Below are 230,686 nucleotides of genomic sequence, written 5' to 3'. Positions count from 1 at the left end.
AGGACGCGGACTTCGACGAGCTCACCGCTCTCCTCGACGAACTGGACGATCTCGCGCGGAGCCTGCCGGCGACAGCGCGCACGTCGTTCGAGCTCCTTCTGCGGCCGGAGAAGATCAGCCACGCCACCGGGGTCGCCCCCGAGCGTGTGTCGGCCCTGCTCGACGGCGCGGACCCGGAGCGCGACAACTCCAGGGCGGCCGCGCAGAAGCGCATCGTGCGCCGTCTGAGGTTTCTGCGCCAGACCCGGCTGAAGCCTCCGGCGACCCGCCGCAGGAAGGCTCGGGAGTACTTCCTCTCCGAGATCGCCCGGGGCGCCCAGGGGCACGGCGCGCAGATCAGCAAGCAGACGGTCCACTACATCTTCGAGAACGAGCAGATGACGAGCCCGGAGAACATCGCCGGCATCGAGCGGTTCTTCGGTGTCCGACCGGGCTTTTGCACCCTCACCGAGAGCGAGGCCCTGGCCGGCTACCTCGCCCCGGTCGTGCAGCAGCTGAAGATCCTTCTGTGGGCCGTCGGAGCGGCCGGCGAGCACGGTGTGACCGAGGTGGCCGCGCGCAGTACGCGGGACCTGAGCCGGGACACCGACGCGCTGACCGACATCCTGACCGCCGTCGTGGCCACCCACCGCCGGCAATCGCCGGGAACCGGCGGACGGTCCGGACCGGGGGGCGCCTCCCGTTCGGAAGACGCCCCCTGACCAGTGGTCATCTGGTCCGGGGGCGGACGGTCATCTCCAGGGTGCGGGGCCGTACGGTGGCCCGGGCCACGGGTTGGACGGTCTGTCCCTCGGCGAGTTCCAGCCGTACCGTCCGCAGGATCGTCGCGATCGCCGTGATCATTTCGGCGAGGGCGAAGCGGTCTCCGATGCACTTGTGCTTGCCGTCCCCGAAGGGCAGGAACGCGCCCAGCCGGGGTTCTGGGGCATCGCCCTGCCACCGCTCCGGGTCGAAGGCGAGCGGATCGGGAAAGAGCTCGGGGTCGCGGTGCAGCGCGTGCTGGCAGTAGGCCAGTTCGGTGTCGGCGGGCAGGGTCCACTCGCCGAGCCGGGTCTCGGTGGTCGTGCGGCGGGTGACGAGCCAACCGGTGTGGTGCAGCCTCAGGGTTTCGGTGATCACCCGGTTCAGGTACGGCAGGCGGCTCAGGTCGTCGAAGGCGACCGGCCGCTCGCCGACGACCTCGTCCAGCTCCGCCAGGACGCGCGCTTCGATCTCGGGGTGGCGGGCGAGTTCGTACAGGATCCAGGACAGCACCGAAGCGGTGGTCTCGGTGCCGGCCACGGCCAGGGTGAGGATCTCGGAGCAGATCTGATGCCCGGTCAGCGGCTGGCCGGTCTCCTCGTCGACGGCGCGCAGCAGCATGGACAGCATGTCCCCGGTGTCGTGCCCGGAGGCCTGCAGTTCGTCGACGGCCGAGTTGATGGTGGCCCGTACGGCGGCTCGGGCGCGGTCGAAGCGGCGGTTGAAGGGAAGCGGCAGGCGCTCGACCCAGTCGGGCAGCATGATGCGGGCGCCGACGCCGTTCATCACCACCGACAGGTCGCTGCGCAGCCGGCGGAAGGTGGCCTCGTCGAGGCTGCCCGAGAACACGGTCTTCGCAAGCATGTTGAGGCTGAGCTGCACCATCGCCTCACGGACGTCGAGCGCCTGTCCGGGCTTCCAGGCGGCGACGGCGGCCGTCACCTCGGCGCGCATGATGTCGACGTAGCGGGTGATCTCGGTGTGGGCGAACGCCGGCTGGAGCTGGCGGCGCTTGCGTACATGGGTCCGGCCGGCGGCGGTGACCACGCTGTCGCCCAGCAACTGGCCCATCTTGTCGAAGAACCGTCCCTTGTCGAGGGTCGGCGCGAGAGCCTTCAGCATCTGGTGGATCAGGGTCGGATCCTGGACCACGACGGTCCGCGTCCCGGGTTGCAGGACGATCTCGATCAGAGGTTCCCCCGTCTCACGCAGCGAGGCGATGAAACCGAGGTTGTCGCGCATCTTCAGAGCGTGGCCAATGAGCGGAAACGATCCTGCAGCCCGGGGTATGGGTGGTGCAGCAGCGAGCGTCACGGGTCATCCCTTCACGGCGATCATGGGGCGCCCCTATGACTTCCCTGGTCCTTCCCGGATGCAATCCTGGCATGGACGTGTCATGCGCCACGTGGCGCCGGAAGGGTGGCGATACGGCCGCGCGGCCGCGTGGCTCAGCGCGTCGCGGGCTTGTGCGCGACCTGGTCGAGGGCCTGGTCGACCAGGGGATGGGACAGGTGGCTGGCGATCTTCACCTGGCGGTCGCGTTCGCGGGCGGGCGGAGTCCGGTCAGCGGGAAGGGCCTGGACATCGGGCGCGCCGGGGGCATCGGGCGCGCCGGGGGCATCGGGCGCGCCGGGGGTATCGGGTGGCCGTAGCCCCGACTGCCGCGCGGCGTCGCGGCGTGCGCGGGCGTGCCGGATCGTCGCCGCGACGAGGTCCGTCCCTCTTGCCATGCGGAACCTCCGGGGACGAGTGGTACGGGACCCCGGAGCGTGCCGCGCGCCCAGGACCGGCGTACGCGATCTTCGCTGATCCTGGCCCACGATCCGTCAAAGCATCATTAATTGTGAACAGAAACGACCGTGGGTGAGGGTCGTGCGGTCGACGTGGGCGAGCTGGCGCGGGGGCGCGAGGGTGAGGGCGTTGCCCCCGCGGTGGCATGCGCGCGGCCTGCTTGGCGCACCGTATCTCCGCGCGGCGTTCGACATCCCGGGCAAACCATTCCGGACTTTCAAGTCTCCACACAGCGTGACCAGCCGACTACGGCACCCGGCGACTCCGGGCCGGGCGCCCGTGCGCCTCACGGCGGCCGGGCGGCGGCGGGGAGGTCACCGTCCCGGCCGCGTAACAGGGAGCCGCCGTGCACGTAACACGCCCGACTCACGCTGGACGGTATGCCGAACTCCGCGACGCCCACGCACTGCCCGTACTGCGCCCTGCAGTGCGGAATGAACCTCACGCCCCTGCAGGACGGGGGTGTCGCGGTGGTCGAGCGCCCGGACTTCCCGGTGAACAAGGGGGCGCTGTGCGGCAAGGGCCGTACGGCGCCCGCGGTGCTGGCGTCGAGCGTCCGCCTGACCTCGCCGCTGGTGCGGTCGGGCGGCGCGCTCGTGCCCGCCACCTGGGACGAGGCGCTGGACCGCATCGCCGAGGGCCTGGGCCGCACGCGTACGGAACATGGCCCGGACGCGTGCGGGGTCTTCGGCGGAGGCGGCCTGACGAACGAGAAGGCGTACAACCTCGGCAAGTTCGCGAGGATCGTGCTCGGCACCTCGCAGATCGACTACAACGGCCGCTTCTGCATGTCGTCGGCGGCCGCGGCCGGGATAAAGGCGTTCGGCCTGGACCGCGGGCTGCCGTTCCCGCTGGAGGACATCCCGAAGACGGGCTGCGTCATCCTGGTCGGCTCGAACCTGGCGGAGACGATGCCGCCGTCGCTCCGCTTCTTCAACGAGCTGAAGGAGAACGGCGGCACGCTCATCGTCGTCGACCCGCGCCGCACCAAGACCGCCGAGCAGGCCGACCTGCACCTGATGCCCCGGCCGGGCACCGACCTCGCGCTGGCCCTCGGCCTGCTGCACCTGGTCGTCGCCGAGGGGCGGGTGGACGAGGAGTACGTCCAGGAGCGCACGGTCGGCTGGGAGGACGCGCGGGCCGCCGCGATGGCGCACTGGCCGGAGTTCGTGGAGCGGATCACGGGGGTGTCCGTTCCTCAACTCCGGGAAGCCGTACGGATGTTCTGCGAGCCGGAGAACGCGATGGTGCTGACCGCGCGCGGGCCCGAGCAGCAGTCCAAGGGCACCGACACCGTGGGCGCGTGGATCAACCTGTGCCTGGCCACGGGGCGGGCGGGCCGTCCGCTGTCCGGCTACGGCTGCCTCACCGGGCAGGGCAACGGGCAGGGCGGGCGCGAGCACGGCCAGAAGGCCGACCAGCTGCCGGGCTACCGCAAGCTGGACGACCCGGCGGCGCGGCGGCATGTCGCCGGGGTGTGGGGCGTGGACCCGGACAGCCTGCCCGGGCCGGGGCGCAGTGCGTACGAGCTGCTGGACGCGCTGGGTACGGACATCCGGGCACTGTTGCTGATGGCGTCCAACCCGGTGGTGTCGGCGCCGCGCGCGGCACACATCGAGGAGCGCATCAAGTCCCTCGACTTCCTGGCCGTCTGCGATGTCGTGCTGTCGGAGACGGCAGCGCTCGCGGATGTCGTCCTGCCGGTCACGCAGTGGGCGGAGGAGACAGGGACCACGACCAACCTGGAGGGCCGGGTGCTGCTGCGGCGGCGCGCGATCACCCCTCCGGAGGGGATCCGCAGCGACCTCGAGGTCATGCACGAGCTGGCCGCCCGGCTGGGGGCGGAACCGGGCATGGAGAAGAAGTTCCCGACCGACCCCGAGGAGGTCTTCGAGGAGCTGCGCCGGGCGAGCGCGGGCGGCCCCGCCGACTACTCCGGGATCACGTACCGGCGGCTGATCGAGGAGAACGGGGTGTTCTGGCCGTGCCCGGCGGCCGCGGACGGCTCGAACGCCTCGGACGACTCCGAGGATGCCTCACTGGATGCGCCCGGCGACGACGACCCGGGACAGGCCGACGACCTGGCCGCCGGGGTGCACCCCGGCACGCCCCGCCTCTTCCTCGACCGGTTCGCCACTCCGGACGGCAAGGCCCGTTTCGCCCCCGTCTCGCACCGGGCGATCGCCGAGGAACCCGACGACGAGTACCCGGTCCTGCTGACGACCGGGCGGGTCGTGGCGCAGTACCAGTCCGGCGCCCAGACCCGCCGCGTCGACGAGCTGAACGCCGCCGCGCCGGGCCCGTTCGTGGAGCTGCACCCCCGGCTGGCGGCGCGGCTCGGGGCGGCCGAGGGCGATCCGGTGGCCGTGGTCTCGCGTCGGGGCCGCGCGGTCGGGGCCGCCCGCATCACGACCGGCATCCGCCCCGACACCGTCTTCATGCCGTTCCACTGGCCGGGCGAGGGCCGCGCCAACACCCTGACCAACCCGGCGCTGGACCCGACGTCGCGGATGCCGGAGTTCAAGGCGTGCGCGGTGCGGGTGGAGGCGGTGAAGCCGTAGCCGTCCGCGCCCTGCCGAGCAGGGCGCGCGCGTGACTCAGCCGGCCGTCCGGCTCGCCCAGTCGCCGCCCTCGATGAGCTTGCCGCGGGCGCGCAGGCGGGCGGCGACGGCAGGGGCGGCGACATACACCCAGGCCTGTACGGCCGTTCCGTCGGAGTCGCGGATCACCTGGCGGGCGATGCGGTCGTAGAGGTTGCGCGGGTCGTCCGGCGCGTACTCCTCCAGGCGGTCGAGGGCCGCCAGAAGCGCGGGGTACTCCTCGGGGCGGGCGGTGACCAGGTCGCCGAACACCGTTCCGCTGCCGCCCCGTTCCTCGACGGCGTACGGGTAGCCGGGGCCGTCGTACAGCGCCGCCCCGACGAGTCGTGCCGGCTCCTCGGTGAGGGTGCGGCCGCGCAGGAAGTGGTCGTGGTTGGGCTCACCGGGGCGCAGGGTGCCGTAGACGAAGAACGGGAGTCGAGGAGAGAGGGTCACGGAAACGATTCTCTCCCCTCACACACCTGCACGCATTCACCCTGGTCATGGCATGTGCACGCCCCCTTGAATCTTGGTCATCCTCTGCGCCGCCCAGTTCAAGGAGACCGATGAGCCGAATACGGCCGCACATCCGGGGTTCCCGACTCGCCACGGCGGGCATCGCCGCCGCCGGCGCCACCCTGCTGGCCACCGCCCTCTCCCCCACCGCCGGCGCGGACGACAGTCCGACCAGGGCCACCGCGCTCGAGAACGCGGCGTCGGTCCTCACCGACCACGCGGCGAGCCCGGGCCTGACCGCCGCGCAGGACACCACCGTGCGGGACGTGATCGTGGACCCGGACGGCACCCAGCACGTCCGCTACGACCGCACCTACCGCCAACTCCCCGTCCTCGGCGGCGACTTCGTCGTCCACCTGGCGAAGGACGGCACGTACCGCAGCGCCTCGCGCGCGACCAGGAGCCCGATCTCCCTGTCGAGTGTGACACCCAGGATCTCGGCACCGAAGGCGGCCGACCTCGCGGCGCAGCTGCTGCGTGCCGCGAACGCCGGCGAGACACTGAAGCGGCTGACGGCCAAGCCCGAGCTGGTCGTCGACGCCCTGCACGGCACTCCGAAGCTGGCCTGGCGGACCGACGCGGTCGCCCAGGACTCCGTCGGCAACCCGGTCGCGCGCACGGTGCTGACCGACGCCTCGACCGGCACGCGGATCGACGCGTGGGACAGCATCGAGACGGCGTCCGGTGACGGGAGGTCGCTGTACGGCGGCACGGTGCCGCTGGAGACGACCCGGTCGGGATCGACGTACCAGCTCAAGGACGCGACGCGCGGCGGCACTTACACGGGTGACGCCGCGAACAAGACGGACACCTGCCTGCTGACCATCTGCCTCGGCCGCGCCCCGGCGACGCTCTTCACGGACGCCGACAACCACTGGGGCACGGGCACGACGGCCGACCGCTCGACGGCCGCGGTGGACGCGCAGTACGGCACGGACGTGACGTGGGACTACTACAAGGACGTCCACGGCCGCAACGGCATCGCCGGTGACGGCAAGGGGGCGTTCAACCGTGTGCACTACGGCAAGAACTACAACAACGCCTTCTGGGACGACAGTTGCTTCTGCATGACGTACGGCGACGGTGACGGCACCCAGCTCGGCCCGCTGGTGTCGCTGGACGTGGCCGGCCACGAGATGACGCACGGCGTGACGTCGAAGACCGCGGCGCTGACGTACTCGGGCGAGTCCGGCGGCCTGAACGAGGCGACCTCGGACATCTTCGGCACGCTGGTGGAGTTCCACGCCGCCAACTCCTCGGACCCGGGCGACTATCTGATCGGCGAGAAGATCGTCCGGTCGGGCTTCAGCCGGGACGCCCTGCGCTACATGGACAAGCCGTCGAAGGACGGCAGCTCGGTGGACTGCTGGAGCCCGACGACCGCGACGCTCGACGTCCACTACTCGTCGGGCGTCGGCAACCACTTCGCGTACCTCCTCGCCGAGGGCAGCGGCGCGAAGACGGTCAACGGCGTCAGCTACAACTCGCCGACCTGCGACGGCTCTTCGGTGACCGGGATCGGCCGGGACAAGCTCGGCAAGATCTGGTACCGGGCGCTGACGGTCTACATGACGTCCTCGACGACCTACGCGGGGGCGCGGACGGCGACGCTGAGCGCGGCGAAGGACCTGTACGGGGCCGGAAGCGCGGAGTACCACGCGGTGGCGGCGGCCTGGAGTGCGGTGAACGTGGGCTGAGCGACCGTCGGCGGCGCTCGGGCGAGGGCGGAAATGCGGTGGCAGCGGTGACGCGGGCCCGGATACGCTCCGGCTCCGCTGCCGCCCGCCCGCCCCCGAGCCGCCACGGAGCCGTATGCCGTCGCCCACGAAGACGCACGCCGACGAGTTGGACATCGACGCGAGCCTGGTCGCCCGGCTGGTCGCGGAGCAGTTCCCGCGGTGGGCCGGGCTGCCGGTGACGCGGGTCGCCTCCGCCGGGACGGACAACGCGATGTACCGGCTGGGCGCCGACATGGTCGTACGGCTGCCACGGCTGCCGGGCGGGGCCCGCCAGATCGACACGGAGCACCGCTGGCTGCCGTACCTGGCCCCGCGTCTCCCCCTCCCCGTGCCGACGCCGCTCGCGAAGGGGGAGCCCGGTGCCGGGTACGGGCTGCCGTGGGGTGTGTACGAGTGGCTGGACGGCGAGAACTCCTACGACGCGCCGCTGGTCGAACTACCGCAAGCCGCCGAGCAGTTGGGCCGGTTCGTGGCGGCGCTGCGGAAGGTGGACGCCGTGGGCGGGCCGCCGTCCTGGCGGGGCGGCCCGGTCGGCAAGCACGACGACTACGTACGGACCGCGATCCGCGACCTGGACGCCGCCGGCGTGCTGAACTCCGAGGTCGCGACGGCCGCCTGGGAGGAGACCCTCCGCCTCCCCCAGTGGGACGCCGCTCCCGTCTGGCTGCACGGCGACCTCCTCCCGGGCAACCTGCTGACCTGCGCCGGCCGCCTCACCGCCGTCATCGACTTCGGCGGCCTCGGCGTCGGAGACCCGGCGGCCGACACCCTCGCGGCCTGGGCGGTCTTCGACGCCGCGACCCGTGCGGTATTCCGCGCGGCGGCCGAGGTCGACGACGCGACGTGGGCGCGGGGGCGGGGGTGGGCGCTGTGCTTCGGGTTGATGGCGGAGCACCACTACGGCGACACCTGCGGGAACGGGACGAATCCGGTCCTGGCGGGAGTGGGGAGGCGGGCCGTGGGTGAGGTGCTGGCGGAGTACCGGGCGCAGTAGCGTCCCGTTGCCCCGCGCCACCCGCGCCACCCGCGTCACCCGCGCCACCCCGTCACCCGTTCACACGCCCCGCCCCGCGCCCAACGGGTTCTCTTCCGCGACACGGCCGGCACACACGATGACCTGCTGAAACACCACCGGCCGTCGATCCTGCCCTCCCCTGCCGACACCCATTCACCGCAATTTTCGACGTCCCCTCGGGAAGCGCTCCGGCCCCACTGCCACTTACCTCGAAAGGGCAGGGGCGCGACCGACGCAGCGGCACATGGGGGTGTCGCGGGCCGTGGCCCCGCTGAGTGCGGAGGAACTTCGATGCGACGTACCGCCCGTCTGCTGACCGGGACCGCGCTGGCCGCCGGGGCCGTGGGGCTCGTCGTCACGCCCGCGTACGGCGGCGACGGTGGTGGCCTGGAGGTGTCCCCGGCGTCGGTCGTGCCGGGCGGGGAGGTCACGGTGCGGACGGGCGACTGCGGGGACGGCGTCACGGCGGCGGGCGACGCCAGCGCCGTGGGCGCGGGTTCCTTCACGCTGGCGCCGCACGAGCGGGACGCCGCCGGGGAGTTCCGGGTGCCGCCGAGCGCGCAGCCGGGGACGTACGAGATCGTCGCGACCTGCGCCGAGGACGGACGGCGGGTGACGGGGGACCTGGTGGTCACGCTGACCGCCCCGCGTGCCGAACAGGTGTATCCGAGAGGAAGTGTGAAGACGGGGGTCGGTGGCGCTCTTGGCCCCGATCCCGTGCAGACCGCGGCCGGTGTGGCGGCTCTCGCCGTCGCCGCCGCGGGCGGTACCTGGCTCCTGCATCGCCGGGCGAGAGGCGACGGGATCTGACGGACACCCTCCGCTGTCCGTCCGCCGGGTACCGCACGTCCCCTCCCCCTCCGGGTCCGACGCCCCTCGCGGCCCGGAGGGGGACGAGGGCGGCCCGAGGAGAGTCCCAGGAGGCTCGCGTGCGCAGTCACCGCAGTCACCGCGGCCTTGGTGACGCCGCCATAGCCGCCGTCACCGTACTGGCCCTGTGCTCCGGCGCCTGGCTGCTGGGCAGCCGCACCGAGAAGCCTGCGCCACCGCAGCCCTCGGCCGCGCAGGGGGAGTCGAACGGTTCGCACGCCGACCCGCAGCCCACAGAGCCGCACACCCCAGGCCTCCGCTCGGCAGACCCGCACGCGCCAGGCCTCCGCTCGCCAGCCCCCCACCCCACAGCCCTTCGCTCCCCTGCCCCCGCCCTGCCCCCCTCCCCTCCCGACCGCATCCGCATCCCCTCGATACGCGTCGACGCTCCCCTCATGGGCCTCGGCCTGACGAGGACGGGCAGCCTCGACGTCCCGCCCGCCGAGCGGAAGAACCTCGCCGGCTGGTACGAGGCCGGCACCACGCCCGGTGAGACGGGCACCGCGATCGTCGCGGGCCACGTCGACAACACCGAAGGGCCCGCCGTCTTCTACCACCTCGGCGCCCTGAAGAAGGGCAGCACGATCGAGGTGGAACGACGGGACGGCGGCACGGCGCTCTTCTCCGTCCACGCCGTCGAGGTGTACGACGCGAAGGCCTTCCCCGACGAGAAGGTGTACGGCCCGGCGCCACGCCCCGAGCTGCGGGTGATCACCTGCGGCGGCGGCTACTCACGGACGACCGGCTATCAGGGCAACGTCGTCGTCTTCGCCCACCTCACCGGCAGCCGCTGACCCGCTGGCCCCCCAAGGGACCGGCTAGGCCACCCACTGCTCGTACGCCAGCTTCGCCACCAGCGTGAACACCACCGTCAGCAGCACCACGCGGACGAACCCGCTGCCCTTCTTCAGCGCCGTACGGGCCCCCAGCATGCCGCCCGCCAGGTTGAACACGGCCATCAGCGCGGCCAGCTGCCACAGGACCGTGCCCTGCCAGGCGAAGGTGGCGAGCGCGCCGGCGTTGGTGCAGCAGTTGACGATCTTGGCGGTGGCGGAGGCGGTGACGAGGTCGAGGTGGAGGACGGCGGTGAGGGCGAGGACCAGGAAGGTGCCGGTGCCGGGGCCGATCAGGCCGTCATAGAAGCCGATGCCCAGGCCGGCCAGGCCGATCGCCGCGAGGACCTGGCGGCGGGTGGCCGGGCCCGTCGCCGGGGCGGTGCCGAAGGCGGGGCGCAGGATCACGAAGGCGGCCACGGCGAGCAGCACCACCATGATCACGGGCTTCAGCACCTCGGTGCTCATGCCGGCCGCGAAGAAGGCGCCGCCGGAGGAGCCCGCGAGCGCCGCCAGCCCGATGCGTACGGCGAGCCGCACATCCACGGGCGCCTTGCGGGCGTATGTCACCGCGGCGCCCGACGTGCCGACGATCGCGACCGCCTTGTTGGTGCCGAGCGCGTACGCGGCCGGCGTGCTCGCGAGGAGGCCGAGCAGCAGCGCCGGGAGCAGGAGCAGGCCCCCGCCGCCGACGACGGCGTCGATCCAGCCGGCCGCGAGGGCCGCGAGGCACAGGACAGCGACCATGGTCAGCGATATGTCGGGCATGATCGCGACCCTAGGAGGGTGATGCGTGTGAGGTCCACGTAAATGAGGAGTATCTGAGGTTGCGGCGGGGGTCGGCCCTCTCCGCTCCCCGATCCGATCTCACAGCCCGCCCCCACCGCGCTCCCCGAACCCTCACACTCGCCCGCCGCCCCCGCTGAGGGCAGCGTTCCTCGTGGGAAACAGAGGTGATGCGGTCGGGTAACACCGGCACCGCACGCTCAAGTGCATGACCTCGAATACGCGTGTGGTGGTGATCGGCGCCGGCCTCGCGGGCGTACGACTCGCCCGGCGGCTCGGTGAGCTCGGCACGCCCGTCACGCTCATCGGCGACGAGGAGCACCGCCCGTACAACCGGGTGCTCCTCGCCGAAGTGCTGGCCGGACGGTACAGCCCCGACGTGATCGCGCTGCCCGCACCCGCGGAGCTCACCCGTGCCCGGGTCACCGGCATCGACCGTCAGGCGCGGACCGTCGAGTGCGCGGACGGTTCGAAGATCGCATACGACCGGCTGGTCCTGGCCACCGGCTCGAACCCGGTGCTGCCGCCCCTGCGCGGCCTGTTCACGCCCGACCACGTCCTGCCGGAGGGCGTCCACGCCTTCCGCACCATGGACGACTGCCTGGGCCTGTCCAAGGCGGTCCGGCCGGGAGTGAAGGCGGTCGTCATCGGCGGCGGGCTCCTCGGGGTCTCCGCGGCCCGTGCGCTCGCCCAGCGCGGCGCCCAGGTCATCCTGGCCCAGCAGTCCGAGCGGCTCATGGAGCGCCAGCTCGACCCGAGCGCCTCGAAGCTCGTCCGGCGTCACCTGGGGGACCTCGGTGTCGAGGTCCACACCGACCTGCGGGTACGTGACGTGCGCTGCGTCGGCGGCGCGGTCCGCTCGGTCGAGATGGCCGACGGCTACGCCCTCGACGCCGACCTCGTGGTCCTGGCCTGCGGCGTGCACCCGCGCGCGGGCCTCGCGCAGGCCGCGGGACTGGACGTGCGCAAGGGGATCGTCGTCGACGACGAGCTGCGCACCTCCGACCCGTACATCCACGCCATCGGCGACTGCGCCCAGCACGACGGCACCGTCTACGGACTGGCCACTCCGGCCCTCGAACAGGCCGAAGTACTGGCCGAGTTGCTGGCCGGCCGGGCGCACGCCCGCTACACCGGCACCCGTTCGCTGACCCGGCTCACGCTGCCCGGTCAGAGCGCCTTCGACCTCGCCGCGTTCGGCGAGACGGAGCCGCGCCCCGGGGACGACGTCGTCCAGCTCACGGACGCCACCCGAGGCACCTACCGCAAGGTCGTCGTCCGCGACGACCGCCTGGTCGGCGGGGTCCTCGTCGGCGAACTCGGCACCGTCGGCGCGCTCGCCCGCGCCTGGGAGGGAGCAGAGCCGCTCCCCGACGACGGCCCCCTGCTCCACCTGCTTACCAACGATGGAGGCTCCTGATGACCGCCACCCTGGGGGCCACCCCCACGATCGTGCTCGTCGGCCACGGCATGGTCGGCCAGCGCTTCCTCGAAGCGCTCGCCGAGCGCGGCCTGACCGCCACGCACCGCGTGGTCGTGCTGTGCGAGGAGCCGCGTCCGGCGTACGACCGCGTCGCCCTCACCTCGTACTTCTCGGGCAAGACGCCCGAGGACCTCTCCATGACGGACATGGAGTTCATCGACACGCACGGCATCGAGCTGTACGTCGGTGACCCCGCGGAGACGATCGACCGCGAGGCGAAGAAGGTCACGGCCAGGTCCGGCCAGGTCTTCGAGTACGACACCCTCGTCCTCGCCACCGGCTCGTTCCCCTTCGTGCCGCCGGTCCCCAACAAGGACGCCGAGGGCTGTTTCGTCTACCGCACGATCGAGGACCTCCTCGCCATCGAGGAGTACGCCAAGACGGCGACGACCGGTGCGGTGGTCGGCGGCGGTCTCCTCGGTCTTGAGGCGGCCGGTGCGCTGAAGGGTCTCGGACTCACCTCCCACATCGTGGAGTTCGCGCCGCGCCTGATGCCGGTGCAGGTCGACGAGGGCGGCGGCGCGGCCCTGCTGCGCACCATCGAGGACATGGGCCTGAGCGTCCACACGGGCGTGGGCACGCAGGAGATCGTCGTCGACGAGGCCGGTGCCGTCACCGGCATGAAGCTCTCCGACGGCTCCGAACTCGCCACCGACCTGGTGGTGTTCTCCGCCGGTGTCCGCCCCCGCGACCAGCTGGCCCGCGACTGCGGCCTCACGGTCGGCGAGCGCGGCGGCATCACGGTCGACGAGCAGTGCCGTACGGTCTCCGACCCGCACGTGTTCGCGATCGGCGAGTGCGCGCTGGCCTCCGACGGCCGGGTGTACGGCCTGGTCGCCCCCGGTTACGAGCAGGCCGAGACGGCCGCCGCGACCATCGCCCAGGACGAGGCGGAGTTCACCGGCGCCGACCTGTCCACCAAGCTGAAGCTGCTCGGCGTGGACGTGGCGTCCTTCGGTGACGCGCACGGCACCGCCGAGGACTGCCTGGACGTCGTCTACTCCGACTCCCGCGCGGGCCTGTACAAGAAGCTGGTCATCGGCCGCGACGGCACGCTGCTCGGCGGCATCCTGGTCGGCGACGCGGAGGCGTACGGCACGCTGAAGGCGTTCACCGGCTCGGTCCCGCCGGTCTCGCCCGAGTCGCTGGTGCTGCCGGCCGGTGCCGGGGCCCCGGCCCAGCTCGGCCCGTCCGCGCTGCCGGACGAGGCGGTCATCTGCTCCTGCCACAACGTCACCAAGGGCACGATCCGCGGCGCGGTCACCGACCACCAGTGCACGACCGTGCCCGAGGTGAAGAAGTGCACCAAGGCCGGTACGGGCTGCGGCTCCTGCATCAAGGTGCTCGGCCAGCTGGTCACCGCCGAGCTGGAGGCGTCCGGCGTCGAGGTCGACAAGGGCCTGTGCGGCTGCTTCTCGCAGACCCGCGAGGAGCTGTACGAGATCGTCCTCGCCCTGCGCATCAACACCTACCAGGACCTGCTGGACCGCTACGGCCGCGACGGCGCCAAGGGCGGCGACGGCTGCGAGATCTGCAAGCCGGCGGTGGGCTCCATCATCGCCTCCCTCGCCCCGACGATCGGCGCGAGCGGCTACGTCCTGGACGGCGAGCAGGCCTCCCTGCAGGACTCCAACGACCACTTCCTGGCCAACCTCCAGAAGAACGGCTCGTACTCGGTCGTCCCGCGCATCCCCGGCGGTGAGATCACCCCCGAGGGCCTGATCGTGATCGGCGAGATCGCCCGTGACTTCGGCCTCTACACGAAGATCACGGGTGGCCAGCGGATCGACATGTTCGGCGCCCGCGTCGAGCAACTCCCGCTCATCTGGACCCGGTTGGTGGACGCCGGCTTCGAGTCCGGCCACGCCTACGGCAAGGCGCTGCGCACCGTGAAGTCCTGCGTCGGCCAGACCTGGTGCCGCTACGGCGTCCAGGACTCGGTCCGCATGGCGATCGACCTGGAGCTGCGCTACCGGGGCCTGCGCTCCCCGCACAAGCTGAAGTCGGCCGTCTCCGGCTGCCAGCGCGAGTGCGCCGAGGCCCAGTCGAAGGACTTCGGCGTGATCGCCACCGCCAACGGCTGGAACCTGTACGTCGGCGGCAACGGCGGCGCGACCCCGCGCCACGCGGACCTGCTGGCCCAGGACCTGTCCGACGCCGAGCTGATCAAGCTGATCGACCGCTTCCTGATGTTCTACATCCGTACGGCGGACCGGCTGGAGCGCACCTCGACCTGGCTGGAGCGGATCCCCGGCGGCCTGGACCACGTCCGGGACGTGGTCGTGGAGGACTCCCTCGGCATCTGCGAGGAGCTGGAGTCCCTGATGGCGGACCACGTGGCGCACTACGCCGACGAGTGGGCGACGACCATCAACGACCCCGAGAAGCTCTCCCGCTTCGTCTCCTTCGTGAACGCCCCCGACACCCCCGACCCGGTCGTCGGCTTCATCCCCGAGCGCGACCAGATCAAGCCCGACCTGCCGCTGCTGTCCATCGGTATGCGACCCACGGAAGACGTCCTGGAAGGAACCGCCCAGCGATGACCCTGGCACCCGAGACGACCGACCTGAAGGTCCAGCTCAAGCTGGAGGACGACTGGTTCACGGTCTGCGACCTGAGCCGGCTGATCCCCGGCCGCGGCGTGGCCGCGCTCCTGCCCGACGGCCGCCAGGTGGCCCTGTTCCGCGACCGCAACGGCGCCCTGTACGCCATCGACAACCGCGACCCCTTCGGCGGCGCGGCGGTCCTCTCCCGCGGCCTGACCGGCACCCACCAGGGCCGCCCGTTCGTGGCCTCGCCCCTGCTGAAGCAGCGCTTCGACCTGGAGACCGGGCAGTGCCTGGACGACGAGGCGGTGCGCATCGCGGCCTACGAGGTGCGGGCGGCGTAGATCCAAAGAAGTTCGATCCCGAAGCCGCGCTGCGGGCAGCCCTGGAGCTGTTCTGGCAGCGCGGCTTCACGGCGACGTCGATGCCCGGTCGCAACGGCGTGACGACTCACCGGCGCTCACGCCTTCAGGGCGTCGTACGTCACCCCGGTCAGCCGCTCCGACTCCTCCCAAAGCCGTTCACCCGCACGGTCGTCGAGCGTCCACGACGCCCGCCACGCCGGGGCGGGTGAACCGCGCCAGTCGGCGAAGGACGGGCCGGTGAAGGAGTCGGGGCGGACGGCGGGGGCGGTGGCCGCGTACAGGACGGGGAGCGCGCCGGCCTCGGCGGGCTGGGCGAAGACGCGGTTGCCGAGCCGCACGAACCACTCGCTGACCCGGCGCCCCGCCATGCGCGGCCCCGCGGTCTGCAGATTGGTGTCCGCGTACCCGGGATGGGCGGCGGCCGCCACCACGTCCGCCTGCCGCACCGCCAGCCTGCGCGCCAGCTCGTGCGTGAAGAGCAGGTTGGCGGTCTTGGAACGCCCGTACGCGACCCAACGCCGGTACCGGCGCTCGCTGTTGAGATCGGCGACGTCGATGTTGGACATCGCGTGCAACGGACTGGACACGGTCACCACCCGCGCGCCCGGCGCCGCGAGCAGCGCGGGCAGCAGCAGACCGGTGAGCGCGAAGTGCCCGAGGTGGTTGACCCCGAACTGTGTCTCGAAGCCGTCCGCCGTCGTGCCGTACGGCAGCGCCATCACCCCGGCGTTGTTCACGAGCAGGTCGACCCGGTCGTACGGCCATGTCGCGGCGAACTCCCGCACGGAGCCGAGGTCGCCGAGATCGAGCCGCCTCAACTCGATCCGCGCATCGGGCACTTCGGCGACCAGCCGCTCGACGGCCGCCGCACCCCGCGCCTCGCTCCGGCACGCGAGCACCACCCGCGCGCCCTTGCGGGCCAGCTCCCGCGCCGTGACGTACCCGAGCCCGCTGTTGGCTCCGGTGACCACGGCGACGCGTCCGCTCTGGTCGGGGATGTCGTGCGCGTTCCAGCCGGACATGACCGAGCTCCCTTCCCGGGCGGGTCCTCCTTCTCTTCCGTCTATCAGAATCCGGGGGCGGGAAACCTACTGGATCGGCGCGTCGGGTGGGGGAAGTCGGACGGTGCGCTCCCGGTCGACGGCCTCGACGCCGTCGACCGCTTCCAGGGCGGGGAGCCGGTCCTCGGCGACCGTGCCGGAGAGCGTGCCGAGGACCGGCTGCTCGCCGGTGACCGTGAGCCCGGCCCGCCGCAGGGCCTCGACCACCTCCGCGAACCGGTCGGGGTCGACCGCGAGGACGACCCCGACCGGCGCGGACTTCGGCGACTCGCTCACGGGACCTGCAGCAGGCCCTCGCCGACGTCCCTGGCGGGCAGCGTCAGCGGGAACGCACCGGCCAGCAGACTGGCCACGAGGTCGGCCGCGGAAGCGTTGGGGTTCGCCTGGGCGAGCAGGGCGAGGGCACCCGCGACGTGCGGTGTGGCCATGCTGGTGCCGTTCATGTGCTGGTACCCACCGCCGGGGGCCGCCGAGTGGATGTGCGAGCCGGGCGCGGCGATGTCGACCTCGCCGCCCTGGCCGTTGACGGCGCCGTTGGAGAAGTGCGACACGCCGAGCGCCTTGTTGAGCGCGCCCACCGCGAGGATCGAGGGACAGTTGGCGGGCCGGCCGACGGGCGCGATGAACGGGGGCCGGAAGCTCTCGTTACCCGCGGCGGCGACGAGCACCGTCCCGCGCGCCAGCGCGCGCCGGGCCACCTCCTCGTACACCTGCGGGAACAGCTCACCGGGGAGGACCCCGGAGCCGAACGACATGGAGATCACCCGCGCTCCGCGGGAGACGGCCCAGTCGATGCCCGCCAGGATCTGGCCGTCGGGGCCTTCGCCGATCCTGCCGAGCACGTTCGCGGCGAGGATCCGGGCTTCGCAGGCCACGCCGTAGCGGGGTCCCTGGTGGGGGTGGGCCGGGCCGGCGGCGGTGCCGATGCAGTGCGTGCCGTGCCCGTGGCCGTCCTCGACGGTCTCGCCGGGCACGAAGGAGGCCGTCGCCTCGATGCGTGCGGCCAGGTCCGGGTGGTCGGTGTCCACACCGGTGTCGAGGACGGCGATCTTCACATCGCGTCCGGTCAGGCTGGTCAGGTTGGCCCGGATCGCCTGCAGGCCCCAGGTCCACCTCTGCTCGTCCCATGACGCGCCCTGGGCCGCGGCCATTTCGGACCTGGTGTGGCGGTCGACCACGTCCTCGTCGCTGCGGAACGCCGGGTAGAACTCGGTCGGTGCCTGCGTCGGGGTGGTGATGGGCGAGGCGTAGACCATGCGCTCCGGCTCCGCCGCGATGATCGAGGGGTCCGCCTCGGCCGTGGTCACCAGCGTATGGCGCTGTTCGGGCCGTACCTCGACGACGGCGACACCGAGCTCCTCGAAGTGCACCGAGACGTCCGGGCGTTCGAGGAGTTCGGTGACGTTTCCGGGCTCGGCTCCTCGCACACGTTCGACGGACGCTATGCCGGCGGAGGACCGCAGTGCGTTCAGTCCGCTCTCCTGGTTGCCCTGGTCGAGCAGAACCACGTACCGACCGGTGTACTCCGCGCCCCGGCCCATACCGGGGCCGCTGGGCCGTTGGGGCTGCTCGCCGAAGGCGCGCCTGTCCATGGGGCCGTTCGCCATTGAATTTCCCACTTTCTGTCGGTGTGCTCCCCGTGCGGGGACACGCGTCGAGGCACGGAGGGTCAGCGCCGCGGAAAGAGGGGCGCGGATCGGTCGCGGATCGACGCGTTACTGCCGTGACCTGCAAGGATGCCCTTCACCAGGCCGTCGGCATCGCCCCCTCGTCAACCGTCGCACCGAGCGGTGAGCCCCGCAACACGGACCCCTGGCACTCAGAGCCGCATGCTCGCGTGGTCGTAGCCGTCGTACGCCTCGCGACCGGTGGGCAGGTGCCTCGTGTCCAGGTAGAACCACTCGGCGCCGGGGCCGGGGGTCGCCGTCGGGGCCGGTTCGGCGATCTCGCTCTCGACCGCGGCCGGTGCCTCCACGTTCGTCTTCGCCGGCCCCGGCATCAGCAGCTCCACCCGCAGCCCCAACCCCCGCTGCTGCGCGGTGAACTCCTCGACCTGGTTGCGGCAGGCGTGGTCCAGATGGGTCACGCCGGTCAGGTCCAGGCGGATGCGGGGCTTGCCGGAGGCCGCCGCGGACTCCAGGGCCTCGATGACCTGCGGGAGCCGTAGGAAGGTCGCGTTGCCGGCCATGACGATCTTCGCGGTGTCGTCCTCGATGTGCTGCCGGATCACCGTCCGGGACATGCGCAGGGCGGCGAGGACGATCCCGGCCGCCAGGCCGATCAGGACGCCCTCCAGCAACGCCGTCGCCACGATGACCAGTGTCGTCACCGTCATCACCACGAACTCGCCCCGGTCCTGCCGCCACATCTTCGGGAACTCCTCCGGCGCGAACAGCTTCCAGCCGCTGTGCACGAGGACGCCCGCGAGCACCGAGATCGGGATCAGGGCGAGGACCTGCGGCAGCAGCAGGGCGAAGGCCAGCAGCCACAGGCCGTGCAGGGTGCGGGAGATGCGGGTCTTCGCGCCCGCCTGGACATTCGCGGAGCTGCGGGCCACGACGGCCGTGATGGGGAGCGCGCCGAGGGCGCCCGCGACCGTGTTGCCGGCGCCCTGGGCGATGAGTTCGGTGTTGTACCGGGTGCGCGGGCCACTGTGCATACGGTCCACGGCGGCCGCCGTGAACAGGCTCTCCGCGGAGGCGATCACCGTGAAGGTGAGGATGGAGGTGAGGACCGCGGCGTCCGCGAGGCCCGCGAACTGCTCGGCCCCCGGCACCTGTACCGACGCCAGCAGGTTGCCGACCTGGAGCGTCTTCACGTCCACGCCGGGCAGCGCGGCGACCGCGATGCCGATGCCGACCGCGACCAGGGCGGCCGGGATCCTCTTCGCCGGGCCCGGCACCTTCTTCCACAGGAAGCTCAGCACGATCGTGGCGGCGCCGAGCAGCATGGCGATCATCGCCTGCGGGGTGGTGAGGATGTCGGCGAACAGGCCGGGGATGCCGGCCATGTTCTCGATCGGGGTGCCGGGGGCCTTGGCGTCGGCCATCGGGTAGGCCTGGCTGAACATCAGCGGCAGGCCGATGCCGGCCAGCATCCCCTGCACCACGGCCAGGGAGATCGCCTGGAACAGCCGACCCAGGCGTACGACGCCGAGGACGATCTGCAGGATGCCCGAGAACAGGACGATCACGCCGAGCATCGCCACGCCGTGCTCCAGCACCGTCTCCGCCACCAGCGCGGCGAGCCCGGCGGCCGGCCCGCTGACCTGGAGCGTGCTGCCCCGGACCGCGCCGACGACCAGGCCGCCGATCACCCCGGAGATGATCCCGAGCTCGGCGGGGACACCGGAGGCGACGGCCACGCCGATGCACAGGGGCAGGGCGACGAGGAAGACGACGAGGGAGGCGGTGATCTCGCCCGCGAGGTCGGGCCTCCCACCCGAGGCCTTCGCCGGCCTCGCGCCCCCGCCCCTCGGCGAGTTCGCGACGCCCCCGCCCCTCAGCGCATTCTCCTTCGGCGCACTCTCCTTCGGCGTCCTCTCCTTCGTACGCGTACGCCCGCGCGCATGCGCCCCGCTCATCCGCTATGCACCCGGAACCGACCGTCGCCCTCCAGCTCGTGCACCTGCCCGGTGTCGACCTCGTAGTACCAGCCGTGCAGCCGCAGCCGCCCCCCGTCCAGCCGCTGCCGTACCACCGGGTAAGTCCGCAGTACGGCGAGCTGGTTGACGACATTGCCCTGCGCCACGTCGGGCAGCGACGGGTCGTCGGAGGCGGTCGTGAGGACCGGTGCCAGTTCGGGGCGGGCCAGCTGCAGCCAGGCGTCCACGCCCGGCAGCGCGGACAGGTCGTCGCCGGACTTCAGCGCGCCCATCGCACCGCAGTGTGAGTGACCGCACACGACGATGTCCTGAACCCCGAGCACCTCCAGTGCGTACTCGATGGTGGCGGCCTCCCCGGACGCACCGGGGCTTCCGTACGGCGGCACGATATTGCCCGCGTTTCGCAGCTCGAATATATCTCCGGGCCGCGCGCCGGTAATCAGGGCGGGTATGACCCGTGAGTCCGAGCAGGTAATGAAAAGTGCCTCCGGATATTGCCCCTCAGCCAGTTTGCGGTATTCACCGCTCTCGAAATCGACCCGACGCCTGAACGAGCGGGCACGGTCCAGCAACGCCTTCAACGATGCCTCCTCAGCTGGGAGTTCGGCCAGATGAACAGCACCGTAGAGGAGGGCACACCAGAGGAAGGTTAAGCAAAAGCCAGAGCGCGTCCAGTAATTGGACATTCTTTGCCGCAAGGCCCCACAAGCGCTTTCCTCTTGTAGCGTGTCGACGTCAGGGCAGAGAATGTGAATTCACGAGAGACAGGACGCATGGGCATACGAGTGCTGCTCATCGAGGACGACGAGACGATCGCCGAGCCTCTCACCGAGGGGCTGGGGCACTTCGGGCTGGCAGTGGACCACGTGACCACCGGAGCCGAGGGGTTGAGAAGTCCGTACGGCGATGTCGTCCTGCTCGACCTCGGGTTGCCGGACATGGACGGCACCGACGTGTGCCGGGGCATCCGGCAGGTCTCGGACGTGCCGGTCATCATCCTGAGTGCGCGGGGTGAGGAGGCCGACCGGGTGCTGGGCCTGGAGCTGGGGGCGGACGACTATCTGGCGAAGCCGTTCAGCGTACGGGAGCTGGTGGCACGGGTGCGGGCGGTGACCCGGCGGACCCAGCGCACGGAGGCGGTGGCGGAGCCGGTGCTCACCCCGCCGCCCCCGATGCTTCCGTCGCCCTCATCGTCGCAGTCGCCGCCCTCGCCACCCTCGCCGCCGTCTTTCCCGTCGTACGAGGAACCCGGCCCCTCACCCTCGTACGCGCCCGGCCCGCTCGTCGTCGACCGCCGCACCCGCCAGGTCTGGGTCGGCGAGGTCCCCGTCACGCTCACCCCGAAGGAGTTCGAGCTGCTGGCGCTGCTGACCGAGGACCCGGGTGCGGTGTACTCCCGGCAGCAGATCCTGGACCGGGTGTGGGATCCGCACTACGAGGGGCCGACCAAGACGCTGGACGTCCATGTCGCCTCGCTGCGAAGGAAGCTGGGCGACCCGGCGTGGATCCAGACACTGCGCGGGGTCGGTTTCCGGCTGGCGGTGCAGGCCGAGCCCGGCGGGCCGCAGGTGTCCTCGCCGTGACCCGCCGGCTCCTGCTCAGCTACCTCTCCCTCGCCGCGCTCGTGCTGCTGTGTCTGGAGATCCCGCTGGGCTTCGTCTACTCGCGCAGTGAGCGGGAGCGGGTGGTGAACGCGGCGACGGACGAGGCCGAGTCGGTCTCGGCGTACGCCTCGCTGTCCCTCAGCGCGGGCCGCGCCGAGCGGGACCTGCCGCGCCGGGTGGTGCACTGCGCCGAGCGCATCGGCGGGAAGGTGGTGGTCGTGGACGCCGCGGGCGCCCTGCTCGCCACCTCGCATCCGCTGGCCGCCGCCATGTCGGCCGACCTCGCCTCCCGTCCCGGTATCGCGGCCGCCCTCCACGGCACCTCCACGGTGGACGTCCGTACGTCGACCATCGGCGGGGTCGAGTACCTCTCGGTCGCCGCGCCGATCCGGCACACCTCGGGACTGCAGGGCGCCGTGTGGCTGACGCTGCCGACCCGCACGGTGCACGAACGTGTCCATCACGTCTGGCTGCTGCTCGGCCTCGGCGGGCTCGGGGTCCTCACCGCGGTCACCGTGGTCGGGTTCGCCATCGCCCGCTGGACCGGCCGCCCCATCCGCGAACTGGAGCGGGCCACCGACGAGTTGGCGGACGGCGGACTGGCGGCACCGGTGACGATCACGAAGGGACCGCCCGAAGTACGCCGCCTCGCTGCCGCGTTCAACCGCACGGCGGCCCGGCTCGCCCATCTCCTCGCCGCCCAGCACGCCTTCGCGGGCGAGGCCTCCCACCAGCTCAAGACGCCGCTCGCGGCGCTGCGGCTGAGGCTGGAGAACCTGGAACCGAGCGTCTCCGAGCGCGGCCGGGGCAGCCTCGCCGCCGCGGTGACCGAGACGGACCGTCTCTCCCGGATGGTCGAGGGCCTGCTGGCGATGGCCCGCCTGGAGGAGGACGCGGCGACGCCCGGCCCGGTCGACGTGGGGGCGGTCTGCGCGGAACGGCACCGCACCTGGCAGCCGCTCTTCGCACAGCAGCGGGTCTCCCTGGTGCTGTTCGCCGACAGTGTGGGCCCGGTGCTGGCGGTGCCGGGCGGGGTCGAGCAGATCGTGGACAACCTGCTGTCCAACGCCCTGCGCGCCTCCCCGCCCGACAGCACCGTGACCATGGAGCTACGGCTCCACGTACCGGCCCGCCGCGCCCTGCGCGACGCCCGCCCCGCCTGGGTCGACCTGCACATCACCGACGAGGGCCCCGGCATGACCCCGGAACAGCGCGCCCGCGCCTTCGACCGCTTCTGGCGCGCGCCGGGCGCCCCCAAGGGCGGCACGGGACTCGGCCTCTCCCTGGTCCAACGGCTCGCGCACGCGAGCGGCGGCGAGGCGAGCCTGCACGCCTCGGCCGCGGGCGGCCTGGACGCGGTGATCCGCCTGCCGTCGGCGCAGCCGCCGCGCGAGGTGCACGGGCCGGGCCTCGACAGGCCCGGGCAGCGGAAGCGGGCGGTGCCGGCGTTGCGCGCGTGAGCGCACCGGGGTGACGGCACTCGGGGGAACGCACCGGGGTGACGGCACCCGGGGGAACGGACCGGGGTGACGGCACTCGGGGGAACGGACGCGGGCGGTGGCACTCCGGTGAGCGCACGCGGGTATCTGCACTCCGGGGAGCGCACGCGGGTGGCACTCACCTGAGCGCTCATCGTCGGCGCACAGGCAGCACCCAGGCACGCCGTCCGACGGCCATGCGTTGGCCACGGTCCGGCCACCATCCGCCCCTAGGTTCCATGCCGCCCCCCACGCACGACCCCGCCGTCGCCCGTCGGCGGGGCGGTACGGCATCTCTTGGAGTGAGAGTGGAACGTCGTAACCTCCTGCGTGCGGCCGTCCTCGGCGGCTCTGCCGCCGTGTTCGGCGGAACCCTGTGGCGCGGCGCCGCATACGCCGCCCCCGCCCAGCCCGGCACCGGCCCCTACGGGCCGCTGGGCTCCCCCGACGCCAACGGCATCAGACTCCCCAGCGGCTTCACCAGCCGCGTCATCGCCCGCTCCGGCCAGCGGGTCAGCGGCACCTCGCACACCTGGCACAACGCCCCCGACGGCGGCGCCTGCTTCGCCGACGGCACGGGCTGGATCTACGTCTCCAACTCGGAGATCTCCTCCACCGGCGGCGCCGGCGCCGTCAAGTTCAGCTCCTCGGGCACCATCACGGGCGCCTACCGGATCCTGTCCAACACCAACCGCAACTGCGCGGGCGGCGCCACCCCGTGGAACACCTGGCTGTCCTGCGAGGAGGTGTCCCTCGGCTACGTCTACGAGACCGACCCCTGGGGCACGAACGCGGCGATCCGCCGGGACGCGATGGGCCGCTTCAACCACGAGGCGGCTGCCGCGGACCCGGTGCGCAAGGTGATCTACCTGACCGAGGACGAGTCGAACGGCCGCTTCTACCGCTTCGTCCCTACGACCTGGGGCAACCTGTCCTCCGGCACGCTCCAGGTCATGGTCGCGGGCAGTGGCACGTCCGGCTCCTTCACCTGGGCGAACGTCCCCGACCCGGACGGCTCCCCGACGGCCACCCGCTCCCAGGTCTCCGGCTCCAAGTCCTTCAACGGCGGCGAGGGCTGCCACTACGCGAACGACACGGTGTGGTTCACGACCAAGGGCGACAACCGCGTCTGGCAGCTCAACCTGACGTCGAACACCTACGAGTTGGCGTACGACGACTCCCTCGTCAACGGCACGGCCCCCCTCACCGGCGTCGACAACATCACCGGCGCCTCCTCCGGCGATCTCTTCGTCGCCGAGGACGGCGGCAACATGGAGATCTGCGTGATCACCCCGGACGACGTCGTCGCCTCGTTCCTGCGCATCGACGGCCAGTCGAGCTCGGAGATCACGGGCCCGGCGTTCTCACCTGACGGGACACGGCTGTACTTCTCCAGCCAGCGGGGGACGACGGGGAGTTCCTCGGGCGGCATCACGTACGAGGTGAGGGGCCCGTTCCGCGCATAGCGGTCACGAAACAGCCACATCTCCTTCACAAACGGTCGCCCGGCATTACGGTCATCCCCTCACGCACCACCAGTGGGGGGATGACATGACCAATCCGTACACCTCAGCACCCATGCCGCAGCCGCCCGTGCCGCCACAGCCGGCCTTCCGCCCGGCCCCCGGATGGGCTCGCAAGCGGTACGTACTCCCGGCCCTCGGGCTGGCCTTCTTCCTCGGCATCGGCGCAGGCGCGTCCGACCAGGACGCGAAGACCTCCGACGCCAGACCGACGGCGGCCTCACCCCAGCCCACGGTCACCGTCACGGCGACCATGACCACCCCCGTGGAAGAACCCGAACCGGCGCCGACCGTGACGGCCACGAAGACGGTCAAGGTCACCACGACGGTCACCGCGGCCCCGGCAGCCGCCGACGACTCCGCGTCCGACGCCTCGGGGGCCTCCGACGACGACAGCGGCTCCTCCGGCGGCGACGTCTACTACGCCAACTGCAGCGAGGCCCGAGCGGCCGGCGCCGCCCCGATCCACCGGGGCGAGCCCGGCTACGCCTCGCACCTGGACCGCGACAACGACGGGGTGGGCTGCGACAGCTGAGAGCGGGCTCCGCAGCCTGTCCTCAACTTCCGGATGAAAGGCCCCGACCACATCCAAAGCTTCGGCACGATGACGCCGGTCCACTCCACGGTGCGCAACAACACCCCGGACAACTGCGCCCCGCCAGGTAGCGTCCCCGGCTGCATTGGCTGACCTGCCCGCATCCCTCAGTAGAAGAGGGCGGCACCCCCGCACAGGGTGCCGCCCTCTCTTCGTGCACCGGAGCCGCCGCCCATCGGTACTGAGGGTCGGGGACGGACGACGGCTCCGGAGTCGGGGGAGGTCAGCGGCGGTCGCCGGCCTCTGGCTGGATCACCGGTGGTCGCTGCCCGCCGACTGCGACGCCGCCCGCCCCGCCTCCAGCCGCGCCACCGGAATCCGGAACGGCGAGCAGGAGACGTAGTCCAGACCGACCTCGTGGAAGAAGTGCACCGACTCGGGGTCACCGCCGTGCTCGCCGCACACGCCGAGCTTCAGGTCCGGCCGGGTCTCGCGCCCCGCCTTCGCCGCGGCGGCGACCAGCGAACCCACGCCGTCCTTGTCGATCGTCTCGAACGGGGAGACACCGAAGATGCCCTTCTCCAGGTACGCCGTGAAGAACGAGGCCTCCACGTCGTCCCGGCTGAAGCCCCACACCGTCTGGGTGAGGTCGTTCGTGCCGAAGGAGAAGAACTCCGCCGCCTCCGCGATCTGACCGGCGGTCAGCGCGGCGCGCGGCAGCTCGATCATCGTGCCGATCGCCAGCTTCAGCTTCACACCCGTCGCCGCCTCGACCTCCGCGACGACCTGGTCGGCCTCCTCGCGGACGATCTCCAGCTCCTGGACCGTGCCGACGAGCGGGATCATGATCTCGGCGCGCGGGTCGCCCTTGGCGTTCTTGCGCTCGGCGGCAGCCTCGGCGATCGCGCGCACCTGCATCGTGAACAGGCCGGGGATCACCAGGCCCAGACGCACACCACGCAGACCCAGCATCGGGTTCTGCTCGTGCAGCCGGTGGACGGCCTGGAGCAGCCGCAGCTCGTTCTCGTGCGGCTCCTGACGGGACTCCGCCAACGCCACACGCACCGACAACTCCGTGATGTCCGGCAGGAACTCGTGCAGCGGCGGGTCGAGGAGACGGATCGTCACCGGCAGGCCGTCCATCGCGGAGAACAGCTCCACGAAGTCCTGCTTCTGCAGCGGGAGCAGCTCCTTCAGCGACTCCTCGCGCTCGGCCTCCGTGTCGGCCAGGATGAGGCGCTCGACCAGCTCACGGCGGTCGCCGAGGAACATGTGCTCCGTACGGCACAGGCCGATGCCCTGGGCGCCGAAGCGACGGGCGCGCAGCGCGTCCTCGGCGTTGTCCGCGTTGGCGCGCACCCGCAGCCGGCGCTTGCGGTCGGCGAACGCCATGATCCGGTGCACGGCCTCGACCAGCTCGTCGGCGTCCTGAGCACCCGCGTGCATGCGGCCCTCGAAGTACTCCACGACGGGAGACGGGACCACCGGGACCTCGCCCAGGTACACCTTGCCGCTGGAGCCGTCGATGGAGATCACGTCGCCTTCCTCGACCACGTGACCGCCCGGCACCGTCATCCGGCGCCGCTTGGTGTCGACCTCGAGCTCCTCGGCACCGCACACACACGTCTTGCCCATGCCGCGCGCCACCACGGCCGCGTGCGAGGTCTTGCCGCCACGCGACGTCAGGATGCCCTCGGCCGCGATCATGCCGTCCAGGTCGTCGGGGTTGGTCTCCCGGCGGACCAGGATGACCTTCTCGCCCGAACGCGACCACTTGACCGCGGTGTACGAGTCGAAGACCGCCTTGCCGACCGCCGCACCCGGCGACGCCGCGATGCCTCGGCCGACCTGCTCGACCTTCGCCTCCTCGTCGAACTTCGGGAACATCAGCTGCGCGAGCTGAGCGCCGTTGACGCGCTGGAGCGCCTCCGCCTCGTCGATCAGGCCCTGGTCCACCAGCTGGGTCGCGATCCGGAAGGCGGCGCCCGCCGTGCGCTTGCCGACACGGGTCTGGAGCATCCACAGCTGACCGCGCTCGATGGTGAACTCGATGTCGCAGAGGTCTTTGTAGTGGTTCTCCAGCGTCTCCATGATCTGCATCAGCTGGTCGTACGACTTCTTGTCGATCGTCTCCAGCTCCGCCAGCGGGACGGTGTTGCGGATGCCCGCGACCACGTCCTCGCCCTGGGCGTTCTGGAGGTAGTCGCCGTAGACGCCCTGGTGGCCGGAGGCGGGGTCACGGGTGAAGGCGACGCCCGTGCCCGAGTCCGGACCCAGGTTGCCGAAGACCATGGAACAGATGTTGACGGCCGTGCCGAGGTCGCCCGGGATGCGCTCCTGGCGGCGGTACAGCTTGGCCCGGTCGCCGTTCCAGGAGTCGAAGACCGCGTGGATGGCGAGGTCCATCTGCTCGCGCGGGTCCTGCGGGAAGTCCCGGCCGGCCTCCTTCTTGACGATCTTCTTGAAGGCGGTGACCAGCTTCTTCAGGTCGGCGGCCTCCAGGTCGGTGTCGACCGTGACCTTCTTGGCCTCCTTGGCCTTGTCGAGGGCCTCCTCGAAGAGGTCGCCGTCGACGCCGAGGACGGTCTTGCCGAACATCTGGATGAGGCGGCGGTAGGAGTCCCAGGCGAACCGCTCGTCGCCGGCCTGGTCGGCGAGGCCCTTCACGGACTTGTCGGAGAGCCCGATGTTGAGGACCGTGTCCATCATTCCGGGCATCGAGAACTTGGCGCCGGAACGGACCGAGACCAGCAGGGGGTTGTCGGCCTGGCCGAGCTTCTTGCCCATCTTCGTCTCAAGGGCGTCGAGGTGCGCACTCACCTCGTCACGCAGTGCCGCGGGCTCCTCGCCGCTGTCGAGGTAGACCTTGCAGGCTTCCGTCGTGATCGTGAAGCCGGGAGGAACAGGGAGTCCCAGGTTGGTCATCTCGGCGAGGTTCGCGCCCTTGCCACCCAGGAGGTCCTTGAGGTCCTTGTTTCCCTCGGTGAAGTCGTAAACGAACTTCGCTACGTGGGGTTCTTTGTTTTCCGACACGGTCTCGACTCCCTCGAGGACGCGGTGGCTGCCCTGACGGCGAGGAACATACCCAGATCGAAGGCGTCTGGGTACGTCTACTCACGCGTCATGCGCCTGTAACCACCCGTCCGCCAGTGGATCGAAAGTCAAAGCTTGGCAAGCCGTGACGGGCGGATGTTTTCACTTCTTGAACGCAAGAGCGCCCACGAGTGCGGGTTTCCGCTCAGATGAGCGGCCTTACCGCACGTCTGATTTCGATCGATGAACGATCAAGGGGTGGCACCGAGTGCCACCCTTTGGAGAAGTGCAGCCGCTCAAGATCCGCTCATCTGAGCGCAACCCTTATCAGGGGTGGCGAGAATCACGCTGCCACAGCCGACGGGATTTCACCATGCGGACGGGCGTCCGGGACGGAAACGCGCCCGTCACACACCCGGTGCGAACGACCACCACAGGCCCCTGCGAACGCCCGTCACTACCCAGGCAAATACCCAGGCGAACGGCCGCCACCACCCGCACGGAGAGCCGCCCCGCACCCGTGGGAACGGCCGCCGCCCGCCCCTGCGGAGAGCCGCCACCCACCCGCCCCGAACGACCACCGCTCACCCGCCCGAACAGCCGCCACCACCCACGCGAACGCCCGTCACACCCCGAGCGCGACCAGCCGTTCCTCCACCCGCTCGGGCGCGTACAAATGCTCCACGACCAGCGCCCCGGCCCCCACCAGCCCGGCCCGCTCCCCCAGCCGCGAGGTCACCACGTCCAGATGAGCGGTGGAGCGCGGCAGCGCCCGCTGGTACAGCAACTCCCGTACGCCGGTGAGGAAGGGCGTCCCGGCCAGATCCCCCGCGATCATCAGCACCCCGGGGTTGAGCAGCGTCACGACGGTCGCCAGCACGTCCCCGACCTGCCGCCCGGCCTCCCGTGCCAGCGCGGCCGCCCTCGGGTCCCCGGCGGCAAGCAGGTCCCGCACATCTGAGCCCGAGGCCGCGGGCACCCCCGTCTCGGCCAGCCGCCGGGCCACGGCACCACCACTGGCGACGGCGGCCAGACAGCCGTACGAACCACACCGGCACAGCGCGTCGGCGCCCACCCGGATGTGCCCGAGGTCGCCCGCGCCGCCGTCGATGCCCCGGTACACGGAGCCGTCGACCACGACCCCCGCGCCGATCCCGGTCGACACCTTGACCAGTACGAACGCCGAACAGTCCGGGTATCCGGTGCGCTGTTCGCCGTACGCCATGAGGTTGGCGTCGTTGTCGACGAGCACCGGCACCGACGCGGCCCCCGTGTGCTCGCTGAAGGCCCTCGCCAACCGCCCTCTTATGTCGTAGCCGTCCCAACCGGGCATGATCGGCGGCTGGACGACCCGGCCGGTCTCGCTGTCCACCGGCCCCGGCACCGCGAGCCCGATGCCGCCCACCTCGTCGGCCCGGCGCCCGGCCTTCTCCAGCAGCTCGGCGAACCAGCGCCCGAGCTCGCCCAGCACCACGTCCGGCCCGTCCTCGATGACCAGCGTGCCGCCGTGCTCGGCGAGGATCTCGCCGGTCAGGGAGAGGACGGCGGCGCGCGCGTGCCGGGAGTCGAGGTCGGCGGCGAGGACGACCGCGTGGGCGTCGTCGAACTCCAGGGTGATGGAGGGGCGGCCGCCCAGCGGGGAGTCCACGGGGCCGCCCGCACCCTCGCGCAGCCAGCCGGCCCGGAACAGGCGGTCGAGGCGCTGGCCGACGGTGGCGCGGGAGAGGCCGGTGGCCTGCTGGAGGGCGCCGCGCGTGGTGGCGCGTCCACTGCGCACGAGTTCGAGCAGATCCCCCGCGCCGGCCTGACCGCCGCTCTTCGTCGCCCTGCCCGTCCGTCCCGGCTGCCCAGTCATGCGCACCCCCTTGTGTTTCTCAACCCTGCATTACATATTGAGTTTTGCGTGTTAAATAGACGTAACCCTACGGTAGCCATGACCGAACCGGTCGGCCGGACGTCTTTCGGGGAGCCCCGAGTGGATCGCACTGCCCAGCTCACAGCCCGTTGCGCCGAGCGTGACATTGCATACGATCCGCCGCCTGTGCCGGATGCGCTGCACGTCAGGGCTGCCCGGGTACTGGAGGCCAACTGGACCGGCACCTCGACGGTCCCCTCGCGCGGCCTGTATCCGCACCAGTGGTCCTGGGACTCGGCGTTCATCGCGATCGGCCTCAGGCACCTGTCGCCGCTGCGGGCGCAGACGGAGCTGGAGACGCTGCTCGGCGCCCAGTGGGGTGACGGGCGTATCCCGCACATCGTCTTCAACCCCTCCGTACCGCTCGACGCCTACTTCCCGAGCCCCGACTTCTGGCGCTCCTCGACCGCGGGGCGCGCTGCGGGCGCCCCGCGCACCGTACAGACCTCCGGCATCGTGCAGCCACCGGTGCACGCATTGGCGGCCTGGCTGGTGCACCGGGCCGACCCGGGACTGTCCCGGGCGCGCGGCTTCCTCACCCGGGTGTATCCCCGCCTGGCCGCCTGGCACCGCTACTTGCTGCACCGCCGTGACCTGGGCGGCGGCGGCCTCGCGTCCGTCGTGCACCCCTGGGAACAGGGTATGGACAACAGCCCCTGCTGGGACGCCCCGCTCTCCCGCATCACCCCGGCCCCGGCCCGCTCCTTCCGCCGCGCCGACCTCGACCACGGGGCCGCCGAGGACCGGCCGACGGATCTGGACTACGGGCGGTATGTGCGCCTGGCGACGGAGTACCGCGACGGCGGGTACAGGGACGGGCTGGGCGGGGGACACGGGGCCGGTTCCGGCGACTTCGCGGTCGAGGACCCCTCCTTCAACGCCCTGCTCATCGCCTCCGAGCACGCGCTGGCCCGGATCGCCGAGGAGCTGGGGGCGACGGGCAGGGCCCGGCACGCGCGCGCCGAGCGGCTGACGGCGGCGCTGATCGAGCGGACGTGGGACCCGGCGGAGGGGATGTTCTTCTGCCGTGACGTGCGGGGCGGGGGGCTCGTGCGCGAGCGCAGCGTCTCGGGCCTGATCCCGCTCCTCCTGCCCGGCCTGCCACGGGACATCTCCGCCGCCCTGGTGCGGACGACGGCGTCCGAGCACTTCGGTCTCGGCAACTCGACGCGACTGGTACCGAGTTACGACCTCCTCGGCGAGGCCTTCGACCCGCACCGCTACTGGCGTGGCCCGGCCTGGTTCAACACGAGCTGGCTGCTGGAGCGCGGGCTGCGGACGCAGGGGGAGCACCGGCGAGCCGACGGGCTGCGCGAGGCGGTCCTGGACATCGCGCAGAGCTCCGACTTCGCCGAGTACGTCGACCCCTACACCGGCGAGGCCTGCGGGGCGACCGGGTTCAGCTGGACCGCCGCGCTCTCGCTCGACCTGCTGCACAGCCAGACCCGAACCACTGCTGTCGAAGAACTCAAGGGAGGGGACCGGGGATGACAGACCGGCATCATCTGCTCGTGTACGGGGGGACGTTCGCCGCCGTGGGTGACGGCGGCGACATCAGCGGCGTGCGGGGCGTCGGCTCCCCGGACGGGTTATTCGTACGCGACGCCCGGCACCTGAGCCGCTGGCAGCTCACCGTCGACGGGGCCGTGCCCGAGGCGCTCAGCCCGGTCGCCGACGGCGACACCACCCGCTGTGTCCTGGTCCCGCGAGGCGGCCGCAACGAACCACCCGCGTACACCCTCTTCCGCGAACAGGCGGTCGGCGACGGCTCGTTCATCGAGTCCCTGCGTGTGACCAGCAACCGCCCGGTGCCGACGACGATCCGCCTCGCGGTCACCGCGGACGCCGACTTCACCGACCAGTTCGAGCTGCGCTCCGACCACCGCACGTACGCCAAGATCGGCGCCACTCGCTCCCGCCAAGTCCTCGACCACGGCGTGGAGTTCACGTACCAGCGAGGAGAGTGGCGCTCGATCACGACCGTCACGTCCGACCCGGCCCCCGACGCCGTCGAGGAGACGGGCACCGGCGCCCGCCGCCTGGTCTGGACCCTGGAGCTGGACCCGCACGGCACGGCGGATCTGACCCTGAGGGTGATGGCCCGCCCGCACGGCGACAAACGCCCTCTGCGCGTACCGCGCTCCCCTGCCGCCCTGTCGTCCCAACTCGTCTCCCTGGAGGGCGAGTTCGTGGAGGGCGTGGCCTTCCCGACCGGCTGGCCCGAGCTGGCCGCCGCCTGCGCCCGCGGCCTCGCCGACCTGGCCTCGCTCCAGGTCCCGGCGACGGGCCCCGACGGCGAGGAACTCCGCGTCCCGGCCGCCGGAGCCCCCTGGTTCCTGACCCTCCTGGGCCGCGACGCCCTCCTCACCTCCCTCTTCGCCCTCCCCTACCGCCCCCAGCTGGCCGCGGCCACCCTCCCCGCACTGGCCGCGACGCAGGCGACGGAGACCGGCGTCGACGCCGTCTCCCAGCCCGGCAAGATCGTGCACGAGGTACGGCACGGCGAGCTGGCGCACTTCGGCCAGGTGCCGTACGGCCGCTATTACGGCTCGGTGGACGCGACCCCGCTCTTCCTGATCCTGCTGGGCGCGTACGTCGAGCACACGGCCGACCCGACCCTGGCCCGCCGCCTCGAGCCCCACGCCCGCGCGGCGATCGGCTGGATGCTGGACCACGGCGGCCTGACCTCCCGCGGCTACCTGGTCTACCGCGCCGACCAGGGCGGCCTGGCCAACCAGAACTGGAAGGACTCCCCCGGCGCCATCTGCTCGGCCGACGGCACCCGCCCCGCCGGGCCGGTGATGGCGGCGGGCGCCCAGGGCTACGCGTACGACGCCCTGCGCCGCACGGCGTGGCTGGCCCGCACGGTGTGGCAGGACGGGACCTACGCGGCCCTCCTGGAACAGGCGGCGGCCGACCTCCGCGACCGCTTCCAGCAGGACTTCTGGATGCCGGAACACTCCTTCCCCGCCCTGGCATTGGACGGCGAAGGCCGCCAGGTGGACGCCCTCGCCTCGGACGCGGGGCATCTGCTCTGGTCCGGCCTGCTGGACAAGGAGTACGGAGAGCTGGTGGGCCGTCGTCTCCTCGAACCCGACTTCTTCTCGGGCTGGGGCGTACGCACCCTGGCCTCCGGCCAGTCGGCCTACCACCCCCTCTCCTACCACCGCGGCTCGGTCTGGCCGCACGACAACGCGCTGATCACCCTGGGTCTGGCCCGCTACGGCCTGCACGACGAGGCCCGCACGGTGGCCCACGCCCTGGTCGACGCGGCGACGACAACCGGCCACCGCCTGCCGGAGGTCCTCGCCGGGTACGGCCGCGACACGCACGCGGAACCGGTGCCGTATCCGCACGCGTGCGTACGCGAATCCCGCTCGGCGGCGACTCCGTTGGCGCTGCTGACGGCGGTGGGCGGGGCGTAGCGGGGTGGCTGCGGGGCAGTTGGCCTGGCGTTTGCCCAGCGTTTGCCGAGCGCTGGGGCGGCGGGGCTGAACACGGGCTGGGGGCGGGCCGTACGGGATGACGGCGGACCCGCCCCCTCCCCAGCGAGCCCCGCCGCACCACTCCGCCAGGGGCCTCGCACGGAAGGACCTTCGGGTGCCTGTCTTCACGCGCCTACGTCAACTGCCCGGCAACCGCAACGACTTGACCCACGAGGCGCCCATCGGCGAGGCCGCCACGGAGACACCGCCGACCGACGAGGCCCCGGGCGAAGGCGAAGCCGAGCCCGAAACCCCCCCACCCCCCTCCCCCTACCTCCGCTGGACCCTCACCGCCCTGGCCGCCGCCCTGATCCACGTCTGCCTCCAAATGCCGAACACCCTCGGCAACCTCAAGGCCACGGAGTTCATGCGCCTCCCCGCCGAGGCCATCATCGGCGCCGCCGTACTCCTCGCCCTCCCCCGCCGCCCCCGCCTGGTCACCGCGGCGACCTCCGGCGCCGCCCTGGGCGCCCTCACCGCCCTGAACATCCTGGACATCGGCTATAACGAATTCCTGGGCCGCCACTTCAACATCGTCCTGGACTGGGAACTCCTCGACGACGCCCAGTCGTACCTGAAGGACTCCCTGGGCGGCACGACGACCGTCCTCCTCACGATCGGCGTCGTCCTCCTGGTCGTAGCCCTCATAGCCGCCGTCGCCCTGGCCACCGTGCGCATCGCCGACCTCCTGTCCCGCCACAAGGCGGACGCGTCCAGGGGTGCCCTGATCGCCGGCACCGTATGGATCACGTGCACGGCGTTCGGCCTCCAAGTGGCGGGCGTACCGATCGCCGCGGACCACACCGCCGGTGTCATCAAGGTCCACGCGCACCGGGCGATGGACACCCTCCGCGACGAGGCGGCGTTCGCGAGGGACGCGAGGTCCGACACCTTCGGCAACACACCCCCCGACCAACTGCTGCCGGACCTGCGCGGCAAGGACGTCCTGTTCACCTTCATCGAGAGCTACGGCCGCAGCGCACTGGAGGACCCGCAGATCGCCCCCGGCGTGACCGGCACCCTCGACACCAGCACCCAGGCCCTGACAAAGGCCGGCTTCCACGCGAAGAGCGGCTGGCTGACGTCGGCGACGTACGGCGGCAGCAGCTGGCTGGGCCACTCCACCACGCTCTCCGGACTGTGGATCGACAACCAACAGCGCTACCGCACCGTCATGGCCAGCGACCACCTCAGCCTCACCAAGGCCTTCCAGAAGACCGGCGACTGGGACACGGTCGGTGTCATGCCCGGCGTGCAGAAGGCCTGGCCGGAACAGAAGTACTACGGCCTCGACAGGGTCTACAACGCCTTCCAACTCAACTACAAGGGACCGAAGTTCAGCTGGTCGACGATGCCCGACCAGTACGCGCTCGAAGCCTTCCAACGCCAGGTCCACGGCAGGAAACGCGACAAGCCCCTGATGGCGGAGATCATCCTGACCTCCAGCCACCAGCCCTGGGCGCCCATCCCCAAGATGGTCGACTGGGACGACCTGGGCGACGGCTCGCTCTTCGAGCCCATCCAGAAATCCGGCACCAAACCGTCCGACATCATCTCCGACTCCACCCGCTCCAAGCAGGAGTACGGCAAGTCGATCTCGTACTCCGTCACCAGCCTCACCCAATGGCTGGAGCGCTACGGCACGGACGACACGGTCCTGGTCTTCCTGGGCGACCACCAGCCGATGTCCCGGGTGAGCGGCGCGAAGGCCAGCCGCGACGTACCGGTCTCGATGGTCGCCAAGGACCCCAAGCTGCTGGACAAGATCACCAACTGGCAGTGGACGGACGGCCTCCGGCCCGCCCCCAAGGCCCCCGTCTGGAAGATGAGCTCGTTCCGCGACCGCTTCCTGACGGCGTACGGCTCAACTCCCCACCCGTCGAACTAACACCACCGACTCCTTCGCCCCCGCCGCCCCTACCCGTCCCATCCCCAGGGGCTCCGCCCCTTCAACCCCGCTGGGGCTGCCGCCCCAGACCCCGCTTCGGCCCTGAACGGGCCTCGTCCTCAAACGCCGGACGGGCTGAAATGCCCGGGCCGGCGGCGAAAGGTGAAGCCCCCTACGAGCGGGGGGCCGTATACCCGGCGGGCTCCCGGGTGGCGGCGTACCCCCGCGGCGCCGCACCCGCGTACGGCGAGAAGGGGACGCGTCGGGGGGTGTCCGCCCGCAGAGTCCGGTGTCAAGAAACGGCACCTCTAGCGCAAGGCCAACCACCGGACCGAGGACGGACACCCCCCGACGCGGCCCCGACCCACAACCCACCCGCACGCGCTACGCGAACCCCCACCCGCCCCGCACAGGCCGCCGCAGGCATCCCCCGCTCAACCGCCGGAGGTATCCAGCTCCGCATCCTCACTCACACCCGCACAGTCATACGGATCCTTCAGCCACCCATCCGGCAGCACCACCCGGTTGTTCCCGGACGTACGCCCACGCGGCCCATCGGCCCCGACCGGCCAAGGCTGATCGAGCTCCAACTCATCGAGCCCGGAGCGAAGTTCCTCCAGCGACGACGTGATCGCCAGCCGCTTGCGCATCTCCGAACCGACCGCGAAGCCCTTCAGATACCAGGCCACATGCTTACGGAAGTCGATGACGCCCCGCGCCTCGTCCCCGATCCACTCCCCGAGCAGCGTGGCATGCCGAACCATGACGTCGGCCACTTCACGCAGCGCCGGACGCACACCGCATCCGTCAGTGCCTCCGGCACGGGCCTGGTCCCGCCCCTCGAACGCCGCGACCAGATCCGAGAACAGCCAGGGCCGCCCCAGGCACCCCCGCCCGACCACTACACCGTCGCACCCGGTCTCCCGCACCATCCGCACCGCGTCCTCGGCCGACCAGATGTCGCCGTTACCGAGCACGGGAATCTCCGGCACATGCTCCTTCAGCCGCGCGATGGCATCCCAGTCCGCCGTGCCGCCGTAGTGCTGAGCAGCCGTACGCCCGTGCAGCGCGATGGCCGTCACGCCCTCCTCCACGGCGATCCGCCCGGCGTCGAGGTAGGTGATGTGATCGTCGTCGATGCCCTTGCGCATCTTCATCGTGACCGGCAGGTCCCCCGCCCCGCTCACCGCCTCCCGCAGAATCGCCCGCAGCAGATTCCGCTTGAACGGCAGCGCGGACCCCCCGCCCTTCCGGGTCACCTTCGGCACCGGACACCCGAAGTTGAGGTCGATGTGATCCGCCAGCCCCTCCTCCGCGATCATGCGGACGGCTTTGCCGACAGTGGCCGGATCAACCCCGTACAGCTGGATCGAACGAGGCTTCTCACTCTCGTCGAAGTGGATCAGCTGCATGGTCTTCTCGTTGCGCTCGACCAGCGCCCGCGTCGTGATCATCTCGCTGACGAACAGCCCCTTGCCCCCGCTGAACTCACGGCACAGCGTGCGGAAGGGCGCGTTGGTGATCCCGGCCATGGGGGCCAGGACGACGGGCGGCTGGACAGTGTGCGGCCCGATCTGCAGGGGCGGAACAACGGGCGAGACGGTCATGGGCATCCACCCATTCTCACGTACCCGACGGGATGCGGCGAAATTCATTAGTTAGGCGTACTATCCAAGGATGCCGGAGCTCAGCCCTCGCCGCCGACTGCTGGTCCTCGCGATCTGCTGCATGAGCCTGCTGATCGTGAGCATCGACACCACGGCCCTCAACGTCTCCCTGCCCGCCATGCAGCGCGACCTCGACGCGAGCACATCGGGCCTGCAGTGGACGATCGACGCGTACACCCTCGTCCTCGCTTCCCTCCTCATGCTGGCCGGCTCCACGGCGGACAGAATCGGCCGCAAACGCGTCTTCATGGCGGGCCTCGTCCTGTTCACCATCGGCTCGGCCCTGTGCTCCGTCGCGCCCGACCTCGACTCGCTGATCGCCTTCCGGATGGTGCAGGCGGTGGGCGGTTCGATGCTCAACCCGGTCGCGATGTCGATCATCACCAACACCTTCACGGACCGGCGCGAGCGGGCGCGGGCGATCGGCGTGTGGGGTGCGGTGGTCGGCATATCGATGGCCGCGGGTCCGCTGGTCGGTGGCCTCCTCGTCGACGCGGTGGACTGGCGCGCGATCTTCTGGGTCAACCTGCCGGTCGGACTCGCGGCCCTCCTCCTCACCCTCCGCTACGTCCCCGAGTCCCGCGCCCCCAAGGCCCGCCGCCTCGACCCGGTCGGCCAGTTCCTGGTGATCGCGCTGTTCGGCTCACTGACGTACGCGATCATCGAGGCGCCGAACGCCGGGTTCACCGCGGTGCTCCCGTTCGCGATCGTCGCCCTCGCGGCCCTGCTCGGCCTCCTCTGGTACGAGCCGCGCCGCGCCGAGCCCCTCATCGACCTGCGGTTCTTCCGGTCGGCGCCGTTCAGCGGGGCCACGGTGATCGCGATCGGCGCGTTCGCGGCGCTGGGCGGGTTCCTGTTCCTGTCGACGCTGTACCTGCAGAACGTACGAGGGCTGGACGCCCTGCACGCGGGGCTGTGGATGCTGCCCATGGCGACACCGATGTTCCTGTGCGCGCCGCTGTCCGGGCGGCTGGTCGGCAGCCGGGGGCCTCGGTTGCCGTTGCTGATCGCCGGTACCGCGATGACGACGAGCGCGGCGATGTTCGCCCTCCTGGACGCGGAGACGTCCAACGTCACGCTGGTTCTCGGCTACGCCCTGTTCGGTGTCGGGTTCGGGTTCGTGAACGCGCCGATAACCAACACGGCGGTCTCCGGGATGCCCCGAGCGCAGGCCGGCGTCGCGGCCGCCGTCGCCTCCACGAGCCGTCAGCTGGGACAGACGCTGGGGGTGGCGGTGGTCGGTGCGGTGCTGGCGTCCGGGGCGGGGGCGTCGTCGTACAAGGACACGTTCGTGTCGGCCGCCGGGCCCGGGTGGTGGATCATCACGGGGTGTGGGCTGACGGTCCTCTCGGTGGGCGCGGTGACGAGTGGGCCGTGGGCTCGGCGGACGGCTGAACGTACGGCCGAGAAGCTGGAGTCCGCGGAGATTCGCCAAGCGTCGAGAGTCAGCGCGTAGTCCACAGCTCCGCGCCCCTCAGGGCGTTGCCCTCGCCAGCGATATTTCGTGCAGACGCCTCAACCGCTCCCTCGTCTCCTCGTCCGCCGGCACATAGGTCACCATCCGCGGCCCCACCTCCGGACTCAGCCACAAATCCGTGTGGTCGACGACCAGCCGCCCCACACGCCGATTGAGGAACTCCTTCCTCTTGCTCCGATGAGCCACCACCTCATGCCGGTCCCACGCCTCGCAGAACTCCGGGGACTCCGCGCGCAGCCTCTTCAGCAGCATCTTCCAGGCGGGCTCGGCCAGGTGGCCCGCCATCGCGGCGCGGAAGCGGGCGGCCATGAGGCGCTGGGTCTCCTCCAGGTGGACGATCGAGGAGCGCCACTCGTCGTGCGTGTACGACAGGACCATGCAGTTGCGGTCCTCCGGCGGCACCGCCTCCAGGTCGCACAGCAGCAGCCCGTACGTGCGGTTGTGGGCGAGGATGTCGTACCGGCTGTTCTGCAGACAGGCCGGGTACGGCTCCAGTTGCTCCAGCACGGCCCGCATCGCGGGGGTCACCGAAGGACAGGTCGTCGCCGGTGTCGGATCCGCCGCGCCGGCCAGCTGGAAGAGGTGGGAACGCTCGCTGGGGTCGAGCATCAGCGTGCGGGCGAGGGCGTCGAGGACCTGGACGGAGACCTGGATGTCACGGGCCTGTTCGAGCCACGTGTACCAAGTGACGCCGACGGCCGCGAGCTGGGCGACCTCCTCGCGGCGCAGGCCCGGCGTACGGCGCCGTCGGCCGCGGGGCAGGCCGACCTGCTCGGGGGTGATGTGCTCGCGGCGGTGGCGCAGGAAGGCGGCGAGTTCATGGCGCCGGATCTCCGACGCGGCCCTGGCGCGAGGGGCTTCGGCCACCGTCTCCTGAGCCGTCGTCACCGTCTCCTGAGCCGTGGTCACCGTCTCCTGAGCCATGGTCGTCATGCCTCCAGCCTGCCGCCGCCCCGACCCTGTTTCCAGGTGCTTCCGCTACCAGGATAAGGACACTCTGGTACCAGTCTCGGAGCGGCCGCAGGCTCATGACCGTGACTGACACCATCACTTCACACAAGACCGCCCACGCCACCGCCGCGCCACCCTCGCTCGGCGGCCTCGGGCTCTTCACGGTGCTGCTGGCCGCGGCACTCCCCCTCATCGACTTCTTCATCGTCAACGTCGCCCTGCCCGCCATCGGCCACGACCTCGCGGCGAGCGAAGCCGTGCTCGAACTCGTCGTCGTCGGCTACGGGTTGGCGTACGCCGTGCTGCTCGTCCTCGGCGGGCGGCTCGGTGACCTGTTCGGGCGGCGCCGGCTCTTCCTGGGCGGCATGGCGGCGTTCGGGCTGACCTCGCTGGCGTGCGGGCTCGCGCCCAGCGCGTGGACCCTCGTCGCGGCGCGGATCGCGCAGGGCGCGGCGTCGGCGGCGATGCTGCCGCAGGTGCTGGCCACGATCCAGGCGGCCACGAGCGGTCAGCGCCGGGCGAAGGCCATGGGCCTCTACGGCGCCACGGCCGGGCTCTCCATGGTGGCCGGGCAGATCCTCGGCGGCGTACTCGTCGCCGCCACGCCTTTGTCTTTTCTTTTCGGCGCGGGCACCGGCTGGCGCTCGGTGTTCCTGGTGAACGTGCCCGTCGTCCTCGTCGGCCTCTTCCTGGCCGCCCGCGCCGTCCCGGAGACCCGCTCGCAGCACCCCGAGCCGGTCGACGGACCCGGCACGGTCCTGCTCGCCGTCTCCCTCCTCACACTCCTGGCCCCGCTCACCGAGGGCCGGGCGGCGGGCTGGCCGCTGTGGACGTGGCTGTCGCTGGCGGCGTTCCCGTTCGTGGCGTGGGCGTTCTACGCGGTGGAGCGCAGGGCGGATCGTCAGGGCCGTACGCCGCTCTTGCCGCCGAGTCTGTTCGAGCTCACGTCCCTCCGCCGCGGTCTGGTGATGATCGTGCCGTTCTCGATCGGCTTCAGCGGCTTCATGTTCGTGATCGCGGTGGCGTTGCAGCAGGGCGCGGGCCGGGGCCCGGTCGCGGCGGGGCTGGCGCTCGCCCCCATGGCGGTGGTGTTCTTCTTCGTCTCGCTGGCCGGTCCACCGCTGGTGGCCCGCTACGGCACCCGGGTCGTCACCGCCGGTGCGGCGATCCAGGCGGTGGGCGTGGCCCTGATGGCGCTGGCCGTCTGGCGCTCCTGGCCGGACCTCGGCCTCGTCGAACTGCTCCCCGGGGCGGCGATCGCCGGCGCGGGCCAGGCGCTCCAACTCCCCGTCGTCTTCCGGATCGTCCTGTCCGAGGTGCCGGCGGCGCGGGCGGGCGTGGGCAGCGGGGTGATGATCACGACCCAGCAGTCGTCGTTGGCCCTGGGCGTGGCGACGCTGGGCACGCTCTTCCTCTCCCTGGTCCCGGCGACGGGCATGCGCGACGCCCTGGTCACCACTCTCCTGGTCCAGTTGGCCGGAGTGGCGCTGACGGGGCTGCTCAGCCTGCGTCTGCCGCGCACGATCGACTGACCGACTTGTGAGGGTGTGGCCACAGATTGGTCAACTCACCGGGGAGGAGTCCCTGTTGATGTTGGTCTTCCTGCACACTCCTTGCTGCGCACGGCCGCTCAGGGCCGCGCGCGGACTCGATGTCCTCGGACGCTGGAGGCGTCATGCTGGAGATCAACACGAGCAAGGTGAGCCGCTGGGACCACCACGGACGCGAGCATGTCGTACGGGTACAGCGCAAGGGCACGCAACGCACGATCAGATGTGACACCTGCGGTTGGCGCAAGGGCGCGCAGTTCCTGCCGTGGCTGAAGGCGGAGGAGCATCTGGCGGAGGCGCATCAGGCGACGGTGGACCCGGCGGAGACGCGGTCGGACCGGTGACGCCGGTGACGCGCGTCCGTCGGTACCGGCCCGAGGACCGGGACGCCATCGAGGACATCTGCGTCCGCACGGCACACGAGGGCGGCGACAGCCGGCCGCACTACGAGGCTGCATCCGACAGCGGCTCCGCCGCGGGCGGCATCTTCCCGACGACCTTCGCCCTCCCGTACGTCGTCCTCGAACCGGACCTCGCCTTCGTCCTGGACGACGGGACGGGCCGGGCGGTCGGCTACATCCTCGGCGCCGCGGACACGCCACGCTTCGTCGAGGACTACCGCACCAAGTGGCTCCCGTCGGCGGCCGAGCGCTACCCCGAACCGTCCGGGTCGTCCGAGCCGTCCGGGCCGCCGAGCACCCCGGACGAGGCGATGATCCGGCTCCTGCACCACCCGGAGCGCATGCTCGTCCCGGAGGTCGCCGCCTACCCGGCCCACCTGCACATCGACCTGCTCCCCGCCTGGCAGGGCCGGGGCCATGGCCGCACCCTGATGCGCACCCTGATGCAGGCCCTCCAGGACCAGGGGGCCGCGGCCGTCCACCTCTCCATGGTCACGGCCAACACCCCGGCCAGGGCCTTCTACGACCGCCTGGGCTTCCACGAGATCGCCGTCCCGGACCCGGGCCCGGTCACCTGCCTCGGGCGCACGACGAAGGACCTCGGCACCCTGTGAAAGCTCAGTCGCGGGCCCGCAACCCCCGCACCAGCAGGTCCAGGACCGCCGCCAACTCGCCCTCCACGCCCGGCTGTTCCCACTCACGCGCAGAGCACGGGTCATGGAAGCGGCCCGTGGCGTGGAAGAGGGCGCGGGCGGTGGTCGCGGGGTCGGCGGCCGTGAAGGTGCCCGCGTCGACGCCCGCCCGGACGATCCGGGTCAACTGGCCGGTCAGGTCGGCGATGTGCTCATCGACCACCCCGCCGCTCTCGGCGGCCAGCACCGAGAAGGTGGCGAACAGCTCGGGATCGTCGCCCGCCTTGCGGCGCTTGGCGGCGAACAGGCCCTCGAACCAGGCGCGCAGGCGGGACTCCGGGTCGAGGTCCTCGGCGGCGACGATCCCGGAGAGGGACTCGAACGTCCGGTCCAGCCACCTCTTCGTCACCGCCTCCCGCAACGCCGCCTTCGTACGGAAGTGGCGGTAGACGCTGCCATGGCTGACGCCGAGCGCGCGGGCCACGTCGACCACGGTGGCCTTGGCCGGGCCGTGGCGGCGCAGCACTTCCTCGGTGGCGGCGAGGATGCGCTCGGCGGTCAGGGTCTCGCTGGTCGGAGGCATACCTAGACGGTACCGGGCACCGCGATCAGCGTTCGCTGTCGAGCATGGCCATCTGGGCGGGGGCGTACCGCTCGCCGGCCGCCGCGTCCGCCGGTACGGCGGCCTCGACGGCGGCGAGGTCGGCCGCGTCCAGGGTCACGTCCAGGGCGCCCAGGGCCTCGCCGAGCCGCCCACGGGTACGGGCGCCGACCAGCGGCACGATGTCCGTACCGTGCCGCGGGCCCTGTGCGATCACCCAGGCGATGGCGACCTGGGCGACGGAGACGCCCTTCTGCTCGGCGATCTTGCGCAGGGACTCGACCAGGGTGAGGTTGTGCCGGAGGTTCTCGCCCTGGAAGCGGGGCGAGTGGGCACGGAAGTCGGTCGCCGCGTACTCGCCGGGCGTGACATGGCCGGAGATCAGCCCGCGGGAGAGCACGCCGTACGCGGTGACGGCGATGCCCAGCTCGCGCAGGGTGGGCAGGATCTCGCGCTCGGGGCCACGGGAGATGAGCGCGTACTCGATCTGGAGGTCGGCGATCGGGGCGGTGGCGGCGGCCCGGCGGATGGTGTCCGCGCCGACCTCGCTGAGCCCGATGTGGCGGACGTACCCCTTCTCGACCAGTTCCGCGATCGCGCCGACGGTCTCCTCGATCGGCACGTCCGGGTCGAGCCGGGCGGGGCGGTAGACGTCGATGTGGTCGACGCCGAGGCGCTGGAGGGAGTATGCGGCGAAGTTCTTCACGGCGGCCGGGCGGCCGTCGAAGCCGTACCAGTCGCCGTCCGGGCCGCGCAGGGCGCCGAACTTGACGCTGAGCAGCGCGTTCTCGCGCAGGGCGGCCGGGGCGGTGCGCAAGGCCTCGCTGATCAGCAGTTCGTTGTGGCCCATGCCGTAGAAGTCGCCGGTGTCGAGCAGGGTCACACCGGCTTCCAGAGCGGCGTGGATGGTGGCGATCGACTCGGCGCGGTCCGCCTCGCCGTACATGCCGGACATGCCCATGCAGCCGAGGCCGAGGGCGGAGACGCGGGGGCCGGTGGTGCCGAGAGTGCGCGTGTGCATCGTCATGCCCACCACCGTGACATGACAGCTGACAGATTTCAACATCTGTCAGCTGTCAGCTGTCATCCGTCGGCGGACGATCCCGCTGGCGAACCGGCCGCCCTAGCGTCCGAGGCCGTCGACCGCCACAGTGGCGGCCTTGGCGATCAGGGCGTCGCGACGTTCGGCGTCCTGTTTGCCTCGGGTGGACATGACCGCCATGACGATGGGGTTGCCACCGTCGTCCGGCCACAGCACGGCGATGTTGTTGCGTCCCCCGTATCCGGCGGTGCCGCTCTTGTCGGCGACCTCCCAGCCGTCGGGGACGCCCGCCCGGATGAGCGTGCCCCCCGTCATGTTCGTCGTCATCCACCGCCGGAGCAGCTCGCGTTCGTCCCGCTTCAGGGCGTCGCCGAGCAGGAAGGCCCGCAGGCTTCCCGCCATCGCACGCGGTGTGCTCGTGTCGCGGATGTCACCCGGCTTGCCTTCGCTCATGTCCGGCTCGTACCGGTCCATCTCGGTGACGTCGTCGCCGAGGTCCTCCAGCACCTTCTCCAGGCCGTCGGGGCCGCCGAGTTCGTCGAGGAGCAGGTTGACGGCCGTGTTGTCGCTGTACCAGAGGGTCGCGGCGCACAGCCCCCGCAGGCTCATGCCCTTCTCGACGAAGTTCTCGGACACGGGCGAGTCCGCGACCACGTCCTCGCGCGAGGCGGTGACCACCTTGTCGATGCCGTCCGTCCCGAACTCGCGGAGGACGGCACCCGCCGCCAGCGCCTTGAACGTGGAGGCGTACGCGAACCGGTCGTCCGCCCGGTACCCGACCGTCCGGCCCGTGCCGGTGTCCAGGGCGTAGACACCGAGCCGTGCGTCGAACTCCCGCTCCAGTGCCCGGAATTCACCGGCTGTGGGCTTCGTGGCCGGCGTCGGTGACGCGGATCGTGCCGCACCGGCGGGTGAACCGGCCCCGGACGCGGTCTCCTGACCGCACGCGGGAAGCGCGGCGAGCGCGAGTAAGCCTGCTGCCGCCCAGGCGGCGCTCCGGCGGATGCGAAGCGGATGCGTCATGGAATGGACCTCCAAGCAGTCGAAGGGGGAAGGGGGCTGGCGCCACTCTCCGGCCATCGGGTGGCCGAGGTCCAAGACTCGAACGCTCGATTCCATGCTGTTTTGGCATAGTGGGGCTCGTGGATCTTGTCGCGGCATGCCGGGCGTTCGTCAGTGTGAGCGAGCACGGCAGTTTCACGGTGGGTGCGGCGGCGGCCCGGACGGCCCAGTCGGTGGTGAGCCGCCGCATCGCCGCACTGGAACAACGCCTCGGCGAACGGCTGTTGGACCGGTCCTCGCGGACGGTGACGCTGACGCCCTTCGGCCGGGACATGCTGCCGACGGCGAGGCAACTGGTGCGGCTCGCCGACCGGTTGGAGCACGAGGCGCAGGCCGCGCGGAACCGGCCGCTGCGGCTCGCCGTCCCCGCCGTGTGCCCGACCGCCGCCCTCGCCCGCCTCATCGCCGAGGCACACGAGCAGGGGGTCCTCCTCGACCCGTTCCCCGCCGGACCGGCCGAGCGGGCCGACCTCGTGACCTCCCGGCAGGTGCGTGCGGCGCTGCTCGCGGTGGCCCCTACGGAGGCGACCTGGACGGTTCCGCTGGGCCTGGCGGTCGCGCGGGACCCGGGCGGCGGACCGATCTACCTGGACACCCTGCGCCCCGGCCGCGCCGACCGCGACCGGCGGCCCCGGCGCGTGTGGCTCCAGCCGGAGGACGACGTGCCGCACATCCGGGACCGGCTCGCCCGGCTGCGCGACGCCGTCGGCCTGCGCCCGGCCCAGCTGGCCGTCGCGCCGGCCGTGGCCACCGCCGCGGCGGACGTGATCAGCCACGGCGACGCGCTGCTGTGCTCGGCCGCGCAGGCCCGCGAACTCCGCCTCCACTGGCGCCCCGTCGGCGAACTGGGCCCCGCCTTCGCACGCGGGTTCTCGCTGGCCGTGGCGGACGAGGCGGACCTCGACGCGGTCCGGGTACGCCAGGCATGCGCGCACGGCATCGCCCGATGCCTCGACGCGACGGAGCCCTCGGAGGCAGCCGCATGACCACGAGTACCGAGAGACTGCTCGGCGACCTGCGCCGGGACCTGCGCGAGGGCGGGCTGTACGGCTCGTTCCTCGTCCGGGACCTGGAGAGCGGCGACGAGATCGGCATCGACCCCGACATCGAGTTACCTGTCGCGTCCCTCGTGAAGATCCCGCTCGCCCTGGTGACGCTGGAACGCGTCCGGCGCGGGGAACTCGACGGCGCCAAGGTGATCGAGGTGCCGCCTGGCCGGATCACCACGCCGGGCCCGACCGGCCTGAGCCGCTTCCGGCACGCGGCCCACATCGCCGTCGAGGACCTGCTCTACCTCAGCACCTGCATCAGCGACAACAGCGCCGCCGACGCCCTCTTCGAGCTCACGCCGCCCGACCGAGTCGGCGCGGTCCTGCACGAGTTGGGGCTGCGCGGCATCGCCGTACGGCACACCATGCGCGAGCTGATGGAGACCCCGGTGGAGCGTTTCGACCCGGCGGACGTCCACCTCGCGCACGCCTTCGCGATCGACGCCGGCACCCCGGGGCGCGGCCACCGGGTCCCCCAGCTCGACATCTCACGCGCCAACACCGGGACGGCACGGGCCTTCGTCGACCTGCTGCAAGCCCTCTGGCAGGCCCGCCCCCGAACCGAGGCCGGCGCCGAGGCCCCGGCGATGGCGATCCACCCCGACGTCGCGGCCCAGGTACGCGGCTTCATGGCCAACAACCTCGTACGCAACCGCCTCGCCCCGGACTTCGACTCCGACGCCTCCACCTGGTCGTCCAAGACCGGCATGCTGCTCAACCTGCGCCACGAGGTCGGCGTCGTCGAGCACGCCGACGGCCAGAGCTACGCGATAGCCGTCCTGACCGAGTCCCGGGTGGCCGCCGGCCGCCAGCCGGGCGCCGACGCCCTCATGGGCCAGGTCGCCCGGCGACTGCGCGACGAACTGCGTTCGAGGTGGGTTCAGTGAACGAGGAAGTCCAGTGACCGAGGAAAGCTAGCGGGCCGTGACCGCCAGCTTCGCCCCCAGCGCCACGAACGACCCGGCGAAGCTCCGCCGCAGCCACGTCATCACCCTGGGCCGGGAGGTGACCTGGCTGCGCACGGAGGCCGCGAGCACGCCGTACGCCGCGAAGACCGCGAAGGTCACCAGCATGAACACCGCGCTGAGCGCCAGCATGCGCGGCAGGGCGTTCGCCTCGCCCGGGTCCACGAACTGGGGCAGGAACGCGAAGAAGAAGATCGTCAGCTTCGGGTTGAGGAGGTTGATCAGTACGCCCCGCAGGATCACGCGCCCCGAGGAGCGCGGCGCGGCACCCTCGTCCACCGCGATGGCCTCCTTGTCCTTGAGCGTCGCCCACGCCATGTACAAGAGGTAGGCGACACCGGCGTACTTGAGGATCTGGAAGGCCGTCGCGCTCGCGTGCAGCAGAGCGGCGACCCCGGTGACGGTGGCCAGCATGTGCGGCACGATCCCGAGCGTGCACGCGAAGGCGGCGACGACACTCGCACGCCGACCGCGGGAGAGGCCGGCGGCCAGGGTGTAGACGACGCCGGTGCCGGGGGTGGCGACGACAACAAGGGTGGTCAACAAGAACGCGATACTCATGGCCGCCACCCTGCGGCCACCGGCATCCCTGGAAACAGGGCCAATCGCCGACCGCCCACGAGGACCAATTCCGGGCCCCTGTGAACGCCGGTTCCCCGCACCCGCCCAAGGGGCGCGGGGAACCGCGCGACCAGCCACGACGAACCCGCGGCCGGGCAAACACACGAGCCAGGCAGACGCTGACCCGCACAACCACCTAGCAGCCCAGCAGGCGCCCCGCCAGGTACCCCTCGATCTGGTCCAGCGACACACGCTCCTGCTTCATCGAGTCCCGCTCACGCACCGTCACCGCATTGTCGTCCAGCGTGTCGAAGTCGACCGTCACGCAGTACGGCGTACCGATCTCGTCCTGGCGACGGTAACGGCGCCCGATCGCACCCGCGTCGTCGAACTCGATGTTCCAGTTCTGCCGCAGCGCCTGCGCGAGACCCTTGGCCTTCGGGGACAGCTCGGCATTCCTCGACAGCGGCAGCACCGCGACCTTCACCGGAGCCAGACGGTGGTCGAGGCGCAGCACCGTCCGCTTCTCCATCTTGCCCTTGGCGTTCGGCGCCTCGTCCTCGACGTACGCGTCGAGCAGGAACGCCAGCATCGCGCGCCCGACACCGGCCGCCGGCTCGATGACGTACGGCGTCCAGCGCTCGCCGGCCTCCTGGTCGAAGTAGGAGAGGTCCTGGCCGGAGGCCTTGGAGTGCGCGCCGAGGTCGTAGTCGGTGCGGTTGGCGACGCCCTCCAGCTCGCCCCACTCGTTGCCGCCGAACTGGAAGCGGTACTCGATGTCAGCGGTGCGCTTGGAGTAGTGGGAGAGCTTCTCCTTGGGGTGCTCGTACCACCGCATGTTCTCCTCGCGCAGGCCGAGGCCGGTGTACCAGTTCCAGCGCTGCTCCATCCAGTACTCCTGCCACTTCTCGTCCTCGCCCGGCTTGACGAAGAACTCCATCTCCATCTGCTCGAACTCGCGGGTGCGGAAGATGAAGTTGCCGGGCGTGATCTCGTTGCGGAAGGACTTGCCCATCTGCGCGATGCCGAACGGGGGCTTCTTGCGCGAAGCGACCTGCACCTGGGCGAAGTTGGTGAAGATGCCCTGGGCGGTCTCGGGGCGGAGATAAGCGATGGAGCCGGAGTCCTGCGTCGGGCCGAGGTGCGTCGACAGCAGACCCGAGAACTGCTTGGGCTCGGTGAACTGGCCCTTGTTGCCGCAGTTCGGGCAGTTGAGGTCCGCGAGACCGTTCTCCGGGAGGTGGCCCTTCTTGGCCTCGTAGGCCTCCTCCAGGTGGTCGGCGCGGAACCGCTTGTGGCAGGAGGTGCACTCGGTCAACGGGTCCGTGAAGGTGGCGACGTGACCGGAGGCGACCCAGACCTCGGGGGCCAGGATCACGGACGAGTCGATGCCGACCACGTCCTCGCGCGACGTCACCATGTAGCGCCACCACTGGCGCTTCAGGTTCTCCTTGAGTTCGACACCCAGCGGTCCGTAGTCCCAGGCGGCGCGCTGGCCGCCGTAGATCTCACTGCACGGGAATACGAAGCCACGGCGCTTGCTCAGGCTGACGATGGTGTCGATCTTGTCGGCGGCCACGGTGCTCTCTTCATTACGACGACGGGCGACGAAGCGAGGCGCTTCACAGCGAATGCTTCAGGGTACCGGCGGGGGCTCCCCCTCAACCAAATCGGTAGCGCTCTGTGGACAGCCGCTCACGCTTGTTGACAATGGTTTCCACTACGGCTGAAAATGACTGTCATGAACGTACGACGACACCACATATCCGGGGTTGCCCTCGCGGCCGCGACCGTCCTCGGTCTCGGCACGCTCTCCGCCTGCTCCTCGGACAGCGCGGCCACGGGCAACACGGACAAGTTCGACGTGGTCGCGTCGTTCTACCCGATGGCCTTCCTCGCCGAGCAGATCGGCGGCGACCATGTGAAGGTCACCAGCCTGACCAAGCCCGGCCAGGAGCCGCACGACCTGGAGGTCAGCGCCCAACAGCGCGCCCAGATCGAGGAGTCCGACGCCGCCCTCTACCTCAAGAGCCTGCAGCCCGCCGTCGACGAGGCCGTCACGCAGTCCGGCGTCAAGACCAAGATCGACGCCGCCTCGCTCACCACGCTGGAGGACCACGGCAGCCTTGAGGACAGCCACGAGCACGAGGGCGAGGAAGCGCACGCCGAGGAGTCGCCCTCCGAAGAGGAGGAGCACGCCCGCGACCCGCACATCTGGCTCGACCCGGTGAAGTACGCCGAGGTCGCCAAGGGGGTCGGCGCGGCCTTCGAGAAGGCGGACCCGGACCACGCGGCCGACTACAAGAAGAACACCGCCGCGCTGGTCAAGAAGCTCGGCGATCTCAACACCCGGTTCGCGGACGGCCTGAAGAACACCAAGTCCAAGGTCTTCTTCACCAACCACGCCGCCTTCGGCTACCTCGCCGAGCGCTACGGCCTGACCCAGGAGGCCATCTCCGGACTCGACCCGGAGAGCGAGCCCAGCCCGGCCCGGATCAAGGAGCTCCAGCAGGAGGCCAAGGCCGACGGCGTCACCACCGTCTTCTACGAGACACTGGTGTCCGACAAGACCGCGAAGACCCTCGCCGACGACGCGGGCCTGAAGACGGACGTCCTCGACCCGCTCGAGGGCATCACCGACAAGTCCAAGGGCGACGACTATTTCGCGGTCATGGACGCCAACCTCGCGGCCCTGAAGACGGCTCTGGGAGCCAAGTGATCAACCTACGGAGGACGGCATGACCGAGCCCGTCATATCGCTGCGCGGCGTACACGCCGAGCTGGGCTCGCGCCCCGTCCTGCGCGGAATCGACCTCACCGTGCCCCGCGGTGAGGTCGTCGCGCTGCTCGGCGCCAACGGCTCCGGCAAGTCGACCGCCGTGCGCGGCATCATCGGCCAGGTACCCGTCGCCGCCGGCGAGATCGAGCTGTTCGGCACCGCGCGGGCACGGTTCCGCGACTGGGCGCGCGTGGGGTACGTCCCGCAGCGCACGACCGCCGCGGGCGGGGTCCCGGCCACGATCACCGAGGTCGTCTCCTCGGGCCGCCTGTCCCGCACCCGCTTCGGCGTCCTGCGCAAGGCCGACCACGCGGCCGTACGGCGCGCCCTGGAGCTGGTCGGGATGGCCGACCGCGCCAAGGACTCCGTGAACGCCCTCTCCGGCGGCCAGCACCAGCGCGTACTGATCGCCCGCGCCCTGGCCTCCGAACCCGAACTGCTGATCATGGACGAGCCGATGGCGGGCGTCGACCTGGCCAGCCAGGAGGTCCTGGCCCGCACGCTCAGGGAGCAGGTCGCCGCCGGTACGACGGTCCTCCTCGTCCTGCACGAACTCGGCCCCCTGGAGCCGCTGATCGACCGGGCGGTCGTCCTGCGCGACGGCTGTGTCCTGCACGACGGCCCGCCCCCGAAGGCGGTCGGCCAGCACGCGCTGCCCGGCCACGACCACGTCCACCCGCACGCGGCTCACGACGCCGAACCGATCCGGACGGGACTGCTGAGCTGATGGAGATCCTGAACTACGACTTCATGCAGCGGGCCCTGCTCGCCGCCGTCCTGGTCGGCATCACGGCCCCCGCGATCGGCATCTACCTGGTCCAGCGCCGCCAGGCCCTGATGGGCGACGGAATCGGCCATGTCGCGATGACCGGCGTAGGCCTCGGCTTCCTCCTCTCCTGGTCCCCGGTGTGGATGGCGACGCTCGTCTCGATCATCGGCGCCGTGCTGATGGAGCTGATCCGCTGGTACGGCAAGACGCGCGGCGACATCGCCCTCGCGATGCTCTTCTACGGCGGTATGGCCGGCGGCGTGATGTTCATCAACCTCGCGCCGACGGGCTCGAACGCGAACCTCACGTCGTACCTGTTCGGCTCCCTCTCGACGGTGAGCGAGTCGGACGTGACGGCGATCTGTCTGCTCGCGGCGTTCGTGGTGCTGGTCACACTCGGCCTGCGCCGCCAGCTGTTCGCGGTGAGTCAGGACGAGGAGTTCGCGAGGGTCACCGGCCTTCCGGTGCGCGCCCTGAACCTGCTGACGGCGATCACGGCGGCCGTGACGGTGACGGTCGCGATGCGCGTCGTCGGCCTGCTGCTGGTCAGCGCGCTGATGGTGGTGCCGGTGGCGGCGGCCCAGCAGTTGAGCCGCAGCTTCGCGGCGACGTTCGCGATCGCCGTCGCCATCGGCGTCACGGTGACGATCGGCGGCACCGTGACCTCGTACTACCAGGACGTGCCGCCCGGCGCGACGATCGTGCTGCTGACCATCGGCGCGTTCATCGCGCTGACGGCCCTGGCGACCCCGCTGGCCCGCCGCAGGGCCCGCGCCCTGGCCGCGGCGCAACCCTCCGGCGACCCCGCGGAGTGCGCGATTCCGGCCAGCAGGGGGACCGACGGCAAGGTCGGCGTCTGACCGCTGACAGTGCGGGCTGGCACAATGGCCCGGCAAGGCGCAGACGTGAGGAGGAACCGGTGACGACCGCAGGACCGCCCGTGAAGGGCCGGGCCACCCGGCAGCGTGCAGCCGTGGCGGCGGCCCTTGACGAGGTCGACGAGTTCCGCAGTGCGCAGGATCTCCACGACATGCTCAAGCACAAGGGCGACTCGGTCGGGCTCACCACGGTCTACCGCACCCTGCAGTCCCTCGCCGACGCGGGCGAGGTCGACGTCCTGCGCACCTCCGACGGCGAGTCGGTGTACCGCCGCTGCTCCACCGGCGAACACCACCACCACCTGGTCTGCCGCGTCTGCGGCAAGGCCGTCGAGGTCGAGGGCCCGGCGGTGGAGAAGTGGGCGGACGCCATCGCGGCGGAGCACGGCTACGTCAACGTCGCGCACACGGTGGAGATCTTCGGCACCTGCGCGGAGTGCGCGGCGGCGAAGAGCTGAGACCAAGGGTCAGACGCGGGTCAGGTTGCGGTCGAGGATCTCCCGCAGCCTGTCCGCGTCGGCGGGGTCCTGGATGCCGCGCTTGGGCAGGACCGTGACGGCGACGGCGTTCCTGTCACCGCTGAGCAGGACGAACAGATCCGGGGTTTCCGCAAAGCGCGGCTGCACGGCCCAGTCGACCGTCGTGGTGGTGTGATCGGTGGCCACGCTCACCCCGGAGTCCGACACCACCGAGCGACAGGTTCCCTGCCGCTCGGCCAGGCGGTACAGCTGGCGGGCCTGGAACCGGGGCATGAGCACGAGCAGGACCGCCGCGACGAGCGCCCAGACGACGAAGGTCACCGACCCGCTGCCTCCGGCGATCATGACCACGCCCTGCAGCGCCGCGAGGACCGCCAGGACGCCGGGCAGCCACCGCTGCATCCGTCCCGACCGACTGGCACGCATGCGCGCTCGCAACGCCGACGTCAAGTCCGCCATCGTCGGCCGGTACACCAGCTCGACCTCGCCCTGCACGGCATCCCGCCCCATGTCCATGACCATGAGGCGGGATCGTAGCGGACAGAATCAACCTTCCTGCCGGCCCTCCATGGCCAACAGCTCCTCGTTGGGGATCGCCCCGCCGAACCGCCGGTCGCGCGACGCGAACTCCAGGCACGCCCGCCACAGGTCACGCCGGTCGAAGTCCGGCCACAGCACGTCCTGGAAGACCATCTCGGCGTAAGCGCTCTGCCAGAGAAGGTAGTTGGAGGTGCGCTGCTCACCGCTCGGTCGCAGGAAGAGATCCACGTCCGGCATGTCCGGGTAGTACATGTACTTCGCGAAGGTCTTCTCATTCACCTTCGACGGATCCAGCCGCCCGGCCTTCACATCCTCCGCGAGGGCCTGCGCGGCATCCGCGATCTCGGCCCGCCCGCCGTAGTTCATGCAGAAGTACAGCGTCAGCCTGTCGTTGCCCTTGGTCTGCTCCTGGGCGATCTGGAGCTCCTTGGCGACCGACTTCCACAGCTTGGGCATCCGGCCGACCCACCGCACCCGGATGCCCAGCTCATCGAGCTGGTCGCGGGTCTTGCGGATGAAGTCCCGGTTGAAGTTCATCAGGAAGCGCACCTCGTCCGGCGACCGCTTCCAGTTCTCCGTGGAGAAGGCGTACAGGGAGATCGCCCCCACGCCCATCTCGACCGCGCCCTGCAGAACGTCCAGCACCCGCTCGGCGCCGACCTTGTGCCCCTCGGTGCGCGGCAGCCCGCGCTCCTTCGCCCAGCGGCCGTTCCCGTCCATGACGATCGCCACGTGGTTGGGGACGAGCTCGCCGGGGAGCTTCGGCGGGCGGGCACCGGACGGATGCGGCTCCGGCGTCTTGTACTCGCGGCGCCGGCGCCCCAGGAACCCACTCACGGCCATGTGCTTCTCGTCTCCCTTGTCTCTACTTCTCGACGTAGCGAAGTGAGCGCAGCCCGCGCTCCAGGTGCCAGTGCAGATAGGCGGACACCAGCCCGCTGCCCTCCCGCACGTACCGCGGCTCGCAGGCGTCCGCGGTCTCCCAGTCTCCCGTAAGCAGCGCGGCGAGCAGCTCCAGGGTCTGCGGCGACGGTACGACGCTACCGGCCACCCGGCAGTCGACACAGACCGAGCCTCCGGAGGCCACCGAGAAGAAGCGGTTCGGTCCCGGCATCCCGCACTTGGCACAGTCGCTGAAGGACGGGGCGTAGCCGTTGACGGCGAGCGACCGCAGCAGGAAGGCGTCGAGAACGAGGTGCGGCGCGTGCTCGCCGCGGGACAGCGTCCGCAGCGCGCCCACCAGCAGCAGGTACTGCTGCACGGCCGGTTCGCCCTCATGGTCGGTGAACCGCTCGGCGGTCTCCAGCATGGCCGTCCCGGCGGTGTACCGCGCGTAGTCGGTGACGATCCCGCCGCCGTACGGCGCGATGGTCTCGCTCTGCGTGCACAGCGGCAGCCCGCGCCCGATCAGCTCGCTCCCCCGCGCGAAGAACTGCACGTCGACGTGGGAGAAGGGTTCGAGCCGCGCCCCGAACTTCGACTTGGTCCGCCGCACACCCCGGGCCACGGCCCGCACCCGCCCGTGCCCACGAGTGAGCAGCGTGATGATCCGGTCCGCCTCACCGAGCTTCTGCGTCCGCAGGACGACACCGTCATCCCGAAAGAGACTCATCGCGCACCCCCACGGGCCTTCGGCCGGGGGCCCGGGGGTTGTCCCCCGGAGCAGCACAGCATGATCCGGTCCGCCTCACCGAGCTTCTGCGTCCGCAGGACGACACCGTCATCCCGAAAGAGACTCATCGCGCACCCCCACGGGCCTTCGGCCGGGGGCCCGGGGGTTGTCCCCGGAGCAGCACAGCATGATCCGGTCCGCCTCACCGAGCTTCTGCGTCCGCAGGACGACACCGTCACCCCGGAAGAGACTCATCGCGCACCCCCGCGGGCTTTCGGCCGGGGGCCCGGGGGTTGTCCCCCGGAGCAGCACAGCATGATCCGGTCCGCCTCACCGAGCTTCTGCGTCCGCAGGACGACACCGTCATCCCGGAAGAGACTCATCGCGCACCCCCACGGGCCTTCGGCCGGGGGCCCGGGGGTTGTCCCCCGGAGCAGCACAGCATGATCCGGTCCGCCTCACCGAGCTTCTGCGTCCGCAGGACGACACCGTCATCCCGGAAGAGACTCATCGCGCACCCCCACGGGCCTTCGGCCGGGGGCCCGGGGGTTGTCCCCCGGAGCAGCACAGCATGATCCGGTCCGCCTCACCCAGTTTCTGGGTGCGCAGCACGATGCCGTCGTCGCGGAACAGACTCATGGGGTCATTGTCTCGTACGGCTGAAGTCAGCGGGTGCGGTCGGGGTGGCTGATGGCGTCCCAGGGGGCGAGGTTCCAAGGGCTGGAACGATTCTCCGGGTCCAGCAGGGAGCGAAGGTGCGCGTCGGCGGCCTCCTGCGGTGCCGCGAAACCGGCGTCCTCCGTGCCGCGCAGCCCGTCCCGCCACACCTTCCGCCCGAGCAGATAGTGAGCGGCGTACTCCCGCCAGGAGCCGTACGTCCCCGCCACCGCCGGCACGATGTTCTTCAGCGCGGTCCAGGCCTCGGACTCACCGATCAGCCCGCAGGCGAAGCCACGGCGGGCGATGTCGACGTACAGGGCGGCGTCCCAGGCGAGCGGCGAGACGCCGGTGAGCCGGTACGCCCGGGCCCGGTAGCCGCTGCGGGACAGGTCGTCGAGCCGGCCGACCAGCTGCTCACGCGAGGTGATCTCCCACTGGTCGGCCAGCCAGCGCCGGGCGCTGTCGTCGTCGATCCGCGTGAACGGGTACAGCGTGGTGCGCGAGGCGTCACGGTCCCGGCTCACCGGCGCGCTCAGCGACACCATCCACAGCTGGTGCGAGGTGAGCGGCACGGGGTAGCGGCGGGACGCCTTCGCGCCTCGTCTCCTCCATCTCCACAAGGCCATGCCGCCGCACCCTACGTGCCCGCCGTCACGTCAAGGAACCTCACCCCGACTGCGTGCGTTCGCGTACGCCGTCGCCGCGCGCAGCCGCTCGGCGGGGCTGGCCGTGCGTACGGACGCCGGCTCGGCGTCCCATTCCTTGCCGCCTCCGTACGGTCTGAGTTGGACGTACGGCCCCTCGTGACCCATGACGACGCCGATTCTCCCCGAACGAGTGTCGACGACATACGACCCGATCGGCGGCTTCATCGCAGCACCGCCGCGAGGCGCTGCGCGGTCTCGACGGAACAGCGGCCCAATTCGACGAGCGGGCACGGGGCTTCACGCGCAAGACTCGCCGGATCGATCCGGAGTGTCGGAAGCGTAATTCCTGCCTTCTCCAGCGCCGCCCGCAATTCCTTCACTGCTTCCTCCGCTTCTTCGACGCAGCGCGCCGAGTGTCGTGCCGTCACCGGTCTCCCCTCCCATTTGGGTTTCACTCATTTCATCTCCATCCTGACCTGCGGCGCCTACACTCGGCAGGAGTCTGTGCCCTACAAGTGCGGGGAAGTGCAAGGGGGTTGGCCATGGCCAATGGTTCGCGGATGGCGGCTTGGGGGTTCTTCGGCAGCGAGCTGAAGCGGCACCGGGAGAACGTCGGGATGACCCAGGTGGAACTGGGGTCCCGAGTCTTCGTGTCCGGTGGATATATCGGCCAGTTCGAACAGGCAATTCGAAAGCCGCAATTGGACGTCGCTCGGCGGATTGACGAGGTACTACAAACCGACGGTTTTTTCGAGCGACTCTGGAAGCGGTTGATCAGAGAGCAGCCGTACACGGAGTACTTCGCGCATGCGGCAGAGCTTGAGCGGCTGGCGACGGAGATCTGCGACTACGCGCCGATGGTGATCCCGGGTCTTCTCCAGACGCCGGAGTACGCGCGGGCGGTGTTCCTGGCGAGCAATCCGTTCGCCGCCGACGAGTACATCGAGGAGTTGCTCAGGGGCCGCATGGACCGGACGAAGCTCCTCAAGGACGCTACACGGCCCGTGTATTGGGCGGTCCTGCACGAGGCAGCCCTGCGCATCCCGGTCGGCGACCCGGCGGTCATGGCACATCAGCTGGACCACATCACGGCGCTGATGCGGGAGCGCAAGGTGATGGTCCAGGTGCTGCCGTTCGCGGCTGGGGCGCACCCGGAGATGGGCAAGATGATGTGGCTCATGGAGTTCGAGGACGCCCCGCCAACTGTCTATACAGAGGGCGTGCTTTCGGGAAGTCTGCTGGACGACCCGGCGGTGGTGAAGCGGGCTCGGGCGTCTTACGATCTCCTCAGGGCCGCCGCACTGTCCCCGGAGGCGTCCTTGGCCATGATCGAGTCGGCAGCAGAGGACTACAGACGATGCGCGAGTACGACCTGAGCAACGCCCACTGGCGCACGAGCACCTACAGCGGCGGCAGCGGCGGGGAGGCCTGCGTCGAGGTGGCCGACGGAGTCCCCGGCACCGTCCCCGTCCGAGACACCAAACTCGCCGCCGACAGCCCCGTACTCCTCATCCCCGCCCACGCCTGGACCGGCTTCGTCACGTCCCTGAAGTGACCGTCGGCAGCGAAGGAGCACAGACGATGCGCGAGTACGAGCTGACCAACGCGAGCTGGCGCAAGAGCAGCTACAGCGGCGGCGACGGCGGAGAAGCCTGCGTCGAGGTAGCCGACGGCATCCCCGGCGCAGTCCCCGTCCGAGACACCAAACTCGCCGCCGACAGCCCCGTACTCCTCATCGCCACCCACGCCTGGAACGGCTTCCTCACGTCCCTGAAATGACCATCGGCAGCAGTGGACTTCAGACGATGCGCGAGTACGACCTGAGCAACGCCCGCTGACGCAAGAGCACCTACAGCGGCGGCGCTGGCGGGGAGGACTGCGTCGAGGTAGCCGACGGCATCCCCGGTACCGTCCCCGTCCGAGACACCAAACTCGCCGCCGACAGCCCCGTACTCCTCATCCCCGCCCCCGCCTGGGCCGGGTTCCTCGACGCTCTCAGGTAGCCGGGGGCGTCAGCAGGATCTTGCCCCGGGTGCCGCCTGCCTCCAGGAGGGCGTGGGCGCGTGGTGCGTTCTCGAACGGGAGGACGTGGGCGACACGCAGCGTCAGCTTGCCCGCCTCGACGTGGCGGGCCAGGGCGTCGAGCATGGTGCCGTCCGTCTGGACGCCGTAGATCTCCACGTCGACGGACCGCTCCGCCTCCGGTACCGCGAACGGCGTGAGGGAGATGAATCGTCCGCCGTCGCGTAGCGCCGCGATCGTCGACGGGCGGCCCGCCGCGTCGATGACGGCGTCGAACGACCGGGCCGGGGGCGGGTCGGTGTCCGAGAAGACCTCGGCGGCGCCGAGTTCCTTCACGGTGTGCGCGTCGGACGTGCGGGCGAGACCGGCCGGACGCCAGCCACGCAGGGCGGCCAGCTGGACGAGGTGACCGCCGACCGCGCCCGCGGCGCCGCTCACCAGGAGACGTCCCTGGAAGTCGGTGCCCAGCCGGTCGAGTGCCTGCTCGGCGGTGAGAGCGGCCAGCGGCATCGCCGCGGCGTCCTCCAGCGGCACGTTCCCGGGGGCGCCGGCCGCGAGGGTCTCGTCCAGGACGACGTACTCGGCGCTCACCCCGGCCCCGGTGGCCAGTTGGGAGCGTGCGGCGATCACCCGGTCACCGGCCCGGAAGCGGGTGGTGCCGGGGCCCGTCTCGACGACCGTTCCGGAGACGTCCCAGCCGACGACGGCCGGCAGCACCGGGGAGGGGATGTCGCCGCGGCGGACGGCCAGGTCGACCGGGTTCACGGCGGCCGCCGCCACCCGGACGAGGATCTCGCCGGGACCCGGCCGAGGCTCGTCCAGGTCGGCCACGGTCAGGACCTCGGGCGGTCCGTAGCGGTCGATGATCACGGCTTTCATGCGAACTCCTTGCGGGCGGACTCGTTGCGGGTGAACTCCCTGCCGGGCCTTCCCAGTCGGCGCATGGCCGGCTTCTCCACCGTCGCGTACAGCAGCCATGCAACGCCGAGCGTCAGCAGCATCTGCGCGAGCAGCACGCCGATGCCGGCGGCGGTCCCGAAGTACCGCTCGGGGCCGAGGATGTCGCGGACGACGTTCAGCAGGATGAGATGAACCATGTAGAAGGCGAAGGACACTTCGCCGAGCCAGACCATCGCCCGGCTGCGCAGCACCGAGGGCCGCCCCGAGGTGTCCATGAGGGCGACCGCCGGGATCAGCAGGGCCATCGGGACGACGAAGACCGCGTCGAGGGCGTAGAGCCACGGGACGTAGAGCGACAGGGCGTACGCCGCCACACAGGCGAGCGCGGCGGGCAGCGGCTTGACCGTGAACCGGCGGCCGGTGAGGACGATGCGCGCCATCAGCATGCCGAGCACGAAGTCCAGGGCGCGCACCGGCGGCAGCATGTACACGCTCCAGTACTGCCAGACGGACGCCGGGGACCCCTCGGGCATCGGCGGGTTCGCGGGCAGTAGCAGATATGCCAGTGCCGGTACGGCGATCACCGCGGCGGCGACGCCGGCGGCCCAGCGCCACAGGTGCGCCGCCGGGATCCGCTTGATCCAGCGCAGGAACAGCGGGAAGCACAGGTAGAAGAAGAGCTCGCAGGCGAGGGACCAGCTGGGTGGGTTCACGCCGAGGAAGACCGTGAACTCCGGGATCCAGGCGTGCACCAGGGCGAGGTTCGGTACCGCCTGCCACCACTGGGTGGCGGACCCGGAGAGCAGGGCCAGGGCCAGGACCCAGGTGACGAGGTGGTTCGGGTAGATCTTGAAGAACCGGCGGCGCCAGAAGTGCCGGGGCCGGTCGCCCTCCCGGGCCGACCAGGTCAGCACGAAGCCGCTGAGGATGAAGAAGAAGCTCACCCCGGCCCAGCCGGCGTTGCTGGACAGCCACCGGTAACCGTCGGAGACGCCTTCGGAGGCGAAGGGGTTGAGGGCGGGCAGGGCGAGTGAGGAGTGGTAGCAGAAGACCAGCAGGGCGGCGATGAAACGCAGCCCGGTCAGGGAAGGGAGCCTGCCGTGCACAGCCTGTTGCGGCCGGGGGGCACGCTCCGTGGATATCGCGGCGGATTCAGCGGATTCAGCGGATATGGACAAGGTGTCTCTCCGGAGGAAGACGGGAAGTGGGCAGGCCGGTGCGGCCGGAGGGGCCGGAGGGGCCGGAGGGGCCGGATGCGCTCGCTCCGGCCACACGGGCGACTGCCGGTCGGGTTCAGTCCCGGTCGAGGAACTCGGTGATCAGCTGGACCAGTTCGGCGGTCTTCTCGAAGACGACCATGTGGCCGCTCTCCAGCTCGGCGTACTCGCTGTCCTTTACGGCCTGGTGGATCTCGCGCGAGTGCTCCACAGGGATCAGCAGGTCCCGGCTGGAGCCGACGACGAGCGTGCGGGCGCCGATGGAGGGCAGCAGTTCGGTGATGTCGACGCGGTGGTCGAGCTCGATCTGGCGCAGGGTGCCGGCCTCCGCGGTGATCCCGGCGACGGTGGCCTTGACGCCGTCGCTGCCGAAACCGGCGAGGAACGGCGGCGAGAAGATCAGCAGTGCGCTGTAGGCGGCGAAAGCCTCCGCGTCGATGTCCGGCAGCCGCCGCCACAGGTCGACGGCGAGCTGCTGGCGCGGATCGTCGTTGCGGGCCCAGCCGTTGATGACGATCAGCCGGCGGACCAGCTCGGGGTACTTGGCCGCCGCGGCGGCCGCGACGACCGCGCCGAGCGAGAACCCGACGACGTCGAACGGCTCGTCGGTCACCGCCCGGGCCGCGCCGATGACCTGGTCGACCAGCTCGTCCAGGCTCAGCTCGTCGGCGTGCAGGGGCGTCTTGCCGCTGCCCGAGTAGTCGGGGGTGATGACAGTGCGGCCCTCGGTGAAGTGCTCGCGGAGGTGGCCCCAGTTGGTCTCGCCGTCCGCGGCCGTGCCGTGCACGAATAGCAGTCCGGGTCCGCTGCCCTGGGAGGTGTAGTGGACGGGGGTGCCATTGACGTCGATCGTGGGCACGGGAATCTCCTAACTTGCGGGTGGTGGGGGGAACTCTCGGGTGGTAAGGAACATGGGGCCCTTGGGGGTCCACGGGGTCCGCGGGGGTCCGCGGGAAGACTCAGCGCAGGGCCGGGGCCGGGCTCGGCTCCTCGTCCCGGGGTGCGGTCCGGGCGGCCGGCGGCCTGGCCCAGCGGCGCATCACCGGGCGTTCGACGCACACCAGCAGGAGCCAGCCGGCCAGGAGGGTGGCGCAGAAGAAGCCGAGGAGGACGAGGACACCGGGGAGCGGGCTGAAGAGCCGCTCGTCCATCAGCGTCGTACGGACGGAGTACATGACCACGTACTGGGCGAGGTAGAAGCCGAAGGAGACCTCGCCGAGCCACTGCATCGTGCGGCCGCGCAGCACCGTCGGGGCGCCCTCCACGTCGGCGCGGGCCACCGCGCAGATCAGCAGGGAGATGGGGACGACCGTCATCAGGTTGAGGCCGTAGAGGAACGGCACGACCATCGCCGCGGCGTAGCCGACCAGGCACAGCAGGGAGGCCGAGATGATCCCGATGCGGGGTGCGGCTCCGGCCGCCACGAGCCGGGCCAGGATCATGCCGAGGACGAACTCGAACATCCGCACCGGCGGGAAGTTGTAGCCGAACCAGAACTCCCACAGGGAGATGCCGAAGCCCTCCGGGGTCGGCGGGTGCTGCGGCATCAGGAAGTCGGTGACCAGCTGTACGGCCAGCATCCCGGCGACCATGGCGGCCGCCCAGATCCACAGCGCGCTCTCCTTGATCCGTTGCACCGGCCGCAGCAGGAGCGGGAACAGCAGGTAGAACAGCAGCTCGCTGCAGAGCGACCAGCTCGGCGGGTTCACGCTGATGAAGGTGTCGTGCTGCGGGAACCACGAGTGGATCAGGAACAGGTTCGGCAGCCACGCGGACACCGGCGTCATCGCCCCGGCGAACAGGACCATGGCGAGCGCCCACATGACGACGTGGTTGGGGAAGATCTTCAGCAGGCGCCGGCGCCAGAAGCCCGTGAGCGTGTCACCGGGCCGGGCCGACCAGGTCAGGACGAAGCCGCTGAGGACGAAGAAGAACGACACTCCCATCCAGCCGGCCTTGCTGAACAGCCAGCGGAAGCCCTCCTCCCAGCTCTCGTCGGCGAACGGGTTCATGGGCGGGTCGCTGAAGGTCGCGTGGAAGAAGAAGACCAGCGCGGCGGCTATGAAACGCAGCCCGGTCAGTGAGGGAAGCTTGGTCCGGTAGCTCCCCAGGGCGCCGTCGGTGGCGACAGCGGGGGACGACGAGGTCATGGATGCCTGTTCCCTTCAGGAGGCGGCGGTCAGCTGCTGCGGGGTCGGGGAGGATTCGGCCGGGTCCGCGGTCTTCCTGCGGGGGCGGGCCCAGCGGCGCATGGCGGGGCGTTCGACGCACACCAGGAGCAGCCAGCCGAGGGCCAGCGATCCGGCGAACTCGGCCGCCACGACGGCGACACCGGCCGGCGTCGCGACGGTCCGGTTGTCCATCAGCGTCGTACGCACGAACGAGAGCACGATCTGCTGGGCGAGGTAGAAGCCGAAGGAGACCTCGCCGAGCCACTGCATCGTGCGGCCGCGCAGCACCGTCGGGGTGCCGTCCGCGTCGGCGTGCGCCACCGCGCAGATCAGCAGGGAGATCGGTACGACGGTCATCAGGTTGAGGCCGTAAAGGAACGGCACCACCATCGCCGCGGCGTAACCGGCCACGCACAGCACGGCCGCCGGGACGATCCCGACCCGCGGAATGGCGCCGGCGAGCACGAGCCGGGCGAGGATCATGCCGAGGACGAACTCGAACATCCGCACCGGCGGGAAGTTGTAGCCGAACCAGAACTGCCAGACCGTCACGTCGGTGCCGGGTGCCGGGGGGCTGCTGGGCGCGAGGAAGTCGGTGACCAGCTGCACGGCCAGCATGCCGGCGACCATGACCGCCGCCCACAGCCACAGGCCGCGCTCCTTGATCCGCAGTACCGGCCGCAGCAGGAACGGGAACAGCAGATAGAAGAGCAGTTCGCTGCAGAGCGACCAGGCGGGGGCGTTGAGGCTCAGGTGGACCGCGGGGTCGGGGAACCAGGAGTGGATCAGGAAGAGGTTCGGCAGCCAGACCTTGGCCGGGATCGTCGTCCCGGCGAACAGGATCATGGCCAGGGCCCAGGTGGCGACGTGGTTGGGGAAGATCTTCACCAGGCGCCGCCGCCAGAAGCCGGTGACGGTGTCGCCGGGGCGAGCCGACCAGGTCAGGACGAAGCCGCTGAGGACGAAGAAGAACGACACCCCCATCCAGCCGGCCTTGCTGAACAGCCGGCGGAAACCGTCGGCTGTGTCCGGGTCGGCGAAGGGGTTCATCGATATGAAGATCAGTGATGCGTGGAAGAAGAAGACCAGCGCGGCGGCGATGAAGCGCAGCCCGGTCAGCGAAGGAAGCTTGGGCCTGGTGGAGGGCGCGAGGCTGCTCGACATGGGGGTGGCTTTCTCGTGAGAAAGGTCCGAGGTCGGGAGGTCCGGGGCCGGGAGGTCCGGTTCAGGCGGTCGGCGCGGCCGTGGTCCCGGAGTCGGCGGGCTGCGGGTCCGAAGTGCCGCCCTGTGCCGGGTCGTTGACGGCTTTGTGCCGGCGCCGGCCGCTGTGCACCGTCTGAGCGATGAGCAAGGCACCGAGGGCGGTGAACGCCGCGGCGCCGACCGTCACCGCGCGGATGCCGAGGCCCTGGTCGATGATCTGGCCGCCGGCCCAGGAGCCGAGGGCGGCGCCGAGTCCGAAGGCGGACATGTTGGCGGTCAGGGACAGCGTCGGCGCGTCCGCGGCAGCGGAGAGAACCTTGGCCTGGAGGCCGGGGATGAGGGCGAAGGTCGCCATGGAGAAGAGGATCAGGAAGACGGCCGCGCCGACCGGTGAGGGAGCGGCGACCCAGTACAGGAGGCAGACGGCGGCGAGGGCCCAGGACAGGCCGAGCACCGCCGCGTCGACGGACCGGTCGGCGCACCTGCCGCCGATGGCGTTGCCGACGATGGAGCCCAGGCCGTAGGCAACGAGCACCGCCGGGACCCACGCGGCCGGGAAGCCCCCGACGTCGGTGAGCAGCGGCACCATGTAGGTGATCAGCGTGAACATGCCGGCCGAGCACAGCACGGTGGCCAGGACGGTCCCCACCACCTGCCATGTGCGGAACACACGCAGTTCGTGTGCCGCGGACGATCCGCCGGCGCCGCCGCCGTCCGGGATGACCAGCAGGATCAGGACGGTGGCGAGCAGCGCGAGGACGGCGACGCTGCCGAACGTGGCCCGCCAGTTGAGCTGTTGGGCCACCAGGGTGCCGAGCGGGACACCGAGCACGGTCGCGAGGTTGATGCCCAGCTGGGTGCCGGCGATCGCCGACCCCTCCTTGCCCTCGTCGGCCATGTCGCCCGCGATGACGACGCACACGGCGAGGAAGGTGCCGTGGATGACGGCGGTGAGCATGCGGCCCACGACCAGCAGCCCGAAGGTGGGGGCGAGGCTGGAGACGACGTTGCCGGCGACCGAGACCAGCAGCAGACCTACGAGCAGGTGCTTGCGCCGGACCCGGGTGGTGGCCGCGGTGACGAGCGGCCCGCCGACCACCACGGTCAGGGCGTAGACGGTCACCAGGAGCCCCGCGGTGGGGATGGTCACCGACAGGTCCCGGGACAGGTCGCCCAGCATGCCGCTCGGCGCGAGCTCGGCCGTGCCGACGCAGAAGATGGCCAGGATCAGGACAGCCATACGGGACCGCATGCAGTGCCTCTCGTGTGCGACGGGCAGCCCTTTTTCCGGACTGAAGATTATTTTATTGGCTCACTGTCCACTATACAAGCAGCTTTGCCGATGAAGCTACACAGGCGCGGTGCAGACGCACCGTCAGGCGTGGGGCACCGGACGCCGGATCAGAACGGCGACCAGGACCACCGTGGCGAGCACGGCCGAGACCAGCGGGAGCAGGCCGACCGGGTGTCCGAGGAGCATCGCGCCGAGGGCCGACCCGCCCGCGATGCCGATCTGGAAGCCGGTGACGTACACGGAGGACGCCCGGTCGGCGTCCGCGCCCGCCAGCCGCATCACCCCCGTCTGGAAGACGGGCCCCGCGGCGGCGAACGCCCCGCCCCACACCGCGACGGCGACGGCGGCCACGGCACAGCGCACGGCCGTCGGGACCGGGGCGAAGGCGAGGGCCAGAAGACCGACCCCCGCAGCGAAGGCGGCCATGGTCACGGCCGCGGAGCGTTGTGGAGAGCTGTCGTTGTGACGGCCGATGAGATACGTCCCCACCGCCCCCGCGCCGCCGAAGACGGCCAGCAGGACGACCACCGCCCCCGACCCGCCCGTGACGTCGGTGACGATGACGGCGAAGTACGTGTAGCTGAGGAAGTGCGCGACGACCAGCACCACGGCGACGGCACACAGCGTCAGGACCGCGGGCCAGTCGACCGCCGACCGATCAGGCGTCGGAGGATCGACCATCGACCGATCCGCCGCCGACCGGTCCACCGTCCCCGGCAGGGCCCCCGCCGGGTCGTCGTGGCACCGTGCGGTCGTCGTCGGCCGCGGTCGCAGGGCCCACACCAGTGCGAGGGTCACCGCCACCGTGGCCGCCGCCAGCAGCAGCGCGGTGGCCCGCCACCCGATGAACTCCCCGACGAAGGTCGTGCCCGGGCTGCCCACGATCGCCGCGAGCGAGGACCCGCCGAACACCACGGCGGTCGCGGTCCCCACCCGCTCCCGGGGCACCAGGGTGGCGGCCGCCGGAGCGATCAGCGACCAGAGCACCCCGTGGGTCAGCGCCGCGGCGACCCTGCTGACCGCCATCATCGCGAACCCCGTGGCGGCCGCCGCGAGCAACTCGGCCACGACCAGGACCAGCAGGGAGACCACCAGGGCCGTCCCGCGGGACACGCGTGCGGCGAGGGCGACGGTCGGGATGGTGACGACGGCGGCGACGACGGCGTATCCGCTGATGAGCAGTCCGACCCGGCCGGCGCCGACGTCCAGGTCGGCGGCGATGTCGTGGATGAGTCCGACCGGGAAGACCTCGAAGGTGACGTAGACGAAAGTGGCCCCGGCGAGCACGGCCAGGCGGGCCGCGGTCGGTGCGTCGATCCTGGCCGGCGCGGCCGGCGGGGCCGCCGCGCTCACCGGCGTGCCCCGGCCGCGGTGTCCCGGCAGGCCGCGCGCGCCGGAGCATCCGTCACGTCCCGCAGGGCCGGATCGACCTGGACGAGGACCTTGGGCCGAGCGCGCCCGCCGTCCGCGAGGCGGGCGAAGGCGGCGTCCAGGTCGTCGAGCGGGAAGACGCCGTCGACGAGGGCGTCCAGGTCCACCGCGCCCGATTCCACCAGGGTGACGAGCCGGTCCCAGTAGCCGATGCCGGACAGCACGCCGTGCACCGTGACATCCCGGATGACCAGACCGGCCGCGTCGAATGCGTCGACCGCGTGGTGAGGCGTCCCGAGCTGGGCCACCCGCCCGCCGGCCGCGACCAGGCGGACCGCGGAGCGGACCGCCGCCACGCTGCCGGACGCCTCGATCACGGCGTCGTACGCCTGAGCGTCCGCCTCGGCCTGCGCGGCCTCGGCCCGCAGGCCGAGGCGGTGGGCCAGTTCGCGGGCGGCGGGCTGGGGGTCGAAGACGACGGTGGGGGCGCCCAGGTGCTGGGCGACCTGGGCCGCCGCGAGCCCCAGGGTGCCCGCGCCGAGGACCGCGACCCGGTCGCGGGAGGTCACGGCGAGCCGGTCCACCGCGTGGACCGCGGCAGCGGTCGGCTCCAGCAGCGCGCCGGCGGCGTCGGACAGGGTGTCGGGGATCCGGGTCAGGGTGCTCACGGGTACGGTGATCAGCTGCGCTCCGGCGCCTGGAAGCGGGCCGAGGACGCCGATCTCGCTGCGGTCCGGGCAGTACCTGATACGGCCCGCGCGGCAGTGCGGGCAGCGGCCGCAGGTACGGAAGTTGTGTCCCGCGACGCGTTGCCCGGCCAGGGCGGGGTCGGCGCCGGGGCCCAGGCGGGTCACCGTGCCGATCCACTCGTGGCCCGGGACGAAGGGGTAGCTCTTCAGGCCGTCGTGGAGGTAGTTGCTGCTGCCGTCGTAAAAACCGAGGTCCGTGCCGCACAGGCCGAGCAGGGCCACCCGGACCAGTACCTCGTCCGGGCCCGGATCGGGCGGGGCGACCTCGGTGACCGTCACCGTGCGGGGTCCGGTGAGCAGGATGGCTTTCATCGTTCGTCCTTGGCGTGGCTGAGCCCGATCGCGGTACGGCACAGTGCGATGTCCGTCCTCAGTCGGGTCGGTGAGTGGGCGTAGTCGTTCTCGACGAGCACCGAGCGGGCGCCCGAGCGCCGCAGCAGGCCGGGCAGGGCGTCGAAGGCCGTGCCCGGCACCGGGGTGCCGCCGTCGGTGGCATGTGCGGGGTCCTTGACGTGCAGGTCCGGCAGGAGCAGCCCGGCGGCCCCGACGAGGTCGGCGAAGCGCAGGGGGGCCTCACCGGCGTCCAGGAGGTTGCCGGTGTCCAGGACCAGGCGCAGGGCCGGGTGGTCCACGCAGCGGGCGAGGCCGAGGGAGTCGGCGGGGCCGAGGGGTGACTCGTAGGCGAGGGTCAGGTCCGCCGCCACGGCCCGCTCGCACAGAACGCGCAGCGCGTCGGCGGTACCGGCCCGCCGCCCCTCGCTGGTCGGCAGGCTGCGCCGGAAGCCGGGGACGTGCAGGACGCGTGTCCCCAGCCTCCGCGCGCACTCCAGGGCCCGCTCCAGCACCGTGACGGCCGACGGGTTCGCCGTGCCGTGCTCCTCGGCCAGGCCGATGTCGTTGACATGGTTCACCGCCAGGACGGGCACCGGGATGTCCCTCGCGATCGCCTCGGCCTCACGCAGCTCCACGGGGTCGCTCAGCAGCGGCCCGCGATGGGCCCCACCGAAGTCCAGGTGCAGCTGATCGGCCCCTTCCGCGAGCGCGACACGGGCCGCCGCACGCCGGTCGGTACTGATCCGCCACTGGGGGGCGGCCACGGCGGTGGCGGTCGGGCCCCGCCCCCGGTCAGAAACGGCGGTCATCGCCCCCACCCCCTATCCGGATCGCGGTCTTCAGCACCCGTCGCCCGTCGGCCACCCTCCCTGCGGAGGACAGCACGGAGTTGACGAGGTCGGCGGCGCCCGGCAGGTCCACCTCGTGGGTCAGTACGGCGTTCCCCGGCGATTCCTCCTGACGGGTCAGGAGGAGCTCGACCGCCTGTCGCAGATGGGCGCCCGACACCCCGCGGTGCCCGTACAGGAGCAGGGGGCCGGCCGGGCGGTCGAAGGGGTGCACGCGGGGCGGTCGGGGCTCTCCCCCGCAGTTGTCGGCGCGCAGGGCCGCCACGTCGAGCTCGCCGGCGGACATCGCGACCGGACCCGGCGGCAGGCCCGCGTGCACGTCGACCAGGAGCGTGCCCCGCACATGGCGGTCCACCGCGGTCAGCGCCTGGCGGGTGCCGGTGCGTGGCGTGGCGATCACGACGCCGACCGGTGCGGGCAGTTCGGCGAGCAGGTCGGGCAGGCCGGGGTCGTGCGGGTCGACCGCGTCCGTGCCGTTTCCCACCAACAGGGTGCGCAGTCCGGGGAGTTCACGCCGCCAGGCGTCTTGGGCGAGCCGTCCCACGATGCCGTCGCCCCACACGGCCAGGGACGCCGGTCGCGTCGTGCCGAGGGCGACCTCAAGGCCGTAGAGCACCGAGGCGAGCGGCTCGGCGAGGGCGGCCACCCCGGGGCGGTCCGCGCCCTCGGGCACCGGCAGGACCAGGCCGGCGCGTACGGCCGTGGCGGGGATGCGGGTGCGTTCCGCCCACAGGCCCGGCAGGTTGTGCCCGAGCAGGAACGAGGGGTCGCCGGGGTGAGTGGGGTTGACGGTGACCAGGGAGCCGGTGGGCAGGCCGCTGTCGCCGGGCTCGACGACCCGGGCCACGCCCTCGTGCCCCAGGACGCGGCTCGGGTCGTCCCGCAGCCCGCGGAGAATCTGCCAGTCGGTGCCGCAGATGCCGACGGTCACCGGCGCCAGCAGGACGTCCCCGGGGTCGAGCCGGGGCGTGGGTACCTCGGTGACCTCGACGCGGGTGCGGCCCCGGGCGTCGGCCGGGAGGCGCACCAGCGCACGGTGGACCGCGCCGCTCACGGCACGATCCCCGGCAGCCAGCGGTCGACGCGTTCCGCCCCGCGCAGCGGGTCGACCGTGCCGGGAGCGCAGAACACCAGCCGGTCGGCGAGCCAGGCCGGGTCGCGGCCCCGGTCGGCGTAGGAGGTGGCGAGGCCGAGTTGGCGGCGGAGTTCGTCGGCGTAGTGCGCGCCGAGCCCCTCGACGACGCCTCCGCCGAGGCCGAGCAGGTCGAGGTGCGGGTCGAGGCACCAGAGGGTCCGCAGCATGTGCGCCACCGGTTCGACGCACAGCTCCAACAGCCGTCGCGCCAAGGGGTCGTCCGCCGCGAGCGCCTCGGCGAGCCACTCCGAGACCGCCGGCCCCGTGTCGAGGCCGAGCTGTCGGGCAACGCGGGCGATGCCGGGCCCGGAGGAGATCGAGGCGAGGTGGTCCGGTGCCCCGCATTCGCACAGCAGCCCCGCCCCCTGGAGCTCGGGGCCGGTGGTCATGGCCGGGAGGTGGCCGATCTCGCCTTGAAGGCCCCGCTCGTCGACCGGGATCCGCATCCGCTCCACGTCGGCCACGCGCAGCGCGATGCCGCTGCTGACGGTCAGATAGCCGACGCGCCGGACGCCGGGCCGGGCGTGCGTGGCGGCGAAGTCCACCAAGGCGGCCGTGACGTCGTTGACCAACTGCCAGGTGACATCGGGCCGGTGCGCCCGCAGCGCGGCGCCCATGTCGTACGGCGTCGTCTCCGCCCCCCACAGCGGCGCCGATCCGTAGACCGTGCCGGTGAGATGGTCGATGGCCGCGCCGAAGGAGACAGCCGCGCGAGCACCGGGCGGCGCCGCCCGGCACAACAACTCGACCATGTCCTCACGCAGCCGCGCGACCGACCGTCCGGGATGGTTGAGCCGACTCGGCGAACGCAGACGCTCGACGGGTGCACCCACTCCCCCGCCCCACAGCCGCACCCAGGTCCCCCCGACATCCGCGGCGAAGACAGCCACCGCCTGCGATTCGCCATGCTCTGCCGCCCGGGCTCCGGCACCGACCGCCGCGCGGGGCCCCGTGCCGGCCGCCGTCCGAGGTCCCGCACCAACCACCTGAGACCCCGCGCGGGTCACCGCCTGAGACCCCGCGCCGGCCCCCACCTGCGGCCCGTCACCAACCGTCGCCTGCGGCCCGCCACCGACCGTCGCCCCGGCCCCGCTCCCGACCGCTGCCCCAAGCAGCTCGGGCGAAGTCCGTTGCGGTTCGGCAGCACGCTGAAGGGGCGCGGGGCTGCATCCGTCAGCGGCTCCGCTGCGAGGCGCGACAAGCCTCGGCGTCGCAGACGAACGACGAGACATCGCGGCACTTCCAGCGGAGCGCTCAGCGCCGGTCATCGCCGCTCCCCGGTCGGTTCGGTGAGTGGGGCGGGCGCGGTCAGGAGGACTTCGCCGGGGGCGGTGGGCGTCGTAGCGACCTGGAAGCCCCGGAAGTCGGTGTATCGTTCCGCCACCTCGTCGAACGCGTCGAGACCGCCGATGACCACGGTGCGGGCGCCGCTCGCCAGGGCCGCCCGCACTCCGGCGGCGGAGTCCTCGAAGACGATCGTGTCCGCCGGCTCGACGCCGAGCACGGCGGCGGCGTGCAGATAGCCCTCGGGGTGGGGCTTGCCATGGACCACGTCGTCGGCGCTCACCATGACCTCCGGCAGGGGCAGCCCCGCGGCGGCGAGTCTGACCTCGGCCAGCTTGCGGCCGGCCGACGTGACGACGGCCCAGGAACCCCGCGGCAGCGCCGCGAGGAGCGTGCGGGCACCGGGTATCTCGGTGATCCCGGTGGTCTCCGACTCCTCGTGCGCGACGAGCCGTCGGGTCTCCGTCGCCGCGAGGTCCGGGTCGGGGACGAAGTGGCCGACCGTCTCGCGGGTGGGGCGGCCGTGCGCGAACGCGAGGACCTCGGCGAGGTCGGTTCCGTGCCGTGTGCAAAAGCCCGCCCAGGTGGACTCGACGAGGGCCGTCGAGTCCACCAGCGTGCCGTCCATGTCGAACAGCAGCGCCGCCGCGCGCAGTTGCGGCAGGCGGTTGTCGGGGGTCGCCACCGGGGCGGCGGGCTGTGCCTTGGGCATCTGTGGGTTCCTGACTATCGGAGGGAGCGGCCCAGGGGGCGGGACTGGGACACCGGCAGCCCGTCGGCGACGGACGACCAGGTCGCGTCCTCGTGCACGACCAGGGCCTGGCCCGCGTACGGCACACCGCGCGTGCGGGCGAGTTCGCCGGCCAGCCCGGCGAACGCGGCCGGGGGCATGTAGCCGCTGTAGTCGAAGTCCCGCGAGCGGCGGGCGCGGATGCCCGGGCTGTCGACCATGCCCGCGGGCAGCGCCTCGACGAACGTCACCTCGTCCGCGTCGATCTCCTGGGAGACGGACCGGATCAGCGAGCTGGCCGCGGCCTTGGTGGCGGCGTACCCGGAGCGGTTCGGGCCGGCGTTGTAGACCACCTCGGACGAGATGTGCAGGAACAGCCCGGGCGCGGTGGCCCGCAGCGACGGCAGCGCCGCCTTCAGCGTCCAGGCCAGACCGTGCACGTTGATGGCGAACTGGTCCAGCCAGTCGGCCTCGTCGGTCTCCAGGAACGGCTCGCGCCGGGAGGTGAAATAGATCGCCGAGTAGCAGACCAGGGAGACCTCGGCGGGCACGTGGGTCCGCAGCGCCTCCTTGGCCTGTTCGGGGTCCCGGAAGTCGAGCCGGTGCCATACGAGGCGGTCGGCGCCGGGGTCGGCCGGCCTGCTGCGGCTGAAGACGTGGGTCTCGATGCCGTGCGCGGCCCAGGCGTCGGCGACGCCGCGTCCGATGCCGGTCGATCCGCCGACCACGACCGCCGTCGGGGCACCGCGGTGCGTACGGCTCACGCGCCGACCTGCTCGGGCACGAGCGAACCGGCCGAGGGGATGTGTCCCTGGGCGTGGTCGCGCAGCAGACGCGTGGCGTCGCGCAGTTCCGCGGGCGTGACGTCGTTGACGAAGTGGTGCCGTCCGATGCCGATCGGCAGAGGCAGCCGCTGCTGGCCGTCGCGGTGGCGCACGGTGTCGAGCAGGGCGTCGTCGAGCAGGGCCGGGTCGTCGAGGACGTCGTTCCACAGGGGCAGTCCGAGCGCCCGGATCACGTCGTAGATCCGCCGGGCCTGTGCCTCGGCGACGTCGCCGCGCAGGGTGGCCAGCGCGGTCGTCAGGGCCATGTCGATGACCACGGCCTCGCCGTGCAGCAGCTCGGGCAGGGCGTGCATCTCCAGGGTCGGGCTGAAGGTGTGGCCGTAGTCCACGCAGCGCTCCAGCGCGGACTCCCAGAGGTTGGGCTGGAGTTCCTCCAGCATGAGGTGGATGGACTCGGCGATGATGGCGTCCGCGGCCCGGGACAGGTCCTCGGTCGTGCCCTGGAGCCGGTCGGCGCGGACGGCCGCGCCCCGCGACTCCAGCAGGACGAACAGGTCCTCGGAGCGGATCAGAGCCATCTTCAGGATCTCGGCGAGGCCGTTGCTGATGTGCCGCAGGGACAGGCTGCGCAGGAAGGACCGGTCCAGGAAGGTGGCCGTCGCCGGCGCGTAGGTACCCAGCCGGTTCTTGCCGCGCTCGTAGTTGACCCCGGTCTTCACCCCCGACCCCGGCGTCCACGAGGCCGATCAGCGTCGTGGGGATGCGGATGTACGGCGTTCCGCGCCGGTAGAGGCTCGCCGCGAAGCCGACGACATCGGTCAGCACCCCGCCGCCGACGGCGAGCACCGGCTCCCGGCGGCGGTCGATCCCGAAGTCGTTCATCGCGTCGACGACCCGCGAGACCGCGTCCCACTGCTTGACCGCCTCGTCGGCGCGCAGGGGTACGACCGTCGCGTCGATCCCGTGGGCGGTGAACCAGGCACGCATGTCGCCGCCGTAGAGCGCGTCGACGTTCTGGTCGATGACGACGAGCCGCCGGTCGCCCGGGTGCAGCGGGGCGTCGGGGCATCCGGTCAGCAGGGCCGTGTTGCCGGGTTCGAACAGGCCGTTGGAGCTGACGACGTGGTAACGCACTTGACGGACGGCCTCGACCGTCCAGAACGGGCTGCCCCCGACAGCCTGGCGAAGCCCTTGAGTGAAGACAGTACCGCTACGCATATCCCCTCCAGCGTGAGCTGCCACATTACGAGCACGAAGGACTTTTGATCGGCTCGATGTCGATTATAGTAGCAGCAATGACACTGGCTATGTCATTTGTGTTACTCTCGAAGCAGGGGGCGATGTGAGAAGCGGGCGCACGTAGACAGAGGGTGCTCGTCGATGACCGCGCCCTTCGTGCTCATATAGAGGAACCCCCGAGTCGCCGAGGCCTACGGAGGTCGGACGCATGGCAACGCTGGCAGAACGCTTGAACTCCTGGTTTGCCGATGCAGCCACCGCGGATACCGTCGGCCGTCTGCGCGAACCGTCCACATCCGAGGTCGCCCAGGCCATCTCGAACGACCCGAGCCACGACGTGACGATCTCCCGGAGCTATCTCACCGCCCTGCGCAACGGCTCGCAGACCAACCCGACGGTCAGCGTGCTCTCCGCGATCGTCAAGTACTTCCAGTCCCGGGACATGACCCTGCCGGTGTCAGTGAGCGCGCTCATCAACGAGGAGCCCCCCGCCCGCCCCGCGGAGCCGCAAGAGGAATGGGCGGCGGCACTCGCCGACCGGCAGGTGCAGTCCATCGCGATGCGGGCCGGCCAGCTGACCCCCGAACTGCGCGAGCAACTACTGTCGATCATGGACGTGCTGGACGACTCCAGGAAATCGCCCGCCTCCGGGGACGACAAGGCGTAGGACACCTGCGCACTCATCGGCCGGGGACATCTCAGGCCGACGCCGAACAGGTCCGCATCGCGCGCAGTTCGTCGGAGAGCCGGATGAGAGTGCCGAGATCCTCCTCGTAGTCATGGCCGTCGATGCTGCGACGGCTGCGCGGGGCGAGGACGAAGACCGCCTCCGTCGGCGGACCTCCATCGCGCGTCGCGCGGTCGCCGTGCAGGTGCAGGGCGTGGGCGATGAGGCGCGCGGATGCCCTGGGGTCGTCCTGCGGCACGGCTGTCGACATCTCCTCGGCCGCCAGCCGGAGATAGGGACCGAGCCGGGTCAGACCGTCGCGGCACTCGACATAACGCCGGTAAACGGCGGGGGAATTCGCGAGAAGAGCATCCCGGCGGCGGCTGCGATGGTCCAGGACGAGCTCGGGATGGACTTCCACCAACCGGCGCCACAGCTCCTCGAGTCCACGGAACTGACTGCGCTGCTCCAGCCTCTCCCGAACGATCTGTGCCACGCTGACGAAAAAGGGCAGCCCCGGCCCCACGCATACCACAATGGCGGCGACCTGGCCGAAGAAAAAGACGTCGGTATAGGAGATCATCCGCCCCGGCTCCCGCAGCGTCGGCAGATTCACCCAAAGGAATCGGAAAATACAGGTGAAAGCCAGGCCGGTCAGACCGACGGCGATGATGTTCAGTGACAGCCGCCGCAGCGAACGCCCTCGTCGGGCATGACGCCCGGCCAGGTAGGCACTGGCCGCGTATCCGAAGAACAGGTAGAAATTGCCGAAGTTGTAGAAGGTGCGTACACGCCAGTCCACGAGATAGTCGGACGTCAGCAGGTGATTGCGCAACTGCGTCGGCAGAATCACCGTCATGGCGAGCATCCCCGTCAGACAGACGAGGCAGGCGCCGATCTCCCAGGGCCATGGCGGCGCCCAGCGCCTCAGCGGGCTTTCCCGGAGGAAGCCGACCATGAGGCTGAGGCCGATCAGGACCTCCACATTGTATGTGATCTTGGAGAAGCCCTCGAAGGTGAAGCTGTCGACGAGGCTCAGGACGAACGGCTGAGCCAGCACGTTCCCCGCGCCCATCAGCAGCAACGCCAGGCACAGATGCAGCCGCATGGGGTCCCGGAAGCGCCGCCGGATGAGCGCGGGCACGGTCCACACCGCACCGGCGAGAAGCGTGACGATGGCGATGAGATTGAGCGCGCTCACACCGCTCCGTCGGTGAGGACGAGGCTGTTGTAGACCGAGGGCCGCCAGGGCTCGTCGAGTCCGTGGCTACGCACGCGCCGGCTCATCGAAATGGCCTGGTACATGATCGTCGACGCGATGATCTCGGCGTCGCGCTCGTCCCGGTCGGAATAGCAGGTCCGCTCCACCGTGCCCGGCGGCCGCTCGCCCTGGAGGTCGAACGCGATGATGTGTCCCACCTCGTGAAGAATGATGTGTGCTTGGTGCGCCTTGGTGGTCTTCGCCTGATAGACGATGACGTCCTCGTGGTCACGGGATATCAGCACCCCGAACGGCCCGTCAGCCGCCAGATCCCACTCCATAAGCCGGATCGGCCTGCCCCGCATTTCACCGAGCTCATCACACAGAGCGGTGACACTGAGCGGCAATCGGGGCGTGAGCTGACGCATCAAATGTCGACTGTGCGTGCGCAATTGAGCGTCACGCAGCCGGTTTTCCCGCGCCCCCCGAGACCGCTCCGAAGTACGCCTGCCCCGTTTGCCCCACACCTGTTGAACCTCCCCCGTGCGACTGCGCCGACTCGAACCCGTGCCTCGCACAATCGAGTCCGCGCTGATTGGTCACGGGACAAATCTACGACACCCGTCGCCGCACCTCATCGAAAAGAGATTCACATCACCGTCCTGTAACGAGAGATTCACGGACCGCGGTGGAACTACCGCGCGGTGAGCCTCGCGCCGGGATCCATGGGGCGGCAGCCCGCACCGGTCACGTCCCCGAAGTGACCGCCGGCTGCGGCTCGGGGCCCGTCGACCGCTCCGACTCCTCCCACAGTTCGGAGAACTGGCTGACGCGGTCCTCGATGTGATCCGGTTCCGCCCTCAACCAGGTCCCGTCCGGGTTGGACTGGAGGTCCGGCTTGGTCTCGTAGCACATCTCGCCGTCGAAGATGATGAAGTCGTTCACCTTGGGGGTGGACTCCATCAGTGACCGCACGGCGATGCGCGCCTCGATGCCCCGTCGGCGCTGGTCCTCGCACAGCGCTCTGAGTTCCGGCGTGACCTCCTCCGGGACCCGTACGACGAACAGGCGCCGGATCTCCACGCCCCGCCTCCTGATCGCCTTCTCCTGCGCGGCGAGGTACCGCTCGGCGGGCCCGCTGGTCCAGAACTCCCGGTCCACCGAGGTGCTGGTGGCGTCGAGGGTCATCTTGACGCAGTCGGTGATGTCGATGAGCCACTCGTGGTTCTCGCCGGGGCAGTCCGCGCTGCCGCTGCCGAGGCCTTCCATCATCTTGGCGAGGCGGCCGAGTTCCTTCTCGGCGAAGGCCTGCACGATGTCGCCGCCCTGCTCACGGACCTTGGTGTAGCCGAGGACCAGCCGGGTCACCTCGTCGGAGCGGAGCACCGAACCGTCCACCTGGCTGAACAGCGTCGTCGCGGCGAGGATCTCGTTGAAGCGGGTGTCGACCTTCTCGAACCGCTCCCCGAAGTCGATCAGGAACTGCACGATCAGCGCCGCGCTGCCGATGACGATGGACGCCACCCACTGCCAGATGTTGCCGTCGTCCTGGTCCAGGATGCTGGTCAGCAGGAAGGCCCCGCCCGCCGCCGAGGCGGTGATCAGGATCCGCCAGAACATCTTGGGCATGCGCGGCTGCGGGCGCGGTGGGTGACCGTTGTTCCCTGTCCCTAAGGGCGCTCCGTTCATTTCTCATCCCCCGTCTGTATGCGGTTTCGGTTTCCGCCCCTCAGCGCGGGGTCAGCGCCTGGTGCGGCGCCGCCACGGCCTGGAGGGCCAGTCGATCTCTGATGCGCCGGCTGAGGTTCTCCCATTGCCGGGAGAACCCCGGTTTCGCTTCCAGTACGTCCCACAGGTGACCCAGCGCGGGGTCCACGTGTGCGCGCGGCATCCACAGGTGCAGCAGATGCACCACGACCGGTTGGAGCGCCTCGATGACCGAGGGCCCGTCCGCCGCGCCGATCCGGTTGTTGTCAAGCATGAGCTGAACCGTCGTCAAAAGCCAGTCGTGCAGGGCGAGATCCTCACAGAGGCCGGCCGCGGCGGCGGCCGGGACGCCCTCCGGCAGCCGTAACTCCATGGTGCGCAGTCCGCCTTCGGCCACGGTGAAGTTCGTCAGGGACGCCCGCTCGCCCTCGGGCTGCCGTCGCGCCACCCAACGCAGGTGCGTGGGCCGGGACTTGAAGGGCACCCGGCGGTCGAGCAGCGCGTGGCGGCGGAGCTGGGCCAGCAGGCCTTCGGCGATCGCACCGAGGTCGAGCTCGCCACGCCCGGCGCCACGCAACACGCCTTCCGCTGTGGCCTGTTGGGGCAGTTTGCCGAACGGCTCGACCAGGCCGGGCCGTACGAGGTACTGCCCCCAGGAGCGCCGGATGTCGGGGCCGGCGGCCGGGACGCTGAAGTACGCGGTCGACTGCAACAGGCGGCCCTCGGTCAGCGCCGCGCGGGCGACGACCGTACCGACGGCCCGGACCTTGCTGCCGTTGGAGGTGGGCAGCCGGCAGTCCACCCCGGTCAGCACCTCCGGGGAAAGGGCGTACATGGTGGGCCGCAGGGAGACCCGGACGGGTTCGTCGGCGCGCAGCCGGAGCAGTTGGGCGGCGGCCCGGCCGTCGAGCGCCTGGAAGGACGGCAGCAGACAGGTACGCACCTCACCGCAGGCGAGGACCGAACGCGCCGACTGTCCCGGGGCCGCCGTCATCTCAGGTCCCCTCAGCCTCGGAGGAGTCGCCGGGCTCCTCGTAGAAGACGTAGGTGGCGCGCTGTGCGACGGCGGCCGGTACCGCCATCCTCTCGCCGCCGGACCGGTCGGCGACCTGCTTCAGCGCCCCGGCGTCGACGTCTATCTGGTCCAGGATGAGCCGCACGGCGTCCTCGACGGCGAGGAACCGGTTCGGCATGAGCGTGCAGGTGCGGTAGGCGCTGAAGGCAGCTGTGGTGTCGGTGAGCTTGATCAGCGGCGGCAGCCGGTCCCAGTCGTGCGGGAACTCCCCGCCCGTCCACGCCTGCGGCTCCAGCACGGGCTCGCCGAGGTGCCGTAACAGCCCCAGGCGGGCCAGTTGCCACACGGCGGCCAGGAACGGGCAGGACCACAGGCGCTTGCCGTCCTTCTCGGACCACAGCTCGACGTCCATGAAGACGGAGTGGTTGCGGGCCGCGGTCTCCTGGGGCGGCTGCCAGCCCTTGACCTCGCCCAGGGCGCTGCGGGACATCGTGGGCGTGCGCTGGCCGTTGGCGAGCCAGCCGGTTCTGGCTGACGGGCGGGCGGGAGCCGTAGCTGCCCGGCGGCGGCGACTCGACGAGGCGGTGCATGACCGATTCGGCGAGCTCGATGCGGTCGGCGACCGCGCAGGCCGACTCCCGGGCGAGGTAGTCGATGACGAGACCGGCCTTCTCGGCCTCCTTCAGCACCATCGGGATCAGCTCGGCCGGGGTGGAGAAGCGGGTGAAGTAGTCGTCGATGAGGAAGCAGGTGCTGATGCGCGGGCGCTTGCTGCGGCGGGCGGCGGAGGCGCGCACCGCGTCCACCCAGATCCGTACCTCGGCGAAGTGCTCACGCAGCCGGTCGGGCCCGGCCTCGAAGTCCTCCATGTAGAGGTGGCCCAGCTCCAGGGAGAGATGGGACAGCGGCACGGACTTGGTGACGGGCTCGGCGGTGGTCTCCCGGAAGACGGCTTCGGTCATGCCTGCTCCCAGCTCTCGTCGTCGGTGAGACGGCGGGAGAGCTTCCTCAGCTCCTCCCAGGTGTCCATGTTGGCGATCTGACTGTTGAGCACGTCGTCCTCGGTGATGAGCTTCTCGCGCCACTGCAGGACCGGTTCGAGGGGCACGGAGCCGAGGACCCGGCTGTAGCCGATGCCGAGGTTGGAGGCGAGTTGCTTGAGGTCGCCGTCGGTCGTACGCATCCACTTCGACTGGGTGGGGGATACCTGCGACCACAGCGACGAGTTGTGATCGGGCACGGCAGCCCGTACGAAGCGGATGGCGCTGCTCAGGGCCTCCTCGTCGTGGCCGCGGGCGACGCCGCCGGCGATGATGCCGCGCTTGCCGAAGACCAGGTTCGCCGCGGCTGCCACATGCTGGTGGGTCCAGCGGTGGAAGACCAGCCAGCGAGCGGTGACCTCGCTCATCTCGGGCTGCGCGGTGGCCTCCAGGGCCATGTCGACGGCGTACGAGCGGCCGGCGCTGAGATCGACGATGACCAGGTCGAACTCGTAGTAGAGCTTCGTCAGCAGGTCGACGCAGCGGCGGAGGTTGTCGTCGGTGGTGGCGAACTCGCCGCCGCTGAGGTCGCCGGGCATCAGCACCATGCGGCCGCATCCGGGCGGCAGGTTCTCCCGGAGCTCCTGCATCTCGGTCTCGGCCAGGATGTCGATCCGGGCCGGCTCGCTGACCTCGCCGGTCAGGTAGGCGTGCAGACCGGAGTCCTCGACGGCCTGCCGGGCGTCGGCCACGTCGAAGACGGCCGCCGCGGTGGGCGAGCCGAAGTCGAAGTCCAGGTAGCAGACGTCATCCCCGGCCAGCGCCCGGTGGTAGGCGAGGTTGGCGCTGGTGACGGAGCGGCCCGTGCCTCCCTTGTCGGAGGCGGCGAAGATCAGCACGGTTCACACTCCCCGGTCCGCGGCTTCGCGGGCCCGGGCGAGCGAGTCGAGCTGTCCCAGCACGTCGAGCGTCAACGCGTAGGCCGTACCCGGCTGTTCGTCCACGAGGCTGCGGGCGCGGCGCAACTTGACCTCGATGTTCCTGAGTTCCATTCCGTGCCGGCCGGCGTCGGTGGGCGCGGGTTCCATCTGTTCGTTGCCCAGCAGGTGGGCGGACTCGCTGAGCAACGCCCTTGCCAGCTCGGTGAGTTCGAGGCTGCGGATCGGTGGCTGCCGGTACATCTCGTGGGCCTGGACCATCACCTCGGTGACCCGCTCGGTGATACTCCAGGACACCGGGACGCGCCGCTTGTGGATCTCCGCGTCGGGGTAGGCGGCGTGGATGTTGTCCCACAGGCCGATGCCCTCGCCGTCGCGGATGCGGCGCCGCCACATGTGGTCGAAGATGTCCTCGGCGAGTCTGAGCAGCCGGTCGTGCGAGGCGAGGTTGCGCGACAGCGTGCACAGCTGGACGGTCCGCTTCAGCAGCTGTGCCGAGAAGTCGGTCATGGACCACGTCATGGGCGGACCGATCCGCTCGCTGCCCTGCAGGGGCAGGGCGACGCCCACGTTGTGCAGCTGGTGGACCATCGGGTCGTCGCGGGTCATCCGGCTGGTGATGCGGCCGCGTTCGGCGAGGCGTTCCATGACGCCGACGGTGCGGGTCAGGTCGTCGTCGGTGGCCCGGCGCCGCATCAGGTCGTGCACGAGGATGGCGGCGACGGAGAGGGAGAAGTACTCGGACTCCAGCCGCTGTCCCGTCGTACGCCAGGGGATGTCCTCCAGGGGCCAGCTGTCGGCGTCGAAGCGGGCGATGCCGGACCAGTACTGCTGGGTGAGCTCCCAGCGCAGCCGGAGCGCCTCGGCGAGCTTCTGCTGCTCGGTGTTGAGCAGGCCCAGGGTGAGCGTGCGGTCGGAGAACAGGTCCTGGATGCCGTCGAGCGCGACCACGGTGAAGTACAGATACGGCACCGCGTTGGCGACGCCCGCGGGCTGCGGCCCGATGGGTTCGCTGGTCTCGACCTCGGGAGCGTCCTTGACCATGCTCCACGCCCAGCCGCACTCGAACAGTTGGTTCTCGTCCTTGAGGCCTTCCTGGACGTCGATACCGAGGTAGACGCTCTCGACGATCGCCGCGCGCAGCGGACGGAAGCGGTTCTGGAACTTGTTCAGCACCTGCCGCTGCGACATCCGTCCCTGGCCGAGGAGTTCGCAGAGGGTACGGCCCTGGGGGGCGTCGGTGTCGAAGACGTTGACGACGAAGGAGCGCAGCAGGCTGACCATGGCGGCGGTGAGCCGGTTGCTGGTGGCCTGGCGCAGCTCGGCGATCGTCTCCTTGATGTCGCTGCGCCGGGTCCTGGTCTCGTAGACCTTGAGGAAGCCGAGCGTGGCGAGGCACAGGGTGATCGACATGGAGAACGAGTCGGTCACGCCGAGTTGGCGCTGCTCCTCGGTGAGCTCCTTGGTCTTGTCCCGGGAGCCGAAGTAGTAACCCCCGGCGAAGGTGGGCCGCTTGTCCTCCCCGGTGTGGGTCCGCATGAACTCGGCCGCGGCCGTGACGATGTTGGCCGGGAGGTCCAGCCTCCCGCCCGCCTTCTTCAGCGCCTGCTGGACGTCGTCCTGTGTGGTGTCAGGGTCGTCCAGCCGGAACGCGGGGATCTCCGTGGCCGGGTACAGCAGGCAGAGCAGTCGCTCGGCGTCGGCGACGCTGCTCACTCCGCCCCATTCGCCCCACTCCCACTCTCCCCCGGCGAAAGAGTGCCGAGCGATCGCCTGCCAGATGTCCAGCAGATGCTGGCGTGGCTTGATCTGCATCCCATGCCCCTCACACAGGCCGCCCTGCCATCAGTTGAGCAATTCACTGTTCTCTTGTGAAGATTCGCCGATCAGTTGACCGGAATGTCGACATCCGAATTTCGGCGCCAACCGTGGGCGACCAGCATGCCCTTGTACCCCTGGCGCACTCGCGCCGAGGATTTGAGCGGCCTGACCTTGAAGTCCCTCGCAAACCGCTCCAGGCTCGCGTACACATCGGACTCTCCCACGTCACACGCGGGGAAGAAATGCTCACCCGCGTGATAACCCTGTGAATGCGCCATGAAAGCGGCGGCGAACGGGGCACCGGGGGCGAGGCACCGCATGAAACGCTCCACGCCCAGCGCGAACTCGCCGGGAGAGGCCGTCATCGACTCGGCGACGAAGAACATGGTCCCCACGGACCACCGTCCCTCGTACCGCTTGAGTTCGAAGAGGTCACCCTGCTCGACCTTGACGACCTTGCGGAACTTCTCACGCGGGTCCACATCAAGGGAGCGGTAGGCCTTCTTCCGGCACAGGGCCGTCCAGAACTTGTCCCAGTTCTCCTCGTAGGAGTCGACCTGGCTGTCCAGGTACTCGACATTCGAGGAGGAGCGCTCGAAGAGGGTGATCTCGTCGCACCACGGCAGCATGGTCAGTGCGGGATAGAGATTGACGCCGGCACCCACATCGATACCGGAAACCGGCCCGACGCCCTGCTTCCGGAAATGATCGCCGAAATGATCCCGGATGATCTGCAGGATCTCCGCGTCCTCTTCCTGTAAGTCGCGGTAATTGTGATCAAGGTAGGCGATCGAGTCGAATGCCTCGTCCCATGGCACATCGGCATTCTTCACCTGGACGCCCCCCGACGATCTCTGGGTCATTCCACCAACGGTACCAAAAACAGGCGCATCGGGAGCGCGTCGAGGCATAACCAGCAGGGCAGTCTTGAAGACCCGGACCGCGCTCCTCAAGATGGGCGGACCTCTGGTGAGCACCTGAAACGGCAGGCAACAGGTACTCACCCGCACGAGTGACTCCATTCCATCACACAGGGGGCGGCTGATGGCTGTACCGGAGGAACGTTTCCCTTTCTCGGGCGGCACCACTGACCAGGCATTCTTCGCCGACTTCAGCGACCGGCCGCTGACCATGAGGGGCGTCACCGAGGCGGATCTGCCCGAACTCCTCCGCGTGGACCGGGAGGTCTTCCCCGAGGAGCCGTACCCGTACTTCGTGCTGCGCCAGCACTTCGACGCGCACGGCGACCGCTTCCTCGTCCTCGACGACGGCGAGTGTCTGCACGGCTATGTCCTCTTCGTCAACTCCTCGGACGGCTACGTGTGTTGGGTCCTGAGCCTGGCCGTCAGCGCCGACCAGCGGGGCCGCGGGCTGGGCAAGCGGCTGATGCTGGAAGTGCTGCGGCAGTTGCGCCGGGAGCGGGTCCATGAGGTGCGGCTGACCGTGGAGCCGACGAACGCGGCGGCGATCCAGCTGTACCGGTCGCTGGGGTTCTCGGCCGAGGGAGGAGTGCACGGGGATTATCTGGGCCCCGGGGAGGACCGGCTGATCATGACATTGGGGTTGGGGATGGGAGCGGGGACAGGCATGGGGACGGGGACGGGGACGGGCATGGGGCCGGGGAGGGTGCCAGGGAGGGGGTAATCCCCAGCATGGGCCCGGGAGTTACCAGGATGTGACGTGCCGTCAATCACCGGCAGGCTGCTGTGCATGAAGCAGATCACCAAGAGTGCCGCCCTGATCGCCGCCGCCTCCGGAGTCGTCTTCGGCCTCGTCACCCCCCTCACCGCGTCCGCCACCGGCGTGCCCGCGCCGCTGAAGTGGACCAAGTGCGAGGGCGGCGGCCTGGATTCACGGCAGGAGTGCGCGACCGTGTCCGTACCGATGGACCACACCGACCCCACCGGCCCGAAGATCGACCTCGCCATCTCCCGTATCCCCAGCGAGAAGCCGTCGGCCCGCCGGGGCGCGCTGCTGATCATCGCGGGTGGGCCCGGGGGACGAGCCTCGGCGAACCCTCGGACAAGGGGCAGAGGCTGCCGCAGGAGGTACGGGACGCCTACGACCTGATCGGGTTCGCCCCGCGCGGCAACGCGCCTTCGGCTCCGGTCAGTTGTGACCTTCAGGAGGGCGACCTCGCCCTGACGAAGGCGCGCCCGTGGCCCGCCCCCGACGGGTCCGTCACCGAGAACATGGCCTACGCCCGGCGCGTCTCGGACGCCTGCGCGCGCAATGGCGGCGAGCTGATGAAGCACATCAGCACCAAGAACAACGCCCGCGACATCGACCGCATCCGGGCCGCGCTCGGCGAACGCAAGCTGTCGGCGTGGGGCGACTCGTACGGCACGTACGTCGGCGCGGCGTACCTCGAGCTGTTCCCGCACCGCACCGACCGCATCGTGCTGGACAGCAACGACGACGCCGACCCGGTGCGGGCGGAGCGCGCCTGGCTGCAGGCGTTCGAGGTGGGCGTCGAGGACAACTTCCCCGAGTTCGCCAAGTGGGCGTCGGCGCCCGGCAATCGGTACCGGCTCGCCCACACCGCCGCCGAGGTGCGCCCGCTCTTTCTCCGCCTCGCCGCCCGCCTGGACCGCGAGCCGATCCCCTGGCCCGACGCCAACCCGGCGGAGCTGAACGGCAACGTACTGCGCCAGACCATGTTGGACAGCCTCTACGACCCCGACGACTACCCGGTCCTGGCCGAGCTGATGCTGGCCGCGCAGAAGGGCGAGGTTCCGCCCGCGCCCCAGCTGCCGCCGTTGCCCGCGCTGCAGAACGGCGCCGCGGTCGGCTCCGCCACCATCTGCAACGACGGTGCCTGGCCCAGGTCGGCGGCCGAGTACGAGAAGGGCGTCGCCGAGAGCCGGGCGAAGTATCCGCTGACCGCGGGCATGCCGAGGAACGCGATGATGTGCGCCGCCTGGCCGTGGCAGCCGAAGGAGGCGCCGGTGCGGGCCACCGAGCGCGGCCCGTCCAACGTCCTCCTCGTCCAGAACGAGCGGGACGTGGCCACGCCGCTGAGCGGTGCCCTGAAGCTGCGCGAAGACCTCGGCAGGCGGGCCGTCATGGTCACCGTGAACTCCACCGGCCATGGCGCCTACCTGGAAAACGGCAACGCGTGCGGTGACGCCACCGTGTCCCGCTTCCTGGCGACCGGGGAACGGCCGGCCCGGGATCTCTACTGCGACTGAGCACACCCGCGGCGGCGGGGGCGGCGGACCGGAGGGATTTCCGCCCCCGCCGCCCCTACCCGTCCCATCCCTGGGGGCCTGCGGCCCCCAGACCCCCGCTTCGGCCCTGAACGGGCCTCGTCCTCAAACGCCGGACGGGCTAAGACAGCCCCCGCGCCCCGGGCAACCGAATCCGCCGCACCGGTGGTCTGGAGGGCGAGGGAGGGTGCTTGATGCAGGCCGAAACAGAGGCCCAGTTCCAGGAATTCGTCAGGGCGCGGTGGTCCCACCTGGTGCGGACCGCGTATCTGCTCACGGGCGACGCGCACCATGCCGAGGACCTGACGCAGACGGCGCTGGCGAAGGCGTACCGCTCATGGCGGCGGGTGGCACGCGCCGACAACCCGGAGGCGTATGTCCGGCGGATGCTGGTCAGCTGCAACAGCGACCGTTTCCGCAAGCGACGCGTCGCCGAGTCGCTGACCGCCGCGCCACCGGAGACGGCGGGACGCGAGGCGGGCTACACGGGCGTGGACGAACGGGGCGCGCTGCTCGGCGCGCTCGCCCAACTGCCGCCCAAACAGCGGGCGGTGGTAGTCATGCGCTATTGGGAGGACCTGTCCGAGGCGGAGGTGGCCGACGTGCTCGGCTGCTCCATCGGCACGGTCAAGAGCCAGGCGTCCAAAGGGCTGGCGAAGTTGCGTACGTATCCGGGGCTCGCTCGGATGACGCCGTCCGGACAAGGAGGCAGCAGGTGAACGGCGACGAGCGGCGACAGGGAACGCAGAGCGAGCCGGACTTCGAGGAGCGGCTGCGGGAGCTGCTCGCCGAGGACGCCTACACGATCCGCCCGTCACCGGCGCCGTATCCGGCGATCCGGCGCCGGGGCGTGGCCGAGCGGCGGCGCCGGGTGGCGGCGGCCGGGGCGGTGCTGGTGACGCTGGCGGCGATGCCGGTGGGGGCGTACGCGCTGAGCGGCGGGGGTGCGGGGAGGGGCGTGGCGACGACCCCGACGCCCTCGGTGAGTGCCACGCGGTCCCCGTCGCCGACGCCGTCCCCGACCCCGAGTGGGCCCGCGCGGCCGGCCACGAAGGGGCAGCTGCTCGACGGGATCACCTTCGGGCAGGCGGCGGACGGGCTGGAGAAGTGCCTGGCCTACCAGCGGTCGGGAGCCATGGCGGGCGACACGGACCCGGGCGCGCCGGACGACTACCGGATCCTCCTGGCCATGCGCAGTACCGGCGACTCCAACACGCCCGGCGACGGCATGTACGTCGTCGCGGTGCGGGAGCAGCCGGAGGAGACCCACCTGATCTGCAACATCAAGAACGGCGAGACCCAGGGCGTCTCCGGCTTCGGCAACGACGCCGACGTCATCCCGGACGAGGGCCCGGTGTACATCGACCCCAACAGCGGCAAGCTCTACCAGCAGTCGTTCCTCGACCGGGGCAACTGGAAGCTTCCGTTCCGGTGGGGTGTGATCGGCACGGTCAAGTCGTCGGTGGCCAGGGTGACGGTGTCCTACGGCGACTCCAGCGCAGAAGCCGCCCTCGACCACGGCTGGTTCGTGGCGTCCGGCGTGCTGAACGAGCAGGTCACCGTGGCGCCGCACATCAAGGGCTACGACGCCGACGGCAAGCTGGTCTACGACTCCGACGAGGACAAGTACTACCAGCGGACCCTGCCCTAGCGCTCCGCTGGAAGTGCCGTGATGAGGCTGCGGGCCGGTGGGGGCTGGTCGCGCAGTTCCCCGCGCCCCTTACGGGGCGCAGTACCGGGCCGGGGGCGCCGCACAGGGGACGGCGCCCCCGGCCCGCCGTTACGACGGCTGCGGCTCGCCGCCCGGCACCACGCCGTTCACCGCGGCCGCCAGGCTGAACGGCGCCGGCCGGTTCCTCATCGGCCGGGTCACCTGCTTCGCCACGCAGGACGGGATCCCGGCCGTCGCGTCCGCCGTCTGGCGCCGGTACGCGCTGGGGGACATGCCGACCAGCTCGGTGAAGCGCGTGCTGAAGGTGCCCAGCGAGGAGCAGCCGACCTCGAAGCAGACCTCGGTGACACTGAGGTCGCCCCGGCGCAGCAGCGCCATCGCGCGCTCGATGCGCCGCGTCATCAGGTAGCCGTAGGGCGACTCGCCGTAGGCGGTCTTGAATTCGCGGCTGAGGTGCCCGGCCGACATGTGCACGCCGCGCGCGAGCGCTTCGACGTCCAGCGGCTGCGCGTACTCCCGGTCCATCCGGTCGCGGACGCGGCGCAGTGCGACGAGGGTGCGCAGGCGCTGTTCCTGAGGCGTCGAGTGGCTGGATCGCACCCCCACATCTTCACGGGCCGCCTCCCACCCCGTCCACTCCCGCGTCCGACCGGAGCGGGAGCGGGAGGCGAGCAGGGCCATCACCGGTGCCGAGGCGAGACACATCCCGGGTCAGCCGGCGACGTAGGCCGCGAGGTGCTCACCGGTGAGGGTGGAGCGCTCGGCGGCGAGGTCGGCGGGGGTGCCCTCGAAGACGATCCGGCCACCGTCGTGGCCGGCGCCGGGGCCGAGGTCGATGATCCAGTCGGCGTGCGCCATGACGGCCTGGTGGTGCTCGATGACGATGACCGACTTGCCGGAGTCGACGAGCCGGTCCAGCAGGCCGAGCAGCTGCTCGACGTCGGCGAGGTGGAGGCCGGTGGTCGGCTCGTCGAGGACGTACACACCGCCCTTGTCGCCCATGTGCACGGCCAGCTTCAGCCGCTGCCGCTCACCGCCGGACAGCGTGGTCAGCGGCTGGCCGAGGGTGAGGTAGCCGAGGCCGACGTCCGCCATCCGCTCGACGATCTTGTGCGCGGCCGGAATCCGCGCCTCGCCCGCGCGGAAGAACTCCTCGGCCTCGGTCACCGACATCGCGAGCACCTCGCTGATGTCGCGACCGCCGAGGTGGTACTCCAGCACCGAGGCGTCGAACCGCTTGCCCTCGCACTCCTCGCAGGTGGTGGCCACGCTCTGCATGATGGCCAGGTCGGTGTAGATGACGCCGGCGCCGTTGCAGGTGGGGCAGGCGCCCTCGGAGTTGGCGCTGAACAGGGCCGGCTTCACACCGTTGGCCTTGGCGAACGCCTTGCGGACCGGGTCGAGCAGTCCGGTGTACGTCGCCGGGTTGCTGCGCCTGGAGCCGCGGATCGCGGTCTGGTCGACCGAGACCACGCCCTCCGGTGCCGGGATGGAACCGTGGACGAGCGAGCTCTTGCCGGAGCCTGCGACGCCGGTGACGACGCAGAGCACGCCGAGCGGGATGTCGACGTCGACGTTCTGGAGGTTGTTCGCCGTGGCGCCGCGGATCGCGAGCGTCCCGGTGGGTTTGCGCACCGACTCCTTCAGCGCGGCCCGGTCACCGAGATGACGCCCGGTGACGGTGTCGCTCCGCCGCAGCCCCTCCAAGGTGCCCTCGAAGCAGACGGTGCCGCCCGCCGTGCCGGCGCCGGGGCCGAGGTCGACGACGTGGTCGGCGATGGCGATCGTCTCCGGCTTGTGTTCCACGACCAGCACGGTGTTGCCCTTGTCGCGCAGGCGCAGCAGCAAGTTGTTCATCCGCTGGATGTCATGGGGGTGCAGGCCGATGGTCGGCTCGTCGAAGACGTACGTGACGTCCGTGAGCGACGACCCGAGGTGCCGGATCATCTTGATGCGCTGCGCCTCGCCGCCGGAGAGCGTGCCGGAGGCCCGGTCGAGCGACAGATAACCGAGGCCGATCTCCACGAACGAGTCCAGGCTGTGCTGCAGCTTGGCGAGCAGCGGCGCCACGGACGGCTCCGCTATCCCGCGGACCCACTCCGCCAGGTCGCGGATCTCCATCTTGCAGGCGTCGGCGATGTTGACCTCGCCGATCTTCGAGGAGCGGGCCGGCACGCTGAGCCGGGTGCCGTCGCACTCGGGACACTCGGCGAAGGTGACCGCGCGGTCCACGAAGGCCCGGATGTGCGGCTGCATCGACTCGCGGTCCTTGGCGAGGAAGGTCTTCTGGATCTTCGGGATCAGCCCCTCGTAGGTGAGGTTGATGCCGTTGATCTTCACCTTGGTCGGCTCGCGGTAGAGGAAGTCGTGCCGCTCCTTCTTGCTGTACTCGCGGATCGGCTTCTCCTTGTCGAAGAACCCGGATTCGGTGATGACCCGCACGACCCACCCGTCCCCGGTGTAGGTGGGGATGGTGAACGGATCCTCGGACAGCGACTTCGAGTCGTCGAAGAGCTGGGTGAGATCGATGTCGGAGACCGAGCCCCGCCCCTCGCAGTGGGTGCACATGCCGCCGGTGCGGCTGAAGCTGACCTTCTCGGTCTTGGTCTTGTCGGCGCCCCGGTCGACGGTGAAGCCGCCGCTCGCGGAGACCGAGGCGACGTTGAAGGAGTAGGCGCCGGGCGGGCCGATGTGCGGCTTGCCGAGCCGGCTGAAGAGGATGCGGAGCATGGCGTTGGCGTCGGTGGCGGTGCCGACGGTGGAGCGCGGGTCGGACCCCATCCGCTGCTGGTCGACGGTGATGGCCGTGGTCAGCCCGTCCAGTACGTCGACCTCGGGCCGCGCCAGGTTCGGCATGAACCCTTGCAGGAAGGCGCTGTACGTCTCGTTGATCAGCCGCTGCGACTCGGCGGCGATCGTGTCGAAGACGAGCGAGCTCTTGCCCGAGCCGGAGACTCCGGTGAACACCGTCAGCCGGCGCTTCGGGATCTCGATGCTGACGTCCTTGAGGTTGTTCTCGCGAGCGCCGTGCACACGGATCAGGTCGTGGCTGTCGGCAACGTGCGGCGCGGTCATCGTGTGGTCTCCATCTACAGCTCGGTCGGGAACGTCGCCGGTAGGGGCGCCGGGGTGGGGGCGCGGGGTGGGGGGCGGGGTCGGGGGCGGGCTCAGCCCCGGGCCTGGATACGGATCAGGTTGCCCGCCGGGTCGCGGAAGGCGCAGTCGCGGATGCCGTACGGCTGGTCGGTCGGCTCCTGGACGACCTCCGCGCCGCTCGCCTGCACCTTCTCGAAGGTGTCGTCGACGTTCGCGGTGGCCAGCAGGATCCATCCATAGGTCCCCTTGGCCATCATCTCGGTGATCGTGCGGCGCTCGTCCTCGGTGATGCCGGGGTCGGCGGCGGGGGGCGCGAGGAGGATGGACGTGCCCGGCTGGCCGACGGGACCGACCGTGATCCAGCGCATCTTGCCCTGTCCGACGTCGGTGCGGACCTCGAAGCCGAGGGCGTCGCGGTAGAAGGCCAGGGAGGCCTCCGGGTCGTCATGCGGGAGAAAGCTGGCGTGAATCGAGATGTCCATGCCCGTCACGCTAGCGGCGGCGGTGGGGCGGCGCTTCTCGATTCCTGACCTGCGCCGGCAGCACCGCGGGGTTCTTCGCCCCGGCCGCCCCTACCCATTCCCGTCCCCTGGGGGCTGCGCCCCCAGGCCCCCGCTTCGGCCCTGAACGGGCCTTGTCCTCAAACGCCGGACGGGCTGGAATGCCTGGGCGGGCGTTGAGAGGTGAAGCCCCCTGTGGGTGGGTGGGGGTTAGGGATGGTGTGGCCTCGTCCTCGGACGCCGGGCGGGTAATTCCAGCCCCTCCGGCGTTTGAGGAGCGGGGGTCCAGGGGGCAGAGCCCCCTGGCCGGGGTCGAAGGGGCGGAGCCCCTTCAGGATGGGACGGGTAGGGGCGGCGGGGGCGAGCGAACCCCGCGTCAGCCGACCCTCGCGGCGATCCCACGGAAGTGAACCGTCATCGCCCGCTGCGCCCCCTCCACATCCCGCGCCCGCAGGGCCGTCACGATGTCCCGGTGCCAGCGGGCGGTGAGATCGGGAGACGGGTCGTCCGGCCGCCCCCGAGCCCCGGACACCCGCCGGAACACCGTCCAGAACGCGGCCAGCAGCTGCGGCACAAGGTCGTTGCCGAGCGAGGCGTACAGCAGCTCATGGAACTCCCGGTCCAGCTCGGGAAAGGCCCGCCCCGACCGCCCCGCCACCTCCATCCGGGACACGACAGCTTCCAGCCGGTCCAGCTCAGCCTCCGTGACCGTCGCCGCCACCCGCCGGATCAACCCCTCCTCCAGTACCTCCCGCACCTGAAGGATCTCCGCAAGCGCACCCGAGTCGTCGTGGTCGTGCCGGGCGAGCGTACGAAAGGTCAACCCGTCGATCAGCGGCGTCAAAGACGCCTGGCCGACATACGTCCCGTAGCCGTGCCGGATCTCCACGATGTCGAGAGCCTGGAGCGCCTTGAGCGCCTCGCGGACGGAGTTGCGGCTGACGCCGAGGTCGTCCATGAGCTCGGCCTCGGTGGGCAGGAGGGCGCCGGCCTGGAGCCTGCGGTCGATGATCAACTGCATGACCTGACGCTGGATCCGGCTGTTCCTGGACTCCTCGGACGTACGACTGTTCCTGGGCTGCCCGGGCATGCGGCGCATGGTACGCGCACCGGACGTCCCACATCCCATGTCCGCGGAATGCCGCCCTGACGGGGGATCAACTCACGCCATTTCACAGCGCCATTGGTCCGACCTGTGGCAGATGCGCCATTCGTGTGAGATCCCTTGACCGCCCCCACCACCCCACCTATGGTCGCGCTGACCGGGAGGACGTAGGACGTCGTATCTCCTCACCCGGGGCACGCATTCCCTCGCTTCTCCTCGCCCCCATCGCCCCCATCGCCGGAGCACACCACCCACCGCTGGAGGACCCGTGCGCGACGTGACCCACGACGTGACCCACGACGTGACCCACGACGTGCCGGCGCTGCACCGCCGGTCGTTCCTGAAGTACACCGGCGCGCTGGGCGCGGCCGCCGCCGTCTCCGCGTCGCTGTCGGCCTGTTCGTCGGGGCCTCAGTCCACGAACGAGACCGGCGGGGGCGGCGGCCAGGACCGGACGCTCACCGCGGTCATCGGCTACGGCAACGACGGCAGCTGGGACCCCACCCAGACGGCGTCCGCCTTCTGCATGGCCGCCAACAACCACATCTACGAGGGCCTCCTCGACACGGACCCGATCTCAAGGGAGCCGTACGCCGCCCTCGCCACCCAGGTGCCGGCCGACCCGAACGCCACGACCTGGAAGTTCACGCTGCGCGCGGGCGCCAAGTTCCACGACGGGAAGCCGGTCACGGCCGACGACGTCGTCTTCGTCTTCGACCGGATCCTCGACCCGAAGACGCAGACCCTCGCCAAGGGGTTCTTCGCGAGCTGGCTGAAGGAAGTGCGGAAGATCGACGCGCAGAACGTCGAGCTGGTGCTCAAGTTCCCCTTCCCCGACGGGATTTCGCGGCTCACCCTCGCCAAGATCATGCCGAAGCACGTGTTCTCCCAGCCGGGCGCCTGGGAGGACGCCATCAAGGGCAAGGCGATCGGCTCGGGGCCGTACCGGCAGACCGCGCACCACCCGAAGTCCAACACCACCTTCGAGGCGTTCGCCGACTACAACGGCCCGCGCAAGCCCGCCTTCAAGAAGATGAACTGGCTGACGATCGTGGACGCGGCGCCGCGCGTGGCCAGGATCTCGGGTGCCAGCGCCGGTGCGCAGATCGCGGACAACATCCCGTACGCCAACATCAAGCAGCTGGAGAGCGGCGGGCTGACCGTCGCGGGCGGCGCCGGGATGAACAACCTCTTCCTGATGTTCAACACCCAGCACAAGCCCTTCGACGACGTACGCGTCCGTCAGGCGCTGCACTACGCCATCGACACCGAGAAGATGATCGAGGTGGCACTGAAGGGGCACGGGCAGCCTTCGTCCTCCTTCCTCAACGAGGCCAACCCCAGCTACCGGCGCGCGAAGACCGTCTACGACCACGACCCCGACAAGGCGAAGGCGCTGCTGAAGGAGGCCGGGGTCAGCGGGCTGGAGATCGAGATCCTGGCCGTCAACGTGAGCTGGATCGTGGACTGTCTGCCGACCATCAAGGCGTCCTGGGACGCGATCGGCGTCAAGACCACCCTCTCCCCGCAGGAGACGACGGCCGTCTTCACCAAGATGGACCAGAAGCAGGACTACCAGGTGGTCGCCGCCGCCTCGAACCCCAACCAGTTCGGCCTCGACGCCGACCTGATCATGCATTACAACTACGGCCCCGAGAACCTGTGGATGCAGTACACGCGGTGGGCCGACAACTCCGTCGCCAAGGCGCTCTTCAAGGACATGGACCGGGCGACCCAGGAGTCGGACACCGAGAAGAAGAAGACGATGATCCAGGACTACATCGACGTCGTCGCCGAACAGGCCGTGCTCTACCCGGTCGTCCACAACGAGCTGATGACGGCCTGGAACCCGAAGCAGCTCACCGGGATAAGGGCACAGCCGTATCCCGGCATCAACCTCCTCCAGGCCAAGTGGGCCTAGCCACGACGGGAGTCCGGCCGTGATCACCGTCGTCAGGATCCTGGCCCGTCGTATCGCCCTGCTCGTGCCGCTGATGCTCGGCATCGTGCTGTTCGTGTTCCTGGTCATGCGGTTCTCGGACGTCGACCCGGCGTCCGCGTTCTTCCAGGGCGCCAACCCCACCGCCCAGCAGCTGCACGACTTCCGCGAGGAGAACGGCCTGCTCGATCCCCTCCCCGTCCGCTACGTCGCCTTCATCGCCGACCTGCTCCACGGCGACATGGGCACCAGCGCCCTGACCCGGGCGCCGGTCGTCGACCAGGTCATGACCGCGCTGCCGCTCACCCTCCAGCTCACCTTCCTGGGCCTCGGCATCGCGGTCGTACTGTCGCTGCTCGGCGGCGTGACGGCGGCCATCTACCGCGACCGCCTGCCCGACCAGATCATCCGGGTCGTGTCTCTGACGGGTGTGGCCGCGCCCGGCTTCTGGCTGGCGCTGCTGATGATCCAGTACCTCGCCGTCGACCTCGGCTGGTTCCCGACCGGCGGCTACATCAACCCGGCGGATTCCTTCACCGGCTGGCTGAAGACGATGACCCTCCCCGCCTTCGCGCTGTCGCTGCCGGTGGCGGCGCAGCTGACGCGGATCGTGCGCACGGCGGTGGTGGAGGAGCTGGACAAGGACTACGTCCGGACAGCGATCGGCAGCGGCCTGCCGCCGCGGGTGGTCGTCGGCCGAAACGTGCTCCGGAACGCGCTCATCAACCCGCTGACCGTCCTCGGCCTGCGCGTCGGATATCTCCTCGGCGGCGCGGTCGTCATCGAGACGATCTTCTCCCTCCCGGGGATGGGGAAGCTGATGATCGACGCGGTGAAGAACGGTGACCCGGCGGTGGTCCAGGGCGTCGTCCTCACCACGGCGACCGGCTTCGTCGTCGTCAACCTCGTCATCGACATCCTGTATCTGCTGGTCAACCCGCGCCTGCGGGAGGCGACGTGACGTTCAACCGCAAGCGCCTCGCCGAGGCACTGTCCCGGCCCGGTATCCGGCTGCGCGGCTGGCGCCGGTTGCCGTTGCTGTCGAAGGTCGCCGTCTGCTTCCTCGCGGTCGTGGTCCTGATGGCGCTGCTCGCCCCGGTCCTCGCACCCCACGACCCGCTCGACCAGCAGCCACCGATCGACGGCACCGGACACCCGTCCGCCGGCCACTGGATGGGCCAGGACAGCCTCGGCCGGGACATCCTCAGCCGGCTGATGTACGGCGCCCGCTGGTCGCTGGCGATCGGGCTCGGCGCGACCGGGCTCGCGCTCGTCGTCGGCGCCCTGATCGGGGCCGTCGCGGCGACCTCCCGCAAGGCGGTCGACGAGACGCTGATGCGCTGCCTGGACGTGGTGATGGCGTTCCCGGGCATCGCGCTGGCCGCCGTGCTCGTCGCGGTCTTCGGCGGCGGAATCACGGTCCTGATCTGCGCGATCGCGTTCCTGTTCACGCCGCCGGTGGCGAGGGTCGTCCGGGCGAACGTCCTCGACCAGTACGGCGAGGACTACGTGACGGCGGAACGGGTGATCGGGGCACGGACGCCCCACATCGTGCTGAGGCACGTGGCGATCAACTGTGCCGCCCCGGTGCTGGTGTTCTGCACGGTCCAGGTGGCGGAGGCGATCGTCTTCGAGGCGTCGCTGTCCTTCATCGGCGCGGGCGTGCGGCCGCCGGACCCGTCCTGGGGCAGTGTCATCGCGGACGGCAAGAACATGGTGCTGACCGGCGGCTGGTGGGCGACCGTCTTCCCCGGCCTGCTGATGCTGGTGACGGTGCTCTCGCTGAACATCCTCTCCGAGGGCGTGTCGGACGCGTGGGCGGCCCCGTCGGCGCGCGAGGTCGACGTACGGGACGACGACGACCGACTTGAGGCGCCGGAACCGGGCAGTGGCGAGGTGCTGCAACTGCCGGGGCTGACGGAGGCGGCGGCACGGCTGCGGTCACGGGCGCGGCCGCTGCCCCAGGGGCGGCAACCGGTACTGGCGGTGGAGAACCTGGCGATCGGCTTCGAGGGTCGTCATGCCGGCGTGGACATCGTCGACGGCATCAGCTTCGAGGTGCAGCCCGGTGAGGTGCTCGGGCTGGTCGGCGAGTCGGGCTGCGGCAAGTCGCTGACCGCCCTCGCGGTGATGGGCCTGGAGCCCAAGGGTGCCCGAGTCCGCGGCCATGTCCGTTTCAACCAGCGGCAGTTGCTGGGCGAACCGATGCGCGTACGGCGACGGCTCCTGGGCCACGAGATGGCGATGATCTACCAGGACGCCCTGTCGTCCCTGAACCCGGCGATGACGATCCGCGCCCAGCTCAGGCAGGTCGTACGCCGCGGAGGCCGCCGTAGCCCCCACGACCTGCTGGCGATGGTCGGCCTGGACCCGGACCGCACCCTGCGCAGCTACCCGCACGAACTCTCCGGCGGCCAGCGCCAGCGCGTCCTGATCGCCATGGCCCTGTCCCGCGACCCGAAGCTGATCGTCGCCGACGAGCCGACGACCGCGCTGGACGTCACCGTGCAGGCACAGGTCATAGAGCTGCTGCTGAGGCTGCGGGAGGAGCTGGGCTTCGCCCTGATCCTGGTCTCGCACGACCTCGCGCTGATCGCGGACGTCACCGACCGGGTCGTAGTGATGTACGGCGGCCAGATCGTGGAGACGGGCGTGACGGCCGACCTGGTGGAGGCACCGGCGCACCACTACACGCGGGGCCTGCTCGGGAGTGTGCTCTCGCTGGAGTCGGCGCAGGAGCGGATGACGCAGATCAAGGGCGTGGTGCCGTCCCCCGCGGACTTCCCGGCGGGCTGCCGTTTCGCGGACCGGTGCCCGCTCGCGAGCGAGGTGTGCCGGACGACGGCACCGGATCTGGTGGGGACGGCGACGCATACGGCGGCCTGCCATCACCCGGCGATCGTCCTGGCGCCGACGGATCGCTCAGAAAGCGGGGTCGTCCAGTGAGTCCGGTGAACGCTCTGGTGGAGGTGACGGACGCGCACGTCGTGCACAAGGCGCGCAGCGGCGGGCTGTTCACCCGGGACAAGGTGTACGCCCTGACCGGCGCCGACCTCGTCATCGCGCCCGGCGAGACGGTGGGCGTGGTCGGTGAGTCGGGGTGCGGCAAGTCGACGCTGGCGAAGGTGCTGGTGGGGGTGCAGCGGCCGACGTCGGGAACGGTGGCCTTGCGGGGCCGGGACCTGTGGGCGATGTCGCCGGCCGAGCGCAGGACAACGGTCGGCGCGGGCACGGGCATGATCTTCCAGGACCCGTCGACGGCGCTGAATCGACGGCTGACGGTCCGGCAGATCCTGCGGGACCCGCTGGACGTGCACGACCGGGGGACGAAGGCGGGGCGCGAGGAGCGGGTACGGGAGTTGATGTCCCTGGTGGGCCTCCCGCGCGCCCTCACCGACGCCCTGCCCGGCCAGCTGTCGGGCGGTCAGCGCCAACGCGTGGCGATCGCCCGGGCGTTGGCCCTGGACCCCGACCTGGTGGTGGCGGACGAGCCGACGAGCGCGCTGGACGTGTCGGTACGCGCCCAGATCCTCAACCTCCTCCTGGACCTGAAGGAGCGGCTGGGCCTGGCCCTGGTCTTCGTCTCGCACGACATCCAGACGGTACGGCGGATGAGTGACCGCGTGATCACGATGTACCTGGGCCGGATCGTCGAGGAGTCCCCGGCGGCCGATGTCACCGACGGCTCCCGGCACCCGTACACCCGCGCCCTCTTCTCCGCGACGCCCGGTCTGCTGGACCCCATCGACCCGATCCCGCTGGTCGGCCCGGTCCCGTCGGCGACGCGACCGCCGAGCGGGTGCCCCTTCCGGACCCGGTGCTGGAAGGCGGACGGGGTGTGCGGCGAGGTGATGCCGGACTTCTCGGCCGCGTCGAGCCCGGAGCACCGTTACAGGTGCCACCATCCGGTGGAGGAGGGCGAGGCCACCCGCGACCTCGTACGGCAAAGTCACCTTTCCAAGGAGCCTTGATGACCATCCCCACCCCGCTCACCGGTGTCGTCCCGCCCGTCTGCACGCCCCTGACACCGGACCGCGAGGTGGACGTCCCGTCACTGCTCAGGCTGGTCGACCACTTGGTGGAGGGCGGGGTGCACGGCCTGTTCGTGCTCGGTTCGACGTCGGAGGCGGCGTATCTGACGGACCGGCAGCGGCGGCTGGTGGTGGAAGCGGTGACCGGGCACGTGGGGGGCCGGCTGCCCGTGCTGGCGGGCGTGATCGACATGACGACGCCGAGGGTGTTGGACCACGTCCGGGAGGTCACGGAAGCGGGTGCGGACGCGGTGGTGGCGACGGCGCCCTTCTACGCCCGCACCCACCCCGCCGAGATCGCCCGCCACTACCGCCTGATCGCGGCGGCGTGCCCGGTCCCGGTCGTCGCCTACGACCTTCCTTCCGCCGTCCACACCAAACTCCCCGCCGACGTGATCCTGGGCCTCGCCGCCGAGGGCACGCTGGCCGGCCTGAAGGACTCCAGCGGCGACCTTGCCGGATTCCGCGAGGTCGTGGTCGGCGCCCGCACCCGCCCCGAGGTCACCGGCTTCAGCGTGCTGACCGGCTCGGAGCTCATCATCGACGCGGCCCTCGCGGTCGGGGCGGACGGGGCGGTGCCGGGGCTGGCCAACGTCGATCCTCACGGCTACGTCGAACTCGACCGTCTGTGCCGGGCCGGGGACTGGGAGCGGGCCCGGGTCGAGCAGGAACGCCTGTGCGGCCTCTTCGGCATGGTGACCGTCGGGGATCCGGGGCGGATGGGCGGGAGCTCGTCGGCACTGGGCGCGTTCAAGGCGGCGCTGCATCTGCGGGGGGTCATCGACTGCGCGGCGACGGCGGAGCCTCAGGTGCCGTTGTCGGCGGAGGAGGTGGAGCGGGTGGGGAAGTTTTTGGCGGGTGCCGGGTTGCTGTAGCGGGTTCTTCGCCCCCGCCAGGGGGCTCTGCCCCCTGGACCCCCGCTCCTCAAACGCCGGAGGGGCTGGATCTTTCAGCCCGTCCGGCGTTTGAGGACGAGGCCCGTTCAGGGCCGAAGCGGGGGTCTGGGGGCGGCAGCCCCCAGGGATGGGACGGGTAGGGGCGGCGGGGGCGAGGAACTAGGTCAGGTCAGCCACCGGCAGCCGCCGGAACTCGATCGTCTCGTACGGCCCCGTCTCCCCCGTCTCGTACAGGATCCCGACCGTCCCCCGCCCCAGCCGCACCAGATCCGAGTACGCCGCCCACCGCCGAGACAGCGTCAGCGCCTTCGTGAAGGTCGCGCCTCCGTCCCCACTGCGCCACACGGCCATCGACTGCCGGGCGGTCGGAACGGACGGGCCGGAGAACAGCAACGGGGCTCCCGAACCAGGGAGTTGGAGGACACTTCCCTCCACCACCGGAACGTCGTTCAGCGTCGCCTGGACGGTGTACGGACGCTCCAGGGTCTCCGCCCCGTCACTCGAGTGACTGTCGAGGCGGTTCCCCACGCTCGCACCGTGCTGGTCGCGCGAGTTGAAGTACACCCTGCCGTCGGGAAGTTCGGCGGCCGCGGACTCGTTGGCGTTGCTCACGCCGTCGTACGAGTCGTCCACGAACCCCATCCGCCAGCTGCGCCCACCGTCGTCGCTGTAGATGGCGTGGGCGCCGTAGTACTTCGGCTCCTGCCCGGTGTCGGCGGACCCGGGCGCAGGGGCCACCGAGTGGTTCGACGGCACCACCAGCCGCCCCGCGTGCGGACCCCGCCGGAGCGCGACCGCGTGGCCCGGCCCCGTCGCGTACCAGCGCCAGTTCGCCGGCTTCACCTGCGTCGTGATGTCGCGCGGGGTCGTGAAGTGGCGCCCGTCGTCCAGGCTCCGCTGGACGAACACCCGGCGGCTCTCCGCAGGCGTCGCCTCGCCCCGCATGATCTGCGCCTCCGTCACATCACCGCTGTTGTAGGAGGTGACCAGCACGATCGCCCCGGTGAGCGGGTCCACCACCGGCGCCGCGTTGCCCCGCGTGTCCCCCTCCCCGGCGGCGACCACCGTCACCGGCCCCCAGGTGCAGCCGCCGTCGCGGGAACGTCTGAGGACGACATCGATGTCACCGGTGTCGCCCGCCCCGTCGTGCCGGCCCTCGGCGAAGGCCAGCACCGTGCCCCGCGGGGTCGTGATCGTCGCCGGGATGCGGTAGGTGTCGTAGCCGCCCTCGCCCGAGACGTACGGGACGGAGGACGTGCAGCCGGTGTCCGCCGAGGCGTTGTCGGCCATGGTGAGAGGGGTGGTCAGAAGTACTGCGGTGACTAGGAAGGTACAACCGAGTGTGCGGCTCAGGATGGTCATCGAGTTCCCTCGAGTTCCCTTGACGGAGTGTCAGCATTGACCTGTCCGTCACAGACTTCCCGGAGCCACCATCCCCGACTCGTACGCCACGATGACCAACTGGGCCCGGTCCCGCGCCCCCAGCTTCCCCATGATGCGGCTGACGTGGGTCTTCGCCGTCAGCGGGCTCAGTCCCAACGCCCCCGCGATTTCCGTGTTGTTGAGCCCGCGCGCGACCAGCGTCAACACCTCACGCTCGCGTTCGGACAGGCATTCCGGCCCGCCTGCCGTGGGCGGGGAGGGGCTGCGCAGGAACCGCTCGATCAGCCGTGCCGTCGGCCCCGGCGACAGCAGGGACTCGCCCGCCGCCACCGTGCGGATGGCGTCGAGGAGTTCGGCCGGGCGGGTGTCCTTGACGAGGAATCCGGAGGCGCCGGCGCGGTGGGGGTCCCCCAGGCGTTCAGCGCTGGGGGAGCGTCCACGATGTTCTCGTCGGTGTCGTAGGTGGTGAGGACCAGGACCCGTACCCCGGCCAGGTCCTCGTCCGCCGCGATCGCGCGGGTCGCCTCGATGCCGTCGAGGTCGGGCACGACATCCAGCCCGGGCAGCGGCTCGTCGTCCACCTCGACCACGAACGAGGCGAAGTAGCGGCCGGACGGGTCCTTGACGATCGTCACGCTGGACGGTTCGCAGGGCAACTCGCGTGACCAGCGCACTTCAATGTCGCCGATCTTCGGAAGCCACAGCTTCCCGCCTCCGGTGATGGACCAGCGGGCGTTCGCGGTAAACCGGATCGCCTGCCGGGCGGTCTTCTTCTTCGCCTTCGGCGGGCTCATCCTCGAGCCCTTGCGGGTGCCCTTCTTCGAGGCGAAGAAATTGCTGTACGCGGCCTCCAAGTCCCGCAGGGACTGCTGGAGCACCACGGCGGACACCTCGCCCAGCCAGGCCCGCTCCGGGATCTTCTTGGTCTCGGTGATGACCCGCCTCGACAACTCCGCCGCCGTCGGGCGCGGCAAACCTTTGGCGTAGGCGTCACGGCGGAGGGACAGGGCGTCGTTCCACACGACGCGGGCGCACCCGAACGCCCTCGCCGGACTGCCCCGCTGAGAAGCGCTCGGGTACACGCGAACGTTGTACCGGAGCTTCATGCCGATCACCGTACGAGCAGGCACAGTCCGCCCCTGCACAAAGATCACATCCGGCCGGAACTGCACACTGCATGAGTCAATGCGTTCCAATCCATGCGATCACACGACGGTTCGAATCCTCACTGACGGTGGCTCGGTTCCACCTGCCGAGGAAGCGCCACGGTGCCTGCGCCGAGGCTCACGACGGCGTGCGCGCGGCCGCCGCCAGCAACCGCGTCACATCCTCCCCGCAGATGGTGAGCGCGGCCCCGACGGTCGTGAGGACGTCCCGTTCGGCGGGCGTGTAGGGGCCGTCGGCCAGGGCGATACGCGCCCCCTGGAGCAGGATCGATTCCCGCCCGGCCGGTGCGAGGTGCGGGGCCAGCGGGTCCAGCGCCTCGTGGAGCTCTATGCCCAGTCCGGCACCGCAGGGCTCGGAGAAGACCCGCCCGGTGTCGGCCGCCAGCGCCTCGACCAGGGCGCTCAGCTGTTCCTCCGTGCAGTCGTCGAAGCCGGCCGCGCGCACCGTGGCCGCCGCGGCCTCCAGGGACGGACGGGCGCAGGTGCCGCCCGCCGCCAGTACCGCGAGGGCGACGGTGTGGACGGCGTCACGGAGCATCGCGGAGAAGCGGGTGGTGGTCGGGTGGTCGAGGACGTCGGTGCCGAAGTGGCGGCGGCAGGCCGCGCACTCCACGACGGGGCCGGTCTCGCCGCGCGGCAGAACCGGCACGCCGAGGAAGGTGAACCGGCGATGCCCGCTCAGCCGCTGGTAGTTGCGGTCGCCCCCGCACCCCGGGCAGAAGAACTCGCCGTCCCCGACGGCCGACCATGCGGTGCGGGTGCCCAGGATGCGCGCAAGCCTGGCGGCACGGCCGTCTCGTCCCCGTCCTGGCAGCACGTCGCACCTCCGTAACGCCGCGGCAACATCGCCGCGCTTGCGTGATGTTAGCCACATCACGGACGCGGAGTCAGCACCCTGGACGAGACCTTTCCGTGACCTGCACAGCCCAATGGCTGGAAACAGACGGACCCCGCCCGCCAAGATACGGCGGACGGGGCATCTGAACACGGGGCACGACAACGCCCTAAAGGGGCGCGGGGCTGTGTCGATTTGCGGCTCCGCCGCGTGGGCGCGACCAGCCACGACGAAGCCGCAGCCGACCGACAACCCATCGCGGCACTTCCGTAGTCGATCGGCTCCCCCCGCGGAGCGAACCGTCAGCGAGCAGCCCGGTTGACCGCCGAGACGACCGCCTTCAGGGACGCACGCGTCGTGTTCGCATCGATACCGATCCCCCACAGAACCTTGCCGTCGATCGCACACTCGATGTACGACGCGGCCTGTGCGGACGCGCCCTCGCTCATCGTGTGCTCCTGGTAGTCCAGCAGCCGTACGTCGATGCCGATCGACTGCAGGGCATCGAAGAAGGCCGAGATCGGACCGTTGCCGGACCCGGTCAGGACGGTGTCCTGGCCATCCACCGTGGCCTCCACCTTCAGCGTGTCCACGCCGTCGGTGTCGGTGGTCGACTGGTTGTTCTTGACCTGGATACGACCCCAGGGGTTCTCCGGGTTCGGCAGGTACTCGTCCTGGAAGACCGCCCAGATGTCGCCGCCGGTGACCTCGCCGCCCTCGGCGTCCGTCTTGGCCTGGATGAGCTTGGAGAACTCGATCTGCATCCGGCGCGGCAGGTCCAGCTTGTGGTCGTTCTTCAGGACGTAGGCGATACCGCCCTTGCCGGACTGCGAGTTGACGCGAATGACCGCCTCGTACGACCGCCCGACGTCCTTCGGGTCGATCGGCAGGTAGGGCACGGCCCACTCGATGTCGTCGACCGTGACACCCTTCGCGGCCGCGTCGGCCTCCATGGCGTCGAAGCCCTTCTTGATGGCGTCCTGGTGGGAGCCGGAGAAGGACGTGTAGACCAGGTCGCCCACGTACGGGTGGCGCGGGTGGACCTCCATCTGGTTGCAGTACTCCCAGACGCGACGGATCTCGTCGATGTCGGAGAAGTCGATCTGCGGGTCGACGCCCTGGGAGAACAGGTTCATGCCCAGGGTGACCAGGTCGACGTTGCCGGTGCGCTCGCCCTGCCCGAACAGACAGCCCTCGACGCGGTCGGCGCCGGCCATCAGCGCCAGCTCGGCGGCGGCGACGGCCGTACCGCGGTCGTTGTGCGGGTGGACGGAGATGCAGACGTGCTCGCGGCGGGAGATGTTGCGGCTCATCCACTCGAACCGGTCCGCGTGCGTCGAGGGGGTCGAACGCTCCACCGTGGCGGGCAGGTTGAGGATGATCTCGCGGCCCGGACCCGGCTGGTAGACGTCCATCACCGCCTCGCAGACCTCCAGCGCGAAGTCCAGCTCGGTGTCGGTGAAGATCTCGGGGCTGTACTGGTAGCCGAACTCGGTCTCCGGGCCCAGCAGCTTCTCGGCGTACTCCGTCACCAGGCGGGTGCCGTCGACGGCGATCTGCTTGATGTCGTCCTTGGAGCCGCGGAAGACCACCCGGCGGAAGACGGGGGCCGTGGCGTTGTACAGGTGCACGGTCGCGCGCTTGGCGCCCTTCAGGGACTCCACCGTGCGCTCGATCAGGTCCTCGCGGGCCTGGGTCAGTACGGAGATGGTGACGTCGTCGGGGATCGCGCCCGGCTCTTCGATGATCGACCGCACGAAGTCGAAGTCCGTCTGTCCCGACGCCGGGAAGCCGACCTCGATCTCCTTGTAGCCCATCTTGACCAGCTGATCGAACATCCGGCGCTTGCGCTCGGGCGACATCGGGTCGATCAGGGCCTGGTTGCCGTCGCGCAGGTCGGTGGAGAGCCAGCGGGGGGCGACGGTGATCCGGTTGTCCGGCCAGGTGCGGTCGGGGATGTCGACCTGCTCGTAGCGGCCGTACTTGTGGATCGGCATGGAACTGGGCTGCTGGCGGTTCGCCATGTTTGCGGGGCTCCTCAGGATGTCCGGAAGGACGGCCGACGACGCAACGCGAAGCTCCGCGGGGAGGGAGTCGACCTGGACTACAGGCCCTCGCCGCGGCAGCTAAGAAGAAGCAGCCCGAAACGCATGATGCTCCGCATGCTAGCCGAGCCCCTTCGGATGCGGGGCGCCGTATCAGTATGCGGGACCCGAAGGACGAACAGGACAAAAAGTGCGCCATACCACTTCGTCACGGAGCGTGCGGCTCGCTGTCCGCATATTTCACCAATCATGGTTGCGGGTAGTGACACGCCGATGACCCAGTGCAAGGGTGCCGGGCATGACGACGAACGGGGGCTTCGAGCCCGTCTTCTGCACCGTCGTACCGCCACACGTCCTCGACAAGCTGGCACGGAACGACGACCCCGCACTCTCCGGTCCCGCCCGGCGGACCCTGATGCGCGACAGCGAGCTGCGCGGCAGGCGCCGCGTCACGACCGAGTTCGCCCTCGCGGCCGCCCCGACGGCGAAGGCACCGTCGGACCAGCCGCTGCGCACGATCTACGACGCCGAGCACGGCACCGCGCTGCCCGGCACCAAGGTCCGCGGCGAGGGCACCGACCCCGGCCAGGACGCCACGGTCAACCGCGCCTACGCCGGCCTCGGCGCCACCTTCGATCTCTTCCTCAAGGCCTACGCCCGCCACTCCATCGACGGCGACGGCCTGCCCCTGGACGCCACCGTCCACTACGACGAGAACTACAACAACGCCTTCTGGAACGGCGAGCAGATGGTGTTCGGCGACGGTGACGGCGAGATCTTCCTCGACTTCACCATCCCGATCGACGTCATCGGCCACGAGCTCACCCACGGCGTCACCCAGTACACGGCGAACCTCACGTACTACGGCCAGCCGGGCGCGCTGAACGAGTCCATGTCGGACGTCTTCGGCGCCCTCATCAAGCAGTACACACTCGGCCAGACCGCCGCCGAGGCCGACTGGCTGATCGGCGCGGGGCTGCTCGCGCCCAGCGTCTCCGGCAAGGCCCTGCGTTCCATGAAGGAGCCGGGCACCGCCTACGACGACGACGTGCTCGGCAAGGACCCGCAGCCCGCGACCATGGACGACTACGTCCGCACCGGCCGTGACAACGGCGGCGTCCACATCAACTCCGGCATCCCCAACCACGCCTTCTACCTGGCCGCCACCGCCCTCGGCGGCCACGCCTGGGAGAAGGCGGGACAGATCTGGTACGACGTCCTGACCGGCGGCGAGCTGTCGGACCGGGCCCTGTTCACCGACTTCGCGGGGCTCACCGTCAAGGCCGCGCGCGAGCGCTTCGGCGACGGCGGCGAGGAGCTCCAGGCCGTGGCGAAGGCATGGGAGCAGGTCGGGGTGCGGATCCTCTGAGTCCGTACTAGACAGGAACCCATGCGTATTCAGGTACGACGCACGGGCGGATTCGCGGGTATCGAGCGGCACGCCGAGGTGGACACCTCGGGGCGGCCCGACGCCCAGGAGTGGCAGGCCCTGGCCGAGCGCGCGGTCGCGGACGGCCGGGGCACGCCCCCGATCGGGGTTCCGGACGGCTTCAGCTACCAGATCACCGTCGACGGCAGAACGGTGTACTGCTCGGACCCCCGGCTCACGGACGAGCAGCGCAAGCTGATCAGCCGGGTGCTGAAGGAAGGGGCGTAAGGGAGGGGCGTAACTGGCAGTTCACGCCGGGGCGTTGACTTCCGTTACCGCCGGTAAGGATGATCCGGCGCATGGCGACGAACCCGATACCTCAGTTCCCGGCCGGCTTCCTGTGGGGTGTGTCCACTTCGGCCCATCAGATCGAAGGCGCTGCGGACGAGCGTGAACCGTCCGTCTGGGACGCCTTCACGGCCGAGCCGGGAAAGGTGAAGGACGGCTCCACGGCCGCGGTGGCCTGCGACCACTACCACCGCTACGGCGAGGACGTGGCGCTGCTCGCGGACCTGGGCGTGGGCGCGTACCGCTTCTCGATCTCGTGGCCGCGGGTGAACGCGCCGAAGGGCCTCGACTTCTACGACCGCCTGGTGGACGAGCTGTGCGCGGCGGGCGTACGGCCGGTGCCGACGCTGTTCCACTGGGATCTGCCGGTCGCGCTGGACTGGCTCGACCGGGACACGGCCGCCCGTTTCGCCGAGTACGTGTCCGTGGTCGCCGAGCGGCTGGGCGACCGCGTCAAGAAGTGGATCACCCTCAACGAGCCGGCCGAGCACACGTTGCTCGGCCACGCGCTCGGCACCCACGCACCGGGCAGGCAGCTCCTCTTCGACGCCCTCCCTGTCGCCCACCACCAGCTGCTGGCCCACGGTCTCGCCGTACGGGCCCTGCGCGCGGCCGGCGCCGCGGACATCGGGGTCGCCAACTCGCACGGGCCGACGTGGCCGGCGTCGCGGGAGCAGGCGGATGTGGAGGCGGCGGACTTCTACGACGTACTGCTGAACCGGCTGTTCGCGGATCCTCTGCTGCTGGGCGAATACCCGGCCGGACTCGGCGAGTTGATGCCGGGAGGCCCCGAAGGCATCGAGTCGGACCTGAAGGTCATCGCGGAGCCGCTGGACTTCTACGGCATCAACTACTACGCGCCGACCCGCGTGGGCGCCCCGCAGGGCACCGAGATCGAGTTCGGCGGGGTGACCATGCCCGCCGAACTGCCCTTCTCGGTGCGGGAGATCGAGGATGTGCCGACGACGGACTTCGGCTGGCCGGTGCTCCCCGAAGGCCTGACGGAGCTGCTCACCGGCTTCCGTGAGCGGTACGGCGACCGGCTGCCGCCCGTCGTCATCACCGAGAACGGCTGCAGTTACGAGGGCATCGACGACCAGGAGCGGATCGCCTACCTGGACGGCCACATCCGCGCGCTGCACCAGGCGGTGGAGGCGGGCGTGGACGTGCGCGGGTACTTCGTCTGGTCGCTGCTCGACAACTTCGAGTGGGCGGAGGGGTACGCGCGCCGGTTCGGGCTGGTGCATGTGGACTACGAGACGCTGACGCGGACTCCCAAGGCGTCGTACGGCTGGCTGCGGGACGTGCTCCGGGCACAGGGATGACGGTCGACGCCCTGGCCGAGCCCGTCGAACGGGTCGGCCGAGGCTGGACGGCGGCGCTGTCGCTGGCCAACGTGGCGATCTGGGTGGGCTGGTACGGCCCGCTGCAGATCCTGCTCGCCCAGCAGGCGGAGGACTTCGCGCCCGGCACCGGGATGTCGAAGGAGACCCTGCTGGCGTGGGTGACCGGCATGGGCGCGGTCGTGTCACTGCTGGCGAACCCGTTCTTCGGCGCGCTGTCGGACCGCACCACGGCCCGCTGGGGTCGCCGTACGCCGTGGATCGTGGCCGGCGCGGCGGGCGGCGCGCTGTCGCTGCTGCTGCTCGCCGGCGCGGACGGGCTGTGGACGATGGCGCTCGGCTGGTGCCTGGTCCAGCTGACCCTGAACGCGGCCTTCGCGGCGGTGACGGCCGCGGTGCCGGACCGGGTGCCGCGGCTTCAACGGGGCGTGGTGGGCGGCTGGTTGGGCGCGGCACAGATCCTCGGCGCGGTCGCCGGGACGGGGCTGGCGACGGCGGTGGGCGGGATCGGGGCGGGGTACGCGGCGTGCGCGGTGTTCGCGGTGGCGGGGGTGCTGCCGTACGTGCTGCGGTACCGGGATCTCAGGCTGGGGGCCGCGGACCGGCCGACATGGTCATGGCGCTCGTTCGCGACCGGCTTCTGGCTGAGCCCGCGCCGCTACCCCGACTTCGGCTGGGCCTGGCTGACCCGATTCCTGATCAACCTCAGCAACGCGCTGGTGATCCTCTACCTGCTGTACTACCTGCGGGACCGCCTGCATTACGCGGACCCCGAGCAGGGCGTGCTGATCCTGACCGCGGTGAACAGCGTGACCCTGCTGGCCACGGTCGTGGTGGGCGGCGCCTGGTCGGACCGAGTGGGCCGCCGCAAGCCGTTCGTCCACTGGTCCGGCGTACTGATGGCGGCGGCCACGGCCCTGCTGTCCGTCTGGCAGACCTGGCCGAGCGCGATCGTCGTGGCGGCACTGCTGGGCCTCGGCCTCGGGGTGTTCATGTCGGTCGACTTCGCCCTGATGACGGACGTACTGCCGAAGGCCCTGGACCGCGGCAAGGACCTCGGCGTCATCAACGTGGCGAACGCATTGCCCCAGGTGGCGGCCCCCGCCGTCGCCGCCCCGATCGTCACGCACCTGGGCGGATACCGGGTTCTGTACGTGGTGGCGGCGGTGGCGGGGCTGGCGGGGGCGGTGCTGGTGGGACGTATCAGAGGCGTGGACTAGAACGCCCCTGGGGGCGCGGGGCTGCATCGATTTGCGGCTCCGCCGCGTGGGCGCGACCAGCCCAAACGGACCCGCAGTCGCCCGACTACCCATCGCGGCACCTTCTTACAGCGCACAAGCATCCCGCGCCGCATACACCGACGGATACAACGGCCGATAACCCAGCTCCCGACGAATCCGCTCCGTGGAGGTGATGATGAGCCACGGGTCGGGATCGGTCCGGTCATACAGCTCAGCAGGGACCTCAACCCCGTTCAGCTGGTGCAGCTCGACCGCCGTCACAGGGGCGTCGTCGGCGATGTTGTAGATCCGGCCTGCAATCCCCGGCGCGTGCAGGATCCGCAACAGCCCCTGGGCGACGTCCGCGTGATGCCCCATCTGCAGTCGCTGCGTCGCCGCCCAGTTCCGGGCCCACATCAGGGACTGGGCGAGGTGCGGATCGCCCTCGCCGTAGACGAAGGGCAGCCGGGCGACACGTACATCGAGGCCGTCCATGCCGAGCAGCTCCCGCTCGGCCTCGGCCTTGGACTCGCCGTAGGCGCCCCACATCGCGCCCCCGGGCCGGGTCTCGTCGTCCTCGGTCAGCGGGCGCCCCCGACCGACGCCGTACACGATCCCTGTACTGACCTGCACAAACCTCTGCACGCCGGAGGCCAGCGCCGCACGGCCCAGCTCCACGGCCGCATCCCGGTTCACCGCCCAGGCCTCCTCGTCCGGAACCCCGCGGAAGGACGCCGCGACGTTGACGACCGCGTCGACCCCGGCGACGGCCTTGCCGAGCGTCTCGGTGTCCCGCAGATCTCCCACGACGACCTGGGCGCCGAGCTCGGCGAAGGGTTCGCCGCGCGAGGCGTCACGCACGAGAACCCGTACCTCCTCCCCCGGCCGCCGCTGCGCCAGCAGCCTCGGCACGAAGCGCCGGCCGACCTGCCCCGTCGTACCCGTCACCAACGTCAGCATGTTCTGCTCCTCTCGTCACCGACCACCCTCGGACGGAGCCGGTACGCGTGGGAGAGACCCGTTGATCAGGGGACCGGCAGTCCCTGGATAAGCCGGGCGCGCTGCCGCAGGCTGGAGAGGTGAACCGAGCCGAACTCGCCGACTTCCTGCGCCGTGGCCGTGCCCGGCTGACCCCGTCGGACGTGGGCCTGACCCCGGGCGCCCGGCGCCGCACGCCCGGCCTGCGCCGCGAGGAGGTGGCGCAGCTGGCGGGCATGTCCGTGGACTACTACACCCGCCTCGAACAGTCCCGGGGCCCGCGCCCGTCCCGCCAGATGCTGACGGCGCTGGCCCGCGCGCTGCGCCTGACCGACGTCGAGCAGGACCACCTGTTCCACCTGACCGGCGAGGAGCCCCCGTGCCGCGAGACGGCGTCGGCGCATGTCCGTCCCGGGCTGCTGCTGATCCTGGACCGGCTGCACGACACCCCGGCACAGGTGGTGAACGACTGCGGCGAGGTGCTGGCCCAGAACGCGATGGCCAAGGCGCTGGTCGGCGACGTGATGTCCCGCCCGCGGCGCGAGCGCAACCTGACCCGCCTGTTCTTCCTGGACCCGGCCGCGCGCACCCTCTTCCCTCCGGAGGACCTCGCGGGCCACGCGCGCGCCCACGTGGCCACCCTGCGCGCGGTGGCCGCGGCCCGCCCCGACGACCCGGAACCGGCCGGGCTGGTCGCCGAACTCCGGGCGTCGAGCGAGGAGTTCGCGCGCCTGTGGGACGAGCACGAGGTGTACCGGCGCAACCGGGCGACGAAACGCTTCGTGCACCCGCTGGTCGGCCTCCTGGAACTGGACTGCGAGGTCATGGTCAGCCACGAGCACCACCACCTGCTGGTCGTCCACACCGCCCGCCCGGGCACGGAGGCCTACGAGCGCCTGCGACTCCTGCGCGTGGTGGGCCTGCAGGACATGTCCCCCAGCCAGGCCTGACCGGACCGAGGCGGCACTGTCGGCATCCGGTAGCTGACCTTCCGGTAATTGAGGCTGGAATTAACCCTTGCCGACCCTCACCCCACGCGCATCAATGGGAACGGCAGTTCCGACGGTCCGTCAGATTCACCCCCCACGCGGCGTACCGCACCACGTTCGCCTGCGGCCGACGGCCTGCTCATGCACCTCCCGTCCATCCCCACACGGCAGTTCCCCACACGGGAAGGGAGCCCATCCCCATGAGACGCAAGCGCATCGGAGCAACGGCGCTGGTGACCGGAGTACTCGCCGTCACCGGCCTCGCCTTCGCACCCGCCGCCCTCGCCGTCGCCCCCGGCACCGCCACGATCACCGCCGACTGCGGCAGCTTCGGCGGTGGCGAGGCCACGCTCACGGCGACGCAGGACGGCACCGCCGCCACCATCACCGTCAACTCCTCCGCCATCACCGCGCCGATAGCGCTCGGCGAGGACTCGATCTCCTCGACGCTCACCCTGGTGAAGGCGAGCGGCGGCACCACCAGCTTCACCGGCACGGAGAACCCGGCGATGGCCGCCGGCGACCCCGTCCAGGTCGGCCCGCTCAGCGGCACCGTGGCCTCCGGCGACAGCCTCGAGGCCTTCGGCGGCTCGCTGCAGATGACCGTCTTCGGCATCACCATCACCTGCACGGCGACCGGGCCGCAGTCGCCGGGCCCGTTCGTGTTCGAGTGATGCTCTGACGGGCGCGGTCCCGGTGCCCGGCCGACGACGTCGGCTACAGCGCGTCGGGACCGCGCTCGCCCGTCCGTACGCGTACGACCGTCTCGACCGGCAGCGCCCACACCTTGCCGTCGCCGATCTTGCCGGTCTGCGCGGCCTTCACGATCGCGTCGATGACGTCGTCGGACTCCGCGTCGTCCACGACGACCTCGATCCGGACCTTGGGTACCAGGTCGACCTGGTACTCGGCGCCGCGGTACACCTCGGTGTGGCCGCGCTGCCGGCCGTAGCCGCTCGCCTCGGTGACGGTCAGACCGTGCACACCGATTTCCTGGAGGGCGGTCTTGACCTCGTCGAGCCGGTAGGGCTTGACGATCGCGGTGATGAGCTTCATGCCTGCTTCTTGACCTTCTGCGCGGCGGGGAGGGGGGAGGCGACGGACGCGGAGACCGGGGCGCCGTGCCCCAGGACCCCGTGATCGTAAGCGGTCTCGGCGTGCACCGTAAGGTCCAGGCCGGTTTGCTCCTGCTCCTCGCCCGCCCTGAAGCCCATGACCTTGTCGATGACCTTGCCGATGCCGTAGGTGACGAGGAAGGCGTACGCGGCCACGGCGACGACGGCCACCGCCTGCTTGCCGAGCTGCCCGAGCCCGCCGCCGTAGAGGAGGCCCTCGGTCCCGCCGGTCATCGTGGCCGTCGCGAAGACGCCGATCAGCAGGGTGCCGATGACGCCGCCGACGAGGTGGACGCCGACGACGTCCAGGGAGTCGTCGTAGTCGAACGTGAACTTCCAGCCGACGGCGTAGGAGCAGACGACACCGGCGGCGAGGCCGACGACGAGCGCGCCGAGCAGGGAGACCGAGCCGCAGGAGGGCGTGATGGCGACCAGACCCGCGACCGCGCCGGAGGCCGCGCCCAGCGTCGTCGGGTGACCGTCGCGCTTCTGCTCGACGAAGAGCCAGCCGAGCAGGCCGGTGCAGCCGGCGGCGAGAGTGTTGAGGAAGGCGGCGGCCGCGAGCCCGTCGGCACCGAGGGCGGAACCGGCGTTGAACCCGAACCAGCCGAACCACAGCAGACCGGCGCCGAGCACGACCATCGGCAGGTTGTGCGGGCGCATGGCGTCCTTCTTGAACCCGAGGCGCGGGCCGAGGAGCAGGCACAACGCCAGTCCGGAGGCGCCGAGGTGATCTCCACGGGGAGACCGCCGGCGAAGTCGAGGGCGCCGAGCCGCTCCAGGATCCAGCCGCCCGGGCCCCAGGTCCAGTGAGCGACGGGAACGTATACGAGCAGCGCCCACACGGGCACGAACACCCACCACGCCCCGAACTTCGCCCGGTCCGCGATCGCGCCGCTGATCAGGGCCGCCGTGATGATCGCGAAGGTGAGCTGGAAGGTGGCGAAGAGGAGGGTGGGGACGTTCCCCTGGACGCTGTCCGGTCCGAGGCCGGCCATACCGGCGTGGTCGAGACCGCCGATGAGACCGCCGATGAGACCGCCGAACGCGTCGTCCCCGAAGGCGAGGGAGTAACCGCAGGCCAGCCACACGACGGTGACGAGCGCGATCGACACGAAGCTCATCATCAGCATGTTGAGGACGCTCTTCGTGCGGACCATGCCGCCGTAGAAGAGGGCCAGGCCCGGGGTCATCAGCAGCACGAGGGCGGCGGCGACGAGCAGCCAGGCGGTGTCGCCGGTGTCTGCCTGCGCGGCGGCGAGGGTCACGGTCGTCTCCATCGAGGTGGGGGCTCGTCAGAGATTCACCGGCATGCGTTTCCGGACGCGCACGGATTGTTTCGGCGAGGTTTCATTGCGCCGGGGTTTCCGAAATCTCACCGGGCGGGAGGTGGAGCGCCCGTGGTGCGGCGGGCACTTGTGGATCAGGGAGAATGGGCCCCATGAGCGTTCGAACCCAGTCATCCGAGCAGCCGGCCGAGGCTACCCACCGCGCCGGCTTCGCCTGCTTCGTGGGCCGCCCCAACGCGGGCAAGTCCACTCTCACGAACGCTCTGGTCGGGCAGAAGGTGGCGATCACCGCCAACCAGCCGCAGACGACGCGGCACACGGTGCGGGGCATCGTCCACCGCCCCGACGCGCAGCTGATCCTTGTCGACACCCCTGGGCTGCACAAGCCGCGCACGCTGCTGGGCCAGCGGCTCAACGACGTCGTACGGACGACGTGGGCCGAGGTCGACGTGATCGGGTTCTGCCTTCCGGCGAACGAGAAGCTGGGCCCCGGTGACCGCTTCATCGCCAAGGAACTGGCGTCCATCAAGAAGACGCCGAAGATCGCGATCGTCACGAAGACCGACCTCGTGGACAGCAAGACGCTCGCCGAGCAGCTCATCGCGATCGACCAGCTCGGCAAGGAGCTCGGGTTCGAGTGGGCGGAGATCGTGCCGGTGTCGGCGGTCGGCGACCAGCAGGTGGACCTGCTGGCCGACCTGCTCGTTCCGCTGCTGCCGGAGGGTCCTGCCCTCTACCCCGAGGGCGACCTCACCGACGAGCCGGAGCAGGTGATGATCGCGGAGCTGATCCGCGAGGCCGCGCTGGAGGGGGTCCGTGACGAGTTGCCGCACTCCATCGCCGTCGTCGTCGAGGAGATGCTTCCCCGCGAGGACCGCCCCGCGGACAAGCCCCTCCTCGACATCCACGCCTTCGTCTACATCGAGCGTCCCAGCCAGAAGGGCATCATCATCGGCCCCAAGGGCAAGCGCCTGAAGGAGGTCGGCATCAAGTCCCGTCGGCAGATCGAGGCGCTGCTGGGGACGCCGGTGTTCCTGGACCTGCATGTGAAGGTGGCGAAGGACTGGCAGCGGGATCCGCGGCAGCTGCGCAAGCTGGGCTTCTAAGGGCAGTTTTTCGCCCCCGCCGCCCCTACCCGTCCCATCCTGAAGGGGCTCCGCCCCTTCGACCCCGGCCAGGGGGCTCTGCCCCCTGGACCCCCGCTCCTCAAACGCCGGAGGGGCTGGAATTACCCGTCCGGCGTCCGAGGACAAGGCCACGGGAGCCGCCGGCCCAGGCATTCCAGCCCGTCCGGCGTTTGAGGACAAGGCCCGTTCAGGGCCGAAGCGGGGGCCTGGGGGCGCAGCCCCCAGGGGACGGGAATGGGTAGGGGCGGCCGGGGCGAAGAACCGGACCCGGATCTCCCCGGCGAAAAGGCCTACGGCGTTGTCAGTCCCCCGGCGTACCCTGGAAATCGCCAGGCCGCCCAAGTGGCAGGCGAGTCGTATCGAGGAGGACGAGCAAGGCCTTCGAGCCGGCCCATGACTCAGACACCCACAGCTCACACACCCGCGCAGGGGCAGGCGAGAGCACAGTTCACCGTCCCCGCCCAGCACCCCATGGTGACCGTGCTGGGGTCCGGCGACTCCCTGCTGCGCGTGATCGAGAAGGCCTTCCCGGGGGCCGACATCCATGTCCGGGGCAATGAGATCAGCGCGGTCGGCGACGCCGCTGAAGTCGCTCTCATCCAGCGCCTGTTCGACGAGATGATGCTGGTGCTCCGCACCGGACAGCCGATGACGGAGGACGCAGTGGAACGCTCGATCGCCATGCTCAGAGCGAGTGAGAACGGCGAGGGGGACGGCCAGGAGACCCCGGCCGAGGTGCTCACCCAGAACATCCTCTCCTCGCGCGGCCGCACGATCCGCCCCAAGACCCTCAACCAGAAGCGGTACGTCGACGCGATCGACAAGCACACGATCGTCTTCGGCATCGGCCCCGCGGGCACCGGCAAGACCTACCTCGCCATGGCCAAGGCGGTGCAGGCCCTGCAGTCCAAGCAGGTCAACCGCATCATCCTGACCCGCCCCGCGGTGGAGGCCGGGGAGCGGCTCGGATTCCTCCCGGGCACGCTCTACGAGAAGATCGACCCCTACCTGCGCCCGCTGTACGACGCGCTGCACGACATGCTCGACCCGGATTCGATCCCCCGGCTCATGGCCGCCGGGACCATCGAGGTCGCGCCGCTCGCCTACATGCGTGGCCGCACGCTCAACGACGCCTTCATCATTCTCGACGAGGCCCAGAACACCAGCCCCGAGCAGATGAAGATGTTCCTCACCCGCCTCGGCTTCGACTCGAAGATAGTCATCACCGGTGACGTGACCCAGGTCGACCTCCCGGACGGCACCAAGTCCGGTCTGCGGCAGGTGCAGGACATCCTGGAGGGCGTCGAGGACGTCCACTTCTCCCGGCTCTCCTCCCACGATGTCGTCCGGCACAAGCTCGTCGGCCGTATCGTCGACGCGTACGAGTTGTACGACAGCAAGCACGGCACCCAGAACGGCTCGCACAAGGGCCGGGGCGGCAAGGCCGGGCACAAGGGGAAGTAGAGACACAGCACGACCATGTCGATCGACGTCAACAACGAGTCCGGAACCGAGGTCGACGAGCAGGCGATCCTCGACATCGCCCGCTATGCGCTCGCACGGATGCGCATCCACCCGCTCTCCGAGCTCTCGGTGATCGTCGTGGACGCCGACGCCATGGAGCAGCTCCACATCCAGTGGATGGACCTGCCGGGGCCGACGGATGTCATGTCCTTCCCGATGGACGAGCTGCGGCCGCCGTCCAAGGACGACGACGAGCCCCCGCAGGGGCTCCTCGGTGACATCGTGCTGTGCCCCGAAGTCGCCGCCAAGCAGGGGACGGAAGCGCCCACGCAGCACTCCATGGACGAGGAGCTCCAGCTGCTCACCGTCCATGGAGTGCTGCATCTGCTCGGGTACGACCACGAGGAGCCCGACGAGAAGGCCGAGATGTTCGGCCTGCAGGCCGCCATCGTGGACGGCTGGCGTTCGGAGAAGGGGATGACGGGGCCCTCCCCGGCCCCGACCGTGTCATGAGCCTCCCTCTCGTCTCCGGCGCGATCGCCCTCGTGGTCGTCGCCTGGCTCGCCGCCTGCGCGGAAGCGGGCCTGGCGCGGGTCTCCAGCTTCCGCGCCGAGGAGGCCGTACGCGGCGGCCGTCGCGGCAGCGAGAAGCTCGCGCTCGTCGCCGCCGACCCGACCCGCTATCTGAACGTGGCGCTGCTGGTCCGCGTGGCCTGCGAGATGGCCGCCGCCGCGCTCGTCACGTACGCCTGCCTCCAGGAGTTCGACAGCACCACCGAGGCGCTCCTGGTCGCGATAGCGGTCATGGTGCTGGTGTCGTACGTCGCCGTCGGGGTCTCCCCGCGCACCATCGGCCGCCAGCATCCGCTGAACACGGCGACGGCGGCGGCGTACGTGCTGCTGCCGCTCGCGCGGATCATGGGCCCGATCCCGTATCTGCTGATCCTCATCGGCAACGCCCTCACTCCCGGAAAGGGCTTCCGTCGCGGCCCGTTCGCCTCCGAGGCGGAGCTGCGGGCGCTGGTCGACCTCGCCGAGAAGGAGTCGCTGATCGAGGACGACGAGCGCCGCATGGTGCACTCGGTCTTCGAGCTGGGCGACACGCTGGTGCGGGAGGTGATGGTCCCGCGGACCGACCTGGTCGTCATCGAGCGTTACAAGACCATCCGCCAGGCCCTCACCCTCGCCCTGCGCTCCGGCTTCTCGCGCATCCCGGTCGTCGGGGAGAGCGAGGACGATGTGGTGGGGATCGTGTATCTGAAGGACCTGTCCCGCAAGACGCACATCAGCCGGGACGCGGAGAGCGAGCTGGTGTCCACGGCCATGCGGCCCGCCGCCTTCGTCCCGGACACCAAGAACGCCGGTGACCTGCTGCGCGAGATGCAGCAGGAGCGCAACCACGTCGCCGTCGTCATCGACGAGTACGGCGGGACCGCCGGCATCGTCACCATCGAGGACATCCTCGAGGAGATCGTCGGCGAGATCACCGACGAGTACGACCGTGAGCTGCCGCCGGTGGAGGAGCTGGGCGAGGACCGCTACCGGGTCACCGCCCGCCTGGACATCACCGACCTCGGCGAGCTGTACGGCCTCGACGAGTACGACGACGAGGACGTGGAGACGGTCGGCGGGCTGCTGGCGAAGGCGCTGGGCCGGGTGCCGATCGCCGGGGCGTCGTCCCTGGTCGAGCTGCCGGACAGCCGTGAGCTGCGGCTGACGGCGGAGGCGGCGGCCGGGCGCCGGAACAAGATCGTGACCGTGCTCGTGGAGCCGGTGGGCCCCGCCGGGCCCCTGGACGAGGAGACGAAGGCGGAGTGACCCCTCAGGAGCTGCGCGCTTTCTGTCTGTCCTTCAACGCGGCGGTGGAGGACTTCCCGTTCGCCCCGGAGATCTCGGTTTTCAAGGTCCAGGGCAAGGTGTTCGCCCTGAGCTGGATGGACGCCCGGCCCTTGAGAGTCAACCTCAAGTGCGACCCGGAGGACGCGGTCCGGCTCCGCGCCGAGCACCCCGGCCTGATCGCGCCCGGCTACCACATGAACAAGCGGCACTGGAACACGGTGACGGTCGACGGCGAGCTCCCGGACCGTGTCGTCCGGGAGCTCATCGAGGACTCGTACGACCTGGTCGTGGCCGGTCTGCCGAGAGCCGAGCGGCTCCGCCTCGACCGCCCCTGAGCCCGCTCGGAGTTCTCTCCTCCGGCGCGATCCCGCCACTGCGGTGGCGCCGATCCCGTCGAACGGCTCGACGGGTGGGGCGTCCCGCGCGACCGGCGTGGTGATCGGTCGCATGGGACGCCCCTCGGGCCCACCCCCGTCAGGCCCGCGTCCTCTTCCCGCCGCGGGACACCGCACCGAGTCCCACCGCCACCAGGGCGGCCGTGGCCAGCACGATCGCCGCGTTGAGGGCCATCACCGTGCGGGTGCCGGACAGCAGGTCGTCGGAGGTCGTCGCGAGGACGCCCAGCAGGGGGATGCCGATGGTGATGCCGATCTGCTGGGTCGAGGTGACCAGGCCGGTGGCCAGGCCCTGTTCCTCGTCGGGGACGCCGGAGGTGACCGTCAGGCCGTAGGAGATGATCGCGCCCAGGTGGAACATGCTCGCCAGCGAGACGGCGGCCGTGGCGAGCCAGACGGACCAGGTGTGGGCGTTCAGGAACAGCAGGGCGGAGATGAAGGCGCCCTGACCGGTGAGCGAGACGACCAGGGTGCGGCGCGCGCCGAGGCGGCTGATGAACCTCGGGGTGAGCGAGCCCGCGATCACCGAGACGACACCCTGGACGCCGAAGACCAGGCCCGTCTCCCAGGCCGACAGATGCAGGATCTCCTGCAGGTACAGGGTGAGGACGAAGACGACGGTCGACATCATCGAGAAGGTGACCAGGCCGCCCAGGTTGCCCCAGGCCACCGTGCGGCGGCGCAGCATGGGCAGCGAGACAAGGGGTGCGGACGTGCGGGACTCGACGACCGCGAAGGCCGTGAGGAGCGCGAGGCCCACGATGAGCGTCGTGATGACGTCGGTGCGGCCGAAGCCGTGGTCGGCAGCCGTGGTCAGGGCGTAGATCAGGGAGAGCAGACCCCCGGTTACGGTGATCGCGCCGGGCACGTCCAGGTGGGGGCGCTCCGGAGTGCGGGACTCGGGCAGCAGGCCGGGTGCCAGCGGCAGCACGACCAGCGCGAAGACGGCGAGCAGGCCCATCGTGGAGCGCCAGCCGAGCGCGTCGGTGAGGACGCCGCCCGCGACGACGCCGATGGTGAACCCGAGGGACATGAGCGTCCCGGAGATGCCGAGGGCGCGTTCCCGGGCGGGGCCCTCGGGGAACGTGGTGGTGAGCAGGGACATGCCCGTCGGGACGATGACCGCCGCGCCGAGGCCTTGGAGGGCGCGTCCCGCGAGGAAGGACGCCGGGTCCCAGGCGAACGTCGCGAGTACCGAGGCCGCGGCGAACAGGGCGAGGCCGGTGAGGAACAGCTTGCGGCGGCCGTAGAGGTCGCCGATACGGCCGAACAGGAGCAGGAATCCGCCGGACGGCAGCGCGAACGCCGTGACCGCCCACTGCAGTGCCGACTGGCTCATGCCGAGGTCGGCGCCGAGGACGGGGAGGGCGACGTTCAGGACGGAGAAGTCGAGCGCGACCATGAACTGGGCGGCGCACAGGACGAACAGGACGAGTTTGTCGCGCGTCGACAACCGGGGATTGTCGAGCGAGGGGGGCGTTGTGGGAGTGGTGGTGTCGATCGCCATGGGCAAGAGACTGCTCCCGCCGGAATAGCCGTGGGGAGCGGGAAGTTGTCCTGGTGGTGGCACCACCAGCCAACAGGACGAGGGGGATTCGTACGTGTCCGAGGGCACGCTGAAGAGCAGGCGGCGGCACGAGCTGCGCGAGTTCCTGATGAGCAGGCGGGCCCGGGTGACACCGGCCGAGGCAGGCCTGCCGGACGGCGGGGCGCGGCGCCGTACGCCGGGGTTGCGGCGCGAGGAGGTCGCCGTGCTCGCCGGAGTGGGCGCCTCCTGGTACCAGTGGCTGGAGCAGGGGCGGGACATCTCCGTGTCGCCGCAGGTGCTGGACTCGGTGGCCCGCGTGCTGCGGCTGAGCAACGCCGAGCGCCGGCATCTGTATCTGCTGGCCGGGATGAATCCGCCGGTGCGCGAAGTGGCGCCCGAGAAGCGGGACATGTGCGACGGGCTGCAGCGGCTGATCGACGCCTGGATGCCGTATCCGGCGCACATCATGGACAGGTACTACAACGGCGTGATGCACAACGACGCGGCCGCGGCCGTGCTCGGCATGCGGCCGGGCAAGAACTGGAACTGCCTGATCGACTTCTTCACGGATCCGCTGTACCGGGCGCGATCGAAGAGCTGGGAGCTGAACGCCCGTACCGTCGTGGCGCAGTTCCGCGCGCTGTGCTCGGCCTCCCCCGACGACGAGGGCTTCCTGACCGTGCTGGCCGAGGCGAGGGCGTCCAGCCCGGAGTTCACCGAGCTGTGGGAGCGGCGGGACATCGAGGACGCCGGGCAGATCCGCAAGGAGCTGGACCATCCGCTGGTCGGGCTGCTGTGCCTGGAGTCGAGCGTGATGCAGATGCCGGTGCGGCCGGATCTGTCGATCGTGCTGCACACTCCGCTGGACGAGGCGAACACGGCGGCGAAGCTTGAGTGGCTGGCGTCGCCGGAGGGGCGGCGCGGGGCCATGTACCCCGTGGCCGGGTAGGCCCGGCGTCGCTACGTATGCTCAGGTCATGACCGACAACAGCGCGCTCGACCCCGAGGACCGCAAGATCGTCACCCTGGCCCGTTCCGCGCGGGCCCGCAACGGCGTGCCCGAGGGGGCGGCCGTACGGGACGAGACCGGCCGTACGTATGTCGCCGGGACCGTCGCCCTGGACTCCCTGAAGCTGAGCGCGCTGCGGACGGCGGTGGCGATGGCGGTGGCGTCGGGGGCGAAGTCGCTGGAGGCGGCGGCGGTCGTGACGGATGCGGAGGGGGTCTCGGAGGGGGACCGGGCGGCTGTGCGGGACCTTGGCGGGGCTGGGACGCCGGTGCTGGTGGCGGGGCCGGACGGGACGGTGCGTTCCACGGTGACGGCGGGCTGAGGTTCGGGGGCGAACGCCGGACGGGCTGGAACACCCGGAGTTCAGGGCCGCGCTGCCGCCGTGATGTGGCTCAGTACGCAGCGCCAGCGGCCGTCCCGGCGTACGAAGACGTCGGTCGTCCACTCGTCCGCGTCGAAGCGCTCGCCCCGGTAGTGGGCCGTGTTCGTCACCCGGGCGGTCACGACCGCCGAGTCGCCGTGGACGCGGATCCTGGGTTCGCCGACGATCCGGAACGCCGAGTGGGTCAGGTCGCCGGACTCGACGAGCGCGAGGAACTGCGCCCTGGTGGAGATGCCCGAGTCGGAGACGATGACCCAGTCGTCGGCCATGAAGTCGGCGATCCGGGCGGGCTCGTTGGAGACCATCGCCGCCGCCCAGCCGTGTGTGGTGGCAGCGAGCCCGGCCACGCTCGCGTCGTCGCTCATGGCCGGATGGTAACCAGAGCCGGCCGGGGCGGCGCCCGGAGCGTATCCGACGGGCGAGTGTCAGTGCCGGGTGTCACGCTGAGGTCAGAGGATCTGCGAAGGGAATCACCATGATCACCACTGACCTCGCTCCCGGCTCCCCCTGTTGGCTCGACCTCGGTGCCCCGGACGTCCGGGCCGCCGCGGCCTTCTACGGCGCGGTGCTCGGCTGGGAGTACGAGTCCATGGGTGAGGCGGAGGACTTCGAAGGCGGCATGTTCAAGAAGGACGGCAAGACCGTCGCCGGGCTCGGCAGGCTCACCGAGGAGGGGGCGCGGTCGGCCTGGATGATCTACTACACCGTCGACGACGCGGACGCGACGACCCAGGCCGTCGAGCGCGCGGGCGGCACGGTGCGGGTGGCGCCGCGGGACCTCGACGACTGGGGGCGGATGGCGCAGTACAACGATCCGCTGGGCGGCCAGTTCGCGGTCTGGCAGCCGGGGAAGAACTCCGGCTTCGAGCTGGCGGACGCGCCGGGCTCGCTGTCGTGGACCGAGCTGTACACGAGCGACGCCGCGGGCGCTAAGGAGTTCTACGGCGGTGTCCTCGGCTGGCGGTTCAGCGAGATGGCGCTGCCGGGCGGCGGGGGCGCGTACACCCTCATCACGCCGGCCGGGCTGCCCGAGGAGCGCATGCAGGGCGGCCTCATGGAGCTGCCCGAGGAGAACCTCGTGCTGGCGAACGGGCGGCCGTACTGGCACCCGGTCTTCAACGTCACCGACTGCGACGCCGCGGTCGCCAAGGTCACCGAGAACGGCGGCAGTGTGCAGATGGGGCCGGAGGACGCGGAGGGCGTCGGCCGGCTGGCCGTCTGCGTGGACCCGTGGAACGCGGACTTCGTGGTACTGACGCCGTCCACCCCGCCGTCCACCCCCGGCTGAGCCCACGGATCCCCTGAGGCTGAACCCGTCACGCCGATGGGGCTGAACCCGTCACGCCGACCTGCGGAACCCGATCGTCGGCACCGCCCGCCGCAGCGGCCACGGTCTCCCCTCCTCCTCCGGCACCAGATCCGCCAGGAACGCGTACCGGCGCAGGGCCTCGGGGTCCTGCCGGTCGAGGGACTGGACCTTGCGCCACCAGGCGCCGATCTCGGCCCAGCAAGGGGCGGACAGGGAGCCGCCGAACTCCTGCACCGACAGGGCTGCCGTGAGGCCCGCGAAGGCCAGCCGGTCGGCCAGCGGCCAGTCGGCCAGGGTGCCCGCGACGAAGCCGGCCACGAAGACGTCGCCGGCGCCGGTCGGGTCGAGGGCCTCGACGGCGATCGCGGGGACCTCGGCCGTCTCCCCGGTCCGTCCGTCCACCGCGTACGCGCCCTGCGCGCCGAGGGTGACCACCGCGAGGGGGACGTGCGCGGTCAGGGCGTGGGCCGCCGCGCGCGGGCAGTCGGCGCCCGTGTACCGCATGGCCTCCTGGGCGTTCGGCAGGAAGGCCTCGCAGTGCTCCAGGTCGGCCAGCCCCGCCAGGTCCCACGCCCCCGTGTCGTCCCAGCCGACGTCGGCGAAGATACGGGCGCCCTTGCTCGCGGCCTGCGCGATCCAGGGGGCCCGCTTGCCCGGCTCCAGCGAGGCCACGGCGGCACGCGCGCGGGGCGGGCAGTCCGGCGCCGGCTCCTCCGGGGGCGGCTCGTGGCCGTGGGAGACCATCGTGCGCTCGCCCTCGTACGCCATCGAGACCGTCACCGGCGAGTGCCAGCCCGGCACCGTGCGCGACGGCGAGAGGTCGATGCCCTCGCCGTGCTCCAGCGCGTCCCAGCAGTACTCGCCGTAGTGGTCGTCGCCGAAGGCCGCCGCGAGCGAGGTCCGCAGGCCGAGGCGGGACAGGGCCGTCGCCATGTTCGCCACGCCGCCGGGGCTCGACCCCATCCCCCGCGCCCAGGACTCCGTCCCGCGCACCGGGGCCGAGTCGAGGCCGGTGAAGATGATGTCGAGGAAGACCGTGCCCGTGAGGTACACGTCCCAGGGCGGGTCGGCGGGCGTGCGCAGGCCGGCGAGGGGGTCGACCTGGCTCCGGTGGTACGGCTTCCCCGCCCTGGACGACGGCCCCTGGGGCGAGGGTCCCTTTCCGTTGGTCGCGGTGGGCGTGGTCACGGTGCGCTCCCTGACGTGGTGCTGATCTGGCCAGTGTGCACCAAGCCACCGACAACGCCACCGCACCAGCGACAACGCCACCGCGATCCGGCCCGAGCGCCCGGTGGACGACCTCACCGGGGCGGCCGGCGAGCCGCTACCAGCGGGGCACCGAGGGCGTGACCCAGCCGGGGTCGGCGACCCGCATGGCCGCCGCGTCGTCGCGGTCCCGCAGCGAGCCGTCGTCATCCAGCCACCGCCGGTGCAGCTCCGCCAGCCTCTCGCGGTCCAGCTCGACCCCGAGGCCGGGCGCGTCGGACACGGCGACCTTGCCGCCTTCGAAGGTAAGGCGTTCGGTGAGGACGTCCTCGGACTGCCAGGGGTAGTGGGAGTCGCAGGCGTGGTGGAGGTTAGGGACGGTCGACGCCACGTGGGTCATCGCGGCCAGGGAGATGCCCAGGTGGGTGTTGGAGTGCATGGACACCCCGACGCCGAAGGTGCGGCAGATCGCCGCCAGCTGCTGGGTGTTGCGCAGCCCGCCCCAGTAGTGGTGGTCGGAGAGGACGACCTGGACGGCGTCCCGGGTGAACGCCTCCTTGATCTCCGCGAACGTCGTCACGCACATGTTGGTCGCCAGCGGCACCCCGGCCCGCGCGGCGACCTCGGCCATGGCGGCCGTACCGAGGGCCGGGTCCTCCAGGTACTCCAGGACGTCCCCGACCTCCCGCGCCACCTTCAGCGAGGTCTCCACGGACCAGGCCCCGTTGGGGTCGAGGCGCAGCGGGTGCCCGGGAAAGGCCGCCGCGAGGGCCCGTACGGCGGCGATCTCCTCGTCCGGCGCAAAGACCCCGCCCTTGAGCTTGAAGGAGGTGAACCCGTACCGCTCCGTGAACTTCCGCGCCTGCTCGACGACCCCGGCCGGGTCGACGGCGGCACCCCAGTCGTCCTTCTCGGCGCGCACGCCCTCCGGATGCTCGGCCCACTTGTAGAACAGGTACGCGCTGTACTCGACCGCGTCGCGCACCTTGCCGCCGAGCAGCGCGTGCACGGGCAGCCCGAGCGCCTTGCCGAGGGCGTCGAGGCAGGCGACCTCGAAGCCGGAGACGACGGACAGCCGCAGCTTGTCGGCGGTCTGGACACCGCGCAGCCCGCCGACGTCGACCTGGCCCTGGACCCGGGACTGATCGACGGCCACCTCGTCGGCGACGACGAACAGGCCGTTCAGGTCACCGACTTGACGACCTATCAGTTTCTCCGCGAACGGCCGGGCCAGCTCCAGGTACTTGGTGTCGCCGTACGTCTCACCGACGCCCGTGACCCCGTCGGCCGTCTCGACCTCGACGATCAGGCGGGGTGTGTACGGCTGGTGGACGCCCTGGGTGTTCAGCAGCGGCGGGTCGGCGACCAGGATGGGCGTGAGGCGGACTTCGGTGATCGTGAGGTTCACAGCGCTGCTCCTACGAGGTCGAGTCCGGTGGCGAGGAGAGTGCGCAGGTCGGCCAGGTCGGCGGTCGACGGGTCGGTGAGCGGGGCGCGTACGGGGCCGACGGGTCGGCCGCGCAGCCGGGCCGCCGCCTTCACCAGGGACACGGCGTATCCGGGCACCCGGTCGCGGACCTCGACGAGCGGGACGTAGAAGTCGCGCAGCAGCTTGTCGGCCGTGTCGTGATCACCGCACCGGAGGGCGGCGAAGAAGGCGTTCGCGATCTCGGGGGCGAAGGCGTGGACGGCGGAGGAGTAGGCCGGGACGCCGACGGTGGCGTAGGCGCGGGCCTGGATCTCGGCGGTGGCGGCGCCGTTGAAGAAGAGGAAGCCCTCGGGGGCGGCGAGGGTGAGGCGCTGGAGGCGGTCGAGATCGCTGTGGCCGTCCTTGAGGCCGATGACGTTCGGGATGCGGGCGATGCGCCGCAACGAGTCGGCGGTGAAGGCGACTTGACCGCGCTGGTAGGTGATGAGCGGCAGTCGGGTCCGGGCCGCGAGCTGCTCCAGCTGGGCGACCAGGCCGTCCTGCGGGGCGGCGACCAGGTAGTGCGGCAGGACGAGGAGGGCGTCGGCGCCGGCCTCCTCGGCGATCCGGGCGAACCGCGCGGCCTGCGCCCAGCCGTAGCCGACCCCGGCGACGACGGGCACGCGCCCGCCCGCCTCCTCGACGGCGACCGAGACGACCTGCCGGTACTCGTCCTCGTCCAGCGAGAAGAACTCTCCTGTGCCGCAGGCGGGGAAGAGGGCGCCCGGGGCGGTGGCGAGCTGGGCGGCGACGTGGGCGCGGAAGCCGTCCGGGTCCAGCGTGCCGTCCGCGTGGAAGCTTGTGAGCGGGAACGACAGCACTCCTTGCGCCATGCCGTCCCGCAGACGCCGGGCCGTGTCCGTAGCGAGGCTCACCTCTGATCTCCCCATGTAGATGTCATCCATGTATGAAAATGGAGATTAGATACGCGAACCGTGACCGTCAATGGCACGGTCGATCCGATTCGGGCCGATTACGATCGCCCCATGTCAGAGACAGGCGGCGTCCGCGAGGTGAAGTCGGCGGCGCGCACGGTCGAGTTGCTGGAACTGCTCGCCGCGCGCGGCGACCGCCCCGCACGCCTCCAGGAGCTGGCCGACGAGCTGGACGTGCCGCGCAGCTCCATGTACGCGCTGCTGCAGACCCTGATCTCCCGCGGCTGGGTCCGCACGGACATCACCGGCTCCCTCTACGGCATCGGCATCCACGCCCTGCTCACCGGCACCAGCTACCTCGACTCCGACCCGCGTGTCCGGGTCGTACGCCCGTATCTCGACGAGGCGTCGGAGGCGCTGGGCGAGACGATCCACATGGGGCGGTTGGACGGCCGGGACGTGGCCTATCTGGCGACGCGCGAGTCGCACGAGTACCTGCGGACGATCAGCCGGGTGGGCCGGCGGCTCCCCGCCCACGCGGGAGCCCTGGGCAAGGCACTGCTGGCCGAACGCCCCGACGGCGACCTCCCCGAGGGCCCGTACGAGTCCCTCACCGCCAACACCCGCACCACCCGGGACGCACTCGCGGCCGACCTCGCCGAGGTGCGAGTGCGCGGTTACTCGGTCGACCGCGAGGAAAGCGTCACCGGCATCGCCGGCTTCGGATTCGCCCTGCGCTACGACACCCCGGCCCAGGACGCGATCAGTTGCTCGGTGCCGGTGGCCCGGCTGTCGGCGGGGCATGAGGAGCGGATCGTCGCCGTGATGCGGGAGATCAGGGCGAAGATCGAGGCGACGGTTCCCGGCGGGGGCGGGTCGGTGCACTGGCGCAGGTGAGGGCGCCGTCTACCCGCATTTCCTCGCCACAAACAGAACGTGCCCCAGATCACACCACCCTCGCTTCTTCACGCCTGCCTCCGCTTGATACAAATTGCCCGCGCGTTCCTGTCCGTCGACGGCCTGCGCCCCTCCCCTCTTGAGCCGCTCCTTTCGCATGCCCTGGGAACGCCCGTGTTCGCCCCCCGCACCACTGCCTGGCCCCTCGTCGCCCTTTTCGCGGCCGGGTACCTGGCCCCGTATCTGCTGCCGACGGTCGTCGGCAGGCTCGACTCCGGACTTCCGCTGTCCCCCACCCAGGCGGGCGCCGTCGGCAGCGCGCTGCTGCTGAGCTCGGCGTCGGCCGGGTTCGCGCTGGCCTCGCGCGTCGAGCGGATCGGGGCGCGGCGGCTGGCCCGCGTCGGCCTCACGCTCGCGGTCCTCGGCTACGGCTGGGCGGCATCCGCACACGCCGTACCGGCCGTCGTCCTGGGCGTGCTCGTCGGCGGCTTCGGATCCGGTACGGCCACCGCGGTCGCCGCCACCCGCATCGCCGCCCAGCCCGACCCGCACCGGCCGACCACGCTCGGCCTCCTCGGTGTCTCCGCCCTCGCGGGCGCCGTCTATCTGACGGTCCCCCGCCTCGGCCCCGGGCACGGCCTCCCGCTCGCCGCGATCGCCCTCACCGCGCTCGCCGTATGGCCGCTCACGGGCCGGCTCCCGGCCGCCACGAGCACCTCACGCCAGGGCTGGGACGCCTCCCCCGTCCCCCACCGCCGCCAGGGCCTGACCCTCGCCGCCTGCATGCTGTGCTGGTCCCTCGCCCAGAACTCCCTGTGGGGCGTCAGCGGCCGGATCGGCCTGGACCAGGCGCATCTGACGGAAGCCACGGTCGGCGCGGTGTTCGCCGTGGCGCTCGGCGCCGGGCTGCTGGGCGTCACCGGGGCGGGCGCGCTCGGCCCGCGCCTCGGCCGAGCGCTGCCCATCGGCGCGGGTACGGCCCTCATCGCGGCCTGCATCGCGCTCAGCGCCTCCGCGACCGACCTGGCGACCTTCGCGACCGGCGAGATCGCCTGGAACACGCTCTACCCGATCGTCCTGTCGTACGTCATCGGCCTCGCCGCCTCTCTCGACGCGCGCGGGCGCTGGGCGGTGCTCGTCGGCTCGGCGTCGTCGCTGGGCACGGCGGCGGGCCCGCTGGCCGGGAGCGTGCTGTCGGCGCGGGCCGGGTTCCCGGTCATGGGCGCGGTGCTGGCGGCCGGGCTGCTGGTGATCGCCGTACCGATGACGGCCGTGGCGTTGGGCCTGCGGTCCCGGAAGACCGTCGCGGTCACGGAAGGCGTCGAGGTGGTCGAGGTCGTCGAGGTGATCGAAATCCCCTTGGACACCGCCGAAGCCACCCCCGCCGCCCCCGACCGCCTCACCGCGGCTACCTGAACTCGTACGCCTCCACCTCGGCCAGATACCGCGCCCGCAACTCCTCGTCGTCCTCCAGGAAGGAGGCGAGGAACGAGTTGCGGGCGAGCTCCCGGAGCCGTTCCTCGGTCAGGCCGAGGCTCTGGCGTACGGCGTCGAAGTTGTCGCCCGCGTACCCGCCGAAGTAGGCCGGGTCGTCGGAGTTGACCGTGCACATCAGCCCGGCGTCGAGCATCGCGGGCAGGGGGTGCTCGGCGAGGACGTCGACGGTCCGCAGCCGTACGTTCGACAGCGGACACAGCGTCAGCGGCACCCGCTCCCGCACCAGCCGCTCGACCAGCGCCGGGTCCTCCACGCACCGCAGCCCGTGGTCGACGCGCTCCACGCCGAGGACGTCGAGGGCCTCGGTGATGTAGGCGGGCGGCCCCTCCTCGCCCGCGTGCGCGACGCGCCGCAGGCCGAGGGCGGCGGCGGCCTCGTACACCTCGCGGAACTTCACCGGCGGGTGCCCGACCTCGGCCGAGTCGAGGCCGACGCCGGTGATCCGGTCGAGATACGGCTCCGCGGCCCGCAGCGTCTCCATGGCCGACTCGGCGGAGTCGTCGCGCAGGAAGCACATGATGAGCCGGGTGGAGACGCCGTGGTTCGCCTCGCTGCTCCCCAGCGCCCGCCACAGCCCCTCGACGACCGTGCCGAGCTCCACTCCCCGCTTGGTGTGCGCCTGCGGGTCGAAGAAGATCTCCGCGTGCCGCACACCCTGCGCGGCGGCACGGGCGAGGTAGGCGTTCGCGAGGTCCTCGAAGTCCCGCTCGGTGCGCAGGACGGCCATGAGCTCGTAGTACAGGTCCAGGAAGGACTGGAGATCCTCGAACTGGTAGGCCTTGCGGAGCTCTTCGGTGTCGGCGTACGGCAGCTCGACGCGGTTGCGGTCGGCCAGTTCGAAGGCGAGCTCGGGTTCGAGGGTGCCTTCGATGTGGAGGTGCAGTTCTGCTTTCGGGACGGACATCAAAGCATCGTACGGCGGTGTCACCGACGTTTCGGTAGCGGCACCCGCAGCAGGTCGTGCGCGACCGTCAGCTCCCCGGCGAAACCGGCGTCCCGTGCCTGCCGCTCGAACTCCTCGGGCTCGGTGTAGCGCTGGCTGAAGTGGGTGAGCACGAGATGCCGTACGCCGCAGTCGAGCGCGACCCGGGCGGCCTGACCGGCGGTCAGATGGCCGTGTTCCACGGCGAGTTCCACGTCCTCGTCCAGGAAGGTGGACTCGATGACGAGCATGTCGCAGCCGTCGGCCAGGGTGTACACCCCGTCGCACAGCCGGGTGTCCATGACGAACGCGAACCGCTGCCCGCGCCGGACCTCGCTGACGTCCCGCAGGGAGACCCCGCCGAGCGCCCCTTCCCGCTGGATGCGCCCGACATCGGGCCCCTTGATGCCGTGCGCGGCGAGCCGGTCGGGCAGCATGCGGCGACCGTCGGGCTCGACGAGGCGGTAGCCGTACGACTCGACGGGGTGCGACAGCCGGGCGGTCTCCAGCCGGTAGCCACCGGTGTCGGCTATGACGCCGTCGGCGCTGACCGGGGCCTGCGCGAGGTCGACGGTCTCGCGGTAGGCGGTGGCGTAGCGCAGTCGATCGAAGAAGCGCTGGCCGGAGCGGGGGTAGTGGGCGGTGACGGGGTGCGGCACCTTGTCGAGGTTGATCCGCTGGATGACGCCGGCGAGGCCGAGCGAGTGGTCCCCGTGGAAGTGGGTGACGCAGATCCGGTTCAGGTCGTGCGCGGCGACTCCGGCGCGCAGCATCTGCCGCTGCGTGCCCTCGCCGGGGTCGAAGAGGATGCCCTCTCCGTCCCACCGCAACAGATAGCCGTTGTGGTTCCGGTGACGGGTCGGCACCTGGCTCGCTGTCCCGAGGACAACCAATTCACGTACGGACACGGTGACTTCGGCTTGCCTCGACTATCCCGGGGGCCACTGCAGGCCGCGGCCGCCGAGGATGTGGGCGTGGGCGTGCCAGACGGTCTGTCCGGCGCCGGCGCCGGTGTTGAAGACGATGCGGTAGCTCTCCAGCTTGTCCTCGTCGGCGACGGCCTGGGCCTCGCGCAGGACGTCCGCGGCGAGGGCGGGTTCGGCGGTGGCGAGGGCGGCGGCGTCCCGGTGGTGCGCCTTGGGGATGACCAGGACGTGGGTGGGCGCCTGGGGGTTGATGTCCCGGAACGCGACGGTCGTGTCCGTCTCCCGCACGATCGTCGCCGGGACATGCCCCTCGACGATCTTGCAGAACAGACAGTCGTCCTGCGGCTCCCCTGCCATGGTCCCTCCGGGGGTTGGGCGGCGTGGTTTACGGGGGGCATCGTATCGCCGTCGGGTGCGGGTGCATTGTGGCTGGTCGCGCCCACGCGGCGGAGCCGCATATCGATACAGCCCCGCGCCCCTTAGGTTGGCAAGGGTGGCGGCGTTTTGGCCGGCCGTTCCTCCAGCCCGGCCAGCGCGATCCGGATCGCCTCGTCCAATTGCGCGTCCCTCCCCGCCACCCAGTCCTGCGGGCGTTGCACCACCTCCACGTCCGGGTCGACGCCGTGGTTCTCCAGGTCCCAGCCGTAGCCCTCCAGCCAGATGGCGTACTTCGGCTGGGTGATCAGGGTGCCGTCGACCAGCTGGTATCGGCTGTCGATGCCGATCACGCCGCCCCATGTCCGCGTGCCCACCACCGGTCCCAGACCCAGCGCCTTGATCACCGCGTTGACGATGTCGCCGTCGGAGCCGGAGAACTCGTTCGCCACCGCCACCACAGGGCCACGCGGAGCGTCCGTCGGATAGCTGTACGGACGCATCCCGCGCGGGACCTCCCAGCCGACGATCCGGCGTGCCAGCTTCTCGACGACCAGTTGCGAGGTGTGCCCGCCGCCGTTCTCCCGGATGTCCACGACGAGGCCCTCCCGGGCCACCTCGACGCGCAGATCACGGTGGATCTGGGCCCAGCCCGGCGCCTGCATGTCCGGCACGTGGAGGTAGCCGAGCCGGCCGCCGGACTTCTCGTGGACGTACGCCCGCCGGTCCGCCACCCAGGCGTGGTAGCGGAGCGGCTGCTCGTCGGCGATCGGCACGACGACCGCGTGCCGTACGTCCCCGCCCCCGGCCGGCGAGATCGTCAGCTCCACCGCCTTGCCCGCCGTGCCGACGAGCAGCGGGCCGGGCCCGGCCACCGGGTCCACCGGCACCCCGGCCACCGCCACGATCGCGTCGCCGGCCCGCACGGCGACCCCGGGCGCGGCCAGCGGTGCCCGTGCCTCGGGGTCGGAGGTCTCGGAGGGCAGGATGCGGTCGATGCGCCAACTGCCGTCCGGATGGCGGGAGATGTCGGCGCCGAGCAGTCCCTGCCGGGCCCCGCCGCCGTATCCGCCGCGCGGGGCGACGTACGCGTGCGAGGTGCCGAGCTCGCCCTGCACCTCCCACAGCAGGTCGATCAGGTCGTCGTGGGTGGCCACCCGGTCGACGAGCGGGCGGTAGCGGTCCAGGACCCCGGCCCAGTCCACGCCGTTCATGTCCGGCCGCCAGAAGTGGTCCCGCATGATGCGGCCGGTCTCCTCGAACATCTGCCGCCACTCCGCCGACGGGTCGACCGTCTGCCGTACGCGCGTCAGGTCCACGGTGATGTTCGAGTCGCTGTCGTCGTCGCCGGAGGCCCGCCGGTCGCTCGGGACGACCTTGAGGCGGCCGTCGGTCCACAGCAGCAGCCGCTTGCCGTCGCCGCTGACCTCGAAGTGGTCGGCGTCGTCGGCGAGATGCTCGACGCGCCGCTGGAGGAGGTCGTAGCGTTCCAGCTCGGCCTGGGGCTCGGGGTCGTCGGGCGTGGCCCGGGAGGCGCCGAGCGCGCCGCGTACGGGGTGCCGTAGCCACAGCACGCCGTCCTTCGCGGCCCGCAGGTTGGTGTAGCGGGCGGCCTCGACCGGGAACGGCACGATCCGGTCGGCGAGCCCTTCGAGGTCGATGCGGGTGGTCGGGGTGCCCTCGCTGTCGGGTGTCTCGTCCTTGTCCGGCGCGTCGAAGGGGCGGCCGTGCCGCTGCGGGCCGAAGGGGGACGGGGTGGTCGCGGCGAGGGTGATCAGGTGGGGGCGGGAGCCGACCACGAAGGCGAGGTCGAAGACGTGCTCGTCGTAGACCGGGTCGAAGGCGCGCGTCGACAGGAACACCAGGTGCTTGCCGTCCGGCGTGAACGCGGGCGCGTAGTCCTGGAAGCGCAGGGGGGTCGCCTCGGAGACCGACAGGTCGGTGGTGTTGGCGAGCTTGAGCTGGCTCAGCGGGCGTGGGCCGGGGTGCGACCAGGCGAGCCAGGCCGAGTCGGGCGAGAAGACCAGCCCGGACACGTCCCCGTCCTCGCTGCGGTCGACCTCGCGGACCTCGCCGGTCTCCCGCTCGACGAGCAGCAGCCGCCCGTCGTGCGCGGCGACCGCCGCCCTGCTCCCGTCGGGCGCCATGGCGAGCTCCAGGACGCGGCCCAGCTGCCCGGCGCCGAGCCTGCGCGGCGTGGCACCCGGCGCGAGCCCGGTCGCGGGCGCGAACTCCAGGGCGTCGTCGCCCTCCGCGTCCGTCACCCACACCACCCACTCCTCGCCCTCCGCCCGGAAGGTGCGCGGCAGCCGGGCCCGTACGCCCGGCTCGGCGGCGAGGGCGCGGGCGGGACCGGAGCGGTGGGTGACCCAGTGCACGGCGCCCCGGACGGCGACCGCGCTGCCGCGCGCGGTGTGGTCGGGCGCCGCCGCCCCGAACGAGCGGGCGGCGTTCAGCGGGTACGGCTGCCGGTCGGTGCGCTGCCCCCCGAGCCGGATGTCGAGCGGGCGCGGCTCGGCCCCGTCGAGGTCGTCCAGGAGCCACAGTTGCCCGGCACAGGCGTAGACGACACGGGTGCCGTCGCTCGCGGCGTGCCGGGCGTAGAAGCCGTCGACAGGGGTGTGCCGTTGTAGATCGGACCCGTCGGCGAGGGACGAGTACACCGCCCCGACGCCCTCGTGGTCGGAGAGGAACGCGATCCGCTCGCCCGCCCACACGGGGTACTCGATGTTCCCGTCCAGCTCCTCATGCAGCCGTACGAACTCCCCGTCGCCCGTGCGGTCGATCCACAACTTGCCCGCCGTGCCGCCCCGGTAGCGCTTCCAGCGCGCCGCTTCCAGCCCCATGGGTGCCGAGGCGAGCACCAGGTGGGGCCCGTGGACGACATCGGCGACGGGGCCGTACGGCAGGGTGGTGGCCGGTCCGCCGTCGAGCGGGACCGTGTGGGCCCAGGTGCGGCGGCTGCCGGCCTGGCTCTGGGTGCTGATCGCGAGGACCTCGCCGTCGGGGGTCCAGCCGCGCACCCGGGTCTGCCAACTGCCCCAGTGCGTAAGGCGCTTCGTGGGGCCGCCGTCGACCGGCGCGATGTGCACCTCGGGGGCGCCGTCGCGGGTGGAGGTCCAGGCGACGGTCGTACCGTCGGGCGAGATGCGCGGCAGGCTGACCGGCACGTTGTCGGCGCTGACCCGCCAGGCCCGGCCGCCGTCGAGCGGGGCCAGCCATACGTCGTCCTCGGCGGTGAAGGCGACCAGGTCGCCGTGCAGATGCGGATACCGGAGATACGAAGACGATCCAGGCGTCACGGACTGAGTCACCCGATCACCATAAGCACGGGCGGCGTCCGGGGACAGGGCTTCGGATCACTTGCCCAACTCGCGTGCCGGTGCGGTCACTTGCCCTCCGGCCAGCAGTTCGGGTGCTGCTTGCAGTAGACGGTCTTGGTGACGGTCACCGTGACCGTGGGCCCCGGCTGCTGTCCGCCGCCGCCCGGGTTGACGGGCGAGGGCGTGGCGTCGCAGTTGCCCAGCCCGTTCACATGGAACCACTCCTTGCCGCCGACCTTGGCCACGAGGTCGCCGCGCACACAGGAGCCGCTGACGGCCCGGGTGATCCTGCCGGTGACGGTGATGTCCTTGCCGTCCTTGGTCTCGCCCTCGCAGTCGACCTTGACCACGGTGTTCTCGCTCGCCGTCGGCGCGGCGGACCCGCCGTCGCCGTCGCCGTCGTACGAGCCCGTGCAGTTGAGCCACTGCACGTCGGCCTTCTGCCGCTCCAGCTCCGCGGTCACCGTCTGGTCGGTCGTGAACGCCACGGTCGCACTGCTCAGCCCGCCCGGATCACAGGCGACCGCCCCGCCGACGGCGAGCACGGCGAGACCCGCCACGCCTGCCACGCGCACACGCGTGCGCTCCGTGCGACCGACGCGACCGACGCGACCCCAAATCCTCCTGAACGCCCCCATGGAGGGCAGCCTGCCACTGTCCCCGCCGACGCGGTAGGGCACATACGGCCACTCCCTGCTCGCGCACGGCACAATCGGGTGTCGCCCGATCCACCCTGCCCGGAGGACCGTTGACCCCCTCGCGGATCCCCGCCCGCGCCGCGCACCCCGGACGACGCCGACCAGGTCGGCGTGGACACCGGGACGGACCCCGCGGGGCCACCCGCGCCGCCGCGTCGGCGCCGGGTACGGATGCTCGTCGACGTGGTCGACCATCCGGATGAAGTGGCGTATGTGACGGACCTGTTCGAGGAGCGCGGCTGGGCCGTACGCCCGGCGGAGGCCGACGAGGCGGCGCCCGGCGTGGCGCACCGCACCACGCTCGTCGTCGAGGTCCGCCTGCACGGAGCCCGCCTCGGGGCCCTGCGCACGGCCACCCTGGAGGTGGAACGGCTCGCCAGGCAGGCCGAGTTGGGCGCCTGGGTGCGGGACGCGGCGCTGGTCGAGTACGAGCGGCCGGCGCGCACGACGTACTACGTGCACCGCGCGCTGCCGACGCTGGGGCGGGTGTGGATCTGGCTGGGCGGGGCCGACGAGCAGCGTGCCGTGACCGTGCCGGCCGGTCCGCGCTCCCGTCAGGAGGCGGCGGCCGAACTGGCGGCGCGCCCGCTGGGTGGCCGCCCCTTCGACGCCGAGATGCACGGGCTGCGGGTGCCGGGCCACTCGGACGCGGACCCGCCGCGCGACGAGACCCCGCACGAGCGCCGGGTCCGGCTGGTCTGGCTGGCGGCGGGGGTGGCCGGCGTCGTCCTCGCGGTCCTGTGCGGCATGTACGCCGTGTGGGCCGACGGGGCCTGGAAGCTGCTGCCCGCACTGCTCAGCCCGGCGGGGGCGTTGCCGCTGGGCCGCACGCTCAAGGAGACGCGGGCGAGCGGCCGCGGGGTCCAGTGGGCCGCCGGAGTCGCGGGCACCACCGTGCTGGCCGCCTTCGGGGCCTTGGTGGGCCAGGGCACCCAGCCCCGGGTGCTGTGGGCGGGTGCGCTGGTGCTCGCCGTCGGCGTGTTCACGGGCGCGGGCGTGGTCCTCGCGCTGCGCCGCACCGTCTTCACCCGGCACGCCGCCTGGCTGGTGCCGCTGTCCGTGCCGGTGCTGTGGTCGATGGTGGGCTGGCTGGGCCGGCAGATGCACGACGCGTACCTGGACCGGTTCGACATCCGCGTGGAGGCGGTGCCCACGGCGAGGCTCGGCACCTATCTGGTGGCCGCCGAGCCGATGGGCCTCGCGCTGGGCAGCGCGCTGTTCTTCGTGGCGATCGTGGGCTGGCTGCGCCACTTCCATCTGGGCCGGGACGCCAGCAACCGCTTCTTCGCCATCGTCCTGGCCACGCTGGTCATCGTCGTCTACGCCCTGAGCGCGGTCGCGCTGGGCACCGGACAGGCGGCGAGCGCGGCCGGCCGGACCGCCGAGAACGTCGCCCGTGGGGGCGCCCACCCGCCCGACTACTTCGGTGTCTTCGGCCACTTCATGTGCGTACAACCGGTGGACGCCGCCGAGCCCCTGGCGGTGGAGAACGGCCCGGCTCCCCTCGACCACCCCGTGGTCTCCTTCGGCGCCACCGGCGAGTGGATCTGGCTCTGGGACCCGGCCCGCAACAACGGCAAGGTCCAGGAGTCCTTCGCCGTCCGCCGCGAGAACGTCCGGCTGATCCCGGCGAAAAACCCGGAGACCAAGCTCTGCCCGGCCCCGTAGCGTGGCCGAATGCGTAACGACCGCAGACTGCGAAGGCTCGTCGTGGACGAGCGGACGACGTACCTCTGGAGCGTGCGGCACCAGCACGGGGAGGGCGACATGTGCCGCGAGGTCCTCAACCTCACCCTGGACGGTGTACGTACCCCGATCGTCTTCCGGAAGGGTGCGGGCCGGGCCATCTCCGACGGCCATTCCTACGTCGGATGCGTGGCGACCGGCCCCGGGAAGCTGCTCAACCTGCGCGAACCCGGTGTCGTACGCGGTCTCGTCGACGAGGCGACGGCCCGCGGACTCCTGCCGGGGACCGTGGAGTTGGACGGCTGGGAGCTGTTCGACGCCGTCCTCAGCCGCGCAGCAGCAGCCACTCCTGCAGCTCCACCAGATTCCCCTCCGGGTCCTTGAGGTGGGCGACGCGCATGCGGTCGGTCATCGGGGCGGGGCCGCGCAGGAGGGTCGCGCCGCGTGAGGTGATCCGCTCGCAGCAGGCGTCCAGGTCGTCCACCCGCAGCACCACCAGGGAGCGGTGCCCGTCGGCGGTGTCGGCCAGTTCGCCCAGGACCTCGGCCATCATCGCCCGGTCCTGAAGGGCGATGCCCGCCGAGCCGACGGCGGGGCTGAACTTCTCGTACGGCCCGTTCGTCGCGCCCGACTGCGGCTTGAGGCCGAGGACGTCGGCGTAGAAGCGGTAGCAGGCGGCGAAGTCGCTGACCAGCAGCCGTACTTGGGCGAGTTCCACGGTGAGCGTCCCTCCGGAGGTCAGGACCAGCGGCCGGTGCGGCCGAGGAGCAGGGCCGTCGCCGCGGTCCCGGCGGTGGAGGTGCGCAGGACGGTACGGCCCAGACGGTACGCCTTCGCGCCCGCCTCCTCGAAGAGGGCCAACTCCTCGGGGGACACCCCGCCTTCGGGTCCGACGACGAGCACGATCTCGCCCTCGGCGGGCAGCTCGGCGGTGGCGAGGGGCTCGCTGCCGTAGTCGCGTTCCTCGTGCAGGACGGCGGCGAAGTCGGCCTTGGCGAGCAGCGCGGCGACCTGCTTGGTGGTGGCCGCGTCCGTCACCTCCGGGAAACGCACCCGGCGCGACTGCTTGCCGGCCTCGCGGGCGGTGGCCCGCCACTTGCCGAGGGCCTTCGACCCCCGCTCGCCCTTCCACTGTGTGATGCACCGGGCGGCGGCCCAGGGCACGATCGCGTCGACGCCGGTCTCGGTCATCGTCTCGACGGCCAGCTCACCGCGGTCGCCCTTGGGGAGGGCCTGGACGACGGTGATACGGGGCGACTCGGGGGGTTCCTCGGCCACCGAGCTCATGTGCACGACGAGCCGGTCCTTGCCCTCCGTGTCGACGACCTCGCACTCGGCCCAGCGGCCGTTGCCGTCCGTGAGGACGACGCTCTCCCCGGGTCTCAGCCGCTTGACCGAGACGGCGTGCCGCCCCTCGGGGCCGTCAAGGACGTACCGCCCACCACCACCGGCATCGAAGTGCTCGACGACGAAAACGGGAGCCGTCATCGCCCCGCGCCCCCCGTCGGAAAGGCGGACAACGCTGTCGCCGCGGCATCGAGCTCGGCGGCCAGCACCTCCACCAGCTGCCCCGCCGGCAGTTCGCGCGCCAGCCGGTGCCCCTGCCCCGCCCACAGCGCCATGCCCTGCGCGTCGCCGGACGCGGCGGCCTTCTTGCGCAGCGGCGAGGTGAGGTGGTGGACCTCGGGGTAGGCGGCGGGGGCGTACGGCCCGTGCTCGCGCAGGAAGCGGTTGACGAGGCCGCGGGCGGGGCGCCCGGAGAAGGCGCGCGTCAGCTCGGTCCGTACGAACAGGGGGTTGGTCAGCGCCTGCTTGTGCAGGGCGTTGGCGCCGGACTCCGGGGTGGCGAGGAAGGCGGTCCCGAGCTGGGCGGCACTGGCGCCGGCCGCGAGCGCGGCGGCGATCTGGCTGCCGCGCATGATGCCGCCGGCGGCGACGATGGGCAGGCTCACGGCCTCACGGACCTGCGCGACGAGCGACAGCAGCCCGATGCCGGTGCCGTCGGTCTCGGGGTTGTCGCGATGGGTGCCCTGGTGGCCGCCGGCCTCGACGCCCTGCACGATCACGGCGTCGGCGCCGGCCCGCTGCACGGCGAGGGCTTCGTCCGGGGTGGTGGCGGTGACGAGGGTGAAGGTTCCGGCACGCCGAAGCGCCTGGAGGACCTCACCGCTGGGCACGCCGAAGTGGAAGGAGGCGACGGGCACGGGATTGTCGAGCAGCACGGCGAGCTTGGCGTCGTACCCGTCGTCCCGCCCGCTGTCCGGGTCCCCCAGCTCGATCTCGTACCAGGCGGCCTCGCCGGCGAGCTGATGGGCGTAGACATCGACGGCCGCGGCGTCGGCATACTCGGGCTGCGGCATGAACAGATTGACCCCGAAGGGCCGCCCGGTCAGCCCGCGCAGCTGCTTGATCTCCTGGTACATCCCGTCGGCGGTCTTGTACCCGGCGGCGAGAAACCCCAGCCCACCGGCCCCGGACACGGCAGCGGCGAGCTGCGGCACGGAGACGCCGCCTGCCATGGGGGCCTGCACGATCGGGAGGGGGAAGAGATCGGTCAGCGCGGAGGACATGACGGCATGTTGTCACGTCCCCCGAACAAGTCCGAATCGGCCCTTCCCCTTGGCATAGGCCAACCCTGTCCCAAGGGGGGTCGGCTCACGTCCGCCCGTTGAACGCGTCCTTCAACCGCGAGAACAACCCCTGCTGCCCCGGCTGGAACTGCCCCTGAGGCCGCTCCTCGCCCCGCAGCTTGGCCAGCTCGCGCAGCAACCGCTCCTGCTCGGGGTCCAGCTTGCTCGGCGTCTGCACCTCGACGTGCACGATCAGATCCCCGCGCCCGCCGCCCCGCAGATGGGTCACACCACGCCCGTGCAGCGGAATCGACTGACCGGACTGCGTACCCGGCCGGACGTCGACCTCCTCCAGCCCGTCCAGCGTCTCCAGCGGCACCTTCGTACCGAGCGCCGCCGCGGTCATCGGGAGCGTCACCGTGCAGTGCAGGTCGTCGCCGCGCCGCTGGAACATCGAGTGCGGCAGCTCGTGGATCTCGACGTACAGATCACCGGCGGGACCGCCGCCCGGCCCGACCTCGCCCTCACCGGCGAGCTGGATCCGGGTGCCGTTGTCGACACCGGCCGGGATCTTGACGGTCAGGGTCCGACGGGACCGTACGCGCCCGTCACCCGCGCACTCCGGACAGGGAGTCGGCACCACGGTCCCGAAACCCTGGCACTGCGGACACGGCCGCGAGGTCATGACCTGGCCCAGGAAGGACCGCGTCACCTGCGACACCTCACCGCGGCCGCGGCACATGTCACACGTCTGGGCGGAGGTGCCGGGGGCGGCCCCCTCGCCGTTACAGGTGTTGCAGACGACGGCCGTGTCGACCTGGATGTCCTTCGTCGTACCGAAGGCCGCCTCGTCGAGCTCGACCTCCAGCCGGATCATCGCGTCCTGGCCCCGCCGCGTACGCGAGCGCGGACCCCGCTGGGACGCCGTACCGAAGAACGCGTCCATGATGTCCGAGAAGTTCCCGAAGCCGCCCGCGCCGAAGCCGCCGGCTCCCGCGCCGCCCGCCTGGGACAGCGGGTCGCCGCCGAGGTCGTAGACCTGCTTCTTCTGCGGGTCCGACAGCACCTCGTAAGCGGCGTTGATCTCCTTGAACCGCTCCTGGGTCTTCGGATCCGGATTGACGTCCGGGTGCAGCTCGCGCGCGAGCCGCCGGAAGGCCTTCTTGATCTCTTCCTGCGACGCGTCGCGACGCACGCCGAGAACGGCGTAGTAGTCCGTGGCCACTTACGACTCCGCCAGGATCTGTCCGACGTACCGTGCCACTGCGCGTACCGCTCCCATCGTTCCCGGGTAATCCATGCGGGTCGGTCCGACCACGCCGAGCTTGGCGACTGCCTCGCCGCCCGAACCGTAGCCGACCGACACGACGGACGTGGAGTTGAGTCCCTCATAGGCGTTCTCGTGCCCGATGCGCACGGTCATGCCCGAATCCCCCGCCTCGCCAAGGAGTTTGAGGAGTACGACGTGCTCCTCCAAGGCCTCCAGGACGGGCCGGATGGTGAGGGGGAAGTCATGCCCGAAGCGGGTGAGATTGGCGGTGCCGCCGATCATCAGCCGCTCCTCGTTCTCCTCGACGAGCGTCTCCAGCAAGGTGGAGAGCACGGCCGAGACGGTGCCGCGGTCCTCCAGGTCGAAGGCCTCGGGGAGGTCCTCGACGAGCGTCGGCACATCGGTGAAGCGCCGCCCCGCGATCCGACTGTTGAGCCGCGCGCGCAGATCCGCGAGCGAGGTCTCACTGAAGGGTGCGGGACAGTCGACCATCCGCTGCTCGACCCGCCCGGTGTCCGTGATCAGCACGAGCATCACGCGCGCGGGCGCGAGCGACAGCAGCTCGACGTGCCGGACGGTGGACCGGGTCAGCGACGGGTACTGCACGACGGCGACCTGCCGGGTGAGCTGCGCGAGCAGCCGTACCGTGCGCGCCACGACGTCGTCGAGGTCTACGGCGCCCTCGAGGAAGTTCTGGATCGCGCGCCGCTCCGGCGGGCTCATCGGCTTGACGCCGGCGAGCTTGTCGACGAACAGCCGGTAACCCTTGTCGGTCGGGATGCGCCCGGCGCTGGTGTGCGGCTGGGCGATGTAGCCCTCGTCCTCCAGGGCCGCCATGTCGTTGCGGACGGTCGCCGGGGAGACGCCGAGGTTGTGCCGCTCGGTGAGCGCCTTGGAGCCCACCGGCTCCTCGGTCCCGACATAGTCCTGGACGATGGCGCGCAGCACCTGAAGCCTGCGTTCACTCAGCATCGCGCGCACCTCCAGTTTCGTCCGCTTGGCGCCTTGCCTGGCACTCTGTCCGTCCGAGTGCCAGCCGTCCCCGGCCCAGTGTACGGCCGTGGGGTACGCCACGGGCAAGGCCGGTCAGCACCGCCGTGCCCGACGGTGGTGTGTTCGTTAGCGTCGCCGTATGAGGGTGACTTGGGAAGAGCTCGGGTGGGAGCGGCTTGCGGCCGGGGTGGGCCGGTGCCGGCTTCCGGGCTGGGACTGCACGGCGGGGCTGGTCGTCGGGGAGGGCGGCGCGCTGCTCGTCGACGCGGGGTCGAGCCTCGCGGAAGGGGTGCGGCTGCGTACCCAGGCGCAGTGGCTCGCGGGTCACCGTGTGACTCATCTCGCGCTGACGCATCCCCACTTCGACCATGTCTTCGGGGCGGCGGCGTTCGCGGGCACGCAGGTGTACGGGGCGGTGGGCCTGGACACGGTGTTCGCGCACGAGCGGGCGGAACTGCGGGCGGACGCCGTGCGCAACGGGCTGGACCAGGACGCGGCGGACGAGGCGATCGACGCCCTGGTCCGCCCGCACCACCAGGTGAGCGGCGAGTGGACCCTCGACCTGGACGGCGGCCGCCAGGTCCTCCTGGCGAACGTGGGCCCGGCCCACACCGCCCACGACCTGGTCGTGTTCGTGCCGGGCGCTCCCGGCTCTCCCGAGGTGGTCTTCTGCGGCGACCTCGTGGAGGAGTCCGGCGAACCCCAGGCCGGCCCCGACGCCGTACCGTCGCACTGGCCGGCGGCCCTGGACCGCCTGCTGGACCTGGGCGGCGAGGACGCGCTGTACGTGCCCGGTCACGGAGCGGTGGTGGACGCGGGGTTCGTGCGCCGGCAGCGCGACGCCCTCGCGGCCCGCTTCGGCGTGTCGCGTTGATCCGCGCTCCATGACGGCCGGGATTCTCTTATCGTCACTCGAATGCGCCAGTACTCACCGGACCTGACTCCCCCCTGGAAGAAGCCCAAGCCCGTCCCCGAGGTCCCGGCGGAACCGGGCCTGGTGGTGGAGGAGCCGGGCACGGGATTCTGCGGTGCGGTGATCCGCTGCGAGGCCGGCACGGTGACACTGGAGGACCGCTTCGGCAAGCACCGGGTGTTCCCGCTGGAGCCGCGCGGGTTCCTGCTGGAGGGCAAGGTGGTGACCCTCGTGCGGCCGTCGTCCTCCGCTCCGGTACGTCCCACCCGTACGGCATCCGGTTCGGTCGCCGTCCCGCAGGCACGCGCGCGCGTGGCCCGCGCCGGCCGTATCTACGTCGAGGGCCGGCACGACGCCGAGCTGGTCGAGAAGGTGTGGGGCGACGACCTGCGCGTCGAGGGCGTGGTGGTGGAGTACCTGGAGGGCGTCGACGACCTGCCGTCGATCGTCGCCGACTTCGCGCCGGGGCCGGATGCGCGGCTGGGGGTTCTGGTCGACCACCTCGTGCCGGGCACGAAGGAGTGGCGCATCGCCGAGTCGGTGACCAGTGAGCACGCGTTGGTCGTGGGCCACCCGTACATCGACATCTGGGAGGCGGTGAAGCCGTCGTCCCTGGGGATTCCGGGCTGGCCGCGGGTTCCTCACGGGCAGGACTGGAAGACGGGGGTGTGCCGGGCGCTGGGGTGGCCGTCGGAGAACACCGGGGCCGTGTGGCAGGCGATTCTTCAGCGGGTGGGGTCTTACAAGGACCTGGAGCCGGAGCTGTTGGGGAGGGTGGAAGAGCTGATCGACTTCGTTACGGGTAGCGGTGGGGCCTGACGTTGCTGAAGGTGCCGAATCCGGTGGTATCGACTTCGAGACCAAAACAGTCCATCGGGACCGGGCAGCCGAACTTGCTCATCCGTTGCACGTGGTACTCGGCTTCCTCGCCACTGCCCTTCGGCTCGGTGAACAGCACGCAGTGCGCCATGATCGGGTCGATGATCAGGTAAGCGTGCACGCCGCTCGCGGCGTAGATCGCGCGCTTGACCTCGTAGTCGCGCTCCACGCTGGTTTCGGAGACGACCTCCACCAATGCCGTGACCACCGCCGACGGTACGTATGTCCCTTGATCCGGACCGGCGCCGCGCTCGGTCACCACCACATCGGGAACGGGGGCGCTGACGTGGTCAAGCATGTCGACGCACTGGGTCTGGAGCGGATACCAACGGTCGCGGGGAATCTGGTCCACCGTCTCCGTGACGTTGCGGTTGTGCACCAGACCAGAGTTGCGCGACATCACGATCTCTCCTCGCAGAAGCTCGGCCCTGACGCCCTCGGGCGGCTCCAGTCACTCGAAGAACTTGATCATCGCGCGATCGTTCACAGCGGCACCCTACAAATCGGGGCGCCGCCCAAACCTGCCTCTGGTTCCGATTCACCCACCGGAGTGATCAGTCCACCAAATCCCTGACCACCGCATCCGCCAACAACCGCCCCCGAAGCGTCAGCACCGCACGCCCCTCCTCATAAGGACCGGTCTGCAAGAGCCCTTCTGAGAGTGCTCGGCGCGAGGCAGTGAGCCCCTCCTCCCGCAGCAACCCCAACGGCACCCCCTCCCGAAGCCGCAGCTCCAGCAGGATCCGCTCGACCCTGCGGTCCTCCTCCGACAGCAGCTCCCGCCCGGCCCCCGGCGACCGCCCCGCCGCCAGCGCCGCCGCATACGCGCCCGGATGCTTCACGTTCCACCAGCGCACGCCGCCCACGTGCGAGTGGGCCCCAGGCCCCGCGCCCCACCAGTCGGCGCCCCGCCAGTACAGCTCGTTGTGCAGGCAGCGTCCCGCTTCCGAGGTCGCCCAGTTGGAGACCTCGTACCAGTCGAAACCGGCCGCCGTGAACGTCTCCTCGGCGATCAGGTACCGGTCCGCGTGGACGTCGTCGTCCGTCATCGGCACCTCGCCCCGGCGGATACGACGGGCCAGCTGCGTGCCTTCCTCGACGATCAGGGCGTACGCGGACACATGGTCCGGCCCGGCGCCGATCGCCGACTCCAGCGACGCCCGCCAGTCGTCGTCCGACTCGCCCGGTGTGCCGTAGATCAGGTCCAGGTTGACGTGCTCGAAGCCCGCCGCGCGGGCCTCCCCGACACACGCCTCCGGGCGCCCCGGGGTGTGGGTGCGGTCGAGGACCTTCAGCACGTGCTGCTTCGCGCTCTGCATGCCGAAGGAGACACGGTTGAAGCCGCCCTCGCGGAGAGCGGCCAGATACGCCGGGTCCACCGAGTCCGGATTCGCCTCCGTGGTGATCTCCGCGTCCGGCGCCAGTCCGAACTCGTGGCGGATCGCCCCCAGCATCCGTACGAGATCGTCGGCGGCCAGCAGCGTGGGCGTACCGCCGCCGACGAAGACCGTGCGGACCTCGCGCGGGTCGTCACCGAGGACCTTGCGGGCCAGGCGGATCTCGTCGATCAGGGTGTCCGCGTAGTTGTCGCGGGACGCCAGTACCCCGCCCGTGCCGCGCAGCTCGGTCGCCGTGTAGGTGTTGAAGTCGCAGTAGCCGCAGCGGGTCGCGCAGTACGGGACGTGCAGGTAGAAGCCGAGGGGGCGGTCGGCGGACCCGGCGAGCGCGGACGCGGGGAGCGTGCCGTCGTCGGGGACGGGCTCGCCGTCGGGGAGTGCGGAGGGCATGGGTTCCATTGTCCAGCACCCCGGCGCTTCCCTGTCCGGTCGGCTACTCGGCCTGGAGCACCAGCAGCGCCAGGTCGTCCTCCGGCGGGCGGCCGCTGAACTCGTGCACCAGCCTGCGGATGCGTTCCGCGATCAGCTGGGCGTTCAGGCCCGCGCACCCGGCGAGGGCGGTCGCGAGGCCGTCGCCGTCGTCGAACTGGCGGGAGCCGCTGCGCCGCTCCGTCACCCCGTCGGTCACGCACAGCAGGGTCTCGCCGGAGCGCAGCTCGAAGGTCTCGCTGGTGTACGTCGCGTCCTCGACGACCCCGAGCAGGGTCTGCGGGTGCGCGGCCGTGTGGACCTCGCCGCCCGCGCCCAGCAGCAACGGCAGCGGGTGGCCGGCGGAGGCGAGGGTGCAGCGGATGCCGCCGTCGACGGGGGTGAGTTCGCCGTAGAGCAGGGAGAGGAAGCGGGTCTGCGGGCCGTCGCCCGGTGGGACCGGGCCGACGAGGGCGCGGGCGGCGGCGTCGGCGGCCTCCGTGGCGTCGTCGAGGAGGAGCTGGTTGAGGCGGTCGAGGACGTCGGCGACGCGGTAGCCCTCGCGGGCGAGGAGCCGCAGCCAGGGCCGTGCGATACCGATCACCACGGCCGCCTCGGGGCCCTTGCCCTGGACGTCGCCGATGGCGAAGCACCAGCGGCCGTCGCCGGCCGGGAACAGGTCGTAGAAGTCCCCGCTCGGGCCGCCCTTGTCGTACGGCTCGTACACCAGGGCACTGGCCACCCCGGGGATCTCGGCGACGGCGCCGGGCAGCAGTCCGCGCTGCAGGACCCGGCTGATGGTGGCCTGCCGGGCGTACTGGCGGGCCGCGCCGATGGCGAGGGCCACCCGGCGGCTGAGGTCCTCGACGAGCCCGGTGACCTCGTCGGGGAAGCGCACGAGGTCGGCCCGCCCGATGACCAGCGTGCCCAGCGGGCGGCCACCGGCGATCAGGCGGTACGCGAGCGCCGTGCCTTGCGCCCCGCGCGCGCCGAGCGCCTCACCGGGCCATGGGTACGGGACGGGCCCCGTGCGGTGGCTGTCGGCGGGATGCGGCGGCTCCTTCTCCAGGGCGCACCGGAGTTCCTCGATGAGGTTCTCGGAGCCGTGCCAGACGCGGGCGAGCCGGGGCCCGGTGCCCGCGACGACGTCCGCCGCCCAGCCTCCCCCGCCCTCGGCGTCACCGGATCGGGGGTATCCCCAGCGCCCGGCCATCTCGTCCTCCAGCCACACCGCGCACCAGTCCGCCAGGCGCGGCACGATCAGCTGGCCGGCGAGGGCGGCGACCAGGTTCTCGTCGAGCTGCCCGGCGAGCAGGTCGGAGGCCTCGGCGAGGAAGGACAGGGCGCCCCGGTTGAGCCAGTCCCGGTCCCGCTCGGCGCGCTGGGGCTCGGGGGCGAGGATCTCGGCGACGCGCAGTCCGCGCTCCAGCGCGCGTTCCTCGGCGTACGCCTCGATGTCGTCCCTGGCCGCGATGGGGTCCTCGGCGGGCAGCCGCGCCCACACGATCTTGGCGCCGGTGCGGTAGGTGACCCCCCAGGACTCGGCGAGCCGGGACACCAGCCGCAGGCCGCGCCCGTACTCCGGTGTCTCGTACGGCGCCTCGATCTCCGCGTCGCGCGGGGCGCGCGAGGGGTGGTGGTCCAGGACCTCGACGACGAGGGCGCCGGTGTCCTCCTCCAGGCGGCACGTGAGCTCGACATCGGTGCCGGCGTGCACGACCGCGTTGGTGACCAGCTCGCTGACGGCCACGACGGCGTCGTCGACGAGACGGTCGGTGAGGTGTTCGGTGCCGGGAATGCCGGAGGCCGCCCAGTCGGTGAGGGTGGTGCGCACCAGGGTGCGGGCGGAGCCCGGGGAGAGGGGGCTGCCGGGGAGGGTGGTGCGTGTTTCGGGGCACCCTCGCGCATGCGCGGGCACACCAGAGGCACGGGTGACGGTCTCCCGTTGCGCCGGAATGGCCCCCATGGACAGCTCCCCGAACGGTTCGGACGAATACGCCTCAGTTGACGCCGACAGAGTGACAGACTGGCCACGCCCATAAGCACCGAGTTACCGAAGTGGGCCGCCATGAGTGAGAACCGTGCTACGCGTGTGCTCGAAGAGGGACAGAAAGACGGTCGAATTCGAGCATCGGATCTGCGCCCGCTGCTCGCCGCGATGACCGCGGCCCGGGACGGCGACTTCCGCAGGCTGCCGGAGGCCGGTGAGGGAGTGGTGGCCGAGCTGACCGCGGTGTTCAACCAGATCATGGACCGCAGCACCCACTTCAACGGCGAAGTGCAGCGCGTCAAGCGGGAGTTGGTGCGCCACGGCCGACTCGACGAGCGGCTCTCGGCGAGCCCGGGGCAGGGCGACTGGACGACCCGCGTCAACGACGTCAACCAGGTGCTCGACGCCCTGGTGGCCCCGGCGGCGAACGCGACGCGGTGGCCGGCGGCGACCTCACCCAGCGCGTCGATCTGCACGACGGCTCCCGCCAGTTACGCGGCGACCTGCGCCGCCTGGGCCGGGCCGTGAACAAGATGGTCGACCAGCTCTCCCTGTTCACCGGCGAGGTCACCCGCGTCGCCCGCGAGGTCGGCACCGAGGGCCGGCTCGGCGGCCGGGCCAAGGTGCAGGGCCTGTCGGGCAGTTGGCGGCAGGTGACCGAGGCCGTCAACACGATGGCGTCCCGGCTGACGGCCCAGGTGCGTGACATCGCCCTGGTGACCACGGCGGTGGCCCGCGGCGACCTCACCCGTACGGTCACCGTCGAGGCGACCGGCGAACTGCTCGAACTGAAGCTGACCGTCAACACGATGGTGGACCAGCTCTCCGCGTTCGCCGACGAGGTGACGAGGGTCGCCCGCGAGGTCGGCACGGAAGGGCAGCTGGGCGGGCGGGCTCAGGTGCGGGGCGTCAGCGGCGTATGGAAGGACCTCACCGACAACGTCAACTTCATGGCGTCGAACCTGACCTCCCAGGTCCGCAACATCGCCCAGGTGACGACGGCCGTGGCGAACGGCGACCTGAGCCAGAAGATCACCGTCGACGCCCAGGGCGAGATCCTCGAACTCAAGTCCACCATCAACACGATGGTCGACCAGCTCTCCGCCTTCGCCGACGAGGTGACCCGCGTCGCCCGCGAGGTCGGCACCGAAGGCAACCTCGGCGGCCGGGCGCAGGTCCGAGGCGTGTCGGGCGTCTGGAAGGACCTCACCGACAACGTCAACTTCATGGCGGACAACCTGACCTCCCAGGTCCGCAACATCGCCCTCGTCTCCACGGCCGTGGCCCAGGGCGACCTCGGCAAGAAGATCACGGTCGAGGCGAAGGGCGAGATCCTCGAACTCAAGTCGACCATCAACACGATGGTGGACCAGCTCTCCGCCTTCGCCGACGAGGTGACGAGGGTCGCCCGCGAGGTCGGCACCGAGGGCAACCTCAGTGGTCAGGCCCAGGTACGCGGGGTGAGCGGCGTCTGGAAGGACCTCACGGACAATGTCAACTTCATGGCGCTGAACCTGACTTCACAGGTGCGGAACATCGCCCAGGTGACGACGGCCGTGGCCAACGGCGACCTGTCGAAGAAGATCACCGTCGACGCCCGCGGCGAGATCCTCGAACTCAAGGACACCGTCAACACGATGGTGGAGCAGCTGCGCGCCTTCGCCGACGAGGTGACGAGGGTCGCCCGTGAGGTCGGCACCGACGGCCGGCTCGGCGGCCGTGCGCAGGTGCTGGGCGTCTCCGGCGTGTGGCGGGACCTGACCGACAACGTCAACTACATGGCGGACAACCTGACCTCCCAGGTCCGCAACATCGCCCAGGTCACCACCGCCGTCGCCAACGGCGACCTCTCCAAGAAGATCGACGTGGACGCGCGCGGCGAGATCCTGGAGCTGAAGACCGCCATCAACACGATGGTCGACACGCTCTCCTCCTTCTCCTCCGAGGTCACCCGCGTGGCCCGCGAGGTCGGCTCCGAGGGCCAACTGGGCGGCCAGGCGCGGGTGGAGGGCGTCTACGGCACCTGGAAGCGCCTGACGACGAACGTGAACGAACTCGCGTCGAATCTCACCACCCAGGTCCGCGCCATCGCCGAGGTCGCCTCCGCCGTGGCCCAGGGCGACATGTCCCGCTCGATCACCGTGGAGACACAGGGCGAGGTCGCCGAGCTCAAAGACAACATCAACCTGATGGTGGCCAACCTGCGCGAGACGACCCGCGCCAAGGACTGGCTGGAGTCCAACCTGACCCGCCTCGCCGCCCTGATGCAGGGCCACCGCGACCTGATGGAGGTCGCCGACCTGCTGCTGCGCGAGCTGACGCCGCTGGTCAACGCCCAGTACGGGGCGTTCTTCCTGGCCGACCCGGACGAGGAGAGCGCCGGGCTGCGCACCGCCGTTCCCGCGAAGGGACTCGCGTTCATCGCCGGGTACGGCTCGGCCCAGGGCACGACCATCGAGACCGGCGGCCTCCCGGTGCACGGGCTGGTCCGGCAGGCGGCCCGCGAGAAGAAGCGGATCCTCGTCGAGGAGGCCCCGCCGGACTACATCAAGATCAACAGCGGGCTCGGTGAGGCGGCCCCCACCAGCGTCGTCATCATCCCGATCCTCTTCGAGGACAAGCTCCTCGGCGTGATCGAGCTGGCGTCCTTCTCCCGCTTCTCCGATGTGCACCTGGCGTTCTTCGACCAGTTCGTGAACACCATCGCCGTCGCGATCAACACGATCATCGCCAACTCCCGCACGGAGTCCCTGCTCGGCGAGTCCCAGCGCCTGGCCATGCAGCTCCAGGAACGCTCGGACGAACTCCAGATGCAGCAGGCCGAGCTGCAACGCTCCAACGCCGAACTGGAGGAGAAGGCGGCCCTGCTGGCGACCAGCTCCCAGTACAAGTCGGAGTTCCTGGCGAACATGTCGCACGAGCTGCGGACGCCTTTGAACTCACTGCTGATCCTGGCGAGGCTGCTGTCGGACAACCCGGACGGCCGTCTCTCCGACCAGGAGGTGCAGTTCGCGACGACGATCCACCGCTCCGGCTCGGACCTGCTCCAGCTGATCAACGACATCCTCGACCTGTCGAAGATCGAGGCGGGCCGGATGGACGTACGCCCGAAGAGGCTGCCGCTCATCAAGCTGCTGGACTACGTCCACGCCACCTTCCGCCCGCTCACCCTGGACCGGGGGCTCGCCTTCGAGGTGGCGGTCGGCGAGGACGTGCCGCGCGAGATGTACTCGGACGAGCAGCGCCTCCAGCAGATCCTGCGCAACCTGCTCTCGAACGCGATCAAGTTCACCGCGAGCGGCCGGGTGGAGCTGCGGGTGAACCGGGTCAAGGACCCCGAGCACCACTACGTCCGCGAGGGCGACGAGGTGATCGCGTTCGCGGTGTCCGACACCGGTATCGGCATCGCGCCGGAGAAGCTTCCGGTGATCTTCGAGGCGTTCCAGCAGGCCGACGGCACGACCAACCGCAAGTACGGCGGCACGGGCCTCGGCCTGTCCATCAGCCGGGAGATCGCGGGCCTGCTGGGCGGCCGTATCGTCGCCGAGAGCCAGCCCGGCAGGGGCTCCACGTTCACGCTGTACGTCCCGGTCGTCAGCCCCGGCCACGCGGCGACCGGCCCGGTGCCCGAGGACCGTCCGCTGCCGGTGCCGGAGCAGCTGTCGACCGAGCGCTTCTCGAACAGCCACGACGCGGAGGACGCCTGGCCGACACCGACCAAGCTGGAGGCGTGGCAGACGGGCCGCGCGGGCCGGGTACTGCCGGGCCGACGGGTGTTGATAGTGGACGACGACATCCGCAACGTCTTCGCGCTCACCCATGTCCTGGGCCGGGTCGGCATGCCGGTCCTGTACGCCGAGAACGGCCGTGAGGGCATCGAGACACTGGAGCGGAACCCGGACGTCGAACTCGTCCTGATGGACATCATGATGCCGGAGATGGACGGCTACGAGACGATCTCCGCCATCCGCCGCACCCCGCGCTGGGCGGACCTGCCCATCGTCGCGCTGACCGCGAAGGCCATGCCCGGAGACCGGGAGAAATCCATCGCGCGGGGCGCCAACGACTACGTACCGAAGCCGGTGGACGTGGATCAGCTCCTGACCGTCGTCTGCGACCTCCTGGACCCCGAGGGCGCGGAGACGGAAGGGCGTACAGCGACGCCGGACCACACCGCAGTACCGGGACCGAGCACTTCCGACGAGGAAGAGGTCGTCCCGCCGACGATCACCGAATGAGGCCACTTCACCATGAGCGCTGAGGCAACGACCGACGAGCGTGCCGGCATCCTCCTCGTCGACGACATGGAGGACAACCTGATCGCGCTGGAGGCCGTCCTGGGGTCCCTCAACGAGCCGCTCGTGCGCGCGCGTTCGGGCGAGGAGGCGATGAAGGCGCTGCTCCGGCAACGCTTCGCGCTGGTCCTGCTCGACGTCCGCATGCCGGGCATGGACGGCTTCGAGACCGCCACGAACATCAAACGGCTCGACCAGACCAAGGACGTCCCGATCATCTTCCTGACCGGCGCGGAGGACGACCCCGGCTACGCCTTCCGCGGCTACGCGACAGGCGCCGCGGACTACTTGACCAAGCCGTTCGATCCGTGGGTACTGCGCGCGAAGGTCAGCGTCTTCCTCGACCTGCACCGCAAGAACCAGCAACTGGCCCGGAAACCGACGCACAGCGCCGAGTTCCTCATACGGTTGGCCGCCCTGGAGAAAGAGCTGGACGGGCAGGACCCACCGGACATGGCGAAGCTGCGCAACCAGATCCGGGAGCTACGGCACCTGGCAGGCGAACGGCAACTGCTCTGACCCTGAAGGGGCGCGGGGAACTGCGCGACCAGCCACGACGAACCCGCAGCCGCCGACGGTCCCCGCCACCCCTCCACTCTCGCGCTACGCCTCCCGCGTACCCGCGTACATCTCCTCGATCAGCCCCTTGTACTCCCGCTCCACAACCGGCCGCTTCAACTTCAGACTCGGCGTGATCTCCCCGTGCTCCACATCGAGATCCCGCGGCAGCAACCGGAACTTCTTGATGGTCTGCCACTTCTGAAGCCCGGCGTTGAGCTGCTTCACGTACCCGTCGACCATCTCCACGGTCGCCGGCGCGGCCACAACCTCCGCGTACGACTTGCCGCCGAGCCCGTTCTCCTCGGCCCACGCCAGGATCGAGGGCTCGTCCAGCGCGATGAGCGCCGTGCAGAAGTTCCGGTCGGCCCCGTGCACCAGGATGTTGGACACGTACGGGCACACCGCCTTGAACTGCCCCTCGACCTCGGCCGGCGCGATGTACTTGCCGCCCGACGTCTTGATCAGGTCCTTCTTGCGGTCGGTGATGCGCAGGTATCCGTCCGGGGACAGCTCCCCGATGTCGCCGGTGTGGAACCAGCCGTCGCTCTCCAGCACCTCGGCGGTCTTGTCCGGCAGCCCGTGGTAGCCCTCCATGATGCCGGGGCCGCGCAGCAGGATCTCCCCGTCATCGGCGATACGGACCTCCGTGCCGGGCAGCGGCTTGCCGACCGTGCCGGTGCGGTAGGCCTCGCCCGGGTTGACGAAGGACGCGGCGGAGGACTCGGTGAGCCCGTAGCCCTCCAGGATGTGGATGCCGGCGCCGGCGAAGAAGTAACCGATCTCCGGGGAGAGGGCGGCGCTGCCGGACACACACGCGCGCAGGTTGCCGCCGAAGGCATCGCGGATCTTGGCGTACACGAGCGCGTCGGCGACCTTGTGCTTGGCGCCCAGCCCGAACGGCACGGAGTGGGAGCCGGTGCGCCGGAAGTTGTCCTGGGAGACCTTGGCGTACTCCCGGGCGATCCCGGCGGCCCACTGGAAGATCTTGTACTTGGCGCCGCCGGCCGCACGGGCCTTGGCGGCGACCCCGTTGTAGACCTTCTCGAAGATGCGCGGGACGGCCGCCATGTACGTCGGCTGCACGACCGGCAGATTCTCGATGATCTTGTCGACGCGGCCGTCGACGGCGGTGACGTGCCCGACCTCGATCTGCCCGGAAGTGAGCACCTTGCCGAAGACGTGCGCGAGCGGCAGCCACAGGTACTGCACGTCCTCGCTGCTGACCAGGCCGGTCGCGGCGATCGCCTTCGCCATGTACGACCAGTTGTCGTGCGGCAGCCGTACGCCCTTGGGGCGCCCGGTGGTGCCGGAGGTGTAGATGAGCGTGGCGAGCTGGTCCTTGGTGATCGCGCCGACCCGCTCCTTGATGAGGTCGGCGTCCTTCTCCAGCCGGGCCGCGCCGCGCTTCTCCAGCTCGTCGAGGGTGAGGATCCAGTCGGCGGTCTCGACACCGGCCGGGTCGATGACGACGACGTGGGTCAGGTTCGGCAGCTCGGCGCGCTTCTCCTGCGCCTTGGCCAGCTGCGCCGCGTCCTCGGCGATCAGCACCCGGCTCTCGGAGTCGGAGAGGATGAACGCCGACTCCTCGGCGTTGGTCTGCGGATACACGGTGGTGGTGGCCGCGCCGGCGCACATGATGCCCAGGTCGGCGAGGATCCACTCGATCCGGGTCGACGAGGCGAGGGCGACGCGCTGCTCGGGCTGGACGTCCAGCTCGATGAGGCCGGCCGCGATGGCGTAGACCCGCTCGGCGGCCTGCGCCCAGCTCAGCGACTTCCACTCGTCCGGCCCCTCGCCCGAGGCCGCCGGTACCGGATGGCGGTATGCCTCGGCGTCCGGTGTGGCCCCCACGCGCTCCAGGAAGAGGGCCGCCACGGTCGGCGGACGGTTCTCGATCAGTGTCTGTGTGTCGCTCACGACATCCTCCGGGGCCCGCGACTGTGCGGCTGGCTCAAATAGCCGGCTCTTCAGCCGACTCATTACGGCGGTTTTCACTCGCGAGCCGTTGTTTAACTCGCGAGTAACTATCGAGCAGGGATCAGAGTAAAGGTCGACCGGCCACCCCGTAAGGGGCGGCGGCCTGTCACTTCCTCCAGAGACCTACCCGCTGCACACGCAGGGGCCCGCCGCACTTGCGTACGACGGACCCCTGTTGCACCGGTTTGCCAGGCCACCCCGTGTTACCGGCGGTTACTTCTTGCCCTTGCCCGACCCCGCGCTGTCATCGCTGCTCAGTACGGCGATGAAGGCCTCCTGCGGAACCTCCACGGAACCCACCATCTTCATCCGCTTCTTGCCTTCCTTCTGCTTCTCCAGCAGCTTGCGCTTACGGGAGATGTCGCCGCCGTAGCACTTGGCGAGGACGTCCTTGCGGATGGCGCGGATGGTCTCGCGGGCGATGACCCGGGAGCCGATGGCGGCCTGGATGGGCACCTCGAAGGCCTGCCGCGGGATGAGCTCGCGCAGCTTGGCGACGAGCCGTACGCCGTACGCGTACGCCGCGTCCTTGTGGGTGATCGCGGAGAAGGCGTCGACCTTGTCGCCGTGCAGCAGGATGTCGACCTTGACCAGGCTGGAGGTCTGCTCACCGGTGGGCTCGTAGTCCAGCGAGGCGTAGCCGCGGGTCTTGGACTTCAGCTGGTCGAAGAAGTCGAAGACGATCTCGGCGAGCGGCAGGGTGTAGCGGATCTCGACCCGGTCCTCGGACAGGTAGTCCATGCCGAGGAGGGTGCCGCGCCGGGTCTGGCACAGCTCCATGATCGAGCCGATGAACTCGGTCGGCGCGAGGATCGTGGCGCGTACGACGGGCTCGTACACCTCGTTGATCTTGCCCTCGGGGAACTCGCTCGGGTTGGTGACGGTGTGCTCGGTGCCGTCCTCCATCACCACCCGGTAGACCACGTTGGGCGCGGTCGCGATCAGGTCGAGCCCGAACTCGCGCTCCAGCCGCTCGCGGATCACGTCGAGGTGCAGCAGGCCGAGGAAGCCGACGCGGAAGCCGAAGCCGAGCGCGGCGGAGGTCTCCGGCTCGTAGACCAGCGCGGCGTCGTTGAGCTGGAGCTTGTCCAGGGCCTCGCGCAGCTCGGGGTAGTCGGAGCCGTCCAGCGGATAGAGCCCGGAGAAGACCATGGGCTTCGGGTCCTTGTACCCGCCGAGGGCCTCCGTCGCGCCCTTCTGCTGGCTGGTGACGGTGTCACCGACCTTGGACTGGCGGACGTCCTTCACACCGGTGATGAGGTAGCCCACCTCGCCGACGCCGAGGCCGTCCGCGGACAGCATCTCGGGCGAGTTCGTCCCGATCTCCAGCAGCTCGTGCGTGGCGCCGGTCGACATCATCTTGATGCGCTCGCGCTTGTTGAGCTGGCCGTCGATGACACGGACGTATGTGACCACGCCCCGGTAGGAGTCGTAGACCGAGTCGAAGATCATCGCGCGGGCGGGGGCGTCCTTGACGCCGACCGGCGCGGGGACCTCCTTGACCACCCTGTCGAGCAGCGCGTCGACGCCGACACCGGTCTTGGCGGAGACCCGCAGGACGTCGTCGGGCTCGCAGCCGACCAGGTTGGCGAGCTCCTCGGCGAACTTCTCGGGCTGCGCGGCCGGCAGGTCGATCTTGTTCAGCACGGGGATGATCGTGAGGTCGTTCTCCATCGCCAGGTAGAGGTTGGCGAGGGTCTGGGCCTCGATGCCCTGGGCGGCGTCGACGAGGAGGATGGTCCCCTCGCAGGCGGCGAGCGACCGGGAGACCTCGTAGGTGAAGTCGACGTGCCCCGGGGTGTCGATCATGTTGAGGATGTGCGTATTGCTCTTGTCGTGGGTGGGAGCCCACGGCAGCCGCACCGCCTGGGACTTGATCGTGATACCGCGCTCACGCTCGATGTCCATCCGGTCGAGGTACTGAGCACGCATCTGCCGCTGCTCGACCACACCGGTCAGCTGGAGCATCCGGTCGGCGAGCGTGGACTTGCCGTGGTCGATGTGCGCGATGATGCAGAAATTGCGGATCAGAGCCGGGTCGGTACGGCTCGGCTCGGGCACATTGTTAGGGGTCGCGGGCACGCAGGGTCCTGTCTCTTGAGGCGCCTTATGCCTCGGGTCGGATCGATACGTAGCTTCCATGGTCCCACGGGCGGCGACCGGGGACCGTTTTGGGCCGTCCGCCGAGCCGCTGGTAGTGTGGGGGGCTGTGTCTCATGCCCTCTCAGCGCGAGGCACATCCTCAAGAAATCACCTGGCACGGGACCTGGTCTCCCCTGGGGGAGGCTCCTGGCTCCGTGCCTGAACCTGAAAAGGCTCATTCGTGGCGAACATCAAGTCCCAGATCAAGCGGATCAAGACCAACGAGAAGGCTCGGCTGCGCAACAAGGCCGTCAAGTCCTCCCTGAAGACCGCGATCCGCAAGGCCCGCGAGGCCGCTGCCGCGGGTGACGTCGAGAAGGCCACCGAGTACCAGCGCGCCGCGTCGCGTGCGCTCGACAAGGCCGTCTCGAAGGGCGTCATCCACAAGAACCAGGCTGCCAACAAGAAGTCGGCGCTGGCTTCGAAGGTCGCTGCCCTCAAGGGCTGACACTTGATTTGACCGCCGGAGGGAATCGAGCGGGCCCTCTCTCATCCGCTCCCGTCCGGCACCCCGAGCTCGTTCGCGGCCTGCGTTCGCCACGCGGGAACGGGCTCAGCAGCTTCAACCGAAGGCCCGGTCTCCATCCTTCCCCAGGACGGAGACCGGGCCTTCGGCATGCGCGGCCGGCTGTCGACCGTCAACCCCAGAAGTCGTCGCTCTGGTCGATGTCCTCGATGCACTCGTCGATGTCGGTCATCTTGTCCCCGACGATCCGGAAGACAAGGGCTCCGTTCTCGTCGAGGTGCTTGTCGTTCCGATCGGCCTGGAAGCGGTGCACGGAGACCGCGTGCCCACGCCCGTCGACGAGAATGCTGCGAAGATCGACCTGAATCGTTCCGTTGGTCTCCTCGAAGAGCCGACGGTACATGTCGATGCACGCGTCCTGCCCCTTGAAGTCGCCCGCCAGCGGGTGGCTTCCGGGTACGTGGTGCGTGCAGTCCCCGGTCATCAGCCCACGCAGGGCATCCATGTCGCCCCGTGTGAAGGCCTCGTAGCCCTTGCGGACGAGCTGTGCGTGCGGGTGTTCAGCCATGGCGACCGCCACCTCTCCGTCGCATCGGTACGTTACGGCTGATACCCCTGATTCTCCTCTGCGGAGGGGCGAAGGCCAGTGGATCAAGAGGCGGCGGGGCCATGGTCACGAGCGGGCAGGGTTCACGACCAGAAGTCGTTGAGCTTGTCGATGTCGTCGACGCACTCGTCGAGGTCACTGGCCTTGTCGCCGACGATCCGGAAGACGATGCCGCCGTCCAGATCCAGGTGCTTGCCCTGACGCTCGGCCGTGGAGTGGTGCACGGCCATCACGTGTCCACGGCCGTCGACGAAGAGCTGACGCAGCTCGACGTTCAGCGTCCCGCCCGACTCCTCGAAGAGCCGCTGGTACATCTGGACACACGCGTCCTGGCCCTTGTGGTCGCCCGCCAGCGGGTGTTCGCCCGGGAAGTGATGCGTGGCGTCCCCCGTCAGCAGGGTGCGCAGAGTGTCCATGTCACCGCGGGAGAAGGCCTCGTAGCCCTTGCGGACGAGCTGTGCGTGCGGGTGTTCAGCCATACCGATCGCCACCTTTCCATCTGTCGATCATGCTCGGCGATTTCAGGCTGCACGCACGATTGTCCTCGCAGTCGCTACGACGGCCACTGGATCATGGCCGGAGCGCGCCCGCGGCGCCGGTCAACCGCGTCCCCTGGACCGCGCCGCCCGCGCGATCGCCACGACCGCCTTCTCCAGGGCGTACCCGGGGTCGTCCCCGCCGCCCTTCACACCGGCGTCGGCCTCGGCGACCGCCTGCAGAGCGGCCGCCACTCCGTCGGGCGTCCACCCCCGCATCTGCTGCCGGACGCGGTCGATCTTCCAGGGCGGCATGCCCAGCTCGCGAGCGAGGTCGGCGGGGCGTCCACCGCGTGCGGAGGACAGCTTGCCGATGGCCCGTACGCCCTGCGCAAGCGCGCTGGTGATCAAGACAGGCGCCACGCCCGTGGCGAGGGACCACCGCAGCGCCTCCAGCGCCTCCGCCGCCCGCCCCTCGACCGCCCGGTCGGCAACGGTGAAGCTCGACGCCTCGGCGCGGCCGGTGTAGTACCGCCCGACGACGGCCTCGTCGATCGTCCCCTCGACATCGGCGACCAACTGACTCACCGCGGACGCCAGCTCCCGCAGATCACTCCCGACGGCGTCGACCAGCGCCTGACAGGCCTCGGGCGTCGCGGACCGCCCGGTCGCCCGGAACTCACCGCGCACGAACGCGAGCCGATCCGCCGGCTTGGTCATCTTCGGGCACGCCACCTCCCGCGCCCCCGCCTTGCGCGCCGCGTCGAGGAGCTTCTTGCCCTTGACCCCACCGGCGTGCAGCAGCACCAGGGTGATCTCCTCGGCCGGCGACCCCAGATACGCCGTCACGTCCTTGATCGTGTCGGCCGACAGATCCTGCGCATCGCGCACGACCACGACCTTGCGCTCCGCGAACAGCGAGGGGCTGGTCAACTCGGCCAGCGTGCCGGGCTGCAACTGGTCCGGGGTCAGATCCCGCACATCCGTGTCGGCATCGGCGGCCCTGGCGGCAACCACCACCTCCCGCACGGCACGATCGAGCAGCAGCTCCTCCTGACCCACGGCGAGGGTCACGGGAGCGAGGAGGTCGTCAGCAGCAGTCTTCCTGGCCATCACGACAAGCATGGCACGGGCCACTGACAACGCGGCTCGCCCGGGTCTACGCCGACCTGCGGCCGCGCCTGGCCGTGCGCCTGGACGTGCGCCTGGGCCTGCGTCTGGGCCGCGCCTGAACCTGAGCGTGGCCTGGGCCACCGCCGGCCCGCGCCCGCGCCTGAACCTGCGCCTGGCTTGGGGCGGCACCAGCACCGTCACCGCACTGGCCCGGGCCCCGACAGCGGCAGGCGGCAGGCGGCAGGCGGCAGGCGGCAGGCGGCAGGCGGCAGGCGGCAACGATCGGTCTACGGCTCCTCCCGCCAGCCGTCCCACTCACCGGCGAACTCGTCCAGCTCCCCCGGATCCAACCGCCCTTGCTCGTCCCGCAGCACCACCAACCACTGCGCATCCTCGGCATCGTCCTCCCCGGCCAGCGCATCCCGCACCAGCCGCGGCTCCTCATCGATCCCGAACCGCTCCCCGAGCGCCCCCACGACCTCCTCCGCCGCGTCACGATCGGGCAGCACCAGCACATGTCTCACATCGCTCACGGAGCAATTCTCAGCCACCCACGAGTGTCGAACCCGTGCCGGGGTGCCGGGCCCCGCACGAGCCGCCCCGCGTGGCCCCGAGTAGCCCTGAACGGCCTTGGCGGCCTTGGCGGCCTGAGCTGCCTGAGCTGCCTGAGCTGCCTGAGCTGCCTGAGCGATCTGAGCTGCCTCCTCCCCCGAGGAGCCCCGCTCCCGTATCAGTCGTCCCGCCCCGGCCTGCGCACGGTCGGCACCTGATCCAACTCGATCCCGAACCGCTCCCGGTACACCCGCAGCACCTCCTCATCCGTGCCCACCTCCCGCTCCTCACGCGTGCCGTCGGCCGCCGTCTCCTTGAACGTGCGCCCGCTGAGCGTGATCCGCCCTCCCTCCTCCGTCACCCGCGAGCACACCAGCGACTGTGTGAAGTGCGAGCCCGGCGAGGTGCTGTGCCACCACGCCCCGGCCACGAAGTCGCCGAGCACCCGCGGCCGCCGCTCCAGCCGGTACTCGGGTCTGCCGTCCATGACGACGTCCAGGTCCGCCGCCTCCGCCACGTCGTGCCCACCGCGCACCCCGGCCGAGTCCGGCCCTGCCTCGACGATCCGGAACACACCCGCCGGGTCGACCTGCTCGCCCCGCGCCTCGAACGCCAGCGGATAGTGACTGTGCGCCCCGAAACCGACGTCCGCCAGCCATGTGCCCCCGTCCACCGTCCGCACCTTCAGCGCCATGTGGTCGTAGGGAATCCCGAGCCGGCCCTCCTTCCCGTGGACCCGTGCCGCGAGCAGCGTCACGTCGAAACCCAGCGCGGTGAGCAACGTCGCGAACGCCCCGTTCAGTTCGTAGCAGAACCCGCCCCGCCCAGCCCCCACCACCTTGTCCAGCAGCCGCTTCTCCTCCAGCACGATCTCCTCGCCGAGGTGGATCGACAGGTTCTCGAAGGGCACGGTCTGCAGATGGCGCAGATGCAGCTCGCGCAGCACGTCCACGGTCGGCCACGCCGGGTGCTCGACCCCCAGGCGGCTGAGATAGGCGTCAACCTCAACGGAATCCATGCCCTCAGTCTCCCGCCACCCGCAGCTCCGCGCCCGTACCCGCGACCGCCAGCGCCCCGTCCTCGTCCGTCCGCAGCACCACCGCGCCCTGCGCCCGCAGCGCCGCGACGGTGCCGGGGGCCGGGTGCCCGTACGGGTTGTCCTCACCGCAACTGATCAATGCCAGCCGCGGTGCCGCCCTGCGTATGAGCTCGGGGTCCTGGTAGGCCGAGCCGTGGTGGGCGACCTTGAGCACGTCCACGCCGCCGAGCAGCGCCCCCGCCGGGGATCTCAACAGCGCCCGCTGGGCCGGGGGTTCGAGATCACCGAGCAGCAGGAGCCGCAGCCCGGCCGACCGGACGAGCAGGGTGACACTGGCGTCGTTCGGGCCGTCCGGGGCCAGGGCGGGGTGTGCCGGGGGCCAGACGACCTGCCAGCTCAGCGCCCCGGTGCGCCGCTCCTCCCCGGCGGCGGCCCGCGTCACGGGAATGCGCCGGGCGGCCGCCTCCCTGCGGACGAACTCCACCTGGTCCACCGGCGCTTCGTGCCCCGTCGTCTCGATCGCGCCCACCGTCCGCCCGCGCAGCACGCCGGGCAGGCCCGCCACATGGTCGGCGTGGAAGTGGGTGAGCACGACGAGCGGGATCCTGGTGATCCCGAGCGTGCGCAGGCACCGGTCGACCAGCGTCGGATCGGGTCCGGCGTCCACGACCACGCCCGTCCCCTCGCCCGCCGCGAGCACCGTCGCATCGCCCTGCCCGACGTCGCACATCGCGAACCGCCACCCCGGCGGCGGCCACCCCGTGACCACCCTGGTCAGCGGCGGCGGCTGCAGTACCACCAGCAGGAGCAGCGCCCCGCAGACCCCGCACCACCAGGGGTGCCGCAGCAGTCGCCGGCCGACGAGCCCGACGACCACCGTGGCGAGGGCGAGCAGCGCCGCCCCGGTCCAGCTGCCGGGCCAGTCCACGCCCGCCCCGGGCAGTGCGGCGCCCGTCCGGGCGACGTCCGCGATCCACCCCGTCGGCCAACTCGCGCACCAGGCCAGCATCTTGGCCAACGGCATCGCGAGCGGCGCCGTCGCCAGCGCCGCGAAGCCCAGCACCGTGGCCGGTGCGATCGCGAACTCCGCGAGCAGATTGCACGGCACCGCCACCAGGCTCACCCGAGCCGACAGCACCGCCACAACCGGCGCGCACAGCGCCTGCGCGGCAGCCGCGGCGGCCAGCGCCTCGGCCAACCTCGGCGGCACCCGGCGCCGTCGCAGCGCCGCGCTCCAGCGGGGCGCGAGCGTGAGCAGGGCGCCCGTGGCGAGCACGGAGAGCAGGAAGCCGTAACTGCGGGCCAGCCACGGGTCGTACAGCACCAGCAGCAGGACAGCCGTCGCCAGCGCCGGGATCAGTGATCTGCGGCGTCCGGTCGCCAGGGCCAGCAGAGCGACGGCCCCGCAGGCCGCGGCCCGCAGCACGCTCGGGTCCGGTCGGCACACGACCACGAACGCGAGGGTGAGCGCTCCGCCGAGCAGCGCGGTTGCCCGCAGGGAGATGCCGAGGCGGGGCGCGAGACCACGGCGCTCGACCCGCTGGGCCAGGCCGGGCGGGCCGATGAGCAGGGCGAGGATGATCGTGAGGTTGCTGCCGGAGACAGCTAGCGTGTGCGCGAGGTCGGTCTCCTTGAACGCCTCGTCCAGCTCCGGAGTGATCCGCGAGGTGTCGCCCACCACCAGCCCCGGCAGCAGCGCCCGCGCGTCCGCCGGCAACCCGTCGGTCGCCTCCCGCAGCCCGGCGCGCAACCGCCCCGCCAGCCGCTGCGCCCCCGACGGCTCCCCCACTACGTGCGGCATCGCCGGGTCCCGGACCCGCAGCACGGCAGCGATTCGGTCCCCGCCGGCCAGTGGGGGCGCCAGCGCCGCGGTCACCCGCAGCCGCGTGGAGGGCAGCAGCCTCAGCCAGGGCGAACCCCGACCGTCAGCGGACTGCGACGCCTCGTTGACGTCCCCAGACCCAGGGGGCCTCGGCAGCCCGCGCATGTCCCCCGCCCCAGAGGACCTCAGCGCCCCGTGCACGTCCCCCGCCCCAGAGGACCTCGGTGCCGCGTCGACGATCATCAGCACCGGTGCCCGCGTCACCACCGCCGTGCCGTGCGCCCCCTCGACGCGCCGCACGTCCGCGTTGATCAGCACGGAGGTCGGCGCCATGTGATCGCCCTTGACCCGGGGCCGGGTGAGCCGGGGGTCGGAGGTGACCTCGACTTCGGCGGTCACGGTGGCGTACTCCCGCGCCAGCCCGGGCACCGGCCCACGCCGCAGATCGGCCCCGTGCAGCCCGGCGGAGGCAGCGGCCGCCGCGACGCAGAGCAGGACAGCAGCGACCGAAATGCGCGGCCAAGCGGCCGAGGCACGCGGCCAGGTGAGCCGCCGGAGCGCTGAGCCCTGCCTACGCGGGGGCGTGAAGCGCCCCGGCACAGAATCCGGCCCAGACGCGGAGTCCCGCCCAGGCAGGGAGCCGTCGTCCCGCCCGGGCAGAGGGTCGTCCCACCCAGGCGCAGAATCCCGCCCAGGCCCGGTCGCACGACTGTCACCCACCCCGCCGCGCCGCACCAGCAGCAGTACGCCCGCCACGACCAGGCATACGACCACCGCCCCGCCCACCCACACCGTCGGGGCGTCCAGCATCAGCGCCGCCGTCGCCCAGGCAGCGAGCGCGAGTGGGACGAGTCGGAGGTCCGTCGGTCCTTCCTGTCGGGGATGGGAGGCACCAAGCCGGTTCCCGGAGGCGGCATGAACGGCGGCGCGGGAAGGCACGGGGTCGGGTGCGCGGACGTCGTGCCTCATGGCTGTACGAGATTCCGTAGATCGGCGAACCGGCGGTCGCCGATGCCATTGACCTCGCGCAGTTCGTCCACCGAACGGAAGCCACCGTGCTGGGTGCGGTAGTCGATGATGTGCTGGGCCAGCACCGGGCCGACGCCCGGGAGGGTGTCCAGCTGATCCACGGTGGCCGTGTTGAGGGAGACCGGCCCGGCAGGTGCGGCCCCGGCGACCGCACCGCCCGCGCCCGCGCCCGGAGCAGCCCCCGGGGCGCCAGCCGTACTGCCGACGATCACCTGCTCGCCGTCCACCAGGAACCGGGCCCGGTTGAGGCCATCGGTGTTCGTGCCGGGACGGACCCCACCGGCCACGCGCAGTGCGTCAGCGACACGCGAGCCAGCCGGCAGCCGATGGATCCCCGGCTCGCGCACCTTGCCGCTGACATCCACGACAATCTCCGCCGCGGCCGTGCCCACGGCCCCCGGCGCAGCGGCAGCCGACGCCCCCGCCACGTCCTCCTCACCCAGCTCCCCACCTCCGAACGGAGCCGCCGCCCGCACCACCTCGGGCGCCCGCACGGACTGCGCCCGGCCGGCCCAGAAGTGCTGCACGGCAAACCCGGCGGCGAGGACGAGCACCACGGTGAGCGCGACCACGCTCCGCCGCTCCAGCCCACACCTCGCCTGCAACCACACCGGCATCCGCTCCCGCAAAGCCGGCCCCACCCGCACCCGCCAGTCCCCGGCCCCCGCGTCACCGGTCCCTGGCCTGGACCCGGCCCCGTCACCCGCGTCGGCATCCGGCATGTCCGGGCCGTGCGCCGTATCACCGCGCGAAGCATCGGAGCCCAGCGGCACATCGGAGTCCAGCGGCACATCAGCGCACGGCGCATCAGCCCGCAGGACGTCCGAACGCGTCGCCACATCAACACGCGGCACACCCGAGCCCTCGGACCAGTCGGCGTACGGACCGTCCATGCCCACGGCCCCCCGAGCGCGCGGCGCGCCCCTCAGGTCCGCTTCCGACTCCTCAGCCCCTGCACGCCAACCGGGCTCCTCCCGAACGAGTCCATGCGGTCCACGAGACCCCCTCGGCCACCTCAGCTCCCTCGGGTCAGGCATCTCCCCCGCCCCGGAACCCGGGGCATACCCCTCCCCCCGCACCGGCGGCCCCGCCCCCGACTCCCGCCACTCCCCGGCCCGTTCGGCGAAAATCACCTCCGCCCTGCGCCGCAACTCCTCCGCCGACACATGGCGCTGCCGTGCCCGCCCCCGGACATGCATGCGTCGTCGGTGGCGGGCGCGGCCGTCGGAATGGGGACCGCGGCCCGGGCCGCTGGTCGCCGTGGTGGTGCGTGTACGTGATCGAAGTGCCATGCGACGAGGATCGGACACCTCGCCCCACCCGCGATGATCTTGCTCAATTCCCGGGGATTACCGCCCAGTTGTGGATAACTCCGCCACCCACACGAGTGATGCACCCACCCGAAGAGCCCATCACCCCCGGCCGACCCATCACACGACGCATCCGCCACCACGGCCAAACAGCGTCACCGCAGCGCATCCCCCACCACGCCCAAACCCGTCACCGAGGCGAAACCACAACCCCCAACAACCCAGGCCCGGTATGCGCCCCGATAACCGCCCCAACCTCACTCACATGCAGCTCGGCCAACCCCGGCACCCGCCCCCGCAACCGGTCCGCCAGCGCCGACGCCCGGTCAGGGGCGGCGAGATGGTGCACCGCGATGTCGACCTGCGCGCTGCCCGCCCGCTCGGCCGCGATCTCCTCGAGGCGGGCGATCGCCTTGGACGCCGTCCGCACCTTCTCCAACGGACCGATCCGGCCACCCTCCAGCTGCAGCAGCGGCTTCACCGCGAGCGCGGACCCCAACAACGCCTGTGCGGCGCCGATGCGGCCACCACGACGCAGATAGTCGAGGGTGTCGACGTAGAAATAGGCGGCCGTACCCCCGGCTCGCTTCTCCGCGGCAGTGACGGCCTCGTCCACCGTGCCGCCCGTCTCCGCCGCCTCGGCCGCGGCGAGCGCGCAGAACCCGAGCGCCATGGCGACCATCCCGGTGTCGACGACCCGCACCGGCACCGGCGCCTCCCGCGCCGCGAGAACCGCCGCGTCGTAGGTGCCGGAGAGGTCGGCGGACAGGTGCAGGGAGACGATGCCCGTGGCGCCGGACTCGGCGACCTTGCGGTAGTGCTCCGCGAAGACCTGAGGGTTGGGGCGCGAGGTGGTGACAGGGCGTCGCTTCTGCAACGCCTGGGCGAGGGAGCGGGTCGAGATCTCGGTGCCCTCATCCAGCGCCTGGCCGCCGACTACCACGGTCAGAGGTACCGCGGTGATGCCGTGGCGCTCCATCGTCCGCGGCGGCAGGTAGGCCGTTGAATCGGTGACGATCGCGACATGGCGGGACATGAGCTGGAGGTTACCTGGCGTAGCGCCCGGGCGGCAGTCCGACCCCGCTCACCTGGGAATGCCTTGACCGGATCAGCGCGTACTCGGCCGTCCTCAAGTCGTGCTCTCGGGACGGGGTTTCTTCTGCCAGGGGTACGTAGGGCGAGGGCCGGGCGGGGTGATGGCGGGCCGCGTAGGTTCCTCGGCCCGCTGCGACCGAGGGCTGTCCGGCCAGGTCTGCTCGGTCGTCCCGGCGGCCTCGGCCGGCGGGGCCTCCGGCCACGGGGGCGGCGGTGTCGACGACGAGGGCTCCGCCGTCTGCCAGTGCCGCAGGGCACCGGTCTCCACGTCGATCTGCGCGCTGAGGCTGTCCAGGTCGTCGTCGGCGAAGCGGTGGGCCCGGTCGCGGGCCGCCCAGCGCAGGGCGTCCGCGGACTGGACGATGCGCTCGGTGCGCTCGCGCAGGTCGGGCAGTCGCTCGGCGAGCGTCGCGCGGTCGGGCTCGGACTCCAGGCGCCGAAGTTCGGCGTCCAGTTCGTGCCCGTGTGCGCTGAGGCGCTGGAAGAGGCCGAGGGATTCCTTCAGGGACTCGTCGTCTGCCGCGCCCGCGTGCAGCGCGTCCTGGGTGGCCCGCATGGAGGTGCGCAGCTTCAGCCGCAGCTGGGCGAGCTCGCCGACCGGGCCGGGCTGGGCGAAGGACTTGGCCCGCAGGGTGTGGTCCTCGACCGTGCGCCGGGCGTGGGTGATGGTCTCGTCGACCCGGCGCTTGGCGGCGCCGACCACTTTCACCGTGGCGTACACCCCGAGCACGACGAAGAGCACGAAGAGCAGGGCGACGACTGCGATCACTGCTTCCACGAACTCCTCCTCCGACCGGCCGCGACACACGCCGCATCACTCTTCAACGGTAAACGCAGCGGACAGGCCCGGAGTTCCAACAGAACCCCGAACCTGCCCGTAGGGGATCACCCCGAGCCACCCGCCGCACACGGCATCCGAACCGGCGGCCCCACGCTCACGGCATCCGAACCGGCCGACGCCCACGACGACCGAACCGGCCGGACGCGCCCACGACAACCGAACCGGCCGGGACGCGCTCACGGCATCGGAACCGCCCCGACCGCCGGAGGCGTACGCCGGAGGCCTACACCGGAACGATGTTCACCAGCTTCGGCGCCCGCACGATCACCTTGCGGATCCCGGCGCCGTCCAGCGCCGCCACGACCTTCTCGTCGGACAGCGCGACCTTCTCCAGCTCCTCGTCGGAGATGGCCGGCGAGACCTCCAGGCGGGCCTTGACCTTGCCCTTGATCTGCACGACGCAGGTCACGGTCTCGTCGACCACGTACGCCGGGTCGGCGACCGGGAAGTCCTGGTGGACGACCGAGTCCTCGTGCCCCAGCCTGCGCCACAGCTCCTCGGCGATGTGCGGGGCCAGCGGCGCGGCCATCAGCACCAGTGCCTCGGCGACCGAGCGGGACACCGCCCCGCCCGCCTTGGTCAGGTGGTTGTTCAGCTCGGTGACCTTGGCGATGGCGGTGTTGAACCGCATGCCCTCCAGATCCCCGCGCACCCCGTCGATCGCCTTGTGCAGGGCACGCAGCGTGTCCTCGTCGGGCTCCGCGTCCACCACCGTGACGTCACCGGTCGTCTCGTCGACGACGTTGCGCCACAGCCGCTGCAGCAGCCGGAACTGGCCGACCACCGCGCGCGTGTCCCACGGCCGGGACACGTCCAGCGGGCCCATCGCCATCTCGTACAGGCGCAGCGTGTCGGCACCGTACTCGGCGGCGATCTCGTCCGGAGTGACCGCGTTCTTCAGGGACTTGCCCATCTTGCCCAGCAGCCGGGAGACCTTCTCGCCCTGGTAGTAGTAGGCGCCGTCGCGCTCCTCCACCTCGGCGGCCGGCACCGCGATGCCACGGCTGTCGCGGTAGACGTAGGCCTGGATCATGCCCTGGTTGAACAGCTTGTGGAACGGCTCCGCCGAGGAGACGTGCCCCAGGTCGAACAGGACCTTGGACCAGAAGCGCGCGTACAGCAGGTGCAGGACGGCGTGCTCGGCGCCGCCGACGTACAGGTCGACGCCACCGTGGGGCCGGCCCTCGCGCGGGCCCATCCAGTACTGCTCGATCTCCGGGTCGACCAGCTGCTGGTCGTTGTGCGGGTCCAGGTAACGCAGCTCGTACCAGCAGGAACCGGCCCAGTTGGGCATGGTGTTGGTCTCACGCCGGTACCGCTTGGGACCGTCGCCCAGGTCCAGGGTGACGTTGACCCATTCCTCGTTGCGCGACAGCGGCGTCTCGGGCTGGGTGTCGGCGTCGTCCGGGTCGAAGGTGCGCGGCGAGTAGTCCTCGACCTCGGGCAGCTCCAGCGGCAGCATCGACTCGGGCAGGGCGTGGGCGATGCCGTCCTCGTCGTAGACGATCGGGAAGGGCTCGCCCCAGTAGCGCTGGCGGCTGAACAGCCAGTCGCGCAGCCGGAAGTTGACGGTGCCCTCGCCGATGCCCTTGGACTCCAGCCACTCGGTGATGCGCGCCTTGGCCTCGGCGACGCCCAGGCCGTCCAGCGAGACACCCTCACCGGTGGAGTTGATGATCTTCGCGTCGTGCGACGCGAAGGCGTCCTCCCAGGTCGAGGTGTCCGTGCCACGGCCGTCGGTCGGCTCGACGATGCAGCGGATCGGCAGCTCGAAGGCGCGCGCGAACTCGAAGTCGCGCTGGTCGCCGGCCGGGACGGCCATGATCGCGCCGGTGCCGTAGCCCATCAGGACGTAGTCGGCGATGAAGACGGGGATCTTGTCGCCGTTGACCGGGTTGGTCGCGTACGAGCCGATGAAGACACCGGTCTTGTCCTTGGCCTCGGCCTGCCGCTCGACGTCGGACTTGGAGGCGGCCTGTGCGCGGTAGGCGGCGACGGCCTCGGCCGGGGTCGCGTGACCGCCGGTCCAGACGTCATGGGTGCCCTCGGGCCAGGCGGCCGGGGTGAACTTCTCGACCAGCGGGTGCTCGGGCGCCAGCACCATGTAGGTGGCGCCGAACAGGGTGTCGGGGCGCGTGGTGAAGACGGTGATGCGCTCGCCGTCGATCGGGAAATCGACGCGGGCGCCCTCGGAGCGGCCGATCCAGTTGCGCTGCTGCAGCTTGATGGCCTCGGGCCAGTCCAGCGCGTCCAGGTCGTCCAGCAGCCGGTCGGCGTAGGCGGTGATCCGCATGTTCCACTGGCGCAGCTTGGCCTTGAAGACCGGGAAGTTGCCGCGCTCGGAGCGGCCCTCGGCGGTGACCTCCTCGTTGGCCAGGACGGTGCCCAGGCCGGGGCACCAGTTGACCGGCGCGTCGGAGGCGTACGCCAGGCGGAACTTGCCCAGGACGTCGGCGCGCTCGGCGGCGCTCAGCTCGCTCCACGCGCGCGTGTGCCCCGGTACGGCCCGCTCACCGGACTCGAAGGCGGCGACCAGCTCGGAGATCGGGCGGGCCTTCTTCGCCTCGTCGTCGTACCAGGAGTTGAAGATCTGCAGGAAGATCCACTGGGTCCACTTGTAGTAGTCCGGGTCGATCGTGGCGAACGACCGGCGCTTGTCGTGGCCCAGGCCCAGCCGGCGCAGCTGGGACTTCATGTTCTCGATGTTGGCCTCGGTGGACACGCGCGGGTGCGTGCCGGTCTGCACGGCGTACTGCTCGGCGGGCAGGCCGAAGGCGTCGAAGCCCAGGGTGTGCAGGACGTTGTGGCCGGTCATGCGCTGGAAGCGCGCGAAGACGTCGGTGGCGATGTAGCCCAGGGGGTGACCGACGTGCAGGCCCGCACCGGAGGGGTACGGGAACATGTCCATGATGAACTTCTTGGGCCGGGCCACGGCCTCGGGGTCGCCCGCCAGGTCGCCCTTGGGGTTCGGAGCGGCGTACGTACCCTCGGCGTCCCAGAAGTCCTGCCAGCGTGCCTCGATCTCGGCAGCCATGGCCGCCGTGTAGCGGTGCGGCGCGGCCACCTCGGCGGTGGCAGCGGGGTTCGTCTCGCTCATGATCCTCAAAGCTCCATCGATCGTCTCTGCCAGCGGCTGCGGTTCTCTGGAAACGAAAAATCCCCTCGCACAGGAGGGGACGCCGCGCCGATTCCGACCATCCGATTCACCCGGTGGTCGGGACTGATCAGCGCGGCCCGCTAAGCAGAAGGCGTACGGCACGCATGGCGTCAGGGTACCGCAGCGCCCGAGCGCGTCGCGACGGGCTTCCGGCGGGGGCGCGTATGCGGGGCGCACATGAACAACGGCGCCCCCGGTTCCGTACCTGAGGGTTGTGAAGACCTCGAAAAGCTGAAGAACGCTCAATTGTTACCTGGCGTAACAGTCGCTAAGGGACATCGCCCGCCCCTCGCAGCCCGTAGATAACAACGCAATAACTCAAACGCCGTACCCCTCGGTATGGAGCCACTTAGAGTGCGGCAGCGGGACCGCCTTCCCGAACCGCTCGGAGTTGCCCCCATGAACCCTCGTCGTAGTAACAGTTCGCTCCCCAAACCGGGCCGGTCGGCCTATGGGGTGGCGACCGCTGCTGTTCTGCTGCTCATACCCCTGGTCGTGCTGCTCGGCGGCACCTGGCTCCAGGAGTTCCTCAACTTCGGTGCCGGCGTCCTGTCGCTCGTCTGCCTCACCTGCTCGGTCATCTGGGGCCTCGTCGCCCAGGACCGGATGATCCTCAACACCCGCCAACGGATCATCGCGCAGGGCATCCACCGGGTGACGGCCGTGGGCTCGATCGCGTTCCTCCTGGTGCACATCGGCGTGAAGCTGGCGCTGGACCACGCCAGCCCGATCGCCGCGCTGATCCCTTTCAGCCTCGTGATCTTCGGCGGCGACGAGATCCCGGGCAGTGCCTTCCTCATCGGTCTCGGCTCCCTGGCCGCCCTGCTCATAATCTTCGTGGGCATCACCGGCGCGCTGCGCAACAAGTTCGCCTCCCCGGCGCCGGTTGCCGCGCGCTGGCGCGCGATGCACATGCTGGCCTACCCGGCCTGGTGCGCGGCCCTGATCCACGGCCTGTTCGCCGGCCGCCCCGCGAAGACGTTCTTCATGGTCTGCTACGAGCTGTGCGTGGTCGCCGTCGCCGCGGCCCTCGCCCTGCGCGCCTCCCCGCGCCCCGTCAAGCGCAAGTTCGCCGACCGGCTCGCCCAGCTCATCGGCAACGAGCCGGGCGCCCGCGAGGACCTGGAGGAGAGCCGCGCCCGGGCGGCGTCCGGGTCCGCGCTGCCGGGCTACGAGAACCAGCGTCCGTCCCGGCCGTCGCGCGACGAGCGGACAGGCCCCCTGCCCGGCATGCCCTCCCAGGCTCCCGCCTCGACGGAGTCCACAGGCGGCTTCGCCGCCGCCTATCGCGCGGTCTCACCCCGCTCCCAGGGCCGGCAGCAGCCCTACATGGCCGACCAGACCTCACGCATGGACCTGCCCCTGGACATGCAGCCGACGGAGACGATCCCGCGCGTCGACGGCTCGGGCAGCTGGCCGATCCCCTCCCCACCACCCGTGGGCGAGGCGCCCCCGTCGTCCTACGACCCGCTCAGCGACACGGGATACAACATCCCCGTCTATGGCAATTCGGGCGCATCCGGCTACGGCTCGAGTGATGTGTACGACACGTCTGAGACGAACGCCGTCTTCGGTACGTACAACCAGAACGACACGTACAACAACAGCGGTCCCGCCACTGAAACACTCCCCGGTGCCTCCTACGACTTCGACGCACCGGGTTCGGGCGAACCTTGGAACACGCCTTCCGGAGGCTTTAAGTGAACGAGGCCCTGCCCGACGTACCCGAAGTCCGCGTGGTCGGTCTTCCTCAGCTCACGTCGGGCTTCGACCTTGTCGAAAGGCTCGATCTGCCCATGCATCTGAAGGTGCACGGGCCGCTCGAACCGATGGGCGGCGAGCAGCTCGCGAAGCTCGCCGAGAACATCAACCTGAAGGGCCGCGGCGGCGCGGGCTTCCCCTTCCACAAGAAGCTGCGCTCGGTCGCGGAGGCAGCGATCAAGCGCGGCGTAAGGCCGGTCGTCGTCGTCAACGGCAGCGAGGACGAACCGGCCTGCCGCAAGGACACGGTGATGATCAACCGTGCCCCGCATCTCATCCTGGACGGCGCTCTGCTGTGCGCCGAGGCCCTGGGTGCCCGCACGCTCGTGGTGGGGGTCACCCGGGAATCGACCCAGCGCTCCATGGAGGCCGCCCTCGCCGAACGCGGCCTCAGCAACAGCCGCCGCTCCGCTCTACGCGCGTGGGTGCAGCGCAACCCGGTACGCATGGTCACCGGCGCGGCCGCCTCCCTGGTCCGCTCGATCGACGGTGGCCCGGCGATCCCGTCCGGCCGCAAGGTCAGCGCCTCACAGAACGGCGTCGGCGGCGCCCCGACCCTGCTGTCCAACGCCGAGACGTTCGCCCAGCTCGCGATCGCCGCCCGCATCGGCCCCGAGCGCTACGGCAACACCGGCCTGTACGACGAGCCGGGCACCGTCATGCTCACGGTCTCCGGCGCGGTCGCCCGCCCGATGGTCATCGAGGTCCCCACGGGCGTGCCGCTGCGGTACGTCCTCCAGCTCGCCGGCGCCCCGCCCGTCCCGCAGGGCGTGCTGACCGGCGGCTACCACGGCAAGTGGATCGACGCGGCGACGGTCAACGAGGCGATCGTCTCCCGCAACTCCCTGGACGCGGTGGGCGGCGCGCTCGGCGCCGGCGCGATCCTGCCGATCACTCAGGAGACGTGCCCGCTGGGTGAGTCGCTGCGGGTGGCGCAGTGGCTGGCCGAGGAGAGCGCGGGCCAGTGCGGCCCCTGCTACCTCGGTCTGCCGGCCGCCGCGCGCGGCCTGGAGGACATCCTCAACGGCGGTGGCCCGGCCGCCCTGGAGGCGCTCAAGCAGGTCGCCAAGAACGTGAAGCGGCGCGGCGCCTGCTCGCACCCGGACGGCTCCGCGATGTTCCTGGAGTCGACCATCAAGGCGTTCACCGACGACCTCGCGGCACACGTCCTGGGCAACGGCTGCGGACGGCCCGTGGAGGGCGTTCTGCCGCTCTTCGAGGGCGGCAGGGCCCCGTCGGGCATCCCGGGCGGCGCCGAGTCGGAGGAGAACGGCCCCAGCCGCCAGAAGATCTACGTCGACTGGACGCTGTGCCGCGGCCACGGCCTGTGCGCGGACATCCTCCCGGAGGTCTTCCAGCTCGGCGCCGACGGCTTCCCGACCGTCGCCCAGGCGAAGGTTCCTCGCTACGCCGAGGCCAAGGCCCTGCGCGCGGTGCGCCGTTGCCCCGCCCTCGCCCTGCGCATCGAGGAGGACACCCGCGGCCAGGAATCGTCCCGCAATCTGCCGGTCCTCTCCCAGGGCCGCGGCAGACGCGCCCTGGGCCGCTGAGACCGGGCACGCGCGCGTAGATGGGGTCGTCCGAGCCGGACGACCCCTCGTTCTCACACTGCGCGAGCCATGGTCCGAAGACAAAAAGATCCCGCCGGATCGTACTGACCCGGCGGGATCTGCTGTGGAGCTAAGGAGAATTGAACTCCTGACCTCCTGCATGCCATGCAGGCGCTCTACCAACTGAGCTATAGCCCCGTGCTTTGGTCCGCCCGGTTTCCCCGGCGGCGACGCCAACATTACCGGTCGACCTCGTGCAGCACCAAATCGTTTCCCGTCCGCGCCGATACGGGCACTAATGTCGGGTTCCGTGACCGTGATCGCGCCACCCGGAACTCACCGTCGAGCGCCGGTCGCCCTGGCCGCCTGCCTGGTCTCCTTCGCCGCGTTCTGGGTGGCGCAGCGGGCCGCGCACGTGTCGATGATCGACCTGATGGTGTACCGGGCCGAGGGCGCGACCGTAAGGGCCGGAGGCGACCTGTACGCGCTGCGGGCGACGGCCGCCCGACTGCCGACCACCTACCCGCCGTTCGCGGCCCTGCTGTTCACTCCCCTGACGCTCCTCGACACGGCGACCATGCGCACCCTGGCGACGGCCGGGAACCTCGCGCTGCTCGTGGCGTTCACAGCGCTGTCGCTGCGTCTGATCGGGCACGCGCGTGGGGAGAGCGTGTGGTGGGTCGCGGCGGTGGCCGTGTGGTGCGAGCCGGTGTGGACGACGCTGCGGTACGGGCAGATCAACCTGCTGCTCGCCGTCCTGGTGCTGTGGGATCTGTCACGGCGCCCGGGAGACCGCTGGGCCGGCGTCGGCATCGGGCTCGCCGCGGCCGTCAAGCTGACGCCCGCCCTATTCGTGGTGTTCCTGCTCGCCACTGGTGTCGTAGCCCGGCGTCGGCACGGCCGCGGCGGCTCCTGGCTGCGGCACGCACGCCTGGCGGCCGCCTGGTTCACCGGGGCGACCCTGCTGGCCGCGGCCGTACTGCCGTACGACTCCTGGCGTTTCTGGACCCGCACGGTGTTCGCGGCGGGACGCGTCGGGCGTGCCGAGGACACCGCGAACCAGGCCCTGCGCGGCGTTCTCGCGCGGCTGCTGCACACTCCGGAGCCCGGGACCGCCTGGGTCGTCGCGGCGGCCGTGGTGGGCGCGGCAGGGCTGAGCGTGGCCGTGGCGGCGGAGTTGCGTGGGCAGCGGGCCTGGGCGGTGACCTCGTGCGCGGTGACGGCGCTCCTCATCAGCCCGGTGTCCTGGTCGCACCACTGGGTCTGGTGCCTGCCGGTCGTCCTGCTCCTCGGCACGCACGCGTATCGGGCCGCCGCGGCGAGCATGCTGCTGGTCTTCTCCTCGTACGCCCTGTGGTGGGTGCCGCACGGCCCGGGACGGCACGAACTGCACCAAAGCGGCATCGAGTTGACGCTGTCCGCCCTCTACGGGACAGCCGGCTGCCTTTTCCTCGTGATCGCCGGGATCGCCGTCAGCAACCCCGGCCTCGGTCAGGCCGTGACGAAGGTCAAGCCGTGACGAAGGAATAGAAGCGCTTGAGCGTGCAGTGTTCTTCGAGCAGACGGCCGTAGATCGGTTCGCCCTCGAGTTCACGGTACGTCTCGATCGGATCGCCTTTTATGATCAGCGCCCGCGCGCATTCCTCGCACCAGTACTGGTAGTCGGGGTTCACCGGTTCCATGTCACGGACGATCGGCGTTCCGCTGCCGCACCAGTCGCACTTTCGCCTGTGTGCACCCATCGATCAGCTCCAGCTGTGGCCGCAGGCCGTGCACACGTAGGAAATTCCGCCGTTGTCGCCAAGGAGCTGGGCGACATGGACGGAGCCGCAGGAAGGGCAGCTGAGGCGGGTGATCGTATCCCGTGTCAACGCCGCTTCGAAGAGGTGACCGACCTCTCCGAGGATGCTCGCAGGCATCGCTACTCCCTCCCGTCGGGCCGCGCTCCCTTCCGGCCGTTTGATTCTGCCACGGCCGGACCAATACGGTCAGCGACGCCTCAGTACCAGTCCGGACACGGCAGCCTCCGCGACCGTACGAACCGTGCGAACACGCACCCCGAGCGTCTTCTGAGAGGTATACGCCTGCGAGGCCCGAGTGACTCAAGCCGGACCCGAACAGTTCGGCGAGGCGAGTGCCGCGCGCGAACCGGCCACGGGGGCCCGGCCGTTGATCCGGGCGCCCGCCGCAGATACCAGAAGATCCCGCCGATCGAAGGGATCGGCGGGATCTTGTTGTCTCGCTGTGGAGCTAAGGAGAATTGAACTCCTGACCTCCTGCATGCCATGCAGGCGCTCTACCAACTGAGCTATAGCCCCTTGCCACGCGGCGGAGCCGCATGATGTTTCGCCCCGCTCGGCGGGGCGAACAAGAAGAACTTTAGCCTGCGACCTGCCGGAAAGTGAAATCCGGGTCCCGGGTCGTCCCGGCCGGGACCTCCGGCTTCAGTCGTCGTCGCCGAGCACCGGCTCCGGCAGGGTGCCGGCGTTGTGCTCCAGCAGACGCCAGCCGCGCGCGCCCGCGCCCAGGACGGACCAGCAGCAGTTGGTGAGACCGCCGAGGCTCTCCCAGCACCGGGGCTCCAGGCCGAGGAGGCGCCCGATGGTCGTACGGATCGTGCCGCCGTGGCTGACCACGACGAGCGTGCCGTCGTCGGGGAGCTTCTCGGCGTGCCGGAGCACGACGGGCGCCGCGCGGTCGGCGACCTCGGTCTCCAGTTCGCCGCCGCCGCGCCGCACCGGCTCACCGCGCTTCCACGCGGCGTACTCCTCGCCGTACCGCTCGATGATCTCCTCGTGCGTCAGGCCCTGCCAGGCGCCCGCGTAGGTCTCGCGCAGGCCCTCGTCGTGGGTCACCTCCAGGCCGGTGAGCGCGGCCAGCTCGGCGGCCGTGTTCGCGGCGCGCTGGAGGTCGGAGGCGATGATCGCGTCGGGCTTGAGGCTGACGAGCAGCCGGGCGGCGCGGCGCGCCTGGGAGACGCCGGCCTCGGTGAGGGCGACGTCGGTGGTGCCCTGGAAGCGGCGCTCCACGTTCCAGGAGGTCTGGCCGTGCCGCCACAGGATGACGCGGCGGCCGGGCTTCCCCGTGGGCACCTCGTCGGTGGTGCTCATCGCCACTCACCGCCCAGCTCGGCGGCCTCCTCGGCGGCCTGCAGTTTGGCGTGCTCCGCGGCCTTGCCGCGGGTGGCCTTGGCGTCGTCGGGCAGTTCGAGCTCGGGGCAGTCCTTCCACAGCCGCTCCAGCGCGTAGAAGACGCGCTCCTCGCTGTGCTGGACGTGCACGACGATGTCGACGTAGTCGAGCAGCACCCAGCGGGCCTCGCGGTCGCCCTCACGGCGCACCGGCTTGGCGCCGAGCTCCTTCAGGAGCCGCTCCTCGATCTCGTCGACGATCGACTTGACCTGGCGGTCGTTGGGGGCGGAGGCCAGCAGGAAGGCGTCCGTGATCGACAGGACGTCGCTGACGTCGTAGGCGATGATGTCGTGGGCGAGCTTGTCGGCGGCCGCCTGGGCGGCGGTGGTGACGAGCTCAAGGGAACGGTCGGTAGCGGTCACTACAAGGCTTTCGGTCGGCGGTCGTTTGGTACCAAGGGTCTCACGGACCGCCGACAGCACCCCACGCGATTACCGGCTCACGTGGGGTGGCCTGCGGTTATGCGGGCCGTGGGGTCATGAGGACGACGGCTCGTAGTCCTGGCCGAGGACCACCGAGACGTCCGCGTTCGCGGACACGTCGCCCTTGGTGACGGCTGTGGAGGACAGGCCGAGGGTCTTGGCGACCTCGGTGGCGTTGTCCTTGTCGGCGGCGTCGGTGTAGACGACCTTGGACGTGGCCGCGGTGGACGCCGAACCGCCCTCCAGGAAGGTGAAGCCGCCGTTCAGCAGCACCACCCGGGCCTTGTCGGTGTTGCCCTTGACCCCGCTGGCGTTGCGGACGGACACGCGGACGGCGGCGTCCTTGTCGGGGCTCTTGGCGGTGCCGCCGAGGACGTCCTTGACGACACTGGCGCTCGCCTGGGCGCTCAGCGTGCCGTCGGTCTGTACGGGCAGCAGGGCCGTCTTGTAGTCGCCGCCCTTGGCGAGGTCGGCGAGCTTGGCGAGGAAGGCGCCGAGGTCCTTGTCGGTCAGCGGCGGCTCGATGATCATCCCGAGCGTCTGCACGGTGGTGGTCGCGCCCTGCGTGTCCGAGGTCAGTTTGCGCAGCGTGGCCTGCATGACCTGCCCGAACCGCTCCAGCTGGGCGTTCTGGGCCTCGCCCGAGGCGCTGTAGGTGGCGTAGGCGACGGCCATCTTGCCGCTGAGGGTCTGGTCCTCGCCCTTGCGTACGAGGGGCGCGGCGCCCTTGGACTTGGCGTCCGGGTCGGGCACGTCGGTGTCGGTGTCGACCTCGATGTTGCCGACCAGGTCGACGAGGTTCTGCAGGTAGGGGGTGTCCAGCCGCCAGGTGCCCTGGATCTCGGTGCCGAGGACGGTGTCGATCGCGTCGCGCGTCCCGGAGGATCCGTCGTCGTCGACGGACTTGGCAAGGGTGGTCGTGGTGCCGTCGTCGCCGGTCAGGGCGAGGGAGTTGGGCAGCAGGACGGTGGTGCCCCGGTTGGTGGTGGTGTTGTCGACGAGCAGCGCCGTGGAGGTGCCGCCCTTCTTGGTGTTGTGCAGATGGACGACGATCACGTCCCGCTTCTGGGCGCCCACGGCCGTCGGGGTGCCCTGCTTGCTGTCGGACGACGACAGGGCGGGCAGCTTCCCGGCGTACCAGAGGTAGCCGACGCCGCCGGCCGCGGCGACCGCCAGGACGACCACGAGAGCGATCACACGCGCGCGTGCCCGTCGCCTGGCCTCTTCGCGGCGCTCGGTGCGGTTCTCGGTGAACTTCAGCCAGTCGATGACGTCCTCGGAGTCCGAGTCGGGCTCCTCGACGAAGGCGAACTGCTCAGTGCGGTAATCCCGCTCCCCCCGCTCCTGGGGGTCCTGGACCACGGGATCCTCGACCGGCCCGGCCTGGTGCGGGATGTACGCGGTCTGCTCGGCGACGCGATGCTGCTGACCGCTGGTGGCGGTACGGCCGTAGGGGTCGTACGGCGCCGAGTGCCCGCCGGCCTGCTGCTGGTGGTGCGTGCCGGTGCCGTACGGGTCGTAGGCGGGCGTGGGCGGCTGCTGACCGGTGACACCGGTGTCGTAGGGGTCGTACGGCGGGACCGGCTGCTGTCGGCCGGTCGCGTACGGGTCGTAGCCGTACCCCTGCTGCGCGTACGGGTCGTACGACTGCTGGGGCGGCTGCTGCTGGGGCGGGACCCGTCGGTAGACCGGCCGCCCGTACTCGTCGTAGCCGACGAGTTCGTACTGGTCATCCCCGTACCCCGCGTCGTATCGGTCGTTCACCGGTTGCCCCTCTCGGCTCACTGCCTCACTCGCCGCGGTACAGCTCGCGCTTGTCGATGTAGCGCACGACTCCGTCCGGCACCAGATACCAGATGGGGTCGCCCTTTGCGACTCTCGCGCGGCAATCGGTGGACGAGATGGCCAGCGCGGGAACCTCGACCAACGACACGCCGCCCTCCGGAAGCCCGGAGTCGTCGAGGTGGTGGCCGGGCCGGGTGACCCCGATGAAGTGCGCCAGGGAGAACAACTCCTCCGAGTCCCGCCAGGTCAGGATCTGGCCGAGGGCGTCGGCGCCGGTGATGAAGAAGAGGTCCGTGTCCGGGTTGAGCGCGCGCAGGTCGCGCAGCGTGTCCACGGTGTACGTCGGGCCGCCGCGGTCGATGTCGATGCGGCTGACGGAGAACTGCGGGTTCTCGGCGGTGGCGATGACCGTCATCAGATAGCGGTCCTCGGCCGGGGAGACGTGCCGGTGGCTCTTCTGCCACGGCTGGCCGGTCGGCACGAACACGACCTCGTCGAGGTGGAACTGCGCGGCGACCTCGCTGGCCGCGACGAGGTGGCCGTGGTGGATCGGGTCAAACGTTCCACCCATGACGCCGAGGCGGCGCTTGCCGCGGTTCGACGGGCCGCTTCCGGGGCCGGTAGGCATGTCCTGCTCTCCCATGCGTGCAGACCCTACCGGCCCCGCCTGAGGGGCTTCGGCCGACAACTGCCCGGGCGGACCGGGAGAGGCCTGGTCGGGACTCAGCGGTCGCGGTTGAAGCGAGTGGTGATCCACAGCAGAAGCATCAGGATGACGAAGGCGCCACCCCCGGTGAGCCACGGGCTGATGCTCTCGTGGTTGCCACCGTGCTCCTCGCCCTCGGCGGCGAGGGTGACCAACTGGGCAGCTGCGCTGTGGAAGCTCATCTTCGGCGTGACCTATCGGGTGTGGGCGGGATAAAGATGTCGGCCCATCGTAAGCGGGCGCCCTGGCGGCGATCACGCCGACTCCACCGTTGGGGCGCCTGCGACGGCCCGCGGGGAACCTTCCCGGCGGCTCATTCGTCCTTCCGCCTGTAGCCCCGCAACAGGAACCACGCGGTCAGCACACAGCCCACGACCATCACGATCAGTACGACCCGGAGCAGATTCCCGGCCCCCTGCTGCTCGGCTGCGCTCGCGGCCTCGGTGAGCCAGGCGGCGGCGGGGTTGTGCTCCATGGCGCGGAACTCCTTCGCTGTAGTGCCCGTCCACGGTAACTCCGCCTAGGCTGGGCTCTGCTTCGGGGGCGCAAAGGGCTGAACAAGGCTCCGCAAAGGGCCGCACAGAGCCATCCACACGCACATGGGGGAAGACATGTCCGACGGCCACGAGCACAACGGGCACGAGAACGTACCGAGCAGGCAGCGCAGGCGTTTCCCGGGGATCTCCTCGCGTGCGTACGAGCACCCGGCGGACCGCTCGGCCCTGGTGGCCCTGCGCAAGCTGAGCGGCTTCGACACGGTCTTCAAGGCGCTGAGCGGCCTGCTGCCCGAGCGCAGTCTGCGGCTGCTGTTCCTGTCCGACTCGGTGCGGGTGTCGGACCAGCAGTTCGCGCACCTCAACGACATGCTGCGGGACGCCTGCTACATCCTGGACCTGGAGAAGGTCCCGCCGATGTACGTCAACCAGGACCCGGTGCCGAACGCGATGTGCATCGGCCTGGACGAGCCGATCATCGTGGTCACGACGGGTCTGCTGGAGCTGCTCGACGAGGAGGAGATGCGGACGGTGATCGGCCACGAGGTGGGCCACGCCCTCTCCGGCCACTCGGTCTACCGCACGATCCTCCTCTTCCTCACCAGCCTGGCCGTCCGGGTCGCCTGGATCCCGCTGGGCAACATCGCGATCATGGCGATCGTGACGGCGCTGCGGGAGTGGTTCCGCAAGTCGGAGCTGTCCGCCGACCGGGCCGGCCTGCTCGTCGGCCAGGACCTGCAGTCCTCGATGCGCGGCCTGATGAAGCTCGCGGGCGGCCACCATCTGCACGAGATGAACGTGGACGCGTTCCTGAAGCAGGCCGAGGAGTACGAGGCGGGCGGCGACCTGCGCGACTCGGTCCTGAAGATCCTGAACGTCCTGCCCCGCTCCCATCCCTTCACCACGGTCCGCGCGGCCGAGCTGAAGAAGTGGGCCGAGTCCCGCGACTACCAGCGGATCATGGACGGCCATTACCCGCGCCGCGCGGAGGACAAGGACACCTCGGTGACGGACTCCTTCCGCGAGTCGGCGTCCCACTACGCCACCCACGTGAAGTCCTCCAAGGACCCCCTGATGAAGCTGGTCACGGACATCGCCGACGGCGCCGGGGACCTGGGCGGCCGGGTGCGGAGGGGCTTCGGCGGCTTCACGAGCGCCCCACCGAAGGACGAGCCGAGGCGGGGCGACACGGGCGACACGGGCGACCAAGGCTCCGGTAACTGAGACTTTCAGCGGCTCACACCTTCGGCTGGGACCCCGCCGCCAGCGACCCGCACAGCGCCGTCGCCCCACCCGTGGCGTACGGGTCGGTCCCGGCCGGCCCGCCCTCCTTCGCCGTCTGCCCCGCCAGCAGCGGATGCAGCCGGTTCGTGGAGTCCTCGGCACAGGACAGCGGCCCCGCCTGGACATAGGAGACGACCAGCTGGGCCTGATTCAGCCGCAGGTCCTCACGGTCGAAGCGGAAGTGCAGCTCCCGGCGCACGGTGAAGAGTGAGGCCTCGGAGGCCTCCTTACCGGCGCCGGCCTTCTGATCCGCCTTGGCCTGATCCCCGGTCTCCACCGCCCGCAGGGCGTACACAAACGTGTGATCGGCCGTGACCTCGAGCGTCGACGAGTCGGTCTCCGCGGCCTGCAGCGTGCCCTGCACCCGGATCTTGCGATCCGCCAGCTCGGCCTGAGCGGGATCGAACCGAACCAGCCATCCGGTCGGTGCGTGCCGCCCGTCCGCGGCCGGTTGGCTGAAGCTCTGGTCGAACTGGTCCAGTTGGTCGGGATCGAGCAGCACCCGCACCGGACGGATCTGGTCCCCGGTGAGCACCTCGGGATACAGCGCGGACCGCACGATGTAGTCCTTCGCGATACTCAGCGCGTTCGTCACCTGACTGTCCGAGAAGTGTGCGGTACGCCGCGCGGCCGGCAGCGGAATGCCCTCCGCGCCGATGCGGAACTGCGCGGCGGGACTGTGCTCGTACAGGTACTCGGTGTCGCTCGTCCCGGGCACCTTGCCCTGCGGGGCGAGCGGGATGACGGTCATCCGCAGGGGCTCGGCGAGCGGCCCGGAACCGGCGGGGGTCTGATACGGATGCCGTACACCCATATAGATCGCCGTACCGAAGGCCACGGCGATCAACAGGACCAGGATCAGCGCCTGCCGGGACAGGCCCCGGCGTAGGGGCGGACGGCGGCGTACGGCGGGCGCGTGGTCGGCGATGCGCTCCTGCGCGGAGAACTCCTGAAGGTGGGCAGCACGGACGAACGACTCGTCGAAGACGACGGATCGGTACTCGTCCTCGCCACCTCCGGGGCCGCCCTCGGGTGTCCCCTCGGGTGGGTCTCCAGGCCCTCCCATATCTTCAGGGTAGGTCGCGGGGAGCTCCGGTAAACGCCCTGGTACACGACAAGTTCTGACAGGTTCTCACCAGGATGGTCCGGCAGCTCTCAGCAATGCTCAGGCCCTCGGTCAGGTCCGTTCAGGGTGTGCGCGGGATGGCCGAAATGGCCGGCTGGGAGTGGTCGGCGGAGGCGGAGGGAGCCGCCCCGCTCCCCTGTTCGAGCCCGGTGGACGCGGGCGGCGTGATCTGGTCCCGGCCGTTGGAGGAGGCGCCGCGGTAGACCGCGGCGAAGGCCAGCGCGACCATGCCGATGCCCATCACGAGGGCGAGCACCCAAGCGACGGGGCGATGCCAGCGGACCTGTTTGCCGTACGCCCCGGGGGCGCCGTAACGGCCCTCGAGTATGTCCGTGTCGTCCAGATCGTCGAGCTCGGGATCATGGCCGAAACCGGTGCGGCCCTCGGGGCCGTACCCGTCGTCGAACCGCTCACCCCGGCCGGGTGCCCGGCGCGCTTCCGCCTCGGAGGCCTCCGCTCTCGCCTGGGCGGCGGCCAGGAGGCGTTCGACGGCGGTCGGCTCGTGCACCACGGCCGCCCGTACGAAGGCCTCGTCGAAGACCGCGGAGGCGAACTCTTCGTCCGACACCCCGCGGTCGTGGTCGTCGTCGGGCTCCCAGCCGTCAGGGAACGGCGTGCCCCCCACGTCCTCCGGCACGGATCCAGAGTAGTCCTGGGGGGTCAATTTGGGCAGACGGTATGGAAATTCATCTGCCTTGTGAGACACCTCTGTGCGGCACGGACGCAGAGCGGGGCGCGTGTCGGCCGCATATGCCCTGGCCGCGCGCCCTGCGCCGCCGCGCCCTCCGACGCGCCCCCGCACAGCAAGGGCGCGCCTGTCAGCGAAGCGACCTCGCCGGGTCAGCGCCGTACGTGCCCGTCTCCGGTGACGATGTACTTCGTGCTCGTCAGCTCCGGGAGCCCCATCGGCCCGCGCGCGTGCAGCTTCTGCGTGGAGATGCCGATCTCCGCGCCGAAGCCGAACTGGCCGCCGTCCGTGAACCGGGTGGCGGCGTTCACCGCGACCGTCGTGGAGTCGACCAGCTGGGTGAACCGGCGGGCGGCCTGCTGGGAGGTGGTGACGATGGCCTCGGTGTGGCCGGAGGTCCACAGGCGGATGTGCTCGACGGCCTTGTCCAGCGAGTCCACGACCGCGGCGGCGATGTCGTAGGACAGGTACTCGGTCTCCCAGTCCTCGGCCGTGGCCTCGACGACGGTCGCCTTGGAGTCCTTGGCGTACGCCAGCACCCTCTCGTCGGCGTGCACGGTCACCCCGGCCTCCGCGAGGGCGTCCAGGGCGCGCGGCAGGAACTCGGGGGCGATGTCCTGGTGGACCAGGAGGGTCTCGGCGGCGTTGCAGACGCTGACGCGCTGGGCCTTGGAGTTGATCAGGATGTCGATGGCCATGTCGAGGTCGGCGTGGGCGTCGACGTAGACGTGGCAGTTGCCGGTGCCGGTCTCGATGACGGGAACGATCGACTCCGACACGACGGTCTGGATCAGCGCGGCGCCGCCGCGCGGGATCAGCACGTCGACGAGGCCGCGGGCGCGCATCAGCTCGCGCACGCTCTCACGGCTCTCCCCGGGCACCAGCTGCACGGCGTCGGCGGGCAGCCCGGCCCCGCCCACGGCGTCCCGGATCACCCGGACGAGTGCGGTGTTCGACTCGTACGCCGAGGCCGAGCCGCGCAGCAGCACGGCGTTGCCGGACTTCAGGCAGAGGGCGGCGGCGTCCACGGTGACGTTCGGGCGGGCCTCGTAGATGATCCCGACGACGCCGAGCGGGACGCGGACCTGGCGCAGGTCGATGCCGTTGGGGAGGGTGGACCCGCGGACGACCTCACCGACCGGGTCGGGCAGCGCGACGACGTCCCGCACATCGGCGGCGATGGCCCGCACGCGCTCCGGGGTGAGCGTCAGCCGGTCGATGATCGCCTCGCTGGTGCCGGCCTCGCGGGCCTTGGCGATGTCCTTGGCGTTGGCCTCGACGATTTCGCTCGTACGGACCTCCAGGGCGTCCGCGATGGCGAGCAGCGCGTCGTCCTTCTCGGCCCGCGGCAGCGGGGCGAGGTCGGCGGCGGCGGCCTTGGCGCGGTAGGCGGCCTGGGTGACCGGGGACATGGAGTCGTACGGCGAAAGCGTGGTCATGAAAGAAGGGTAGTGCGACCGGGGCCGGCGTCCTGCCGCTGTCCCATCTCCCGAGACAGAACCGATACGCACCTCTCGCCCTCGTTTGCCCCCTACGCACCGCAACCATCGATTGAGGAACCGCGACGGCGCGCAACCCAGGTCCGCGAGAGCGGCGCCGGTTTAGGCGCACTAGTAGGCGCACTAGTAGGCGCACTAGAAGGGATGGACGCCCACGGGGGTCGCCGGCAGCGGCCCGTAGCCTTCGGCGATCCGCTGGTGGTAGGTCTCGCGGTCGATGACTTCCAGGCCGACGATCTCCCAGGGCGGCAGCCCCGCGCTCTGCCGGTGCTCGCCCCACAGGCGCAGCGCGACGGCGGCCGCGTCGTGCAGGTCGCGGGCCTCTTCCCAGTAGCGGATCTCGGCGTGGTCGGTGGCGTACCTGCTGGTCAGCAGAAAGGGGTGGTCGTGGGCGAGCTGTTCGAGGGCGCGCCGCACCTCCTTCAGCGGGGCCTCCTGGCCGGAGACGCTGAGGGTGACGTGCCACAGGCGGGGCAGGTCCTTGGGCTCCTCGTACCGGTCGCCGGCCGCGACGCTCGTCAAGGCGCGCTCCTCACCGGCCGCACGGGACGAGGCCCCACCGGCACCGCGGGACGCCGTCCCAGGGCGCACTCGTCTCACAACGGCCTCCTTTACGCAGTGACCGACACCGTGGTCGTGCGGAATGTCCCTGAGACAAAGTTGAGCAGGCCGCAAGGGCTCGCGGGGCGGTTTTGCGGAACGTCCACCTCAGGGCGACTCCTATTGCAGGGCGTTCACCCCGTTTTCGGCCGGGGGTCCGGGGGTGGCCCCCGGGGCAATGCAGCGCGGAACGTCCACCTCAGGGCGACTCCTATCGCAGGGCGTTCACCCCGTTTTCGGCCGGGAGTCCGGGGGTGGCCCCCCAGGGCAATGCAGCGCGGAACGTCCACCTCAGGGCGACACGTATCGCAGGGCGTTCACCCCGTTTTCGGCCGGGGATGCCAGGTCCGCGCCGCCACCGCGCCGCCGCTCAGGGCTGCAGGATCACCAGATCGTCCCGGTGGATGACCTCACGCTCGTACTCCGCCCCCAGCTCCCGCGCCAGTTCCCGCGTCGACCGTCCGAGCAGTTGCGGGATCTCCTTGGCGTCGAAGTTGACGAGCCCGCGCGCGATCGCGTGGCCCGTGCTGTCCCGCAGCTCGACCGGGTCGCCCGCGCTGAACTCGCCCTCCACGGCGGCGATTCCGGCCGGCAGCAGCGACTTGCGGCGTTCGACGACCGCCCGTACCGCGCCGTCGTCCAGCGTCAGCGAGCCCTGGGGGGTGGACGCGTGCTGGAGCCACAGCAGACGGTCGGCGGAGCGCTTGCCGGTGGCGTGGAAGTAGGTGCCGGTGTCGCCGCCGTGCAGGGCCTCGGCGGCGTGGACGGCGCTGGTCAGGACCACCGGGATGCCGGCGGCGGCCGCGATCCGGGCCGCCTCGACCTTGGTGACCATGCCGCCGGTGCCGACGCCGGCCTTGCCCGCGCTGCCGATCTCGACGTGCGCGAGATCCTCCGGCCCCCGCACCTGAGCTATCCGCGAGGTCCCCGGCTTGCTGGGGTCACCGTCGTACACACCGTCCACGTCGGACAGCAGCACCAGCAGATCCGCCCGCACCAGATGAGCCACCAGGGCGGCGAGTCGGTCGTTGTCGCCGAAGCGGATCTCGTCCGTGGCGACGGTGTCGTTCTCGTTGACGATCGGGAACGCGCCCATCGCGAGGAGCTTGTCGAGGGTGCGCGAGGCGTTGCGGTGGTGGACGCGGCGGCTCATGTCGTCGCTGGTCAGCAGCACCTGCCCGACGCGGACGCCGTAACGGGCGAAGGAGGCGGTGTAGCGGGCGACGAGCAGGCCCTGGCCGACGCTGGCGGCGGCCTGCTGGCGGGCCAGGTCCTTGGGGCGCCGGCGCAGGCCCAGCGGGGCGAGTCCGGCCGCGATGGCGCCGGAGGAGACGAGGACGATCTCCCGCTCCCCGCCGCTGCGGCTCTTGGCGAGGACGTCGACGAGCGCGTCGACCCGGTCGGCGTCCAGGCCGCCGGACGCGGTGGTCAGCGACGAGGACCCCACCTTGACGACAATCCTGCGGGCCTCGCGCACACCCTGCCTTGCCCCTGCCACCTGTGCTCTTTCCCCTCACGTGGGTCCGGTTCCCTGCTCGGCAATCTACGCGAAGTGGATCGTGCGGCGCGCGGGGATTCCAGCCTCCGGACAGGCGCCCTGTAGCAGTTTGCTCACGCTTTGCGTACGGCAAAAAGGTTGTATTGGCTCCATCTGGAAATTGAAGTTTCTCCCAACATAATTTGAAGGCCGTGAAACGCCTGCTCCTCCGCTCCGGCAAGAGTCCCTACGACGTCGTCTCCGTCGAGGAGGCCCTCCACCGGGACGTCATCGCCACCAACTCCGGCAACCTGATCTTCAGCGACGTCACCCACAAGATCCTCGAAACCCCGCGGACCAAGGTCTTCTCGAACGGCATCCGCACCGACATCTCGGCGGCCGGCCGGATCAACGAGGAGTACGACGCCTTCGTCGTCCCGCTCGCGAACGCGTTCCGGCCTTCGTTCGAGGCGCAGTTGAAGCGGCTGACGCGGCTGATCGGCAAGCTGCGGATCCCCGTGGTCGTGGTGGGGGTCGGCGCGCAGGCCGGGCTCGGCTACAACGCGGCCCGGCTGAAGGGCATCGAGCCCACGGTGCGCGAGTTCGTCTCCGCCGTGCTCGACCGCAGCGCCTCCATCGGGGTCCGGGGCGAGTTCACCGAGAAGTACCTCAAGGACCTGGGCTTCCGGGACGTCGAGGTCATCGGCTGCCCGTCGCTCTTCATGTACGGCAAGGAACTCACCGTCACCAAGCGGGAGCCGGCCCTCCACCCGGGCTCCCGGATCGCGGTCAACGGCTCGCACAGCGCGGTGAAATCCCAGGGCCTGGACCGGGTCATCACCCGCGCCCACGCCCGCTACCCGAACCTGCGCTTCATCGGCCAGAACCTCAGCGACGCACGGCAGTTGCACTGGCGGGACCTGTCCGACCCGAACGGTCTGGTGACGGCGATGCCGACGCACCCCGAGCACCCGATGTACCGGGAGGACAAGGTCCGCGTCTACATCGACCCGGTCACCTGGATCGACGACCTGCGCGCGTTCGACTTCTCCTTCGGCTCCCGCATCCACGGCAACATCGCCGCGCTGCTCGCGGGCACCCCGGCGACCGTGCTGTGCGGCGACTCGCGCACGCTGGAGCTGTGCCGCTACTTCGGCATCCCGCACCGCCGGATCGACAAGCTGCCCGAGGACCTGGACCCGGCGTCGCTGTACGAGGAGGCCGACTTCGGCGCCCTGATGAGCGGCCACCAGGAGCGGTTCGAGCGGTTCACGGCGTTCCTGGACCGCAACGGCCTGGAGAACACGTTCACGCACGGCGACGGCGGTGCCGCCTTCGAGGAGCGCATGCGGTCGCTGGCCTTCCCGGCGGGCGTCCGCCCCTGGAACGACGCCGACCTCACCTCGCTCACCACCCGGTTCGGCTGGCTGCAGAGCCGTATCACCGAACTCTCCACGGACAACGACCGGTTGAGGCGCGAGGTGGCCCGCACCGCCAAGCCGGGCACGGGGCTGCCCGCGGCGTCCGTCTACCGCCGGGCCCGCCGTGTGGTGGGCGGCCCGATCCGCCGGGCGCTGCAGTCGGGACGGTAGACGGTAGGGGCGGGGTTACGGCGGTAGGGGCGGGGTTCCGGCAGCCTCGGTCACTCCAAACCATCCGGACACTCGCGTGTCGTCCGGAGGTCGGTGCGCGTTAACCCGGGCGCACAACGTCCCGCCCCGACCTTGGAGTGACCGCAGTTGCCCACACCCCTGTCCCGCCTCCCGGTGAGAGCGCTCGTCACGGCTCTCCTGGCCGCCGCCTTCGGTGCCCAGGCCGTGGCGGCGCTGCACCCGCACGTCCCGGTGCTGCTCGCCGCGACAGTCACGTCCCTGGCCCTCGAGGGTGTGCTGCTGCGCTGGCAGCGCGGCATGCTGTCGGTGTTCGCCAAGTCGCACGCGGACATCACCGCGCGGCATGTGCTGCGGGACCTGCTGCTGGTCGTGGCCCTGCTGCGGCTCGGCGAGCAGGACCGGGAGACGGTGTACGGCCCGCTGGTCGCGGGCCTCCTCGCCTTCTACGCCCTGCACTGCGCGATCCAGGCGGTCTCGGTGCTGGTCCGCCGCACCCGCACCCTGCCGGTGGTCACCCGCAACATCGACGCCTCCGGGCTGCGCCTGTCCCCCGCCCCGCCCCTGCTGCTGCGCCGCCCCGGCCCCCGCCTGCTGGTCTTCGGCCTCCCGGCCACGGCGGGCCTGCTGACCACGGCGGCCCTCGACGACCCCCGCTGCGCGGCCGTCGGCATCGCCCTATCCCTCGGCCTCGCCCTGCTGGGTCTGCACGACCTTCTCGTACGGCTGCTGCCGAGCCGTCGCCCGGCGGGCGAGCGGGAGGCGCTGGAGTGGCTGGACGCCTGGCTGGCGGAGTACCGGCCGACGGTCGGCCTGTACTTCTCCGGCGGCGCTTCCTCGGCGTACCAGGCGAACATGTGGCTGGAGCCGCTCGCGAAGCTGGACGGCCGTCCGCTGATCGTGCTGCGGGAGCGGTTCATGGTGCAGAAGATCGCGCCGACCGACGTGCCGATCCTCTGTCTGCCGAAGGTCTCCACCCTGATGCACCTGGAGCAGTCCACGCTCCGGATGCTCATCCACCCCTCCAACTCCGGCAAGACCTCCCAGGTCCTGCGCATCCCCACCCTCAAGCACACCTTCGTCAACCACGGGGAGAGCGACAAGCTGTCGTCCTGCAACCCGTACGCGAAGGCCTACGACGAGGTGTGGGTGGCGGGGCCCGCGGCGCGCGAGCGGTATGCGTATGCCGAGGTCGGCGTCGAGGACAAGGACGTCGTGGAGATCGGCCGCCCGCAGCTTGACGCCGTACAGCCGTACGCGGGCCCGCCGGCCGGTACGTACACGACCGTCCTGTACGCGCCGACCTGGGAGGGCTGGGACGGCAACCCCGGCAACACCTCGGTGATCGAGGCCGGCGAGAACCTCGTACGGGCGCTGCTCGCCGACCCCGGTGTACGGCTGCTGTACAAGCCGCATCCGCTGACGGGGTCGGTGGATCCGCGAGCCGGGGCGGCCGATCTGCGGATCCGCGAGCTGATCAGGGCTGCGAACCGGGAGCGGACGGGTGAGCGGCCCCAGGACACCGGGGAACTCACCCTCCGTACGCAGGAGTTGGACCGTCTCACCACGACGGTCGTGCGGGCGAGCGCCGATCAGGTCGAGCGGATGATGCTCCAGTCGGCGCCGGAGGCGGGGCGGGCGGAGGCGGTGGCACAGGCCACAGCCGCCTGGGAGGAGGCGTACTGGGCCTCGCTGCCGGAGTGGGAGCACCAGGTCGTGACGGCCGCGCGGCCCACGCTGTACGCCTGCTTCAACCGGGCCGATCTGCTCATCAGCGATGTGTCGAGCGTGATCAGCGACTTCCTGGCGAGCGGGAAGCCGTACGCCGTGGCGAACACCAGTGGGCTCGCGGAGGACGTGTTCCGCAAGGCCTTCCCGACCGTGCGCGCGGCGACCGTGCTGACGCCGGACGCGGCCGGGGTGCCGGAACTGCTGGGCGCGGTCCGGCACCCGGAGAAGGACCAACTCGCCGCAGCGCGGGAGGAGTTGAAGCAGCACCTGTTGGGGCCGGCCGAGCCCACGTCACAGGCGCGCTTCAACGAGGCTGTACAGGCGCTGTGTTCGGCCGCGCAGGAGCACCGAGCGCGGATGGAGGAGCGGCTGGCGGCGGAGCTCCCGGCCGAGATCCCGGATCAGCGACGCTCCCTCACGCGGGAGCAGCCCGCCCACCCGGCGTAGCCTCGCGCGAGGCCGTCAGCATCCGCCGCGCCTTGCGCACCGCCCGCCGCAGGAACGAGTCCGCGCCGCCCTCCCGGTAGCCGGGGAAGGCGCGGGCCTCGCGCGGTTCGGCGAGGTAGACGGAGTCGGGTATGCCGGCCGCGGCGTCCCGGAAGTGCGGGTAGGCGAGGTAGACACGGCGGCCCTTCTTCTCCAGGAGGGCCGTCGGCTGCTTCTTGGCCTTGACGAACTCCACGACGGGCAGCAGGAGTTCGGGGCGCTGCTCGGCGACCAGGTGCAGTCGCAGGCGCTCCTCGACCTTGAGGCGGCGGGCGATGCCCGGCGTCCAGTACGCGTCCATCAGGGGCTTGGCCAGTTCCAGCTTGTGCCGCCTGACCTTCTCGCTGTCCTTGGCGTACTTGGGTCCGAACTGCGGCAGCAGGGTGATCAGGAAGGGGCGGACCATGAGCAGGTCGCGCCGGTCGCCGGCGGGTATGTGCTCGGCTATCAGGTTCATCAGGGCGCGTGCGGAGTCGAACCGCAGGGTGTAACCGCCGCTCTTCGTCACGTGCTTGCCGTCGTCGCGGCCCACCAGGTAGTAGCAGGTGTAGTCGGCGACCACGGAGACGCCGTCGGCCCGCAGATAGGCCTCCATCGTGAACAGCGCGTCCTCGCCGGTCCACAGGGACTCGTCGAAGCGCATGTGGTGCCTGGTCAGCAGTTCGCGGCGGAACAGCTTCTGCGCGCTCAGCGTGAACTTGATGTTCGAGGAGAAGACGTCGGTCCGGTCGAGCGTCTTGCCCCACATCGACTTCGGCGCGGTGCGGTTGACGCCCTCCACCCGGCCGAGGATGACGTCCGTGCCGTTCCTGTCGCCCATCGCGACCATGCGCTCCAGGGCCTCGGGGCCCAGCCGGTCGTCGGCGTCCAGGAAGAAGACGTAGCGCCCGGCCGCCTTCCCCAGACCGACGTTGCGCGGGCCGCTGGGGCCACCGGAGTTGTCCTGCCGGATCACGGTCACCGGCATGGGCGCGCGGGCCGCGAACTCCTCCAGGCACTCCCCCGTGCCGTCCGTCGAACCGTCGTCGACGGCGATGACCTCGATGCGCTCCGGATCGATGGTCTGTGCCTCGACTGACGCCAGGCACTCGATCAGGTACGGCATCGCTTCGTACGCCCCGATGATCACAGTCACATCAGGCTGCGTGACGGTCACGTTTCCCCCTTGTCGACGGGATATTTCCCCCGTATCGCCTCATTCGCTACTTGATAGACGGCTGGTCATTGCAAGCGGTTGCCTCACGCCCATGCTTTGGTGAGCCGGATCACATAGCGAGCTGACATGGGCTCACGGTATTCGGGCAAAGTAAGAGGCCCACTAGAAGAGGCCCACCAGAAACGGCGCGGCCCCCGAGGAGTGCTCCTCGGGGGCCGCGCCGTCGGTGGTGCGGGTCAGGCCGTCACATCGTCCCCGGCCGCCGACACCCGCTGCGCGGGTACGGTCGCCGGCGCGGCCTCGGCGGCTCCGGCCGCCACCCGTGACTCCTGGCCGACGTTGCGCGTCTCGGCCTTGATGGCGAGGTCCGACACGGCGGTGTTGAACTGCTCGATGGAGGTCGGCTCGTCCGGGCCGAGCAGGTACCGCTTGAGGTCCCCCCGGTCCTCGGCCAGCGGGTCCGACGCCGGGTCGCGTACGGCGTCCAGCAGGCCGCCCAGCTCGGCCGCGCTGTTGGACAGGATCGTCGCGGCGCGCACCGCCGTGTTCTGCCGCTTGAACTCCTCCACGCCCAGCTCGGCGGAGTCCGTGACGGCGTACGGCTTGCCGCTGGCGATGAAGTCGGAGACCACGCTGGAGATGTCGGAGACCATCGCGTCGGAGACGTTGAAGCAGTCGTACAGGCGCGGCTCGGCGCCCGTGATGACGCGGTGCTCGTGGCTGCCGAAGGAACGCCAGTACGCGGTGTTCCACTCGGCGCGCAGCCGGGCGATCTCCTCGTGCTTGGCGACGTCCACCAGGCCGTCGCGGGTGGCCTCGGCCTCGTCGCCCTTGCCGTTGCCCTTGCCCTTGCCGGACAGCTCGGCGAGGCGGGCCTCGATGCGGGCGAGCTCGGCCTTGGCGGCGGTCTGCGCGGCGGCGTCGGCCTGGAAGCGCGAGTCGGTGGCGCGCTCGGCGCCGGCCTGCTGGACCAGCGCGACGATCCGCTGGTTGGCGGCCTTGGCCTCGGCGCTGACGGTGCCGGTGAAGGGGTGCGGCTTGTACAGCACGCGGACCGGCGGGTCGGCCGTCACCAGCTTCTGCACGATGTTCTCGCCGGCGAGCACGATCGAGGTGTTGCCGGGGTTGCCGTCCCAGCCCTCCCAGGTGGGGGCGTAGAGCACGGTCGGGATACGCCCCTCCGGCACACCCTGCCAGGTATGGATCGGCGCCAGCTGCGGGCGGCCGACCTCGACGATGTCCTCGTCGCGGACGCCGACGTCGGCGATGGCGTACCGGTCGCGGCCCGCGCGCCCGGCGGTCCACACCTCGTCGTAGACCTTGCTGTACGGGTTGACGCTGGCGAGCTTGTCGCTGTCGCCGTGGCCGATGAAGACGTGCTTCATGGTGGGGACGCGCAGCAGGTGGATGTTCTTGCCGACGTTCGCGGCGTACAGCGCGACGCGCACGTTGGACAGGTCCATGTTCATCAGGTGCACGCCGCCGGGCACGCAGATGACGGGGACCGTGGTCGGCGCCAGGTTGTTCAGGATGACCCGCTCGCGCAGGATGATCAGCGGCTTGGAGTCGAGCTGCTCCATGGTCTCCAGCCACATGTTGACCTGGTAGGCGGAGTCCTTGGAGCCGGAGAAGTACAGCACCGTCTCGGGCCGGTACTCGGCCAGCCAGTCGTCGACGGCGGCCAGGACGGTGTCGGCCCTCGGCGGGATCTTCCGGCCGCGGACGTAGGGCACGAGCGCCATGACGTACAGGCAGCCCACGCCCACCGTGACGCCGATGCCGATGAAGCCGGCCACGGCCGACTCCAGGGCCGCCGAGACGAGGATGCCCGCGACGGCCGCGAGGTCGAGGTGCAGCATCTTCTCGGCGGAGCGGTGCAGCAGCCTCCGCGGCGGGGCGTCCGGGATGCGGATGCGCGAGGCGAGGTCGACGTTGCGGGTGGCGACCGGCATACGGCGGCGGTTGCGGATCAGGGTGACCAGCGCGCCGTGCGGGGCCTGGAGGCCGTAGAACGCTATGAAGCAGGCGATCGCGCCGTAGTAGATCAGGTCGTCCGCGAAACCGAGCCGGGCCAGCAGCAGGATCAGCAGCAGTTGTCTGATCAGGAAGCGGATCGACAGACCGGCCCGCACCTTGCTCAGGCGGTTGACCAGATAGCTGCTCTTGCGGTGCAGATAGTGGTCCGCCAGGTACGTCACGGCGGCCGCGGCCGCGAAGGCGGGAACGCTCGGGACGAGCGCGGCCAGCATGAGCGCCGGGAAGCCCAGGATCATGAGGGCCGCCGCGGCCAGCTCGGCCGGGCTGCCCACCCGGGCGACGCGAATAGCGGTGGATATCACGGAGAACCTGCTCAGTGGGAGGGGCCGGTCTGAGGGGTGAAGGACTCAGGCCCCTGTGAATTCTTCGTGAACGAAGAATCGCAGAGGCCTGAATTCCCTAAGGCTATTGACAGCTGATTATGCCACGCCGTCCTGGCGGTCCAGAACACTGGCCAGCGCCTGCTCGAAGCCGGACGCCTTTCCGGCGGGCGCCGTCGGGTCCTGCTGGCGGACGTCGATGACATGGCCGGTCAGCTCGGACAGCAGCACGTCCAGCGAGGTGCGGGCGACGGCCTCGGAGGAGAGCAGGCTGCCCGCGGGCTCCTGTCCGAAGGCCTTGGTGCGCATCGGGGTGGCGGTGCGCTCCGGGTTGATGCAGTTGACGCGGATGCCGTCGCCGGCCCACTCGTCGGACAGGGCCTGGGTGAGGTTCACCATGGCGGCCTTGGTCGAGGAGTAGAGGCTGTACTCGGCGCGACCGCGGGTGTAGCTGCTGGAGGTGTACAGCAGCAACTGGCCCTTGGTCTCGGACAGGTACTTGTACGAGGAGCGCGCGATCTGCACCGGGGCGAGGTAGTTGACCTTCAGCGCCTCCTCGATGGTGGCGTTGTCGGTCTCGGCGAGCTTGCCGATGCGCAGCACACCGGCGGTGTTCACGACGTAGTCGATGCGGCCGGTCTCGGCGTACGCCTTGGACAGCGCGTCGTCGACCTCCTCCGGGTTCTCCACGTGGGTGCCGGTGGTGGAGCGGCCCAGCGCGTACACCGTGGCGCCGTAGGACTCGGCGAGTTCGGCGATGTCCTTGCCGATGCCGTAACTGCCGCCGAAGACGACGAAGGTCTTGCCGGTCAGCAGCTGGCGGTAGGCCTCCTCGCTCACCTGCTCGGGAGCGGCGGTGGAGGCCAGCTGGAAGAGCTTGTCGGCGATGAAGACGTCGACGGGCTGGGTGACCTTCATGTTGTACTCGTCACCCGCGACGACGTGGATCGGCACGTCCGGCAGGTACTTGAGCACGACGGAGCAGTCGTCCGTGGCCTGGAAGTTGGGGTCCCCGGCGGCGACCTCGTAGGCCCGCTTGATCGTGGACAGCTTGAACGCCTGCGGCGTCTGGCCGCGGCGCAGCCGGGAGCGGTCCGGGATCTCGGTGATGAACTCGCCGTCCTCACCGTGCGTGCGGGTCACGATGATGGTGTCCGCGGACGGGATGGCGACGTCGACGGCCTGGAAGCGCTCCAGCGCCACGACGCAGTCGTCGATGACGCGCTGCGACAGCAAGGGGCGTACGGCGTCGTGGAAGAGGACGTTGAGGTCCTCGCCCTCGGCCAGGCCCTCGCCGAGCGCCTCGATGGCGCGCTCGGTCGTCTCGTTGCGGGTCGAGCCGCCCTCGATGATCTTCTTGACCTTCGTGAACCCGGCCTTGGCGACGATCTTCTCGATGTCCGGCACGTAGCCCGGCGCCATCAGCACGATGATGTCGTCGATGGAGTCGGCCTTCTCGAAGGTGGTCAGCGTGTGCTCGATGACTGCCTTGCCGGCGATCTTCAGCAGCTGCTTGGGGATCGACAGACCCACGCGCTGACCGGTGCCACCGGCCAGGATCACTGCGGTGGTACGGGGCTTGGCTATGTGCTGGGACACAGGTGACCTACCTTGTGGCGACTGGGAACTTGGAAATGGTCCCACTTGGGGTTACCGCAGTGCAAGGTGAGCGTCCCCGGCTGCATATGTGCGCGCAACCTGTCATTCACCTTGTACGCATGGTCATTGCGGAGAGCCTCTCCGGAGGTTCACGGTATTTGCTGTGAGTAACGGCACAGGCGTTCAGCGAAGCCGTAGCCGCTTGAGGCAACGGTGGCCGAGTACCCGCACGAGTTCCTTCGACGAGGTCTGGTGAACCGTACGCGACTTGGCGGCCGCGGTGTGCCGTACGGGCGCGGTGGCCGCCGCGGCGAGGGCCCCGTAGAGCGCCTGTGCCGCGACCTCGGGGGCGATGCGCGGTCTGCGACCGTCGGGGGCGCGGACTTCTGCGTGGCGGACACCTGCACAGCGGACAAAAGGCGCATATCGCCGATAACTCGCACCCCCGACCCGCCGATACGCTCCGCGATCTCCGCACCGATCCCGGCGGCGGCCTCGACGGCCCACTGCGGAGTGCGGATCTTCACGTCGCCGGGACCGGGAGTGCACGTGTTCTTCATATGCATCACGGCGCCGTTCCGGACGAGCTGTGAATAGAGCTCCTCGGGCAGTTCATTGGCGCGGAATTCCTTATTAAGATTCCGCAGCATTTCGGTCTCGGCGAGGGTGAGCGAGCGATTCGCCGCGTCCGGATCGGGCCGCAGAAGATGCGCGGGCAGTCCGAGCAGCGCCTCGAAGGCGCGCATCAGGCCCTCCCGGTCCCGGTCGTCGACCACGACGACGGTGACCCGCTCCGGTCCGACCACCCGGGCCCAGCGCTCGACGAGCCGGTCGTGCCGGTGCCGGTGCCAGAAGCTGGGGCTGGGCTTGTCGTACGGCGGCTTCCTGAGCAGGTGCCGCAGCCAGTCCTCGTAGCCCATGCGCAGGCCGTTCTGCACGTACTGCTGCCACTGCGAGGGCATGATCCGCGCCAGCGGGCGCAGCGTGACCAGGACGTGCACGCGCTCGCCGCCGAGCTGCTCGACGATCCGCTCGATGGCCTCGGCGCAAGGGGCGTCGGCGAAGAACTCGCTGCTGATCACCGACGTGCGCCGGCCGGTGGCACGCACCTGCTCCAGCAGCCGCTCCCAGTGCCGCTCGGCGGGCGGGGTGTCGCCCATCATGCCGGTGCGGGCGCAGGCGGCCAGCACCGCCTCCATGGGGTGCCGGGTGGTGGCCGGCCACGCGACGCCGTGCCGGGCCGGCTCGTCCCTCGCCTCGAACAGGGCGCCCTGGATCGCGGTGGTGCCCGTCTTGTGCGGGCCGATGTGCAGCAGCCGGGTCCCGGTGGGCAGCGGGGCGATCACGCTGCCGTTGGCCGGGAGTTCATCTCTCGTACAGTCCGTCTCCATGGTCAGAGGACGGTAAGAGAGCTTCCTGGGACTGGGCTGAGAGTGACCTGGGACACGGATGAGTCCCAGGTCCCCCACCAGGAGTTACGGGAGTCACAGCGGTTACGGGAGCTACACGACCTCGACGCCCGGCTGCCCCGCCTCGACCCGCAGCCGCGCCAGCGTGCTCGGCGTGGCCGTCTGCTGACGCACCGTGTCCACGATCCTGACCTGCGCGTCGATGCCGTCGCGGCGGATGTCGAAGAGGTGGTAGCCGCGGTGCGCGTCGAGCAGCTTCCAGTGCGGGTTGTCCGGCAGGCGCGGGTCCCACTCCTTGTGGAAGGCGGCCTGGTCCTGGTCGCCGTTGCTGGAGATGGACGTCCCCACGAACTCCGCGCCCACGACGTCGGAGTCCGGGTCGGCGTAGTCCTCCTTGAGGTCGCTGATCATGGTGAGGTGGCGGTCGCCGGTGAACACGACCGGGTTGCGGACCTGCTTCAACTCCTGCATCAGGGCGCCTCGTTCGACCTGGTAGCCGTCCCAGGCGTCGTAGTACCAGAGCTTGCCCTCGCCGACCTTGAGGTCGGTCTCGGCCATCATGATCTGCGAGCCGATCATGTTCCAGCGGGCCGGCGAGTCATGCAGCCCGTCGAGGAGCCACTGCTTCTGCTCGGCGCCGAGCATGGTGAGCGAGGGGTCCTGGGCGCCTTCCTGGCTGGTGGCCTGGTCGCTGCGGTACTGCCGGGTGTCCAGCACACTGAGCCGGGCCAGGCGGCCGAACTCCAGGCGGCGGTACATCTGGATGTGCGGGCCGTTCGGGATGGCGCTCGCCCGGACCGGCATGTGCTCGTAGTACGCCTGGTAGGCCGCGGTGAGGCGGGCCACGAAGGCGTCGTGCGGCTGCTTGCCGGGGTCCTGCGGTATCTCTCCGGCGAAGTCGTTGTCGACCTCGTGGTCGTCGAAGGTGACCACCCAGGGCGCGTTCGCGTGCATCGCGGCGAGGTCCGGGTCGGTGCGGTACTGGGCGTACCGGTTGCGGTACTGGACCAGGCTGTACGGCTCACCCGTGCCCTCGTGCCGGCGCACGCCCGTCGCCGACGGCGTGGACTCGTAGATGTAGTCGCCGACGAAGAGGACGAAGTCGGGGTCCTGGGCCAGCATGTCGGCGTACGGCGTGAACCAGCCGTGCTGCCAGTTCTGGCAGGAGGCCAGCGCCATGCGCAGCCGGCCGCCGGAGCTGTGCGGGTGGGGGGCGGTGCGGGTGCGGCCGGTGGGCGAGATCTGGCCGCTCGCGCGGAAGCGGTACCAGTACGTACGCCCCGGGCGCAGCCGTCGTACGTCCACGTGGACGCTGTGCCCCAGCTCGGGCCGGGCCTGGGCCACACCGCGGCGCACCGGCTTTCCGAACCGTTCGTCCTCGGCGACCTCCCACTCGACGGAGACGACGCGGTCGGGCATGCCACCGCCGTTCAGCGGATCCGGGGCGAGCCGCGTCCACAGCACGACGCCGTCGGGCAGCGGGTCGCCGGAGGCGACGCCGAGGCTGAACACGCCGTCGGGCAGCGGTGTTTCGGCGGCTCGGGCGGCGGTCGGCAGCCACAGCTGGGCGGAGGCCGCGGCTCCGAGCACCGCGGCGCCCGCGGTCAGAAAGCGACGTCGGTCGGGCGATACGGATCCGGAAACACCGGTCATCGGCGAACTCCCCTGCCTCGCTGGCCTGTTGGACACTTCGGATGCTCACGCCCATGGGCGGTCCGGCTGCTGAACTACGAGCTTCGCGTGCATGACAAATAGGGAGACAACAGAAGACCCGTTGCGGCACGGGAACGTGCCCTTGCCACAACGGGTCCGGCGATCGATCAGGAGTTGAACCCGGAGCCCAGCTTCGCGTTCGCGGCGACCGTGCCGAGGGTGCCTGCGCCGAAGGTGAACGAGCCGGTCGGGGTGATGCCGGCCGACGTGGACTTGAACACCCACACCGACCCGGCGTTCGCGTTCTCCCCCGGTGCGCCGACGACGAGTTCGGCGCGGCCGTCGCCGTTGCCGTCGACGAGGTGGGTGGTGCGGCCGAAGGCGTCGCTGTTCTCCGCCGCGCCCGGCACACCGGTGGTGTCCTGGTTGACCCCCGCGGCGCCGGTGCCGGTCAGGCCGCTCGCGCTGCCGCGCAGCACGATGGCGCCGCCGGCGTTGCTCAGCCCGCTGAAGTCCTCGCCCGGCACGCCCGTCGAGACATCGGCGTACCCGTCGCCGTTGGCATCGGCGACCGAGACGTCGGAACCGAAACCGTCCATCCGCTCGGCGGCGCCCGGCACTCCGGCACTGTCCTGGTTGACGTACATCGCCTTGGTGCCGACGGGCCCGCTCGCGGAACCCGGGATGAAGGCGACCCGGCCGCCCTTGGGGATCGGAGTGTCGAGGTCGCTGTCGTAGCCGTCCACAGGGCGCCCCACCACGATGTCCTCGTAGCCGTCGCCGTTCACATCACCCAGGTCGAGCGACTCGCCGCCCTGCACCCGCCAGTCCCTGCTGTCGCGGAGCACGACACCCTCGGCGAGGCCGTCCTTCGTGCCCTGCCAGTACGTGACGCGGCGGGCGTCGTACTCGTCGCCGTCGTTCATGGCGGCGACGACGTCGTCGATGCCGTCACCGTTCACGTCACCGGTGGCCAGGTCCAGGAAGCGGGGATCGGAGTCGTCGTGCACGATCTGCTCCCCGCCGCTCGCGGAACCGTCCCGTCCGAAGGGCCCCTTGACGATCCGCAGCTTGGTGAGGCTCTCCACGACCACCAGGTCGGTCGCCCCGTCACCGTTCACATCGCCGACGGTGAGCTGGTCCTTGGCGCTGAGCCGGTCGTAGGTGTGGTGCCCGTACGCCAGCGCCGCACCGCCCGACAGCCCGTTCGCCCCGCCCCAGACGACCTGCACGAGCCCGGTCTCGGCGCCCCCTTCGACGGAGTCCTCGCCGGTGACGCCGACGATCAGGTCCGCGTACCCGTCCCGGTCCAGGTCGGCGGTGCTGACCGCGCTGCCGAACCGGTCGTCGGTCTCGGCGGAGTCGGTGACCCCGGCGCTGTTCTGGCTGATGACCTGCTTGGACGCGGTGTCGAGCCCGCTCGCCGAGCCGTACACCACGGCGACATACCCGGCGCGCGTCTTCCCGTCCACGGTCGCCTCGGGCGCCGCCACGGCGAGGTCGGCGTAGCCGTCGCCGTTGAAGTCGTCCCTGGGCTTCGCCGTGGCCGACGGAGTATCCCCGGCGGCCTGGGCGGCGGGCAGCGCGGCCGCTCCCGTCACCGCCATGACGACGGCGAGTCCCGTGCGCCAGGTTCCCTTGCGCCTCTTCATGCTGCTGTCTCCTGTCGGGTGCGTGGGGGAATGGTCGTACGGAGAGTTGTCGTCGTACAGGGATGTATGCGTCGTCCGCAGATGTATGTGTCGTACGAGAACGCCGTTGCCGTCAGTCCGCCAGTGCGGCACCGAACTTGGCGCCGGTCGCGGGCAGGCCCATGGTGGCCGAGCCGAACGAGAAGGAACCGACGGCGGTGATGCCGCCGGAGCCGGCCGAAAAGACCCACACCGAACCGTTGTTGGCGTTCTCGGCGGGGTCGCCCACCATCAGGCCGTCCTTCTTGTCGGCGTTGGCGTCGACCAGGGCGGTCTGCGCGCCGAAGCGGTCCAGCTTCTCGGCGGTGCCGGGCACGCCGCTGGTGTTCTGGCTGAACGCCTTGTATCCGGTGGCGGTCAGGCCGTTCGCGCTGCCCCGCAGCACGAGCACGGTGCCCGCGTCGGTGAGGCCGTCGAAGTCCTCGCCGGGTAGCCCGGTCGCCACGTCGAGGTAGCCGTCGCCGTTGGTGTCGCCGATGGACAGCCCCGAGCCCATGCCGTCGCCGCGCTCGCCGGCGCCCGGCACACCGGCGGTGTCCTGGTTGATCCACACCGGCTCGCGGGTGGTGGAGACGCCGCCCGGGCCGCCGTGGACGACGGCCAACGCGCCGCCCTTCGTGGGCAGTTCGACGTCGCTGTCGTAGCTGTCGTCGGAGTGACCGACGACTATGTCGCCGTACCCGTCCTTGTTCAGGTCGCCGATCTCGACGTCCTCGCCGCCGACGATGCGGCCCTGGGCGTCCTTGAGCAGGCCCTTGTAGGTGAAGCCGTCGGCGCCGCCCAGGAGCAGCTCGACCCCGCGCGAGTCGGACTCGTCGACGAAGGTGGACCGCACGGCGAGGTCGGCGATGCCGTCGCCGTTGACGTCGCCGGCCGTGATCGCCTGGTAGTTCTGGGGGTCCTCGGGATTGACGCGGAAGTAGTCCTTCTTCGCGGGCCGGCCGTCGCGGTCGAACGGGCCGTGGAACACCGTGCCGTGCGGGCTGTCCGCCCCGTCGGGCTCCCCGCTCATCCAGTTGTCGTTGCTCAGGGTCACCAGGTCCGGGTGCTTGTCGCCGTCCACGTCGGCCACCGTGAACCGGCCGTTCCAGGGGCGGCCCTGCGGAGCCCAGGTGAGCCTTGTCATGGTGGCCGAAAGGCCGCTGGGTCCACCCCAGTTGACCTCGACCGCATAGCCGTCCTCGACATCCATCATGTAGGCCTTCATGAACGAGACCAGATCGGCGTACCCGTCCCCGTCGAGGTCCGCACTCTCCAAGTACGTGCCGTACAGCCCCTCCCATGCCTCCGGGTCCGGGACGCCCGGGCCCTTCAGCACCTGCTTGCGGGAGGTCGACAGGCCGCTCGCCGAGCCGTACAGAACGCTCACCGCCCCGGCGCCGGCCTGGGTGTTCACGGTGGTGCCCGGTGCGCCGATCGCCAGGTCGGGATACCCGTCCCCGTTGAAGTCGTCGTGCAGCCGCTTGGTGCTCGGCGTGGTGGCCGTGGCCTCGGTGGTGGCGGCGTTGACGGCGGGCACCGCCAGCGCACCGGCGACGAGCGTGACGCCGGTGGCGAGGACCAGCCGTCTGCGGCGGGAGAGAAGCCTGCGGCGGCGAGAACGTGAAGCCATGTGAGTGTCCTGACGTACGTGGTGTGACGGAGGAGAGCGGTCAGTGGGCCGAGCGCGACCCCGAGATTCCCGTTGTCAGCGCTGTCAGCGCCGTCAGCGCCGTCAGCGCCGTCAGCGCGGGAACTCGGCACCCAGCCGGGCGCTGTCCGGCGTCGTGCCGAGCGCCTTGGCGCCGAAGGCGAGCGACCCCGTGGTGGTGACCCCGGAGGCGGTGGAGCGGAACGCCCACACCGAGCCGGCGTTCGTGTTCTCGCCGGGGGCGCCGACGACAAGGTCTGCACGCCCGTCGCCGTCGCCATCGAGCAGGGTGACGGCCTCGCTGAAGTAGTCACGGCGCTCTGCGGCGCCGGGGACTCCCGCCGTGTTCTGGCTGAACACCTTCGAACCGGCGCCGGTCGGGCCGGACGCCCCGCCCGGGATCACGGCGACCGTGCCCGCGTCCTGCACTCCGGCGAAGTCCTCGTAGGGGTTGCCGGCCACGATGTCGGCGTAGCCGTCGCCGTTCACGTCGCCCACCTTCACGGACGCGCCGAAGAGGTCACCCGCCTCGCCGACGCCGGGTACGCCTGGGGTGTCCTGGTCGATCATGCGCGGATCCCCGGACGGCAGGCCCTGCGCGGTGCCCAGGACGACGCCGACCCGTGAGCCGTACTGGCTCGGGTCGCTCGGCTCCTCGTTGCCGTTGGCCGGGCGGGGCCGGCCGAAGACGAGGTCGTCGCGGCCGTCGCCGTTCACGTCGCCGAGCTCGATGTCCTCGCCGCCCTCGATCTTGTCGCCCCGGCCGTTCCGCAGCACGGTGAGCGGTTCGAAGCCGTCCCGGGTGGCGTGGAGATAGTTGAGGTTGTGGCCCGAACTCTGGTCGCCCGGCTCCCAGTCGGCCGGCATGGTCAGCGAGACGAGATCGGTGAGGCCGTCACCGTCGACATCCCCGGCCGCCATCTCCAGCAGCGAGTCGTCGTGCTCGGAGACAGAGATGCCCTGGGTCCGGGCGGGCAGGCCCTCCCGGGTGAAGGGGCCGAACCGCACGCCCCCCGGCAGGGCCAGGTCCAGGTGGCCGTCGCCGTCGAAGTCGCCCGGGATGCTGTAGTGGGTGGCGAAGGCCCGCCCCGGCTGGAGGATCGTTCCGCCGGACAGGCCCACGGCGGAACCCCACAGCACGGTCTGGCTGTTCGTGCGCGCCTCCCCGCCCCACGTCCAGTCCTCGCCGGTCGCCGGTACCACCAGGTCGGTGTAGCCGTCGCCGTCCAGGTCGCCGGTGATGAGATGGGCGCCGAAGCGGTCGTCCACCTCGGGTGTGCCGGGAATCCCCGGCGAGGCCTGCGTGAGGACCTTCTTGCTCGCGAGGTCCAGCCCGTGCGCCGAGCCGTACACGACGGCGACGTAACCGGCCGCCTTCCTCCCGCCGACCACGGCGAGCGGGGAGCCCGTGGCGAGATCTTCGTACCCGTCGCCGTTGAAGTCCTGCCGCACACCCTCAGCCGAAGCCGCCGACCGCGGCTGCTGCGCCTGTGCGTGTGCCTGCGCCACGGGCAGAGCACCGCAGACGGCGGAGAGCAGGGCGACCGCGAGGACGACAGCACGCCGTGTTCTGTGCGAGGCAGGCAAGGGCACGTCCACTCCGGTTGTCGCAAGGGCAGTTGACGGCGGAGAGGCCCAAGATCCTCATCCGCACCGCCCAGTACGACTCACCGGGTCGACGGTTGGTTGCCCTGCCGTACGCCCCGACTTTCCCCGCCGTTAACGCGCCTGCGCAAAGGACCCTCTAAAACGGCTCGAAGTCGTCGAACTCCTGCTCCGCATCGTCCCGTTCGGCCTGCTTGTCACGCCTACGCTGCGCAGCCGGCCTCGGCGCCTCGAACCGATGGTCCTCACCCCGGCGACCCAGCATCTCCGCCCCGGACACCAGCGTCGGCTCCCAGTCGAAGACGACGGCGTTCTCCTCGGGCCCGATGGCGACGCCGTCACCGGAGCGTGCCCCCGCCTTCATCAACTCCTCTTCCACACCGAGGCGGTTGAGCCGGTCGGCGAGGTAGCCGACGGCCTCGTCGTTGCTGAAGTCGGTCTGCCGTACCCAGCGCTCGGGCTTCTCGCCGCGCACCCGGAACAGCGGCTCACCGTCGGCTTCCTCGCGCGTCACGGTGAAGCCCGCGTCGTCGACGGCCTTCGGCCGGATCACGATCCGCGTCGCCTCTTCCTTCGGCTTCGCGGCGCGCGCCTTGCCCACCAGCTCGGCCAGCGCGAACGACAGCTCCTTCAGCCCGATGTGCGCCACCGCCGACACCTCGAAGACCCGGTAGCCACGGGCCTCCAGGTCCGGCCGCACCATCTCGGCGAGGTCCTTGCCGTCCGGTACGTCGATCTTGTTCAGCACGACGATCCGCGGCCGGTTGTCGAGCCCGCCGTACTCCCGCAGCTCCGCCTCGATGATGTCCAGGTCGGAGACAGGGTCGCGGTCGGACTCCAGCGTCGCGGTGTCCAGGACATGCACCAGCACACTGCACCGCTCGACGTGCCGCAGGAACTCCAGGCCGAGGCCCTTGCCCTGGCTGGCGCCCGGGATGAGCCCGGGGACGTCGGCGATGGTGTACACGGTCGAACCGGCGGTCACCACACCGAGGTTGGGCACGAGGGTGGTGAAGGGGTAGTCCGCGATCTTCGGCTTGGCGGCGCTCAGCACGGAGATCAGCGAGGACTTGCCAGCGCTCGGGTACCCGACCAGCGCCACGTCGGCGACCGTCTTCAGCTCCAGGACGATGTCCTGCAGGTCCCCCGGCTCGCCGAGCAGCGCGAACCCCGGCGCCTTGCGCCGCGCCGACGCCAGCGCCGCGTTGCCGAGCCCGCCCCGGCCGCCCTGCGCGGCGACGTACGACGTGCCGTGCCCGACCAGGTCGGCGAGGACGTTGCCGGCCCTGTCGAGGACGACGGTGCCGTCCGGCACGGGAAGGACCAGGTCCTGGCCGTCCTTGCCGGAGCGGTTGCCGCCCTCGCCGGGCTTGCCGTTGGTGGCCTTGCGGTGCGGGGAGTGGTGGTAGTCGAGCAGCGTGGTGATCGACTGGTCGACGGTGAGGATCACGTCACCACCACGTCCGCCGTTGCCGCCGTCGGGCCCGCCGAGCGGCTTGAACTTCTCACGGTGGACGGAGGCACAGCCGTGACCTCCGCTACCCGCGGCGACATGCAGTTCGACGCGGTCCACGAAGGTGGTCATGGTGGGTGCCTCCAGCACTTCGAAAAACGTACGAGTATGTCTCTGCTCTAACACGCGAAAGGCGGACCCGCCTTCCCACCAGGGAAGTGAGGTCCGCCTCGCGAAAGTGTCCGATCAGGCGACCGGAACGATGTTCACGACCTTGCGGCCACGGTGGGTGCCGAACTGCACCGCACCGGCGTTGAGCGCGAACAGCGTGTCGTCGCCGCCACGGCCGACGCCCGCACCGGGGTGGAAGTGGGTGCCGCGCTGACGGACCAGGATCTCGCCCGCGTTGACGACCTGACCGCCGAAGCGCTTCACGCCGAGGCGCTGAGCGTTGGAGTCACGACCGTTACGGGTGGACGATGCGCCCTTCTTGTGTGCCATCTCTCCTCAGTCCCTTACTTCGCAGCCGCGGGGATCTCAGTGACCTTGATCGCCGTGTACTGCTGGCGGTGGCCCTGACGACGGCGGTAGCCGGTCTTGTTCTTGTAGCGCAGAATGTCGATCTTCTGGCCCTTGTGGTGGTCCACGACCTCGGCCTGGACCTTGATGCCGGCCAGCACCCACGGGTCACTGGTCACAGCGTCGCCGTCGACAACGAGCAGGGTCGAGAGCTCGACCGTGTCGCCAACCTTGGCAGTGGAAATCTTGTCAACCTCAACGATGTCGCCGACAGCAACCTTGTGCTGGCGACCACCGCTGCGCACGATGGCGTACACGCGGATCTCACTCTCTCGCTCGGGAACGGCACCCCCGCAGTCCAGCCACCCGGCAGAGCAGGCGGCCTCTCCCGGCCGGAAAGTCCGAGAGGAAGAGGTTTACGGGGAGGTGGCGCGTCACCTGTGGACACGCCGACAGTCAAGGTTACGGGGCCGCGGCCAGGGGGGTCAAACCGGGCCGGGCCCCAACGGAGTGCGGCCGGTCACAGGGACCGGCCGCACCGCGTGTCACTCGTCGGTGAGCGTCACTCGTCGGTGGCGGCAGAGACCGTGGTCTTCTTCGCCGTCGACTTGGCCGCGGCCGTCTTGGCGGTCTTCGCCGCCTTCTTGGCCGTCGCCTTCTTCGCGACCGTCTTCTTGGCCGCGGTCTTCTTGGTGGCGGCCTTCTTCGCCGTGGCCTTCTTGGCCGTCTTACGGGCGGCCGTCTTCTTGGCCGGAGCCGTCTCCTCGACGCCCTCCTCCGCGGCCGGGGCCTCCGCAGCGGCGCCGGGCTCGGCCTCCGCCGCCGGGACGACCACGACGGCCGCCTCCTCGGACGTGGTCGGCGCGGTGGCCTTGCGCACGGCACGGCGGCGCGGACGGGCCGGAGCGGCGCTCTCGGCGACCGCCTCGGCCGGGGCCTGCCCGGCCTGTTCCGCCGGAGCCGCGGCCGGGGCCTCGGCCTCCGGTTCGGGCGCCGGGGACGCGGCCTCGCTGACCGTGACCACGGCGGCCTCGGCCCCCGCGGGCGACCCGGCGGGCGCGGACACCTTGCGGGTCGCGCGACGACGCGTACGTCCCTTGGGCGCGGCCTCCTCGGCGACCGGAGCCTCCGCGGCCGGAGCCTCGACGACCGCGTCCTCCACGGCCACGGGCTCGGCCTTCGCCTCGGCGGCCGGCTCCGGCTGCACCGGACGCGCCACCTCCTCGGCGACGGTCACGTCCTGAGCCGTGGGAACCGCCTCGGGCTTCCTGGGCGCACCCGCCGGAGCGGACACGCGCCGACCGCCACGGCGCCGCGAACGACCGCCGCGCGCGGCCGCGGCCTCCGCCTCGGCGACGCTGCTGTACAGCTCCTCGTCCGGCGCGAAGGCAGGCTCTGCCAGCGCGGCGGGCTCGGCGACCTCCGCGGCCACCTCGGCCTCGGTCTCCGCCTCCTCCTCGGCCGTCTCGACCGGCTCGGCGGCGACGGACGCCTCGTGCACGTGCTCGGGCCCGGCACCGGCACGCGCGCGCTTCTTGCGCTTGCCGCCGCCACCGACGGCCGTCGGCTGCTCCATGTGCACGATGACACCGCGACCGTTGCAGTGGACGCAGGTCTCGGAGAACGACTCCAGCAGCCCCTGCCCGACCCGCTTGCGGGTCATCTGCACGAGCCCCAGCGAGGTGACCTCGGCGACCTGGTGCTTGGTCCGGTCCCGGCCCAGGCACTCCAGCAGGCGCCGCAGCACCAGGTCCCGGTTGGACTCCAGGACCATGTCGATGAAGTCGATGACGATGATGCCGCCGAGGTCGCGCAGCCGCAGCTGGCGGACGATCTCCTCGGCCGCCTCCAGGTTGTTCCTGGTGACCGTCTCCTCGAGGTTGCCGCCCTGGCCGGTGAACTTGCCGGTGTTGACGTCGACGACGACCATCGCCTCGGTCCGGTCGATCACCAGCGAACCGCCGCTGGGCAGCCAGACCTTGCGGTCCAGCGCCTTGGCGAGCTGCTCGTCGATCCGGTACGTGGCGAAGACGTCGACCTCGGAGGTCCACCTCTGGAGCCGCTCGGCGAGGTCGGGCGCGACGTGCGAGACGTATCCGTGGACGGTCTGCCAGGCCTCGTCACCGCTGACGACGACCTTGGAGAAGTCCTCGTTGAAGATGTCCCGGACGACCCGGACGGTCATGTCCGGCTCGCCGTACAGCAGCGTCGGCGCGTTGCCGTTCTTGGCCTTCTTCTGGATGTCCTCCCACTGCCCCTGCAGTCGCTCGACGTCCCGGCGCAGCTCGTCCTCGCTCGCGCCCTCGGCGGCGGTGCGCACGATGACGCCCGCGTCCTCGGGGACGATCTTCTTGAGGATGGTCTTCAGCCGGGCCCGCTCGGTGTCGGGCAGCTTGCGGCTGATGCCGGTCATGGAGCCCTCGGGGACGTACACGAGGTAACGGCCCGGCAGGGAGACCTGGCTGGTCAGACGCGCGCCCTTGTGCCCGATCGGGTCCTTGGTGACCTGGACGAGCACGGACTGGCCGGACTTCAGGGCGGACTCGATGCGCCGCGGCCCGTTGGCCATGCCCAGCGCCTCGAAGTTGACCTCACCGGCGTAGAGGACGGCATTCCGTCCCTTGCCGATGTCGATGAAGGCGGCCTCCATCGACGGCAGCACGTTCTGGACCTTGCCCAGGTAGACGTTGCCGACGTACGAGGTCGACTGCTCCTTGTTGACGTAGTGCTCGACGAGCACGTTGTCCTCGAGGACGCCGATCTGTGTGCGGTCGCCGTGCTGACGGACGACCATCACGCGCTCGACGGCCTCGCGGCGGGCGAGGAACTCGGCCTCGGTGATGATCGGCACGCGGCGGCGGCCCTGCTCACGGCCTTCGCGGCGGCGCTGCTTCTTGGCCTCCAGGCGCGTGGAGCCCTTGATGGACTGCACCTCGTCGGACGGCTCGGCCTTCGGGCGGGGCTCGCGGACCTTGACGACCGTGCGCTCCGGGTCGCCCTCGCCGGGCTCGGCGTCGACGCCGGTGTCACCGGCGCGACGGCGACGGCGACGACGGCGCCGGCTGCTGGAGCTGGAACCGCCGCCTTCTTCGGCGCCCGCTTCCTCGGCGTCCTCTTCCTCCTGCTCGACGGTGTCCTCGGCGTCCTGCGCGGCCTGCGCCGCGGCAAGCTCCTCGCCCTCGCCGTCACCGCCCTCGGCGTCGGCGGCCTCACCGCGACGACGACGCCGGCCACCACGCCGACGACGCCGACGCGACCCGGTCTCCTCGGTCTCTTCGGCCTCGTCCGCCTCTTCGCCCTCGACGATGTCCTCGGCGGCCTCTTCGGCTTCCTCGGCCTCGTCCTCGGCGGCGGTCTCGACGTCCTGGGCCGCGGCCTCCTCGCCGAACGCGCCGCCCCGGCGCCGGCGACGACGCCGCGACGCGCCCGCCTGCTCCTCCGGGACCTCCTCGACGTCCTCGGTCTCCACCTCGGCGGCGGCCTCGGCGGCGGCCCGCTGGGGCGTCTGGAACTGCGGCTCGGTGAACACGGGCGCCTGGAACACGGCCACGGCAGGCCGCGCCGGGCGCGGGGTCTCGGGCGCCTCGGAGGCGGGGGCCTGAGCGGGCGCGGCGAATCCGGCGGCGGCCCGCCGGACGACACGACGACGACGGCGGGGGGCGGCTTCCTCGTCGGCCTCGGCCGCGGGTGCCTCGGCGGGCGCTCCCACTCCGGTGACCGCGGCGGTCTCCGCCTCGATACCGGCGGCCACGGGGGTCTCGGCGGTCACCGGCGTCTCGGCGGGAGCCTCGGCGACGGCGGCCTCGGGCGCCTCAGCGGCCTCGGCGGGCGCGGACACACGCCGCGTGGTACGGCGCCGACGACGCGGGGCGGCGGCCTCGGCGGCCTCACCGGAGTCGGCAGCGGCGGTCGGCGCGGCAGCCTCGGCAGGCTCCTCCGCCTCGGCGGAGATCTCCGCACTCACCGCCGCCTCGGCGCCGGTGTCAGCCGCCGTCGGCTCGGCGGCCTCGGCAGCGGCAGGCGCGGACACCCGACGTGTGGCACGCCGACGCGTACGACGCGGCGCCGCCTCCTCGGTGGCCTCGGCACTCTCAGCCGCAGGCGCTTCAGCAGCGGCGGGCACCTCAGCGGCGGCAGGGCTCTCGGCAGCGGGGACCACGGTCTCGGCGGCCTCCGCCTTCGCCGGAGCACCAGCGGGGGCCGACGCACGGCGCACCGCACGCCGACGCGTACGACCGGCGGGCGCGGCCTCCTCGGTCACCTCGGCGCTCTCAGCCGCAGGCGCCTCGGCAGGAGCCGGGCTCTCCTCGGCCACGGACGCGGCGGCAGCCACCGGCACCACGGTCTCGGCCGCCTCGGCGGCCGCGGGTGCCCCGGCGGGCGCGGACGCACGGCGCACCGCACGGCGACGCGTACGACCGGCAGGCGCGGCCTCCGCGGCCTCTTCGGCTTCCGCGGCCTCAGGAGCCACCTCGGCCTCGACGGCCTCGATGCTCTCCTGCGCCTCGTCGGCCTCGTCACTCGCCGCCGCGACATCGGCGGCCTCGGCGACCGGTATGGCCGGCTCGACCACCTCTGTGGGCTGTGCCTCGGCGGCAGCCGTCGGCGGGCCCGCCGGGCGGGACGCGGCACGGCGCCGGCGGCGCGGCGGCAGGGTGTCGCTGGGTGTGTTCAGTTCGGAACCCTCGGTGGGTTCGGTCGGTTCGAGCATGCGGGCGTTTCTCCCGTCAGGCTCCCGGGCGCCGCACCTGGTCCGGCGAAGTGCCGGTGACGTCCGCGGCTCGCGCATCGCGCGACTGCCGCCGTCCGGGGCGCGGGCGCCGCACGGGAGCTCTCTGTGTCCTGTCTCGCCGGTTCCGTACACCGAATGCGTACGGCCTGGCGAAAGTCTTCTGGTCGGTGCGCTGCCCGACCCAGGTGGCTCCCGAGTACAAGGGCGACGCTTCGACGTCCGTCCCTACGCGGAACCTTCCTTACGCCGGCGCCGTCGCGGCGGCAGCGGTCTCGGCCTCGGTTGGGGCCGTCGCTGCCTCGCGGTCGGGCGCGAGCGGGTCGGTCACCGTGCCGGTCTCTTCATCGAACAGCCCCTGCGCCAGCCTGGTCACCGCTGCGGGGACCGGCGGCGCCAGGTCGGCCACGGCGCGGAGACCGGACAGGACGTCGTCGGGTCGTACGGCAGGCGTCACGTGCCGAACAACCAGCCGCAGTATCGCACAGGGCTGGTCGGTCGGCCTATCAGCTGCCGAACTGTGTGTTTCCGTTCCGTCGGTGCTTTCGAGGTGGACGACCGCGGGGCGGGCGTCGAACGTGCGCACACCGTTCTTCGTCATGCGCTGCACCTCGACCGCCCCGGCGGCGTTGAAGGCCGCGACCGCGCGCTCGGCGTCGGCCGGGTCCACGCCGTCGAGCCGCAACTCCCAGACCGACGCCGTGAGCCGGTCGGCGAGCCCGGAGATGCGGGCCTCGACCGCCTCGATGACGTCAAGCCCGGCGGGCAGCGACTCGTCGAGGAGCACTCTCAACTGCTCCGGATCGCGCGCCTCGGTGAGGGCGATCTCCAGATACTCCGCCTCACTGCCCGTGCCGGTGGGTGCGGCATTGGCGTACGACACCTTCGGATGCGGCGTGAACCCCGCCGAGTACGCCATCGGCACCTCGGCACGGCGCAGCGCACGCTCGAAGGCGCGCTGGAAGTCACGGTGGCTGGTGAACCGGAGGCGGCCGCGCTTGGTGTAGCGCAGTCGGATGCGCTGCACCGCGGGTGCGGGCGGCGGGCCTTCGGGCTGTCGCTTGCCCAGTGTCGTTCAGTCCTTCGTGAGAGCGGTCGTACTGCTACCAAGAGTACGTGTCTCACGGCCCGGAGGTTCCCGCCGGGCCACCGCCTCCCGCTGCTTCGGCTCCCCGAACAGCATCCGCCGGAAGTCGGCCCGCGCCTGCCGTACGGATTCTCGGGCGGCGGTGAGCGCCTGCCGGGTGGCGCGCCCCACACTTCGGGCGGCCTCGGCGACGGGCCGCAGCACCACGTCCCGCACGACGTGTCCGACCGGCGTGAGCACGGTCCGGTACACCCAGCGCACCGGCTCCACGAAGACCCACCGGAAGAGGCTCGCGAGGAACCGTCCGACGGCGAGCGAGATCCGTCCGGCGACCCGCCACGCATGCCCGAGCGCGTCCCAGATCTCCCTGCCGACGACGGCGAGCACACGGCCGACGGGCGCGAGCACCCACCGGTACAGGCCCACCGCGGGCAGCACGAACAGCACGCGCGCGGTCCAGTACAAGGCGATGCCGATCCCGGTGACGACCGTGCTCACGAGCCACACAAGACCCCGGACGCACCAGGCGATCGCCCGCCCCGCCGGGGCGAGGATCCACTCGTACACCCACAGGGCGGGGACGACGAGGAGATATCGCCCCAGCCACGCCACCACGCCCAGCACGCCCAGCCCGATCGCGGCGAGTACCGCCCCGAGCCCCCTGAGGACCCACATCACCGCATGCCCGACCGGCGTGAGCACGCGCGCGTAGAGCCACCCCATCCCGGCCCCGATCCCTCGCGCCAGCCACGCGCACGCGTGCCCGAGGGGAGTCAGCACGTACCGGTACAGCCACACCACCGGTACGACGAAAAGCACGTTCCCCAGCCAGGCGAGCCCCTTCGCGACGGGCACGACGACGTACCGCCACAACGCCACGAACGGCCACACGAACACCGCCCGCCCGAGCCACAGCAACGCCCGGCCCAGCGGCCGGAGCACCGTGTCGTTCAGGAAGCGCCCGCCGACGACGAGCGCGTCCCACGCCATCCGCACCGGCACGACCAGCACGAGCACGACGATCCGCACCGGGATCCGGATCGCGACGACCAGGCACCCTTCGGGGTCCTGGCGCTGCGGTGGCGGTTTTTCGAGATCCATGTCGTCGTAGACGCCGGAACGACCTGGTCGGATGCAGCTCGGGGACACGATCCGGCAACTACCGCGCGTGCGACCGCGCCCAGGCGTCGAAGACAGGGCGACCGAGGTCTACGAGGCCCGAGCACCGTGGGACGCCGACTGGCCCGGCTGGAGTCGGACCGTCTGCTGCGGGTGATCAGGCAGCTCGACTGGTCGGTGTCCGGCGATGGCCACCCCTGGCACATCTGGGTGACGGCGGAAACGGGCCGCGCCTCCAAAGTCGCCCCCCCACCTCTCCGAACGACACCACGGCCGCCTCGGCGCCCTGACTCGGGCTCACCTCTCCCGATCCAACAGTTCCCGGACGAGCGCGACCAGGGCATGGGGTGACCTCGCCACGGTCTGCGGCAGCTTGCGGGCCGCGGGAGGGACGATGTCCGAGCCGTCGAGATTGATGATCCAGAGCTGGAGTTCGCCCACCTGGTGCCGGCGCAGAGCCAGTTCGAGTTCGTCGTAGCAGAACCTGCTCAGTGCGTACGACCGGCTCCACAGGGCGATGAACAGGTCGGCCGAGAGCAGCGCGTCCTCGATCGTCGGCTTGACCATGCGGTCCGGCCGCAGCTCCCTCTCGCCGATCAGCGGTGTGATCCCGACACCGGACAGGTACACCTCCAAGGCCTGCGCGAACTCCGAGTCGGGCGATGCACGGCTGATGAAGGCGCGAGCCGGCGGCCACCTGTAGTTGTGCGGGTTGCGCAACCGCGCGGTCACCAGATACTCCGCGATCTCCATGGCGTCGACGACCGCTTCCTTGTCCTTGAGCCGGCTGTGATCCAGGCCGGGATGGACACGCGCCCAGTTGCGCCGCTCAAACGCCCGTCGGGACGCACCACCGAGGAATTCGAACGGCACGATCGGCTTCCCCCGGGCCTCGGCCAGATGCAGCAGGGTGTTGGCGGTCTTCGCGACACGGCCGCCGACCGAGATCAACACATCGGCTTCCTCGAGGGCCTGGATCTGGCAGAGCAGCCACGCCTGCTCCCAGGAGTCGTCGTCCTCGGGGCCGGGATAGTACCAGTTCTTGATCTCGACGCTGTGACCGGTCCCCAGCATCTCCAGCAGTTCCTTCTGGTTCTGCGCGACGCGTGGGTGGCGGGGACTGTGCAGATGGACGATGCGCCCCGCGCCGGACTGGACGTAGCCGATGACCGTGTGAAGATCGGCGGAGTCAGGAAACGGACTGCACACGATGAGTTCGGCGCCGGACTTGGCCACGGCTTCCCCCAACTGCGTACAGACGTGCGCGACCTGGGACTTCTCGTAGTCGGGGTAGGTGGTCTCCCCGGTGACGCCGCCGATGACATGGACGGACCTGACCCGCGACGTCGCGCTGACCTGCGCACGGCTCCTCTTCGAAGCCAGCCGGAGCGCCAGCAGCTTGAACAGGACCTCCGCGGAGGAACGGGCCGCGAACCGCTTGTAACGGTCGTCCTTGCGGGGGTCGGCATGATCCATGACACCCTTGGCGACCACCCAGTCGGGAAGGTTCAGCCTGTGCGCGACATGCGCGATGGTGGCGGATTCCATCTCCAGACCGGTGACGGAACGAACGCCCCACCTTCTCAGCTGGCCCCAGGTGAGGCCGTCCTTGACCACCACGTTCCCACTCGCCATCGGCCCCACGGCGACGGCGTACGGCAGCTTGGCGGGGCCGTTGAGGTCGTCGTAGACGGCCTGTTCGATGAAGGAATAACCTGCGTCCGTCAAAGACAGCGCGGCGCCGTCGCGCGTGACCAGGCCGTCCGATTGCAGGGCCTGGATCTGTTCGACCCACGACCGCCCGGACAGGTAACGGGAGCGAGCCGGGTGCCGTCTGGGGTCGTCGCCCGCGTAGAGACGCTCCAGCAGCCAGATCCTCGCCTCCGCCCCCGACACCTCGCCGTAGCTCGGGAGATCTGTGGTGACCAGATCCTGTGCCGCACGAACCCAGACGTCCTGCGCGGGAATCTGGCGGTGGTCCCCCTCGAAACCGTCGGGGGTGCGCCGGCCCTCGTCGTAGGCGTACGCCAGCTCGGCCACGACCACGTCACCGAGCGCGACATCGGCCGGATTGCCCGCGCACACGCCGCACATGGCGAGGCATCGGGGCCGCAGTCGCTCGACGAGCGACGACACGACAGGCGCCGTGGCAGCGGATCCCATCCGCGTGGGGCGCGCGAGTCCGACGGTCATGTGGGAGCCGTCGGCCAGAAGGTACCTGCCGACCAGGTAGGGGGTCGTGGACTCCCGCTCGCGCTCTTCCCAGACCCTGACCCCCGGGTTGTCCGCGTACCCCGCCGAGCCGGCCGCCCGGGCGGCGTCGTACTCGTCCTTGAGCGCCGTGATGATCAGTGCATCGACCTCGCCCATCCCGCCTCCCCCACCGGGCCCCCGAGACCGACAGCACTCAGCCCCGCGTCCACCCTATGGTGCACACGGGGCCGAACATCCGCTTGCCGCCTACTTGTTGACCACGCTCAACGGCAGCAACTTCTTGCCCGTCGGCCCGATCTGGATATGCGTGTCCATCTGCGGACACACCCCGCAGTCGAAGCACGGCGTCCACCGGCAGTCCTCCACCTCGGTCTCGTCGAGGGCGTCCTGCCAGTCCTCCCAGAGCCAGTCCTTGTCCAACCCCGAATCCAGGTGGTCCCAGGGCAGGACCTCCTCGTACGTGCGCTCGCGCGTCGTGTACCAGTCGACGTCGACGCCGAAGGCGGCCAGCGCCTTGTCGGCGCAGCTCATCCAGCGGTCGTAGGAGAAGTGCTCGCGCCAGCCGTCGAAGCGGCCGCCGTCCTCGTAGACCGCGCGGATGACCGCGCCGATGCGGCGGTCGCCCCGGGAGAGGAGGCCCTCGACGATGCCGGGCTTGCCGTCGTGGTAGCGGAAGCCGATCGAGCGGCCGTACTTCTTGTCGCCGCGGATCTTGTCACGGAGCTTTTCGAGACGGGCGTCCGTCTCCTCGGCCGACAGCTGCGGGGCCCACTGGAACGGCGTGTGGGGCTTCGGGACGAAGCCGCCGATCGAGACCGTGCAGCGGATGTCGTTGGACTTCGAGACCTCACGGCCCTTGGCGATCACGTTCATCGCCATGTCCGCGATCTGCAGGACGTCCTCGTCGGTCTCCGTCGGCAGCCCGCACATGAAGTACAGCTTCACCTGGCGCCAGCCGTTGCCGTACGCCGTCGCGACCGTCCGGATCAGGTCCTCTTCCGAGACCATCTTGTTGATGACCTTGCGCATGCGCTCGGAGCCGCCCTCGGGGGCGAAGGTCAGGCCCGACCTACGGCCGTTCCTCGTCAGCTCGTTCGCCAGGTCGACGTTGAACGCGTCCACGCGGGTGGACGGGAGGGACAGACCGATCTTGTCCTCCTCGTACCGGTCCGCCAGGCCCTTCGCGATGTCGCCGATCTCGCTGTGGTCGGCCGACGACAGCGACAGCAGGCCTACCTCCTCGAAGCCCGTCGCCTTCAGGCCCTTCTCGACCATCTCGCCGATGCCCGTGATCGAGCGCTCACGCACCGGGCGCGTGATCATGCCCGCCTGGCAGAAGCGGCAGCCGCGCGTGCAACCGCGGAAGATCTCCACCGACATGCGCTCGTGGACCGTCTCCGCGAGCGGAACGAGGGGCTGCTTGGGGTAGGGCCACTCGTCGAGGTCCATGACCGTGTGCTTGGACACACGCCACGGGACGCCCGACTTTTTCGGTACGACGCGGGCGATACGGCCGTCGGGGAGGTACTCGACGTCGTAGAACGCCGGGATGTACACCGAGCCGGTCTTCGCGAGGCGGAAGAGGACCTCCTCGCGGCCGCCCGGCTGCCCCTCGGCCTTCCACTCGCGGATGATCTTCGTCATGTCCAGCACGGCCTGCTCACCGTCGCCGATGATCGCCGCGTCGATGAAGTCCGCGATCGGCTCGGGGTTGAAGGCCGCATGGCCGCCGGCCAGCACGATCGGATCGTCGATTCGGCGGTCCTTCGACTCCAGCGGGATGCCCGCCAGGTCCAGGGCCGTCAGCATGTTCGTGTAGCCCAACTCGGTGGAGAAGGACAGACCGAACACGTCGAAGGCGCTGACCGGACGGTGGCTGTCCACCGTGAACTGCGGGACGTGGTGCTCCCGCATCAGGGCCTCCAGGTCCGGCCACACGCTGTACGTGCGCTCGGCGAGGACGCCCTCCTGCTCGTTGAGGACCTCGTAGAGGATCATGACGCCCTGGTTGGGCAGGCCGACCTCGTACGCGTCCGGGTACATGAGCGCCCAGCGGACATCGCATGACTCCCACGGCTTGACCGTGGAGTTGAGCTCTCCGCCGACGTACTGGATCGGCTTCTGCACATGCGGGAGCAGAGCTTCGAGCTGCGGGAACACCGACGCAGCGACTTCGGCAGGCATCTCGCGAACCTTCGTGAGCGGGACTGAACGGACAGGGGTGACCATCTAGCCTAACGCGGCCGCGACGGCCCCCCGCACGCCCGCAAGGTCAGAGGGCGTCCGCCTCGTCCTTGATCCCGTCCCAGCGCCCGGGCAGATCGGCTTCCACTGCCGCCGCCCGCTGCTCCTCACGCCCGTACAGCAGCCCGTACGTGAAGGCACTCTCCCCCGCCGCGTGCGCCACCGCGGACAGCTCGCGCAGGGTCTGGCGGGCCATGACGCTGTCCTGGTGCTCCCCGAGCAGGTTCTGCAAGGACTTCACGGTCTTGGTCAGGGCCTTGGCGGACTTGCCCAGGGCCGGGGTGGCCGCCTCCGCCGCGTAGCGGGTGCGCTTGGCCTTCTTGCGGGCCTCGTGGATGGCGGTGTCCCGGTCGGTGCCGGGCTCCAGCTCCAGGGCCTGCTCGACGAGCGCGGACACCTTGCCGAAGTCCTTGCGCACGGCCTTGGGGAGCACCTTGCCGGGCTTCTTCCCGGCCGCCCTCAGCAGCGGCGGGTCGGCGAGCATCCCGTCCAGGGTGTCGAGCAGGGCCAGGTAACGGCGGGAGTCGAGGACTCCGATCAGCCGGCCGCTCGCCCCGCCCGGCCTGTCACCCGCCCAGTGGCTCAGCCGCTCGGCGACCGGACCGGAGACCAGCGCGTGGGGCACCTCATCGAGAGCCGCCGACAGGCGTTCGTTCAGCACCTCCCGGTCCCGGTCCATGCCCAGCTCGCCGGCCAGCCACTTCAGCTCGTCGCCGATCGGGTCGGTGACGGCCCGGTCCAAGACTTTGCCGTACGACTTGAAGGTGCTGCGCAGCCGGCGGGTGGCGACGCGCATGCTGTGCACGGAGTCCTCGACGTCCTGGCGTACGGCCGGGTCGAGCTCGACGATCGCGTCCCGCTGAGCACGGACGTACGCGAGCACGTGGTCGCCGGAGGTGACAGGGCCGTCGAGCGAAGCGGAGGAACGCTTCTTCTTGGGCGCGGTCTCCGCAAGGGCGCGGGCCAGCTTCGAGGAGGACGCGGACGGCCGTACGCCCGCCTTGCGCAGCCGCTTCTCCACCTTGTCGAGGAAGGCCGGGTCACCGCCGTCGGCGAGCTCCACCTCGATCTCGGTCCACTGGGCGTCACCGACGCCGCCACTGAGCCGCTCGGCGTGCACGGCGTCCATGCTGACCTCCGCCAGCAGCCGTCCCTGCGCGTCGAGGAGGTCACGCACGTCACGGTCCGAGCGCAGCCGGACCACGGGCAGCAGGTCGACCTCCCGGACCCGGGAGCGGACCAGAGCGGCGAGCTCGTCGGGGAGGGTGTCGGAGAGCGGGGCGCGGACCTCGTCGCGGACGCCCTCGGAGACGGGGAACTTCAGGTGCCAGCCCGCGTCCGATCCGCCGGTGCGGCGGCGCAGGGTGATCGAGGACGCGGTGAGGCGTTCGTCCGCGGTGTCGTAATAGGTGGCGTCCAGGTGAGCCACACCTTTGTCGATGACGGCTGCGACCCCGGCGACGCCGGTCAGGTCGGGAAGACCGCTCTGGTCGGATTCGTACTTCCGCTCGATCTCGCGCTTTGTGTCCGCCATGACCCGAATCTAGTGGGAGTCACGACGTGGTGACAGGGCCTACCAGCCATGAACCCCAGGTAAACCAACTCGTTCCTGGGGGGCGGCAACCGCAGCAACCCCGCCCCCGCCGCAGGCCTACGCGGACATCGGACGCTGCACCCGGATCGACTGCAGCAACCCCACCGCCACCCACACCGCGAACATCGACGACCCGCCGTACGACACGAACGGCAGCGGCAGACCGGTCACCGGCATGATCCCCAGGGTCATCCCGATGTTCTCGAACGCCTGGAAGGCGAACCACGCCACGATCCCGGCCGCGACGATCGTCCCGTACAGCTCGGTCGTCTCGCGTGCGATACGGCAGGCCCGCCACAGGATGACGCCGAGGAGCAGGATGATCAGCCCGCCGCCGATGAAGCCCAACTCCTCCCCCGCCACCGTGAAGACGAAGTCGGTCTGCTGCTCCGGCACGAACTGGCCGGTCGTCTGCGAGCCGTGGAACAGCCCCGCGCCCGCCAGCCCGCCCGAACCGATCGCGATACGGGCCTGGTTGGTGTTGTAGCCGACGCCCGCCGGGTCGAGGCTGGGGTTGGCGAAAGCCGCGAAGCGGGCGATCTGGTAGTCGTCCAGGACACCCAGCTGCCAGACCGCGATGGCGCCCATCGTCCCCGCGCCGATCAGCCCGAAGACCCAGCGGTTGGAGGCCCCGGACGCGAGCAGCACGCCCAGCACGATCACCACCATCACCATGACCGAGCCGAGGTCGGGCATGAGCATCACGATCAGCATCGGTACGGCGGCCAGGCCCAGCGCCTGCACCACCGTGCGGTGGTCGGGATACTGCTTGTCCCCCGCGTCCACTCTCGTCGCCAGCAGCATCGCCATGCCCAGGATGATCGTGACCTTCACGAACTCCGAGGGCTGGAGGGAGAAGCCGCCGGGGAGCTTGATCCAGGAGTGGGCGCCGTTGATCGTGGAGCCGAGCGGGGTGAGCACCAGCAGGATCAGGAAGACCGACAGCCCGTACAGGATCGGCACCGCCGTGCGCAGGGTGCGGTGACCCAGCCAGACCGTGCCGACCATCAGGGCGAGGCCGATGCCGGTGTTCAGCAGGTGCCGGACCAGGAAGTAGTACTGGTCGCCCTGGTTGAGCTCGGTGCGGTTACGGGTCGCCGAGTACACCAGGAGCGTGCCGAGCAGCGACAGGGCCAGCGCCGCCAGCAGTATCGGCCAGTCGAGCCGGCGGGCGAGTGAGTCGCGGGCGAACAGGCGGGTCCAGCCCGCCTGTTCGGGCCCGTACCCGGAGACCTGGAAGCTGTTGACGCCGGTCATGTGAGCAACCTCCGGCTTCCCCGCCTGCGGCTCCTGCCGCGCCTGCGCCGGGTGTCCCGGTTCTCGGCCGTCGGCGTCGCGACCGTCCCGGCGAGCTGCTGCCCTTCCGGCGCGGCCTCGTTCTCCTGGCTGGCCCGCTGCTCCTTCGCCGGGTCCTTGGAGACCTTCGGCGAGGCGATGGTCCCGTCCGTGCGGACCTTCGGCAGGCTCTTCTGGGGCGTCGGCAGCAGCGCGTTCTTCTTGTTGATCGTGCCGTCGTCGGAGACGCCGTACAGCGCGTCGTAGATGTTGCGCACGGCCGGACCCGAGGCGCCGGAACCCGTACCACCCTGGGAGATCGTCATGACGACCGTGTAGTCCTTGGTGTACGTGGCGAACCACGAGGTCGTCTGCTTGCCGTAGACCTCCGCGGTACCGGTCTTGGCGTGCATCGGGATCTTGTCCTGCGGCCAGCCGACATCGGCGAACCGCCAGGCGGCGGTACCGCGGGTGGCGACGCCGGCGAGGGCGTCGTCCATCTCGGCCAGCGTCTGCCGGCTTATGGGCAGCTTGCCGTGCGACTTGGGCTCGATCTCCTGGACGGTCCTGCCGTCGGCGCCGACGACTGCCTTGCCGACGGTCGGGTCGTACAGGGTGCCGCCGTTGGAGATGGCCGCGTAGATGGTGGCCATCTGGATGGGGGTGACGAGGGTGTCGCCCTGTCCGATGGAGTAGTTGACCGAGTCACCGGCGCGCATCCGGTTGCCTTCGAGGCAGTTCTCGTAGGCGATCTGCTCGGCGTACGAGCCGCCCTTCTTGCCGTACTTGCACCAGGCGTCCTTGTTGGCCTTCCAGTACGCCTGCTTCCACTGGCGGTCGGGGATACGGCCCGTGACCTCGTTGGGGAGGTCGATGCCGGTCTCCGCGCCGAGGCCGAACTGGTGGGCGGTCTTGTAGAACCAGTCGTTGGCGTTCTTCTTCGGCTTGGTGCCGCCGTCCCGCTTCCACTCCTCGTGTGAGAGGCGGTAGAAGACGGTGTCGCAGGAGACCTCCAGGGCGCGGCCGAGGCTGATCGGGCCGTACCCCTTGGACTCGAAGTTCTTGAAGACCTGGCCGCCGATCGAGTACGAGCTGGAGCATTGGTAGGGGCCGTCGAAGGAGTAGCCCGCGTTGACCGCGGCGGCCGTGGGGACGACCTTGAAGATGGAGCCGGGCGCCGACTGGCCCTGGATCGCGCGGTTGAGCAGCGGGTAGTTGGAGGCTTTGCCGGTGAGCTTCTTGTAGTCCTTGGCGGAGATGCCGCCCACCCAGGCGTTCGGGTCGTAGGTCGGGTTGGACGCCATGGCGACGATGCGGCCGGTCTTGGCCTCCATCACGACGACCGCGCCCGAGTCGGCCTTGTACTTCTCACCCGTGTTGCGGTCCCACTCCTGGCGGGCCTTCTTCATCGCGTCGTTCAGCTCGTACTCGGCGACCCGCTGCACGCGGGCGTCGATGCTGGTGACGAGGTTGGAGCCGGCCTGAGCGGCGTCGGCCTCGGCCTGGCCGATGACCCGGCCGAGGTTGTCGACCTCGTAGCGGGTGACGCCGGCCTTGCCGCGCAGCTCCTTGTCGTACTCGCGCTCCAGGCCGGAGCGGCCGACCTGGTCGGAGCGCAGGTACGGCGAGTCGGTGTCCTGGGCCTCCTGGAGCTCCTCGTCGGTGACCGGTGAGAGGTAGCCGAGGACCTGGGCGGTGTTGGCCTCGCCGGGGCTCGGGTAGCGGCGGAGGGCCTGCGGCTCGGCGGTGATGCCGGGGAAGTCCTCGGCGCGTTCACGGATCTGCAGGGCCTGCTTGGGCGTGGCCTCGTCGGTGATGGGGATCGGCTGGTACGGCGAGCCGTTCCAGCACGGCTGGGGCGTCTCGGCGTCGCACAGCCGGACCTTCTCCATGACCTCCTTGGGGGTCATGCCCAGGACAGCGGCGAGCTTGGTGAGGACGGCCTTGCCGTCGTCCGGCATCTTCAGCAGGTCGGTGCGGGAGGCGGAGACCACCAGCCGTGTCTCGTTGTCGGCGAGGGGCACTCCGCGCGCGTCCAGGATCGAGCCGCGGACGGCGGGCTGGACGACCTGCTGGACGTGGTTGCCGGACGCCTCCTTGGCGTAGGCGTCGCCCTCGCGGATCTGCAGGTACCACAGGCGCCCGCCGAGGGTGCCGAGGAGGGAGAGGACGAGGACTTGGATGACGATGAGCCGGATCTGGACGCGTGGCGTCCGGCCGGTCTCGGGGATGTTGGTCACTGCTGCTGCCTCCCCCTCTCAGTGCGAGTGCCAGTGCGGATACGGCTGTGTGTGTACGAGTGGTGAACGAAGGGGCCGTGAGGCCGGGTTCCACATGGGCTCACTCGTTCCGGTGAACTCCGCTGCCCTCACAGCCGCTTGACCCCCTTGATGCGCCCGGCGCGCGCCGTCCGCGCCCGCCCGGCCTTCGTCTTCAGACCGTTCCTCATCCCGCTGAGCCCGCCGCGCTGGCCGCCGATGCGCAGGCCGGTACCGCCGGAGAGCCAGCCCGAGGAGATGCTGGGCTTCTTCGCCTGGGAGTTGGTCTCGGCGAGCGGGTCGTTCTCCGCGCGCCGGGCCAGCGCCATGATCCCGGGCACCACGAACGGCGCCAGCAGCAGGTCGTACAGCGCGGCAGTGAACAGCAGGCTGCCGAGCCCGACATGGCGGGCTGCGGTGTCGCCGACGAGGGCGCCGACACCGGCGTACAGCAGAGTCGCTCCGATCGCGGCGACGACCACGACCACCATCGGTCCGGTGGCCGACTTGAGCCGGCCGTTGTCCGGCTTGACGAGCCCGGCGAGGTAGCCGATCACGCACAGCACCAGCGCATAGCGGCCGGCGGCGTGGTCGGCGGGCGGGGCGAGGTCGGCGAGCAGGCCGGCGCCGAAGCCGACGAGGGCGCCGCCGACATGGCCGTAGACCATGGCGAGGCCCAGGACCGTGAGGAGCAGCAGGTCGGGGACGGCGCCCGGGAGGTGGAGGCGGGCGAGGACGCTCACCTGGAGCACCAGGGCGACGACGACCAGGGCGGAGGAGAGCAGGATCCGGTTGACGCGCATGTGGCTTCAGCTCCTACTGCTCTTGCTCGTACTGGGACTGGCCGTCGACCGGGGGCACGCCGGACGGCGTGACGGTCACCGTCACGGTAGGCGTGGGGGTCGGCTCGGGTTTGTCGGGGAGCACCGTGTCGCGCGGGTCCTTTGTCGGGGCCTGGACGACGACGCCGACGATGTCGAGCTTGCTGAAGCCGACGTACGGCGTGACGTACAGGGTGCGGGTGAGGTTGCCGCCGGACGGGTCGACGCGGGAGACGACGCCGACGGGGACGCCGGGCACGAAGGGCTTGTCGGCCTGGGAGCCGAAGGTGACGAGACGGTCGCCCTTCTTCACCTCGGCCTTGCCGTTGAGGAGTTCGACGCGCAGCGGCCGGTCGCCCTGGCCGGAGGCGAAGCCGAGCTCGTCGCTGGCCTCCATGCGGGTGCCGACGGTGAAGTCGGGGTCGTTGGCTAGGAGCACGGTCGCGGTGTTCGGGCCGACGGTGGTGACCCGCCCGACCAGCCCGTCCCCGTTCAGGACGGTCATGTCGCGCTGGATGCCGTCGTTCGCGCCGGCGTCGATGGTGATCGTCCAGGAGAAGCCCTGGGCCGCTCCTATGGCGATGACCTCGGCGCCCTTGATGCCGTACTGGCCCTGGCCCGCGATCTTCAGCATCTTGTCCAGCTGCCGCAGTCGGCTGCGGTCGCGGTCGTCGCTGCCGAGCTTCGCCTTGAGGGCGGCGTTCTCCTGTTCCAGCCGGGCGAGCCGGTCGTGGCGCTCGCCGGAGTCGCGGATCGCGGCGACCGCGTTGCCGACCGGGTCGACCGCCGAGGAGACGCCGTTCTCGATCGGGCCGAAGACCGTGGCGGCGGCGGACCGGGCGCCGTCGACAGGGGAATCCTCACCACCGCGGATGTCCACCGTGATCAGCGCGAACGCGATGGCGATCAGCAGCACCAGGAGCAGCCGGCTCTCTCGTGTGTCCCTCACGTGCGGCGGCCGTGCCCTTCCTCATAGGAATTGCGGAAACCCCTGGGAAACCCGAAGGGTTCTGTATACGGAGTTTGTCTGCGAAGGTTTCGAGGCTCTTCGGGGAGCTTATGCCTCTATATCAACGATCCGCCGTACGAGAGGAGATCATCCCGTACGGCGGAATCGAAGAGTTACGTCATCTGCGCGGCTGGGCGTCCAGCACCTGCTGCAACGCCTCGAACTCCTCGACGCACTTGCCGGAGCCGAGCGCCACGCTGTCCAGCGGGTCCTCGGCGATGTGGATCGGCATGCCGGTCTCGCGGCGCAGTCGCTCGTCGAGGCCGCGCAGCAGGGCGCCGCCGCCGGTCAGAACGATTCCTCGGTCCATGATGTCGCCGGACAATTCCGGCGGGCACTTGTCGAGGGTCGTCTTCACCGCGTCGACGATGGCGTTGACCGGTTCCTCGATGGCCTTGCGCACTTCGGCCGCGGAGATGACGACGGTCTTCGGCAGACCGGAGACGAGGTCCCGGCCGCGGATTTCGGTGTGTTCGTCTGCGTCGAGGTCGTACGCCGAACCGATCGTGATCTTGATCTGCTCGGCCGTCCGCTCACCCAGCAGAAGGGAGTACTCCTTCTTGATGTGCTGGATGATCGCGTTGTCCAGCTCGTCGCCCGCGACGCGGATGGACTGGGCGGTGACGATGCCGCCGAGGGAGATGACCGCGACCTCCGTGGTGCCGCCGCCGATGTCGACCACCATGTTGCCCGTGGCCTCGTGGACCGGCAGGCCGGAGCCGATGGCCGCGGCCATGGGCTCCTCGATGATGTGCACTTGGCGGGCGCCGGCCTGGGACGACGCCTCGATGACGGCGCGGCGCTCGACGCCGGTGATGCCGGAGGGCACACAGACGACGACCCGCGGACGAGCCAGATACCGCCGCTTGTGGATCTTCAGAATGAAGTAGCGGAGCATCCGCTCGGTGATCTCGAAGTCGGCGATCACGCCGTCCTTCAGCGGACGTACGGCAACGATGTTGCCGGGCGTGCGCCCGATCATCTTCTTCGCTTCGGCACCGACCGCGAGGATGCCACCGGTGTTGGTGTTGATCGCGACGACGGACGGCTCGTTGAGTACGATCCCGCGACCCCTGACGTACACCAGCGTGTTGGCGGTCCCGAGGTCGACAGCCATGTCACGGCCGATGAACGACATTGAGTTCCCCATCAGGATTCGTCTGGCCTTCCTGGGAGCTTTTGATGGCTTTTCAGGTCGGCGAAGTGGGTGCTGTGACGTGAAGGGTTCCATCGTAGACGCGCCTTCGCGAACACTGCGGGAGGGTCTTCGCCATTGTCATCAGATGGCGAGTCGCCCCGCTTGTGGAGACGGGCCATCGGGGGCACTCGTTCCCTCGATCGCCGCGCATATGCACTCGGGTGTGGAGACTTCAGTCCCCACACCCTTTCGGTTCAACCGCCGCAGGCGCTACGCCCGGCCCGGAAAGAAGATCTTCACCTCGCGCTCGGCGGACTCCTCGGAGTCGGAGGCGTGGATGAGGTTCTCGCGGACGATCACACCGTAGTCACCGCGGATGGAGCCAGGCGCTGCGGCGATCGGGTCGGTCGGGCCCGCGAGCTGACGCAGCCCCTCGATGACCCGCTCGCCCTCGACGATCAGGGCGACGACCGGGCCGGAGGCCATGAACTCCACCAGCGGCTCGTAGAAGGGCTTGCCCTTGTGCTCGCCGTAGTGCTGCTCCAGCGTCTCCTGGTCCAGCGTGCGCAGCTCCAGCGCGGTGATCTGCCAGCCGGCCTTGCGCTCGATACGGCTGATGATCTCGCCGGTCAGGCCTCGACGGACGGCGTCGGGCTTGAGGAGGACGAGGGTGCGCTGGCTCACAGGAGGGCTCCTTCTTACTGCCGGTAGTGCGGTGGGACGAGGTTACAGGGCGTGTCCAGGAGCTTGTTACGCAGTGTCAGCTTGCGCTCAGGGGCATTCAGGCGTATTCAGGCGCCGGACGGGCTGCCTTCGCCGGCCTGCGCCGCGAATCTCGCCTTCGCCTCGTCGACCTTCCGGCCGTAGTGCACCGACGCCCACCACAGCGCCGCGAAGATCGCGCCCAGGAAGAACATCGTCGGGACGATGAAACCGGAGGCGATGAGGGCGATCTGCAGAGCCCAGCCGAGGGCGACGCCGCCGGGCCGGGTCACCAGGCCGCACAGCAGCACGCACAGGAACATCGCGATGCCGCTGACCGTCCACACCGTCGACATGGACAGGTCGGGATCCTTCATGGCGACCAGACCGGCGAAGCCGATGACGAAGAACTCGCCGATCAGAGTCGAGGAACAGAGCGTACGCATCCTTGGACTCAGCCCTTCCCCAGCAGCAGCCGGGCTTCGCCGACCGTGATGACGGACCCGGTGACCAGCACACCGCCGCCCGCGAACTCGCCCTCCTCCTCGGCCAGCGTGATCGCGGCCTCCAGGGCGTCCGGCAACCGAGGCTCGACCTGCACGCGTTCGTCACCGAACACCTCGACGGCGATGGCGGCGAGTTCGTCGGCGTCCATCGCGCGGTGCGAGGAGTTCTGCGTGACGACGACCTCGGCGAAGATCGGCTCGAAGGCCTCCAGCAGCCCCCGCACGTTCTTGTCGCCGCTCGCGCCCACGACCCCGATCAGCCGGCTGAAGTCGAAGGCCTCCCCGACCGCCTCGGCGGTGACCCGCGCGCCGGCCGGGTTGTGGGCCGCGTCGAGCACGACGGTCGGCGACCGCCGTACGACCTCCATCCGCCCCGGCGAGGCGACGGCGGCGAACGCCTTGCGGACGGTGTCGATGTCGAGCGGCTCGGCCCGCGCGGCACCGACACCGAAGAAGGCCTCCACGGCGGCGAGAGCGACGGCGGCGTTGTGCGCCTGGTGCGCGCCGTGCAGCGGCAGATACACCTCGGTGTACTCACCGCCCAGCCCGCGCAGGGTCACCAACTGCCCGCCGACGGCGACCTGCCGCGACACGACGCCGAACTCGAGCCCCTCCCGGGCCACGGTCGCGTCGACCTCGACGGCCTTCTTCAGCAGCACCTGCGCCGCGTCCACCGGCTGCTGAGCCATGATCACGGTGGCGTCCTGCTTGACGATCCCGGCCTTCTCGGCGGCGATCTCGCCGGGAGTTTCGCCGAGCCGGTCGGTGTGGTCGAGGTCTATGGGCGTCACGACGGCGACATCACCGTCGATGACGTTCGTGGCGTCCCAGGAGCCGCCCATGCCCACTTCCACGACGGCGACATCGACGGGCGCGTCGGCGAAGGCGGCGTACGCCATGCCCGTGAGCACCTCGAAGAAGGACAGCCGGTACTCCTGCGAAGCGTCGACCATCTCGATGTACGGCTTGATGTCGCTGTACGTCTCGATGAAGCGCTCGGCGGAGATCGCGGCGCCGTCCAGGCTGATCCGCTCGGTGATCGACTGGACGTGCGGTGAGGTGTAGCGGCCGGTGCGCAGCTCGAAGGCGCCGAGGAGTGCCTCGATCATGCGGGCGATCGACGTCTTGCCGTTGGTGCCGGTGATGTGGATCGAGGGGTACGACCGCTGCGGCTCGCCCAGCACGTCCATGAGCGCGGCGATGCGGCTGACCGACGGCTCCAGCTTGGTCTCGCCCCAGCGGGTGGCGAGCTCCGCCTCGACCTCGCGCAACGCCTTGTCGACCTCGGGGTCCTCGGGGCGCGCGGGCACGTCTGCGCTCGGGGCTCCGCCCTGGGTGCGCAGGGTGCGGCTGCCGGCCTCGATGACCGCGAGGTCGGGGTCGCGGTCGGTCTCGGCCGCGATGATCTCTTCGAAGGGGTCGAGGGGGTCGGGCTCGTTCTGGTCGCTCACGGGGCCAGTCTACGGAGGGGGACTGACAGTGCGCCCAGGGCCCACGCGGCGGAGCCGCATATCGATACAGCCCCGCGCCCCCAAAGGTCGGCGAAAGCCCCCGGCGCCAGCAAGCACCGGGGGCCTTCACAGCCGTAAAAACTCCTACGCCTGCGGCAGCCGCTCCAGCTGCGCGGCAATCCGCGCGATGTCCTCGTCCGCCTTCGCCAGCCGGCCGCGGATCTTCTCCACCACCTGGTCCGGCGCCTTCGCCAGGAACGCCTCGTTGCCGAGCTTGGCCGTGGCCTGGGCCTTCTCCTTCTCGGCCGCCGCCAGGTCCTTCGCGAGGCGCTTGCGCTCCGCCGCGACATCGATCGCGCCGGACAGGTCCAGGGCGACCTCCGCGCCCGCCACCGGCAGCGTCGCCGTGGCCGTGAAGGCATCGCCCTCCGGCTGGAGGCGCAGCAGCTGGCGGATGGCCGGCTCGTGCGGGGCGAGTGCGGTGCCGTCCAGGGTCAGGCGGGCCGGGACGCGCTGGCCCGGCTGCAGGCCCTGGTCGGCGCGGAAGCGGCGGACCTCGGTGATGACCTGCTGGAGAACGGCGATCTCCTGCTCTGCCGCCGAGTCCCTGAAGCCACTGTCCTTCGGCCAGTCGGCGATCACGACCGACTCGCCGCCCGTGAGGGTGGTCCACAGGGTCTCCGTGACGAACGGGACCACCGGGTGCAGCAGCTTGAGGGTGACGTCGAGGACCTCGCCCAGGACGCGCTTGCTGACCTCGGCCGCCTCGCCGCCCGCCTGGAACGTCGTCTTGGACAGCTCGACGTACCAGTCGAAGACCTCGTCCCACGCGAAGTGGAACAGCGCGTCCGACAGCTTGGCGAACTGGAAGTCGTCGTAGAACGCGTCGACTTCGGCAACGACCGAGTTCAGCCTCGACAGAATCCAGCGGTCCGTCGACGACATCTTCGACGGGTCCGGCAGGGGCCCGTCCACCGTCGCGCCGTTCATCAGCGCGAAGCGCGTGGCGTTCCAGATCTTGTTGGCGAAGTTGCGGGAGCCCTGGACCCAGTCCTCGCCGATCGGGACGTCGACGCCCGGGTTGGCGCCGCGGGCGAGGGTGAAGCGGAGCGCGTCGCTGCCGTACTTGTCCATCCAGTCCAGCGGGTTGACCGCGTTGCCGAAGGACTTCGACATCTTCTTGCCGAACTGGTCGCGGACCATGCCGTGCAGGGCGATGGTGTGGAACGGCGGGGTGCCGTCCATCGCGTACAGGCCGAACATCATCATCCGGGCGACCCAGAAGAAGAGGATGTCGTAGCCGGTGACCAGGACGGAGTTCGGGTAGAACTTCGCGAGCGACTCGGTTCTGTTCGGGCCAGCCGAGGGTCGAGAAGGGCCACAGGCCGGAGGAGAACCAGGTGTCGAGGACGTCGGTGTCCTGACGCCAGCCCTCACCGCTCGGCGGCTCCTCGTCGGGGCCGACGCAGACGACTTCGCCCTCCGGGCCGTACCAGACCGGAATGCGGTGGCCCCACCACAACTGCCGCGAAATACACCAGTCGTGGAGGTTATCGACCCAGTCGAAGTACCGCTTCTCCATCTCCTGCGGATGGATCTTGACCTTGCCGTCGCGGACCGCGTCACCGGCCGCCTTCGCCAGCGGGCCGACCTTGACCCACCACTGCATGGACAGGCGCGGCTCGATGGTGGTCTTGCAGCGCGAGCAGTGGCCGACCGAGTGGACGTACGGCCGCTTCTCCGCGACGATCCGGCCCTCGGCGCGCAGCGCGCCGACGATGGCCGAGCGGGCCTCCAGGCGGTCCAGGCCCTGGAAGGGACCGTGGGCGGTGATGACCGCGTGCTCGTCCATGATGGTCAGGGACGGCAGGCTGTGCCGCTGGCCGATCTCGAAGTCGTTCGGGTCGTGCGCCGGGGTGACCTTGACGGCCCCGGTGCCGAACTCGGGGTCGACGTGCTCGTCGGCGACGACGGGGATACGGCGGCCGGTGAGCGGCAGCTCGATGTCACGTCCGACGAGGTGGCGGTAGCGCTCGTCCTCGGGGTGGACGGCGACGGCGGTGTCACCGAGCATCGTCTCGGCGCGGGTCGTCGCCACGACGATGGAGTCGTCGCCGTCGCCGTACCGGATGGAGACGAGCTCGCCGTCGTCGTCCTGGTACTCGACCTCGATGTCGGAGATGGCCGTAAGACACCGGGGGCACCAGTTGATGATGCGCTCGGCGCGGTAGATCAGCTCGTCGTCGTAGAGCCGCTTGAAGATGGTCTGGACGGCCTGGGAGAGGCCCTCGTCCATGGTGAAGCGCTCGCGCGACCACGCGACGCCGTCACCGAGGCGGCGCATCTGGCCGCTGATCTGCCCACCGGACTCGGCCTTCCACTGCCAGACCCGCTCGACGAACGCCTCCCGGCCCAGGTCGTGCCGGGACTTGCCCTCCTTGCCGAGCTCACGCTCGACGACGTTCTGTGTGGCGATACCGGCGTGGTCCATGCCGGGCTGCCACAGCGTCTCGTAACCCTGCATGCGCTTGCGGCGCGTGAGGGCGTCGATGAGGGTGTGCTCGAAGGCGTGCCCGAGGTGGAGCGAGCCCGTGACGTTCGGCGGCGGAATGACGATCGTGTACGGCGGCTTGTCGCTCTTCTCGTCCGCCTCGAAGTAACCCCGCTCTACCCAGCGCTCGTACAGCGGCCCCTCTACGTCGGCCGGCGCGTACTGGGTCGGCAGTTCGGTGTCGGGCGCTGGTGGCTGCTGCTGAGCGTTCTCGGTCACGCGCTCAGTTTAGGGGTGTCCCGGGCGTGTCCCGAAACGCGATTCTTCTGTAACGGTGGGCACCCCGATGCCGTGCGTTGTCTGTGTCTGCGCCAGGATGTCAGGAACACATAAGCATCTGGAGGGGAACCCAGAAATGAGCTACAACCAGCCGGGCCCGTACGGCGGGCAGCCCCAGCAGCCCGGACCGTACGGCCAGCCGGGTCCGTACGGCCAGCAGCCGCAGGCGCCCCAGCCCGGCTATGGCTACCCCCAGCAGGCTCCTCCGGCCCAGCCCCAGCCGGGGTACGGCTACCCCCAGCAGCCGCCACAGGGCGTTGCGCCCCAGCAGCCGTACGGCCAGCAGCCCGGATATGGCCAGCAGCCGCCCTACGGCCAGGCCCCCTACGGGATGCCGCAGCCGCCGGCTCCGGGTGGCGGCAACAAGAAGACCGGCCTGATCATCGGCGCGGTGGCCGTCGTGGTTGCGATCGGCGTTGGGGCGTACTTCGTGCTCGGCGTAGGCGGTGGTGCGGGCAACAGCGCCGTCTCGGAAGACACCAAGGGCTACAAGCTGACGCTTCCGTCGACCATCGGCGAGTACAAGAAGTCCTCGCCCGGCGCGAAGGAAGGCGCCCTGACCGGTGAAGACAAGAAGGACGCGGAGTCGATCGGAATCCAGGGCGCGCACCGCGCCCAGGCCAGTTACTCCACCTCGTCCGGCGACAGCACCATCCCCACCGGCCAGGCCATGAGCTTCGAGGGCTACTACGGCGACATCTCCGACCCCGATGCCGCCATCGACGGGTACTTCGCGCTGGCCGAGAAAAAGTTCTCGGACAAGGAGAGCGGCTCCAAGACGAAGACCGAGCTGATCGGTGACCCCGAGCCAGTCGAGCCGGACGGGTTCGAGGGTGCCCTGATGAAGTGCCAAACGGTGAAGTTCACCAACAGCGACCCCCAGCCCGGAGCACCGAGCAGCTTCGAGGTGCCCTCATGCGTCTGGGCCGACTACAGCACGCTCGGCCTGGTGCAGGCCGTCGATATGACCAAGGCCCTGAAGGGCGGGCAGACGTCCACGGTCGAGGAGGCCGCGGCGGAGGCCGTGAAGGTGTACAAGGCCACGCGCACGAAGGCGTAGCAACACCGGACACGAGCACCCAAGAGGGCCCCGAGCCGATCAGCTCGGGGCCCTCTGCGCGTACCAGGCGTGTGGGACGGCGCGGCGCTACGCGTTCTTCTCGTGGAGGCCGTCGTCAAAGCCTAATGCTGCGCGTCGCAAGGGAGGCGGGCGTCGGTCGAGTGACGCACGCCGGCTTCGCCAGGGCATGGGTGCTCACCCTGTCGCCGCATCCCGGCCGTTCGTTGGACTCGCTTTCGATCTTCGCTGGTCCTGTCGGTCGGCATCTGGGGCGACCACAGCACCCTGGGCGTGATCATTCACGTCGACATGGCGAGTGCGATGGCCTGCAAGGGCGCCGACCTGGAGAGTGCGGCTGAACTGACGGCTAAGGTCCGCAAGGAAGTGCGCGACAAGGCATAGCACGCCGCCCGTAGGCCGGGACGTTGACACACTCCCCAGCATCCCGGATGCCATTGCCCAGCGCGTACGACACAGTTCCCACGCGCTCACACTCCGAGATCCAGGTCACACCCGATCAAAATGTGGTGCACAATGATCAACTCTTGGACAAAATTCCCCTGACAGGTTCACGCAAACTCACCATGGGGGAATAGTGCTCCACCGGGCAGGCTTGGTCGCTGCTGCAACCGCAGCCGCACTCGCCGTTTCGCTGTCATCAGCACCGGCCTCAGCCGCCACCACGAGCGGCTGCAATGCATACCTCATTCCGGACTTCAGGGCTTATGGCTACGCAGATGTGACATGGGGAGGAAAGAACACCATCTCGGCCCTGGCGCTCTACGTCAAAGACATAGATGCCGATGGGCATTCGGTAGGAATCCGCCTGCACACCGTGACGCGCGACAACAATGATCACTACTGGTCGTGGCACAGGAACTATGGTGGCAACGGCTCAGGCATCACTTACGGGACGTCAGCCACCGACAGCAACGGGATCATCGCGGCACGGGCCCAAGTCGGTGTCTTCGAAGGCAGCAGTCTACTAGCTTCTTGCTACACGAGTGCGGTCACCAACCCGTACGCCTAGACGAGGGGCCGCATCTAAGAAGAGGGTGTCCGGCGAGACTCGCCGGACACCCTCTTCGCTTGTACAGGAGCCGCTTACGCCGTCTTCTGCTCCCCCGACCCCCGACCCCGCGCATCCCGCGGAATCAGCGTCGGGTTCACGTTCGAGTGGACGACGTCCGCCGTGATGACGACCCTCGCCACGTCCTTCCGCGACGGCACCTCGTACATCACCGACATCAGGACCTCCTCCATGATGGCGCGCAGGCCGCGCGCGCCGGTCTGGCGGAGGATGGCCTGGTCGGCGATGGCCTCCAAGGCCTCGCGCTCGAAGTCGAGTTCCACGCCGTCGAGTTCGAAGAGGCGCTGGTACTGCTTGACGAGTGCGTTGCGGGGCTCGATGAGGATCTGGAGGAGGGCTTCCCGGTCCAGGTTGTGCACGCTCGTGATGACCGGGAGGCGGCCGATGAACTCCGGGATCA

At 70.7% G+C, this 230,686-nt stretch carries 191 protein-coding genes, 2 tRNA genes and 9 pseudogenes (2 of these 202 cut by a window edge); 71 read left to right on the top strand and 131 right to left on the bottom strand.

Annotation, left to right across the window (positions count from 1 at the left end; translation table 11 throughout):
- Positions 1-701 carry the 3' portion of a hypothetical protein gene (locus tag QQM39_RS31395; RefSeq protein WP_302000912.1) on the top strand. It extends 34 nt beyond the left edge of the window, so the window shows 701 of its 735 coding nt (coding positions 35-735); its start codon lies off the left edge, out of view; its stop codon occupies positions 699-701.
- 7 nt (positions 702-708) lie between these two features.
- On the opposite strand, the gene QQM39_RS31390 is transcribed toward QQM39_RS31395, so the two are convergent.
- Together QQM39_RS31390 and QQM39_RS31385 are read right to left on the bottom strand one after the other, a co-directional pair.
- Positions 709-2,055, bottom strand: coding sequence for a cytochrome P450 (locus QQM39_RS31390; protein WP_302000911.1), 1,347 nt, complete (start codon positions 2,053-2,055; stop codon positions 709-711).
- A gap of 134 nt (positions 2,056-2,189) precedes the next feature.
- A complete protein-coding gene (locus QQM39_RS31385; protein ID WP_302000910.1) occupies positions 2,190-2,471 on the bottom strand; it encodes a hypothetical protein in 282 nt (93 codons plus the stop codon).
- 441 nt (positions 2,472-2,912) lie between these two features.
- Between QQM39_RS31385 and QQM39_RS31380 the strand changes: the two genes are divergently transcribed.
- On the top strand, positions 2,913-5,093 hold the full coding sequence (locus tag QQM39_RS31380) for a molybdopterin oxidoreductase family protein (RefSeq protein WP_302000909.1): 2,181 nt from the start codon (positions 2,913-2,915) through the stop codon (positions 5,091-5,093).
- 36 nt (positions 5,094-5,129) lie between these two features.
- Here the strand turns inward: QQM39_RS31380 and QQM39_RS31375 are convergent, their stop codons facing one another.
- Positions 5,130-5,567 (bottom strand): gamma-glutamylcyclotransferase family protein, encoded by a 438-nt coding sequence (locus QQM39_RS31375; RefSeq protein WP_302000908.1) that lies wholly within the window; start codon positions 5,565-5,567, stop codon positions 5,130-5,132.
- Between the two features lie 110 nt (positions 5,568-5,677).
- Between QQM39_RS31375 and QQM39_RS31370 the strand changes: the two genes are divergently transcribed.
- The 4 genes from QQM39_RS31370 to QQM39_RS31355 all read left to right on the top strand — a co-directional run bounded on the left by QQM39_RS31370 (position 5,678) and on the right by QQM39_RS31355 (position 10,045).
- Positions 5,678-7,324, top strand: a complete 1,647-nt coding sequence (locus QQM39_RS31370) for a M4 family metallopeptidase (RefSeq protein ID WP_302000907.1) — start codon at positions 5,678-5,680, stop codon at positions 7,322-7,324.
- Between the two features lie 115 nt (positions 7,325-7,439).
- Positions 7,440-8,360: an aminoglycoside phosphotransferase family protein gene (locus tag QQM39_RS31365; RefSeq protein WP_302000906.1), complete on the top strand. Its 921-nt coding sequence runs from the start codon at positions 7,440-7,442 to the stop codon at positions 8,358-8,360.
- Between the two features lie 312 nt (positions 8,361-8,672).
- Positions 8,673-9,191 (top strand): hypothetical protein, encoded by a 519-nt coding sequence (locus QQM39_RS31360; RefSeq protein WP_302000905.1) that lies wholly within the window; start codon positions 8,673-8,675, stop codon positions 9,189-9,191.
- Between the two features lie 119 nt (positions 9,192-9,310).
- Entirely contained in the window at positions 9,311-10,045 is a 735-nt protein-coding gene (locus QQM39_RS31355) for a class F sortase (protein ID WP_302000904.1), read from the top strand.
- 24 nt (positions 10,046-10,069) lie between these two features.
- Here QQM39_RS31355 and QQM39_RS31350 read toward each other — a convergent pair whose 3' ends face one another.
- The gene (locus QQM39_RS31350) at positions 10,070-10,852 is read right to left on the bottom strand and encodes a TSUP family transporter (protein WP_302000903.1); all 783 of its coding nucleotides are present in this window, start codon (positions 10,850-10,852) and stop codon (positions 10,070-10,072) included.
- Positions 10,853-11,078: 226 nt separating this feature from the next.
- Here QQM39_RS31350 and QQM39_RS31345 point away from each other — a divergent pair, with 226 nt between their 5' ends.
- The 3 genes from QQM39_RS31345 to nirD are packed head-to-tail and all read left to right on the top strand — an operon-like array spanning position 11,079 to position 15,243.
- Positions 11,079-12,290: an NAD(P)/FAD-dependent oxidoreductase gene (locus QQM39_RS31345; protein WP_302000902.1), complete on the top strand. Its 1,212-nt coding sequence runs from the start codon at positions 11,079-11,081 to the stop codon at positions 12,288-12,290.
- Complete coding sequence (nirB, locus tag QQM39_RS31340; RefSeq protein WP_302000901.1) at positions 12,290-14,896, top strand: nitrite reductase large subunit NirB; 2,607 nt, start codon at positions 12,290-12,292, stop codon at positions 14,894-14,896. Before QQM39_RS31345 ends, nirB begins: the two co-directional genes overlap by 1 nt.
- Positions 14,893-15,243 carry a nitrite reductase small subunit NirD gene (gene nirD, locus QQM39_RS31335; protein WP_302000900.1) on the top strand — a complete coding sequence of 117 codons (351 nt, stop codon included), beginning with the start codon at positions 14,893-14,895 and terminating at the stop codon, positions 15,241-15,243. Before nirB ends, nirD begins: the two co-directional genes overlap by 4 nt.
- A gap of 116 nt (positions 15,244-15,359) precedes the next feature.
- On the opposite strand, the gene QQM39_RS31330 is transcribed toward nirD, so the two are convergent.
- The 5 genes from QQM39_RS31330 to QQM39_RS31310 all read right to left on the bottom strand — a co-directional run bounded on the left by QQM39_RS31330 (position 15,360) and on the right by QQM39_RS31310 (position 20,510).
- Positions 15,360-16,286, bottom strand: coding sequence for an oxidoreductase (locus QQM39_RS31330; protein WP_302000899.1), 927 nt, complete (start codon positions 16,284-16,286; stop codon positions 15,360-15,362).
- 66 nt (positions 16,287-16,352) lie between these two features.
- On the bottom strand, positions 16,353-16,601 hold the full coding sequence (locus QQM39_RS31325; protein WP_302000898.1) for a hypothetical protein: 249 nt from the start codon (positions 16,599-16,601) through the stop codon (positions 16,353-16,355).
- On the bottom strand, positions 16,598-17,917 hold the full coding sequence (locus QQM39_RS31320) for a S8 family serine peptidase (protein WP_302000897.1): 1,320 nt from the start codon (positions 17,915-17,917) through the stop codon (positions 16,598-16,600). The genes QQM39_RS31325 and QQM39_RS31320 overlap by 4 nt, the downstream gene beginning before the upstream one ends.
- A gap of 227 nt (positions 17,918-18,144) precedes the next feature.
- Positions 18,145-19,908, bottom strand: coding sequence for a SulP family inorganic anion transporter (locus tag QQM39_RS31315; protein ID WP_302000896.1), 1,764 nt, complete (start codon positions 19,906-19,908; stop codon positions 18,145-18,147).
- Positions 19,905-20,510: a carbonic anhydrase gene (locus tag QQM39_RS31310; protein WP_302000895.1), complete on the bottom strand. Its 606-nt coding sequence runs from the start codon at positions 20,508-20,510 to the stop codon at positions 19,905-19,907. The genes QQM39_RS31315 and QQM39_RS31310 overlap by 4 nt, the downstream gene beginning before the upstream one ends.
- Before the next feature lie 192 nt (positions 20,511-20,702).
- On the opposite strand from QQM39_RS31310, the gene QQM39_RS31305 reads away from it, so the two are divergent.
- From QQM39_RS31305 to QQM39_RS31290, 4 genes are all read left to right on the top strand, one after another.
- Complete coding sequence (locus QQM39_RS31305; protein WP_302000894.1) at positions 20,703-21,512, top strand: response regulator transcription factor; 810 nt, start codon at positions 20,703-20,705, stop codon at positions 21,510-21,512.
- Entirely contained in the window at positions 21,509-22,993 is a 1,485-nt protein-coding gene (locus tag QQM39_RS31300) for a sensor histidine kinase (protein ID WP_302000893.1), read from the top strand. The genes QQM39_RS31305 and QQM39_RS31300 overlap by 4 nt, the downstream gene beginning before the upstream one ends.
- 326 nt (positions 22,994-23,319) lie before the next feature.
- Positions 23,320-24,477 (top strand): alkaline phosphatase PhoX, encoded by a 1,158-nt coding sequence (locus tag QQM39_RS31295; protein WP_302000892.1) that lies wholly within the window; start codon positions 23,320-23,322, stop codon positions 24,475-24,477.
- An 85-nt stretch (positions 24,478-24,562) separates the two neighbouring features.
- On the top strand, positions 24,563-25,069 hold the full coding sequence (locus QQM39_RS31290) for an excalibur calcium-binding domain-containing protein (protein ID WP_302000891.1): 507 nt from the start codon (positions 24,563-24,565) through the stop codon (positions 25,067-25,069).
- A 312-nt stretch (positions 25,070-25,381) separates the two neighbouring features.
- On the opposite strand, the gene ppdK is transcribed toward QQM39_RS31290, so the two are convergent.
- Both ppdK and QQM39_RS31280 read right to left on the bottom strand, forming a co-directional pair.
- On the bottom strand, positions 25,382-28,102 hold the full coding sequence (ppdK, locus tag QQM39_RS31285; protein WP_302000890.1) for a pyruvate, phosphate dikinase: 2,721 nt from the start codon (positions 28,100-28,102) through the stop codon (positions 25,382-25,384).
- 625 nt (positions 28,103-28,727) lie between these two features.
- Complete coding sequence (locus QQM39_RS31280) at positions 28,728-29,957, bottom strand: ROK family protein (protein WP_302000889.1); 1,230 nt, start codon at positions 29,955-29,957, stop codon at positions 28,728-28,730.
- A gap of 120 nt (positions 29,958-30,077) precedes the next feature.
- On the opposite strand from QQM39_RS31280, the gene QQM39_RS31275 reads away from it, so the two are divergent.
- From QQM39_RS31275 to QQM39_RS31265, 3 genes are all read left to right on the top strand, one after another.
- Positions 30,078-31,508, top strand: a complete 1,431-nt coding sequence (locus QQM39_RS31275) for a hypothetical protein (protein WP_302000888.1) — start codon at positions 30,078-30,080, stop codon at positions 31,506-31,508.
- The gene (locus tag QQM39_RS31270) at positions 31,505-33,442 is read left to right on the top strand and encodes a glycogen debranching N-terminal domain-containing protein (protein ID WP_302000887.1); all 1,938 of its coding nucleotides are present in this window, start codon (positions 31,505-31,507) and stop codon (positions 33,440-33,442) included. The genes QQM39_RS31275 and QQM39_RS31270 overlap by 4 nt, the downstream gene beginning before the upstream one ends.
- 388 nt (positions 33,443-33,830) lie before the next feature.
- On the top strand, positions 33,831-35,390 hold the full coding sequence (locus tag QQM39_RS31265; RefSeq protein ID WP_302003790.1) for a sulfatase-like hydrolase/transferase: 1,560 nt from the start codon (positions 33,831-33,833) through the stop codon (positions 35,388-35,390).
- Between the two features lie 434 nt (positions 35,391-35,824).
- Here QQM39_RS31265 and dusB read toward each other — a convergent pair whose 3' ends face one another.
- Positions 35,825-37,003 carry a tRNA dihydrouridine synthase DusB gene (gene dusB, locus QQM39_RS31260; RefSeq protein ID WP_302000886.1) on the bottom strand — a complete coding sequence of 393 codons (1,179 nt, stop codon included), beginning with the start codon at positions 37,001-37,003 and terminating at the stop codon, positions 35,825-35,827.
- A gap of 64 nt (positions 37,004-37,067) precedes the next feature.
- On the opposite strand from dusB, the gene QQM39_RS31255 reads away from it, so the two are divergent.
- Entirely contained in the window at positions 37,068-38,513 is a 1,446-nt protein-coding gene (locus QQM39_RS31255; protein WP_302000885.1) for an MFS transporter, read from the top strand.
- A gap of 18 nt (positions 38,514-38,531) precedes the next feature.
- Here QQM39_RS31255 and QQM39_RS31250 read toward each other — a convergent pair whose 3' ends face one another.
- Entirely contained in the window at positions 38,532-39,458 is a 927-nt protein-coding gene (locus tag QQM39_RS31250) for a helix-turn-helix transcriptional regulator (RefSeq protein WP_302003789.1), read from the bottom strand.
- Between the two features lie 104 nt (positions 39,459-39,562).
- On the opposite strand from QQM39_RS31250, the gene QQM39_RS31245 reads away from it, so the two are divergent.
- The 3 genes from QQM39_RS31245 to QQM39_RS31235 all read left to right on the top strand — a co-directional run bounded on the left by QQM39_RS31245 (position 39,563) and on the right by QQM39_RS31235 (position 42,050).
- The gene (locus QQM39_RS31245) at positions 39,563-41,017 is read left to right on the top strand and encodes an MFS transporter (RefSeq protein ID WP_302000884.1); all 1,455 of its coding nucleotides are present in this window, start codon (positions 39,563-39,565) and stop codon (positions 41,015-41,017) included.
- Positions 41,018-41,160: 143 nt separating this feature from the next.
- On the top strand, positions 41,161-41,379 hold the full coding sequence (locus QQM39_RS31240) for a hypothetical protein (RefSeq protein WP_302000883.1): 219 nt from the start codon (positions 41,161-41,163) through the stop codon (positions 41,377-41,379).
- A complete protein-coding gene (locus tag QQM39_RS31235) occupies positions 41,376-42,050 on the top strand; it encodes an N-acetyltransferase (protein WP_302000882.1) in 675 nt (224 codons plus the stop codon). The genes QQM39_RS31240 and QQM39_RS31235 overlap by 4 nt, the downstream gene beginning before the upstream one ends.
- 4 nt (positions 42,051-42,054) lie before the next feature.
- On the opposite strand, the gene QQM39_RS31230 is transcribed toward QQM39_RS31235, so the two are convergent.
- The 3 genes from QQM39_RS31230 to bla form a co-directional block, all read right to left on the bottom strand.
- Positions 42,055-42,651 (bottom strand): TetR family transcriptional regulator, encoded by a 597-nt coding sequence (locus QQM39_RS31230; RefSeq protein ID WP_302000881.1) that lies wholly within the window; start codon positions 42,649-42,651, stop codon positions 42,055-42,057.
- A 25-nt stretch (positions 42,652-42,676) separates the two neighbouring features.
- Complete coding sequence (locus QQM39_RS31225; protein ID WP_302000879.1) at positions 42,677-43,696, bottom strand: aldo/keto reductase; 1,020 nt, start codon at positions 43,694-43,696, stop codon at positions 42,677-42,679.
- 96 nt (positions 43,697-43,792) lie between these two features.
- Positions 43,793-44,734, bottom strand: a complete 942-nt coding sequence (gene bla / locus QQM39_RS31220; RefSeq protein WP_302000878.1) for a class A beta-lactamase — start codon at positions 44,732-44,734, stop codon at positions 43,793-43,795.
- Positions 44,735-44,853: 119 nt separating this feature from the next.
- On the opposite strand from bla, the gene QQM39_RS31215 reads away from it, so the two are divergent.
- Complete coding sequence (locus tag QQM39_RS31215; RefSeq protein ID WP_302000877.1) at positions 44,854-45,759, top strand: LysR family transcriptional regulator; 906 nt, start codon at positions 44,854-44,856, stop codon at positions 45,757-45,759.
- On the top strand, positions 45,756-46,709 hold the full coding sequence (locus QQM39_RS31210) for a serine hydrolase (protein ID WP_302000876.1): 954 nt from the start codon (positions 45,756-45,758) through the stop codon (positions 46,707-46,709). The genes QQM39_RS31215 and QQM39_RS31210 overlap by 4 nt, the downstream gene beginning before the upstream one ends.
- A gap of 27 nt (positions 46,710-46,736) precedes the next feature.
- Here QQM39_RS31210 and QQM39_RS31205 read toward each other — a convergent pair whose 3' ends face one another.
- Together QQM39_RS31205 and QQM39_RS31200 are read right to left on the bottom strand one after the other, a co-directional pair.
- Entirely contained in the window at positions 46,737-47,348 is a 612-nt protein-coding gene (locus QQM39_RS31205; RefSeq protein ID WP_302000875.1) for a LysE family translocator, read from the bottom strand.
- Between the two features lie 196 nt (positions 47,349-47,544).
- Positions 47,545-48,927, bottom strand: a complete 1,383-nt coding sequence (locus QQM39_RS31200) for a glycine--tRNA ligase (protein WP_302000874.1) — start codon at positions 48,925-48,927, stop codon at positions 47,545-47,547.
- 162 nt (positions 48,928-49,089) lie between these two features.
- Between QQM39_RS31200 and QQM39_RS31195 the strand changes: the two genes are divergently transcribed.
- The 4 genes from QQM39_RS31195 to QQM39_RS31180 are packed head-to-tail and all read left to right on the top strand — an operon-like array spanning position 49,090 to position 52,232.
- Positions 49,090-50,067, top strand: coding sequence for a zinc ABC transporter substrate-binding protein (locus tag QQM39_RS31195; RefSeq protein ID WP_302000873.1), 978 nt, complete (start codon positions 49,090-49,092; stop codon positions 50,065-50,067).
- Positions 50,068-50,086: 19 nt separating this feature from the next.
- Positions 50,087-50,854: a metal ABC transporter ATP-binding protein gene (locus QQM39_RS31190; protein WP_302000871.1), complete on the top strand. Its 768-nt coding sequence runs from the start codon at positions 50,087-50,089 to the stop codon at positions 50,852-50,854.
- Entirely contained in the window at positions 50,854-51,756 is a 903-nt protein-coding gene (locus QQM39_RS31185) for a metal ABC transporter permease (protein WP_302000870.1), read from the top strand. The genes QQM39_RS31190 and QQM39_RS31185 overlap by 1 nt, the downstream gene beginning before the upstream one ends.
- Before the next feature lie 59 nt (positions 51,757-51,815).
- Positions 51,816-52,232, top strand: coding sequence for a Fur family transcriptional regulator (locus QQM39_RS31180; RefSeq protein ID WP_302000869.1), 417 nt, complete (start codon positions 51,816-51,818; stop codon positions 52,230-52,232).
- A gap of 9 nt (positions 52,233-52,241) precedes the next feature.
- Here the strand turns inward: QQM39_RS31180 and QQM39_RS31175 are convergent, their stop codons facing one another.
- From QQM39_RS31175 to QQM39_RS31135, 7 genes are all read right to left on the bottom strand, one after another.
- Positions 52,242-52,775, bottom strand: coding sequence for a YcxB family protein (locus tag QQM39_RS31175; protein WP_302000867.1), 534 nt, complete (start codon positions 52,773-52,775; stop codon positions 52,242-52,244).
- Positions 52,776-52,799: 24 nt separating this feature from the next.
- Positions 52,800-53,636 (bottom strand): isoprenyl transferase, encoded by an 837-nt coding sequence (locus QQM39_RS31170; protein ID WP_302000866.1) that lies wholly within the window; start codon positions 53,634-53,636, stop codon positions 52,800-52,802.
- 22 nt (positions 53,637-53,658) lie between these two features.
- Positions 53,659-54,405, bottom strand: coding sequence for a DNA repair protein RecO (recO, locus tag QQM39_RS31165; RefSeq protein ID WP_302000865.1), 747 nt, complete (start codon positions 54,403-54,405; stop codon positions 53,659-53,661).
- 507 nt (positions 54,406-54,912) lie between these two features.
- Entirely contained in the window at positions 54,913-55,044 is a 132-nt protein-coding gene (locus QQM39_RS46300) for a hypothetical protein (protein ID WP_367669717.1), read from the bottom strand.
- A gap of 26 nt (positions 55,045-55,070) precedes the next feature.
- A complete protein-coding gene (locus QQM39_RS31145) occupies positions 55,071-55,691 on the bottom strand; it encodes a DUF1266 domain-containing protein (RefSeq protein WP_302000864.1) in 621 nt (206 codons plus the stop codon).
- A gap of 30 nt (positions 55,692-55,721) precedes the next feature.
- Entirely contained in the window at positions 55,722-55,937 is a 216-nt protein-coding gene (locus QQM39_RS31140; RefSeq protein ID WP_302000863.1) for a hypothetical protein, read from the bottom strand.
- Entirely contained in the window at positions 55,934-56,140 is a 207-nt protein-coding gene (locus QQM39_RS31135; protein WP_079052616.1) for a hypothetical protein, read from the bottom strand. Before QQM39_RS31135 ends, QQM39_RS31140 begins: the two co-directional genes overlap by 4 nt.
- A 114-nt stretch (positions 56,141-56,254) precedes the next feature.
- Between QQM39_RS31135 and QQM39_RS31130 the strand changes: the two genes are divergently transcribed.
- The 4 genes and pseudogenes from QQM39_RS31130 to QQM39_RS31115 all read left to right on the top strand — a co-directional run bounded on the left by QQM39_RS31130 (position 56,255) and on the right by QQM39_RS31115 (position 57,715).
- Entirely contained in the window at positions 56,255-57,088 is an 834-nt protein-coding gene (locus tag QQM39_RS31130) for a helix-turn-helix transcriptional regulator (RefSeq protein WP_302000861.1), read from the top strand.
- Complete coding sequence (locus QQM39_RS31125; RefSeq protein ID WP_302000860.1) at positions 57,070-57,267, top strand: DUF397 domain-containing protein; 198 nt, start codon at positions 57,070-57,072, stop codon at positions 57,265-57,267. Before QQM39_RS31130 ends, QQM39_RS31125 begins: the two co-directional genes overlap by 19 nt.
- A 26-nt stretch (positions 57,268-57,293) precedes the next feature.
- Positions 57,294-57,491 carry a DUF397 domain-containing protein gene (locus QQM39_RS31120; RefSeq protein WP_302000859.1) on the top strand — a complete coding sequence of 66 codons (198 nt, stop codon included), beginning with the start codon at positions 57,294-57,296 and terminating at the stop codon, positions 57,489-57,491.
- Between the two features lie 26 nt (positions 57,492-57,517).
- Positions 57,518-57,715: pseudogene (locus tag QQM39_RS31115) on the top strand (DUF397 domain-containing protein).
- Here the strand turns inward: QQM39_RS31115 and QQM39_RS31110 are convergent.
- The 15 genes and pseudogenes from QQM39_RS31110 to QQM39_RS31040 all read right to left on the bottom strand — a co-directional run.
- Entirely contained in the window at positions 57,708-58,613 is a 906-nt protein-coding gene (locus QQM39_RS31110; RefSeq protein ID WP_302000858.1) for an NADP-dependent oxidoreductase, read from the bottom strand. The pseudogene QQM39_RS31115 and the gene QQM39_RS31110 overlap by 8 nt on opposite strands.
- Positions 58,610-59,740 carry an acyltransferase gene (locus QQM39_RS31105; RefSeq protein WP_302000857.1) on the bottom strand — a complete coding sequence of 377 codons (1,131 nt, stop codon included), beginning with the start codon at positions 59,738-59,740 and terminating at the stop codon, positions 58,610-58,612. Before QQM39_RS31105 ends, QQM39_RS31110 begins: the two co-directional genes overlap by 4 nt.
- A 187-nt stretch (positions 59,741-59,927) precedes the next feature.
- On the bottom strand, positions 59,928-60,710 hold the full coding sequence (locus tag QQM39_RS31100) for an alpha/beta fold hydrolase (protein ID WP_302000856.1): 783 nt from the start codon (positions 60,708-60,710) through the stop codon (positions 59,928-59,930).
- Between the two features lie 100 nt (positions 60,711-60,810).
- Positions 60,811-62,001: an acyltransferase gene (locus QQM39_RS31095; protein WP_302000855.1), complete on the bottom strand. Its 1,191-nt coding sequence runs from the start codon at positions 61,999-62,001 to the stop codon at positions 60,811-60,813.
- A gap of 15 nt (positions 62,002-62,016) precedes the next feature.
- Positions 62,017-63,186 (bottom strand): acyltransferase, encoded by a 1,170-nt coding sequence (locus QQM39_RS31090; protein WP_302000854.1) that lies wholly within the window; start codon positions 63,184-63,186, stop codon positions 62,017-62,019.
- 61 nt (positions 63,187-63,247) lie between these two features.
- A complete protein-coding gene (locus QQM39_RS31085; protein ID WP_302000853.1) occupies positions 63,248-64,465 on the bottom strand; it encodes an MFS transporter in 1,218 nt (405 codons plus the stop codon).
- A gap of 135 nt (positions 64,466-64,600) precedes the next feature.
- Positions 64,601-65,872 (bottom strand): MFS transporter, encoded by a 1,272-nt coding sequence (locus QQM39_RS31080; protein ID WP_302000852.1) that lies wholly within the window; start codon positions 65,870-65,872, stop codon positions 64,601-64,603.
- Entirely contained in the window at positions 65,869-66,951 is a 1,083-nt protein-coding gene (locus QQM39_RS31075; RefSeq protein ID WP_302000851.1) for a zinc-binding dehydrogenase, read from the bottom strand. Before QQM39_RS31075 ends, QQM39_RS31080 begins: the two co-directional genes overlap by 4 nt.
- On the bottom strand, positions 66,948-67,781 hold the full coding sequence (locus tag QQM39_RS31070; protein ID WP_302000850.1) for a sugar phosphate isomerase/epimerase: 834 nt from the start codon (positions 67,779-67,781) through the stop codon (positions 66,948-66,950). The genes QQM39_RS31075 and QQM39_RS31070 overlap by 4 nt, the downstream gene beginning before the upstream one ends.
- Positions 67,765-68,874, bottom strand: coding sequence for an alcohol dehydrogenase catalytic domain-containing protein (locus QQM39_RS31065; protein ID WP_302000849.1), 1,110 nt, complete (start codon positions 68,872-68,874; stop codon positions 67,765-67,767). Before QQM39_RS31065 ends, QQM39_RS31070 begins: the two co-directional genes overlap by 17 nt.
- Positions 68,871-69,845: an ROK family protein gene (locus tag QQM39_RS31060; RefSeq protein ID WP_302000848.1), complete on the bottom strand. Its 975-nt coding sequence runs from the start codon at positions 69,843-69,845 to the stop codon at positions 68,871-68,873. The genes QQM39_RS31065 and QQM39_RS31060 overlap by 4 nt, the downstream gene beginning before the upstream one ends.
- Before the next feature lie 374 nt (positions 69,846-70,219).
- A complete protein-coding gene (locus QQM39_RS31055) occupies positions 70,220-70,951 on the bottom strand; it encodes an HAD-IA family hydrolase (RefSeq protein WP_302000846.1) in 732 nt (243 codons plus the stop codon).
- A 14-nt stretch (positions 70,952-70,965) separates the two neighbouring features.
- A complete protein-coding gene (locus QQM39_RS31050) occupies positions 70,966-71,733 on the bottom strand; it encodes an SDR family oxidoreductase (protein WP_302003788.1) in 768 nt (255 codons plus the stop codon).
- Positions 71,730-72,473 carry a hypothetical protein gene (locus tag QQM39_RS31045; protein ID WP_302000845.1) on the bottom strand — a complete coding sequence of 248 codons (744 nt, stop codon included), beginning with the start codon at positions 72,471-72,473 and terminating at the stop codon, positions 71,730-71,732. The genes QQM39_RS31050 and QQM39_RS31045 overlap by 4 nt, the downstream gene beginning before the upstream one ends.
- Before the next feature lie 64 nt (positions 72,474-72,537).
- Positions 72,538-72,741, bottom strand: a pseudogene (locus tag QQM39_RS31040) (2-epi-5-epi-valiolone synthase); the annotation flags it as partial.
- 460 nt (positions 72,742-73,201) lie between these two features.
- On the opposite strand from QQM39_RS31040, the gene QQM39_RS31035 reads away from it, so the two are divergent.
- Positions 73,202-73,660 carry a hypothetical protein gene (locus QQM39_RS31035; protein WP_302000844.1) on the top strand — a complete coding sequence of 153 codons (459 nt, stop codon included), beginning with the start codon at positions 73,202-73,204 and terminating at the stop codon, positions 73,658-73,660.
- A gap of 31 nt (positions 73,661-73,691) precedes the next feature.
- Here QQM39_RS31035 and QQM39_RS31030 read toward each other — a convergent pair whose 3' ends face one another.
- The 8 genes and pseudogenes from QQM39_RS31030 to QQM39_RS30995 form a co-directional block, all read right to left on the bottom strand.
- Positions 73,692-74,861, bottom strand: a complete 1,170-nt coding sequence (locus QQM39_RS31030; RefSeq protein ID WP_302000843.1) for an MAB_1171c family putative transporter — start codon at positions 74,859-74,861, stop codon at positions 73,692-73,694.
- The gene (locus QQM39_RS31025) at positions 74,858-75,289 is read right to left on the bottom strand and encodes a hypothetical protein (protein ID WP_302000842.1); all 432 of its coding nucleotides are present in this window, start codon (positions 75,287-75,289) and stop codon (positions 74,858-74,860) included. The genes QQM39_RS31030 and QQM39_RS31025 overlap by 4 nt, the downstream gene beginning before the upstream one ends.
- 319 nt (positions 75,290-75,608) lie before the next feature.
- A complete protein-coding gene (locus tag QQM39_RS31020) occupies positions 75,609-76,490 on the bottom strand; it encodes a DUF6879 family protein (RefSeq protein ID WP_302000841.1) in 882 nt (293 codons plus the stop codon).
- Between the two features lie 100 nt (positions 76,491-76,590).
- Positions 76,591-77,562, bottom strand: coding sequence for an SCO2521 family protein (locus QQM39_RS31015; RefSeq protein WP_302000840.1), 972 nt, complete (start codon positions 77,560-77,562; stop codon positions 76,591-76,593).
- A 1-nt stretch (position 77,563) separates the two neighbouring features.
- Positions 77,564-78,545: pseudogene (locus tag QQM39_RS31010) on the bottom strand (SCO2522 family protein).
- Positions 78,542-79,462, bottom strand: coding sequence for an SCO2523 family variant P-loop protein (locus tag QQM39_RS31005; protein WP_302000839.1), 921 nt, complete (start codon positions 79,460-79,462; stop codon positions 78,542-78,544). Before QQM39_RS31005 ends, QQM39_RS31010 begins: the two are co-directional and overlap by 4 nt.
- 3 nt (positions 79,463-79,465) lie before the next feature.
- Positions 79,466-81,316 carry an SCO2524 family protein gene (locus QQM39_RS31000; protein WP_302000838.1) on the bottom strand — a complete coding sequence of 617 codons (1,851 nt, stop codon included), beginning with the start codon at positions 81,314-81,316 and terminating at the stop codon, positions 79,466-79,468.
- A 71-nt stretch (positions 81,317-81,387) separates the two neighbouring features.
- Positions 81,388-82,185: an SCO2525 family SAM-dependent methyltransferase gene (locus tag QQM39_RS30995; protein ID WP_302000837.1), complete on the bottom strand. Its 798-nt coding sequence runs from the start codon at positions 82,183-82,185 to the stop codon at positions 81,388-81,390.
- A 181-nt stretch (positions 82,186-82,366) separates the two neighbouring features.
- Here QQM39_RS30995 and QQM39_RS30990 point away from each other — a divergent pair, with 181 nt between their 5' ends.
- The 4 genes and pseudogenes from QQM39_RS30990 to QQM39_RS30975 all read left to right on the top strand — a co-directional run bounded on the left by QQM39_RS30990 (position 82,367) and on the right by QQM39_RS30975 (position 86,182).
- Complete coding sequence (locus tag QQM39_RS30990) at positions 82,367-82,966, top strand: GNAT family N-acetyltransferase (RefSeq protein WP_302000836.1); 600 nt, start codon at positions 82,367-82,369, stop codon at positions 82,964-82,966.
- A gap of 66 nt (positions 82,967-83,032) precedes the next feature.
- Positions 83,033-84,513, top strand: a pseudogene (locus QQM39_RS30985) (alpha/beta hydrolase).
- Positions 84,514-84,725: 212 nt separating this feature from the next.
- Positions 84,726-85,250 (top strand): SigE family RNA polymerase sigma factor, encoded by a 525-nt coding sequence (locus QQM39_RS30980; protein WP_302000835.1) that lies wholly within the window; start codon positions 84,726-84,728, stop codon positions 85,248-85,250.
- Positions 85,247-86,182 (top strand): hypothetical protein, encoded by a 936-nt coding sequence (locus QQM39_RS30975; protein ID WP_302000834.1) that lies wholly within the window; start codon positions 85,247-85,249, stop codon positions 86,180-86,182. The genes QQM39_RS30980 and QQM39_RS30975 overlap by 4 nt, the downstream gene beginning before the upstream one ends.
- Before the next feature lie 129 nt (positions 86,183-86,311).
- On the opposite strand, the gene QQM39_RS30970 is transcribed toward QQM39_RS30975, so the two are convergent.
- The 4 genes from QQM39_RS30970 to QQM39_RS30955 form a co-directional block, all read right to left on the bottom strand.
- Positions 86,312-86,728, bottom strand: a complete 417-nt coding sequence (locus QQM39_RS30970) for a helix-turn-helix transcriptional regulator (protein ID WP_302003787.1) — start codon at positions 86,726-86,728, stop codon at positions 86,312-86,314.
- Positions 86,729-86,914: 186 nt separating this feature from the next.
- Positions 86,915-89,278 carry an excinuclease ABC subunit UvrA gene (locus QQM39_RS30965; protein WP_302000833.1) on the bottom strand — a complete coding sequence of 788 codons (2,364 nt, stop codon included), beginning with the start codon at positions 89,276-89,278 and terminating at the stop codon, positions 86,915-86,917.
- Positions 89,279-89,370: 92 nt separating this feature from the next.
- Entirely contained in the window at positions 89,371-89,781 is a 411-nt protein-coding gene (locus QQM39_RS30960; protein ID WP_302000832.1) for a VOC family protein, read from the bottom strand.
- 394 nt (positions 89,782-90,175) lie between these two features.
- Entirely contained in the window at positions 90,176-90,889 is a 714-nt protein-coding gene (locus QQM39_RS30955) for a FadR/GntR family transcriptional regulator (RefSeq protein WP_302000828.1), read from the bottom strand.
- A gap of 304 nt (positions 90,890-91,193) precedes the next feature.
- On the opposite strand from QQM39_RS30955, the gene QQM39_RS30950 reads away from it, so the two are divergent.
- The 5 genes from QQM39_RS30950 to QQM39_RS30930 are packed head-to-tail and all read left to right on the top strand — an operon-like array spanning position 91,194 to position 97,749.
- The gene (locus QQM39_RS30950; RefSeq protein ID WP_302003786.1) at positions 91,194-92,825 is read left to right on the top strand and encodes an ABC transporter substrate-binding protein; all 1,632 of its coding nucleotides are present in this window, start codon (positions 91,194-91,196) and stop codon (positions 92,823-92,825) included.
- A 19-nt stretch (positions 92,826-92,844) separates the two neighbouring features.
- Positions 92,845-93,804: an ABC transporter permease gene (locus tag QQM39_RS30945; RefSeq protein ID WP_302000827.1), complete on the top strand. Its 960-nt coding sequence runs from the start codon at positions 92,845-92,847 to the stop codon at positions 93,802-93,804.
- Positions 93,801-95,789: a dipeptide/oligopeptide/nickel ABC transporter permease/ATP-binding protein gene (locus QQM39_RS30940; protein ID WP_302000826.1), complete on the top strand. Its 1,989-nt coding sequence runs from the start codon at positions 93,801-93,803 to the stop codon at positions 95,787-95,789. Before QQM39_RS30945 ends, QQM39_RS30940 begins: the two co-directional genes overlap by 4 nt.
- Positions 95,790-95,794: 5 nt before the next feature.
- On the top strand, positions 95,795-96,814 hold the full coding sequence (locus tag QQM39_RS30935) for an ABC transporter ATP-binding protein (protein ID WP_302000825.1): 1,020 nt from the start codon (positions 95,795-95,797) through the stop codon (positions 96,812-96,814).
- A complete protein-coding gene (locus tag QQM39_RS30930; protein ID WP_302000824.1) occupies positions 96,814-97,749 on the top strand; it encodes a dihydrodipicolinate synthase family protein in 936 nt (311 codons plus the stop codon). The genes QQM39_RS30935 and QQM39_RS30930 overlap by 1 nt, the downstream gene beginning before the upstream one ends.
- 180 nt (positions 97,750-97,929) lie before the next feature.
- On the opposite strand, the gene QQM39_RS30925 is transcribed toward QQM39_RS30930, so the two are convergent.
- The 5 genes and pseudogenes from QQM39_RS30925 to leuA all read right to left on the bottom strand — a co-directional run bounded on the left by QQM39_RS30925 (position 97,930) and on the right by leuA (position 103,178).
- Positions 97,930-99,132, bottom strand: a complete 1,203-nt coding sequence (locus QQM39_RS30925; RefSeq protein ID WP_302000823.1) for an exo-alpha-sialidase — start codon at positions 99,130-99,132, stop codon at positions 97,930-97,932.
- Positions 99,133-99,180: 48 nt separating this feature from the next.
- Positions 99,181-99,710, bottom strand: a pseudogene (locus QQM39_RS30920) (LuxR C-terminal-related transcriptional regulator); the annotation flags it as partial.
- A gap of 18 nt (positions 99,711-99,728) precedes the next feature.
- Positions 99,729-100,259: pseudogene (locus QQM39_RS30915) on the bottom strand (RNA-guided endonuclease InsQ/TnpB family protein); the annotation flags it as partial.
- A gap of 178 nt (positions 100,260-100,437) precedes the next feature.
- Positions 100,438-101,136 (bottom strand): TerB family tellurite resistance protein, encoded by a 699-nt coding sequence (locus QQM39_RS30910; RefSeq protein WP_302000821.1) that lies wholly within the window; start codon positions 101,134-101,136, stop codon positions 100,438-100,440.
- A gap of 320 nt (positions 101,137-101,456) precedes the next feature.
- Positions 101,457-103,178, bottom strand: coding sequence for a 2-isopropylmalate synthase (gene leuA, locus QQM39_RS30905; protein WP_302000820.1), 1,722 nt, complete (start codon positions 103,176-103,178; stop codon positions 101,457-101,459).
- A gap of 319 nt (positions 103,179-103,497) precedes the next feature.
- On the opposite strand from leuA, the gene QQM39_RS30900 reads away from it, so the two are divergent.
- The 4 genes from QQM39_RS30900 (at position 103,498) to QQM39_RS30885 (ending at position 107,479) form a co-directional block, all read left to right on the top strand.
- The gene (locus tag QQM39_RS30900) at positions 103,498-104,568 is read left to right on the top strand and encodes a M4 family metallopeptidase (RefSeq protein WP_302000819.1); all 1,071 of its coding nucleotides are present in this window, start codon (positions 103,498-103,500) and stop codon (positions 104,566-104,568) included.
- A 21-nt stretch (positions 104,569-104,589) separates the two neighbouring features.
- On the top strand, positions 104,590-104,856 hold the full coding sequence (locus QQM39_RS30895; protein ID WP_302000818.1) for a protealysin inhibitor emfourin: 267 nt from the start codon (positions 104,590-104,592) through the stop codon (positions 104,854-104,856).
- 71 nt (positions 104,857-104,927) lie between these two features.
- The gene (locus QQM39_RS30890; protein WP_302000817.1) at positions 104,928-106,241 is read left to right on the top strand and encodes a GH1 family beta-glucosidase; all 1,314 of its coding nucleotides are present in this window, start codon (positions 104,928-104,930) and stop codon (positions 106,239-106,241) included.
- On the top strand, positions 106,238-107,479 hold the full coding sequence (locus QQM39_RS30885; RefSeq protein ID WP_302000816.1) for an MFS transporter: 1,242 nt from the start codon (positions 106,238-106,240) through the stop codon (positions 107,477-107,479). The genes QQM39_RS30890 and QQM39_RS30885 overlap by 4 nt, the downstream gene beginning before the upstream one ends.
- A gap of 105 nt (positions 107,480-107,584) precedes the next feature.
- On the opposite strand, the gene QQM39_RS30880 is transcribed toward QQM39_RS30885, so the two are convergent.
- Complete coding sequence (locus tag QQM39_RS30880; RefSeq protein ID WP_302000815.1) at positions 107,585-108,439, bottom strand: NAD(P)-dependent oxidoreductase; 855 nt, start codon at positions 108,437-108,439, stop codon at positions 107,585-107,587.
- 119 nt (positions 108,440-108,558) lie between these two features.
- On the opposite strand from QQM39_RS30880, the gene QQM39_RS30875 reads away from it, so the two are divergent.
- Both QQM39_RS30875 and QQM39_RS30870 read left to right on the top strand, forming a co-directional pair.
- Entirely contained in the window at positions 108,559-109,407 is an 849-nt protein-coding gene (locus tag QQM39_RS30875) for a helix-turn-helix transcriptional regulator (protein WP_302000814.1), read from the top strand.
- Between the two features lie 239 nt (positions 109,408-109,646).
- The gene (locus QQM39_RS30870) at positions 109,647-110,120 is read left to right on the top strand and encodes a hypothetical protein (protein WP_302000813.1); all 474 of its coding nucleotides are present in this window, start codon (positions 109,647-109,649) and stop codon (positions 110,118-110,120) included.
- Positions 110,121-110,163: 43 nt separating this feature from the next.
- Here QQM39_RS30870 and QQM39_RS30865 read toward each other — a convergent pair whose 3' ends face one another.
- Both QQM39_RS30865 and QQM39_RS30860 read right to left on the bottom strand, forming a co-directional pair.
- Positions 110,164-110,502, bottom strand: a complete 339-nt coding sequence (locus QQM39_RS30865; protein WP_302000812.1) for a P-II family nitrogen regulator — start codon at positions 110,500-110,502, stop codon at positions 110,164-110,166.
- Positions 110,499-111,841 (bottom strand): annotated as a pseudogene (locus tag QQM39_RS30860) (ammonium transporter). The gene QQM39_RS30865 and the pseudogene QQM39_RS30860 overlap by 4 nt, the downstream one beginning before the upstream one ends.
- Before the next feature lie 152 nt (positions 111,842-111,993).
- Here QQM39_RS30860 and era point away from each other — a divergent pair.
- From era to QQM39_RS30835, 5 genes are all read left to right on the top strand, one after another.
- A complete protein-coding gene (gene era, locus QQM39_RS30855; protein ID WP_302000811.1) occupies positions 111,994-112,956 on the top strand; it encodes a GTPase Era in 963 nt (320 codons plus the stop codon).
- Between the two features lie 414 nt (positions 112,957-113,370).
- Complete coding sequence (locus QQM39_RS30850; RefSeq protein WP_302000810.1) at positions 113,371-114,441, top strand: PhoH family protein; 1,071 nt, start codon at positions 113,371-113,373, stop codon at positions 114,439-114,441.
- Positions 114,442-114,456: 15 nt separating this feature from the next.
- Positions 114,457-114,954 (top strand): rRNA maturation RNase YbeY, encoded by a 498-nt coding sequence (ybeY, locus tag QQM39_RS30845; RefSeq protein WP_302000809.1) that lies wholly within the window; start codon positions 114,457-114,459, stop codon positions 114,952-114,954.
- Positions 114,951-116,258 (top strand): hemolysin family protein, encoded by a 1,308-nt coding sequence (locus QQM39_RS30840; protein WP_302000808.1) that lies wholly within the window; start codon positions 114,951-114,953, stop codon positions 116,256-116,258. Before ybeY ends, QQM39_RS30840 begins: the two co-directional genes overlap by 4 nt.
- Entirely contained in the window at positions 116,255-116,614 is a 360-nt protein-coding gene (locus QQM39_RS30835; protein WP_302000807.1) for an MmcQ/YjbR family DNA-binding protein, read from the top strand. The genes QQM39_RS30840 and QQM39_RS30835 overlap by 4 nt, the downstream gene beginning before the upstream one ends.
- 139 nt (positions 116,615-116,753) lie before the next feature.
- Here the strand turns inward: QQM39_RS30835 and QQM39_RS30830 are convergent, their stop codons facing one another.
- Positions 116,754-118,181 carry an MFS transporter gene (locus tag QQM39_RS30830; protein ID WP_302000806.1) on the bottom strand — a complete coding sequence of 476 codons (1,428 nt, stop codon included), beginning with the start codon at positions 118,179-118,181 and terminating at the stop codon, positions 116,754-116,756.
- 148 nt (positions 118,182-118,329) lie between these two features.
- Between QQM39_RS30830 and QQM39_RS30825 the strand changes: the two genes are divergently transcribed.
- Together QQM39_RS30825 and QQM39_RS30820 are read left to right on the top strand one after the other, a co-directional pair.
- Entirely contained in the window at positions 118,330-119,151 is an 822-nt protein-coding gene (locus tag QQM39_RS30825; protein ID WP_302003785.1) for a helix-turn-helix transcriptional regulator, read from the top strand.
- A 28-nt stretch (positions 119,152-119,179) separates the two neighbouring features.
- Complete coding sequence (locus tag QQM39_RS30820) at positions 119,180-119,533, top strand: cytidine deaminase (RefSeq protein WP_302000805.1); 354 nt, start codon at positions 119,180-119,182, stop codon at positions 119,531-119,533.
- A gap of 41 nt (positions 119,534-119,574) precedes the next feature.
- Here the strand turns inward: QQM39_RS30820 and QQM39_RS30815 are convergent, their stop codons facing one another.
- Complete coding sequence (locus QQM39_RS30815; RefSeq protein WP_302000804.1) at positions 119,575-119,958, bottom strand: nuclear transport factor 2 family protein; 384 nt, start codon at positions 119,956-119,958, stop codon at positions 119,575-119,577.
- Between the two features lie 110 nt (positions 119,959-120,068).
- On the opposite strand from QQM39_RS30815, the gene QQM39_RS30810 reads away from it, so the two are divergent.
- Positions 120,069-120,881 (top strand): VOC family protein, encoded by an 813-nt coding sequence (locus QQM39_RS30810; RefSeq protein ID WP_302000803.1) that lies wholly within the window; start codon positions 120,069-120,071, stop codon positions 120,879-120,881.
- Positions 120,882-120,932: 51 nt separating this feature from the next.
- Here QQM39_RS30810 and QQM39_RS30805 read toward each other — a convergent pair whose 3' ends face one another.
- The 3 genes from QQM39_RS30805 to QQM39_RS30795 form a co-directional block, all read right to left on the bottom strand.
- A complete protein-coding gene (locus QQM39_RS30805; RefSeq protein WP_302003784.1) occupies positions 120,933-121,985 on the bottom strand; it encodes a carbohydrate kinase family protein in 1,053 nt (350 codons plus the stop codon).
- Positions 121,986-122,226: 241 nt separating this feature from the next.
- Entirely contained in the window at positions 122,227-123,516 is a 1,290-nt protein-coding gene (locus QQM39_RS30800; RefSeq protein WP_302000802.1) for a glucarate dehydratase family protein, read from the bottom strand.
- Entirely contained in the window at positions 123,513-124,451 is a 939-nt protein-coding gene (locus QQM39_RS30795; RefSeq protein ID WP_302000801.1) for a 5-dehydro-4-deoxyglucarate dehydratase, read from the bottom strand. The genes QQM39_RS30800 and QQM39_RS30795 overlap by 4 nt, the downstream gene beginning before the upstream one ends.
- 111 nt (positions 124,452-124,562) lie before the next feature.
- Here QQM39_RS30795 and QQM39_RS30790 point away from each other — a divergent pair, with 111 nt between their 5' ends.
- Positions 124,563-125,348: an IclR family transcriptional regulator gene (locus QQM39_RS30790; RefSeq protein ID WP_302000800.1), complete on the top strand. Its 786-nt coding sequence runs from the start codon at positions 124,563-124,565 to the stop codon at positions 125,346-125,348.
- A gap of 174 nt (positions 125,349-125,522) precedes the next feature.
- On the top strand, positions 125,523-126,764 hold the full coding sequence (locus tag QQM39_RS30785) for an MFS transporter (RefSeq protein WP_302000799.1): 1,242 nt from the start codon (positions 125,523-125,525) through the stop codon (positions 126,762-126,764).
- On the opposite strand, the gene QQM39_RS30780 is transcribed toward QQM39_RS30785, so the two are convergent.
- From QQM39_RS30780 to QQM39_RS30760, 5 genes are all read right to left on the bottom strand, one after another.
- Positions 126,757-127,749 carry an adenosine deaminase gene (locus QQM39_RS30780; protein WP_302000798.1) on the bottom strand — a complete coding sequence of 331 codons (993 nt, stop codon included), beginning with the start codon at positions 127,747-127,749 and terminating at the stop codon, positions 126,757-126,759. The genes QQM39_RS30785 and QQM39_RS30780 overlap by 8 nt on opposite strands.
- Before the next feature lie 20 nt (positions 127,750-127,769).
- Positions 127,770-128,675, bottom strand: coding sequence for a ribonuclease Z (locus QQM39_RS30775; protein WP_302000797.1), 906 nt, complete (start codon positions 128,673-128,675; stop codon positions 127,770-127,772).
- Positions 128,676-128,696: 21 nt separating this feature from the next.
- Complete coding sequence (locus tag QQM39_RS30770) at positions 128,697-129,050, bottom strand: histidine triad nucleotide-binding protein (RefSeq protein ID WP_302000796.1); 354 nt, start codon at positions 129,048-129,050, stop codon at positions 128,697-128,699.
- 122 nt (positions 129,051-129,172) lie between these two features.
- A complete protein-coding gene (locus tag QQM39_RS30765) occupies positions 129,173-132,382 on the bottom strand; it encodes a S41 family peptidase (protein WP_302000795.1) in 3,210 nt (1,069 codons plus the stop codon).
- A 74-nt stretch (positions 132,383-132,456) separates the two neighbouring features.
- On the bottom strand, positions 132,457-132,960 hold the full coding sequence (locus tag QQM39_RS30760) for a hypothetical protein (RefSeq protein ID WP_302003783.1): 504 nt from the start codon (positions 132,958-132,960) through the stop codon (positions 132,457-132,459).
- 240 nt (positions 132,961-133,200) lie between these two features.
- On the opposite strand from QQM39_RS30760, the gene QQM39_RS30755 reads away from it, so the two are divergent.
- Together QQM39_RS30755 and QQM39_RS30750 are read left to right on the top strand one after the other, a co-directional pair.
- Entirely contained in the window at positions 133,201-134,757 is a 1,557-nt protein-coding gene (locus QQM39_RS30755) for a hypothetical protein (RefSeq protein WP_302000794.1), read from the top strand.
- 9 nt (positions 134,758-134,766) lie between these two features.
- Positions 134,767-135,159 (top strand): hypothetical protein, encoded by a 393-nt coding sequence (locus QQM39_RS30750; protein ID WP_302000793.1) that lies wholly within the window; start codon positions 134,767-134,769, stop codon positions 135,157-135,159.
- Here the strand turns inward: QQM39_RS30750 and QQM39_RS30745 are convergent.
- From QQM39_RS30745 to hrcA, 5 genes are all read right to left on the bottom strand, one after another.
- Entirely contained in the window at positions 135,101-135,493 is a 393-nt protein-coding gene (locus QQM39_RS30745; protein WP_302000792.1) for a VOC family protein, read from the bottom strand. The genes QQM39_RS30750 and QQM39_RS30745 overlap by 59 nt on opposite strands.
- Positions 135,494-135,513: 20 nt before the next feature.
- Complete coding sequence (locus QQM39_RS30740) at positions 135,514-136,263, bottom strand: 16S rRNA (uracil(1498)-N(3))-methyltransferase (RefSeq protein WP_302000791.1); 750 nt, start codon at positions 136,261-136,263, stop codon at positions 135,514-135,516.
- Positions 136,260-137,345 (bottom strand): nitronate monooxygenase, encoded by a 1,086-nt coding sequence (locus QQM39_RS30735; RefSeq protein WP_302000790.1) that lies wholly within the window; start codon positions 137,343-137,345, stop codon positions 136,260-136,262. The genes QQM39_RS30740 and QQM39_RS30735 overlap by 4 nt, the downstream gene beginning before the upstream one ends.
- A gap of 85 nt (positions 137,346-137,430) precedes the next feature.
- Positions 137,431-138,570 (bottom strand): molecular chaperone DnaJ, encoded by a 1,140-nt coding sequence (gene dnaJ / locus QQM39_RS30730; RefSeq protein WP_302000789.1) that lies wholly within the window; start codon positions 138,568-138,570, stop codon positions 137,431-137,433.
- Positions 138,571-139,587: a heat-inducible transcriptional repressor HrcA gene (gene hrcA / locus QQM39_RS30725; RefSeq protein WP_302000788.1), complete on the bottom strand. Its 1,017-nt coding sequence runs from the start codon at positions 139,585-139,587 to the stop codon at positions 138,571-138,573.
- A 160-nt stretch (positions 139,588-139,747) separates the two neighbouring features.
- On the opposite strand from hrcA, the gene QQM39_RS30720 reads away from it, so the two are divergent.
- Together QQM39_RS30720 and QQM39_RS30715 are read left to right on the top strand one after the other, a co-directional pair.
- On the top strand, positions 139,748-140,482 hold the full coding sequence (locus tag QQM39_RS30720) for an MBL fold metallo-hydrolase (protein WP_302000787.1): 735 nt from the start codon (positions 139,748-139,750) through the stop codon (positions 140,480-140,482).
- A gap of 42 nt (positions 140,483-140,524) precedes the next feature.
- On the top strand, positions 140,525-141,340 hold the full coding sequence (locus QQM39_RS30715; RefSeq protein ID WP_302000786.1) for a DUF3097 domain-containing protein: 816 nt from the start codon (positions 140,525-140,527) through the stop codon (positions 141,338-141,340).
- Here QQM39_RS30715 and QQM39_RS30710 read toward each other — a convergent pair.
- The 3 genes from QQM39_RS30710 to QQM39_RS30700 form a co-directional block, all read right to left on the bottom strand.
- Positions 141,318-141,851 carry a Uma2 family endonuclease gene (locus QQM39_RS30710; RefSeq protein WP_302003782.1) on the bottom strand — a complete coding sequence of 178 codons (534 nt, stop codon included), beginning with the start codon at positions 141,849-141,851 and terminating at the stop codon, positions 141,318-141,320. The genes QQM39_RS30715 and QQM39_RS30710 overlap by 23 nt on opposite strands.
- Before the next feature lie 103 nt (positions 141,852-141,954).
- Complete coding sequence (gene hemW / locus QQM39_RS30705) at positions 141,955-143,187, bottom strand: radical SAM family heme chaperone HemW (protein ID WP_302000785.1); 1,233 nt, start codon at positions 143,185-143,187, stop codon at positions 141,955-141,957.
- A 43-nt stretch (positions 143,188-143,230) separates the two neighbouring features.
- Positions 143,231-145,171: a SpoIIE family protein phosphatase gene (locus QQM39_RS30700; RefSeq protein ID WP_302000784.1), complete on the bottom strand. Its 1,941-nt coding sequence runs from the start codon at positions 145,169-145,171 to the stop codon at positions 143,231-143,233.
- 102 nt (positions 145,172-145,273) lie between these two features.
- Here QQM39_RS30700 and QQM39_RS30695 point away from each other — a divergent pair.
- Positions 145,274-149,433, top strand: a pseudogene (locus tag QQM39_RS30695) (HAMP domain-containing protein).
- 12 nt (positions 149,434-149,445) lie between these two features.
- Positions 149,446-150,009 carry a two-component system response regulator gene (locus tag QQM39_RS30690; RefSeq protein WP_302000783.1) on the top strand — a complete coding sequence of 188 codons (564 nt, stop codon included), beginning with the start codon at positions 149,446-149,448 and terminating at the stop codon, positions 150,007-150,009.
- 84 nt (positions 150,010-150,093) lie between these two features.
- On the opposite strand, the gene QQM39_RS30685 is transcribed toward QQM39_RS30690, so the two are convergent.
- Both QQM39_RS30685 and lepA read right to left on the bottom strand, forming a co-directional pair.
- A complete protein-coding gene (locus QQM39_RS30685) occupies positions 150,094-151,968 on the bottom strand; it encodes a long-chain fatty acid--CoA ligase (protein ID WP_302000782.1) in 1,875 nt (624 codons plus the stop codon).
- Positions 151,969-152,241: 273 nt separating this feature from the next.
- Positions 152,242-154,110, bottom strand: a complete 1,869-nt coding sequence (gene lepA / locus QQM39_RS30680) for a translation elongation factor 4 (RefSeq protein ID WP_302000781.1) — start codon at positions 154,108-154,110, stop codon at positions 152,242-152,244.
- A 241-nt stretch (positions 154,111-154,351) separates the two neighbouring features.
- On the opposite strand from lepA, the gene rpsT reads away from it, so the two are divergent.
- Positions 154,352-154,618 (top strand): 30S ribosomal protein S20, encoded by a 267-nt coding sequence (gene rpsT, locus QQM39_RS30675; protein WP_302000780.1) that lies wholly within the window; start codon positions 154,352-154,354, stop codon positions 154,616-154,618.
- A gap of 190 nt (positions 154,619-154,808) precedes the next feature.
- On the opposite strand, the gene QQM39_RS30670 is transcribed toward rpsT, so the two are convergent.
- From QQM39_RS30670 to leuS, 10 genes are all read right to left on the bottom strand, one after another.
- The gene (locus QQM39_RS30670) at positions 154,809-155,204 is read right to left on the bottom strand and encodes a nuclear transport factor 2 family protein (protein ID WP_302000779.1); all 396 of its coding nucleotides are present in this window, start codon (positions 155,202-155,204) and stop codon (positions 154,809-154,811) included.
- A gap of 122 nt (positions 155,205-155,326) precedes the next feature.
- Positions 155,327-155,722: a nuclear transport factor 2 family protein gene (locus tag QQM39_RS30665; RefSeq protein WP_302000778.1), complete on the bottom strand. Its 396-nt coding sequence runs from the start codon at positions 155,720-155,722 to the stop codon at positions 155,327-155,329.
- A gap of 120 nt (positions 155,723-155,842) precedes the next feature.
- Positions 155,843-156,832 (bottom strand): DNA polymerase III subunit delta, encoded by a 990-nt coding sequence (holA, locus tag QQM39_RS30660; protein ID WP_302000777.1) that lies wholly within the window; start codon positions 156,830-156,832, stop codon positions 155,843-155,845.
- 287 nt (positions 156,833-157,119) lie between these two features.
- The gene (locus QQM39_RS30655) at positions 157,120-157,365 is read right to left on the bottom strand and encodes a hypothetical protein (RefSeq protein ID WP_302000776.1); all 246 of its coding nucleotides are present in this window, start codon (positions 157,363-157,365) and stop codon (positions 157,120-157,122) included.
- Between the two features lie 197 nt (positions 157,366-157,562).
- Entirely contained in the window at positions 157,563-158,402 is an 840-nt protein-coding gene (locus QQM39_RS30650) for an arylamine N-acetyltransferase (protein WP_302000775.1), read from the bottom strand.
- A 4-nt stretch (positions 158,403-158,406) separates the two neighbouring features.
- Positions 158,407-161,214 (bottom strand): ComEC/Rec2 family competence protein, encoded by a 2,808-nt coding sequence (locus QQM39_RS30645; RefSeq protein WP_302000774.1) that lies wholly within the window; start codon positions 161,212-161,214, stop codon positions 158,407-158,409.
- Positions 161,211-162,167 carry a ComEA family DNA-binding protein gene (locus tag QQM39_RS30640; RefSeq protein ID WP_302000773.1) on the bottom strand — a complete coding sequence of 319 codons (957 nt, stop codon included), beginning with the start codon at positions 162,165-162,167 and terminating at the stop codon, positions 161,211-161,213. The genes QQM39_RS30645 and QQM39_RS30640 overlap by 4 nt, the downstream gene beginning before the upstream one ends.
- A gap of 607 nt (positions 162,168-162,774) precedes the next feature.
- Positions 162,775-163,620 (bottom strand): DegV family protein, encoded by an 846-nt coding sequence (locus QQM39_RS30635; protein ID WP_302000772.1) that lies wholly within the window; start codon positions 163,618-163,620, stop codon positions 162,775-162,777.
- 93 nt (positions 163,621-163,713) lie between these two features.
- On the bottom strand, positions 163,714-164,457 hold the full coding sequence (locus QQM39_RS30630; protein WP_302000771.1) for a hypothetical protein: 744 nt from the start codon (positions 164,455-164,457) through the stop codon (positions 163,714-163,716).
- Positions 164,458-164,743: 286 nt separating this feature from the next.
- The gene (gene leuS / locus QQM39_RS30625) at positions 164,744-167,617 is read right to left on the bottom strand and encodes a leucine--tRNA ligase (protein ID WP_302000770.1); all 2,874 of its coding nucleotides are present in this window, start codon (positions 167,615-167,617) and stop codon (positions 164,744-164,746) included.
- A gap of 459 nt (positions 167,618-168,076) precedes the next feature.
- Here leuS and QQM39_RS30620 point away from each other — a divergent pair, with 459 nt between their 5' ends.
- Together QQM39_RS30620 and QQM39_RS30615 are read left to right on the top strand one after the other, a co-directional pair.
- Positions 168,077-169,381 carry a cytochrome b/b6 domain-containing protein gene (locus tag QQM39_RS30620; protein WP_302000769.1) on the top strand — a complete coding sequence of 435 codons (1,305 nt, stop codon included), beginning with the start codon at positions 168,077-168,079 and terminating at the stop codon, positions 169,379-169,381.
- On the top strand, positions 169,378-170,988 hold the full coding sequence (locus QQM39_RS30615; RefSeq protein WP_302000768.1) for an NADH-quinone oxidoreductase subunit NuoF family protein: 1,611 nt from the start codon (positions 169,378-169,380) through the stop codon (positions 170,986-170,988). Before QQM39_RS30620 ends, QQM39_RS30615 begins: the two co-directional genes overlap by 4 nt.
- Positions 170,989-171,113: 125 nt before the next feature.
- On the opposite strand, the gene QQM39_RS30610 is transcribed toward QQM39_RS30615, so the two are convergent.
- Positions 171,114-171,186: transfer RNA gene (locus tag QQM39_RS30610), tRNA-Ala, on the bottom strand.
- A gap of 112 nt (positions 171,187-171,298) precedes the next feature.
- Here QQM39_RS30610 and QQM39_RS30605 point away from each other — a divergent pair.
- Positions 171,299-172,507 carry a glycosyltransferase 87 family protein gene (locus QQM39_RS30605; RefSeq protein WP_302000767.1) on the top strand — a complete coding sequence of 403 codons (1,209 nt, stop codon included), beginning with the start codon at positions 171,299-171,301 and terminating at the stop codon, positions 172,505-172,507.
- Here QQM39_RS30605 and QQM39_RS30600 read toward each other — a convergent pair.
- The 8 genes from QQM39_RS30600 to QQM39_RS30565 form a co-directional block, all read right to left on the bottom strand.
- Positions 172,497-172,730: a hypothetical protein gene (locus QQM39_RS30600; protein WP_003976229.1), complete on the bottom strand. Its 234-nt coding sequence runs from the start codon at positions 172,728-172,730 to the stop codon at positions 172,497-172,499. The two genes, QQM39_RS30605 and QQM39_RS30600, sit on opposite strands and share 11 nt — an antisense overlap.
- A gap of 503 nt (positions 172,731-173,233) precedes the next feature.
- Positions 173,234-173,306 (bottom strand) — tRNA-Ala (locus tag QQM39_RS30595).
- 126 nt (positions 173,307-173,432) lie between these two features.
- The gene (locus QQM39_RS30590) at positions 173,433-174,098 is read right to left on the bottom strand and encodes a histidine phosphatase family protein (protein WP_302000766.1); all 666 of its coding nucleotides are present in this window, start codon (positions 174,096-174,098) and stop codon (positions 173,433-173,435) included.
- The gene (rsfS, locus tag QQM39_RS30585; protein WP_302000765.1) at positions 174,095-174,541 is read right to left on the bottom strand and encodes a ribosome silencing factor; all 447 of its coding nucleotides are present in this window, start codon (positions 174,539-174,541) and stop codon (positions 174,095-174,097) included. The genes QQM39_RS30590 and rsfS overlap by 4 nt, the downstream gene beginning before the upstream one ends.
- 114 nt (positions 174,542-174,655) lie before the next feature.
- Positions 174,656-176,365: a LytR C-terminal domain-containing protein gene (locus QQM39_RS30580; RefSeq protein ID WP_302000764.1), complete on the bottom strand. Its 1,710-nt coding sequence runs from the start codon at positions 176,363-176,365 to the stop codon at positions 174,656-174,658.
- A gap of 25 nt (positions 176,366-176,390) precedes the next feature.
- Positions 176,391-177,029, bottom strand: coding sequence for a nicotinate-nucleotide adenylyltransferase (nadD, locus tag QQM39_RS30575; RefSeq protein ID WP_302000763.1), 639 nt, complete (start codon positions 177,027-177,029; stop codon positions 176,391-176,393).
- 80 nt (positions 177,030-177,109) lie between these two features.
- The gene (locus QQM39_RS30570) at positions 177,110-177,274 is read right to left on the bottom strand and encodes a hypothetical protein (RefSeq protein WP_302000762.1); all 165 of its coding nucleotides are present in this window, start codon (positions 177,272-177,274) and stop codon (positions 177,110-177,112) included.
- 131 nt (positions 177,275-177,405) lie between these two features.
- The gene (locus QQM39_RS30565; RefSeq protein WP_093909385.1) at positions 177,406-177,567 is read right to left on the bottom strand and encodes a hypothetical protein; all 162 of its coding nucleotides are present in this window, start codon (positions 177,565-177,567) and stop codon (positions 177,406-177,408) included.
- A 136-nt stretch (positions 177,568-177,703) separates the two neighbouring features.
- Between QQM39_RS30565 and QQM39_RS30560 the strand changes: the two genes are divergently transcribed.
- Positions 177,704-178,810 carry a M48 family metallopeptidase gene (locus QQM39_RS30560; RefSeq protein WP_302000761.1) on the top strand — a complete coding sequence of 369 codons (1,107 nt, stop codon included), beginning with the start codon at positions 177,704-177,706 and terminating at the stop codon, positions 178,808-178,810.
- Positions 178,811-178,823: 13 nt separating this feature from the next.
- Here the strand turns inward: QQM39_RS30560 and QQM39_RS30555 are convergent, their stop codons facing one another.
- The 5 genes from QQM39_RS30555 to proB all read right to left on the bottom strand — a co-directional run bounded on the left by QQM39_RS30555 (position 178,824) and on the right by proB (position 184,281).
- Entirely contained in the window at positions 178,824-179,936 is a 1,113-nt protein-coding gene (locus QQM39_RS30555) for a hypothetical protein (RefSeq protein WP_302000760.1), read from the bottom strand.
- A 121-nt stretch (positions 179,937-180,057) separates the two neighbouring features.
- Complete coding sequence (locus tag QQM39_RS30550) at positions 180,058-180,660, bottom strand: hypothetical protein (protein WP_302000759.1); 603 nt, start codon at positions 180,658-180,660, stop codon at positions 180,058-180,060.
- A gap of 176 nt (positions 180,661-180,836) precedes the next feature.
- A complete protein-coding gene (locus QQM39_RS30545; protein ID WP_302000758.1) occupies positions 180,837-182,123 on the bottom strand; it encodes a glutamate-5-semialdehyde dehydrogenase in 1,287 nt (428 codons plus the stop codon).
- 195 nt (positions 182,124-182,318) lie between these two features.
- On the bottom strand, positions 182,319-182,774 hold the full coding sequence (locus QQM39_RS30540; protein ID WP_302003781.1) for a hypothetical protein: 456 nt from the start codon (positions 182,772-182,774) through the stop codon (positions 182,319-182,321).
- A 379-nt stretch (positions 182,775-183,153) separates the two neighbouring features.
- Positions 183,154-184,281: a glutamate 5-kinase gene (gene proB / locus QQM39_RS30535; RefSeq protein WP_302000757.1), complete on the bottom strand. Its 1,128-nt coding sequence runs from the start codon at positions 184,279-184,281 to the stop codon at positions 183,154-183,156.
- 191 nt (positions 184,282-184,472) lie between these two features.
- On the opposite strand from proB, the gene QQM39_RS30530 reads away from it, so the two are divergent.
- The gene (locus QQM39_RS30530; RefSeq protein WP_302000756.1) at positions 184,473-185,852 is read left to right on the top strand and encodes a polysaccharide pyruvyl transferase family protein; all 1,380 of its coding nucleotides are present in this window, start codon (positions 184,473-184,475) and stop codon (positions 185,850-185,852) included.
- A 147-nt stretch (positions 185,853-185,999) separates the two neighbouring features.
- Complete coding sequence (locus tag QQM39_RS30525) at positions 186,000-188,048, top strand: hypothetical protein (RefSeq protein ID WP_302000755.1); 2,049 nt, start codon at positions 186,000-186,002, stop codon at positions 188,046-188,048.
- Here the strand turns inward: QQM39_RS30525 and QQM39_RS30520 are convergent.
- From QQM39_RS30520 to QQM39_RS30395, 26 genes and pseudogenes are all read right to left on the bottom strand, one after another.
- Positions 188,017-189,243, bottom strand: coding sequence for a glycosyltransferase family A protein (locus QQM39_RS30520; RefSeq protein ID WP_302000754.1), 1,227 nt, complete (start codon positions 189,241-189,243; stop codon positions 188,017-188,019). The genes QQM39_RS30525 and QQM39_RS30520 overlap by 32 nt on opposite strands.
- Before the next feature lie 236 nt (positions 189,244-189,479).
- Positions 189,480-191,552, bottom strand: a complete 2,073-nt coding sequence (locus tag QQM39_RS30515; protein ID WP_302003780.1) for a hypothetical protein — start codon at positions 191,550-191,552, stop codon at positions 189,480-189,482.
- Between the two features lie 147 nt (positions 191,553-191,699).
- A complete protein-coding gene (locus QQM39_RS30510) occupies positions 191,700-193,199 on the bottom strand; it encodes a bifunctional cytidylyltransferase/SDR family oxidoreductase (protein ID WP_302000753.1) in 1,500 nt (499 codons plus the stop codon).
- A gap of 149 nt (positions 193,200-193,348) precedes the next feature.
- The gene (locus tag QQM39_RS30505; RefSeq protein WP_302000752.1) at positions 193,349-194,590 is read right to left on the bottom strand and encodes a hypothetical protein; all 1,242 of its coding nucleotides are present in this window, start codon (positions 194,588-194,590) and stop codon (positions 193,349-193,351) included.
- A 111-nt stretch (positions 194,591-194,701) separates the two neighbouring features.
- Positions 194,702-196,261, bottom strand: a complete 1,560-nt coding sequence (locus QQM39_RS30500; RefSeq protein WP_302000751.1) for an alkaline phosphatase — start codon at positions 196,259-196,261, stop codon at positions 194,702-194,704.
- A gap of 167 nt (positions 196,262-196,428) precedes the next feature.
- Positions 196,429-197,913, bottom strand: a complete 1,485-nt coding sequence (locus tag QQM39_RS30495) for an FG-GAP-like repeat-containing protein (RefSeq protein WP_302000750.1) — start codon at positions 197,911-197,913, stop codon at positions 196,429-196,431.
- Positions 197,914-198,025: 112 nt separating this feature from the next.
- Positions 198,026-199,564 (bottom strand): FG-GAP-like repeat-containing protein, encoded by a 1,539-nt coding sequence (locus QQM39_RS30490; protein ID WP_302000749.1) that lies wholly within the window; start codon positions 199,562-199,564, stop codon positions 198,026-198,028.
- 111 nt (positions 199,565-199,675) lie between these two features.
- Positions 199,676-201,175, bottom strand: a complete 1,500-nt coding sequence (locus QQM39_RS30485; protein ID WP_302000748.1) for an FG-GAP and VCBS repeat-containing protein — start codon at positions 201,173-201,175, stop codon at positions 199,676-199,678.
- A gap of 151 nt (positions 201,176-201,326) precedes the next feature.
- Positions 201,327-202,772 (bottom strand): GTPase ObgE, encoded by a 1,446-nt coding sequence (gene obgE / locus QQM39_RS30480; RefSeq protein WP_302003779.1) that lies wholly within the window; start codon positions 202,770-202,772, stop codon positions 201,327-201,329.
- Positions 202,773-202,886: 114 nt separating this feature from the next.
- A complete protein-coding gene (gene rpmA, locus QQM39_RS30475) occupies positions 202,887-203,141 on the bottom strand; it encodes a 50S ribosomal protein L27 (RefSeq protein ID WP_030961848.1) in 255 nt (84 codons plus the stop codon).
- Between the two features lie 14 nt (positions 203,142-203,155).
- The gene (rplU, locus tag QQM39_RS30470; protein ID WP_004931419.1) at positions 203,156-203,476 is read right to left on the bottom strand and encodes a 50S ribosomal protein L21; all 321 of its coding nucleotides are present in this window, start codon (positions 203,474-203,476) and stop codon (positions 203,156-203,158) included.
- 245 nt (positions 203,477-203,721) lie between these two features.
- Positions 203,722-207,870 (bottom strand): Rne/Rng family ribonuclease, encoded by a 4,149-nt coding sequence (locus QQM39_RS30465; protein ID WP_302000747.1) that lies wholly within the window; start codon positions 207,868-207,870, stop codon positions 203,722-203,724.
- 262 nt (positions 207,871-208,132) lie between these two features.
- Positions 208,133-208,915, bottom strand: a complete 783-nt coding sequence (locus tag QQM39_RS30460; protein ID WP_302000746.1) for a TIGR03936 family radical SAM-associated protein — start codon at positions 208,913-208,915, stop codon at positions 208,133-208,135.
- A gap of 48 nt (positions 208,916-208,963) precedes the next feature.
- Positions 208,964-210,076: a hypothetical protein gene (locus QQM39_RS30455; RefSeq protein ID WP_302000745.1), complete on the bottom strand. Its 1,113-nt coding sequence runs from the start codon at positions 210,074-210,076 to the stop codon at positions 208,964-208,966.
- Between the two features lie 315 nt (positions 210,077-210,391).
- Positions 210,392-212,464 carry a TIR domain-containing protein gene (locus QQM39_RS30450; RefSeq protein ID WP_302000744.1) on the bottom strand — a complete coding sequence of 691 codons (2,073 nt, stop codon included), beginning with the start codon at positions 212,462-212,464 and terminating at the stop codon, positions 210,392-210,394.
- A gap of 90 nt (positions 212,465-212,554) precedes the next feature.
- Positions 212,555-214,492, bottom strand: a complete 1,938-nt coding sequence (locus tag QQM39_RS30445; RefSeq protein WP_302000743.1) for a TIGR03960 family B12-binding radical SAM protein — start codon at positions 214,490-214,492, stop codon at positions 212,555-212,557.
- Positions 214,493-214,580: 88 nt separating this feature from the next.
- Complete coding sequence (locus tag QQM39_RS30440) at positions 214,581-216,086, bottom strand: CYTH and CHAD domain-containing protein (RefSeq protein WP_302000742.1); 1,506 nt, start codon at positions 216,084-216,086, stop codon at positions 214,581-214,583.
- A 117-nt stretch (positions 216,087-216,203) separates the two neighbouring features.
- The gene (rodA, locus tag QQM39_RS30435) at positions 216,204-217,403 is read right to left on the bottom strand and encodes a rod shape-determining protein RodA (RefSeq protein WP_302000741.1); all 1,200 of its coding nucleotides are present in this window, start codon (positions 217,401-217,403) and stop codon (positions 216,204-216,206) included.
- Positions 217,400-219,661, bottom strand: coding sequence for a penicillin-binding protein 2 (gene mrdA, locus QQM39_RS30430; RefSeq protein ID WP_302000740.1), 2,262 nt, complete (start codon positions 219,659-219,661; stop codon positions 217,400-217,402). The genes rodA and mrdA overlap by 4 nt, the downstream gene beginning before the upstream one ends.
- A 128-nt stretch (positions 219,662-219,789) precedes the next feature.
- The gene (gene mreD, locus QQM39_RS30425; RefSeq protein ID WP_302000739.1) at positions 219,790-220,482 is read right to left on the bottom strand and encodes a rod shape-determining protein MreD; all 693 of its coding nucleotides are present in this window, start codon (positions 220,480-220,482) and stop codon (positions 219,790-219,792) included.
- A gap of 13 nt (positions 220,483-220,495) precedes the next feature.
- Positions 220,496-221,449 carry a rod shape-determining protein MreC gene (gene mreC, locus QQM39_RS30420; RefSeq protein ID WP_302000738.1) on the bottom strand — a complete coding sequence of 318 codons (954 nt, stop codon included), beginning with the start codon at positions 221,447-221,449 and terminating at the stop codon, positions 220,496-220,498.
- A gap of 178 nt (positions 221,450-221,627) precedes the next feature.
- Positions 221,628-222,647: a rod shape-determining protein gene (locus QQM39_RS30415; RefSeq protein WP_004931372.1), complete on the bottom strand. Its 1,020-nt coding sequence runs from the start codon at positions 222,645-222,647 to the stop codon at positions 221,628-221,630.
- A 270-nt stretch (positions 222,648-222,917) separates the two neighbouring features.
- Complete coding sequence (gene ndk, locus QQM39_RS30410; RefSeq protein ID WP_128428483.1) at positions 222,918-223,331, bottom strand: nucleoside-diphosphate kinase; 414 nt, start codon at positions 223,329-223,331, stop codon at positions 222,918-222,920.
- A 107-nt stretch (positions 223,332-223,438) separates the two neighbouring features.
- Entirely contained in the window at positions 223,439-223,795 is a 357-nt protein-coding gene (locus QQM39_RS30405) for a DUF4233 domain-containing protein (protein ID WP_302000737.1), read from the bottom strand.
- A gap of 8 nt (positions 223,796-223,803) precedes the next feature.
- A complete protein-coding gene (locus QQM39_RS30400) occupies positions 223,804-225,306 on the bottom strand; it encodes a folylpolyglutamate synthase/dihydrofolate synthase family protein (protein WP_302000736.1) in 1,503 nt (500 codons plus the stop codon).
- A gap of 144 nt (positions 225,307-225,450) precedes the next feature.
- Positions 225,451-228,076 (bottom strand): annotated as a pseudogene (locus QQM39_RS30395) (valine--tRNA ligase).
- A gap of 136 nt (positions 228,077-228,212) precedes the next feature.
- On the opposite strand from QQM39_RS30395, the gene QQM39_RS30390 reads away from it, so the two are divergent.
- Together QQM39_RS30390 and QQM39_RS30385 are read left to right on the top strand one after the other, a co-directional pair.
- A complete protein-coding gene (locus QQM39_RS30390) occupies positions 228,213-229,196 on the top strand; it encodes a hypothetical protein (protein ID WP_302000735.1) in 984 nt (327 codons plus the stop codon).
- A gap of 613 nt (positions 229,197-229,809) precedes the next feature.
- A complete protein-coding gene (locus QQM39_RS30385) occupies positions 229,810-230,226 on the top strand; it encodes a hypothetical protein (protein WP_302000734.1) in 417 nt (138 codons plus the stop codon).
- Positions 230,227-230,300: 74 nt separating this feature from the next.
- Here QQM39_RS30385 and clpX read toward each other — a convergent pair whose 3' ends face one another.
- Positions 230,301-230,686 carry the end of an ATP-dependent Clp protease ATP-binding subunit ClpX gene (gene clpX / locus QQM39_RS30380; protein WP_302000733.1) on the bottom strand. Its footprint extends 901 nt past the window's final position, so 386 of the gene's 1,287 nt are visible here — the last part of the coding sequence; the start codon falls outside the window, past its right edge; the stop codon is at positions 230,301-230,303.

Origin of the sequence: Streptomyces sp. DT2A-34, assembly GCF_030499515.1 — a bacterium.
Taxonomy (GTDB): Bacteria; Actinomycetota; Actinomycetes; order Streptomycetales; family Streptomycetaceae; genus Streptomyces.
Note: the sequence above shows the minus strand (reverse complement) of the source record. Positions and strands in the feature narration are given on the sequence as shown.

Bases quoted from the DNA above. Each gene is read 5' to 3' on its own strand.
- QQM39_RS30885 (WP_302000816.1), top strand. From the start codon at position 106,238: ATGACGGTCGACGCCCTGGCCGAGCCCGTCGAACGGGTCGGCCGAGGC.
- QQM39_RS31055 (WP_302000846.1), bottom strand. From the start codon at position 70,951: ATGCCCAAGGCACAGCCCGCCGCCCCGGTGGCGACCCCCGACAACCGC.
- QQM39_RS31230 (WP_302000881.1), bottom strand. From the start codon at position 42,651: ATGCCTCCGACCAGCGAGACCCTGACCGCCGAGCGCATCCTCGCCGCC.
- QQM39_RS31360 (WP_302000905.1), top strand. From the start codon at position 8,673: ATGCGACGTACCGCCCGTCTGCTGACCGGGACCGCGCTGGCCGCCGGG.
- mreD (WP_302000739.1), bottom strand. From the start codon at position 220,482: ATGCGCGTCAACCGGATCCTGCTCTCCTCCGCCCTGGTCGTCGTCGCC.
- QQM39_RS31365 (WP_302000906.1), top strand. From the start codon at position 7,440: ATGCCGTCGCCCACGAAGACGCACGCCGACGAGTTGGACATCGACGCG.
- QQM39_RS31250 (WP_302003789.1), bottom strand. From the start codon at position 39,458: ATGGCTCAGGAGACGGTGACCACGGCTCAGGAGACGGTGACGACGGCT.
- QQM39_RS30995 (WP_302000837.1), bottom strand. From the start codon at position 82,185: ATGACCCAGAGATCGTCGGGGGGCGTCCAGGTGAAGAATGCCGATGTG.
- QQM39_RS30970 (WP_302003787.1), bottom strand. From the start codon at position 86,728: ATGGACCGGGAGTACGCGCAGCCGCTGGACGTCGAAGCGCTCGCGCGC.
- holA (WP_302000777.1), bottom strand. From the start codon at position 156,832: ATGGCCAGGAAGACTGCTGCTGACGACCTCCTCGCTCCCGTGACCCTC.
- QQM39_RS30545 (WP_302000758.1), bottom strand. From the start codon at position 182,123: ATGACCACGCTTTCGCCGTACGACTCCATGTCCCCGGTCACCCAGGCC.
- QQM39_RS31265 (WP_302003790.1), top strand. From the start codon at position 33,831: ATGCCGAACACCCTCGGCAACCTCAAGGCCACGGAGTTCATGCGCCTC.
- QQM39_RS30650 (WP_302000775.1), bottom strand. From the start codon at position 158,402: ATGGATTCCGTTGAGGTTGACGCCTATCTCAGCCGCCTGGGGGTCGAG.
- QQM39_RS30555 (WP_302000760.1), bottom strand. From the start codon at position 179,936: ATGGGAGGGCCTGGAGACCCACCCGAGGGGACACCCGAGGGCGGCCCC.
- QQM39_RS30980 (WP_302000835.1), top strand. From the start codon at position 84,726: ATGCAGGCCGAAACAGAGGCCCAGTTCCAGGAATTCGTCAGGGCGCGG.
- QQM39_RS30415 (WP_004931372.1), bottom strand. From the start codon at position 222,647: ATGTCGTTCATCGGCCGTGACATGGCTGTCGACCTCGGGACCGCCAAC.
- QQM39_RS30640 (WP_302000773.1), bottom strand. From the start codon at position 162,167: ATGGACGGTCCGTACGCCGACTGGTCCGAGGGCTCGGGTGTGCCGCGT.
- QQM39_RS30450 (WP_302000744.1), bottom strand. From the start codon at position 212,464: ATGGGCGAGGTCGATGCACTGATCATCACGGCGCTCAAGGACGAGTAC.
- QQM39_RS31255 (WP_302000885.1), top strand. From the start codon at position 37,068: ATGCCGGAGCTCAGCCCTCGCCGCCGACTGCTGGTCCTCGCGATCTGC.
- QQM39_RS30780 (WP_302000798.1), bottom strand. From the start codon at position 127,749: ATGTCCGTCCCGAAAGCAGAACTGCACCTCCACATCGAAGGCACCCTC.
- QQM39_RS31025 (WP_302000842.1), bottom strand. From the start codon at position 75,289: ATGCGTCAGCTCACGCCCCGATTGCCGCTCAGTGTCACCGCTCTGTGT.
- QQM39_RS46300 (WP_367669717.1), bottom strand. From the start codon at position 55,044: ATGAGTCTGTTCCGCGACGACGGCATCGTGCTGCGCACCCAGAAACTG.
- QQM39_RS31130 (WP_302000861.1), top strand. From the start codon at position 56,255: ATGGCCAATGGTTCGCGGATGGCGGCTTGGGGGTTCTTCGGCAGCGAG.
- QQM39_RS30455 (WP_302000745.1), bottom strand. From the start codon at position 210,076: ATGGATCTCGAAAAACCGCCACCGCAGCGCCAGGACCCCGAAGGGTGC.
- QQM39_RS31245 (WP_302000884.1), top strand. From the start codon at position 39,563: ATGACCGTGACTGACACCATCACTTCACACAAGACCGCCCACGCCACC.
- QQM39_RS30600 (WP_003976229.1), bottom strand. From the start codon at position 172,730: ATGGGTGCACACAGGCGAAAGTGCGACTGGTGCGGCAGCGGAACGCCG.
- QQM39_RS30925 (WP_302000823.1), bottom strand. From the start codon at position 99,132: ATGACCATCCTGAGCCGCACACTCGGTTGTACCTTCCTAGTCACCGCA.
- QQM39_RS31140 (WP_302000863.1), bottom strand. From the start codon at position 55,937: ATGAAGCCGCCGATCGGGTCGTATGTCGTCGACACTCGTTCGGGGAGA.
- QQM39_RS31290 (WP_302000891.1), top strand. From the start codon at position 24,563: ATGACCAATCCGTACACCTCAGCACCCATGCCGCAGCCGCCCGTGCCG.
- QQM39_RS31190 (WP_302000871.1), top strand. From the start codon at position 50,087: ATGACCGAGCCCGTCATATCGCTGCGCGGCGTACACGCCGAGCTGGGC.
- QQM39_RS30770 (WP_302000796.1), bottom strand. From the start codon at position 129,050: ATGGCAGGGGAGCCGCAGGACGACTGTCTGTTCTGCAAGATCGTCGAG.
- obgE (WP_302003779.1), bottom strand. From the start codon at position 202,772: ATGACCACCTTCGTGGACCGCGTCGAACTGCATGTCGCCGCGGGTAGC.
- QQM39_RS31385 (WP_302000910.1), bottom strand. From the start codon at position 2,471: ATGGCAAGAGGGACGGACCTCGTCGCGGCGACGATCCGGCACGCCCGC.
- QQM39_RS31210 (WP_302000876.1), top strand. From the start codon at position 45,756: ATGACCACGAGTACCGAGAGACTGCTCGGCGACCTGCGCCGGGACCTG.
- QQM39_RS30965 (WP_302000833.1), bottom strand. From the start codon at position 89,278: ATGACCGCGCCGCACGTTGCCGACAGCCACGACCTGATCCGTGTGCAC.
- QQM39_RS31095 (WP_302000855.1), bottom strand. From the start codon at position 62,001: ATGACCTCGTCGTCCCCCGCTGTCGCCACCGACGGCGCCCTGGGGAGC.
- QQM39_RS30815 (WP_302000804.1), bottom strand. From the start codon at position 119,958: ATGAGCGACGACGCGAGCGTGGCCGGGCTCGCTGCCACCACACACGGC.
- QQM39_RS31015 (WP_302000840.1), bottom strand. From the start codon at position 77,562: ATGACGGCGGCCCCGGGACAGTCGGCGCGTTCGGTCCTCGCCTGCGGT.
- QQM39_RS31225 (WP_302000879.1), bottom strand. From the start codon at position 43,696: ATGACGATGCACACGCGCACTCTCGGCACCACCGGCCCCCGCGTCTCC.
- QQM39_RS30490 (WP_302000749.1), bottom strand. From the start codon at position 199,564: ATGGCTTCACGTTCTCGCCGCCGCAGGCTTCTCTCCCGCCGCAGACGG.
- QQM39_RS31170 (WP_302000866.1), bottom strand. From the start codon at position 53,636: ATGGCCGTGAGTGGGTTCCTGGGGCGCCGGCGCCGCGAGTACAAGACG.
- QQM39_RS30895 (WP_302000818.1), top strand. From the start codon at position 104,590: ATGCGTATTCAGGTACGACGCACGGGCGGATTCGCGGGTATCGAGCGG.
- QQM39_RS30955 (WP_302000828.1), bottom strand. From the start codon at position 90,889: ATGCCCGGGCAGCCCAGGAACAGTCGTACGTCCGAGGAGTCCAGGAAC.
- QQM39_RS30645 (WP_302000774.1), bottom strand. From the start codon at position 161,214: ATGAGGCACGACGTCCGCGCACCCGACCCCGTGCCTTCCCGCGCCGCC.
- QQM39_RS30750 (WP_302000793.1), top strand. From the start codon at position 134,767: ATGCGTAACGACCGCAGACTGCGAAGGCTCGTCGTGGACGAGCGGACG.
- QQM39_RS31350 (WP_302000903.1), bottom strand. From the start codon at position 10,852: ATGCCCGACATATCGCTGACCATGGTCGCTGTCCTGTGCCTCGCGGCC.
- QQM39_RS30665 (WP_302000778.1), bottom strand. From the start codon at position 155,722: ATGGCTGAACACCCGCACGCACAGCTCGTCCGCAAGGGCTACGAGGCC.
- leuA (WP_302000820.1), bottom strand. From the start codon at position 103,178: ATGGCGAACCGCCAGCAGCCCAGTTCCATGCCGATCCACAAGTACGGC.
- QQM39_RS31035 (WP_302000844.1), top strand. From the start codon at position 73,202: ATGGCAACGCTGGCAGAACGCTTGAACTCCTGGTTTGCCGATGCAGCC.
- QQM39_RS30715 (WP_302000786.1), top strand. From the start codon at position 140,525: ATGCGCCAGTACTCACCGGACCTGACTCCCCCCTGGAAGAAGCCCAAG.
- QQM39_RS31020 (WP_302000841.1), bottom strand. From the start codon at position 76,490: ATGCCCAAGATGTTCTGGCGGATCCTGATCACCGCCTCGGCGGCGGGC.
- QQM39_RS31070 (WP_302000850.1), bottom strand. From the start codon at position 67,781: ATGACCGCCGTTTCTGACCGGGGGCGGGGCCCGACCGCCACCGCCGTG.
- QQM39_RS31085 (WP_302000853.1), bottom strand. From the start codon at position 64,465: ATGGCTGTCCTGATCCTGGCCATCTTCTGCGTCGGCACGGCCGAGCTC.
- QQM39_RS31120 (WP_302000859.1), top strand. From the start codon at position 57,294: ATGCGCGAGTACGAGCTGACCAACGCGAGCTGGCGCAAGAGCAGCTAC.
- QQM39_RS30620 (WP_302000769.1), top strand. From the start codon at position 168,077: ATGAACCCTCGTCGTAGTAACAGTTCGCTCCCCAAACCGGGCCGGTCG.
- QQM39_RS30700 (WP_302000784.1), bottom strand. From the start codon at position 145,171: ATGGGGGCCATTCCGGCGCAACGGGAGACCGTCACCCGTGCCTCTGGT.
- QQM39_RS31175 (WP_302000867.1), bottom strand. From the start codon at position 52,775: ATGGTCATGGACATGGGGCGGGATGCCGTGCAGGGCGAGGTCGAGCTG.
- QQM39_RS30825 (WP_302003785.1), top strand. From the start codon at position 118,330: ATGAGCAGGCGGGCCCGGGTGACACCGGCCGAGGCAGGCCTGCCGGAC.
- QQM39_RS30495 (WP_302000750.1), bottom strand. From the start codon at position 197,913: ATGAAGAGGCGCAAGGGAACCTGGCGCACGGGACTCGCCGTCGTCATG.
- QQM39_RS30690 (WP_302000783.1), top strand. From the start codon at position 149,446: ATGAGCGCTGAGGCAACGACCGACGAGCGTGCCGGCATCCTCCTCGTC.
- QQM39_RS31320 (WP_302000897.1), bottom strand. From the start codon at position 17,917: ATGGACAGGCGCGCCTTCGGCGAGCAGCCCCAACGGCCCAGCGGCCCC.
- recO (WP_302000865.1), bottom strand. From the start codon at position 54,405: ATGAGTCTCTTTCGGGATGACGGTGTCGTCCTGCGGACGCAGAAGCTC.
- QQM39_RS30635 (WP_302000772.1), bottom strand. From the start codon at position 163,620: ATGTCCCGCCATGTCGCGATCGTCACCGATTCAACGGCCTACCTGCCG.
- QQM39_RS31370 (WP_302000907.1), top strand. From the start codon at position 5,678: ATGAGCCGAATACGGCCGCACATCCGGGGTTCCCGACTCGCCACGGCG.
- QQM39_RS30990 (WP_302000836.1), top strand. From the start codon at position 82,367: ATGGCTGTACCGGAGGAACGTTTCCCTTTCTCGGGCGGCACCACTGAC.
- QQM39_RS31110 (WP_302000858.1), bottom strand. From the start codon at position 58,613: ATGAAAGCCGTGATCATCGACCGCTACGGACCGCCCGAGGTCCTGACC.
- QQM39_RS30930 (WP_302000824.1), top strand. From the start codon at position 96,814: ATGACCATCCCCACCCCGCTCACCGGTGTCGTCCCGCCCGTCTGCACG.
- QQM39_RS31090 (WP_302000854.1), bottom strand. From the start codon at position 63,186: ATGTCGAGCAGCCTCGCGCCCTCCACCAGGCCCAAGCTTCCTTCGCTG.
- QQM39_RS30720 (WP_302000787.1), top strand. From the start codon at position 139,748: ATGAGGGTGACTTGGGAAGAGCTCGGGTGGGAGCGGCTTGCGGCCGGG.
- QQM39_RS30465 (WP_302000747.1), bottom strand. From the start codon at position 207,870: ATGCTCGAACCGACCGAACCCACCGAGGGTTCCGAACTGAACACACCC.
- QQM39_RS30850 (WP_302000810.1), top strand. From the start codon at position 113,371: ATGACTCAGACACCCACAGCTCACACACCCGCGCAGGGGCAGGCGAGA.
- QQM39_RS30670 (WP_302000779.1), bottom strand. From the start codon at position 155,204: ATGGCTGAACACCCGCACGCACAGCTCGTCCGCAAGGGCTACGAGGCC.
- QQM39_RS30500 (WP_302000751.1), bottom strand. From the start codon at position 196,261: ATGACCGGTGTTTCCGGATCCGTATCGCCCGACCGACGTCGCTTTCTG.
- QQM39_RS31345 (WP_302000902.1), top strand. From the start codon at position 11,079: ATGACCTCGAATACGCGTGTGGTGGTGATCGGCGCCGGCCTCGCGGGC.
- rodA (WP_302000741.1), bottom strand. From the start codon at position 217,403: ATGACCGGCGTCAACAGCTTCCAGGTCTCCGGGTACGGGCCCGAACAG.
- QQM39_RS30830 (WP_302000806.1), bottom strand. From the start codon at position 118,181: ATGGCGATCGACACCACCACTCCCACAACGCCCCCCTCGCTCGACAAT.
- dusB (WP_302000886.1), bottom strand. From the start codon at position 37,003: ATGCCCATGACCGTCTCGCCCGTTGTTCCGCCCCTGCAGATCGGGCCG.
- QQM39_RS30390 (WP_302000735.1), top strand. From the start codon at position 228,213: ATGAGCTACAACCAGCCGGGCCCGTACGGCGGGCAGCCCCAGCAGCCC.
- QQM39_RS30890 (WP_302000817.1), top strand. From the start codon at position 104,928: ATGGCGACGAACCCGATACCTCAGTTCCCGGCCGGCTTCCTGTGGGGT.
- QQM39_RS30440 (WP_302000742.1), bottom strand. From the start codon at position 216,086: ATGGCGGACACAAAGCGCGAGATCGAGCGGAAGTACGAATCCGACCAG.
- nirD (WP_302000900.1), top strand. From the start codon at position 14,893: ATGACCCTGGCACCCGAGACGACCGACCTGAAGGTCCAGCTCAAGCTG.
- QQM39_RS30820 (WP_302000805.1), top strand. From the start codon at position 119,180: ATGACCGACAACAGCGCGCTCGACCCCGAGGACCGCAAGATCGTCACC.
- bla (WP_302000878.1), bottom strand. From the start codon at position 44,734: ATGACGCATCCGCTTCGCATCCGCCGGAGCGCCGCCTGGGCGGCAGCA.
- hrcA (WP_302000788.1), bottom strand. From the start codon at position 139,587: ATGCTGAGTGAACGCAGGCTTCAGGTGCTGCGCGCCATCGTCCAGGAC.
- QQM39_RS31380 (WP_302000909.1), top strand. From the start codon at position 2,913: ATGCCGAACTCCGCGACGCCCACGCACTGCCCGTACTGCGCCCTGCAG.
- QQM39_RS30505 (WP_302000752.1), bottom strand. From the start codon at position 194,590: ATGGAGACGGACTGTACGAGAGATGAACTCCCGGCCAACGGCAGCGTG.
- QQM39_RS31305 (WP_302000894.1), top strand. From the start codon at position 20,703: ATGGGCATACGAGTGCTGCTCATCGAGGACGACGAGACGATCGCCGAG.
- QQM39_RS31000 (WP_302000838.1), bottom strand. From the start codon at position 81,316: ATGCAGATCAAGCCACGCCAGCATCTGCTGGACATCTGGCAGGCGATC.
- leuS (WP_302000770.1), bottom strand. From the start codon at position 167,617: ATGAGCGAGACGAACCCCGCTGCCACCGCCGAGGTGGCCGCGCCGCAC.
- QQM39_RS30840 (WP_302000808.1), top strand. From the start codon at position 114,951: ATGAGCCTCCCTCTCGTCTCCGGCGCGATCGCCCTCGTGGTCGTCGCC.
- QQM39_RS30960 (WP_302000832.1), bottom strand. From the start codon at position 89,781: ATGGACATCTCGATTCACGCCAGCTTTCTCCCGCATGACGACCCGGAG.
- QQM39_RS30565 (WP_093909385.1), bottom strand. From the start codon at position 177,567: ATGGAGCACAACCCCGCCGCCGCCTGGCTCACCGAGGCCGCGAGCGCA.
- QQM39_RS30900 (WP_302000819.1), top strand. From the start codon at position 103,498: ATGACGACGAACGGGGGCTTCGAGCCCGTCTTCTGCACCGTCGTACCG.
- hemW (WP_302000785.1), bottom strand. From the start codon at position 143,187: ATGCCCTCCGCACTCCCCGACGGCGAGCCCGTCCCCGACGACGGCACG.
- QQM39_RS30810 (WP_302000803.1), top strand. From the start codon at position 120,069: ATGATCACCACTGACCTCGCTCCCGGCTCCCCCTGTTGGCTCGACCTC.
- era (WP_302000811.1), top strand. From the start codon at position 111,994: ATGGGCCCCATGAGCGTTCGAACCCAGTCATCCGAGCAGCCGGCCGAG.
- QQM39_RS31270 (WP_302000887.1), top strand. From the start codon at position 31,505: ATGACAGACCGGCATCATCTGCTCGTGTACGGGGGGACGTTCGCCGCC.
- QQM39_RS31315 (WP_302000896.1), bottom strand. From the start codon at position 19,908: ATGAGCGGGGCGCATGCGCGCGGGCGTACGCGTACGAAGGAGAGGACG.
- QQM39_RS30740 (WP_302000791.1), bottom strand. From the start codon at position 136,263: ATGACGGCTCCCGTTTTCGTCGTCGAGCACTTCGATGCCGGTGGTGGT.
- QQM39_RS31185 (WP_302000870.1), top strand. From the start codon at position 50,854: ATGGAGATCCTGAACTACGACTTCATGCAGCGGGCCCTGCTCGCCGCC.
- QQM39_RS30405 (WP_302000737.1), bottom strand. From the start codon at position 223,795: ATGCGTACGCTCTGTTCCTCGACTCTGATCGGCGAGTTCTTCGTCATC.
- QQM39_RS31125 (WP_302000860.1), top strand. From the start codon at position 57,070: ATGCGCGAGTACGACCTGAGCAACGCCCACTGGCGCACGAGCACCTAC.
- nirB (WP_302000901.1), top strand. From the start codon at position 12,290: ATGACCGCCACCCTGGGGGCCACCCCCACGATCGTGCTCGTCGGCCAC.
- rpmA (WP_030961848.1), bottom strand. From the start codon at position 203,141: ATGGCACACAAGAAGGGCGCATCGTCCACCCGTAACGGTCGTGACTCC.
- QQM39_RS31280 (WP_302000889.1), bottom strand. From the start codon at position 29,957: ATGACTGGGCAGCCGGGACGGACGGGCAGGGCGACGAAGAGCGGCGGT.
- QQM39_RS30865 (WP_302000812.1), bottom strand. From the start codon at position 110,502: ATGAAGCTCATCACCGCGATCGTCAAGCCCTACCGGCTCGACGAGGTC.
- QQM39_RS30570 (WP_302000762.1), bottom strand. From the start codon at position 177,274: ATGAGCTTCCACAGCGCAGCTGCCCAGTTGGTCACCCTCGCCGCCGAG.
- QQM39_RS30735 (WP_302000790.1), bottom strand. From the start codon at position 137,345: ATGTCCTCCGCGCTGACCGATCTCTTCCCCCTCCCGATCGTGCAGGCC.
- QQM39_RS30880 (WP_302000815.1), bottom strand. From the start codon at position 108,439: ATGCTGACGTTGGTGACGGGTACGACGGGGCAGGTCGGCCGGCGCTTC.
- QQM39_RS31240 (WP_302000883.1), top strand. From the start codon at position 41,161: ATGCTGGAGATCAACACGAGCAAGGTGAGCCGCTGGGACCACCACGGA.
- nadD (WP_302000763.1), bottom strand. From the start codon at position 177,029: ATGGGAGAGCAGGACATGCCTACCGGCCCCGGAAGCGGCCCGTCGAAC.
- QQM39_RS30590 (WP_302000766.1), bottom strand. From the start codon at position 174,098: ATGAGCACCACCGACGAGGTGCCCACGGGGAAGCCCGGCCGCCGCGTC.
- QQM39_RS31330 (WP_302000899.1), bottom strand. From the start codon at position 16,286: ATGTCCGGCTGGAACGCGCACGACATCCCCGACCAGAGCGGACGCGTC.
- QQM39_RS31075 (WP_302000851.1), bottom strand. From the start codon at position 66,951: ATGAAAGCCATCCTGCTCACCGGACCCCGCACGGTGACGGTCACCGAG.
- QQM39_RS31145 (WP_302000864.1), bottom strand. From the start codon at position 55,691: ATGGCCTTGTGGAGATGGAGGAGACGAGGCGCGAAGGCGTCCCGCCGC.
- QQM39_RS30790 (WP_302000800.1), top strand. From the start codon at position 124,563: ATGTCAGAGACAGGCGGCGTCCGCGAGGTGAAGTCGGCGGCGCGCACG.
- ybeY (WP_302000809.1), top strand. From the start codon at position 114,457: ATGTCGATCGACGTCAACAACGAGTCCGGAACCGAGGTCGACGAGCAG.
- QQM39_RS30560 (WP_302000761.1), top strand. From the start codon at position 177,704: ATGTCCGACGGCCACGAGCACAACGGGCACGAGAACGTACCGAGCAGG.
- QQM39_RS30870 (WP_302000813.1), top strand. From the start codon at position 109,647: ATGAGACGCAAGCGCATCGGAGCAACGGCGCTGGTGACCGGAGTACTC.
- QQM39_RS30445 (WP_302000743.1), bottom strand. From the start codon at position 214,492: ATGCCTGCCGAAGTCGCTGCGTCGGTGTTCCCGCAGCTCGAAGCTCTG.
- QQM39_RS31195 (WP_302000873.1), top strand. From the start codon at position 49,090: ATGAACGTACGACGACACCACATATCCGGGGTTGCCCTCGCGGCCGCG.
- QQM39_RS31205 (WP_302000875.1), bottom strand. From the start codon at position 47,348: ATGAGTATCGCGTTCTTGTTGACCACCCTTGTTGTCGTCGCCACCCCC.